General features: G+C 34.2%; 204 protein-coding genes, 6 pseudogenes and 1 riboswitch (2 of these 211 running past the window's edge). Of the genes and pseudogenes, 21 read left to right on the top strand and 189 right to left on the bottom strand.

The annotated features are described in order from the left end of the window. From infB to NQ558_RS10360, 15 genes are all read right to left on the bottom strand, one after another. Positions 1–1511 carry the 5' portion of a translation initiation factor IF-2 gene (gene infB, locus NQ558_RS10290; RefSeq protein ID WP_005360643.1) on the bottom strand. It extends 1462 nt beyond the left edge of the window, so only the first 1511 of its 2973 coding nucleotides appear in the window; it begins with the start codon at positions 1509–1511; its stop codon lies beyond the left edge, outside the window. Between the two features lie 14 nt (positions 1512–1525). Beyond that, entirely contained in the window at positions 1526–1831 is a 306-nt protein-coding gene (locus NQ558_RS10295) for a L7Ae/L30e/S12e/Gadd45 family ribosomal protein (protein ID WP_005360641.1), read from the bottom strand. Continuing rightward, entirely contained in the window at positions 1824–2102 is a 279-nt protein-coding gene (gene rnpM / locus NQ558_RS10300; RefSeq protein WP_005360639.1) for an RNase P modulator RnpM, read from the bottom strand. Before rnpM ends, NQ558_RS10295 begins: the two co-directional genes overlap by 8 nt. A 31-nt stretch (positions 2103–2133) precedes the next feature. Continuing rightward, the gene (nusA, locus tag NQ558_RS10305; RefSeq protein WP_005360638.1) at positions 2134–3360 is read right to left on the bottom strand and encodes a transcription termination factor NusA; all 1227 of its coding nucleotides are present in this window, start codon (positions 3358–3360) and stop codon (positions 2134–2136) included. A 22-nt stretch (positions 3361–3382) separates the two neighbouring features. Beyond that, positions 3383–3850 (bottom strand): ribosome maturation factor RimP, encoded by a 468-nt coding sequence (locus NQ558_RS10310; RefSeq protein WP_040446370.1) that lies wholly within the window; start codon positions 3848–3850, stop codon positions 3383–3385. A 203-nt stretch (positions 3851–4053) separates the two neighbouring features. Then, positions 4054–7755, bottom strand: a complete 3702-nt coding sequence (locus NQ558_RS10315) for a glycosyl hydrolase (RefSeq protein ID WP_005360635.1) — start codon at positions 7753–7755, stop codon at positions 4054–4056. Positions 7756–8214: 459 nt separating this feature from the next. After that, the gene (locus NQ558_RS10320; protein WP_005360633.1) at positions 8215–8358 is read right to left on the bottom strand and encodes a hypothetical protein; all 144 of its coding nucleotides are present in this window, start codon (positions 8356–8358) and stop codon (positions 8215–8217) included. A gap of 104 nt (positions 8359–8462) precedes the next feature. Beyond that, positions 8463–9017, bottom strand: coding sequence for a M48 family metallopeptidase (locus NQ558_RS10325; RefSeq protein ID WP_005360631.1), 555 nt, complete (start codon positions 9015–9017; stop codon positions 8463–8465). Between the two features lie 21 nt (positions 9018–9038). After that, complete coding sequence (locus tag NQ558_RS10330) at positions 9039–9233, bottom strand: hypothetical protein (protein WP_005360627.1); 195 nt, start codon at positions 9231–9233, stop codon at positions 9039–9041. Positions 9234–9394: 161 nt separating this feature from the next. Beyond that, positions 9395–9685, bottom strand: a complete 291-nt coding sequence (locus tag NQ558_RS10335; protein WP_198006732.1) for a CPCC family cysteine-rich protein — start codon at positions 9683–9685, stop codon at positions 9395–9397. Positions 9686–10059: 374 nt separating this feature from the next. Beyond that, positions 10060–10719 carry a hypothetical protein gene (locus tag NQ558_RS10340; protein ID WP_005360623.1) on the bottom strand — a complete coding sequence of 220 codons (660 nt, stop codon included), beginning with the start codon at positions 10717–10719 and terminating at the stop codon, positions 10060–10062. Positions 10720–10811: 92 nt separating this feature from the next. Next, positions 10812–11141, bottom strand: coding sequence for a helix-turn-helix domain-containing protein (locus NQ558_RS10345; protein WP_005360621.1), 330 nt, complete (start codon positions 11139–11141; stop codon positions 10812–10814). A gap of 131 nt (positions 11142–11272) precedes the next feature. After that, positions 11273–13057: an InlB B-repeat-containing protein gene (locus NQ558_RS10350; protein ID WP_005360619.1), complete on the bottom strand. Its 1785-nt coding sequence runs from the start codon at positions 13055–13057 to the stop codon at positions 11273–11275. 192 nt (positions 13058–13249) lie between these two features. After that, positions 13250–14488, bottom strand: coding sequence for a helix-turn-helix domain-containing protein (locus NQ558_RS10355; protein WP_050750951.1), 1239 nt, complete (start codon positions 14486–14488; stop codon positions 13250–13252). Between the two features lie 78 nt (positions 14489–14566). Continuing rightward, a complete protein-coding gene (locus NQ558_RS10360; protein WP_005360613.1) occupies positions 14567–15142 on the bottom strand; it encodes a hypothetical protein in 576 nt (191 codons plus the stop codon). Between the two features lie 479 nt (positions 15143–15621). Between NQ558_RS10360 and NQ558_RS10365 the strand changes: the two genes are divergently transcribed. Further along, positions 15622–16929 (top strand): IS30 family transposase, encoded by a 1308-nt coding sequence (locus tag NQ558_RS10365; protein ID WP_040446367.1) that lies wholly within the window; start codon positions 15622–15624, stop codon positions 16927–16929. A gap of 191 nt (positions 16930–17120) precedes the next feature. On the opposite strand, the gene NQ558_RS10370 is transcribed toward NQ558_RS10365, so the two are convergent. From NQ558_RS10370 to NQ558_RS10390, 5 genes are all read right to left on the bottom strand, one after another. After that, entirely contained in the window at positions 17121–17285 is a 165-nt protein-coding gene (locus tag NQ558_RS10370) for a hypothetical protein (RefSeq protein ID WP_005360599.1), read from the bottom strand. 50 nt (positions 17286–17335) lie between these two features. Further along, positions 17336–17701 carry a VOC family protein gene (locus NQ558_RS10375; protein ID WP_005360596.1) on the bottom strand — a complete coding sequence of 122 codons (366 nt, stop codon included), beginning with the start codon at positions 17699–17701 and terminating at the stop codon, positions 17336–17338. A 72-nt stretch (positions 17702–17773) separates the two neighbouring features. After that, a complete protein-coding gene (locus NQ558_RS10380; protein ID WP_005360594.1) occupies positions 17774–17977 on the bottom strand; it encodes a hypothetical protein in 204 nt (67 codons plus the stop codon). A 941-nt stretch (positions 17978–18918) separates the two neighbouring features. After that, positions 18919–20358 (bottom strand): alanine/glycine:cation symporter family protein, encoded by a 1440-nt coding sequence (locus NQ558_RS10385; protein WP_412098422.1) that lies wholly within the window; start codon positions 20356–20358, stop codon positions 18919–18921. Continuing rightward, a riboswitch (glycine riboswitch) is annotated at positions 20356–20522 on the bottom strand. (Overlaps the previous gene by 3 nt.) Before the next feature lie 262 nt (positions 20523–20784). Further along, complete coding sequence (locus NQ558_RS10390) at positions 20785–20982, bottom strand: ATP-binding protein (RefSeq protein ID WP_084812541.1); 198 nt, start codon at positions 20980–20982, stop codon at positions 20785–20787. Positions 20983–21171: 189 nt separating this feature from the next. Here NQ558_RS10390 and NQ558_RS10395 point away from each other — a divergent pair, with 189 nt between their 5' ends. Beyond that, positions 21172–22554 carry an alanine/glycine:cation symporter family protein gene (locus NQ558_RS10395; RefSeq protein ID WP_005360587.1) on the top strand — a complete coding sequence of 461 codons (1383 nt, stop codon included), beginning with the start codon at positions 21172–21174 and terminating at the stop codon, positions 22552–22554. Positions 22555–22799: 245 nt separating this feature from the next. Here the strand turns inward: NQ558_RS10395 and NQ558_RS10400 are convergent, their stop codons facing one another. The 48 genes from NQ558_RS10400 to NQ558_RS10635 all read right to left on the bottom strand — a co-directional run bounded on the left by NQ558_RS10400 (position 22800) and on the right by NQ558_RS10635 (position 72305). After that, complete coding sequence (locus tag NQ558_RS10400; RefSeq protein ID WP_005360581.1) at positions 22800–23126, bottom strand: putative signal transducing protein; 327 nt, start codon at positions 23124–23126, stop codon at positions 22800–22802. 20 nt (positions 23127–23146) lie between these two features. Further along, positions 23147–23770: an NUDIX hydrolase N-terminal domain-containing protein gene (locus tag NQ558_RS10405; protein WP_242652112.1), complete on the bottom strand. Its 624-nt coding sequence runs from the start codon at positions 23768–23770 to the stop codon at positions 23147–23149. Positions 23771–24031: 261 nt separating this feature from the next. Further along, positions 24032–25399 carry an MATE family efflux transporter gene (locus tag NQ558_RS10410; protein ID WP_005360577.1) on the bottom strand — a complete coding sequence of 456 codons (1368 nt, stop codon included), beginning with the start codon at positions 25397–25399 and terminating at the stop codon, positions 24032–24034. Positions 25400–25622: 223 nt separating this feature from the next. After that, positions 25623–26078 (bottom strand): MarR family winged helix-turn-helix transcriptional regulator, encoded by a 456-nt coding sequence (locus NQ558_RS10415; protein WP_005360572.1) that lies wholly within the window; start codon positions 26076–26078, stop codon positions 25623–25625. A gap of 159 nt (positions 26079–26237) precedes the next feature. Then, positions 26238–27302, bottom strand: a complete 1065-nt coding sequence (locus NQ558_RS10420) for an NAD(P)H-dependent flavin oxidoreductase (protein ID WP_005360570.1) — start codon at positions 27300–27302, stop codon at positions 26238–26240. A 26-nt stretch (positions 27303–27328) separates the two neighbouring features. Continuing rightward, entirely contained in the window at positions 27329–29056 is a 1728-nt protein-coding gene (locus tag NQ558_RS10425; protein WP_084812540.1) for an acetyl-CoA carboxylase carboxyltransferase subunit alpha, read from the bottom strand. A gap of 241 nt (positions 29057–29297) precedes the next feature. Next, positions 29298–30653, bottom strand: coding sequence for an acetyl-CoA carboxylase biotin carboxylase subunit (locus NQ558_RS10430; protein ID WP_005360567.1), 1356 nt, complete (start codon positions 30651–30653; stop codon positions 29298–29300). Between the two features lie 32 nt (positions 30654–30685). After that, positions 30686–31108: a 3-hydroxyacyl-ACP dehydratase FabZ gene (gene fabZ, locus NQ558_RS10435; protein WP_005360566.1), complete on the bottom strand. Its 423-nt coding sequence runs from the start codon at positions 31106–31108 to the stop codon at positions 30686–30688. A gap of 18 nt (positions 31109–31126) precedes the next feature. After that, complete coding sequence (gene accB / locus NQ558_RS10440) at positions 31127–31567, bottom strand: acetyl-CoA carboxylase biotin carboxyl carrier protein (protein ID WP_040446358.1); 441 nt, start codon at positions 31565–31567, stop codon at positions 31127–31129. Between the two features lie 9 nt (positions 31568–31576). Continuing rightward, positions 31577–32815 (bottom strand): beta-ketoacyl-ACP synthase II, encoded by a 1239-nt coding sequence (fabF, locus tag NQ558_RS10445; protein WP_005360562.1) that lies wholly within the window; start codon positions 32813–32815, stop codon positions 31577–31579. 16 nt (positions 32816–32831) lie between these two features. After that, the gene (fabG, locus tag NQ558_RS10450) at positions 32832–33572 is read right to left on the bottom strand and encodes a 3-oxoacyl-[acyl-carrier-protein] reductase (protein ID WP_040446357.1); all 741 of its coding nucleotides are present in this window, start codon (positions 33570–33572) and stop codon (positions 32832–32834) included. Positions 33573–33655: 83 nt separating this feature from the next. Further along, a complete protein-coding gene (gene fabD / locus NQ558_RS10455; protein WP_005360559.1) occupies positions 33656–34588 on the bottom strand; it encodes an ACP S-malonyltransferase in 933 nt (310 codons plus the stop codon). 115 nt (positions 34589–34703) lie between these two features. After that, positions 34704–35636 (bottom strand): enoyl-[acyl-carrier-protein] reductase FabK, encoded by a 933-nt coding sequence (gene fabK, locus NQ558_RS10460; protein ID WP_005360557.1) that lies wholly within the window; start codon positions 35634–35636, stop codon positions 34704–34706. An 88-nt stretch (positions 35637–35724) separates the two neighbouring features. Beyond that, positions 35725–35949, bottom strand: coding sequence for an acyl carrier protein (gene acpP / locus NQ558_RS10465; protein ID WP_040446354.1), 225 nt, complete (start codon positions 35947–35949; stop codon positions 35725–35727). Between the two features lie 90 nt (positions 35950–36039). Next, positions 36040–36996, bottom strand: coding sequence for a beta-ketoacyl-ACP synthase III (locus NQ558_RS10470; RefSeq protein ID WP_005360554.1), 957 nt, complete (start codon positions 36994–36996; stop codon positions 36040–36042). Positions 36997–37481: 485 nt separating this feature from the next. Further along, the gene (locus NQ558_RS10475; RefSeq protein WP_005360552.1) at positions 37482–37907 is read right to left on the bottom strand and encodes a FoF1 ATP synthase subunit delta/epsilon; all 426 of its coding nucleotides are present in this window, start codon (positions 37905–37907) and stop codon (positions 37482–37484) included. A gap of 12 nt (positions 37908–37919) precedes the next feature. Beyond that, complete coding sequence (gene atpD / locus NQ558_RS10480; RefSeq protein ID WP_005360551.1) at positions 37920–39326, bottom strand: F0F1 ATP synthase subunit beta; 1407 nt, start codon at positions 39324–39326, stop codon at positions 37920–37922. 17 nt (positions 39327–39343) lie between these two features. Continuing rightward, the gene (gene atpG / locus NQ558_RS10485) at positions 39344–40231 is read right to left on the bottom strand and encodes an ATP synthase F1 subunit gamma (protein WP_005360549.1); all 888 of its coding nucleotides are present in this window, start codon (positions 40229–40231) and stop codon (positions 39344–39346) included. A 16-nt stretch (positions 40232–40247) separates the two neighbouring features. Next, complete coding sequence (gene atpA, locus NQ558_RS10490; protein WP_040446352.1) at positions 40248–41753, bottom strand: F0F1 ATP synthase subunit alpha; 1506 nt, start codon at positions 41751–41753, stop codon at positions 40248–40250. Positions 41754–41757: 4 nt separating this feature from the next. Then, on the bottom strand, positions 41758–42261 hold the full coding sequence (gene atpH, locus NQ558_RS10495; protein ID WP_005360545.1) for an ATP synthase F1 subunit delta: 504 nt from the start codon (positions 42259–42261) through the stop codon (positions 41758–41760). Next, the gene (gene atpF, locus NQ558_RS10500; protein ID WP_005360544.1) at positions 42242–42748 is read right to left on the bottom strand and encodes a F0F1 ATP synthase subunit B; all 507 of its coding nucleotides are present in this window, start codon (positions 42746–42748) and stop codon (positions 42242–42244) included. Before atpF ends, atpH begins: the two co-directional genes overlap by 20 nt. Before the next feature lie 18 nt (positions 42749–42766). Further along, positions 42767–42991, bottom strand: a complete 225-nt coding sequence (atpE, locus tag NQ558_RS10505) for an ATP synthase F0 subunit C (protein WP_005360543.1) — start codon at positions 42989–42991, stop codon at positions 42767–42769. A 15-nt stretch (positions 42992–43006) separates the two neighbouring features. Further along, the gene (locus NQ558_RS10510; protein WP_040446351.1) at positions 43007–43693 is read right to left on the bottom strand and encodes a F0F1 ATP synthase subunit A; all 687 of its coding nucleotides are present in this window, start codon (positions 43691–43693) and stop codon (positions 43007–43009) included. 582 nt (positions 43694–44275) lie between these two features. Then, positions 44276–45604 carry a sensor histidine kinase gene (locus tag NQ558_RS10515; RefSeq protein ID WP_005360541.1) on the bottom strand — a complete coding sequence of 443 codons (1329 nt, stop codon included), beginning with the start codon at positions 45602–45604 and terminating at the stop codon, positions 44276–44278. A 144-nt stretch (positions 45605–45748) separates the two neighbouring features. After that, on the bottom strand, positions 45749–46969 hold the full coding sequence (locus NQ558_RS10520; protein ID WP_005360540.1) for a GTP cyclohydrolase IIa: 1221 nt from the start codon (positions 46967–46969) through the stop codon (positions 45749–45751). A 151-nt stretch (positions 46970–47120) separates the two neighbouring features. Then, the gene (nagA, locus tag NQ558_RS10525) at positions 47121–48233 is read right to left on the bottom strand and encodes an N-acetylglucosamine-6-phosphate deacetylase (RefSeq protein ID WP_005360539.1); all 1113 of its coding nucleotides are present in this window, start codon (positions 48231–48233) and stop codon (positions 47121–47123) included. Between the two features lie 61 nt (positions 48234–48294). After that, positions 48295–49023, bottom strand: coding sequence for a glucosamine-6-phosphate deaminase (nagB, locus tag NQ558_RS10530; RefSeq protein ID WP_005360538.1), 729 nt, complete (start codon positions 49021–49023; stop codon positions 48295–48297). Positions 49024–49054: 31 nt separating this feature from the next. After that, a complete protein-coding gene (locus NQ558_RS10535; RefSeq protein ID WP_005360537.1) occupies positions 49055–50098 on the bottom strand; it encodes a hypothetical protein in 1044 nt (347 codons plus the stop codon). A gap of 123 nt (positions 50099–50221) precedes the next feature. Further along, positions 50222–51694, bottom strand: a complete 1473-nt coding sequence (nagE, locus tag NQ558_RS10540; protein ID WP_040446349.1) for an N-acetylglucosamine-specific PTS transporter subunit IIBC — start codon at positions 51692–51694, stop codon at positions 50222–50224. A gap of 70 nt (positions 51695–51764) precedes the next feature. Continuing rightward, positions 51765–52253, bottom strand: a complete 489-nt coding sequence (locus NQ558_RS10545) for a PTS sugar transporter subunit IIA (protein ID WP_005360532.1) — start codon at positions 52251–52253, stop codon at positions 51765–51767. Positions 52254–52272: 19 nt separating this feature from the next. After that, entirely contained in the window at positions 52273–53112 is an 840-nt protein-coding gene (gene licT, locus NQ558_RS10550) for a BglG family transcription antiterminator LicT (RefSeq protein ID WP_005360530.1), read from the bottom strand. A gap of 325 nt (positions 53113–53437) precedes the next feature. Continuing rightward, positions 53438–55180: a glycoside hydrolase family 16 protein gene (locus NQ558_RS10555; protein ID WP_005360528.1), complete on the bottom strand. Its 1743-nt coding sequence runs from the start codon at positions 55178–55180 to the stop codon at positions 53438–53440. Positions 55181–55467: 287 nt separating this feature from the next. Further along, the gene (locus NQ558_RS10560) at positions 55468–56052 is read right to left on the bottom strand and encodes a hypothetical protein (RefSeq protein ID WP_005360527.1); all 585 of its coding nucleotides are present in this window, start codon (positions 56050–56052) and stop codon (positions 55468–55470) included. 147 nt (positions 56053–56199) lie between these two features. Then, positions 56200–57603 (bottom strand): alginate O-acetyltransferase AlgX-related protein, encoded by a 1404-nt coding sequence (locus NQ558_RS10565; protein WP_005360524.1) that lies wholly within the window; start codon positions 57601–57603, stop codon positions 56200–56202. Between the two features lie 12 nt (positions 57604–57615). Beyond that, the gene (locus NQ558_RS10570) at positions 57616–59037 is read right to left on the bottom strand and encodes an MBOAT family O-acyltransferase (protein WP_005360523.1); all 1422 of its coding nucleotides are present in this window, start codon (positions 59035–59037) and stop codon (positions 57616–57618) included. Positions 59038–59092: 55 nt separating this feature from the next. Continuing rightward, entirely contained in the window at positions 59093–60046 is a 954-nt protein-coding gene (locus NQ558_RS10575) for a hypothetical protein (protein WP_005360522.1), read from the bottom strand. Between the two features lie 402 nt (positions 60047–60448). Then, complete coding sequence (locus NQ558_RS10580; RefSeq protein WP_005360520.1) at positions 60449–61249, bottom strand: SDR family NAD(P)-dependent oxidoreductase; 801 nt, start codon at positions 61247–61249, stop codon at positions 60449–60451. A 29-nt stretch (positions 61250–61278) separates the two neighbouring features. Continuing rightward, the gene (locus NQ558_RS10585; RefSeq protein WP_040446347.1) at positions 61279–62283 is read right to left on the bottom strand and encodes an Ig-like domain-containing protein; all 1005 of its coding nucleotides are present in this window, start codon (positions 62281–62283) and stop codon (positions 61279–61281) included. Between the two features lie 51 nt (positions 62284–62334). Next, a complete protein-coding gene (locus NQ558_RS10590; RefSeq protein ID WP_005360518.1) occupies positions 62335–62562 on the bottom strand; it encodes a hypothetical protein in 228 nt (75 codons plus the stop codon). A 428-nt stretch (positions 62563–62990) separates the two neighbouring features. Further along, positions 62991–64814, bottom strand: coding sequence for an ABC transporter ATP-binding protein (locus NQ558_RS10595; protein ID WP_005360512.1), 1824 nt, complete (start codon positions 64812–64814; stop codon positions 62991–62993). Next, the gene (locus NQ558_RS10600; protein WP_040446344.1) at positions 64808–66694 is read right to left on the bottom strand and encodes an ABC transporter ATP-binding protein; all 1887 of its coding nucleotides are present in this window, start codon (positions 66692–66694) and stop codon (positions 64808–64810) included. Before NQ558_RS10600 ends, NQ558_RS10595 begins: the two co-directional genes overlap by 7 nt. Before the next feature lie 438 nt (positions 66695–67132). After that, positions 67133–67630 (bottom strand): hypothetical protein, encoded by a 498-nt coding sequence (locus NQ558_RS10605; protein ID WP_156774959.1) that lies wholly within the window; start codon positions 67628–67630, stop codon positions 67133–67135. Positions 67631–67794: 164 nt separating this feature from the next. After that, complete coding sequence (gene thrH, locus NQ558_RS10610) at positions 67795–68394, bottom strand: bifunctional phosphoserine phosphatase/homoserine phosphotransferase ThrH (protein ID WP_005360503.1); 600 nt, start codon at positions 68392–68394, stop codon at positions 67795–67797. Positions 68395–68633: 239 nt separating this feature from the next. Beyond that, positions 68634–68891, bottom strand: a complete 258-nt coding sequence (locus NQ558_RS10615) for an HPr family phosphocarrier protein (RefSeq protein WP_005360499.1) — start codon at positions 68889–68891, stop codon at positions 68634–68636. Positions 68892–68950: 59 nt separating this feature from the next. Next, positions 68951–69244 carry a PTS sugar transporter subunit IIB gene (locus NQ558_RS10620; RefSeq protein WP_005360493.1) on the bottom strand — a complete coding sequence of 98 codons (294 nt, stop codon included), beginning with the start codon at positions 69242–69244 and terminating at the stop codon, positions 68951–68953. A 31-nt stretch (positions 69245–69275) separates the two neighbouring features. After that, entirely contained in the window at positions 69276–70592 is a 1317-nt protein-coding gene (locus NQ558_RS10625) for a PTS sugar transporter subunit IIC (protein WP_040446341.1), read from the bottom strand. Continuing rightward, positions 70579–71988 carry a glycoside hydrolase family 1 protein gene (locus tag NQ558_RS10630; protein WP_005360489.1) on the bottom strand — a complete coding sequence of 470 codons (1410 nt, stop codon included), beginning with the start codon at positions 71986–71988 and terminating at the stop codon, positions 70579–70581. Before NQ558_RS10630 ends, NQ558_RS10625 begins: the two co-directional genes overlap by 14 nt. Continuing rightward, positions 71988–72305, bottom strand: coding sequence for a PTS sugar transporter subunit IIA (locus NQ558_RS10635; RefSeq protein WP_005360482.1), 318 nt, complete (start codon positions 72303–72305; stop codon positions 71988–71990). Before NQ558_RS10635 ends, NQ558_RS10630 begins: the two co-directional genes overlap by 1 nt. A 179-nt stretch (positions 72306–72484) precedes the next feature. Between NQ558_RS10635 and NQ558_RS10640 the strand changes: the two genes are divergently transcribed. Next, on the top strand, positions 72485–74380 hold the full coding sequence (locus NQ558_RS10640) for a BglG family transcription antiterminator (RefSeq protein WP_005360480.1): 1896 nt from the start codon (positions 72485–72487) through the stop codon (positions 74378–74380). A gap of 99 nt (positions 74381–74479) precedes the next feature. On the opposite strand, the gene NQ558_RS10645 is transcribed toward NQ558_RS10640, so the two are convergent. From NQ558_RS10645 to NQ558_RS10660, 4 genes are all read right to left on the bottom strand, one after another. Beyond that, positions 74480–75304 carry a protein-ADP-ribose hydrolase gene (locus tag NQ558_RS10645; protein ID WP_005360478.1) on the bottom strand — a complete coding sequence of 275 codons (825 nt, stop codon included), beginning with the start codon at positions 75302–75304 and terminating at the stop codon, positions 74480–74482. A gap of 202 nt (positions 75305–75506) precedes the next feature. Beyond that, positions 75507–75899, bottom strand: a complete 393-nt coding sequence (locus tag NQ558_RS10650) for a DUF362 domain-containing protein (protein WP_005360476.1) — start codon at positions 75897–75899, stop codon at positions 75507–75509. A 164-nt stretch (positions 75900–76063) separates the two neighbouring features. Next, positions 76064–76495: an Rrf2 family transcriptional regulator gene (locus NQ558_RS10655; protein ID WP_005360475.1), complete on the bottom strand. Its 432-nt coding sequence runs from the start codon at positions 76493–76495 to the stop codon at positions 76064–76066. A gap of 114 nt (positions 76496–76609) precedes the next feature. Continuing rightward, positions 76610–77239: a flavin reductase gene (locus NQ558_RS10660; RefSeq protein WP_005360473.1), complete on the bottom strand. Its 630-nt coding sequence runs from the start codon at positions 77237–77239 to the stop codon at positions 76610–76612. A gap of 188 nt (positions 77240–77427) precedes the next feature. Between NQ558_RS10660 and NQ558_RS10665 the strand changes: the two genes are divergently transcribed. Beyond that, positions 77428–78321, top strand: coding sequence for a cation diffusion facilitator family transporter (locus tag NQ558_RS10665; RefSeq protein WP_005360472.1), 894 nt, complete (start codon positions 77428–77430; stop codon positions 78319–78321). A gap of 58 nt (positions 78322–78379) precedes the next feature. Continuing rightward, positions 78380–79414, top strand: coding sequence for a YeiH family protein (locus NQ558_RS10670; RefSeq protein ID WP_005360470.1), 1035 nt, complete (start codon positions 78380–78382; stop codon positions 79412–79414). A gap of 438 nt (positions 79415–79852) precedes the next feature. Here NQ558_RS10670 and NQ558_RS10675 read toward each other — a convergent pair whose 3' ends face one another. Continuing rightward, entirely contained in the window at positions 79853–80401 is a 549-nt protein-coding gene (locus NQ558_RS10675) for a histidine phosphatase family protein (RefSeq protein WP_040446338.1), read from the bottom strand. Positions 80402–80634: 233 nt separating this feature from the next. Here NQ558_RS10675 and NQ558_RS10680 point away from each other — a divergent pair, with 233 nt between their 5' ends. Beyond that, positions 80635–82008 carry a sodium-dependent transporter gene (locus tag NQ558_RS10680; RefSeq protein WP_005360465.1) on the top strand — a complete coding sequence of 458 codons (1374 nt, stop codon included), beginning with the start codon at positions 80635–80637 and terminating at the stop codon, positions 82006–82008. 490 nt (positions 82009–82498) lie between these two features. Here NQ558_RS10680 and NQ558_RS10685 read toward each other — a convergent pair whose 3' ends face one another. The 19 genes and pseudogenes from NQ558_RS10685 to NQ558_RS10780 form a co-directional block, all read right to left on the bottom strand. Then, complete coding sequence (locus NQ558_RS10685) at positions 82499–86254, bottom strand: cohesin domain-containing protein (RefSeq protein ID WP_259907550.1); 3756 nt, start codon at positions 86252–86254, stop codon at positions 82499–82501. 13 nt (positions 86255–86267) lie between these two features. Further along, entirely contained in the window at positions 86268–92282 is a 6015-nt protein-coding gene (locus tag NQ558_RS10690) for a S8 family serine peptidase (protein WP_005360462.1), read from the bottom strand. Between the two features lie 179 nt (positions 92283–92461). After that, positions 92462–93580, bottom strand: a pseudogene (locus NQ558_RS10695) (5-methyltetrahydropteroyltriglutamate--homocysteine S-methyltransferase). 351 nt (positions 93581–93931) lie between these two features. After that, positions 93932–94831 carry a LysR family transcriptional regulator gene (locus NQ558_RS10700; RefSeq protein WP_005360457.1) on the bottom strand — a complete coding sequence of 300 codons (900 nt, stop codon included), beginning with the start codon at positions 94829–94831 and terminating at the stop codon, positions 93932–93934. Between the two features lie 516 nt (positions 94832–95347). Then, complete coding sequence (locus NQ558_RS10705) at positions 95348–96223, bottom strand: hypothetical protein (RefSeq protein ID WP_005360453.1); 876 nt, start codon at positions 96221–96223, stop codon at positions 95348–95350. Then, positions 96216–96710 carry an RNA polymerase sigma factor gene (locus NQ558_RS10710; RefSeq protein ID WP_005360451.1) on the bottom strand — a complete coding sequence of 165 codons (495 nt, stop codon included), beginning with the start codon at positions 96708–96710 and terminating at the stop codon, positions 96216–96218. Before NQ558_RS10710 ends, NQ558_RS10705 begins: the two co-directional genes overlap by 8 nt. A 130-nt stretch (positions 96711–96840) precedes the next feature. Further along, complete coding sequence (locus NQ558_RS10715) at positions 96841–98172, bottom strand: M18 family aminopeptidase (protein WP_005360450.1); 1332 nt, start codon at positions 98170–98172, stop codon at positions 96841–96843. Between the two features lie 61 nt (positions 98173–98233). Next, positions 98234–98653, bottom strand: coding sequence for a HEPN domain-containing protein (locus NQ558_RS10720; protein ID WP_005360448.1), 420 nt, complete (start codon positions 98651–98653; stop codon positions 98234–98236). Next, positions 98643–98981 (bottom strand): nucleotidyltransferase domain-containing protein, encoded by a 339-nt coding sequence (locus tag NQ558_RS10725; protein ID WP_040446334.1) that lies wholly within the window; start codon positions 98979–98981, stop codon positions 98643–98645. The genes NQ558_RS10720 and NQ558_RS10725 overlap by 11 nt, the downstream gene beginning before the upstream one ends. Before the next feature lie 284 nt (positions 98982–99265). Beyond that, positions 99266–100681, bottom strand: coding sequence for a sodium-dependent transporter (locus NQ558_RS10730; RefSeq protein ID WP_005360436.1), 1416 nt, complete (start codon positions 100679–100681; stop codon positions 99266–99268). 215 nt (positions 100682–100896) lie between these two features. Further along, positions 100897–101424, bottom strand: a complete 528-nt coding sequence (locus NQ558_RS10735; protein WP_040446332.1) for a nitroreductase — start codon at positions 101422–101424, stop codon at positions 100897–100899. 230 nt (positions 101425–101654) lie between these two features. Continuing rightward, positions 101655–102353, bottom strand: a complete 699-nt coding sequence (locus NQ558_RS10745; protein WP_005360432.1) for a DNA alkylation repair protein — start codon at positions 102351–102353, stop codon at positions 101655–101657. 223 nt (positions 102354–102576) lie between these two features. Then, a complete protein-coding gene (locus NQ558_RS10750) occupies positions 102577–103770 on the bottom strand; it encodes a hypothetical protein (protein ID WP_005360430.1) in 1194 nt (397 codons plus the stop codon). 117 nt (positions 103771–103887) lie between these two features. Then, entirely contained in the window at positions 103888–106440 is a 2553-nt protein-coding gene (locus NQ558_RS10755; protein ID WP_005360428.1) for an Ig-like domain-containing protein, read from the bottom strand. 126 nt (positions 106441–106566) lie between these two features. Next, positions 106567–110664 carry a leucine-rich repeat protein gene (locus tag NQ558_RS10760; RefSeq protein WP_005360427.1) on the bottom strand — a complete coding sequence of 1366 codons (4098 nt, stop codon included), beginning with the start codon at positions 110662–110664 and terminating at the stop codon, positions 106567–106569. 453 nt (positions 110665–111117) lie between these two features. After that, a complete protein-coding gene (locus NQ558_RS10765) occupies positions 111118–117375 on the bottom strand; it encodes a glycosyl hydrolase family 18 protein (RefSeq protein WP_040446330.1) in 6258 nt (2085 codons plus the stop codon). Positions 117376–118186: 811 nt separating this feature from the next. Further along, positions 118187–119362 carry an iron-containing alcohol dehydrogenase gene (locus NQ558_RS10770; RefSeq protein ID WP_005360423.1) on the bottom strand — a complete coding sequence of 392 codons (1176 nt, stop codon included), beginning with the start codon at positions 119360–119362 and terminating at the stop codon, positions 118187–118189. Positions 119363–119566: 204 nt separating this feature from the next. Further along, positions 119567–120328: an arginase family protein gene (locus NQ558_RS10775; RefSeq protein WP_005360421.1), complete on the bottom strand. Its 762-nt coding sequence runs from the start codon at positions 120326–120328 to the stop codon at positions 119567–119569. Between the two features lie 34 nt (positions 120329–120362). Continuing rightward, positions 120363–120536 (bottom strand): hypothetical protein, encoded by a 174-nt coding sequence (locus tag NQ558_RS10780; RefSeq protein WP_156774958.1) that lies wholly within the window; start codon positions 120534–120536, stop codon positions 120363–120365. A 472-nt stretch (positions 120537–121008) separates the two neighbouring features. Between NQ558_RS10780 and NQ558_RS10785 the strand changes: the two genes are divergently transcribed. Next, the gene (locus NQ558_RS10785; RefSeq protein ID WP_040446328.1) at positions 121009–123165 is read left to right on the top strand and encodes an Ig-like domain-containing protein; all 2157 of its coding nucleotides are present in this window, start codon (positions 121009–121011) and stop codon (positions 123163–123165) included. A gap of 113 nt (positions 123166–123278) precedes the next feature. On the opposite strand, the gene NQ558_RS10790 is transcribed toward NQ558_RS10785, so the two are convergent. From NQ558_RS10790 to NQ558_RS10815, 6 genes are all read right to left on the bottom strand, one after another. Continuing rightward, positions 123279–123482: a class I SAM-dependent methyltransferase gene (locus NQ558_RS10790; RefSeq protein ID WP_341271127.1), complete on the bottom strand. Its 204-nt coding sequence runs from the start codon at positions 123480–123482 to the stop codon at positions 123279–123281. Continuing rightward, on the bottom strand, positions 123479–123889 hold the full coding sequence (locus tag NQ558_RS10795) for a peptide deformylase (protein WP_005360417.1): 411 nt from the start codon (positions 123887–123889) through the stop codon (positions 123479–123481). The genes NQ558_RS10790 and NQ558_RS10795 overlap by 4 nt, the downstream gene beginning before the upstream one ends. 107 nt (positions 123890–123996) lie before the next feature. After that, positions 123997–124914, bottom strand: a complete 918-nt coding sequence (locus NQ558_RS10800; protein ID WP_040446326.1) for an alpha/beta hydrolase — start codon at positions 124912–124914, stop codon at positions 123997–123999. Positions 124915–124946: 32 nt separating this feature from the next. After that, a complete protein-coding gene (locus tag NQ558_RS10805) occupies positions 124947–125330 on the bottom strand; it encodes a DUF4186 domain-containing protein (RefSeq protein WP_341271124.1) in 384 nt (127 codons plus the stop codon). Then, positions 125296–125877, bottom strand: coding sequence for a glycosyl-4,4'-diaponeurosporenoate acyltransferase CrtO family protein (locus NQ558_RS10810; RefSeq protein ID WP_005360412.1), 582 nt, complete (start codon positions 125875–125877; stop codon positions 125296–125298). Before NQ558_RS10810 ends, NQ558_RS10805 begins: the two co-directional genes overlap by 35 nt. A 2-nt stretch (positions 125878–125879) precedes the next feature. Continuing rightward, a complete protein-coding gene (locus tag NQ558_RS10815; RefSeq protein WP_040446324.1) occupies positions 125880–126191 on the bottom strand; it encodes a hypothetical protein in 312 nt (103 codons plus the stop codon). Positions 126192–126342: 151 nt separating this feature from the next. Between NQ558_RS10815 and NQ558_RS10820 the strand changes: the two genes are divergently transcribed. Then, positions 126343–126591, top strand: coding sequence for an integrase core domain-containing protein (locus tag NQ558_RS10820; RefSeq protein ID WP_198006731.1), 249 nt, complete (start codon positions 126343–126345; stop codon positions 126589–126591). A gap of 117 nt (positions 126592–126708) precedes the next feature. Here NQ558_RS10820 and NQ558_RS10825 read toward each other — a convergent pair whose 3' ends face one another. The 31 genes from NQ558_RS10825 to NQ558_RS10975 form a co-directional block, all read right to left on the bottom strand. Next, complete coding sequence (locus NQ558_RS10825) at positions 126709–127695, bottom strand: reverse transcriptase family protein (RefSeq protein WP_005360410.1); 987 nt, start codon at positions 127693–127695, stop codon at positions 126709–126711. Positions 127696–127821: 126 nt separating this feature from the next. Then, the gene (locus NQ558_RS10830; protein ID WP_040446322.1) at positions 127822–129783 is read right to left on the bottom strand and encodes a DUF262 domain-containing protein; all 1962 of its coding nucleotides are present in this window, start codon (positions 129781–129783) and stop codon (positions 127822–127824) included. Between the two features lie 29 nt (positions 129784–129812). Further along, entirely contained in the window at positions 129813–131048 is a 1236-nt protein-coding gene (locus NQ558_RS10835; RefSeq protein ID WP_005360404.1) for a vWA domain-containing protein, read from the bottom strand. Continuing rightward, positions 131032–132162 carry an ATP-binding protein gene (locus NQ558_RS10840; RefSeq protein ID WP_005360402.1) on the bottom strand — a complete coding sequence of 377 codons (1131 nt, stop codon included), beginning with the start codon at positions 132160–132162 and terminating at the stop codon, positions 131032–131034. The genes NQ558_RS10835 and NQ558_RS10840 overlap by 17 nt, the downstream gene beginning before the upstream one ends. After that, entirely contained in the window at positions 132152–135424 is a 3273-nt protein-coding gene (locus tag NQ558_RS10845) for a helicase-related protein (protein WP_005360401.1), read from the bottom strand. The genes NQ558_RS10840 and NQ558_RS10845 overlap by 11 nt, the downstream gene beginning before the upstream one ends. Positions 135425–135518: 94 nt before the next feature. Then, positions 135519–136553, bottom strand: a complete 1035-nt coding sequence (locus tag NQ558_RS10850) for a PcfJ domain-containing protein (protein ID WP_005360399.1) — start codon at positions 136551–136553, stop codon at positions 135519–135521. Positions 136554–136762: 209 nt separating this feature from the next. Next, positions 136763–137638, bottom strand: coding sequence for a hypothetical protein (locus tag NQ558_RS10855; RefSeq protein ID WP_040446320.1), 876 nt, complete (start codon positions 137636–137638; stop codon positions 136763–136765). A 10-nt stretch (positions 137639–137648) separates the two neighbouring features. After that, on the bottom strand, positions 137649–138692 hold the full coding sequence (locus NQ558_RS10860) for a helix-turn-helix transcriptional regulator (protein ID WP_005360396.1): 1044 nt from the start codon (positions 138690–138692) through the stop codon (positions 137649–137651). Between the two features lie 181 nt (positions 138693–138873). Next, a complete protein-coding gene (locus NQ558_RS10865) occupies positions 138874–139317 on the bottom strand; it encodes a protein-tyrosine phosphatase family protein (RefSeq protein ID WP_005360394.1) in 444 nt (147 codons plus the stop codon). A gap of 97 nt (positions 139318–139414) precedes the next feature. Beyond that, on the bottom strand, positions 139415–140134 hold the full coding sequence (locus NQ558_RS10870; protein WP_005360392.1) for a hypothetical protein: 720 nt from the start codon (positions 140132–140134) through the stop codon (positions 139415–139417). A 198-nt stretch (positions 140135–140332) separates the two neighbouring features. After that, positions 140333–140677, bottom strand: coding sequence for a hypothetical protein (locus NQ558_RS10875; protein WP_156774956.1), 345 nt, complete (start codon positions 140675–140677; stop codon positions 140333–140335). A gap of 371 nt (positions 140678–141048) precedes the next feature. Continuing rightward, positions 141049–141534, bottom strand: coding sequence for a Gx transporter family protein (locus tag NQ558_RS10880; protein WP_005360389.1), 486 nt, complete (start codon positions 141532–141534; stop codon positions 141049–141051). A 36-nt stretch (positions 141535–141570) separates the two neighbouring features. Beyond that, positions 141571–141963, bottom strand: coding sequence for a NusG domain II-containing protein (locus tag NQ558_RS10885; RefSeq protein WP_005360387.1), 393 nt, complete (start codon positions 141961–141963; stop codon positions 141571–141573). Continuing rightward, positions 141956–143008 (bottom strand): FAD:protein FMN transferase, encoded by a 1053-nt coding sequence (locus NQ558_RS10890; protein ID WP_005360386.1) that lies wholly within the window; start codon positions 143006–143008, stop codon positions 141956–141958. The genes NQ558_RS10885 and NQ558_RS10890 overlap by 8 nt, the downstream gene beginning before the upstream one ends. A 141-nt stretch (positions 143009–143149) precedes the next feature. Continuing rightward, positions 143150–143635, bottom strand: coding sequence for a hypothetical protein (locus tag NQ558_RS10895; RefSeq protein ID WP_005360384.1), 486 nt, complete (start codon positions 143633–143635; stop codon positions 143150–143152). 26 nt (positions 143636–143661) lie between these two features. Further along, a complete protein-coding gene (locus NQ558_RS10900) occupies positions 143662–144516 on the bottom strand; it encodes a DUF3990 domain-containing protein (protein ID WP_005360383.1) in 855 nt (284 codons plus the stop codon). 213 nt (positions 144517–144729) lie between these two features. Next, on the bottom strand, positions 144730–144921 hold the full coding sequence (locus NQ558_RS10905) for a polysaccharide biosynthesis C-terminal domain-containing protein (protein WP_005360381.1): 192 nt from the start codon (positions 144919–144921) through the stop codon (positions 144730–144732). 161 nt (positions 144922–145082) lie between these two features. Further along, a complete protein-coding gene (locus tag NQ558_RS10910) occupies positions 145083–145850 on the bottom strand; it encodes a carboxymuconolactone decarboxylase family protein (RefSeq protein WP_005360380.1) in 768 nt (255 codons plus the stop codon). Between the two features lie 82 nt (positions 145851–145932). Then, positions 145933–146397, bottom strand: coding sequence for a flavodoxin (locus tag NQ558_RS10915; RefSeq protein ID WP_005360379.1), 465 nt, complete (start codon positions 146395–146397; stop codon positions 145933–145935). 376 nt (positions 146398–146773) lie between these two features. Beyond that, complete coding sequence (locus NQ558_RS10920) at positions 146774–147091, bottom strand: YbjQ family protein (protein ID WP_005360378.1); 318 nt, start codon at positions 147089–147091, stop codon at positions 146774–146776. Beyond that, entirely contained in the window at positions 147072–147713 is a 642-nt protein-coding gene (locus NQ558_RS10925; protein ID WP_040446318.1) for a MerR family transcriptional regulator, read from the bottom strand. The genes NQ558_RS10920 and NQ558_RS10925 overlap by 20 nt, the downstream gene beginning before the upstream one ends. A gap of 197 nt (positions 147714–147910) precedes the next feature. Beyond that, positions 147911–148741 (bottom strand): carbohydrate ABC transporter permease, encoded by an 831-nt coding sequence (locus tag NQ558_RS10930; RefSeq protein ID WP_005360376.1) that lies wholly within the window; start codon positions 148739–148741, stop codon positions 147911–147913. Between the two features lie 9 nt (positions 148742–148750). Then, on the bottom strand, positions 148751–149635 hold the full coding sequence (locus tag NQ558_RS10935) for a carbohydrate ABC transporter permease (protein ID WP_005360374.1): 885 nt from the start codon (positions 149633–149635) through the stop codon (positions 148751–148753). Between the two features lie 22 nt (positions 149636–149657). Beyond that, entirely contained in the window at positions 149658–150971 is a 1314-nt protein-coding gene (locus tag NQ558_RS10940) for an ABC transporter substrate-binding protein (RefSeq protein ID WP_259907569.1), read from the bottom strand. Positions 150972–151092: 121 nt separating this feature from the next. Beyond that, positions 151093–152643 carry a response regulator transcription factor gene (locus NQ558_RS10945; protein WP_005360366.1) on the bottom strand — a complete coding sequence of 517 codons (1551 nt, stop codon included), beginning with the start codon at positions 152641–152643 and terminating at the stop codon, positions 151093–151095. A 3-nt stretch (positions 152644–152646) separates the two neighbouring features. Beyond that, complete coding sequence (locus NQ558_RS10950) at positions 152647–154314, bottom strand: sensor histidine kinase (protein ID WP_156774955.1); 1668 nt, start codon at positions 154312–154314, stop codon at positions 152647–152649. Positions 154315–154750: 436 nt separating this feature from the next. Then, on the bottom strand, positions 154751–159640 hold the full coding sequence (locus NQ558_RS10955; protein ID WP_050750950.1) for a glycosyl hydrolase: 4890 nt from the start codon (positions 159638–159640) through the stop codon (positions 154751–154753). A gap of 124 nt (positions 159641–159764) precedes the next feature. Further along, entirely contained in the window at positions 159765–163514 is a 3750-nt protein-coding gene (locus NQ558_RS10960; RefSeq protein ID WP_005360356.1) for a discoidin domain-containing protein, read from the bottom strand. A gap of 213 nt (positions 163515–163727) precedes the next feature. Further along, on the bottom strand, positions 163728–164084 hold the full coding sequence (locus NQ558_RS10965) for a P-II family nitrogen regulator (RefSeq protein WP_005360353.1): 357 nt from the start codon (positions 164082–164084) through the stop codon (positions 163728–163730). Between the two features lie 24 nt (positions 164085–164108). Further along, entirely contained in the window at positions 164109–165350 is a 1242-nt protein-coding gene (locus NQ558_RS10970) for an ammonium transporter (RefSeq protein WP_005360350.1), read from the bottom strand. 235 nt (positions 165351–165585) lie between these two features. After that, positions 165586–166797, bottom strand: coding sequence for an N-acetylmuramoyl-L-alanine amidase (locus tag NQ558_RS10975; protein ID WP_005360347.1), 1212 nt, complete (start codon positions 166795–166797; stop codon positions 165586–165588). A 153-nt stretch (positions 166798–166950) separates the two neighbouring features. Between NQ558_RS10975 and NQ558_RS10980 the strand changes: the two genes are divergently transcribed. The 3 genes from NQ558_RS10980 to NQ558_RS10990 are packed head-to-tail and all read left to right on the top strand — an operon-like array spanning position 166951 to position 169313. After that, entirely contained in the window at positions 166951–167883 is a 933-nt protein-coding gene (locus tag NQ558_RS10980) for a TAXI family TRAP transporter solute-binding subunit (protein WP_040446313.1), read from the top strand. Between the two features lie 19 nt (positions 167884–167902). After that, positions 167903–169090 carry a sodium/glutamate symporter gene (gene gltS / locus NQ558_RS10985; RefSeq protein ID WP_005360340.1) on the top strand — a complete coding sequence of 396 codons (1188 nt, stop codon included), beginning with the start codon at positions 167903–167905 and terminating at the stop codon, positions 169088–169090. Positions 169091–169106: 16 nt separating this feature from the next. Then, positions 169107–169313, top strand: a complete 207-nt coding sequence (locus tag NQ558_RS10990) for a hypothetical protein (protein WP_005360337.1) — start codon at positions 169107–169109, stop codon at positions 169311–169313. A 78-nt stretch (positions 169314–169391) separates the two neighbouring features. On the opposite strand, the gene NQ558_RS10995 is transcribed toward NQ558_RS10990, so the two are convergent. The 7 genes from NQ558_RS10995 to NQ558_RS11020 all read right to left on the bottom strand — a co-directional run bounded on the left by NQ558_RS10995 (position 169392) and on the right by NQ558_RS11020 (position 171945). Further along, the gene (locus NQ558_RS10995; RefSeq protein ID WP_242652105.1) at positions 169392–169607 is read right to left on the bottom strand and encodes a GNAT family protein; all 216 of its coding nucleotides are present in this window, start codon (positions 169605–169607) and stop codon (positions 169392–169394) included. 132 nt (positions 169608–169739) lie between these two features. Beyond that, the gene (locus NQ558_RS11000) at positions 169740–170255 is read right to left on the bottom strand and encodes a hypothetical protein (protein ID WP_040446310.1); all 516 of its coding nucleotides are present in this window, start codon (positions 170253–170255) and stop codon (positions 169740–169742) included. 310 nt (positions 170256–170565) lie between these two features. Continuing rightward, complete coding sequence (locus tag NQ558_RS13220; RefSeq protein ID WP_084812538.1) at positions 170566–170766, bottom strand: integrase core domain-containing protein; 201 nt, start codon at positions 170764–170766, stop codon at positions 170566–170568. Continuing rightward, positions 170693–170860: a helix-turn-helix domain-containing protein gene (locus NQ558_RS11005; RefSeq protein ID WP_005360329.1), complete on the bottom strand. Its 168-nt coding sequence runs from the start codon at positions 170858–170860 to the stop codon at positions 170693–170695. Before NQ558_RS11005 ends, NQ558_RS13220 begins: the two co-directional genes overlap by 74 nt. Before the next feature lie 320 nt (positions 170861–171180). Further along, positions 171181–171342: a hypothetical protein gene (locus NQ558_RS11010; RefSeq protein WP_181991105.1), complete on the bottom strand. Its 162-nt coding sequence runs from the start codon at positions 171340–171342 to the stop codon at positions 171181–171183. 32 nt (positions 171343–171374) lie between these two features. Next, positions 171375–171506, bottom strand: coding sequence for a hypothetical protein (locus tag NQ558_RS11015; RefSeq protein WP_259907574.1), 132 nt, complete (start codon positions 171504–171506; stop codon positions 171375–171377). Positions 171507–171540: 34 nt separating this feature from the next. Continuing rightward, entirely contained in the window at positions 171541–171945 is a 405-nt protein-coding gene (locus tag NQ558_RS11020; protein ID WP_005360326.1) for an arsenate reductase ArsC, read from the bottom strand. A 293-nt stretch (positions 171946–172238) separates the two neighbouring features. Between NQ558_RS11020 and NQ558_RS13225 the strand changes: the two are divergent. Beyond that, positions 172239–172298, top strand: a pseudogene (locus tag NQ558_RS13225) (AraC family transcriptional regulator); the annotation flags it as partial. A 114-nt stretch (positions 172299–172412) separates the two neighbouring features. Here the strand turns inward: NQ558_RS13225 and NQ558_RS11025 are convergent. The 9 genes from NQ558_RS11025 to NQ558_RS11065 form a co-directional block, all read right to left on the bottom strand. Beyond that, positions 172413–173063 (bottom strand): HAD family hydrolase, encoded by a 651-nt coding sequence (locus NQ558_RS11025; protein ID WP_005360321.1) that lies wholly within the window; start codon positions 173061–173063, stop codon positions 172413–172415. Next, positions 173056–173724 carry a YczE/YyaS/YitT family protein gene (locus NQ558_RS11030; RefSeq protein ID WP_005360319.1) on the bottom strand — a complete coding sequence of 223 codons (669 nt, stop codon included), beginning with the start codon at positions 173722–173724 and terminating at the stop codon, positions 173056–173058. Before NQ558_RS11030 ends, NQ558_RS11025 begins: the two co-directional genes overlap by 8 nt. 111 nt (positions 173725–173835) lie before the next feature. After that, positions 173836–174477, bottom strand: a complete 642-nt coding sequence (locus NQ558_RS11035; RefSeq protein ID WP_005360318.1) for an L-fuculose-phosphate aldolase — start codon at positions 174475–174477, stop codon at positions 173836–173838. A 22-nt stretch (positions 174478–174499) separates the two neighbouring features. Continuing rightward, positions 174500–175582 (bottom strand): 2-hydroxyacid dehydrogenase, encoded by a 1083-nt coding sequence (locus tag NQ558_RS11040; protein ID WP_040446447.1) that lies wholly within the window; start codon positions 175580–175582, stop codon positions 174500–174502. A 22-nt stretch (positions 175583–175604) separates the two neighbouring features. Beyond that, entirely contained in the window at positions 175605–176390 is a 786-nt protein-coding gene (locus NQ558_RS11045) for a Cof-type HAD-IIB family hydrolase (protein WP_005360310.1), read from the bottom strand. Between the two features lie 53 nt (positions 176391–176443). After that, on the bottom strand, positions 176444–176884 hold the full coding sequence (locus NQ558_RS11050) for a hypothetical protein (RefSeq protein ID WP_005360309.1): 441 nt from the start codon (positions 176882–176884) through the stop codon (positions 176444–176446). Positions 176885–176986: 102 nt separating this feature from the next. Beyond that, on the bottom strand, positions 176987–178396 hold the full coding sequence (locus NQ558_RS11055) for a PTS transporter subunit IIC (protein WP_005360308.1): 1410 nt from the start codon (positions 178394–178396) through the stop codon (positions 176987–176989). Positions 178397–178443: 47 nt separating this feature from the next. Continuing rightward, positions 178444–178734: a PTS sugar transporter subunit IIB gene (locus NQ558_RS11060; protein ID WP_040446308.1), complete on the bottom strand. Its 291-nt coding sequence runs from the start codon at positions 178732–178734 to the stop codon at positions 178444–178446. Between the two features lie 31 nt (positions 178735–178765). Then, positions 178766–179230 (bottom strand): PTS sugar transporter subunit IIA, encoded by a 465-nt coding sequence (locus NQ558_RS11065; RefSeq protein ID WP_005360306.1) that lies wholly within the window; start codon positions 179228–179230, stop codon positions 178766–178768. A 273-nt stretch (positions 179231–179503) separates the two neighbouring features. On the opposite strand from NQ558_RS11065, the gene NQ558_RS11070 reads away from it, so the two are divergent. Continuing rightward, the gene (locus NQ558_RS11070; protein ID WP_005360304.1) at positions 179504–180442 is read left to right on the top strand and encodes a sugar-binding transcriptional regulator; all 939 of its coding nucleotides are present in this window, start codon (positions 179504–179506) and stop codon (positions 180440–180442) included. A gap of 106 nt (positions 180443–180548) precedes the next feature. On the opposite strand, the gene NQ558_RS11075 is transcribed toward NQ558_RS11070, so the two are convergent. Continuing rightward, positions 180549–181595, bottom strand: a complete 1047-nt coding sequence (locus tag NQ558_RS11075) for a zinc-binding dehydrogenase (protein ID WP_040446306.1) — start codon at positions 181593–181595, stop codon at positions 180549–180551. Positions 181596–181962: 367 nt separating this feature from the next. On the opposite strand from NQ558_RS11075, the gene NQ558_RS11080 reads away from it, so the two are divergent. From NQ558_RS11080 to NQ558_RS11090, 3 genes are read left to right on the top strand one after another with little or no spacing between them, the layout of a single operon-like run. Then, complete coding sequence (locus NQ558_RS11080; RefSeq protein WP_005360301.1) at positions 181963–182904, top strand: thiamine pyrophosphate-dependent enzyme; 942 nt, start codon at positions 181963–181965, stop codon at positions 182902–182904. 19 nt (positions 182905–182923) lie between these two features. After that, positions 182924–183910: a transketolase family protein gene (locus NQ558_RS11085; protein WP_005360300.1), complete on the top strand. Its 987-nt coding sequence runs from the start codon at positions 182924–182926 to the stop codon at positions 183908–183910. 16 nt (positions 183911–183926) lie between these two features. Beyond that, a complete protein-coding gene (locus NQ558_RS11090; protein ID WP_242652104.1) occupies positions 183927–184610 on the top strand; it encodes a class II aldolase/adducin family protein in 684 nt (227 codons plus the stop codon). 183 nt (positions 184611–184793) lie between these two features. On the opposite strand, the gene NQ558_RS11095 is transcribed toward NQ558_RS11090, so the two are convergent. The 5 genes and pseudogenes from NQ558_RS11095 to NQ558_RS11115 form a co-directional block, all read right to left on the bottom strand. Continuing rightward, on the bottom strand, positions 184794–185873 hold the full coding sequence (locus NQ558_RS11095; RefSeq protein WP_005360290.1) for an iron-containing alcohol dehydrogenase family protein: 1080 nt from the start codon (positions 185871–185873) through the stop codon (positions 184794–184796). Positions 185874–186065: 192 nt separating this feature from the next. After that, complete coding sequence (locus NQ558_RS11100) at positions 186066–187079, bottom strand: hypothetical protein (protein ID WP_005360276.1); 1014 nt, start codon at positions 187077–187079, stop codon at positions 186066–186068. Positions 187080–187250: 171 nt separating this feature from the next. Beyond that, positions 187251–188801 (bottom strand): recombinase family protein, encoded by a 1551-nt coding sequence (locus NQ558_RS11105; RefSeq protein WP_005360274.1) that lies wholly within the window; start codon positions 188799–188801, stop codon positions 187251–187253. Then, positions 188794–189657: a recombinase zinc beta ribbon domain-containing protein gene (locus tag NQ558_RS11110; protein WP_242652102.1), complete on the bottom strand. Its 864-nt coding sequence runs from the start codon at positions 189655–189657 to the stop codon at positions 188794–188796. The genes NQ558_RS11105 and NQ558_RS11110 overlap by 8 nt, the downstream gene beginning before the upstream one ends. A gap of 14 nt (positions 189658–189671) precedes the next feature. Further along, a pseudogene (locus NQ558_RS11115) lies at positions 189672–190025 on the bottom strand (DNA polymerase Y family protein); the annotation flags it as partial. 235 nt (positions 190026–190260) lie between these two features. Here NQ558_RS11115 and NQ558_RS11120 point away from each other — a divergent pair. Together NQ558_RS11120 and NQ558_RS11125 are read left to right on the top strand one after the other, a co-directional pair. Next, positions 190261–190995 carry a helix-turn-helix domain-containing protein gene (locus NQ558_RS11120; protein WP_005360266.1) on the top strand — a complete coding sequence of 245 codons (735 nt, stop codon included), beginning with the start codon at positions 190261–190263 and terminating at the stop codon, positions 190993–190995. 18 nt (positions 190996–191013) lie between these two features. Further along, entirely contained in the window at positions 191014–191280 is a 267-nt protein-coding gene (locus NQ558_RS11125; RefSeq protein ID WP_242652100.1) for a helix-turn-helix transcriptional regulator, read from the top strand. A gap of 139 nt (positions 191281–191419) precedes the next feature. Here NQ558_RS11125 and ftsH read toward each other — a convergent pair whose 3' ends face one another. From ftsH to NQ558_RS11230, 20 genes and pseudogenes are all read right to left on the bottom strand, one after another. Continuing rightward, the gene (gene ftsH, locus NQ558_RS11130) at positions 191420–193234 is read right to left on the bottom strand and encodes an ATP-dependent zinc metalloprotease FtsH (RefSeq protein ID WP_005360262.1); all 1815 of its coding nucleotides are present in this window, start codon (positions 193232–193234) and stop codon (positions 191420–191422) included. A gap of 50 nt (positions 193235–193284) precedes the next feature. Then, entirely contained in the window at positions 193285–194274 is a 990-nt protein-coding gene (gene bsh / locus NQ558_RS11135; protein WP_005360258.1) for a choloylglycine hydrolase, read from the bottom strand. A 21-nt stretch (positions 194275–194295) separates the two neighbouring features. Further along, a pseudogene (locus NQ558_RS11140) lies at positions 194296–194478 on the bottom strand (hypothetical protein); the annotation flags it as partial. A gap of 833 nt (positions 194479–195311) precedes the next feature. Continuing rightward, positions 195312–195551 (bottom strand): annotated as a pseudogene (locus NQ558_RS11150) (IS110 family transposase); the annotation flags it as partial. Next, positions 195514–196392, bottom strand: a complete 879-nt coding sequence (locus NQ558_RS11155; RefSeq protein WP_008370190.1) for a transposase — start codon at positions 196390–196392, stop codon at positions 195514–195516. The pseudogene NQ558_RS11150 and the gene NQ558_RS11155, both read right to left, overlap by 38 nt. Beyond that, the gene (locus NQ558_RS11160) at positions 196349–196837 is read right to left on the bottom strand and encodes a uroporphyrinogen decarboxylase/cobalamine-independent methonine synthase family protein (protein WP_040446298.1); all 489 of its coding nucleotides are present in this window, start codon (positions 196835–196837) and stop codon (positions 196349–196351) included. Before NQ558_RS11160 ends, NQ558_RS11155 begins: the two co-directional genes overlap by 44 nt. Beyond that, complete coding sequence (locus NQ558_RS11165; protein ID WP_005360252.1) at positions 196791–197162, bottom strand: transposase; 372 nt, start codon at positions 197160–197162, stop codon at positions 196791–196793. The genes NQ558_RS11160 and NQ558_RS11165 overlap by 47 nt, the downstream gene beginning before the upstream one ends. Positions 197163–197313: 151 nt before the next feature. After that, entirely contained in the window at positions 197314–198186 is an 873-nt protein-coding gene (locus NQ558_RS11170; protein ID WP_005360251.1) for a DegV family protein, read from the bottom strand. Between the two features lie 80 nt (positions 198187–198266). Beyond that, positions 198267–199463 (bottom strand): AI-2E family transporter, encoded by a 1197-nt coding sequence (locus NQ558_RS11175; RefSeq protein WP_005360248.1) that lies wholly within the window; start codon positions 199461–199463, stop codon positions 198267–198269. A gap of 20 nt (positions 199464–199483) precedes the next feature. Further along, the gene (locus NQ558_RS11180) at positions 199484–202105 is read right to left on the bottom strand and encodes a cation-translocating P-type ATPase (RefSeq protein ID WP_005360247.1); all 2622 of its coding nucleotides are present in this window, start codon (positions 202103–202105) and stop codon (positions 199484–199486) included. A 57-nt stretch (positions 202106–202162) separates the two neighbouring features. Further along, complete coding sequence (locus NQ558_RS11185; protein ID WP_005360245.1) at positions 202163–202735, bottom strand: CDP-alcohol phosphatidyltransferase family protein; 573 nt, start codon at positions 202733–202735, stop codon at positions 202163–202165. Further along, on the bottom strand, positions 202725–203789 hold the full coding sequence (locus NQ558_RS11190) for an FUSC family protein (RefSeq protein ID WP_005360242.1): 1065 nt from the start codon (positions 203787–203789) through the stop codon (positions 202725–202727). The genes NQ558_RS11185 and NQ558_RS11190 overlap by 11 nt, the downstream gene beginning before the upstream one ends. 31 nt (positions 203790–203820) lie before the next feature. After that, on the bottom strand, positions 203821–204864 hold the full coding sequence (locus NQ558_RS11195; RefSeq protein ID WP_005360239.1) for a sensor histidine kinase: 1044 nt from the start codon (positions 204862–204864) through the stop codon (positions 203821–203823). Beyond that, the gene (locus NQ558_RS11200) at positions 204864–205574 is read right to left on the bottom strand and encodes a response regulator transcription factor (protein ID WP_005360238.1); all 711 of its coding nucleotides are present in this window, start codon (positions 205572–205574) and stop codon (positions 204864–204866) included. Before NQ558_RS11200 ends, NQ558_RS11195 begins: the two co-directional genes overlap by 1 nt. Continuing rightward, positions 205553–206986 (bottom strand): phospholipase D family protein, encoded by a 1434-nt coding sequence (locus NQ558_RS11205; RefSeq protein ID WP_005360236.1) that lies wholly within the window; start codon positions 206984–206986, stop codon positions 205553–205555. Before NQ558_RS11205 ends, NQ558_RS11200 begins: the two co-directional genes overlap by 22 nt. A 175-nt stretch (positions 206987–207161) precedes the next feature. Continuing rightward, on the bottom strand, positions 207162–207587 hold the full coding sequence (locus NQ558_RS11210) for a MarR family winged helix-turn-helix transcriptional regulator (RefSeq protein ID WP_005360235.1): 426 nt from the start codon (positions 207585–207587) through the stop codon (positions 207162–207164). A 1-nt stretch (position 207588) separates the two neighbouring features. After that, positions 207589–208935 carry a citrate/2-methylcitrate synthase gene (locus NQ558_RS11215; protein WP_040446296.1) on the bottom strand — a complete coding sequence of 449 codons (1347 nt, stop codon included), beginning with the start codon at positions 208933–208935 and terminating at the stop codon, positions 207589–207591. Between the two features lie 266 nt (positions 208936–209201). Next, complete coding sequence (cls, locus tag NQ558_RS11220; protein ID WP_005360233.1) at positions 209202–210761, bottom strand: cardiolipin synthase; 1560 nt, start codon at positions 210759–210761, stop codon at positions 209202–209204. Between the two features lie 35 nt (positions 210762–210796). Next, complete coding sequence (locus NQ558_RS11225; protein ID WP_459539769.1) at positions 210797–211447, bottom strand: GTP pyrophosphokinase; 651 nt, start codon at positions 211445–211447, stop codon at positions 210797–210799. 68 nt (positions 211448–211515) lie between these two features. Then, positions 211516–211650 (bottom strand): annotated as a pseudogene (locus tag NQ558_RS11230) (linear amide C-N hydrolase); the annotation flags it as partial. Between the two features lie 2 nt (positions 211651–211652). Here NQ558_RS11230 and NQ558_RS11235 point away from each other — a divergent pair. Next, positions 211653–212090 carry a transposase gene (locus NQ558_RS11235; protein ID WP_005360231.1) on the top strand — a complete coding sequence of 146 codons (438 nt, stop codon included), beginning with the start codon at positions 211653–211655 and terminating at the stop codon, positions 212088–212090. Between the two features lie 354 nt (positions 212091–212444). Here the strand turns inward: NQ558_RS11235 and NQ558_RS11240 are convergent, their stop codons facing one another. From NQ558_RS11240 to NQ558_RS11305, 13 genes are all read right to left on the bottom strand, one after another. After that, positions 212445–212675, bottom strand: coding sequence for a hypothetical protein (locus NQ558_RS11240; RefSeq protein ID WP_005360230.1), 231 nt, complete (start codon positions 212673–212675; stop codon positions 212445–212447). 45 nt (positions 212676–212720) lie between these two features. Then, positions 212721–213641 (bottom strand): DUF6674 family protein, encoded by a 921-nt coding sequence (locus tag NQ558_RS11245; protein WP_005360227.1) that lies wholly within the window; start codon positions 213639–213641, stop codon positions 212721–212723. Between the two features lie 60 nt (positions 213642–213701). Then, positions 213702–215147: a septation protein SpoVG family protein gene (locus tag NQ558_RS13250; protein WP_117970501.1), complete on the bottom strand. Its 1446-nt coding sequence runs from the start codon at positions 215145–215147 to the stop codon at positions 213702–213704. Positions 215148–215205: 58 nt separating this feature from the next. Beyond that, positions 215206–215385 (bottom strand): hypothetical protein, encoded by a 180-nt coding sequence (locus NQ558_RS11260; protein ID WP_005360223.1) that lies wholly within the window; start codon positions 215383–215385, stop codon positions 215206–215208. A gap of 289 nt (positions 215386–215674) precedes the next feature. After that, positions 215675–215797: a helix-turn-helix transcriptional regulator gene (locus NQ558_RS11265; RefSeq protein WP_005360221.1), complete on the bottom strand. Its 123-nt coding sequence runs from the start codon at positions 215795–215797 to the stop codon at positions 215675–215677. A 147-nt stretch (positions 215798–215944) separates the two neighbouring features. Beyond that, entirely contained in the window at positions 215945–216439 is a 495-nt protein-coding gene (locus tag NQ558_RS11270) for a P-loop NTPase family protein (RefSeq protein WP_005360219.1), read from the bottom strand. A gap of 23 nt (positions 216440–216462) precedes the next feature. Then, entirely contained in the window at positions 216463–216891 is a 429-nt protein-coding gene (locus tag NQ558_RS11275; RefSeq protein WP_005360218.1) for a GNAT family N-acetyltransferase, read from the bottom strand. A gap of 16 nt (positions 216892–216907) precedes the next feature. Next, a complete protein-coding gene (locus NQ558_RS11280) occupies positions 216908–217486 on the bottom strand; it encodes a hypothetical protein (protein WP_005360217.1) in 579 nt (192 codons plus the stop codon). 30 nt (positions 217487–217516) lie between these two features. Beyond that, positions 217517–218008: an NUDIX hydrolase gene (locus NQ558_RS11285; RefSeq protein WP_005360215.1), complete on the bottom strand. Its 492-nt coding sequence runs from the start codon at positions 218006–218008 to the stop codon at positions 217517–217519. A gap of 73 nt (positions 218009–218081) precedes the next feature. Further along, positions 218082–219314 carry an ATP-binding protein gene (locus NQ558_RS11290; RefSeq protein WP_005360214.1) on the bottom strand — a complete coding sequence of 411 codons (1233 nt, stop codon included), beginning with the start codon at positions 219312–219314 and terminating at the stop codon, positions 218082–218084. Positions 219315–220042: 728 nt separating this feature from the next. Then, positions 220043–220843, bottom strand: a complete 801-nt coding sequence (locus NQ558_RS11295; protein ID WP_005360213.1) for a helix-turn-helix domain-containing protein — start codon at positions 220841–220843, stop codon at positions 220043–220045. Between the two features lie 351 nt (positions 220844–221194). Continuing rightward, entirely contained in the window at positions 221195–222592 is a 1398-nt protein-coding gene (locus tag NQ558_RS11300) for an MFS transporter (RefSeq protein WP_005360212.1), read from the bottom strand. A gap of 167 nt (positions 222593–222759) precedes the next feature. After that, a complete protein-coding gene (locus NQ558_RS11305; RefSeq protein ID WP_005360211.1) occupies positions 222760–225798 on the bottom strand; it encodes a glycoside hydrolase family 2 TIM barrel-domain containing protein in 3039 nt (1012 codons plus the stop codon). A 237-nt stretch (positions 225799–226035) separates the two neighbouring features. On the opposite strand from NQ558_RS11305, the gene NQ558_RS11310 reads away from it, so the two are divergent. Together NQ558_RS11310 and NQ558_RS13235 are read left to right on the top strand one after the other, a co-directional pair. Continuing rightward, on the top strand, positions 226036–226863 hold the full coding sequence (locus tag NQ558_RS11310) for an AraC family transcriptional regulator (protein ID WP_459539770.1): 828 nt from the start codon (positions 226036–226038) through the stop codon (positions 226861–226863). 12 nt (positions 226864–226875) lie between these two features. After that, the gene (locus NQ558_RS13235; RefSeq protein ID WP_156774953.1) at positions 226876–227031 is read left to right on the top strand and encodes a transposase; all 156 of its coding nucleotides are present in this window, start codon (positions 226876–226878) and stop codon (positions 227029–227031) included. A gap of 180 nt (positions 227032–227211) precedes the next feature. Here NQ558_RS13235 and NQ558_RS11320 read toward each other — a convergent pair whose 3' ends face one another. The 5 genes from NQ558_RS11320 to NQ558_RS11340 form a co-directional block, all read right to left on the bottom strand. Further along, positions 227212–227385, bottom strand: a complete 174-nt coding sequence (locus NQ558_RS11320; RefSeq protein ID WP_198006729.1) for a hypothetical protein — start codon at positions 227383–227385, stop codon at positions 227212–227214. Between the two features lie 28 nt (positions 227386–227413). After that, entirely contained in the window at positions 227414–228697 is a 1284-nt protein-coding gene (locus NQ558_RS11325) for a hypothetical protein (RefSeq protein WP_005360208.1), read from the bottom strand. Between the two features lie 384 nt (positions 228698–229081). Further along, the gene (locus NQ558_RS11330) at positions 229082–229336 is read right to left on the bottom strand and encodes a helix-turn-helix domain-containing protein (protein ID WP_040446287.1); all 255 of its coding nucleotides are present in this window, start codon (positions 229334–229336) and stop codon (positions 229082–229084) included. A gap of 394 nt (positions 229337–229730) precedes the next feature. Beyond that, entirely contained in the window at positions 229731–230027 is a 297-nt protein-coding gene (locus NQ558_RS11335) for a hypothetical protein (RefSeq protein ID WP_084812534.1), read from the bottom strand. Positions 230028–230283: 256 nt separating this feature from the next. Continuing rightward, positions 230284–230686, bottom strand: the 3' portion of a protein-coding gene (locus tag NQ558_RS11340) for a flavodoxin family protein (RefSeq protein WP_195557905.1). It continues 122 nt past the right edge of the window; 403 of the gene's 525 nt are visible here — the last part of the coding sequence; its start codon lies off the right edge, out of view; the stop codon is at positions 230284–230286.

A 230686-nucleotide genomic window follows, 5' to 3' on the forward strand; every position in this document is an offset into this window, starting at 1 on the left:
TGATCAACGTGACCCATAACACATACTACAGGTGGACGCTTAACCATTAAGCTTTCATCTTCTTCATCTTCCTTTAAAAGTTCTTCAATAATATCTACCTTTTCTTCTTTTTCACACATAATGTCATAGCCTAAAGCTATTTCTTCTGCGCTGTCAAAGTCGATTTCAGTATTAACAGTAACCATCTTTCCTTCAAGGAAAAGTTTCTTGATAACTGCTGATGGCTGCATTTTCATTCTTTCAGCGAGCTGACCTATTGTAATAAAATCCGGAACCTCAATTACCTTGATTTCTTCCTTCTTTTCTTCTTTCTTCTTAGGTTTTTCCATTACAGGCTTAGAGAAATCTTTCTTTCTGCCATTCTTGCCCTGTCTGTTATCGTCATAATTCTTCTTATTTCTTTCCTGACGGTCCTGACGAAGTTTATTTTCTCTTGACTTTCTATCCTTATTCTGAATTGGTTCAGCAGGTGCCATACCGCCTCTTGAATTATCATTTCTTCTAAAGTCATTTCTTCTGTCGTCATTTCTGCCCTGGCCGTTGTTGTTTCTGTCTCTGAAATTTCCGTTGTTATTTCTGTCACGATAATTTCCGTTATTGCCATTATTATTTCTATCTCTGTTATAACCTCTATTATCGTTTCTGTCATTTCTACGGTCATTTCTCTGACCATCATTTCTACGATCGTTTCTCTGGCCGTCATTTCTGCCCTGACCATTGTTGTTTCTGTCTCTGAAATTTCCGTTGTTATTCCTGTTGTTACGGTTATCTCTGTTATATCCGCCTTTGTTGTCTCCTCTGTCGTTTCTGCGGTCATTTCTCTGACCATCATTTCTACGATCATTATTTTCTCTGTTAAAAGGCTTATTTTGTCTGTTGTTATTCTGTTCTGTTTTCTTTTCTACCTTTGTATCCTTCTGCATATCTTTTGGCTTTACCTCTTCCTTCTTTGGTTCAACCTTTGGTGCTTCAACCTTTGGTGTTTCTGTTTTTTCAGGTTCTGTTTTTGCTACCGGCTTAACTTCTTCTTTCTTAACCGGCTCAGCCTTAACTGCTTCCTTAGGCTGTTCTTTTTTTACTTCCGGTTCAGCTTTAACCGGTGCCTTTGGTTCAACTTTCGCTTCTACCTTAGGCTCAGCCTTCTTTTCAGTAGTAACCTTTGCTTCCGCACTCTTTTCCTTCTTATCTGATGAATGATGATGTTCACCATCACTGTGTCTTCTGCGTCTCTTTTCTCCATCACCCTTAGAATGTCTTTCGCCTCTTCTAATTACACCTTTGCTTGTAATTATAACTCTTGGCTTTGACTTTTCTTTCTTTTCATCTTCAGTAGCTTCTCCACTGCTTTCCTTCTGACTGTTCTTGAATTTTGTTTTTACAAATTCAATATTGTCATCATCAATGGAACTTGCTGCCTTTACATCTATGCCCTTTTCTCCAAGTGCCTTTACTATGTCAGCACTTTTTATATCTAACTCTTTGGCTAATTCATGTACTCTCATCTTTGCCATTTAACTACCTCCGCTTATTCATTTTCTGTTAACATCTTCACAATCGACTTGCTAAATCCGGGATCCAACACTGCTATGGATGCTCTTTCTTTATTACCTGTTGCCATGCCTAACTCAGCCTTAGTACCATAAATAAATACAGGAATCTTATAAAACTTGCATTTATTTTCAAATAGTTTTTTTGTATTGTCTGAGCTTTCTGTTGAAACAATAACAACCTTGGCTTTATTATCCTTAACAGCCTTTTCAACTGAAAATTCACCTGCCACGGTTTTCCCTGCTCTTGTTGCAAGTCCTATCATAGAAAATACCTTATTCATTTATCTCTCCTAATTCTTTTTCAAGCTGACTATAGATTTCTTCGCCAATACCTGAAATCTTAAGTGTTTTTTCCAAACCTTTATTCTTAATTGCTTTCTTCAGGCATTCTTTATCCGGACATATGTAAGCTCCACGACCGTTTAATTTTCCGGTTGCATCAACACTAACATTTCCCTCTTTGTCACGAACAACTCGAATCAAATCCTTTTTGTTTTTTGCCTGTCTGCAACCTGTACAGGTTCTTACAGGCATCTTTTTTGTCTGTCCCATAGCATCATCTCCTAATCCCTGATTTGGTCTGTTATTCTTCTGTCTCTTCAGTTGTAGCTTCGGATGTTTCTTCTGTTACTTCTTCAGATTCTTCTGAATCAGCCTCTGACTCTGAATCATATTCATCATCATAATACTCGTCATCATATTCTGCATCGTATTCATCATCGTAGTATTCGTCATCATAATATTCATCATCATCGAATACATACTGGATTCCTTCTTCTTTTGCCTGTGACTCACTCTTAATATCAATCTTAAATCCTGTAAGTTTTGCAGCAAGTCTTGCATTCTGACCTTCTTTACCAATTGCAAGTGAAAGCTGGAAATCAGGTACTACTACTAATGCTTCCTTGTTATCAGGATCAGCAAGAACTGCAACAACCTTTGATGGACTTAATGCATTTTCAATTAAGATTGCAGGATTTTCGCTCCAGTTTACAATATCAATCTTTTCATCACGTAATTCATCAACTACTGCATTTACTCTTGCACCGTTAACACCTACACACGCACCTACGGCATCAACGTCTTCGTTATTTGACCATACAGCCATCTTTGTTCTTGAACCTGCTTCTCTTGCAATGCTTTTAATTTCTACTGTACCGTCCTGGATTTCTGTAACTTCCTGTTCAAAAAGTCTCTTAACTAATCCCGGATGAGTTCTTGAAACAACGATTCTTGGTCCTCTACCATTGTCTTTTACTTCTGTAATGTAAAGTTTTATTCTTTCAGTTGGTCTGAAATGTTCTCCCTTAGCCTGTTCTTTTTCCATAAGAACTGTGTCAACCTTACCAAGGTTTACGCTAATATTCTTACCATTGATTCTCTGAACAATACCTGTAACAATGTCATCCTGCTTTTCAAAATACTGTTCGTAAAGGCTCTTTCTTTCTTCTTCTCTAATCTTCTGAAGGATACCATTCTTTGCACTCTGTGTTGCAATACGTCCAAAGTCCTTTGACTGGATTTCAATATTTACAATATCGCCAAGTTCGTATGTTCCCTTAATGCTTCTTGCATCTTCAAGAGAAATCTCTGTTACAGGATCCATTACTTCTTCAACAACTTCCTTCTGTGAATAAATGTGGAAATCTCCTGTTTCTCTGTCCATTGTAACTGTTACATTGTCTGCTTTGTTAAAGTTATTTTTGTACGCTACTACTAAGTTATTTTCGATAGCTTCAAATAATGACTCTTTGCTAATATCTTTTTCCTTTTCTAAGATATTCAATGCTTCAATTAATTCTTTGTTCATTTGTTTTTATCCTCCTAAAAAATTAAAAATCAATTGTTGGTCTGACAAGTGATACATTCACTCTGTCTATATCTGTTTCACTACCATCTTCATTTTCAATGGTAATTGTGTCTGCATTATATGCTTTTAAAAGTCCTACAAGCTGTTTCTGTCTGTCAACAGCTCTGTATAAATGAACTTCAATTTCATTTCCCATGTTTCTGTCAAAGTCCTTATCCTTCTTTAACGGACGGCCAAGCCCCGGTGAACTTACTTCCAAAATATAAGCATCACTGATAAAATCTTCTTCATCTAATTTGTCACTTAAGATTCTGCTAACAGATTCAAGGTCGTTAATAGTTATACCACCTTCCTTGTCAACATATGCTCTTAAATACCAGTTGCTGCCTTCTTTTACATATTCAACATCAACTAATTCAAAGCCCTTTTCATCAACTATAGGTGTAATCAGAGCTTCTGTCTTCATTTCATATTCTTCTCTTCTTGACACTTTATTCTCCTTTAATTATTTTTTATATCAATTACAACAAAAGAGTGGGCCTTTGTGGTCCACTCCTCTGCTATCTAGTCAATATTTACGTTTAATAGTATACGGCTGTTTTTTTTGTGTGTCAACCCCGTATTACCTATATTAATGTTATATTTGAGTTATATTTTTGTTAAATTATTGATTTTACACAATTATCAACAAGATTATTTTTTAATTCTAATCTTTTTAACATTACTCCATTTACCGTAGTATTTTGTCTTGCCAACTACCTTTACAGCTCTGGCTTTAACATAATACTTTTTGTTCTTCTTAAGTTTCTTAAATTTAAATACATTTCTCTTAAATGTCTTTGTAATTGTCTTCTTGCCTTTAAACTTCTTTGATGTAGAAACCTTAACAACATATCCTGTTGCGCTCTTAACTTTCTTTAAAGAAATCTTTGCCTTAACTGCTTTGTTACGTTTAACAGCCTTTTTAACTTTTGTTCTTCCAAGTCTAATGCTTGTACTTGAAACCTTATCAGTTGTAGTTTCTTTCATAACATTATTTGATGTTACCTTAGGTGTTGTAGTTTCAGGTTTTGTTGTAACACTTGTTTCCTTTTCACTTGTAGGTGCAACTGTTGTTGGTTTTGCAGTTGTTGTTACTTCTCCACTTGTTGTCGGTTCAGTTGTTGGAGTTGCTGCTGTTGTTGTTTCTGTTCCACCTGTCGTTGGCTGTGTAGTAGTTGGCGCTGCAGTTGTTGGCGCTGCAGTTGTTGTTTCCTTCTCTGTTGTAGGTACTTCTGTTGTTGGCTCAGGAGCGCCATCTCCTTTCTTTAATGCTATCTTTACTGTATTGCCATTAATGTCCGCATCAATTGTATAATAGCCATCTTCCTTAAGCTCGCTTGCTTTAAGTGGAATCTCTGCACCCGGGCAATTCTTTGTTATTACAGTACTTAAATCAGGTCCTGTAATTGTTGCATTAAATCCACCCTGCTTAAATATGAAATAGAATGGATTTCCGTCTGCTTCATTAATTCTTGCAAATATATCTTTTCCTTCAATTACACTATATGAAATTCCTGTACTTCCAATTTCTGTCCAAGCAGTAATGTCAGACCAATCAATCTTTGTTACTGCAGGTGTTGTTGATTCAGGTTCATCTGTGTCATTTCTTAATCTGTAATATACTTTTAAAACAAGACTATTATCTTCTGTAACTGTGCCTGAAATTTTTGTTCCTTCAACAGTTTTATCTAAAATATATCCTGTAAATGATTTATTAGGTGCTGTTACCTGATTTCCAGCTGAAGCAGTTTTTGTATCTGTACTATTAAGTGAATATGTCAAATCTGCATTTTGTAAATAGTATTCTACTTTATATGTTGCTCCTGCACTTTGTTCTTCTGACTGTGCCTTTGGTGCAACCTTAATAACTTTTCCATCTGAGAAAGTTACTGTTTTTTCTTCATTAGTAGGATTGTATGCAACATATGTAGTTATTCCGTCTTTATTTTCAAATACAAGACTTAATGGATCATCACTTGTAATGTCTAGTTTAGGACTTCCAACTTTCTCCAGTGACTTAATAAAGTGGTAAGCATGAGCTTTTGAATCTCCTGCCTCTGGTGCACATGTTGAACTAAAATACTCCTGAGCTTTGTCCATATCAGCCAATGCCAAATAAGAACTCCATAATTCATTCCATCTGTCTGTTGGTGTAGATAATTTATCATTTCCCGTAAATGCTTTTTCATTGGCCTGAGCTGATTCAAAGTTTGCTTTTACGAAATCTGTACTCTTTCCCAAATAATATGATGCAGATGTAATAGGTAATAAATTAATCCCCTGAATCTGTAATGGTTCTGCTGTCCACCATGCTGAGTAATCATATTTGCCTCCCCAAACAATTGAAGCTACATTATGCTTGTTAGCTGATGTTGTGCTTGCAGTATAATTGCTATCCAAAATATCTCCATCAATATCAAACCAATAGTTATTAACTGAATTAACTTCTGTTGTGTACAAATATACACCTAAATCTGTTAATTCTTCATTTCCTGTAGCCTGACCATACAAAATCAACGCTGCCCATGCATTTATTGACTCTGAACTTGATTCCTGATTGTTACCATCAGCAAAGTTAGCATGACCACTTGCCCATGAATGTCCTTCATATGTTGAAAATACTCTTAAGTATGGATATTTTGATGAAGAATCTTTCTTATCATAAGCAATATCCCCTATAACTTCATTAATTATATCTGAATACTGTGCAATAAAATCAGGATCTCTAAATGCAACCTGAGCTGCTGCCTGAATAAAATATCCATAGTGGAAATGATGGTCTGTCATTCCGTCTACTGTATAATAAGCCTGTGGGAAACCAAATAAGCTACCTACATTTTCATCATAATAAAAATACTTATCTTCTGCATTATTGTCATTATCCGCTGTAAACCAGTCTGCTAATTCATTTTCCAATGCTTTTAATAAAGTGTTAGCATCTTCTGTGTCGCCACATGCCTCTGCTGCTTCCATAACCTGAATAGCTCTGTTCATTCTTTTTCCTGAATCATATGTATTAACCAGAACATTAGCTTCCTTAGTTAATTCTCCGTTTTCAGGACCATAATCTTTCATAAAGCTATCTACATATTCCTGTAACTTGGCTTTATCAGAATTTTCAACTGATGGACTTGACTGAAGGATTCCTGAATAAGTTAATTGGGTAGTAAATGAATCGCCAATCAAAAACTTCATCTGTCCACGAATTGTTCTTGCCTCATTTTTAAGATAACTATAACCTGTCATATTCTTATACTGGCTTGGAAGGATCCCCATAACTACTCCGTCAGGTTTTGATGAATCCATCTTACCAACTTTATAATTATATGTTGTAGTTACCTTTCCTGTACTTCTGTTATAGTCATAATTAACCCCTGTATCTTCTGCGTAGTTAAATGCATAAGGTTCATAAATTTTAGCAATCTTTTCAGCTTCTGAATCATTTGTTCCTGTGCTTTCACATAACCATGCCAATGTGAAATACGCTTTATTCTCACTAGGGAATGTCATTGATATTTCACCAATGTTTGTTTCTCCTAATGTTGGATTCCAAGTTGTTCCCTTTGGAACATATAGTGCATAATAATCATAATTGCTATACTTGCTAACATCATCATGATTATCATAAACTCTTAACACAAGCATTGTTGAATTCTCAGGTGTATCACCATTATATCCCACAACTGCTGAAGGCAATGTATCTCTTAATCTTAACAATGATGCTGTCTTTGTTCCATTCATTCTAAACAATGCCATTGGACTTCCCTGTGTCATTGTTGTCTTCATATATTGTGATGAATCAGACGCATTCTCTAATACCACATCTGTAGACCAGTCTGTTTCCCTGTCAGCTTTTACCTCATTTGAGCTAAATCCTGTCTTAACTTCAAAATCTGATAAAGTTCCATTCTCCGGTGCACTTGCATTAAATGTATCTCTAACAACCATAGTTGATGGCTTTGTAACGTACATTCCATCGCTTACAGCTTTAAATGCTAATGGAATTGCGTATGTTGTGTTACCAAAATTATCACTACAACTATACTTCCATCCCATTGATGTTGACCAGCCATTAGTCTTAAAGGCTTTGTTTTCTGAATCATAATTATCTGTTGTAAAACGTGTATTACCTTTGTTAGCTAAAGTTGGCAAATTGGCAAATAATGATTCATTAGTCTGGGTATGAATAACATTGTCACCTTCATATGACCAAGTTCCTGTAACCTTAGTAGCCAAACTTCCTTTCTGCGTGGCAGCCTTTACATCGCTTACAAAAAAACCATGTTGAAACGCCGGCATAGCCGTCATTATTAAGGCTAAGCCTATGGCTATTCCTTTCTTTGTCTTTCTCATTAGTAAGTCCTCCTTCTTAATTCAAAAATATTATTAAAAATGTTTTTGGTTCACTTTTTACTTTTTTTGTCTTTTTTAGTCTTTTGAAAATAGTATATTTTGTTTATTTTTTCCTAACATACAGCGCATATATTACTACATATTGCACAACTATTCAATAAAAAAAACATTTTTATGCGTTTTCTTTAATAAAAGTATTTTTATTAGTTTTTTATAATATTTCAATTATTTTTATTAATCTTTGAACTATATTTTTTATTATGGAAATAAAAGAAATTAAAGAATTTAAAACTGGAAGACATGCCAGAGGATGTGAGAAAAGCGTGGGAAAATGCGCATAGATAAAGTAAAGGTTTGGAAGTTTACGCCATACCTTTACATTATATATTTTAAATTTAATAAGTAGTGTAAGTATAACAAAAGCTATGGGCTAAAATTGTCCCATAGCTTATAATTTTATTATGCACTTTTTTTCAAAATTTCAATCAATTCCCACCAATCATAAATATGTAAATAGTCAAAATCAATTTCGTATTCTTTATTTCCACTCTTAAACCTTGGAATATCTTCATCAGTCTTTCCTTCATATAGAACCGGAAACATTCCTGCATTATATGCTCCATAGACATTTTAGAACCCCAAAATGTACGCAAATCAACATTTTGTAAAGGAAAAAGTGTATGTTCATCAACATTTTGTAGTATTTTTCATCCCATCCTTCTTATAATTCCCCCTCCTTCTTTCTTTAACCATCCAACTGAATCTTTATAGTTTGGAAGTATTTTCTCCACTTCTTTCCAGAAAGCTTTTGAGTGGTTCATTTGATTTCGATGACATAACTCGTGAACCACAACGTAGTCTATTACTTCAGTCGGCATCAGCATAAGAAGACAATTAAAATTAAGATTTCCTTTGCTGCTACAGCTTCCCCATCTGGTCTTTTGATTTCGTATTATTATTTTTCCGTATGTAACACCTATAATATCCGCATAATATTTCACTCTGCCTGGAATGTAATTCAATGCCTTATCTGCCAGCTTACTAATTTCTTCTGCTGTAAAATAATCAATTTTAGATAACTCTTCATTTTCTCTTTTTATTTGTTCAATACATTTAGAAATCCACTTTTCTTTTGACTTTAAAATTTCTCCGATTTCTTTATCAGAAGTAAAAATGGGGGCTCTTACTGTAACTGTCAAATCATTATTTACCTTAATTGATATTGTTTTTCTTTTTGTTCGTATTACTGTAATATTATTCATTACTTTATGCAATTTTCTCCGTCATAATTTTGTTTCATAAAAACCTAAACAATATGCCTCATCTTCTCCATTAAAATACATTGGACTAAAATTGTATTTTTCATGTGCATCATCTGTTCTGTCTACATATTCGCCTCCATGTATCGGCTTGTCTTTTCCGTCCTCATTTCCTGTGTACTCTCTCATCCATGCAATGTTACAAAATAATACCTTCATAATATTTACTCCTTTTCCATTTTAATTCCACAACTGTTTCAATTGTTAATATTAGAATAATATTTTATAGATATTTTTTCGGGACAAATTGTCCTACAATCTTATTTTATGTACTTTCCTTTTCTACAGATAACACTTCTAACATTTTTATAATTGACAACTTATCTGCAATTATTACCCCATTTATAATTGGGATTTTTCTTCCTTTGTTCTAAAAAATTCTGTCTATGCTCAATTAGGGACATTTTATTCGCTCCTCCAGAAAAATTTTCATCTTCATTTTGAACTATATCATCTTCCCATCCACACACTAAACATATATCATATTGTGAATTTATTGTTCCTTCATTGCAACATGGACATTTAATATGATAATTACTTATTATATTTTTATTTAATATTATGTCAATACACCTCGTTGTACCAAAAATATGAGTATTTTTGATTTTCACACAGTTGCCTTTATTTAATAAATATTCACATTTTTTATGACACTATTTTTGCCTACATTACAGCCATGAGGTTGCCTCCAGCCAACTGACTTAACGCCTTAACCTTCTTCACGGATTTCAACATATCTCTATGTCTAAATGAAAGTTATTACTTAACTTAAGAATGTTCAAAAATAAATTCATTGACAGTTAATCTTTGACCATTCAAAGAAAACATAAAACAGTTAATTTGCTCGATGCTTGCATTCATCTTCTTATTAATTTTCCAACTTAATTGTTTAAATTAATTTGAACATAACTGTATATGTAACGTAACCCTGTTACAGGGAAGCCAGGTGCAAGGTTTTCGTAATGCAGGCAAATATAATAACTTATTATATTTCTATAAAAGTTGTTGCATTGGAAACCTTTATTTGAGTATCAAGTTCAGTTAAAAGTGAATTTCTTCTTTCCTGTAAAGCCTCTATCTTCTTTTTCACATCTAAGGGATCAACAAGCTCAGTAGTATTCTCTTTCACATATGTATCAACAACTGCTAATGGCTTGTCATCTTTAACCTTGTTGTCTTTGCCTAAAATACTCAAACGCATACTTTCAGCCGTATCCTGTAATTGTGTGTTTTTAATATCACAAAAGCTAACTCTTTCATCATATTCGCTCTGGAGCTTATACTGGATTCTTCGCTCAAAGTCTGCTTCTCCATCATATGCGCCACCACCGCGTAGTCTGCTTCTAAGTGAAATTGCTCCGGCTACGGTAAATTTGCCATAAGATGTAGATATTTCTGTTTTTGCATTGGAATCAACAATAGCTGCATCAATTGTCTGAAACCTTTCTATAAGATCAGTTATCTGCTGATATGCTGCTGTTGCCTCTTTAACATAGTCTTCTTTTTTAACTCTCTTTTCAAAAACTTTATCTTCATTAGGTTTAATTGTGTCTATGAAGCTGGCTTTTTCTATTTTATCGTTTATCTTCTTTACTAATAAATCCCTTTCGTCCAAAGCCTGTGTTACTAACATTTTTTCGCTCATAAAAAACCTCCTTCGAAATCATTGTCTATACAATAATTCTAACGGAGGTTTTCTACTCTGTCATTGAACTTGTAGTATAATAATTTTTATTATTATGCTGCACGTCCATTCTTTATTCTTTCATAATATTCATATACTCGCTCATTGATTTCATTATGTGCATTATCACACAGTGTAAGTGGCTTTCTATTTCCACAAACAAGCAAATCTATTGGTACGTGAAACAAATCACTAAGTGCATACAAATTATCTATTGTTGGCATGCTGATACCATTAATCCAATGATATATACTCTGCACACTTCCAAGTTCAAGATATTCCTGCACATCCTTCACTGTCAAGCCACGCATATCCATGATTCTGCGGATGTTAATTCCTGTTTTTCGTTTGTCAATTATTGGAAACATTATTACCTCTTTCATTTCAAAAAACTACATTGTAACTTTAAGAGTGCTAGCCTTTGAATTATACACTTCTTATATTTAATAAACAAGCCATAATATTTCCAATTCACATCCAATCTTCAACATTAATTCATTTTCAATAAAAAACGTTACTTTCTAGTCCTAACCTTCTTCACACTACTCCACTTACTATTATAAGTCTTTCCCGCAACCACTTTGTACGCTCTAACCTTTATGTAATAGGTTTTCTTTTTTAGCTTGCTAAGCATTTTTGTAGTGTTTTTAGTCTTAACCGTTTTTGTTACCTTTTTGCCAAACTTCTTTGAAGTTGAATATTTTATCTCATATCCTTTTGCACCGGCAATTTTCTTAAATTTAAGTTTGATTTTCTTATTATTCTTTGTACGTGTAACCTGTTTGAATGTAACTTTCTTAACACTTAATTTAGTATTGATATTGTTGTTAACTGTAGTGTTTGTATTACTACCTTTATTATCATTATTGCTGGTTGTTATTTCGACCTGCTTTTTAGTTGCAACAATACCATAATTGCTTAAATGTGTTGTTTCAAAAATTATATATCCATCTTCAACAGTTGCATCTAACTGTTCAATGATTTTCCCATTCCTTGTAAATACAATTTTATATGTATCATAATCTTTCAGGTTATCAGGCATTTTGAATTTAACTTTAATTTTGAAGCCATTGACTTCTACTATTTCCTGCTTGTCGTTTAAGAAAAATATATCAACCAGATATTTTACATTTTCCTTTGAAAGACTCTCCGGTACATCCAATTCTTTTATTTGCAAACTATAATTAATATCATCAACCCACTCTAAAAATGTCACACTTCCATTTATACCGCTTGTAGACGTAATTTCCCTAGTTTCTGAATAGTTCGGATCTTTCTCCCAAGTTGCATACAATGTAATATTTGTAAATACATTTCCATCTTCACTTAAACCATCTTTGTCAAACTGTGAACTTTCATCGTTACTGTTTCGCCATGAGCCCCAATACATATATTTTAAGGATTCTCCTGAACCATCTTTCTTAGCATTCCATCCTTTAAAAATGTATCCTCTTCTTTCAGGAACGTATTGGAATATTTTCATTTCTGTTCCACTATCTGCTCCACCAAGATAATCATACTTCTGTGATTTCTGTCCTTCAATTGTTCCGCCATTGGCATCTAATGTAAGTACATATGAAAATGGTCTCATATCCTCTGGAAGATTTGGATCATTTAAACATCCATTCGCATCTACTCCGTAGAAAATATTACTTTTATACACGGCAGAAATAACCACATTAGAAGTTTTACTAAAATACGATTTATCTATTGACATTACAACCTTCCCATGGTAATCCCAACCACAAAATGTGCATCCTTCTCTTTGTGCAACGTACTTGCTTAAATCGATTGTTTTAAATTCATCTTTGTTTATTACAAGTAAAATCGAATATTGTCCATTAACTTTTCCACCAAAACCATCTATTTTCAAATAGTAGTTTTCTGTTTCATCTAAACTCTTATCAGAGAATCTGGCATATAAACTGCATCCATTCTTGTATGATACACCATTCATTTCACCCTGAGAAATAAAATCATCAATCTTAAGTTCTGTAACTATTTTATCTATGGTGTCATTCCTTGTCATTGTCCAACCTGCAAAAGCAGTTTCCCCATTATATGGAATAATGCCTTTTGTTATATCAGATACTTTTATGGATTTTTCGTTCTCATCAAAATTAAATTTTATAACCTTTCCATAAGTTCCGTCAATTTCCCCTTCTCCCGTTTTTAATACCACAGCGTATTCTCCGTCATCCGTGATTGTAAAAGCCTTCGCCTCCTGTGTCATAAATGGTATTGTTAATATACTTAACACTAACAAAAACATAATTTTCAAAAAATAATTTCTTCCCATAGTCCATCCTCCTAGTCTTTTAATTTTCAAAGCTTTTGTACTATTCCATAAGGTCTTGTCTTTAACATTATAAGTTGTCTAAATTATAATATTTTTTTAGTTTTTACACATCGTACTTTTTAAAAGAAAAATGGACATTTCCACTGAGACACATCCATTATTCTCTATTCGATATTAAGCCTATTGTATTTTTTATCTAAGCATAAAATTCTTTAACTGCTTGCGATTTTCTATATTTAATTTGTTAAATACACAGGTCAGATGTTGCTTAACTGTTCTTGGAGTGATTTCCAAATATTCTGAAATTTCTTTATTTGTCCAACCTCTGTTAGCAAGCATTGCAATAGTAAATTCAGTTGTTGTCAGATTATCAGCCACATCCTCATTAGTATCAGGATTATGTATTCGGCGCCATCCTGCACTAAACTTGTATGTAATATTAATTATCCTTGCATAATCTTCAGGATAATCTTTCTTCATGCAAGTTTCTATTAATCCCTGCAAAAGCCCATGATGTTCACCTATACCTTCTATTAGATTATCCGGCCTTGAAATCTCCCATACTTTCATAAAGTATACCTTAGCTTTATCCGTTTCTTTAAGGTTCATTAAATCCATTGCAACAACAAGATTTAAATAAATCATAGCTATTGGATATACCTTGCTACAAGTCATAAGACAGGTCTGTACTATTCCTAAAGAACGCTGATAATCTTTAACCAAATATGCTTTGTGTGCCAAAACATAGGCTCCCCACAACTGCATTCCCTTAGTAAATTCTGATAAATATTCAGCTAAAGGTGGTAAATCTCCAACAGGAATATGTAACAACGTATGTGCTGCTGTTGCTACAAATACACAACAGGCTCTTGTTTTCTTATCTGTTTCTTCTAGCATTGCTTCTTTAAGATATTCCTTTAACCTTTCAAGTCCAAATCTTGCCGAATGTATTCTATCAAGAGAAAGATTGGCAAATGTATATATCAGGCTTGCTGACAATTTAAGCATTATATCTTCGCAATTTAAATACATTTCAGCATATTCAACTGCTTTTTCGTGCCTTCCACTAAAATAATAGTATTCAGCATATGCCATTTCTTTCTGTGGAACATCATCTATACTTTCTATAAATTCTATGCACCTTCCTAGTGGAAATGCCGAACTCATAAGTAACATTGGTACTCGTGTTGTATGCTTTTCTTTTATTATTTCTTTTTTATCTGTAATCCCCAGCAAATAATCTGCAGAAACTCCAAACAACTTTGTTAACTTAATAAGTATGTCGCTACTTATAGTCTTGGTATCTCCGTTTAATATTCGTGTGATTTGTGATGGTGTAATTTCCAGCCTTCTTGCCAATTCACTTTTTGAAATACCTGCTTCTACACATAATTCTGCAATAATTTCTGACGGTGTTTTATTTGAGTCCATTCCAAACATCTCCTTTATTTCTAAAATATAACACATCTAAAACACCGTTGCAAATTTGCAAAACATCTGTCCAACTTTCTACCAATCCCCATCATCATAGTCATCCAACGCATCATCTACTCCATCTGCATAATCTGAATCACTATTATATCTGTCATCGTCATAATCATCATCCATATAAACATCTTCATATCCATCGTCATAAGACTTGTATGGATTGCTATATTTCTTCTTTGAAGAACTACCAGAAGAATTGCTCTTATATGAACTGCTTGATGAACTATTACTATATGTACCACTTGATGAACTGCTGTTTGAGTAACTACCTGAATAACTGTTGCTATCGTCTGATGAACTATTATCATAACTGCTATTTGAACTATTAGAATCCACTTCGTAATAACTATCTGTAGTTGCCTCTTCTAAAGCAGTAGTCTTGCTCTCCTGACTGTCTGATTCAACTTCATAATTTTCATCATTAACCCTATGATGATAACAATAGTCGCTACCATAAATTGGCTGATCCTTACATCCCGGTGCAGCACAGCTTCTTTTCTGCTCACTGTTAACTTCGTAAATAAACATTATTAAAAATAAGCCTCCCAAAACAATTGCCATAAATTTTATAAATGGTTTCAATGAATTATTGTTCATGATCTTTTCCTCCTATAATTATCCAAATTTAACTACTCATCATTTAGTAATTATTCAATACTTGATTGAAAAACTCATCGCAAAATCGAAGTTTTTTCCAATACATTATATAATGTATTTTCGGTTTTTCTGATATTTTATGTGATATAATCCTAATAAAACTGTTGAAAAGAGCTTAATTGTTTGTATGCAAAAATAGCGGCTCGCATTTTCTTCTGCAAAAGTTATTGCAACAACTTTTCAGAAATCACAATGATTTTGTTGCGTTAAGTTTTTCAATTAAAGGTGTACTTGTTGTTGATAAGTAAATTCTACTTTTTTAGCTGTCCCAAAAACACCCCTTGCAACGCTAATCTCGCAAAATTTAATTGCAATTTAAACTGCTAGTTTTTCCATGCTACTACTTTTGCAAACTAGCAGTTACCTTTGCAAAAGTGTATATTTTAAGTAGTCTTTGTTTGATCAGAAAGGAGGCTTTTATGCCAAAACAATTATCCTTATCTGAACGAATAATTATTGAACGTATGATTAGTAAAGACTACTCTTTTGCCTCTATTGGTAGAAATCTTGAACGTTCAGCTTCTACCATTTCTAGAGAAGTAATTAAATATCGATGCTTTGTTGATAGAATTCCTCTCCCTGGCGAGAATGATTGTACTCACAAAAACTCTTGCCTAAAGAATTCTATCTGCGATGATGTTGGAGTACATGGATGTTATGGATATCGTTGTAAGCGATGTCCTGAAGATCGTATATGCACAAATATTTGCGCTTCTTATGAATCTTCTCAATGTCCTCTTTTAGATAAACCTCCTTATGTCTGCACTAATTGTTCTATGCTTAAACAATGTAAACGTAACAAGGCTTACTATACAGCTCACAGAGCTGATGCTGCTCATCACAAAAGCATTCGCAATGCTCATTCCGGTGTCAGAAAAACTCCATCTGAATTAAGAGCAATTGCTGATATAATTGAACCTCTTATTGCTAAAGGTCAATCTCTAAATCACATTTGTGCTACGCACTTAGATGAATTGGGTATATCAGAGAGAACTCTCTATAATTACATTGACCAGGGTGTTTTTAAGGTTCGTAATATTGACCTTCCTAAAAAGGTTGTTTACAGGCAACGTAGGCCTAAAAAGGTTCTTACCAAGCTTGAATACCAATATAGACAAGGTCGCACCTATGAAGATTTCAAATCCTTCATGGAAGCAAACCCAGATCTACCTGTTGTAGAAATGGATACTGTAAAGGGTGGTCGTAATAAGGGAAAAGTATTTCTTACTATGATTTTTAGAAGGACAAGTTTTATGCTTATCTTTCTAATGAACGATGGAACTCAGGATAGTGTAATTCAGATTTTTGATTCCTTAACTGAGATTCTTGGAGTCTCTCTATTCAAGAGATTATTTCCTGTTATCTTGACCGATAACGGCGTTGAATTCAAAAATCCTCAAGCACTTGAACACACAAGAACAGGGCTTTCCAGAACTCGTGTATTCTTTTGTGATCCTCAAGCTTCGTGGCAAAAACCACAGGTCGAAAACAACCATCGTTTAATACGAAGAATACTTCCTAAAGGTGTTAGTTTTTCACCCCTCACTGTTGCTGACGTAACGTTAATCTGTTGTCATATAAACAGTGTTCTTCGTGAAAATTTAGATAACAAAACACCTTTTGATTTAATGGACTCCAAAGACGGAAAAAAGTTATTGTCTTTGCTACAACTTTCACCTATTCCACCCGATGAAGTTACTTTGAGTCCAAAGCTACTTAAGCGTTAATTAACATTTTAATTGATCAAACAAAGACTCCCATATCTTTTAAAGAAGCGGGGTTGCAGTTATTTTTTCAAAACTAATGTTATGCCGCTTATTAACTATGCACGAAAATATAGCAAAACAATAACTTTTTTATTATTATACACCATTTAAAGCTCAATTTTCACCCCATTTAAGGTTTAAAAAATTTGGTGTCAATATGTTCGTGCAGTTGCTTTTTCATTTAAAGCTAATCTCGCAATTTTTTGAGTTTTTTCAACATTTTTCTCGTTTTTTTGATTTTGTACTCCAATAAAAAAACCAATCTTTATATGCCAGACTAATTTCCAACATTTAAAGATTGACTTGTTTTTCTTCATAAATTATTATTTTATGCTATTTGAATATTAATTTTCTATTTTGTGCTTTTCTAATTAATTGGAGTGCCAACTTCAATCAGGTTTCCATCTAAATCGTAAAACCTAACCATTTTCTGTCCCCAACTATGTTCCATCAATTCATTCACATACTGAATTTCATATCTGCTATTATTAAGCTTTTCAACAAAATCCTCAATGTTCTTTTCTTCAAAATACAACTCAGTCATATTATTTTGTGGAACAACATCTTTCTCAAGAAAATCTTTCCAAATATTCTTGTCCTGAAGTACCAAACCTTCTGTCATTATTACGTTTCCATCATTGTTAAGTACAACTTGAAGTCCAAACAAATCTCTATAAAAATTAATAGATTCTTCTATATCAGAAACCACAATAAGTACATTTCTAAGTTTCATTTTTTTATATTCCTCTCACTAAATCTACTTTCATTATAGCAAATCTGTCCGGTGTTTAAAATATGAATTATTCTATTCTGCTTCAATACACTCTGCATTTGCTCGCATTTCTGCTGCCATATCAATTGCCTCGCCTACATTCATACCTTCCTTTGTCAACTTCATAGCTGTGTTAAGCTCATAAATATCGCCCATTGTTGCATTATCTCTTTCTAATTCACTTTCAATCTTTCTAATTCTGTGGTCTGCTACTGCATTTTCAATAAATTTAAACATATCAAATCCTCCTAATAATACTGCTTTCTATAAAATTTCAATGATTCAATACAAGACAACTTCTTAGCATCTGCGGGATTTGGTTAATTCCTGCGTTATCTTGTAATTCCAATATATCAGGAGAAAATGACATTATTTGTCATTTTGAAATGAAAGTTTGAAAATTTTTGAAATCTGTACCATATATGATGTTTTTCACTTGTATGGTACAGATTTGTTCTTCCCTGAGCTGGACAAGCTCTCTATCTGTACCATATGCGAATTTTTCTACTTATATGGTACAAATTTCTTCTACTCTGAGTCGGAACAAACTTTCATTTGTACCATGTGCAAATTTTTTCTCTTGTATGGTACAGATTTGTTCTTCCCCGAGCTGGAACAAGCTCTCATTTGTACCATATGCGAATTTTTTCTCTTGTATGGTACAGATTTGTTCTTCCCCGAGCTGGAACAAACTTTCATATGTACCATATGCAAATTTTTTCTCTTGTATGGTACAGATTTGTTCTTCCCCGAGCTGGAACAAGCTTTCATATGTACCATATACGAAATTTTCTTCTTATATGGTACATATTTCTTCTGCTCTGAGCTGGACAAGCTCTCTATCTGTACCATATATGAAATTTTTCGCGTATATGGTACAGATTTCTTCTAGTTTTAATTTGAGAATAAACTCAAACTTATAATCTGCCTCATAACAAACAATTCTTTAGTTCCATGGGGTAATTATCATTTAATTTCAATAGATTCAATCTTATAATCTGCTCCATAACAAACAATTCTTCAATCTTATGGGGTAATTCTGCGTCAGATTAGCCAGAACAAGCTTTATAACTTATCACAAAAAAACTGTTGCATTAATCTCTCACTAACACAACAGTTTTATTTATTCCGTAACTCCCTATGTAATTATATTTTAAGTTTCATTATTTGTAATTTCCCTATTTACTTTCCTGTTTCTTTTTTTCAAAGTGTTCTTTTGTTTCTTTTGCAACTACACCACTTAATGTAAATAATGCAATAATATTTGGTATTGCCATTAATCCGTTAAAGATATCGGCAATTGTCCATACTGCCTTTACAGTCATATATGGTCCGATAAATACTGCTAAGATGTATAACCATCTGTATACCTGAACTGCTGTTTTGCTCTTGTTTGATAAGTATTCCAAACATCTTTCACCATAGTAATCCCAACCAAGGATTGTTGTGAATGCGAAGAATACCAAACATACCATTAAGATAAATGATGAAACTTCGGCAGGTAAGAAACTTAAACCATTCTGGAATGCATGTGTTGTTACCTGAACTCCTTCAAGTCCTACCACTTTATATGAGTCCATCATTACAATTGAAAGACCTGTTAATGTACAAACAATGATTGTATCAATAAATGTACCTGTCATTGTTACAAGTCCCTGACGAACAGGTTCTTTTGTTTTTGCTGCTGCAGCTGCAATAGGTGCTGAACCAAGTCCGGCTTCGTTAGAGAAAATACCTCTTGCAATACCTTTCTGCATTGATATTGCTATTGAAGACAATACACCACCTGCCACTGCTTTAACACCAAAAGCATATTCAACAATTGTTGCTAATGCTCCCGGAAGTTTTTCAATATTAGTTACAATCAAAACTAATACTGTAACGATATATAATATAGCCATAAATGGTACTATAACCTGAGAAACACTTGATATTCTCTTAATACCACCAATGACAACTAAACCTACACAAATAGCTAATGCAAAAGCTGTAATAACTATGGCTATTGAATAATCAGTTCCTAAAATACTAACTGTATCTTCTTTGTTAGGATCAAAAAAAGACTGAACTGCTGATGCGATTCCGTTAACCTGTGTAAATGTTCCGATACCAAATAAACCTACACAAGCTCCAAAAAACGAAAAAACTTTTGCAAGCCATTTCCACTTATGTCCCATACCATTTTCTATGTAATAGAACGGTCCACCAAGAACATGACCTTCCTCATCAATAGTTCTGTAACGAACTGCCAAAAATCCTTCTGCATACTTAGTAGCCATTCCAAAGAATGCTGCTACCCACATCCAAAATAACGCTCCCGGTCCACCTACTGCAGTACCAAGTGCTGTACATCCGATGGCTGTTGCTACACCTACAATGTTACCTGTACCGATTGTTGCTGATAATGCTGTACATAGTGCTCCAAAACTACTAACTTCCCCATGTCCGTCTTCTTCGTTCTTAAACATATACTTAAGTGCCTTAGGCAAATGCACTATCTGTAATAGTCTTAACCGAAAAGTAAGGTAGATGCCTGCTGCAAGAATCAACACAATAAGTGGGATTCCCCAAACTAAATCATCTACCTTAACTAAAAAATCTGTAAAATCGCTCATAATATTCCTCCTGTCCTTTTGCCTGAGAGATTAGTGATGCTTCTAAAAATTTAAATATCACCTTACACCTTCGGCGCCTGAGTTAACACTGCCATATTCAAAATCTTATTTCCTGCACTTCTTTAACTCCCCTATCTAATCTAAAGAATCTCTCCAAAATAAATTCTGAAACGTTTGTGTCATCAGACCTCTCCAGTGGTTGTCTATTCTACTTTTTTTGACAACGCAACTATTATTGTAAGACCATATGGAAAATTATGCAATATATTTTTAGCAATTCTTTAGCATATTAAAGTTTTACAACATTACATTGCTATTTTGACTGCTATTTAATACTTAAACTTAATTTTTTAAAGTTGATTTTGTAAATTTTTAACGTTTTTATTATTTTTATAGTTTATAATTTAAATTTTTAAGCACTCCTTCACATTAAAATTCTACTGTAATTCTTAAGCTCTTTCCATCATCACTGAAAGCATTAATCTTGCCCTTGTGGTTTTGGACTATTCCCTTGGCTATTGAAAGACCAATTCCTGTTCCACCTGTTTGTGAATTTCTTGATTTATCAGTTCTGTAAAATCTTTCAAACAACACATTGTTGTTTCCTTTCCGTTTTTCATAACTTATTTTTGTTTACAATGGCAGTATACTTAGCGAAGCTTAAATGAACTTTAAAGTTTGCATAGTTTTTTGAGAACTTTTTGTGTTTTATTTTGGATTTTTTATTTCCAATTAATTGCGTCGATTACTTTTTTCTGCTATCATATTAAAGTATTTGCGTTTACAAAATCCGACACGCATTTTAGAGAGGTTAATATGTTAGAAACAATTGAAAAAATCAACTCTGCCGTCAACAACTTTATTTGGGGTGTTCCGGCAATGATTTGTATTATTGGCGTTGGTTTATATTTAAGTATAAGAACTAACTTTTTACAAATCAGAAAATTTCCATATGCCATCAAAACTACAATTGGGCGTATGTTTAAAAAGAAGGAAGCAAGTGATGGTTCCATTACACCATTTCAGGCTGTTTGTACCGCTCTTGCGGCAACTGTAGGTACGGGTAATATTGCAGGTGTTGCAGGTGCTATTGCCATTGGTGGTCCGGGTGCTGTTTTCTGGATGTGGATTTCAGCGCTTCTTGGTATGTGTACTAAGTTTACAGAAGTTACTCTTGCTGTTCATTTTCGTGAAAAAAATGCAGAAGGCGACTATGTTGGTGGTCCTATGTATTACATCAAAAACGGGCTTGGCAAAAATTGGCAGTTCCTTGCTGTTTTGTTTTCAGCTTTTGGTGTTTTAACTGTTTTCGGTACAGGTAATGCCACACAGGTTAACACTATTACTACCGCCATTGATTCTGCTCTTTTAAATTATAATGTTATTTCAAAAAATGGTGTTTCAACACTTAATTTAATTATGGGTATTGCAATTACTGTTCTTGTTGGACTTGTTTTATTAGGTGGTATTAAAAGAATCGGTAAGGTTGCCGAAAAGCTTGTTCCTTTTATGGCTTTGTTTTATGTAATTCTTGCCATCGGCGTAATTATTTTAAATTACAGACATGTTCCTACTGTTTTTGCTTCTATTTTTGAAGGAGCTTTTAAACCTTCATCTGTTACAGGTGGAGTTGTTGGCAGCATCTTTATTTGTATGAAAAAAGGTGTTTCACGAGGTATCTTTTCTAATGAAGCTGGTCTTGGTACAGGTTCAATTGCTCATGCATGTGCCGACACAAGAAAACCTGTAAAGCAGGGATTCTTTGGAATCTTTGAAGTTTTTGCAGATACTATTGTTATTTGTACTTTAACTGCCCTTGTTATTCTTTGCAGTGGCGTTAACATTGATTTCGGTAAAGCCGGCGGAGCAGAACTTACAATTCAGGGATTTACTTCAACTTATGGTAACTGGGTTTCACTCTTCACTGCTGTTGCAATGTGCTGTTTCGCATTTTCAACAATTATCGGTTGGGGATTGTATGGTGCAAGATGTATTGAATTTCTTTTCTCATCTAAGGTCATCAAACCTTTTATGGTTGTTTACTCATTGGTTGCCATTCTTGGTGCAACAGTAGACCTGGGACTTATTTGGAACATAGCTGACACATTTAACGGACTTATGGCAATTCCAAACTTGATTGCCTTGTTCTTATTGTCAGGTACAGTAGTTAAACTTATAAAAGAATATACTGAATTTTAAGGATTTAAGATTTTATTTGGTTGAACAACCCCGGGCGATGTCCTGGGGTTGTTTATTTGTTCAGTTAACACCACAACATTTTATACATTTTCTTATTGTTGTGGCACATTCTCTTAATTTACGGATACCCACGACGTTTTTACTCTTCACCCATATTAACTCTTTTAAATGCCCTATATAATGTTGCCACACAAAAAGTATCTCCCATCCACATAATAAAAAGTCGGCTTCTCGCCGACTTTTTATCACTGCATCATTCCATAAAAAATGCCTGACAATATTATCACTAAAAATATAACAAGTGTAATTCTTGCTGCCCATACATAGGTTCTATCTATCTTTGTTGTGTTTTTCTTCTTTTCGAAGCCATTCTCTTTCGCTATGCTTAGTGCTCTGCTCCAATCTTCATCTCTAACTACAACTCGTTTGAAAATATTAAAATCTGCACCTTGGACTCTAAGATATCCACCTGCTCCATCTGCATGTACCTGTGCAAAAATCCCCTGACTTTCCAAAAGACCTACAAGCATCTGAATCTCAACTTCGTTGTTTGTTGCGTATACTTCTTTCATATGTTTTTCCCCTCATTCTGTTATTCAAATATTGTTGGCATTTCAGGATTTCCATATGCTTCAAAACACATCAACAACTGCTCTCTTGTACATTTTTCCACAGCAAGATTTTCAGGTATTTCATCTTTCCCAAAAAATCCTATCTCCGTTGTTTCTATGTTTTTCTCAAACTCACCGAATTCATATTTACACTGAACAAAAATCTTGATTACACCATAAGCATAATTTGTCACGTTATGTTTTCGCCAATCCTGAACTGCAATGATTTTTTCTGATTTTACAGTTAATCCTGACTCTTCTCTAACTTCCTTCTCCGTATTAGAAGCCACCGACTGGTTAACATCACACCAACCTCCCGGCAAAGACCATGTGCCATTATTTTCGTGAACAAGAAGAATCTTTCCGTCAATGAATACTGCTGCTCTCGTATCAACCTTAGGTGTTTGATACCCTGTTTCATTGCAAAACAAGTCATAAACTCTTTCTACCGAAATGTCCGTTTTAACTGAAATCATTTCAGCCGCAATACTCCTTATTTCCTCATAACGCTCCTTATCATATTTATCTTTTCCATATTGCAATCCTGCCTGCGCTATGCTTTGAAGACGAATTGCAAAATCAATCCATTTATCGTTTATTGTTATCACCTCCAGATTTAAATTATTTTCCTTGTTTTGTAAAATACAATAACATATTTTTTTTACTTAATCAATCCCATTACAAGTGTCGTAATTCCTGCTAATATTGCAGCAATCACTGCCAAAATCCGCTCAAAAAATCTCTGGCGTCATTTATTCCATAAACACATACCAAAATGTATAACACATATCCCGGAACGCAAATCAATTTAAAAACCTTACTGTTTTTGCTTATTTTTTCTCACATCACTATTAATACTGCTATCTCTAACTCAAACTTTCCACTCTATCCTTTATTATTCTCTTTAAGAACACATATCCTACCAGACACGCCACAATCTCTGTTATTGGAAATGCCCACCATATTAATGATACTCCCATCTGGCCATTTCTTACAAATATTGAGAAAATTCCTGCCAATGGCAATATAAGTACTAGCTGCCTTATTAATGAAATTATAAGTGACTCAATTCCTCCGTCCAGTGCCTGATAAATTCCCTGATATGCCACATTTATTCCTGCGAAAATAAAGCTAATAGAAATAATTCTCATTGCCCAGATAAAATATTCTCTTGACTCTCCTGCATTAAATAATGTTGCAAAAGCTCCCGGAAATACTTCTGTAATAGCAATTCCTAGAATCATTAACGCCATTGTGTATGCAAGACCATATTTGATGCCATCTTTGATTCTCTTTTTGCTACCCATTCCATAAGCAAAAGCTATTATAGGTGTTATAGCATCTCTAAGTCCAAATGCAAGGAATAGTACAAACTGCTGCACTTTGTAGAAAAGTCCATATGCTGTCTGGGCTGACGGACTAAATTTCAAAATCAGGTTCATTACATAAACCATTATCGACATAAGTGCCTGTGCAATAATTGCCGGCAGTCCAATTGAATATATTTCCTTAATTATTCTGCCTTCAGGCTTCATATATTTAAATTCATGCTCAAATTCTTTATTTAACTTTATATGAAAAACAAACAATAACAGTGCTGATGAAATCTGACCTATTACAGTTGCATAAGCAGCTCCCTCTACGCCCATTTCAGGAACAGGTCCAATACCATAAATCATAATTGGATCTAAAATAATATTTACCACTGCTCCCACAACCTGACCTATTGTAGAATAAAGTGAACGACCTGTTGCCTGCAATAACTTTTCAAATAATGAAAAGAAAATAATTCCAAAAGAAATAACACAACATATTCTAAGATAACTTGTCCCCATTGAAATAACTTGTGAATCAACTGTCTGTGATGAAATATATATTTTCACCCCAAAAATTCCAAACAGCAAACATACTGCATAAATAATTGCTCCAAGAAATAAACTGTTTCCTGCAACTTTTGCGGCTTTTTTATTATTTCCCTGTCCCAAAGTTCTTGCAAGAAGTGCGTTAGTTCCAACACCTGTACCAATACCAACTGCAACCATAAGCATCTGAACCGGAAAAACCAGCGTAAGTGCATTAAGTGCCGCCTCACTTCCTGTCTTCATATTTCCTACAAAAGCACTGTCCACAATATTGTAAACTGCCTGCAATGCCATTGACAAAATCATTGGTAACCCCATCTGAACCATTAACTTATTTACCGGCATTTTCCTCATCTTGTTACTTTCTGCCATTTTAATTTAACCCTCCTAACTGCAAAAAAGTGTGCACTTATCTTATAAGTTGGACTTACGCTGATAAGCTACACACTTTTTTAGTGACTTTATATAATTTCTATAATTCCAATGGATTTTCCATAAAAGAAAAAACGAGTAGCAAAAACTGGATTTACGCTAGTTCGCTACTCGTTCAGTAGTTTATTATATTTGTCATTTTCAAAAAAGTCAAACGAATTTTTTATTCATTATCATATGAATGAAAGAACTTTGACAGATTATTCAGGCTTTTTAGAAGTACCTTTACTTCATCTTCGCTCATTTCACTAATAGCTGCCTGTGACATTTTCTCATGAAACTCTTCATGATGTTTATAAGCCTTTATACCTTTTTCTGTTAAAGTTATATTAACAATTCTTCTGTCTTCCTCGCTTCTGTTTCGCTCAACATAGTGCTTCTTTACAAGACTGTTCATAGAAGTTGTAAGCGAGCCCACAGTTATCTTCATCTTCTTGGCAATTGTTGTCATATTATTGCCTTCGCCAAGTCCTACGGCCTCAATAATATGCATATCATTGTTTGTTATATCTTTAAATTCTTCAGTTATAATCGCCTTTTCTTCCAGTTCCCATATTTCCTGGAATAAATGCACTAATACATCATTAATTTTTTCAAATGTTGTCATCAATCTCTCCATTAAATTTATCTACGGTTTTGCATCTACTTTTAATACTAACATTATTTAAGCCTATTTTCAAATAAGAATTTAAAATAAAACAATTCAAAATGCAAACTTCCAAATAAAACTTTCAAAATAATTTCATTAAAATAATTCGGTATACAAAAATAAATCAATTTAAACTTCTTTTTCTTCCAGCAGTTCTTTAAATACCTTCTTTACAGTTGTAATTTTATTAACTTTGTACGCATCTGCTCCGCAAAAAAGTAACGCCTCATCTGTTTTTCCCTTTGCTGCATATATTAATCTTTCTGTTATGCAATAAGGAATTTCTTTAGGATTACATCTTGCAAGGCAACCTAAACATTTCTTTGGTGTAAATTTTTCACCATTTATTACTTTTTCCATAAATTTATTTTTTATGGCTCGGCCTGGCATTCCAACAGGACTTTTTACTATTACTATATCTTCTTTTTTGGCCTTGATATATTCTTTTTTGTAATTTTCATCTGCATCACATTCTTTAGTTGGCACAAATCTTGTTGCTACCTGAACTCCTTGTGCCCCCAAGTCAAAAGCATGTTTTACCTTATTTTTGTCACTTATTCCACCGGCAACAACTACAGGAATGTCTTTGTTGTATTTTTTTTCATATTCTTTTACAACATCTATTATTCCTTTAATTTCATTGTCATAATCAAGTTCACTTTCAAGTTCTTCCACTGAAAAACCTAAATGCCCTCCGGCTTTTGGTCCCTCAATTATAATCATATCTGCTGTTGCGTTATGTCTTCTGTCCCAATATTTTAAAATAACTTTTGCCGACTTTACACTTGAAACAATTGGAGCCATCTTTGTTTTAAAACCTTTAAGATATTCCGGAAGTTCTGTTGGAAGACCTGCCCCTGACACTATAATATCTGCCCCTGCTTTTGCAGCTTCAATAACATGCTCCCTGTAATCTTTCAGGGCAACCATTATATTAAATCCTATAATTCCATTTGGTGAAATTCGTCTTGCTTTTTCATATTCTTTCTTTATTGCTTTTTTGTTGGCAAGTCTTGGATTATTTTCAAAATCCTCTTCCTTAAATCCGATTTGTGCAGAAGAAATAATTCCCACTCCACCTTCTTTTGCCACGGCTCCTGCAAGATTTCCAAGGCTGATTCCTACCCCCATTCCACCTTGTACTATAGGCCTTTCTGCTATTAAATCTCCAATCTGTAAAGGTTTATAATTCATCCATAACTCCTTATTTAAACTGCTTTCTAATATCCATTGCTAAAAAAGTTGTATCTTTCATCTACTAATTGTTCCTTAGTAATTTTTGTTTTTTCAGCAAGGAATTTCACAATTTCTTTATCCATTTTTTCCGTAATTTTAGGTAACGTATCCGTTGTATATTTTTCAGGTTCAAAGAAAACCTTCTTAACTATTCCCATTTCTTTTAAATCTTTTGCAGTCATTTTCATTGCTCCTGCGGCTTCCTTAGCCCTCTTGCTGTCCTTCCAGAGAATACTGGCATAACCTTCCGGAGACAAAATTGAATAAACTGCATTTTCCATCATCCATACTTCATCTGCAACAGCCAAAGCCAACGCACCGCCACTTCCACCTTCTCCAATTACTATTGAAAGAATCGGTGTTCTAAGTGATGACATTTCAAAAAGATTTCTTGCAATTGCCTCTCCCTGACCGCGCTCCTCTGCTTCCAAGCCACAGAATGCTCCCGGTGTGTCCACAAAACAAATTACCGGTCGGTTAAATTTCTCTGCCTGTTTCATCAATCGTAAAGCCTTTCTATATCCGTCAGGTGATGGCATTCCAAAATTATGTTCAAGATTCTCTTTTGTGTTATGACCTTTTTCCTGTGCAATTACCGTAACCGGCATTCCATGAAAAGATGCAATGCCACCGATTATTGCCTGATCATCCTTAAAATATCTGTCTCCATGAAATTCTACAAAATCATCAAAAAGCAAATCTATATAGTCGCTGGCAATAGGTCTATCATTCATTCTTGACGCCAAAACCCTATCCCAAGCTGACTTTTTAACTGACTCAGTAATCATTTTAATCGATTCTCTTTTCTTCTGAGCCATTGTTGATTTTTCTTTTTTTATGTTAAAATTATCTGTGTAAGACTTATCATCTTTTTTATGCAAAGTAAGAATTGTTATTAACCTATTTCTTAATTTTTTTCGCTCCACTATCCCATCAATAAAACCATGTTCCAAAAGAAACTCTGACCTTTGAAAACCTTTAGGCAATTTCTGCCCAATAGTCTGCTCAATTACCCTTGGTCCCGCGAAACCGATTAACGCTTTAGGCTCCGCCAAAATAATATCACCAAGCATTGCAAAGCTTGCAGTAACGCCTCCTGTAGTTGGATCAGTCAAAACTGAAATATATAAATTTCCTGATTCACTATGTCTTTTCAACGCTGCTGAAGTCTTTGCCATCTGCATAAGAGAAACCATTCCCTCCTGCATTCTTGCTCCACCTGAGCAGGCAAAAATAATAACCGGAATATTTTCTTTTGTTGCATACTCCACAGTTTTTGCAATCTTCTCCCCTACAACTTCACCCATACTTGCCATAAGGAAACGCCCGTCACAAACGGCAATAGCCACCGAATTGCCACCAATTGTGGCTCTTCCTGTTGTAACAGCCTCATCAAGCCCAGTCTTATCCCTTAACGCCTGAACTTTTGCTTCATAGCCTTTCATCTTCAATGGATTTCTTGTATTAAGTCCTTCAAACATAGGCTCAAAACTATCCTTATCCACAACCATCTCAATTCTCCTGTAAGCATGAACCCTGAAATAACCGCCACACTTAGGACAAATATAATTATTATTCTTCACATCTTCAGCCAAAACAATAGAGCTACACTTCTTGCACTTTCTGAGAAGACCGTCTGGCACATTGGAAGTGTTGACCTTAATTGTAACGTAATCTTTATTTTTTCTATCAAATAACTTTTTAAATTTCATAAACCTCTCCATCTGCTACTTTTTATCCCTTCTCGCGGAAGAATTTTTCTGACGCAAACACGTTGAATTTCTTATTTTGCTCCGCCGCCTATTGTACAGTGAAAACTTAAACTCGCCTTCGGCTCAAACAGTAAGTTTATCACTGTACGCTATGCTCGCAAAATTGCAAAATTCTGCCTATTGTTTGCTTGTCAGGAAAATTCTTCCGCGAGAAATAGCAAAATAATAGCTCCATCAATTTTTATGCTATGTTTTCAATGTTTTTGTTGAAATTTTCTATAAAGTTTACATCAAAGTGTCCACTTTGGAAAACTGAATCATTGAGAATGCTATACAAGTAGTCCACGTTTGTGTCGATTCCTTCTACGATTACTTCTCCCAGTGCGCTTATCATTTTCTTTATGGCTTCTTCTCTGTTTTCTCCATGTACTATTAGTTTGGCCAGCATTGAGTCGTAGTATGGTGTTACTTCATAGCCGTTGTATACTGCTGAGTCTATTCTGACTCCGTTACCTCCCGGTAGGTATAGGTCGGTTATTACTCCCGGTGATGGTCTAAAGTTTAGTAGTGGATTTTCTGCATTTATTCTGCATTCTATGGCATGACCATTTATTTTTATGTCTTTTTGTTTGTATGATAGTGGTTGCCCATCTGCTATTTTTATTTGTTCTTTTATTAGGTCTATTCCTGTTACTGTTTCTGTTACAGGATGTTCAACCTGTATTCTTGTGTTCATTTCCATAAAATAGAATTTGTCTTTATCCAAAAGGAACTCTATTGTTCCTGCGTTTTCGTATTTTGCTGCTTTCGCGGCACGTACTGCTGTGTCGCCCATTTTTTTTCTTAATTCATCTGACAGAATTACACTTGGAGATTCTTCTATCATTTTCTGATGATTTCGCTGAATTGAACAGTCACGCTCTCCTAAATGGATTACATTGCCAAATTTGTCTGCTAATATTTGAAATTCTATATGTCTTGGATTTTCCACAAAATGTTCTATATACATTGTTCCATCATCAAAAGCTGCTTCGCTTTCTTTTTTGGCTGCGTTAAATGCCTGTTCAAATTCTTCAGGGTCATACGCCACACGCATTCCTTTTCCACCGCCACCTAAAGCTGCTTTTATGATTACCGGATATCCAACCTGGTCTGCTATTTTCTTTCCCGTTTTGCTATCATATATCTGTTCTTCACTTCCTGGAATTACAGGTACATTGGCCTCTATCATTGTTTTTCTTGCAACTGACTTGTTTCCCAGATTATACATTACATCTGATTTTGGTCCAATAAAAATAATATTGCACTGCTCGCATAATCTGGCAAATTTGCTATTTTCTGATAAAAAACCAAATCCGGGATGAATTGCATCTGCACCTGTTGCAATTGTTGCGCTAATTATACTTTCCATATTTAAATAACTTTCACTTGCCTTTGTTTCCCCTATACAAATAGCTTCATCTGCTAATTGTGTGTGAAGTGCATCTTTGTCTGCCTTTGAATATACAGCTACAGTCTCAATACCCATTTCTCTACATGCTCTTATTATCCTTACTGCTATTTCACCTCTGTTTGCAATTAAAAGTTTCTGAATCATATCATTCTCCAATTCCAGGCGGGTTAAAGTTGTTACCCAACCATAAATGTAAGTTCTGCTTTTGCCACAACTTTTCCGTCTACGCTTGCTATTGCCTGGCCTATTCCCATAGGTCCTTTCTGCTTAATAATTTTTGTTTCAAGTTTTAATTTGTCCCCTGGCACTACTTTTCCTTTAAATCTACATTTATTTATTCCACCAAAGAATGCAGTCTTTCCCTTAAAACCTTCCTGACTAAGTATTGCCACCGCTCCAACCTGCGCAAGGGCCTCTATAGTAAGTACTCCCGGCATAACCGGCTCCTGTGGAAAATGCCCCCTAAAAAAATCTTCTCTAAAGGTTACGCATTTATAACCAACGGCATACTCCCCCGGCTTATAGTCTTCAATATAATCTATTAAAAGAAAAGGATGTCTATGGGGAATAATTTCTTCTATTTCTTTAATTCCTAACATTTTTTAATTCCTCTTTTTCTACTCTACTTCAAATAATGGCTGACCATATTCTACTGTCTGCTCATTTTCAACTAAAACTTTTGTTACAACGCCATCAAATTCACTTTCGATTTCATTCATCAGCTTCATTGCCTCTACTATTGCAACTACCTGACCTTTTTTCACTGTGTCTCCTACCTGAACAAACGGCTTTGCCCCTTCTTCCGGTGCAAGATATACAGTTCCAACCAATGGAGAATTAATTACATTGCCTGTTAAAACTTCTTTCTGTTCGATACTTTCTTCTGCATTTTCCTGTTTGACTAAAACATCTTGTGCTACAGGTTTTGGTGAAGCAATAACTTCAACTTCTGTCTTTTTTTCCAAATGCAGTTTTGCTCCATTTTCTTCATAATCAAATATGTCAATTTTAGAATTTGAAATAGCATTAATTAAATCTTTTATTTCACTTATATCCATTTTCATCACCTATTTTTCATATTTTTTAACTGCTAATGTTCCATTATGTCCGCCAAAACCTAATGAATTGCTTAAAGCTACTTTCACAGTGCATTTTTCCCCTGAACCTTTCATATAATTAAGGTCGCATTCTTCATCTTCGTTTTCAAGACCTATTGTCTGATGTATGTAATTGTCCTGAATTGACTTAACACATGTGATAAATTCAACTCCACCTGCTGCACCTAAAAGATGTCCAATCATGGATTTTGTAGAATTAATTTTCACAGACTTAGCAGCTTCTCCCAATGCCAACTTTATTGCTCTTGTTTCAAATAAGTCATTATGATGTGTGCTTGTTCCGTGAGCGTTAATATAATCTACTTCCTCAGGTTTAACTCCTGCTTCTTCCATTGCAAGGGTCATCGCCTTAGCTGCACCACTTCCATCTTCTGCCGGAGATGTAATGTGATAAGCATCACATGTTGCACCGTATCCCACAACTTCTGCAAATATGTTTGCGCCTCTGTTTATTGCATGTTGTAATTCTTCTAACACAACAATTCCGGCACCTTCACCCATTACAAAACCGCTTCTATCTTTGTCAAAAGGTCGTGAAGCTTTTGTTTTATCTGTTTCTTTTGTAAGTGCGGTAAGACTTGAAAAACCTGCCACGCCAATAGGTGTTATGGCACTTTCTGTTCCACCTGCTACCATTACATCAGCCTCGCCATATTTTATTGTTCTAAAAGCTTCTCCAATACAATGAGTTCCTGTAGCACAGGCTGTTACAATGTTTACGCATTTTCCTTTAAGACCTAAGTCTATAGCCACATTTCCTGCTGCCATATTTGTAATCATCATTGGCACAAGCAAAGGTTTTACCCTTGAAGGTCCTTTTTCAAGAAGCTTAGCATGTTCCTCTTCCATATCTCCCAGGCCTCCAATTCCCGAGCCCACACTTACACCTACTCTGTATGGATCTTCCTTTTCCATATCTATACCTGACTGAACAAAAGCTTCTTTTGCAGCAGCTACTGCATATTGTGAAAAAGGTGAAAGTCTTTTCGCCTGTTTAAATCCTAATACTTCTTTTGCATTAAAATCCTTAACTTCCGCTGCAAGTTTTGCACTATAATCTGTTGTGTCAAACTTAGTTATTTCGTCTATTCCAAGAACTCCTGCCTTAACGTTGTTCCAGAAAGTTTCTACATTATTTCCAATAGGTGTAATTGCACCCATTCCTGTTACTACAACTCTTCTCTCCATTACCTATCTCCTATAATTACATTACCATTCCGCCATCTATGTTAATAACCTGACCTGTTATATAATCGCTTTTCTCTGAACTAAGAAAAAGTGCCAGTTCTGCTATTTCCTCAGGTTTGCCAAATCTTCCAAGTGGTATTTGTCCTTTAGCACCCTCTTTAACTTTGTCTGATAATGTAATTGTCATATCAGTATCAACAAAGCCCGGTGCAATTGCATTAACATTAATATTCCTTGAAGCCAATTCTCTTGCTGCCGACTTTGTAAGCCCAATAATACCTGCCTTTGATGCTGAATAATTAGCCTGTCCTGCATTTCCCGTAACTCCTGATACAGAAGAAATATTAATAATTTTTCCTTTTCTCTGCTTTACCATTGCTCTTGAGGCAAATCTTATAGTATTAAATGTTCCTTTTAAGTTAACATTAATAACACTGTCAAAATCTTCTTCTTTCATTCCCATCAAAAGTCCGTCTCTTGTTATTCCCGCATTATTTACAAGGATATCGATTCTTCCATATTCTTTAACAATATCTCCAATAAACTTTTCACACTTGTCAAAGTCTGAAACATCGCATTTATATGTAACTGCTTTACCACCCTTTTCTCTAATCTCTGCTTCCAAAGCTTGTGCCGCCTGAACTGAGCCCTGATAATTGATGATTACAGTTGCACCATTTTCTGCCATTTTCTTTGCTATGGCTGCGCCAATGCCTCTTGACGCTCCCGTAATTACAGCTATTTTTTCATTTAACATAAAACTCTCCATACTGTTTTTATTTTAATATGCTCTCTCCATATGATTTACAAACTTTTCGTCATAGTTTTTTATCATAATATTTATAAACTGATTTCCTTTAGTTTATCTAAATCATCTACCGTGCTAATATTGATGCATTTAACATTTCTGTCTATTTTTCTAATAAATCCTGCTAAAGTTTTACCAGGGCCTATCTCAACAAAAGTATCAACACCATTATTAATCATATTTCTTACACTTTGCTCCCATTTAACAGGTGAAGAAATTTGTTTAACCAAAAGTTCTTTTGTTTTTGAAATATCGCTCACATATTCCCCTGTTACATTTGTAACATATGGAATTTCTAATTCTGTTAAATTAATTTTTTCCAACTCCACAGACATTTTTTCTCCGGCAGTTTTCAAAAATTTTGAATGAAACGGACCGCTAACATTAAGTTCTATTACTCTTTTTGCTCCACTTTCATTTAAAACTTTTGCTGCTTTTTCAACTGCAGGTTTTAAACCTGTAATAACAATCTGCCCCGGGCAATTGTAATTAGCTATGTCCACATCATCTATGTCTAAAATTAATTCTTCTATCTTAGATGTTTCCATTCCTAATACTGCTGCCATAGCTCCTGCTTTTTTAGGATTGTCCGTTGGAACCGCTTCATCCATAAAAATTCCTCTTTTTCTAACAGCCACAATCGCCTCTTTTTCTGTCATTCCATGCGCTGCTACAATTGCCGCGTATTCTCCAAGGCTTAAGCCCGCTGCTACATCAGGCTTTATACCAAGATTTTCAACTTCTTTTGTAATTGCAAGACAGGTTGTAACCAAAGCCGCCTGTGTATATTTTGTGTTATTTATAAGTTCATTTTCTTCAAAACAAATATTTTTTATGTCAAAATCCAAAACTTTATCAGCTTCATCAAAAATTCTTTTTGCATTAGGTTTTGTTTCATAAAAATCTTTTCCCATGCCAATTTTTTGAGCACCCTGTCCCGGATAAATAAATGCTATCTTTCCCATTTTATGCCTTTCTTAAAATCTTGTTTTAAACATTATTTCAAATCAATATTTAATTACAATCTTCGTTATATTGTAATTGCTTTGTATTTCAACTTCTTTTTATTGAATTAGAATTTTAATCAAATCCTTTGCTTAAAAGTTGTTCTCCTTGTGTCATAACTTTTGTAATCAAATCTTTACAGGAACATATTTCTTTAACTAGCCCTGCGCTTTGACCTGCCATTACACTACCATTATCTACATCTCCGTCCACAACTGCTTTTCGCAAACCGCCAAGCGTAAGTTTTTCAAGCTGTTCCAGACCTGCACCCTCTGCCTCAAGTTTAAGGTATGTATTAGTCTGTTTGTTTCTAAGATTTCTTACGGGATGTCCCGTGCTTCTGCCTGTAACCTTTGTGTCAATATCCTTAGCTTTTACGATTTTGGCTTTATAATTGTCATGAACTGTTGATTCTTTTGTTGCCACAAAAGAAGTTCCCATTTGAACACCACTGGCTCCCAGCATAAATGCCGCTGCAAAACCTCTTCCATCTGCAATTCCTCCTGCCGCAACAACAGGAATGTTTACTGCATCTACAACCTGTGGCACAAGAACCATTGTTGTTATTTCACCAATGTGTCCTCCGGCTTCTGTTCCTTCTGCAATTACCGCATCTGCACCGCACTTTTCCATCATTCTTGCCATGGCTACTGAGGCAACAACAGGCATTACTTTTATTCCTGCATTTTTCCACATTTCCATATATTTTCCCGGATTTCCTGCTCCTGTAGTAACAACCTTCACATTATGTTTTGCTACTACTTTCGCAATTTCATCAGCTTGTGGATTCATAAGCATTATATTCACGCCAAAAGGCTTATCTGTTAATGTTTTTGCTTTAATAATCTGATCTTCAACCCACTTAGCATCTGCGCCACCGGCTCCTATAATTCCAAGCCCGCCTGCATTAGATACTGCCGCTGCAAGATTGGCTTCAGCAACCCAAGCCATGCCTCCCTGAATAATGGGATATTCAATTTCTAAAATTTCTGTTAAAGCTGTTTTCATAATCGCCTCGTTTTGTTTTCTGATTTTCTAATTATTTTTAGTTATCTTCTATTTTTTTACTAGCTTTTAATTATCTTTCTGACTATTTTTATTTGTTCTTTTCAATGTAATCACAAACATCTCCAACTGTCTTAATATTTTCAAGTTCTTCTGTTGGAATCTTTACTTCAAATTCATCTTCAAACTTCATTACTAAGTCAAATAAGTCTAATGAATCAGCTCCTAAGTCTTCATCAAAAGTTGTTTCCTTTGTAATTGTTGCTGCGTCTGCTCCTAATTCTTCTGCTATTAATTCTTTAATCTTTTCAAACATTTTATTTTTCCTTTCATTTTTCATTTTTATTTTGTATGTAATCCGGCTAACCGGTAATTACCTATGTTTTATAATTTGTTTTAAAATTTTCTAAAACTCCAAATAAACTGCTGACCATGTAAGCCCTGCGCCAAAACCTGCCATTATTATTTTGTTTCCTTTTTGAATCTTTCCATCCCTTACCATTTCGTCAAGTAAAATTGGAATACTTGCCGATGATGTATTTCCATACTCGCTAACATTTTCAGGAATTAAATCCATTGAAACTTTTAATCGTTTTCCAATACTTTCAAGTATTCTTTTGTTAGCCTGATGTAACAAAAACAAATCAATTTCTGATTTTTCAATTTTCATCTTTGAAATCAGTTCTTCAATACACTCAGGGACTTTTCTTACTGCAAATCTAAAAACTTCCTGCCCATTCATAGATACGAATGTTTTTTTAGAATCATTTATTTCCCTGTACTGTATTGAATTCTCACATGTTAATGCACCTCCCATTGAGCCATCCGAATGCATTACTGTTTCAAATCTTGCTTTTTCATCTTTTTTAATAATTGCAGCTCCTGCTCCATCTCCAAAAAGAATTGCTGTTGTTCTGTCTGTCCAATCAACTATTTGTGACAAGCCTTCAGCTCCAATGACTAATGCCGTTTCAACCAAGCCTGCGTTTATATAACTTTGTGCAATGTTATATGCTGTAATAAAACCTGTACATGCCACATTGATGTCAAAGCACATGGCATTCGTTGCCTTTAACTGATCCTGTACAATACAGGCTGTACTTGGCAAAATAGTGTTCGACGATACAGTTGATACAATTATCAAATCAATTTTTTCACAACTTATTCCGGCATTCTCTATTGCCTTTTCTGCCGCCCTGCACGCCATATAACTTGTACTCTCATTGGTCATAATATGTCTTCTCTTTATTCCTGTCCGCTCTCTTATCCACTGGTCATCTGTTTCAAAGAACTCTTTTAAGTCATTATTACAAACAACATTATCCGGCGCATAAGAACCTGTTCCTATAATCTTTCCAAACATAAACTCAAAAATCAGATTGAATTCCCAAAGTAATTCATTATCCTTTCAAAAATTATTCAAAACACTTTAATCAAAATAGGTTAAGCAATCACATTTATTTTTATTTAAAATTATTTTGTATTAAAATTTTTTGATTTTAAAGTGTTTTGACTTTCAAAGTATATTATTAAAAAAATAATTTGTCAACACCTTTTTTAAGATTTCTCTCCTCCTTTTCTGTACAAAGTCGCCCAGGACGTTGTCTACGCTCATTGGATACAATAAATCTGCCCTTCTAGTGTCATTACATGTCATATGATAAAAATGTTGTAGCTTTCGTAATCCCCAAGCTTCACAAAAAAACCGGGCTACGCATTTGTACCGACCTCCAATCGTTAGATTTTTAGGTCTAACTTTTGGGGGGCGGTACAATTTTCAATGCGTCTCCCGGCTTTTTATTCTATCTGGTTTATGGCTATTCCCTGCCATCTCTCCAGACTTATATTCTAATAGCCATAAGGTGTTCCCTTACCGCTTCCTTCCTTTAATCTTGCCATTGCTCTTGCTAATGATGCCTTTGAAATATGATATTCAGCAATACTTTGCTTCTGACGAAGCTGTTCTTCTGCTCTTTCTTTGGCTTCCTCAGCTCTTCTTAAGTCGATTTCTTCAGGATATTCACAAGTGTCAACTATAACTGTAGCTCGATTGTTTACCATCTGGGCAAAACCAGTCCCTGTTACACCTACAATAGTGCTACCGTCTTCCTTTGTGATTTTTATTTCTCCTACCTCAACAGAAAATACCATATTTTCATGATGAGCCTGAATGGCTTTTGAGCCATCACGAAGAGGTAAAACTAACTGAGTGCATCTTCCATTATAGAATATCTTATCGCAAGCAATAACTTTTATACCAAATGAATTACTCATAGCTCATTCCTCCTAGTTTGCGGAACTTTCTCCTGCCATTGTCTTTGCCTTTTCAATAACATCATCAATTGTTCCAACATTGAAAAATGCAGCTTCCGGATAATCATCCATTTCACCATCAATTATAGCCTTAAATCCACGTACTGTTTCTTTAAGTGGTACATACTTTCCTGGTACACCTGTAAAGTTTTCAGCTACATGGAATGGCTGTGAAAGGAACTTCTGAATCTTTCTAGCTCTATATACAACAAGTTTATCTTCATCTGATAATTCTTCCATACCAAGAATAGAGATAATATCCTGTAATTCTGTATATTTCTGAAGAATTTCCTGAACTCTTCTTGCTGTTTCATAATGTTCTTTTCCTACAACATCTTCCTCAAGAATACGTGAATTAGATTCCAAAGGATCTACTGCAGGATAAATACCCTGTTCAACAATCTTTCTTGAAAGAACTGTTGTTGCATCAAGATGGGCAAATGTTGTTGCCGGAGCAGGGTCTGTTAAGTCATCGGCAGGCACATATACGGCCTGAACTGACGTTACAGAACCATTCTTTGTTGATGCGATTCTTTCCTGTAATTCACCCATTTCTGTTGCTAATGTTGGCTGATAACCTACCGCTGATGGCATACGTCCAAGTAATGCTGAAACTTCTGAACCAGCCTGTGTAAAACGGAAAATATTATCAATGAATAACAATACGTTCTGATGTTCTTCATCTCTAAAATATTCAGCCATTGTAAGACCTGTTTCAGCAACCCTCATACGTGCTCCAGGTGGCTCATTCATCTGTCCAAACACTAGGGCAGTTTTATCTAAAACACCTGATTCTTTCATTTCTGTCCATAAATCATTACCTTCACGGGAACGTTCACCAACACCTGTGAATATTGAATATCCACCATGCTGTGTTGCAATGTTTGTAATCAATTCCTGAATAAGTACTGTTTTACCTACACCGGCACCACCGAAAAGACCGATTTTACCACCTTTTGCATAAGGTGCCAAAAGGTCAATAACCTTAATACCTGTTTCAAGAACTTCTACAACAGGGCTCTGGTCTTCAAATGATGGTGGATCTCTGTGTATACACCAATGCTGTTCACCATCTAATTTTTCTCCATTATCTAAAGTATCTCCAAGAACATTAAATAATCTTCCAAGAGTCTTTTCACCTACAGGAACAGATATACCACTTCCTGTTGCAACAACTTCCATACCTTTATGAAGACCTTCACTTGCTGCAAGCATGATACATCTTACTGTATTATTTCCTATGTGTTGCGCAACCTCCATTACACAACGCTTTCCATTGTTATCTACTTCAAGCGCATCTTTAATATATGGAAGGTTGTTGTCTGCAAATTCTACATCCACTACAGGTCCCATAACCTGTACAATCTTTCCTTTTAACATATGGTTTCGATTCCTTCCTATTTCTTCTTCTGTGCCTTAGCACCACCAATAATCTCAGTAATCTGCTGAGTAATGGCTGACTGACGCACACGATTATATTCAATCGACAACTGTTGCAACATATCTTTTGCACTATCTGTTGCCGCCTGCATTGCCATCATACGTGAGCTATGTTCACTTGCAAATGATTCAACTAATGCTCCGTAAATGAAACCTGTTACACAGTTTGGAACAATATGCTCCAGAACTTCCTTTACTGATGTATCTGTCTTAATCTCTTCCTGATACATATCTATAGGAGGTCTGTTCTTTTCAAACTGTTCTCTGTAACATGGAAGCAAACGCATTTTTTCCGTAACCATAGATACAGAATTTTCCATTTTTGTGTATATAACATAGATTTCATCTAATTCTCTTTTGTTATATAACTCCAAAACTCTCTCTGCAATTACACGGGCTCTATGAAGTGATGGATTCTGAACTGTATATTTAAATTCTGAATCAACCTCCATACCCTCTTTTGCAAAAAACTGACGACCAAGCTCTCCAACTACAAAGAGCTTATTATTTTTTCCCTGCTTAAAAAGTTCATTAGCCATCTTAATAACATTGTGGTTATATGCTCCGGCTAAACCTTTATCAGCAGTAATAACTATATAACCTCTCTTCTTTTCCTCATCAGGAATATTGGAATGAGGGTCAAAATACTTACTTCTTGCATCAGGCAAATGTCGAAGAAGTCTCGCAATTGCCGACTGTAATTCATAGAAGTAAGGCTCTGTGTCTTCAAGTTTCTGTTTTGCACTTCTAAGCTTTGCAGAAGAAATCATATACATGGCATTTGTAATCTTCATCGTATCCTGGATACTTTTCATTCGTTTCTGAATTTCCTTAGTATTTGCCATTATCTATCACCTGCTTCTAAATTCTGCTCTTATATTCTTTAGCTGCTTCAACTATTCTTTCTGTAAGTGCATCATCAAGAACTTTCTTTTCATTAATTTCATCAACAATATCCTCATGTTCTGCCTTAAAGAAGTCTAACATTCCCAGCTGTACTTCCTTAGTTTTCTTGACATCTACATCTAAGAATATACGGTTTGTTGCTGCAACCAATGTGATAACCTGTTCAGCAAGACTCATTGGATTACAAAGTGGCTGCTTTAATAATTCCATAAGTCCTTTACCATACTGTAACTGTTCCTTAGTTGTATCATCTAAGTCAGAACTAAACTGTGTGAACACTTCCATTTCACGGTACTGTGCCAAATCAATACGAATAGTTCCTGCCGCTTTTTTCATAGCCTTAGTCTGTGCCGCACCACCTACACGGGATACAGAAATACCAACGTTAATAGCCGGACGCATACCTGAGAAGAATAAGTCACTTTCAAGGAAAATCTGACCATCTGTAATAGAAATAACGTTAGTCGGAATATAGGCAGATACATCACCATCCTGCGTTTCAATAATAGGAAGTGCTGTAATCGAACCTCCACCTAATTCATCACTTAACTTACTTGAACGCTCTAACAATCTTGAATGTAAATAGAATACGTCACCAGGATAAGCTTCACGTCCAGGAGAACGCTCTAACAAAAGTGAAAGCGCTCTATAAGCTACTGCGTGTTTTGAAAGATCATCATATACAATAAGTACATCTTTGCCTTTGTACATAAAATATTCAGCTAATGCTGTACCTGCATATGGTGCTATATACTGCAATGATGCTGATTCACTTGCTGTTGATGATAAAACAATTGAATAATCCATTGCACCATGTTTCTTTAATGTGTTTACTAATTTGGCAACTGTAGATGCTTTCTGACCTATGGCTACATAAATACAAATAACATCTTTACCTTTCTGGTTAAGAATTGTATCAATTGCTATTGAAGTCTTACCTGTCTGTCTATCGCCGATAATTAATTCTCTCTGTCCTCTACCAATAGGAAGCATTGAGTCTATTGCCAAAATACCTGTTTCCATAGGCTGGCTTACTGACTGTCTGTCAACAATACCAGGTGCTTCCTGTTCAATGGCTCTATAGTCATCTGCCTTAATCTCACCCTTTCCATCAATAGGTGCACCTAATGCATTAACTATTCTTCCAAGAAAAGCATCACCTACAGGAATTCCTGCTTTCTTCTTAGTTCTTGTTACTTTTGTACCTTCTTTTATCTCAGTGTCTTTACCGAAAATAATACATCCAACCTGGTCACGCTTAATGTCCTGTACCATTCCCTTAACACCATTTTCAAAAATAACGATTTCTCCATACATAGCATGTTCAATACCATAAACTGTTGCGATTCCGTCACCAACCCAGATGACTGTTCCAACTTCCTGGTCCTTACATACTGTATCGTAGTTCTCTATCTCTGTTTTTAAAATAGAAATAATTTCTTCCGAATTAATGGAACCCACGTTATCACCTCCATGTTAGTTTTTTCTCTAACCTGTTAAGTCTGCCTCTAATGCTGTTGTCTTCTTCAATATCTCCAACTTTCAAAACAAAGCCACCAATAAGTTCCGGCTGCTCAACCATTGTAAGTTCAACCGTCTCTTTATTGTACTTCTTTGCAAGGTAATTTTTAATCTGACTTAACTGATTTTCATTTGGCTCTACTACGTAAGATAATGTAGCTGTTAAAATATTGTTAGCTTCATTATATTTTTTATAGTAAGCTTCTATAATCTCATCTATATAAGACATTTTTTCATGGTCACATACAACCTTTAAGAAATTCTCTATTTCTTTTGGAAAAACTTTTTCTATAATAGAATATTTTTCATTCTTTGAAATAATGGGACTCTCCAAAGTTCTATGCAACTGCTCTGTCAAAGAAAAAATTCTTTTACTCTCTTCAACTGTATCTTTCTTTATGCCTAATTCAAAAAGAACTTCTCCATAATTATTCGCTGTCTGTGTCATTTACACCACCTGCTTTAGCCAAAAACTGATCATACATTAACTGATTGCTTTCCTTTGTACCGGATTCACCCAATACTTTTTCTGCTGCTGCAACAGCAAGTCCTGCAATCTCTGACTGTAAATCCTGTACTGTCTTTTCTCTATCCAGTTCTACAGCTTTATGTGCATCCTTTATAATTCTGTCTGCCTCTGCACTTGCCACAGAAACCTTGTTATTATATTCAGTCTGCGCACTCTTTCTAGCTTTCTCGATGATTTCTGAAGATTCCTTATGTGCCTGTGTAAGCTTATCTTCATACTGAGCTTTCAAGTCATACGCTTTATCCTTTTCTTTTCGGGCATCAGCAATATCTCCTTCAATCATCTGCTTACGCTGTTCCATAATATTAGTTACCGGTTTGATTAAAAACTTTCTAAGTGCAAGGTAAAGTACAATTAGATTGATGATGGTAAATACAACGTTCCAATCTATTCTTAATAACTGCATTCTCTACCAAATCCTTTCTTATCCTAAGAATAAAATAATTAAAATAGCTACAACCATACCGAAAATTGCAGTACCTTCTGCAAGGGCACAACCAAGTAATAATGCCTTAGTAATCTTTCCTTCTGCTTCCGGCTGTCTTGCGATTGCATCTGTTGCCTTTGATGTTGCAATACCAATACCTACACCTGCTCCAATACCTGTTAATGCTGCTAAACCTGCTCCAATTGCTACTAATGATGTCATAATATTTATCTCCTTTTACTCTATACTTTCTTTAATAAATAGCGATGTTAAAAATACAAACACATATGCCTGTATAAAACCATCAAATAAATCAAAATACAAACTTAATGGAACCGGAACCAAAACCGGCGCTACGATTTTAATAAGTTCCATAATAACGAATGCGCCTAAAATATTACCAAATAAACGCATACACAACGACAGTGGTCTGATAAACACTTCCAATATGTTCATAGGAAGCATTATTATTATCGGCTCTGCAAAGCTTTTCAAAAATCCCTTTACACCTTTCTGATGTATTCCTGCATATTCTACAAGAATAATACTCATCAGTGCCAACGCTCCTGTTACACCTACATCTTTAGTTGGTGATTTCAGTCCAAACAGACCAATCATGTTTGAGATTGCAATGTAAATTCCAACTGTCATCATATAAGGAATATACCTTTTTCCTTTTTCTCCTAACATATCGTAGAAGAAATTGTGTAATCCTCCGATAACAGTTTCCACAACCAGTTGTCTTTTTCCAACGTTTTCTACCTTTAGATTTCTTCCAAGGAAGAACGCTGCCACAATTAATACTGCCATAATAATCCACGTGACCACGACAGATTCGGCAACCGGAATTCCTCCAAAAATCGGAATTTTAAATGCTGTCTCACAATTTAATTCTGCCATTAATTCCTCTGACAGATTTCCCATTTTTGAACCTCCTCTCTTAGTATTGAACATATTTACGTGTCTGACTTATTTATCGGACATCAAACATCCAAATTTTAATCGCACGAATTACTTCGCACCTTACACTTAAACATGTTACCTTGAAAATTGATTTCTCAGTGTAGAACCTTTGGCTGTTAATTGCCCACACTAACATATATTATGTACAAATACCATACTTTTTTTATTATATTTACTATAATATTTTTTCTCATATAGTATAAAAGAGCAGATGCCACAGCCCTTCATCCGACCGTAACTCCACTCCCTTGCGTATATGTCATTGCCTATGCAATTATTGTCAAATATCTCTCACAATTCGCAATTATACTACTTTCTCCAAATAATGGTAGTCTTTTTTTTACTAATTGTGATTTTTTGTCAATTTGTCAATTATGTATATTGGCTATTTTTTACATTTTTAAGATTATAAAGATACTTTTTTTAGTGTATTTTGTATATTTTGTACACATTTTCATTATACATATGTCTAATTCTTATTCTTGTGATTATGCTTTTTTCGTCTATATTTTGTGAGTTTTTCACAAAAAAATTAATGGTTTTTTATGTTAAATTACTGCTAATGTTTGCCATCATAATAAAAACATTGAACTCTCCATTGGTATGGTCTACTTCCATTCTGCCATCATATTTTTCAACTACGGCACTAACCGAAGACAGACCTATTCCTGTATCTTTAAACTCCCGTTTTCTTGAATAATAACCCGAATGACCTTTCTTAATTTCACCATTGTACAAGTTCGAAACTAACATACATATATACTCATTACTTCTGTTTATTCTTAATTTTATTCTTTTATTTTCTTCTTTTTCGCTTGCTTCAATGGCATTTTCCAGAAGATTTCCTATTACAATACATAAGTCTGTATCACGTATCTTTAATTCTTCCGGTAATGCCACATTTAAATGTACCTCTATTCCATTATCTTTTGCCAGCAAAATATAATGATTCAAAATTGCATCAACTGTACTGTTATTACAATAAACCATTGGCTCTTTTGTAGAATAAATCTTATTATATTCTTCCAAATATTCTATTAACTGCTCTATTTTATTTTCCTTTGCTAACTGATAAACAACATTAATATGATGATGTATGTCATGTCTGCTTTTTCTGGTTTTTTCTATTTTTTCAGTAATCATATTGTACTGCTCAGATTTCATGTCAATAAGCATTTTGCTTCTCTTAGCCTTCTCCTCTGCTCTGACAAATTTTTCCTCCGTATTCATATTGGAAAACTGCATTACACTAACAATTACAACACCTATACTTAATGTAAATCTTGCAATTACCTGATTAAAACGCATATATGTAATTTCGAAGTTGTTTTCACAATATGCCAAACTTACTATAGAGAAAATTATTGGAATAATCCAGGCCTGCCTCCACTGTCTTCTATTATCAGTTTTTACAACAGGAACTATATATTTCTTCCATAATATGTACATAAAAGGAAAACATATTGCTGATATTATAATTCTTAAAACTGCCGTATCCAAATAAGTCGCCGACTGCCTTATGGTTATATAATTATTAATATGACTTGCCCAAACCAATATAACAACACTTATGGGCAATAATAATCCATACACAAACAATGACTTTTCTATATAATCATCCACTAAAAAAATAACCAACGTCAAAACCACAAATATTTGGACCACTCGATAGGAAAACATAACATCCAAATTGTAAAACTCTGCCGTGGTTATCTTTTTAAATATTAACAAATATATTGTTAGTGCAATATAATTTAAAACTCCTGTTGTTATTACAGAAAATCTTAATCTGTCTTTAAATGGCATATATAAAAGAAATATCCATGGGAATACATCTAAAAAAACATTTGTAATTAACCAAAAATTGCTCATACTTTCCCCCTACTACTTTATGACTGTAATTTTGACTCTATTTCATCTCTCATTTCCAAGACTCATTCCATCAAAATAGGATTAAACTGTCCACGCTGTCCTGTTTTAATCATTTCAACAGCTTTCTTGTGACTTATTGCTTCATTATAAATGTCTGCTAATATAGTCAATGACTCCAAGCTCATAAGCTTTTCTAATAAATGATGCTGACTTTTCATCAGAAATCATTATTACAGGAACATTTTCTGAGAGACTTTTCTGCTTCATATAAGTCAAAACTTCAAATCCGCTCATTCCACACATTTTTAGGTCAAGAAGTACCAATGCAATGTCTTCTCCATATTTGTTCAACATATCTATTCCCTGTTCGGCATTTGACCCATTAAGCATATCAAACTCTCCGCCTAACATTTCTGTCAATTCATCACAATCACTTTCTGAATCGTCAATTATAAGTATTTTAAATCTGTTAACATCACTAACATTATTGCCAATTACGTTCTTTTCATTTTCAGTTACAACCATATTCTTTTTAATCTTAGCCTTATACATTAACTTATCAGCCTTTTCAACGGCTTTCTCTATAGGCTGTCCACCTGAAATTACTCCACCTATACTTACTGACAATTTAAGTTTAGGATATCCCGGAACCTTGGTATTATCAATTGTCTCTCTTATGTGTTTTATTTTCTTAACAAAAGTATTTTCTTCAATTCCCGGCATAACAATAAGAAATTCATCACCACCATATCTTATTATTAAGTCTGTCTTTCTTATTTCCTTCTTTATTACACTTACAACTGTTTCCAGTGCAACATCCCCTGCCATATGCCCAAATGTATCATTATATAATTTGAAATCGTCAAGGTCTAACATGGCAATTCCCGAAACTCTTGTTGTCATCTTAATATTCTCTTCATAATATTTTCTGTTATATGCACCTGTCAGAACATCAATATAAATCTCTTCATCTATTCCTGCTATCTTTTTTATTATTTCCTTACGTCCGTCCTGATCTATTAAAACATCGCTGTCTAAGCAATTAATCATCTCCATAATATGAGGCACATTATCTATTTCAATATATTTTGATATCACCTGATACATATCAGAATTAATAAATTCAATCTTAGTTCTCTGCTTCTTATCAGCTAATACTCTTGCTGAAATACAATTTTCACAGCGTTTATCTCTGTTCCAAAATGAATAGCATTGGCATGGATTGTCCGGCATTTTTTTCTTTCTTAATGAATTAGCTGTCTCAAATCCTTCAATATCCAATATTCTTACAATTGAAAAAACTTTTTCAAGCTGCTCCATCATTTCTTTTGTTTCCTGCTTAGTCATACTTTCGTCCATTCCCATGTTTTTCCTCTTTCCTATTTATATTTATAGATTTAGTCTAAAAGTATATAATAAAAAAATAGAGCTAATCATATTTTAGCATTCATACTCCGTATTTCTAAAACATTAACTAGCTCTATTATAATAAATTACACTATAATTTTAAATAGTTTTATATAATCTTTCCATTCTTTATTATGTGTTTAATTTCTAAATTTTTATCCAGCAATACTAAATTTGCGATTTTTCCCGGCTCTATGCTCCCAAATCTGTCATATATACCTATGGCTTTTGCCGGATTAACCGCTGCACACTTTATTGCACTTTCCAACGGAATATTCATTTTTTTAACCGCTGTTCTTACACAATTCATAAGATTAGTAACTGAACCTGCTATATTTCCTTCCTTTGTAAGTGTTGCCACATTTCCCTTCACTGTAACATCCAATCCTCCAAGTGTATATTGACCATCATCTAATCCACAAGCCATCATACTGTCACTTATCATTATGATTCTGTCATCTCCAAACATTTTAAATGTTGTTCTAACCGTTGAAGGATGGCTATGTACACCATCCACAATCAATTCCACTGTCACATCTTCATTGTCACATGCTGCTCCTATAACTCCCGGACTTCTATGGTAGAAATCATTCATTCCATTATATAAATGTGTTACGTGTTTTGCTCCATTATCAAAAGCAAGCTTTGCCTCATCATAATCTGCCGCCGTATGTGCTACTGAAACTCTAACATCATCTTTAATAGCCTTTATGCATTCAATTGCCCCATCTGTTTCAGGTGCAATATCTACTAATTTAATAAGTCCTCCTGCTGCTTCCTGCAATCTGTAAAACATATCTGCATCAGGTTTATGAATAAATTTCGGATTTTGTGCTCCCTTCTTTTCCATTGAAATAAAAGGGCCTTCCATGTTTATTCCAACAAGTTCTGCTCCTTCTTTTCCATCATACTCTCTTGCTGTCTTATAAATTTCACTTAATTTTTCTTCCGAAAAAGTCATTGAGGCAGGACAAATGGTTGTAATGCCGTTTTTCAATTCATATTCAGCCATTTTTGAAATAGCCTCCTTTGTTCCATCGCAAAAATCGTATCCTACACATGCATGAAAATGAATATCTGTAAGACCCGGTATTACATATAAACCTGTTGCATCAATTATCTCTCCTTCACCTGTCTTAGATATTTTTTCATCTTCAACATATACTTCTTTTTCTTCAAATCTACCCTCTGCATTAAATACTAATCCATTTTTTATAATCATCTTTAATACCTCTTAATTTCTTTCACTCTTTTGTAATTTTCTTTGATGTAATTACAACTTATTATAGGATTCCTGCCAAAGCCTCTTTATCTCCCACTAACGTTACATCATTGTGAAGTTGTAATACTGATGCGGGAACTTCCGGTGTTACAGGTCCCAAAAAGGCTTTCTTCACTATATCTGCCTTATCTTTTCCCGATACAACTATTATAATTTTTTTTGCCTGCATAATAGATTTTATTCCCATTGTATATGCCTGTTTTGGCACATCTTCCTCTCTTTCAAAAAATCTCTTATTTGCTTCAATTGTGCTCTTCGTTAAGTCAACACAATGCGTTTCCTTTTCAAAAGCCTCTCCCGGTTCATTAAATCCAATATGTCCGTTATGACCAAGTCCTAATAACTGCATATCAATTCCACCAAACTTTTCTATTATGTCGTTATACTCCTGACACGCCTTTTTTGAATCAGGTTCCAATCCATTTGGAACATAGGTATTTTCTTTCTTAATATTTATTCTGTCAAATAAATGTTTGTTCATAAAATATCTGTAACTTTGGTCATTATCTCCTGATAATCCTTTGTATTCATCCAGATTAATTGATACAACACTTGAAAAATCCAAATCACCTTTTTCATACCATTTTACAAGCTGATCATAAATTCCAATTGGAGTGGAGCCTGTAGCAAGTCCCATAACACTATCCGGCTTTAAAATAATCTGAGCTGAAATGATATTTGCTGCTTTTCTGCTCATTCCCTTATAATCCTCACCTACATAAATTCTCATAACTGATTCCTCCTAATATATTTTTTTTATTCTATTTTGTTCCGTTTTCTTCGCTGAACAAATCTGTAACAGACAAATTTCTTGCCATTAAAGTTTCACTAATATATCTCTGGTTCCAAAGGTCATCTTTTTTATATCCTGACGCATCTATATAAACCTGTTTTCCTGCAAAGTCTACCTTAACCAAAGTATAACTTCCTGAATATTTCCAATTACCTAAAACTATATGAGCCGATATTCCTGCCTTATTGCACAATCTTGCAAGTACCTTGCTATATCCTGTTGCAATAGCCTTTCCATTAACCACACATGATGTGCATCCCTCAAAGTAATTCTTTTCAAAAGCTTCCGTCATATTTGAAACACTGTCAGAGCTTTCCATCATTTCATTATCCATAGTCAAATTATCATCCATCCATTTAAGGAAATAATCAATTGTCTGTTTTTTGCCATATTCTTTAGGAATTTCTTCCACTACTTTATTAAGTATTTTATCTGCCTTCTGTTTCATATCCAAAACTTTTTTCTTTTTTGTTTCATCTATTGTTTCTAATGGTTTCTTTAATTGATCAAGATTATTTACATATCCGTCATCATCAATATTACCCTGCTTATTTAAACCTTCTGCCGGGTATAATAAAATTAAACATTTTACAATCTTTTTTTCTTTTATATCAGTAATATTTTTTGTTATAGAACTAATACTTTGATTTTTTTCTGTCATAGGGACATTTACCATTGCATAAAACAAATCATCTTCTCCGCAATACAAAGCCTGAGTTACCCTTGAATATTCTGTTCCGTTAAGTGGATTGTCAAAATAAAGTTCTCCACCTTTAAAATTTATAATTGCCTCTTTTATTTTTTCATAAGCCTTTTTCTCATTATCACTAAGTTTTTCATAATAATATGTATCATTAAATACCTTATCTTCCCTCGGAGGATTTCCAATCTGGTTCTCATATGGATTAGCTTTATACTTTTGTTTTTCATAAACAGATAAAATGCTCACTAATATTATTAAAATTATTATTGCCCAAAAAACTTTTGGATGGTCCCTTACTACTTTAAACATTTAATCCTCCCTTTGTTTATATTAATAGTTTTATTTTTTTCTTGATTTTGCCACAAGAAGCTTATTCTAAAAATCTCAAAGGGATGTCTTAACAGACACCCCTTTGATTTAAATATAATTAAATTATTTACAAAGTTTCTTAAATTCATCAGCTACAAACTGTACTTTTGTTCCAATAATAACCTGAACATTATTCTTGCCCGGTCTGAGAACCCCTGCTACGCCTGCTGATTTAATCTTCTTTTCATCTACGATTGTATTATCTTTTACTTCGAGACGAAGTCTTGTAATGCAGTTATCAATTTCAACAACATTTTCTTTTCCACCGATACCTTCTAATATAATAGAAGCAACCTGTGTATAATCATTATTTCCAAGTTCTGCCTGTTTTTCAGCTTCAACATCGTCATCTTCACGACCTGGTGTCTTAAGGTCAAACTTTGTAATTGCAAATCTGAATACTACATAGAATACTATAAATGCTGCAATTCCCAAAGGAATGATTAACCATGTCTTTGATGCTGCAGGAAGTGTTGATGAGAATACTAAGTCTGTACAACCTGCTGAGAATGAGAATCCTGCTCTAAATCCTACATAATATGTAATTACTGTAAAGATACCGTAAAGGATAGCATAAATTAAGTAAAGTACAGGTGCTAAGAACATAAAACCAAATTCAAATGGTTCTGTAACACCACATACGAATGCACAAATTGCTGCTGAAAGTAAAAGACCTGCTGCTACTTTCTTCTTATTATCCTTTGCACAGTGAAGCATTGCTAAAGCTGCACCCGGAACACCAAACATCATACATGGGAAGAAACCTGACATATACATACCAAGTGACCAGCTTACATCTGCTGAAGTCTTACCACCCCAGAAGTTTGTTAAATCACCAAGTCCGATTGTATCGAACCAGAATACATTGTTAAGTGCGTGATGTAATCCTGTTGGAATTAACAATCTGTTAAAGAATGCATATAAACCTGCTCCAACACCACCTAATTTAACGATTCCTTCACCTAAAGCAATAAGTGCACCGAATACTAATGGCCATACAAATAATAATACTACTGATACAAGAATTGAAACAACTCCTGCTACAATGGCTACACATCTCTTACCACTGAAGAATGATAACCAATCAGGTAATTTAGTATCTTTAAACTTGTTATAGCATGTTGAACCAATAATACCTGCCAAGATACCGATAAATGGGTTTACAATCTTGTCAAATGCCAATGTCTTATTAGCATTTTCAGCAATTGCCGGCATAATAGTTGTAACAAATCCTGTGTTTAATAATGTTGTTATCATTAGCCATGATGCTAATGCTGCAACACCACCTGTACCATCATTATCCTTGGATAAACCAACACCAACACCGATTACAAATAAAAGTGCCATATTATCAATCAAAGCAGCACCGGCCTTAACCAAAAATAAACCAATCAAAGGAATAACTCCTTTGATATCACCACCCTGCATTGTTGCAGGACATAAAGCGTAACCGATACCCATTAAAAGTCCACATATTGGAAGTACGGCTACTGGAAGCATTAATGCCTTTCCTAATTTTTGAAGATATTTCATCATAAAAAACATCCTCCTTTCTCATTATTATAATATTATTTTTAAAATCCCGTCTTTTAGGACTTTATTTACTTTATTTTGTAAGTTCAATTATTGTGTCACCCACACTAACTTCCTGACCAACATTTGTTTTCACTTCTTTATAGATGTCCGAATTGCAGATTATAATAGGGGTAATTACATCAAATCCTTCACCTTTAAGTGCATCAATATCAAACTCTAAAATCAAATCTCCTTTTTTAACCTTGTCTCCTACACTAACTTTAGGTGTAAAATACTTTCCTTTTAATTTTACAGTATCAAGACCTACATGCATTAATATTTCTGCTCCATTATCTGAAACAATACTTAGAGCATGCTTTGTATCAATAACTACTGCCACGCTTCCGTCTATTGGGGAATATAGTTTTCCTTCACTAGGCTCAATTGCCATTCCTTTTCCTAACATTTCCTGACCAAATGTTGGATCGTTAATACTTGAACTTGGAACAGCCATTCCTTTTATTGGTGCTGCCAAAACATCATCAGGCGCTACCACTTTTTTTTTCAAAAATTCAAACATTTGATAATCCTCCTATCGCTTATATTTCAATATTTGGCTGAATACGTTTAATGTAAACTGCCAAATATACTTTTTCCTCTTTAGGAATATCATATCCATATTTACTTTGTACAAACTGACTTATTTTCTCACTTATATCATATTCCTTAGGATACTTATTAATAATCATATCTAAAAATTCCTGATCCTGATTGTCCAACAATTCTCCGGCAAACATACGTTGTGCAAAGAATTTCAAATGTGTTATAAACCTTGAGTAATGTAAACCTAATTCATCAAGTTTTATACCTAATTCTTTTTCAACAATACTAATACATTCCCTAATCATTGTTGTAGCATTAACTGTATCACTCATTCCCATATTGTACTCTGCAATTACAAAATGAAGTGCTATAGATGCAGCTTCATCTTGTGGCAATTTTATTCCTGCCTCACTCTCAATAAGTTCCAGTGCCTTTTTACCAACCAAATATTCACTAGGATAAAAGCTCTTAATCTCATTAAATAAAGGATTTTCAAATAATTCTCCTTTGGTTGACCGTTCAAGTAAGAAATTAATATGATCCGTCAATGAAATATATATACTTGGACTTAATCTTTTAGGCATAACCTGCTGCGCATATGAAATAATGTCTACAGAAAGATTCAAATAATTATGTGGAATCATTTCAATCAATTCACTAAACTTACCAACTTCATCTTCACTATCCAAAACGAATTTCTTTTCAATCTTATCCTCAGCTACTTCGTCCCCAACCTTCTTTTGAAATCCTATTCCTTTCCCCATAAGAACAATCTCCCTATTGTTTTCGTCATGGGTACTTAACACATTGTTGTTTATTACTTTGTTTATTATCATAATTTTTCCTATTTTATTATCTATATCATATAATAGCTTTACTAAATCATTTGCTTTTTTTCATAAAATTGTTTTTGTAAAAAAAATAGACCTAGCCTCGCAAAAGATAACTTGATTTGCGAAATCCGGTCTTGCCTAACAAAATAGTAACAATCCATAATAACGTTCCCTCAACTGTTAAAAACAGTTTAGCATTTATTTCCAAATATGTCAACAAATTTTCAAATTTTTTTGCACTTTTGCACAATCATTCAAAAAAAGGGTCTGACATTGCCAGACCCTCAAAAATTCAATTCTTCCTAATTTAATTTTTCTATTATTTTTACTATTTTCTTACTTTAACTTTCTTAATTTTACTCCAATCACCTGTTACTTTCACATTGCCTGACTTAACTACATATGCACGTACCTGAATATAATAAGTTTTCTTCTTAAGTTTCTTCAAAGTCTTTTTTACAGATTTTGTTGTTACTGTTTTAGCCTTTTTCAACTTTTTGTTTGTTGAATATTTTATCTGATAGCCTGTAACACCTTTTACCTTTTTAATATTTATCTTAATATTTCTGTTGTTCTTTGAACGTACTACCTTTTTTACGCTTACTTTTCCCGGCCTGCTTACTACAACCTTAGATGTAGTTGTCACTCCATTACCAGTTGTTGTTACTCTATTCCCCGTTGTTGTCACTCCATTATTAGTTGTTGTCTTTTCTTCACTTGGTAGTGTTGTTTTATTTGTTGTGCTTTCTCCTTTATTATAATTAGGATCAGGAATCTGTGTTGTTGTCTTAAATGATACATTAGATAAAGTAATGTTTGCTGCTGAATTAGTTGCTGCTGCATCACCATCACACTTTCCCATTCCAAAGTATAAGTCAAGGACGCCTTCCATATCTTCTGCCAAAGTTACTTGTCTTGAGAAGTTATAAGGCACTCTGGCTTTTAAGTCAATATATTCACCAAATATTTCTTCGTCGCCATCTCCAGCTACTTTTACAAAAACCCTCTTATTCACATCAGATGTCATTGTAAAACTATAGTTATATGTTCTGCCCGGATAGTAATGTAATCCTTTTAAGTACTGCTGAACTCCCCACTGTGAATTACCTATTGATGTAATGTTCATTGTTGCGCCTGTTACTGCTTTGTCTGTAGATTTTGATGTACCTGAAGCCCCTGCCCAGTCAGAGCCGAAATAAGACCCCCATTTTTCACTACATGTTTCAACAGCATCTTCTGTTACAGTAATCATAGGTCCCGTATACTTAGTTGTTGTTTCTTCAACTTTCTTATATGCTCTAACCCAGTCAACTTCCATTGTTGCCGGGAAAGCTGTTTCATCAATGTCATATCCCGGCCACTGACCGCCAATTGCCATATTAAAGATAATAAAGTATTCCTTTCTTACCTCGCTAAATGAGTCGTTTGAAACATCCATCGTTCTATAAACTTTACCATCCACATACCATCTTAACTTGTCTGCTGTCCATTCAACTCCATATACATGATATTCTGTTCTGTCTGCCACTGCTACTTGACTTCCTGAATCTGCGTTATTATTTCCCGGATCATTAAACCAATGCAATGTTCCATATACAAGATTTTCATCATTAATTGCTTCCATAATGTCTATTTCACCACATTTAGGCCAACCTACAGAATCCTGATTTGCTCCAAGCATCCAAAACGCAGGCCAAACACCTTTAAACTTTGGCATTTTAATTCTCGCTTCAATCTTTCCATATTTGAAGTTCTTCTTATTCTTTGTTGTAATTCTTGAAGATGTATATTTCATTCTGCCATAGTCTTCACGCTTGGCTGTAATCTTCATAGTACCATTACTTACCGTAATATTTCTGTCAGTATAATACTGCTGTTCGTTATTACCCCAGCCCCAGCTTCCTGTTCCTATTTCATAGTTCCATGTGTTGGTGTCAAGAGAATTACCATTAAACTCATCTGACCAAACCAATTCATAATTGTCTGCTGCTTTAACAGTATTACTAAAAGCAAATACCGTTCCAATGACAGAAAATGTCAATAAAGCCTTTGTCAATAAACTCTTCTTCATATCATTCTCCTTAATTTTAATTATACGTTCCAAGGTCTTCGTCCACCATTATTCAAACATAGGTAGTAAAATACCTTTTGATTCCATAATATATCTAAACAAATAAAAACGTTTTTCGCAAGAGTTTATTGTTATTTTGCACAAAAAAATAACACGCAGGTAATTTCCACGTGCTATTTTACTTAATATGTAATTATTTTAATATTATTCTATGATAAATCTATGTAAATAAATATATATGAATAAATCTATATAAACAAATCTTTGTAAATAAATCAGTATGAAAATTAATCTACTGAATTAATAATCCACTGACCATTCTTAGTTGTAGCAGATACTGTAAAACCATCATAATAGAAGAAGCCATCATACTCACCTTCTTCAAGACAGCTCTTATCCTTATCCATACTCTTATACTTTCCAATTGCAGCTACTAACTCATCCATATTCTTTCCAATATACTTTTTAGCAGTACTCTTACCATTGCTATTTGACTTAGCCTTAGTTGCCTTTTCAGAACTCTTCTTTACAACCTTCTTAGCCTTCTTAGTTGTGGTTTCAACCTTTTTAGTTACCTTTTCAGTAGCCGTCTCTGTTACCTTCTCCGTTGTTTCTTCTTTATTTTTTTTCATAATGGCTGTTTCACCCTTATCAGCCTTCTTCTTTGTTTTCTTTTTTGCCTTTGTAGTAGCCTCTTCCACAGCTGTATTTTCAGCAACAGTAGTTGTTTCCTCCACAGTAGTCTCCTGCACAGTTGTTTCTGCAACCGTAGTTGCTACAGCTGTAGTTGCCTCTTCCTTCTTGCCATTTCCACAACCTACTGTTAAAACCATGGCTACCATAACAGTTCCAATCATAAAATACTTTCTCATTCTCTATTATCTCCTTAACTTACAATATTTAACAACTTAATATACGTTATTCCATATTCCAAAACATTTTTTAACATTCCAAAACATTTTTTAACGCAAACACGTTGATTTTCTTGTTTTGAAATATACCGACGTATATTAAGTTTTTTATTCTTCTAGTTCTAATGATGTTTTTACACCGGAAGAATAGTATTTGTTATCCTTCTGGGTTATTACATCTATGTCGTATGTTCCTGCTTCTACTTGGGATGTGTCTAAGTACATGCCGTAGTCATATCCTTCATTTTTTGACGTTACGTCTATTGGTGCCGGAAATGCTTCATATGTGTATTCATTGTCTTCACTTTTTAGGCGTACATAGATTTTGCTATCGTCGTCTATGTATTTTGAATCCACTTTTCCACTTATTGGTACATATTCTTCATCATCGCCAATTTCTGCAGTTGTATTGCTGTTTACTTCCATTGTGTTTAAGTTACCTGCTCTTAATGGGGCTGCCATATATGGTGCCTCTTCTATAAGTGAATGTATGTGTCTTTCTACAAGTTCAATTACTACTTTGTCTGCTTTTTTTTCATTTTGCAGATTCCAGTTGTATGGAACTGCCTTTGTAAAATAGCCATTGTGAAATTCATCTGCCACAAACGGTATTAAAGCATTTCCAAATGAGTCACGGTACATTACAATTGATTCTTTTTTGTCTTTGCTTTCTGTTTCAATTGATATATCTGTAACTTTTTTGTTGTTTGAAGTTACTTTGTACGAACTTTTTTTATTGTAGATTACATTTGTATCTTTTTTGTTTCCTTTTGGAAATAACATTCCATACAAGTCCCCTGAAAAGTTTTTCTTTATGGTGTGCCTTTCATTAGTATAATCGTAGTGGTCTTTTCCTAAATAGTTAAGTATGGCATTACAGCCCATTGCCGCTCCCTGATTATTCCAATGGCTATCCAGCTTGTGATATACTTCTTTTCCGGAATCAATGAACATTTTCTTTAAATCAACTGTGTTTATATTTTCTTTTTTCATTTCTGCCTGTAATAAGCTGTAATTATTCTGCTCACTTGTTTTTATGTATCGCTTTGGCATATATTCAGGATAAAGCGAGTTCTTATTTGGTGCTATTACAAATAGAAACTGTCTGTTGTTCTGTTCCACATTTTCCTGCAATAAAGATAAAACTCTTCCACAGGAATAGATTTCTCTTTTTGACAAAGTATTTTGTCCAAGATAATCATCTAATGTTTCACTGAAAAACAAATAGCCTTTACTGCCAACTATAACTTTCTCATTTCCTGATTGTCTGAAAACATTCTTCTTTATTATAGCATCTGCTTCAATTAAATTCTGCCTAAAAGCAAAATTGTCTGAAAAATAGTCGTTTAACTGATCAAAAAACTTTACATTTAACTTTCCGCCTGTCTTAATTGACGGGAAAATCTGTACCTGTCTCTGCTCCACGCTTACATCTGTTTTAAAAAATAACATTCCAAGAGATGGTAGACACAGTAAACAGAAAAATATTATTACAAATATTTTTTTCTTCATTTCGGTCACCTCTTAAAATCTAAAATAAATAAACGGATTATAGGTTGCTGTTGCAAGACTTATAATACATACAAGTAGTAATCCTATATCTGCTATGTGAATTATTGTTTCATTTATGTTGCTGCCAATCTTTTTAGAAATGGTATTTTCCAACTTCTGTCTTAACGGATATGCAAAAATAATTGCCATTATTATAACAAATATATAATATGGACTAAGAAGTCCTGCCACAAAGCTGATTGACTTTACTTCCATATTAAAGCCGGTAAACATTGTTTTTAACATCGTAAGACCAAGTCCTACTGAATCTGCCCTGAACATTACAAATCCGCAAACCACAACTATCCATGTAATAATATTTTTTATAATGTTATTTTTTATTTTAATTATACTGCCCAATGTGTCTTCTATTACATTGGCAACTCCGTGGATTAATCCCCATATTACAAACGTCCAGTTGGCTCCGTGCCATATTCCTGTCAGAAGAAATACTATCATCTTGTTAAATTCACATCTAAACTTTCCTTTTCGATTTCCACCTAAAGGTATGTAAACATATTCTCTAAACCAAAGTGATAGGGAAATATGCCATCTTCGCCAAAAATCCTTTATTCCTTTTGCGCTGTATGGGTGGTTAAAGTTTTCATTAAACTCAAAACCAAATATTTTTGCCATTCCTATTGCCATATCAGAATATCCACTAAAATCATAATAAATCTGAAGTGTATAGGCTATTGCTCCAACCCATGCCACAAGGAAATTATAATCGGTAATCTTTAATGCAAATATTGAATCCGCCATATATCCTGTGGCATTTGCAATAATAAGCTTCTTTGTAAGGCCTCTTATAAATCTGCTAATTCCTTCAGTTGTTTTTTCAATACTGCTTGTTCTGTTGTTAATCTGTTTCGCTATTTCATTGTATCTGATAATAGGTCCGGCAATAAGTTGCGGAAAGAATGATACATAAAGCATCAGGTTAAATAGATTCTTCTGAACCATTTCAGGATTTCTGTACACATCAATTACATATGACAATGCCTGAAATGTAAAAAATGAAATTCCTATTGGCAGGGCAATTCCCGGAATCTTTATATTAAGTCTTCCTGCATAATTAATATTTTCCAAGATAAATGCTGTGTATTTAAACACACACAGCACACCTATATTACAAATAACTGCTATTATTAAGACAATCTTTTTTCCTGCTATATTATTAGCCTTACTAAATCTTCCCTCCATCAAACCAAATATGTAATTAGCTATTATTGAACCAATCATTAATAATACATATATTGGTTCTCCAAATGCATAAAATATTAGGCTTGCGATAATCAATAATGTATTCTTCCCCTTTATTCCCGGCACTATAAAATATAATGCGCAGACAATAGGCAAAAACACAAAAAGGAATATTGCCGAACTAAAAACCATAATCTGCTCCTCGTAAACGTTGTCTGTATTTTTTAACGTCTTATCTATGTTTTTATTAGATTTTTCTCTTGTCTACCGGATGACAATTGTAATTCTTATACGATAAATTATAGTACTTGTTATAATCCTTTGCTCTTGCAAATAAAGCATCATATACTTTTCCGTTTAATTCAACCCATGCATGTTCTGAATCATGTGCCACATAAACATCCTTGTATCCTGCTTCGTGAAGTAAAAATGCAAGTGCTGCTGATTCTGAAACACAACAGCCATCTCCGTGGATAAAAATATCGTCTGCGAAAGTTGACTCCCAACCTTTCTGCTTATAAATCTTTTTAAGGAATCTATATCTCTTATATGGACGTTTTGCAATCCAGTCAAAACATTTTCTTAGTTTCTGCTGCTTTGTATCTGTATATTTGCATAATTCCTTTAACTGCTTTCTTGCTCTCATCATTGTTTTGATTTTGGCAACACTAAGGTCAGTCTGCTTAGCCTTTCCGGCTTTGTCAAGTTTAATGCCGTCAACAGTACATTTCTTAGCCATCTTTCCATTAGTACGTCCGAAATAGTAATAGTCCTTTTTGTACTTAGCCCAACCTGTAACCATTACTCCTTTTTTATCAAAAAGGTATGTTTTATTCTTTACTGTAACTAACTGGTTCTTTATTTTTTTGCCTGATATCTTGCAATAAGTCTTGCCCTTTTTAGTTTTAAATTTTGCAACAGGTTTTTTCTGTTTCTTACTGTTTGCTTTTATTTTTTTATTATTTGAATCTGTGTTATTTTTGTTTACAGTTTCTTTATTGTTTAAATCTGTATTGTTTTTGTTTACAGTTGTTTTCGTTACGTTACTTTTGTTTTCCGCCTGATTTGTTGTAGTTGGTGTTTTGTCATTTGTTACTGCTGTCGTCGTTACTGCGCTTATCATTCCTACGCAAATCATTACTACCAGAAAAATCATTATTTTCTGTGTCATCTTTTTCATTCTTGTGTTCTTCTCTTTCATCTTTCTGTGCTCCCTTCATTTTCCATAACCTTAGTTATCCCGTTATGTCAATCGTAAAATATCAGATAACCTTCCCCATATTTTAATCAAGTAATATCATGTGATGTCATTGTGATATTTGCTATGTACATAATAGCACTAAAAGTTTTATTTTCAAGCTGTTTTTTCCGTAATTTTGTAATATTTTTATATTGTTTCTTAATGTCATATTTTAACTACATTTAGGCTACATTTTGGAATAATCTTATTACATTTTCGTTACATTTTTAACAAAGAAAAAACTATTTTCATAACATTTATTTAATCTGGCTTCGATGTTCCAAAAGAACAATCTATGAATCAGATTTACCTTATGAAAATAGTTTTTCTATAATCATTTAAATTATATTTTTACGATATGTTTTACGGACGCTGTCCAAGTCCACCTTCCAATGTTATTGTTTCGCCTGTCATAAATTTAAAATCCGGTGAAGCAAGCTGAACGCAAACACGACCGATTTCTTTTTCTACATCGCCATAATGTCCCATAGGTGGCATTTTAACGTTAGCCTTAAATGCTTCCGGATAAGCTTTTTCAAAGTTTTCAAGTTGTGCTGTCCATGCTAGTGGGCAAACAATGTTAACATTAATTCCATCCGGTCCCCATTCTGTTGCTGCAACTCTTGTCAAACCTCTGATTCCTTCCTTAGCCGCCGCATATGCGCACTGGCCATAATTTCCAAACAAACCTGCGCCTGATGCAAAGTTGATAACTGACCCCTTAGTTTTTTTCAAATATGGATAGCATGCCTTCATATAATGAAATGTTGCATATAATCCTGAGTAAACTGCTAAATCAAACTGTTCAGTTGTATGGTCTGCCAATGTTACACCTGAGGCAGATGCCTGTGCATTATTAATTAACACATCAATTCTTCCAAAGGCATCCATTGCCTGCTTTGCAACGCTTTCAGCTAATGCTTCATTATCAGCACCTGCACTTATGTCTGCCTGGACCGGAAGAACCCTAATTCCATATTTTTCTTCTAATTCTTCCTTGGCATCAGTAAGCTTTTTAACATTTCTACCTGTAATTACAAGATTGGCACCTTCCTTGGCATATGCTGTAGCTATACCATATCCTATAGATCCACAACTTCCGTCGCTTAAGACTGCTCTTCCTCCGCCTGTAATAATTGCTGTTTTCCCTTTCAATGTAGCCATATCATTACCTCCTACAAAATATGTTACTATTACTTTATATTAATTTTTTTGTAAGAACTCCAGTCACCATAATAATTCTTATTGTCTGACTTATAATATGCTCTTACCCTTACAAAATAATTCTTTCTATTTTTTATTTTTGATAAAGTTCCTGTACTCTTTCTTGCAGAAATTCTTCTATATTTGGCTCTGGATGTTGACTTTCTTCGACCATATTGAAGCTGATATCCGGATGCATTATAAACATTGTACCAGCTTACTTTAATTTTCTTCCTGCCTGTACGTTTAATTTTTAAATTTGAGACTTTTGATGGTTTAATTATAACAGTAAAAGTTGCTTTTACACCACTTCCGTCTGTTGCCTTAGCTATTACATTGACTTTTCCCGGTTTATAAGCTCTTAAAATTCCTGTGTTTGTATCAATAACAGCACTTCCCGTATTACTTACTTCCCACTCAATATCTTTTGCAGTTGCATTGTCAGGTTTTACAATAGCCTTCATTCTTATTGTTTTGTTAACTGAAACCGTCTTATTTCCTGTAACGGTTATGCTTTTCACGTAATTATTAAATGAATAAGATATTGAATATATTCTCTTATACTTTCCTGTGCTCTCCTCATCTTCAGTTAATACTTTTATGTAATACACACCAGGCTTTAAAGTAATCTCTTCGCTATACTTAACTGATTTTCGATATCTTCCGCCTTTAACTTTTTCTTCTTTTATAAGAGACAATTGGTTGTCATATAGTTGAAAAGTGGACTGTCCTGCATTGGATTTATAATTGATAATAACTTTGCTTTCTTCGTCTATAATTATCTTATAATATTCACACCCATGTTTCTCTGAAAGTGTTGTAGTTACACTTTCATCTTTCTGCAACTCTCCTGCATTCCCAATAGTCTGACTTATATCGTTATTATCTGAATTATCCAAATCTGATTCTGCTGCATTAGTCTGTATCATCAAGGCAAACACTACACAAAATACTAATATAATTCCTGTCAATGTACTCTTAACTATATCCTTCACTTTGTCTCTCCTTCATACCCCTGATTATAACACATTTATGGTACGTTTTCTTTATTTTTGTTGCATATTTTTTATCATTTGCAGTAGCTCCATATCCTCAGCCTGTACCTTAATATTAGCCTTTAATGGTTCACCGTCAGGTGGGGTAACAGTTAGTTCGATTACACTGCCTTCTTTTACTTCCGGCTGGATTCTTGCAAAAAATTTTGGAAGCATTGGATGGCGTGTGACAAACTTTTCAAACATGCCTTTAAATTTCATCATATCTAATGGATTCATTGTTTTTCTCCTTTCCGCTAACTTTTCCAAATAAATTCAGATTTTTTTATGCAAACACGTTAATTTACTTATTGTTTGCTAATAAAAAATTTCTGAACTTATTATAAATCTTAACAGTAAAGTTAGTTATGTGTCAACGATATTCAATCTAGGCTATGTAATATGAATAAGATTTGATGGTATGATAGTTTTGCGAATGTACCTAAAAAAACGGGCAACTTGAAATAGCGGGGTACGTTTATTGCAAACTCAAACTATATGTTATATAAATTTGATTGCTTTTTAGGTGAGTATACCCCGAAAAATAGCCTTTTTGAAATGTCGGGTGCATAACGCAAAAAGGGCTCCAATGCTGATTAGCGTATTGCAATAAACTAATTAGCATCGTGCCCTTTTAATTAGAATTGATTATTATACAATATTTATTCTTAATTTTGGTAGTGTTTTGCCTGTGTATTGTACATATTGTAATAGAAGCCTTTTTGGTTTTCCATTAGTTTGTCATGGCTTCCGTCTTCTATTATTGTACCGCCATCAAATACTATTATTCTGTCACAGAATCGGCATGATGATAGTCTATGTGATATGTAGACTGCAGTTTTGCCTCCTACCAGTTTATCGAAGTTGTTATATACTTCAAATTCAGCAATTGGATCTAGTGCTGCTGTTGGTTCATCAAGTACTACTATTGGTGAGTCTTTGTACAGGGCTCGAACTATTGCAAGTTTTTGTGCCTGCCCGCCTGACGGCTCTATTCCCGATTCATCAAACATCTTGTATAAATTTGTATTTTGTTTGTCTTTCAATGAGTTAATCCAACTGTCTATTTCTACTATTTCACATAGTTCATTTATCTTATTCTCAACATCTGGATATTTGTTTTGTCCCATATCTATGTTGTCTTTTATGGAAAATGCCATAAGTTTGTAATCCTGAAATACTACTGAAAGCAAATCAAGATATTTGGAGTATTCTATGTCGTTTATATTCACTCCATTTACAAGTATTTCTCCTTCCGTTACTTCGTACAGTCTGCAAAGTAATTTTATGAAGGTTGTTTTTCCTGCACCGTTTTTTCCTACTATTGATAAGTGCTCTCCTGAATGAATTATTGTATTTATGTTTTTTAGAATATAAACATCTGTATTAGGATATTTAAAACTTACATTTTTAAATTCAATTGAAACACCATTATTAATATTAGGAACTACTGCATTTTTGCTTTCTTCGTATTTTCTGTCGATTTCTGCCTGTTCTATGTAATCAATATAATATTTCAAAACTGATGCCGTATATTTTAATTCCAACAAGCCTCTTGAAATACCATTAAGTGCTTCCGTAAACTTAAGTATAGCCTGTACCAAACTGCTGAAATCACCTACTGCAATCTTTTCTGTCAAAGTATTTATGCCAAGAATAATATAAACTACAATATCGCAGACTTCTGTTGTCATTACTGCGGCTTTATCCTTATTCCATATTTTCATTTCACTTTTCTTTGACAGATTATAAATGCCGTTGCTCTGCTTTTTCTGGTTGTCTATAATCATATCGTCTGAAAGATATATTCTAATGTCCTTAGCATATTCACCTGTTGTAAGTTCATCAATATAATAATCAACAACACGGTCCATTTCCATAGCTTCTGAAAAATACTGTTCCTTTATTTTTGTTGTTTTCATTGTTATATATGTGTTAACTACGAAGCTTAACAATACAGGAATTATCAGCCACACAGAGCATTTAACTACTATGTAAATAACACCTGCAAGGACTAAAATATTACTCAAAAGTCCTACTATACCATCTGTAAGTCCCTGAATTAAATTTGTCTGCTCAAATGCACGTCCTGCTTTATTTATACTGTCTAACATTTCTGAATTTTCCGTGTATTCAAACTTCATTTTCATAGTGTTAGAACTAATTTCCATATGAAGCATTCTGTCAAACTGGTCATTACAATAATTCTGCTTCTCATTGGCAAACTTGTTTCCTACTACGTGAATGTATGTACCAATACATATGAACGCAACCCAGAATATTATCATATTCATGTTTCTGTTCTGCTCATATACAATCTCGTTAATCAAATACTTTGAGCCAATAATTGAAACAAAAGGTCCTGCCGTACTGATTATGACTGACATTAATATGTATAAATAATATATAGGAAGATGTTTCCATGCAAACTTTGCAAAATATTTTGTGCAAAACCAAATATCTTTTATTCCGCCAAAAAATTTGTTTAACATACCTCACCCTCCTTATCTTTGTAATATTGAGCCTGAACCTGGAACATATTTCTGTATTTTCCATTGGTTTTAATTAGCTGTTCATGAGTACCCTCTTCAATAATTCTGCCATCTTCAAACATAACTATTTTGTCACAAAATCTTGTACTTGAAAGTCTGTGTGAAATAAAAATAGCAGTCTTTCCCTTTACCATTTGATTAAATTCCTGATACATTCTGTCTTCTGCCAATGCGTCAAGTGCCGCTGTCGGCTCATCCAAAACAAGAACTTCTCTGTTCTGATAAAGCGCCCTTGCCATGGCAAGTCTTTGTCTTTCTCCACCTGACAAATCAACACCGTTAGGGTCAAATATTCTAAGAAGCATAGTGTCTATTTTGTTTTCATATTTGTTAATCTTTTCATCCAAACCACTTCTTTCCAAAGCCTCCATTGTTCTGTTTTTGTCCGTCTCATTTTCAGGCTTCATTGAAATATTCTGCCATACCGGAAAAGCAAAAATTTCAATGTTTTGGAACACAGGCGCAAATATTTTAAAATATGTATCTCTGTCATACTTCTTTACATCAACTCCATTAAGAAGAATCCTTCCCTCTGTTGGCTCATAAAGTCTCATAAGAAGCTTTGTTAAAGTTGTTTTTCCTGCGCCGTTAATACCAACTACCGCCAACTTGCTTCCCGCTTCAATAGTCAGATTAATATTCTTTAGAACATATTTTTCGTGTCCCGGATATTTAAAAGATACATTTTCAAATTTAAACTCAAATTGCTTCAAGCCTATATTCTTACTTACGCCCTGACCTTTTTCAATGTCAGGCTTGTCCTCATTCCAGTCCATAAATGTTCTAAAATCGTCAAGTTCCATTCGGTTCATATTCATCCAAACCATATTGCAAAACATATCTGTCATAGCTGTGGAAAATGATGCAACCAAACCTATGTATAAAACAAAATCAGAAATGCTCATTCCCTTATTTAAAACCATATAAATCAATACTACGTATAGTAATAAATTCTGAAAAAGGCGAAGAAAACTCATCTTTGCCTCGCACATTACCCATTTTCTGTGATTTTTTTTGCAGGCTGCATAATAAACTGTATTTATGTCTTTCCACGTCTGTTCAATAAAATCCTGCATTTTAAATAATCTTATGTCTTTGGCATATTTAAAATCTCTTGCTGTGGAAGAAAAATAATAATTTTTTCTAAAATTAGATGACATTGCATCTCTAAAATTTACTTTCGTCCACTCCATTGTTGAATCAAGGATTTTATATATAAAATATGAAATAACTACCAGCACCAAAATTATCAAAGGATTAATTACTGCTATTGCCGCACCTGCTATAACTACAAGTACAATATTTGAAAGAATATTACTTCCTCTTTTACAGTAACCACTAATTCCCTGATAGTTATACATTGCATGTTTTGATCTTTCAATCAAATCAAGGAAATCCGGATTTTCCATATTTTTAAAATCTGTTGTAAATGATTTTCTAAGATATTTTGAAACTAACCCCTTATATACCTTGTCCCAGGCATACTCACCTACATATTGAGCCTTTGTGTTAATAAGCTTTACTACAAGAATTATAATTCCCACTGCTACCAACACTTTTATCATTGTGTCTGTTGTAACTTTATTTTCTACTAATGCCAATACAATCTTTGGAATATAAATTCCAATAAGCATATACAATGCCGACAATACTCCCATTACAATCATTGCTATAATGAACTGATTGTTTAACTGCCATGTCAGCTTTACTGCATATACGAAATTGTTAAACATTCCATGCTTAGTCGCCTGTATTCCTTTTCGCTCCCTTTCGTGAGATGCAGAAAAGAAATTCTTAATTGCCTCCAATATTTTCTTCATATACATTCCCTCTTTTACTTTCATTGTGGGGTTCTATGGTAACTATTGCAACTCTTTTAATTTTCGCAACTCTATGCAACTTTTTTTGCAACTCTTACAACTCTTTTTGCAACGAACTTTTCGGGGATAAATAATAGATCTTAACAAATTTAGAATTTGATTAGAATAAATTATTGATTTTTCAATACTCCCTCTTTTCTACACTAAAAACAGTATAACATAATATATATGATTTTGGGAAACTATTTAAACTTCCAGTTTATGTAGTTTGGTAGAAGACAAGGTTAATTCAATTCAAGTAGGTAATTACCCCATAGAAGCAAGTTTATGCATACTATGGGGTAGATTTCAAGATTCATTGTTATTGAAAATAATATGAATTGCCCCATATGATTAAGTTTTCTCTTTTTATGTGGCAGATACAAAGATTCATCATATTCAAACTAATATGTAACTACCACATAGAACCGAGTTCTCATATTCTGTGAGGTAAGGTTGTACCATACGAACAAGAAATTTCAAATATGGTACAGATATTAGCTTGTTCCTGCTTAACGCAGAAGAAATCTGTACCATACAAGCAAGAAATTTTACATATGGTACAAATACGAGCTTGTTCAATCTCAAATCAGAACAAATCTGTACCATACGAGCAACAAATTTCATATATAGTACAAATACAAGCTTGTTCAATCTCAAATCAGAACAAATCTGTACCATATGAGCAAGAAATCTCATATATGGTACAAATATAAGTTTGTCCCAGCTCAAATCAGAAAAAATCTGTACCATACGAGCAAGAATTTTCATATATGGTACAGATATTAGCTTCTTCCAGTTCAAACCTGAACAACTCTGTACCATATAAAAAAGAATTACCGTATATGGTACAAATATAAGTTTTACGCGATGTTTATTAGCTTCACTCCAGTCCACATCTCCTTGTCCTTTGGACAAGAAGCATTCCTTGCATTCAGCTCGGTCAAATATAATATGTTTATATCCTTTCCATAAATGCAAAAAAAAAGAACTATGCTACAATAAATTTCCAGTATCAAACATAGTTCTTTATTACTCTGATTTAATTTAAATTTCTTATATTATAATGCTTCCTTGATTGCAGCCATTAATTCATCATATGTTTCAAAAGCTGGAAGTTCAGGATATTCTTTCTTGATTTCATCTGTGCTTCTGAATAAAAATCCTGCCTTACTTGCCTTAATCATTCCAAGGTCATTGTGGCTGTCTCCGCTGGCAATTGTGTCATATCCGATTGACTGCAATGCCTTTACCGTAGTAAGTTTTGAGTTTTCAATTCTCATCTTAAATCCTGTGATTTCTCCATCTTCTGCTACTTCCAATGAGTTACAGAAAATTGTAGGATAACCTAACTTCTTCATTAAAGGTCCTGCAAACTGTGTAAATGTATCACTAATAATAATTACCTGAGTAATCTCTCTTAATTCATCTAAAAATTCTTTTGCACCAGGCATAGGATCAATCTTTGCAATTGTTTCCTGAATTTCCTTAAGTCCTAATCCGTGCTCTTTTAAGATGTTAATTCTATAATTCATAAGCTTATCGTAATCAGGCTCATCTCTTGTTGTTCTCTTAAGTTCAGGAATTCCTGTTTCTTCTGCAAATGCAATCCATATTTCAGGAACTAATACTCCCTCTAAATCTAAACAAACAATATTCATTTTCTCGTTTCTCCTTTAGTCCATTAAAAGTCGTACATTCACACTGTACAGTTCAACATTGTAGCATACTTTTTTTGATTTGTCTAAAAGTTATGATATGCTACTTTGTAACTCATTTGCTTTTTTTATGATTTTACAAACTTTTACCTTTTACAAATCTACTAATTTAAGGTCAAAAAATGGGCATAGTTTTTACTACACCCATTTTCATTTATAGCATTTGAAAGTTATTAATGTATTTACAGATTATTTTTTATGTATTCTTTTACTAATTCTGATGCATTATCTTCATTATAACCATTTACTACAATAGTTATTTTTTGACCATATCTTGCTCCAAAAGATATAACCTCTGTAATGTTTTCAACATTTGTTATTTTTTCTCCTTTAAGAATAAATATCTGTGTTCCAAGTTTTTTCGCAATGTCAGCCAATTCTGCTATTGGTCTTGCATGCAATCCGTCCACATTATTTATTATATGGTCTATTTGAATCATAACTACATCTCCTTACACTTATAATTTCCGTAATTACTTTTATTCATACTTTCTTAGTCTTATAATTCCTTTAATGCTTCATCAAGGACTTTCTTTGCATTCATCATTCCAAAGTCCTGAGCTGCAATTGCCATTACAGGAATACCTTCTGCCTGTTTTTTAATGTCATCTAATGCGAATCTAATCTGAGGTCCTAACAAAATAATGCTTGTTTCTTCAAGATTATCGCCTAACTCTACCATAGGGGTGGCATCAACACTTGCTTCTAAACCTCTTGCCTTAGCTTCCTGCTCAAGTTTCATTTTCATGATACCCGTACTCATTCCTGCATTGCAAACTAATAATATCTTCATGCCTTGCTCCTTTCCACATAATTAAATGTATTTATGCCTGAACACTTTCTTCCAGCTGTTCTTCTTTAATTTTCTGTTTCTCATAAATTTTAAAGAATGGTAAGTATATAATCATATCTATAATAATTAATACGCAAACCAATATCAACGCCTTAACGTCCATTGTATCAATTAGACCACCTATTGGACAGAACATATTCCAGCTTGCATATGCAAATGTTTTTGCTACAATTCCTGTACTCATGGCGATGTATGTAATTACACCATTTAAAGGCATTACTACTATAAATGGCAACATCATTGTTGAATTATACATAAGTGGCAATCCGAATATTAACGGTTCATTAATATTGAATAATGATGGGATAATTGCAAGCTTACCAATTGTTTTAATCTGTTTTGACTTACTGAATAATGTAAGAATTGCAAGTCCTAATGTTGCACCACTACCACCGATAGCCATAAATGTCCACCAGAAAGGTTCTGTAACAATATATGGAAGTGCTATTGCTGCTGTTCCTGCTGCAAATGCGGCCTGGTTTGCTGTATAATTGTTCATTAAGAATGTATCCAATGGTCCTGTGATAACAGTATCATGAATACCGAACCACCAGAAAATCATTACAATTACTGCTAATATAACAACTCCCCAAACACTGTCTACCATCTTAACAACAGGTGTCATAATAAGCTGCATAATTGCCGGAATCCCTGCACCTGTAAAGTTTAATAATATTGCGTTAACTGTTCCAACTGCTACCAAAACAATTACGATTGGCACAAGGTTTCCTATTGATTCAGCTAATGCAGGAGGTACTCCGCCACCTTCCAAGTTAATATATCCGATTTTTCTATCAGATAAAAATCTATATAATTCAAATGATACAATAGTTACCAAAATCGCTGTAAACAATCCTTTTCCATCTAAATAATCAAAAGATAATGCTCCATCTTTATTCATAGTTGCTGCAATCATAAAAGATGCAACTGAGACAGCAATAGTTACCCATGACTTTTCCATTTTGTAATGTTTGCTTAAATTAATTGCTAACCCTATTGATGACCAAAGCGCAATTAACGACATTGTTACCGAGTAAACATACCCCAAAGCCGGTCCTGTAAATGCGGCAACATTTGCCCATCCGTGCATAATTGCTTTAAGTACACCTGAATCCATGGTTGTATAATCCATTGGTGGTGATATAATAATAAGAGCAAAACTTCCTATAGTAAATAGTGGAATTAAAGCTAGGAATGTGTTTTGCAAAGCCTGAAGATATTTCTGTCTTGCTAATTTATTTGCAAGTGGAGATATCTTCTTTTCAATCCAGTTACTAATTTTTTCCATTGTAACTTCCTCCTTTTTCATTTATAAATTTTTTATACCAATGATAACTGTCTTTTGGAATTCTCTTACAATTATCATCAAAGTCTATGTATACTAAGCCGTAACGCTTTTTGTATCCGTTTATCCAACTATACACATCCATTGTTGACCATACAAAATACCCTCTGCAATCACAACCATTGTCTATAGCCTTTTTAATCCAATCTACATATCCCTGTAAGAAATCAATTCTATATTGATCATGGATTTCTCCGTTTTCCACCTTATCATATTCACCTAAACCATTTTCTGTAACTATAATAGGTGTGTCAGGATATAGTTCTTTAAACTCCATAAGCATATCATATACTGACTTAGGATAAATTTCAGTTCCCCAAGGAGTTTTTTCTGTATTTGGATCATCATCTAAAGCACACCAATCCTTGATTTCCATCTCTTCGTTTTTAGATGAATCACCTGTATTATTTGCTTCCATTTTTGTTTCTCCACCTGAACAAGGTTTAACTAAAAATCTGCAATAGGCATTAACTCCAAGGTAATCAACTGTACCTTCTTGAAATACTTCCTTATCTTCCTCTAACATATATGATAAATCATATCCTAACTTTGTAAGATGTGACACGTATTCATCAGGATAATATCCCTTTATGCAAGTATCATTAACAGATGTATTAAAGAAAATATCAGCTAATCTTTTAGCTTCTCTATAACCTTCATTATCTTTTAAAATCTCAATAGGATAACTGTCACTTACAAGTCCAATCATTCCCTTAAAGCCCATATTTCTATATGCCTTAATGGCTCTTGCACTTGCCAACATTAAGTGATACATTGCTTTCCAACGTCTTTCCAAGTTTTTAACATTAGGAGGGTAGTTTCCAAAACCATAACAGCAAAGTGTTTCATAATTTGGTTCATTAATTGTTGCCCAGTAATTAACTTTATCTCCAAACTCTTTAAAACATACTTTTACATATTCTTCATATGCATCAACTGTGGCTCTGTTTTCCCAGCCACCCTGTTCAAACATTGGTTGTGGCAAATCGTAATGATATAAAGTAACTAAGGGTTCAACATTATATTTTCTACATGTATCAATTACTCTGTTGTAAAAATCTATTCCCTCTCTGCTTACTTTGCCTACTCCATTTGGAATAATTCTTGTCCAGGCTATTGAAAATCTGTAAGCATTCTGATTACCTTCCGCTAACATTCTAATGTCCTCTTCGTATCTGTGATAATGGTCATTTGCCACATCGCCGGTAACAGGATTAACATTGTTTTTTTCACTGTGGCAGAAAGTGTCCCAGTTAGACATTCCCTTACCGCCTTCTTTCCATGCGCCTTCACATTGATATGCTGCAGTGGCACTTCCCCATAAAAACTTTTTGTCCATTAACTTAATTTCTCCTTATACAATGTTATAAACTCTTTTGCCACACGTTCATACATTATTGTTGTCATTAAATGGTCCTGTGCGTGAACTAACATTATGCTATACTCAATATCTTTTCCCTGAGCTTCCTTTGCCAGCAACTCTGTCTGTGCATTGTGAGCATTTGTTAATTCACTTTCTCCTTTTTTGATTAACTCATCAGCCTCATCAAACTCACCATTTCTGGCTTTTTCAACTGCTTTAAAGAATGATGAAAATGCATCTCCTGCATAACTTATAAGCTGAAAAGCAACCATCTGTGCTTCTTCTCTATTCATTGCTTTCTCCTTTCGTTTTTTGTTTATGCCATTATTATATTTTATAAATTTTTCATTTACAAATCATCTTTTGCGGTGTACACCGCACCTATATATTTGCCTGTACTTTTCTAATGTTGTATAATTTAATTACTTTAATAATTTATGATTACATTTTATATTTTTAAGGAGATATTTGTATGAATAGATTTACTGATCGTCAGAAAAAAATAATTAAGGAAATACATAATTCCAATACTTTCATTACAGGTAAATCTCTAAGTCTGATTCTTAATGTTTCACTTAGAACTATTCAATCTGAAGTTTCTGCCATTAACAAAGTACTGCATTTAATACTTTCTACTAACAGAGGCTATAAGATTGATGATAATCTGTATAAAACAATGGATTTTACCGCCATTGAAAAAGAGCAGAATTTAGAACATATTATTGTCAAAAAAGTATTTTTCCATAATCCTCATTATAACATTGATGATTTGGCAGAGGTTCTTTACATAAGTACCACAACTTTAGAAAAATACTTTAAAAAGATTAATGATACTCTTTCTGATTTTGATTTAAAAATAGTCAGAACTAATAATACTGTTTTTGTTTCAGGAAATGAATTAAATAAGCGAAAATATTTAAACAAAATTATTTTTGATGAAATCAATCCTGCCTTTAACAGTATTGATAATTTGAATAATTATTTTGAAGGAATTGACGTTGACAAAATTAAAATTATTATTCTTAATTCAATCAATAAGTATCACTATTACGTCGACAATGCTTACTACAACAACATAATTGTAAACATAACTATTGCTCTTTACCGTATGCGTACCGACCACTATGTTTCAGAACCTTTAAGAAATATTAGTGATAAGGCTGAAACTGTAGAATCAAAAATTGCTACAGAAATATGCACTCAGTACTCAGCCCATTGCAATATTGATCCTTCTGAAGATGATATTTTTTATATTTCATCACTTCTTGAAGGCATAATCAAACCTATAAGCAATGATGCACAATCTGTTTCACAGGATATTTTGACATCTGATTTTATTGAAGAAATCCGTGAAATTTTGTTAAATGTATTTTCTTCTTATATGTTGGAAATTAACTTTGATGAATATCTTTATAGTTTTGCCCTACATATACATGGTTTAATTAAGAGAGCAAACAGTATACAGTCTTCAGGCAATGACTTTTTAAATAACATAAAAAAGAATTGTCCTTTTATATATGATGTTTCTGTTAGCATTGCTCAGAAATTAAATAAAAAATATAATATTAGCATTGCTGACTCTGAGATTGGATATATTAGCATACACATAGGTTACTTAATTGAATCTTCCAACAGTGATTCAGATAAAGTTTCCGTACTGCTTTTATGTCATGATTACCATCATATTAATTCGAATATTGAAAAGAAATTATTAGACAATTATCAGAATTTTATTACTTTAAAATTATTTACAACTGATAATCGTTCTGCTTTGATTAATGCTTATTCAGATTTAATTGTAACAACAAAACCGTTAAACCTCATCGGCAAAGAAGTTATTGTTGTTTCTCCATTTTTTACAATGATGGACCAAATAAATGTTGATAATGCCATTCACAAATGTTTGGAAAATAAGCAAAAAATTAAACGCAACAATATTTTGTCCTCTTTTTTCGATGAAAAACTTTTCTTCAAGTCTAATGATTTTGGAAATAAAGAAGATGTTATTAGATTTTTAGGACAAAATGTTATTGATTATGGATTGTGTGAAGAAGGTTTTGTTGAATCTGTTTTAGAACGTGAGCAACTTTCATCAACTTGCTTTTTTGATACTTTTGCAATTCCACATGCCCTTGACATGAATGCTACCCATACAATGATTTGCGTTCTCACAAGTGAATCGGGTATACAGTGGGATGACCATGTTATACATATTGTTCTTATGCTGGCTGTTCAGCAAAATGACAGAAAAAAATTTATGGAACTTTATAATGGTATTGTTCAAACTCTGGAAAAACCTGAGAAAGTAAATAAATTAGTTTTGTCTGACAATTTAATGGATTTTTTGAATCAGCTTCTTGAAAAATAAAATTTTATAAGATCACAGTATCCCAAAGACATTATTCAACCTGTGCTTAAGCAATGATTGAATAATGATTTTGGGACACACTAATCTTCATTTTTAAAATTATTTATATAATTTGTCGTATATCTCCCTATCCAAGTCTTTATACACGCAGAAAATAACTCTTTCTATATTATTTTCCTTTTTCATCAAAAATCTTTCCACTGTGTCTTTTGCTATTACTGCCGCTTCTTTATTTGGAAATCTAAACTCTCCGGTTGAAATGCAACAAAATGCAACTGTTTTCAAACCATTTTCAGCACAGCAATTTAAAACACTTTCATAGCAGTTCTTTAAGTCATTGCATAACTCATCATTTAAGCCAAAATAGCATATGGGACCTACTGTATGTATTACTTTTTTACAGGGCAGATTATAAGCTTCTGTTATGGTTGCTGTTCCTGTTGGCTCCTCATAATTTGTACCATATTTTATTTTTCTCTGATTCATAATTTTGTTGCATTCTTCCCTAAGTTCCATTCCTGCCCCACTGTGAATGGCATTGTCTATGCATCTGTGACACGGAACGAAACATCCAAGAAGTGCTGAGTTTGCCGCATTTACTATTGCATCAACCTTAAGCCTTGTCATGTCACCCTGCCATATTGAAATTTTATCTGCCAGTGGGTTATTACTTCCATGCTGTTCCTTAACCGTTGGAATCATATCTAATGTAACAATCCCTTTTTCAAAAGTCTGATTCTGCAAAAATTCATCCTGAACTTTCAATATTTTTCTGTCAATGTACCTTGGCATTCTTATATTCATTAATGAACGGACTGCTTCTTTTTTTGCAGTTTCATTTTCTTCCACCTGAAGATTTTTGTATTGAACTGAATCTTCTTTTAACTTTTCCAACAAAAAATCCAATCTTTCCTGCTGTTTCATAATTGCTCCTTACTGATTTCCTCTATAGTTTGTTTTAAATCTGCATTTATGCCTATTGCTCTTTCCCCAAAGCTTTCCGGTACAATTGCCTCATCTTCCACGAAATATCTCTCTCATCTAAGATTCATAGCCATTGGTCCACCACAAACAGGACATTTAGGAACCATATAAGTTGGTATAACACAATTTTTTCTCGCCTGATTCATTTGATTGAAAACGAATACATATCTTTCATTCCGTATTTTTCTATAAATTTAGGAAAGTTCTTCTTAAATCTTTCCCCATCATACGTTAGTCCTGCTGCTGTAGAAAGACCTGCTCCAGCTCCTATCAAAATATAATCTGCTTCTTTTATGTATTTTGCTGCTTTTTTAATCTTTTCCACTGCATTATTAGGACAAACTTCCATGCAATTACCACAATGAAGGCAATTATTTTCTCTAATTCTAAATGGTATACTTAAAGTATCAATGCAATTCTGTGGACACTTGCTTGTACATAATCCACAACCAATACATTTTTCATTTATTCTATATCCGTATTGTTTTTCTTTTTCCGCACCAATGGCAAAGTTTGCTCTTGTTATTGGTTTCATTATCATTTCTCTCCGTTGTAATATTTATTATTACAATTATATATAACAGCTGTCAGTTGTAATGTCAATAGTTACAACATTATTTGTTTTTTCAAAAAATTAAACCGGCAAGATAATTCCTGCCGGTTTCTTTATACTTTAATCTTTTAGAATATTGTATTGCACTACCCTATCAATTTCTGTATATCCATTTCCACATCTTCCAATGTTATTGAATTAAGTTCTTTTTCCATTGCCTTCTGTACCTGCTCAAGTTTTCCATCCAATACCGTGTGGATGCTTCGTCCAACTGGACACTGTGGATTAGGATTTTCGTGAAAATGGAATAATTCGCCACCTTCCACACATTCTACAGCCTTGTAAACATCAAGTAATGTTATCTCATTTAGAGGTCTTGTTATTTTAGCTCCGCCTGTGCCTCTGGCAACTTCAATTAGATCTGCTCCTTTAAGTTGTCCTAAAATCTTTCTTATAATAACAGGATTAACATTTGTACTTCCTGCAAGAAAATCACTTGTTATTTTATAGTCATTTTCAAATGTTTTAATACATGCAAAAATATGCACTGCTACTGTAAATCTACTTGAAATCTGCATTGGTTTTCCCTTCTGTTAAATATTATATATGATTACAGTGTAAAAATATCTTATTCTTCCCGTGCCTGCACAACAATTTGTGTTTTGACACCCTAATCTTAACAATTTATGCAATTAACTTTCATAAATTGGCTCAAAATCATCTGCTCCATGACCGCATAACGGACAGGCATAATCTTCCGGCAACTTACTTCCCTCATAAACATAATTGCAAATCTTACATCTCCAACCAACAATTTTTTTGCCATCTTCTTTTGCAGATGCTACATTGTTTTTCGGCTTTATTTCATTTTGATATTTTGCATAAGTTATAGGTTCTTTATCGCTTAATACCTTTGCATCAACAACTTCTGCAATAAATAATGTGTGTGTTCCAAGATCATGTTGCTCAACAACTTTTCCACTAATAACTGCGCAGGATTGCCAGCCAAGATATGGTACATCATTACAATCTGTAGGTGGTGTAATGTTTCCAAACTTGTCCACATCTCTTCCTGACTGAAAACCAAAATGCTTTATTGTTTCAAATGTACAATCATTGTCCAAAATGCTTACTGCAAAAATGCCACTTTCTTTAATCAAATCGCAAGTGTAGTTACTGTTCAATACCGAAATTGCTATTCTTACAGGATTGCCTGCTACCTGAATACAAGTGTTTGTAATACAACCGTTAGCCACTTCACCTGCCTTAGTTGATACCATAAATACTCCGTAACTTAAATTATATATTGCTTTTTTGTCCATATCTAATCCTCCATTTCACTATATTGATTATTTTCCGTTTCGCTTTTTATTTATAATATCATAACATTTTTATGGTTCCAACATAAATACTTTGGAAAGCAATTTTTTATTTATAATTATCTATTGACTATTGTATTATACCCGATTTATTATATTTGAGAAGAAAAAGAAAGGATTTTTAATTTATTATGGACCAACAAAAGTACAAAACGGAGAACAAAATTTTAAGGCTGTCACTGGGAGGCACCATTACTTTTACAGTATTTGAAATCATCGCTTCCTTTGTCTTAGGTTCAAAAACCGTAATGACTGACGGCATATTTGACTTGTTTGACTTATTACTATTGCTTCCAATGTTTATTTTGGTTCCTTTTCTATACAAACCTGTTTCTGAAAAGAAACCTTATGGTTTTTCTCAAATTGAATCATTACTTGTTCTTGTAAAATATATTGTTTTACTTATTGTAGTTATCAATATGATTACAAACAACATTACAGTTTTACTTCACGGTGGACACACAGTTGATGCCACAAACGTTCTTATATATGAAGCTTCTCTTTGCGTGTGTTGCATAATTATGTACCTTGTGCTTCATTATCTTAGCCGTAACTATTCCTCAATGATAATCAAATCAGAGCTTTATTTGTGGAAGGTTGACATTGTAAGTACTCTTGGAATTTCAGTTGCATTTTTGTTCCAGATTTTCCTTACACACAGCCCAATTAATTTTATTATCCCTTACATAGATTCTTCTGTGGCAATTATTGTTGCATTATTCCTTGTAAAAGAGCCAATTGTGCAGATTATCAAAAACTTAAAGGAATTGGTTTTATTCTCACCTGATCAACAGATTATGGATGAAATCAGAGAAGTTGTAAATAAGGACATTAGCAATTATGAATATAGTCTTGATTTCTTAGATGTTACACAAACAGGGCGTAAAACATGGATTGAAGTCTACGTTAAAAGCAAAAATGACACTGTAAAAATCAAGGATTTCAAAAAAATACAGGAACATATCACAAAAGATTTGATAGACAAATTTGACCAGATTTATGTTGAAATAGTTCCTGCTCTATAGCTTGTAACTATAATTTACGATTAAATTTCAAAAATACTTTTCACAAAGGAGATTTTAAATGAACCTTATAAAAGAAAAATACAAAGGCTTATTAGTTTGCCTTGCAATCGCAATTCCTGCCTGGATACTTGGCAAAATCTTTCCTATTATTGGAAGTGCCGTTATTGCTATCATTGCCGGTATGGTTATTGCTTTATTCTGGCAACCGGGAAAAACTTTCAAACCGGGAATTACTTTTACATCAAAAAAAATACTTCAGTATGCAGTTATTTTATTGGGCTTCGGTCTTAATCTTAACGTAATATTTAGTACCGGAAAGCAATCACTTCCAATAATTATTTGTACAATTTCCACATCTTTGATTATAGCATTCGCACTTCACAAAGCTATGCACATTGATTCAAATATCAGTACTTTAATCGGTGTAGGATCTTCTATTTGCGGTGGTTCTGCCATTGCTGCAACAGCACCTATTATTGATGCAGATGATGACGAAGTGGCTCAGGCTATTTCTGTTATTTTCTTTTTCAATGTTTTAGCTGCTTTATTGTTTCCAATGTTTGGACATTTCTTAGGCTTTGATACAACATCCGGTGAAGCCTTTGGTATATTTGCCGGCACTGCTGTTAATGATACTTCATCAGTTACAGCTACTGCTTCTACTTGGGACAGTATGTGGAACCTTGGAACTCAGACACTTGATAAAGCCGTTACAGTTAAGCTTACAAGAACTCTTGCAATAATTCCTATTACTTTGGTTCTCGCTTTATTTAGGGCAAAACAATCAGGTAGCAATTCAAATGAAGGTGGATTTAGTTTTAAGAAAGCTTTTCCTATGTTTATTTTGTGGTTTATTGTTGCTTCTCTTATTACAACAATTGCCATAAGTCTTGGTGTTCCATCATCAGTATTTGCACCACTTAAAGAGCTTAGCAAATTCTTTATTACTCTTGCCATGGCTGCCATCGGTCTTGGCTGTAATGTTGTCAAGCTTATCAAAAATGGTGGCAAACCTATTTTGCTTGGTGGCTGTTGCTGGATTGGTATAACTTGCGTAAGCCTTTTACTTCAGCACGTTTTAAACATTTGGTAAATATAGAATTTAGTGAGCATATAATTTGGTAAATAACGACACTTATTCCAATGACCTCCTATTGTTTAAATATTACAAAATTGTTACAATTCTTTTTGTAATTGGCCAGTACAAATCTTAAAATAAGGAGGACGAAACTATGTGTTTTAAATTCAATAGTTGCGACCAGTTATTTAACGCTATTTGCAAATTCTTTAACTTTGGTTGTTAATTAGTTATTTTTATAAAATAATATTCATATGTGCTTTGACACACAAAAAACAGAGGACGATGTTTTGTTTGCTTGTTAGATGTTTAATCTAATGAAAGCAAGACGCACCTCTGTTTTTTATATACTTATTTAAAAATATTTTCTATTATTTCTTAACTTCTAGTTTTTTATTAATATTAAAATTCAAGTCTTATTTTATACTTTATTAAATTTTTTTGCTATCAACCTTAAAGCAATTTCATTAATTTACAGTTCTCAATGCCTGCGTCCCAGAATTTTTCCAACGGAATATTTTGCACCTGACACACAATGCTTGAATCCATTGCTCCATGTCCCACAATAATAACATCCTTACCTGCATCTAACTGTGGCTGAACTACTTCTTTAAGAAAACTCCCTGTTCTGGCAAACAAATCATCAAAAGTTTCTCCATCTTCCACACCTGGATAATTAGCCGGATCCTTAAACAACTTTCTAATAGGGCTTCCCTCCATCTGAGACGGATGTGTTACACCTTCATACACGCCAAAACACATTTCCATAAGCCTGTCGTCATATACAATAGGAATGTTTCTTCCTTCCAAAACAATTTCGGCTGTCTGCTTTGCCCTAACAAGCGGTGAGCAATAGCATATGTCAAAATTAACATCTTTATATTTTTCTTTGGCTTGCTCTGCCATCTGAATGCCTTCTTCATTTAATGGAATATCTGTACGACCTTGAAGCTTATGCTTGGCATTCCAATCTGTTTTTCCGTGTCTCATAATATATAACATAACTTTTCTCCATATCTTTTGCTAATCTAATATAATTTATACGGATATAAGCTTAACTCATTCAGGTTATTTTCGCAACTGTGACTTCATTGGAACAAATTCAATTTTCAGCTGCATTCCCATACCTGCTGCAAATCTCTTTAATAATTTTAAAGATGGATTTGTATTTTTCCTTACTCTATGTTATGCTTTCTAAATACATCTAAAAAGGTAATAAGAAAGGTAAAAATGTTATGAAAAAAAATAATGAAAAAAGAAGCTCTTTCTCTGGAAAGCTAGGCTTCGTTCTTTCGGCTGCAGGGGCTTCTGTAGGACTTGGAAATATTTGGAGATTTCCTTATCTTGCTGCTAAATACGGTGGTGGTATCTTCTTATTAATATATATTGTCCTTGCCCTTACTTTTGGATATACAATGATTGTAGCTGAAACTTCTATTGGTCGTATGACTAAGAAAAGCCCTGTTGGTGCTTTTAAATCATTTAGTAACTCTAAGTTTGTATCTTTAGGCGGATGGATTAATGCCATCATTCCTATACTTATCGTTCCGTACTATTCTGTTATCGGTGGCTGGGTTATTAAATATCTTGTCGAATATATTATTGGTGACAGCAAACTTTTAGCAGGTGATGACTATTTTACGGGATTTATTTCAGGCGGTTTTTCTGCAGAAATTTGCTTTATTATATTTACTTTTATAACTTTGGCAATTATTTATGCAGGTGTTAGAAGCGGTATTGAACGTGTATCAAAATTTATGATGCCTATACTTGTTGTTCTTTCACTTATCATTATGATTTATTCTATAACAAGACCGGGAGCAATGGCCGGTGTAAAATATTTTCTTGTCCCTAATGTTAAGAACTTTTCATGGATGACTGTAGTTGCGGCAATGGGACAGATGTTTTATTCACTATCTATTGCAATGGGTATTTTGATTACATTTGGTTCTTATATGAAAAAGGATTTGTCAATTGAAAGCTCAACTAAAAACGTTGAAATCTTTGATACTGCTATTGCCATTATGGCAGGACTTATGATTATTCCTGCTGTTTTTGCTTTCTCAGGTGGAGATCCTAATGCGTTAAAAGCCGGTCCTTCACTTATGTTTATTACAATTCCTAAGATGTTTGAAAGTATGGGACTTAGTACAGTTGTTGGTATACTTTTCTTTACATTAGTACTTTTTGCTGCACTTACAAGTTCAATAGCCTTAACAGAAAGTGCTGTTTCAACTTTTGAGGACGAATTTGGATGGGGAAGAAAGAAATCAACTATTATCCTTGGTGGTATTATGATTGTTCTTGGCAGTCTTTCATCATTTGGCTATGGTCCTTTAGGCAGCATCAAAATTATTGGAATGCAGTTTTTAGACTTCTTTGATTTCTTAACTAATTCAGTAATGATGCCAATTGCTGCATTTGCTACATGTATTCTTGTTTCAAAAATAATTGGTCTTAAGAAAATCGAAGAGGAAGTTCTTCACGGCGAAGGCACATTCCGCAGAAAGAAAATTTTTAACTTTATGATTAAATACCTTTGCCCATTATTTGCGGCAATAATACTTTTAAGTTCAATTGCAAATGCATTTGGATGGATAACAATCTAAGGATTACAAGAGTGCGAAGCACGTAGCAATCTGTGTAATCATATCTTTTTTTAAAACGTACCCCACTATTTCTATTTTTTGAAATGGTTGGGTACGTTTTCTTTTGTTTCAAATTATATGTTGTGTTCAATTAGTAGAATTTGGGGCTACGTACCCAGAGATTTAAGCTTTTTCATATAGCGAGGTACATTTGCCTTTGATTCAAACTATATGTTGTGTTAAATTAGTAGGATTTGGGGCTAACGTACCCCGAAAATATAGAAATTTTATATATCGGGGTATTTTGGTTGCTGTCATATACAATATGTTGTGTGAATAAGTGTAATATTGCTGATTTCGTACCCCGAAATTTAACCAAATCTCTATGTCGGGGTACGCCGTACTTTTTACTTCTCATATTGTTGTTTCCTTTATCCTAACTCCCTATGGTTTTAGACAAAGAAGATGCCATATTATTGATTTACTCTCTAATATGGCACCTTCTTGTTTTTTATTTAATTTTAGCTTTTTTGCTTAAACCTCTCTTAACAAGAATCTTTTTGTAAGATTTCTTCTTGCTCTTTGGAACCGTTATTTTTGCTTTCTTGTTTATACTTTTGAAAGCCGATTTTCCAACCTTTTTTAAAGTCAATTTCTTTGACTTGATTTTAATATTCTTAAGTTTCTTACAATTATAGAATGCCTTACTTCCTATTTTGCTAACGTTCTTTTCAATTGTAATACTTGTAAGATTCTTGCATTTCTTAAATGCATTGCCCCCTATTGCTGTAACTTTATAAGTAACATTTCCTATCTTAATTTGTGATGGAATAGTTGCTCTTTTAAGTTTCTTATCAATAGGGCAAACATATTCTACCTGCTGGTTCGGCACAATCACTCTGTAGATTGCGTTGGTTGTAGCATCTTCATAAGTACTTCCAACATTATACTCTTCTTTCAAAACATCTACTGTCTCAGTTTTAGTCTTTCCACAAACTGTACAAGTATATGTTCTTGTTCCCTGTTCTGTATATGTTGGCTCTTTTGTTATTTTTCCAGAATTCCACTTGTGACCTTTTGCTTCTGTCTTTATTGTTTTTCTGCTTATTTCTTTGTTGCATACTGTACAATAAACTACTTCGTCATAACTTCCTCCAGCTTCGCATACTGCTTCTGTTGCATTCTCGATTTTCTTCTCGCCTGCTACGTGACCTTTGGCTGGAATTGTTGTTATTTCTTTTCTTTCATCACAACGTTTACAATGAATTGACTTTACTCCTGTTTCTTCACAGGTTGCTTCTTTATCAACTGTAAAATCATTGTTCCAATCATGTCCTAAGGCTTCAACTTTTTCTGTCTTTGTCTTTCCACAGATTGTACATTCGAATGTTTTAACGCCTTCTTCCGTACAGGTTGGTTCTTTTGTTATTTTTCCAGAATCCCACTTGTGACCTTTAGCTTCTGTCTTTATTGTTTTTCTGCTTATTTCTTTGTTGCATACTGTACAATAAACTACTTCGTCATAACTTCCTCCAGCTTCGCATACTGCTTCTGTTGCATTCTCGATTTTCTTCTCGCCTGCTACGTGACCTTTGGCTGGAATTGTTGTTATTTCTTTTCTTTCATCACAACGTTTACAATGAATTGACTTTACTCCTGTTTCTTCACAGGTTGCTTCTTTATCAACTGTAAAATCATTATCCCAATCATGTCCTAAGGCTTCAACTTTTTCTGTCTTTGTCTTTCCACAGACTGTACATTCAAATGTCTTAACTCCTTTTTCTGTGCATGTTGGTTCTGTGGTTACCTTGCCCTCGTTCCACTTGTGACCTTTAGCTTCTGTCTTTATTGTTTTTCTGCTTATTTCTTTGTTGCATACTGTACAATAAACTACTTCGTCATAACTTCCTCCAGCTTCGCATACTGCTTCTGTTGCATTCTCGATTTTCTTCTCGCCTGCTACGTGACCTTTGGCTGGAATTGTTGTTATTTCTTTTCTTTCATCACAACGTTTACAATGAATTGACTTTACTCCTGTTTCTTCACAGGTTGCTTCTTTATCAACTGTAAAATCATTATCCCAATCATGTCCTAAGGCTTCAACTTTTTCTGTCTTTGTCTTTCCACAGACTGTACATTCAAATGTCTTAACTCCTTTTTCTGTGCATGTTGGTTCTGTGGTTACCTTGCCCTCGTTCCACTTGTGACCTTTAGCTTCTGTCTTTATTGTTTTTCTGCTTATTTCTTTGTTGCATACTGTACAATAAACTACTTCGTCATAACTTCCTCCAGCTTCGCATACTGCTTCTGTTGCATTCTCGATTTTCTTCTCGCCTGCTATATGTCCTTTTGCCGGAATAACTGTTTCATCCTTCTTGATGTCACATCTCTTACAATGAATTGATTTCAATCCTGTTTCTTCACAAGTTGCTTCTTTATCCACTGTGCAATCTTCATTCCAATCGTGTCCTAGAGCTTCGACTTTTTCTGTCTTTGTCTTTCCACAGACTGTACATTCGAATGTTTTAACGCCTTCTTCCGTACAGGTTGGTTCTGTGGTGATTGTTCCTGGATTCCACTTATGACCTTTGGCTTCTGTCTTTACTGTAGTTCTGCTTAACTCTTTACCGCATACTGTACAATAAACTACTTCGTCATAACTTCCTCCAACTTTGCAAGTTGACTCTGTGGCATTCTCAATCTTAGTTTCGCCTGCTATGTGACCTTTGGCTTCAAGCTTTTCCGTCTTCGTATCTGTTATTGCTTCGTTGTTGTATTTGCCTGTTGCTGTATGCACTATACTTCCATCTTCTTCACAAGTAGGTTCTGTTCTTTTAGTCTGCACATCGCAGTCTATCCCTACCACATGCTCGCTATTGTATTCACACGTATACACTGCTTTACAAGTACTATAGTCGCTTGACCACTGAAAGTCCGGTCCAATGTAGTTGTGAATACAGATTTTGTTTACCTTTGTTGTTAAGTTTGAAATGTTGCATTCCTGATTTGTTGCGTTGGAGTCTGTTAATTCATCTACTACAAGCTGGAATTTGCCTGTTACATTTTCATTTTTTGTGGCTTTAAAGGTTAGCTTTATAACTTGTCCGTCAGCTTTTATGTTTCCTGTTGACATAAAGGCAAATTTAACTTTTCCTTTAGTTGAAGTTGAAACATTAGTAAATGAATTTTTCAAAATCCCATCAGAAAATGACGCATCCTGTATTTCAAATATATCTTTGTCATATTCAAGATAAGCTGTCATTGAAGCTATTCCTGAATTGCCTGCCAGATTAATTGTAACGTCAAATGTTTCCTGTGAATCTATTGAATCAAGACCATTTACCGTAAACAAATTATCTGACTGCTGCTCTGACGTTGATATTGTTGCTTCATAACTTCCATCAAAAGTGCATTCCTGCAACTGCTCGTTTGTTATTGTTACATCTGATAATGAAATGTTACTAGATGTTGACTTCTCTAATGGTACAAACTGAATGTTCAAAAAATTCATCGTCAAGTTATAACATTTGCTAAAGGCATAAGCTACTTTAACCTTACCTTTTTCAATTTTATTATAAGAAATCATCAAACCTTCAACATTCTGATTAGCCGTAACTCCTTGAAATCTTACCTTTTCTTCATCATAAGACAAAATAAAACTGCCTGACATTACGCCTTCATTACGGCTAAAACCAAATTTACAATTTACTGTATCATTAACATTTGCATCAGAAACTCCTTCAAAATTAACCTGATAATTGCTGCTAAATGGATTATCCACATTTATACTTAATTCTGAATCGATACTTAAATCAATAGTTGAAAGATTCTTGTCGTATGCTTCATTTATTTTATTTTCAAATATGCACTGCTCATTTCCAACAAAATCGGCTGTATAAGTAATTGTAAATAATTCCTTGTTATCTACTGAAAAGCCATTAAGATTAACCAATGCTATATTAACTGTTCCCTGATTTTCTTTGGCTGAAGTTACTGTAGAACCTAGTTCACTTCCAAATTTGCATTCAGAATAACGTAGCTTCTCATTGTTGTATTTTATTGACATCTGAAGACTACTAAGGTCAACTATGCCCTCACCATAATAATGTACATTGACAACACCATTACTCTGTTCATAAGACGTCCATATTCGTGGACTTGTGTCTGCTTTTACTATTGTATTAGCAGGGACTATTGCCCCTGCTAATAATGAAACTACAAGAACGATGCTTACAATGAATTGATAAATTTTATTCTTTCTTTTCATTTAAACACCTTCCTTACTTAAACTGAGTTATTTCTCCTGTTGCATACTGCAAAATTCTCATGGCATCTACTGCTGTAATCTTACCGTCACCGTTAACATCTGCTAAGCCAAGTATTGCATCTGTAGGATTATCAAGTAATGCCAGTTTCAATGCAAGCATAGCATCTACTGCCGTTACTTTTCCGTCCATATTTACGTCGCCTAATTCATAGCTTGTGGCACTTGAATTAACAAGAACAATAATGCTTGCCTTCTGGCTGCTCTTTTCAAGCGATGCTGAAATAACTGCATAACCATTGCCTTTTGCTGTAATAATCCCGTCTGAATTAACTTCTGCAACCGCTGTGTTACTTGAAGTCCACTGAAGACTTCTCTTCTCGTTACTTGTATCATTTCTAACCTGTGCATCAAATGAATATGTTTCATCAGGATACATTGTTACAATATCCTGTCCAAATTCCACATATGCTTCATCCTTAAATATTTCAATTGGGATTTCACACTTAGCATTGTTATAATATGCTGTTACTGTAGTAGAACCAGTTTTAGTTAATTCAAATACACAAGTTCTACCATTGTCTGTTGACTGAACAAGTTTAACTGAATCGTTATAAGACCAGTTAATAGTTGCTATTGATTCTATTGGCTTAGCCTGTAACTTGATAGTAACAATATTGCCTACAGTTCCTGAATACTTGTTTTGTTCAGAAGTAATCTCTTTAACAGGAAGTTCGTTAACCTGAACATCAATATATGTTGTTTTTCCATCACAACTAACCGTAACTGTAGTACTTCCACTCTGAATTGCCGTAAATGAACCATCATCATTCTGTTTAAGTACACTTGAATCATAGCTATAATCTGCATAATCATGATATGTGGCATTAGCAGGTGAAACTGTTACATTAGGTGTAAATGAATCTCCTATATCTAAAGTAGCACTTGATTTTTTAACTTTAATATCATTTACAGGAACGTATTCACTCTGTTCAATAAATGATATTCTTTCAGAATCATAATCTAAGTTTTCTACTTCCACACCATTAATCTTGACACTGATTACTTCAGGTCGAACTTCGGTAGATTCGTTATAATATTCAAAATATCCCAGTTTTCCACCATTTATACTCTGATTATTAAATTTATATTTATAAGTATTTCCTGAACTATTTCCACTTATATAACTTAATGATGAAGAAAAATATTTGCCACCGTCTTTTAAAGTCACCTCTAAACTATTAATTTTTCCATTAAAGTTAGTCTTTAAATATGAGTTCTGTGATTTTGCTAATTCTTTAGTTATAATAGTATCCTCATTATAAACTTTCACATTAGAATCCGTTACATCAAATGCATCATCAATACTTGCCACAACTACCTGATTTTCTGTTAACTCTACCTTCTTCTTGCCCATATATTCAGGTTTGAAAGTAAACTTAAGTTCCTTGGCAGATACATATTCTGTATCAACTTCTTTATCATCTATTACAACCCTGTCTGACTCATTAAAGTTTACACCTTTGACTATACCTGTCATGCTCTTGCCAACTTCTCCGTTATCAGCTTTAACTGATGACACAAACGCCTTAGACTCTACCGGTGTAACATTTGGTTCAGTTGCACTTCCGTTGTATGCATAATTAATTCCATCTGTGGCTTCAATATAGTACTGAAGATTTCCAACAGTTATATCTTCTGCATTAATATGAGCATTATAATAATTACCAGTAGTATTGTTCATTGGAACTGATTTAAAATTATCTTCTCCTTCCATTCGATAAAACAATGTAACACCTTCAACACCTATGTTATCCTTAACTGTTGCTGTAATAGTTGCACCAACTCCGTTAGTTATAGATTTTAGTGCTGTATGTTTAATTACCGGTGGCTTATCATCTACTGCTGTATTAGAAGTAATATTAGAAGGTCTTGACTCAGACATTGCCGTATCTACTACTGTAAAGTAATAATAATACTTCTTTCCTGCCTCGACTTTTTTGTCTTCGTATTCTTTCTCTTCTGATGACAAAATAGATGAATTAATCTTCTTAAAGCTTCCTTCCTCCCCTGTTTCGCTTCTATAAATGTTGTAACCTGCCATTGTATCGTATTCATCCTGTGTCCAGTTAAGATAAATACTTCCAACTCTACCTTCTGACTGCAATGTTAATGCTTCTGCTCCACTGGCAGTAACATCGAATTCAAATCTTCCCCAGTCAGTTCCTGTAGTAAGCCAATGGTCATCTGCTGCAACAGCATCCTTAACCCTGAAGTACTGATGTCCCTGATTAATAAGAACCTTAATCGGCATCTTACCAACCCATTCTCTGCTGCTATTCCACTGTCCTTTCAATGTATAATCAGTATATGGATCATCCGGTCCGTAAGAAACCATAGGATCTGTGTTCTTATCCATATCTCTGTTAAATAATACATGAACATCATATGTTCCGTTACCAACAGTGTCTACCTTATCACCATTCTTATCTGTAATGTAAATATCTGAAACACATGGATAAGTTTCCTCTGATGGCTTGTCTAAATATGGGCTTGTAATAATATCCGCATAATTTGTATTTGTATCAAAATCAACTAACTGTTTCTGAATAAGATTTTCATCTGTAGTTCCCCAGTAATTATCTGTTGCCATATAAGTCAAATTGCTATTTGATGGAGTTATAATCTTCATCCATTCTGATGTATCCGTACATATAAGTCGATTTAAAATAGCATTTCCTTTAAATGCTGTATTTTTTAATACTCCTGTATTTTCCAAACTTATATTAGGATTATTTATTACTGAATCTTTTGTTTCTTCTGGAAATTCCACCAAAACATACTTCCTTAAATTTCTAACTCCATAGCACGTCACAGCGCTATTATATATCCTATAAGTGCCTATTCTACTGTCTTTAGAAAATCTATATCTTTCAACGTTACTTGTTTCCTCTCCTTTCACATCTAGTATTTTATCATTATCTTCATCATAATAATATCCGCCGGCAAGTTCTAAATCCTTACTACTTCCTTCTCCTAAAATATCATTAAATACTTTGTTTAATATATTTTTTTCATCAGTATCGTTCAAATTAAGCATAGCCAAATGTGCATTATTCTTTTCCAATACTTTTTCCAATGTAAGATAATTATCAAACGCTTTCGTATCGTATCCGTCTACATTATTTTCTCTATAAAAATAATTATCAAATTTATAGGCAACATATTTTTTCCCATTCACGTTGTAAATATTACTAACCACACTGCAATCCGGAGTTCTAAAATATTCTCCCGGATTTGCAAATTTCGAAGCCTTTCTGACAACACCATAATTAAAATCTACAGATGCTTCATTTACTAAATATGTACAGTTTATACTTGACTTGACATTTCCTATAAATCCGTCTACATAAAATTGACTTCCTAAATAGCAATTGTCAAATAACACTGTATCCATATCTCCATATACCATAGCTTCCGTATAAAGTGGGCTTGACCTAAAATTAGAAATTTTAGATTTTTCTAAATACTCTGCATTTATTCTTGCCCCTTTTGTATCAATGCACAAATTACCATTAGAAAAATATCTGTCATACACCAAATCCATATTCTGCACGCAACTTAAATGTGAACCACTGCTTATATTAATGGTAGGATTTGTAATATTAACATAGTTCATATCTACTGTTCCTGAATCTGATTTTTTCACATTTACGCAGTACTGTTCAAAACCTTTCCCCGGGAATAACTCAATCGGCTGACCTTCTGTTCCATTAAAGTGCATATTTCCTTTGACTGATATACTCGCTATGTAGTTATCTCCATATGCTGAATACTGGTCTGACGCCCAGAACTGTATCTTTGTTCCCGGTTCTACATTTACAGTTACTCCCTTTGGTATAAGAAGTGAATTTTTAACTATGTAGTAATTATCAGCTGTCAATGTTGTATCTTCAGTTATTTTTCCTGAAAGCACTGTTCCCTTTACTATATGAATAGTGTAGGTTGTATCATATGACTGTCTATAAACAGTAGTATCATTTTCGTCTAATCCATTTTTAGCTTTATAGTTTATATTGAATTGAATGTTTAAATCGTTAGGTGCGTTATCTTTTATTTTCACTCTTATTGGGTGTTCTACACCTACTACTGTTTTTAATTCATTGTATTTAAATCCGTTGTTCTGTGTTCCGAAACTTCCTATATCATCTATTCCAACTTCTTTGTCTGAAACAAATTCTACATACCTGTTGTCTATTCCGTTAGTTGTAGCATTAACTGTGATAGTCACATCCTTAGCTGCTCCCCACTGGTTACGAAGTCCTATTGCCAAGTCTATTGTTTCACCCGGCTGAATTATTCCGTCACCATTGTTGGCCTTTGATATATCCTCTGAATCGAAGGCATATACTTCATACACATTAAGATTAGGCTTAGGCTTATTAGTCAGGGAATCTGTTAATGATAATTTACTATAGTTATAAGTCTTTTTTATACCTTCATTATAGTATGTGATTTTATCTTCTGTAGCTCCCACTAATTGTCCCATTATATATCTTGATGAGTATGTGCTCTTATCCTTTAATGAGCTTCTAAGTATGGCTGCCTCCGCTGATACCATAGGCGCTGCCATAGATGTACCATTCCATGATGCATAACGTCCGTTAGGAAGTGTACTATATACGCTAACACCCGGAGCTACTACTTCATACTCAGCATTTGCATTAGGTTTATAGTCCCAGTTAGAAAAACTTGCAAAGCTATTAGCTTCATCATATGCCATTACACCTATTACATAAGAATATGATGCAGGATACATATTTCGCCCTCCTAATGGACAATCTGCTGTTGGCGTGCTTTCATTACCTGCTGCTGCTACAAGCACACAGCTTCCGAAGGCATCCTGTAGAGCGTTTTCTATTAAGGCTGAATGAGCTGATGAACCAAATGACATATTAATTACATCTGCACCATTCTTATATGCATATTCTATTCCCTTTGCTATATCTGAAGAATAGAATGTTCCGTCTGACCCCCCTGCCTTAATTGGCATTATCTTAGATTTGTAGGCTATACCCACTCCGCCTACATTGTTGTTTTCCATGGCAATAATACCTGTCACATGTGTTCCGTGACCATGGTCATCCATAGGTGTTTCATTAGGATCTATTAGGTTAATTCCGTGTACATCATCTACATATCCATTGTTGTCATCATCAGCACCTGTTGTTCCGCTTACCTCTGCGCTGTTAGTCCATATATTATCCTGAAGGTCTTCATGGTTGTAATCCACACCTGTATCAATAACAGCTACTACTGTTCCTTCACCTGCAGTATTTCCATAGTCTTCATTACCCCATACTGATTCAAGCTTCTGATCCTTTAAGTACCATTGCTTGTCCATTCCCTTATTGTCTTCTGCTGATGGAACAGACTCTTCACTTGTAAAGTATTTGTATACAGGTTCTGCTATTTCTACTGTATTCTGACTGTTAGTGTTATCAACAATGCTCCAGATATCTTTTTCATCTGTAGTTATTTTGTAGGATACCTGCTTATGTTCTTTTCCGTCATTGTCCTTAATGGTATTCTCCATAATAACTTCACTGTCTGTAGCCTTAGCATCCTTATACCACTGTTCTTCTTCTATAGGCTTAGTGTTCTTGTCTTCTTTTCTAATTACAACAAAGCCGCCTTTTTTAACCTTTACGGCTTTTCTGTAATCTTCGTCCTTAGTCTCACGGATAATCTTCTGATAGTCAATCTTCTTGTCCGGGTCTCCTATCTTATTATCCACATTGTTTTTGTTCTCAGACACATTAGGCTCTTTAGACTTTTCAGTCTTAGTATCCTTGTTCGATACAATGTCTGCCTTTGCCACATCTGACTTGTTATCATTTGTTTTAGAAACTGTTGTTTCTTTTACTACTTTGTTACTGTTGCCATCCATAAAAGTCGATGTTGCAAAGCCTGTTACAATCAGTGCTACTGCAAGTACAACAGCAAGTACTTTTTTCTGCCAATTTTTCATAACAAAAAACCTCCTTCTACTTGTATTTTAATGTTTCTACTTTTGATTCTAGTTATCCACTGTTATTAGAATCTTTCATAGTTACATTATAATACATTGGAAGGAGGCTTTTTTTCACAAACTGACCCCTATTAAGTTTACTCTTCATATCATCAGCTAGCTAGTTTATAATTCCACAACTATCCCCAAACTTCTTTGGCTATTTCCTTAACAAGTGTAAGCTTGGCCCACTGTTCTTCTTCTGTAAGTTTGTTTCCAATCTCACATGATGCGAACCCACACTGAGGGCTTAAGTAAAGTCTGTCTAATGGAATGTATTTTTCTGCTTCGTGTATTCTATTTATTACTTCCTCTTTATTTTCCAACTTAGGTGACTTAGTTGTAATCAAGCCAAGTACTACTTTCTTGTCTCCTGAAACTTTTGCAAGTGGTTCAAAACCGCCTGAACGTTCATCATCGAATTCAAGATAATATGCATCTACATTTTCCTCACCGAACAATATATCTGCTACCGGGTCATATGCTCCGCTGTTAGCATATGTTGAATGGAAATTTCCACGACATACATGTGTATTGATTACCATATCAGCAGGTGCATTTTTTATTACCTTGTTATTTATATCTCTATGGATTTTCTGAATTTCTTTTAAGCCCTCCTGTGTTGTACCGTATGCCAAATGACCTGACTTGTCAGCCATCATTCCCCATGTGCAGTCATCTAACTGTATGTTTCTGCATCCTGCTTCATACAAATCATTAATAACCTTGCCGTATGCTTTTACAATATCCTCTGCTAATTCCTTATCTGTAGCATAATATTTTAATGTATGTTCTCTGTTAAATGGCATTGTAAACTGTGCCAAAAACTGTGCAGGTGATGGCATAGTCTGCTTTGCAACTGTGTTTTCATCTTCAAACTGTTTTACAAATTTGAAATGTTCTACGAAAGGATGCTCTTCTTTTATGCCAACTTTTCCTACCAAATATGTATCATCAACCATTGCATCCTCACCGTGGAAAGGTAAACCTGTCTTTGTAGGTGCATGACCTACTCCATCAAATCCCCACATAAAATCAAGATGCCATGTTGCTCTTCTAAATTCGCCGTCTGTTATAACGTTGTATCCTAATTCTTTCACTTTAGTAATTAATTCTGTTATGCTTTCATCCTCAACCTTTTTAAGTTCGTCGTACCCTATACTTCCATTGTCGAACTGATTTCTTGCTTTTTTAAGCTTCTCAGGTCTTAAGAAGCTTCCTACAAAATCCTATCTAAAAGGTGTCTGTAACTTACTCATATTTTTTCCTCCTATGCTTGCTCTTTATAATATTTTTTTAATTTCTTATTATTTTATATCTGAAAAAAACTTAAATTTTCTCATCATATTTTAAGAAACTTTTTTTATCTGTTCTGTTGCCTTTACCATATTTCGAAGGCTTAAATCTGTTTTCTTTCCCCCTCCATTTCATACTTGTTTGATAGGAGTTATTATACTTAATATATAGTTTATTGAAAAATATAAAAAAAAAACAGGTTGTCCATAGTTTTAAACTATAAACAACCTGTTTTCTTAAGTGAATTTATTACTGATTTCCTTATTATTTTAACAGTTTATTCTTGGAATTTTTTATTGTTTAAAAGAGTATGATTACTCAAAATATTTTTTTAACACTTCTAAATATGTATATCCCAGTCCGCTGATTCTGCCTTTCTTATGGGTAATATAACCTATTCTCATATCACTTTCATCTGCCAAAGGTACAGCAATAATATCTTTACCATTTAATTTTTTGTCAATAACACCACTACAAACAGTGTAACCATTTAGACCTATAAGCAGGTTAAACAAAGTTGCCCTATCCCTAACTCTTATGTTCTTTTTGCGCTCAGAAGCCGAAAAAATTTCTTCTGAAAAATAAAATGAATTATGCTCTCCCTGTTCAAAAGAAAGGTATGGGTATTGCTCCAATTCTTCATTAGTAATCACTGTATTTCCTGCAAGTGGATGTTTTCTGCTAATAAATACATGAGGGCTTGCCACAAATAACTGGTGGAATTCCAAATCATGAGATTTTAAAATTTTCTGAATTACTTTTTCATTAAAATCATTTAAGAACAGAATTCCTATCTCGCTTCGCATTCTTGCCACATCTTCTATAATTTCATAAGTTTGTGTTTCTCTTAGGCTGAAATCATATTCGTCCTGACCGTATTTTTTTATTAAATCAACAAAAGCATTAACTGCAAAAGAATAGTGTTGTGTTGAAACGCAAAACTGCTTCTTTCCACCGTTGTTTCCTTTGTACTTGTCCTCTAAAATTGCCGCCTGCTCTAACACCTGTCTTGCATATCCCAAGAAATCTTCTCCTTCCTTTGAAATGCTGATTCCCTTGTTAGTTCTGTTGAATATTATAATATTCATCTCCTTCTCCAATTCATGTATAGCATTGGTGAGGCTTGGCTGAGAAATGTACAGCTTATTGGCTGCCTCTGTTATAGTTCCTGTTTCTGCTACTGTTATTGCATATTTTAATTGTTGTAATGTCATATTTAATTTCCTCTATTTGCATACAATTATTTGTATGGTAACATTTTTTGTAATATTTTTCCATATGTTTTCACAGTCTCCCATAATCTCCCATAATCTTCCCATAATCTTTTTTTGTGTTTTATGATTAGCGGTTACCTTTTTCATATTTATATAACGATATGTATATATTTTTCATATTTATATATTTCTATAACGACATGTACACATTTTTTATAATACATATAAATATGTTTTTTAACTGATTTGTTTTCATAATATGTATCTGTTATAATACTCATCAGTTAAATTATATTAGTCACTTAAGCTTTTCACTAAAAACTTAATATTAAATTAAAAACTTAATCTTGTACCTTCAACTACAATGGGGGGATTTTTTTGAATTCATAAAAATAACTAGTACCCAAAAATGCAACAAAGCGGCTGCATTAATAACAATGATTATTTTTGCAGCCGCCTTTTTTATATTTAGTTTTTCATACTTTGTATTTCCACTCTCATAAACTATGGTTCTCTCTATTTTATACTATAAACTGTATAAACTATCTTACTATCCGCCTTTGGATTTTTTTTACCCTGATTTAATCCATCCGGATTCAAGTCTGAAATTTTTCCAATCTTAGGTGTTACCTTTATTTTCTTTGTTTCCTTAGTTTTATCTTTGTAAGTTACTGTACAGCTAATCTCCACATTCTTGTATAACTGTTCATATACTGCTTTTTTATCTTCCAAAGTTCCATTAAAAGCATCTAGTTTTGCTATTATAGCCTTTTGTTCCTTTGATAGATATTTAGAATCGTAAGCTATTCCAATGTATGTTTGTGCATCTTTCTGTTTATCATAATCAACCGTAAGCGATGTGTACTGAGATTTAGTGTAATCTTCTTCCTTTGTATTTTTATCATCACAACCTGCTATTGAACCAGGCACATTAAGAAGTTTTGATGTTTTCTTTCCTTCCTTTACAATACTATTTCCTTCAGGATTTGTTATTTGAAAAACCGCATCTTTTATGTCATAAGTAATTTTGTCAATGTTCTTACCCTTACATGTTACCGGAAATTCTATGCTATAACTAACCTGACTATTTTCTTCGCTGCCACACATTGCTCCGGCAAATCCATTTGTGTCATCTATTGATGAATCACCTTTTGTCAATGTTTGTGCATTTACCCTAATAGAAAAACCAGACTGGCTATTTGTTGTAGCCTGATTATTTCCAAGCTGGCTAATACCAACAAAAAGTGCCATACATGCTGCAACAGCAACTGCCGGTTTAATAAAATTAATTTTTCTTCTCATATTATTTTTTCTGAATAACTGCTTCATCTCTTCCTTTTTATTCTGTTCAAGATGAATTTTGTCCAGTGCACTTTTATAATCGCTATTCATATTCAACCTCCATTATCTCTTTTAATTTTTTTCGAGCTCTTGTAAGTTTTGAATTAATTGTGTTTTGTTTTTGTTTTAGGATTTTTGCAATTTCCTTTATTTTATATCCTTCATAATAATGCAAATAAAGGACATTTCGCTCATCCTCCTTTAGCAATTGAAGCTCTTCGAGAATTTCTCCTTCTTTTTGTTCAAAAGGAATTTCCATATTCTCAATTGGTACTGTACTCTTCTTTGTTAAAGATTTCTTATAGTCCAGACATTGATTAATAGTTACTCTGATCAGCCAGGATTTAATATGCTCTTCATCTTTAAAAATAACTCTTTTAGTCAATAGCTTTACAAAAACCTCCTGCACAATATCTTCAGCGTCATATTTATTAAACAAATATTGATATGCTATTCTAAAAATCATGTCAGAATAATTTTCTACTATCTCGTTATATTGTTGTTCTGTTTGAATGTTTAGCATCTTAACTCCTTTCATTAACTAACACGATTTAGAATAGTATTTTAGTGCATTTAAGTTTTAATTTTTTTCTTTTTGTATTTTCAAGCTATTTCCGGGAGTCTAAGCATGATTTCTACCTCATAGAAGTGCTATTCTCATAATAATCTCATCCTATTAATCTATATATTCCTTCTTCATCTGCCATAATTGCTGTTTCATAGAATTTCTTTACAGCTTTTATCATATACTCTGTATCCTTTACCCCTGCAGTTTCATAAGGTGAATGCATTGCAAGCTGTGCAAGTCCTATATCTACTGTGTTAAGTGAAACATGACTGTTTGAAATATTACCAAGTGTTGAGCCACCCGGAATATCTGAACGGTTAACATATGACTGAACTTCTACTCCTACTTTCTTGCATATTTCTTTAAATATTGATGCCGATATTGCATCTGTTGTGTATTTTTGATTTGCATTATATTTTATAACAATTCCTTTGTTCATATATGGTCGGTTAGTAGGGTCTGCTTTTTCCTTATAATTAGGATGTACTGCATGAGCATTGTCTGCTGAAAGCATAAATGATGATGCACACACTCTTATAAAATCCTCACTGTCTTTTCCCATACACATTGAAATTCTTGAAAGTACATCATAAAGAAATGAAGAATCTGCTCCCTGCTTTGTTGTACTTCCTACCTCTTCATTGTCAAAAATAGCACATACATTAACACTTTTGTTATTTTCCTTATTATCTGTTAAAGCTTTAATACAACTAAATGCACACATTACATCATCTAGTCTTGGAGCTGACATAAATTCATTATCTGCACCCCATATTGTTCCGCATTCTCTATTATACAAAAACAAATCTGTACTAATAATATCCTCTATTGCTACACCTGCCTCATTTGCAATTATTTGGTCAAATTTGTCTTTTGAAGCAATTTCGCCAAACAGCGGAATCATATCTTTTTGTGGATTATATGATATTCCATTATTAGCATTCCTGTTCATGTGAATTGCAAGATTTGGAATCAGGCACAAATTCCTATCTACATTTAAAAGAACCGGCTTTAACGTATTTCCATCTTTTACAATAACACGTCCTGCTACCGAAAGTGGTCTGTCAAGCCAAGGTGCCATAAGCATTCCACCGTATTTTTCCACATTTAATGTTACGTAATTATTGTCTTCAACCATTTCAGGATTTTCTTTTATTTTAAATGCAGGCGAATCGCTATGTGCTGCTGCTATTTGAAAATTGTAAAAATCCATATTATCAGGCACTTGAAAAGCAATTATTGATGAATCATTTCTTGTAACATAATACTTTCCACCCTGTTCAATCTTCCATTTATTTCTCTCGTTTAATTTTATAAATCCTGCCTTCTCCAGCATTGTTGAAAAATTCTTAACAACGTGAAAAGCTGTAGGACTGTCCTTAATAAAATCCATTAATTCTTTTGATATTTCTATTTGTTTGTCCAACAACATAATTCCTCCTAATTTACTCTTAAAAAGGATAATAAATGTTTAACATTTATTATCCTAATCTTTAATTATTTTCTCTTATTTTATCTTCTATGTAAATTTCCACAGCATCTAGCAACTGTTCTGCTGTTTCAATCTGCTGAACTGTCTCTTCCTTCGTTATTAAATAAAAATCGTCATAATCGGAATTGTGCCTAACAGTCTGCGCTTTGCTAATTTTTCTTCCTAAATCTTTCGAAAAAATCTCTGTTTTTATATAATTCTTATTAAAATTTGCCAATGTATCTTTATGTCTTTTATAGGCAACATTTTCTAAAGCAAAAACTGCACAAATAGAATGATATATACTATAGTAAGCTCTATTATTAGCTGCTCTATAATGTTCTTCTTTCAAGTTACTAATTGCAGTTTCTAAATCTTCTTTCGCAACATCTAATCTGTGTCTTGCCAAATCAAAAATATTTCCTTCATCACTATGCAGCATATAATTTTACCCCCTCCTTTTCTATATTTCTATAAAAAGGATATGCTTCAATCCATTTTCTAAAATGATTTTCATTTTTTACTATAGGCATTATCATCAAGTCATTGTCCAAATTAATATCGAATGTTATATCTGATAATTTTGCATCATAATCTTTTATATTCTGTTCATCCAAATCAACCAATATCATTATATCTATATCCGATTCTTCGTTTTGGTCTCCACGTGCATATGAACCATATAAAATAACATTTTTTAAATGACATCCATACACTTCTTTTATCTCATTTGTATACTCTTGTAATGTTGTCCAAATCATATTTGTCATATGCCCTCACTCCTCTCTTTATACGATTATAACAAATCTAAAATAAATATAATAGTAATATGATAAATATTTTCTCTTTATTTCATTCTTAAAAACTTCCTATAAAAAATATACCCTACACCACTTGTTATTGCTTCCGTCACTGGAAATGTTAGCCAGAATACATTTAATCCAAATCAGCTTCATTGTAGTATTACATTTTTTTAAAGTCAACGAAAAAAAGGCAACTCCAAAAATTAATTTGAAATTGCCTAATTTTATAATATTTAATTAACTTAAATATCTTATATAAATTTTTGAATCTTGCTTATTAACACATCAAGAAAACCTGTTGACTGTAAGAACAGAATCACCATTATTACAGGCATAATATAACGAATCATAACATTGTACAATTTCTTACGTGAAAACTTCTTGCCATTTAGTTCCATTTCTTCTACAATCCATGAAGGCTTGATTATCCAACCAATAAGAATTGCTGACAACAATGAAATAAAAGGCATAAGGAAGCTGTTACTAATGTAATCCATAATATCCAAAAGCTGACCTGTGCTTCCGTTTGGAAGTTTTACTTCCACATAGAAAATACTGTAACCTAAAGCTATAACTGCTGTTGCAATTAAATAAATAATAGATAAAACGCCTGTTGTTTTCTTTCTCTCTGTATGGAAAAGTTCCATACAGTTAGCAGTAATTGATTCCAATACTGAAATACATGAAGTTAATGCTGCAAAACCTGCCAATAAGAAGAATAACAAACCTACTATTCTACCTGCCATTCCCATTCTAAAAAATACATTTGGAAGTGACACAAACATAAGTCCCGGACCTGCTGACATTCCATCAAGTCCTGAGAAAACAAATACGGCAGGAATAATCATCATACCGGCTAAGAAAGCCACTCCTGTATCCATAATTTCAATCTGTGATACTGCTTTATTAAGATTAACATCCTTTTTTACATAAGAACCATATGTAATCATAATTCCCATTGAAACGCTTAATGAGAAGAACAACTGACTCATTGCATCCAATGAAACCTGAAGGAATTTCTGAACTGTAATTCCTGACATATCAGGTGTCAAATAAACTTTCAATCCCTGAAGACCTGTTCTAACTGTTCCGTCATCTAATGTTGTCTTTAGAGTTAATGAGAAAATAGCAATTCCAACTACCATAACCAAAAGAACCGGCATGATAAACTTTGAAACTCTCTCTATTCCCTTTTCTACGCCGTTATATACAATAATTGCTGTTAAAAGCATAAATATAATACCGTACCAAACTGATGAAGGTGATGTAATAAAGTTAGTAAAGCAATTGTCTGCAACTGCTTTCTTTCCTGAACCTAAAATATAAATAGCAATATATTTTAAAATCCAACCACCTATTACCGCATAATAAGTCATAATAATAACCGGCACAATAAAAGTAATCACACCTAAAAACTTCCATTTCTTTCTCATTGATTCATATGCATAAATGGCACTTTTTCCTGTTTTTCGCCCAATGGCAATATCTGTTGTTAACAATGTAAAACCTACTGTTAAAACAAGTACCAGATAGATAATAAGGAAAAGTCCGCCTCCATCCTTTGCTGCAAGATATGGGAATCTCCAAAGATTTCCTACACCTACGGCACTTCCTGCTGCAGCAAGAACGAATCCTATCTGCCCGCTAAATCCACTTTTTTGTTTCATAATTTTTCTACCTCTTAAATTTTTTATTTTCTACTTTTTTATATTTAAAATATTAAGCCAGTGAAGTTAAATTGTACCATATTTAAGGTCTTTTAACAACATTACATAAAGTTTAATATTTGTTAATTTTTTTAATAAAGCAAAAAAATCCTGACAAGTTTTCTTTTTTACAGCTTAACCTGTCAGGATACTTTTAATAAATTTATTTAATTTTTTTATTTGACATAATATACTCTGTTTTCTTTTCTTGGTGCTGCCTTTGGTTCATCACCTTCAACATAACCTAATGCGCAATGACCGATACCAACATATTCTTCTTCAATGCCTAATGATTTAAGAAGTTCTTTGCCCCATTCTGTTTCAAATTCTTCTTTTGCCCGGTGAATCCAACAACTTCCAATTCCTAAGTCGTGAGCTGCCAACATAAGATTTCCCATTACAAGACTTCCATCATAAATTCCTGTAGGCCAATCCTTCTTTGCCAAAACGATTAGCATTGCAGGTGCTCCATAGAACGGATCAAAACCTTCTTCCCAACCACCTATTTTGCAATTCATTTCAGAGATTTTGTCACGTAATTCCTTATTTGTAACCTGAATAATTATAGTGTTTTGAGTCCCTTTTCCACTTGCAGCATAAAGACCGGCTTCGATTATTTTGTCAATAATCTCCTGTGGCACCATATCTGCCTTATACTTACGAATACTTCTTCTTTCTTCCATTGCCTTTAAAACATCGCTCATTCTTTGTTCCTCCTTTAAATTTGATTCCATATTTCTCATTTTAGCACATATTTTTCAGAAAAATTTCAAAATCAACATCTGAATTAGATTTCATATGGTCAGGATTTCTGTTTTTGGAAGTGAAATTGCTCCAAGCTGTAATGTGTATCTAATGCAAAACTGTGAAACTGAAACACCAATAGCTTTTAATTTTTTGTAACTTTTTTATGTTTTGTCTTAATTTTTGTAACTTATCTTTTTATTTTTAATGTTCTTAAATATTCTTTTTGCTCTGGTGTAATTCTATAACTTTCTATCGATTTTTGAATTGCCTTATTGTGTGTCCACACATCAAGTTTTTTCTCTTCAATGAAAGGAATAATGCTGTCATATTGCTTTGCCAAAGCTGTTGCAAAATACCATGCGCGCATCATATTAACGTAATATTCTTCTGACTGAACTGCTGCAACTTTATTAGCATATTCAATTTTAAAATTGTCATCCAAATAGTGTTTCATAAGCATACTAATTCCAAAACGGATTGTGTATGGCTGGTCTGATTTTATGTATTTGTTAATTTTTTCAAGGAAGTCTTCCAAATTCTTCTTTACAATTCGAAGTGACAGCAAATCACACGTAGCCCAGTTGTCTATGTATGGAAGAAACTTCTCCAACTCTATTATTAATTCATCATAATCTTTAATCTGTTCAAGCAACATTCCATGGAGATTATTTTCTTCATAATATTTGTGGGGAAGCACCTTCATGAACTCCTTTGCTTCTTCTGTTTTTCCAAACTGCTTTGCGTAACTTCTAAGTGCCGGAGTTCTGACACCTATAACCTTCTCCTTGTCTATCGTTGGCATTAATTTGGCGTGAAAATCTCTATATTTCAAGTCCTGTAATTCAAAAAGCTGTTTTTGTACTTTAACTGCTATATCTTCTTTCATAATCTGCTCCTAATACTTTTTGTCGTACAAATATTATAGCATTGTTTTTTTGTGTGGTATATTATTTTCAATGTTTTGTTTGAAATGTAATGAATATATTTGAAGATTTCTCTTCGCATTTTCTGTAATTCTTAAAAAGAAGCTTCTCTAGGCAGAACAGCCCACACCAAAGTTTTCGCTTTAGCGTGGGCTGTTCCTTTATCATTATTTACAGATAGCCAATTTATTTCTTCACCTTTACAGTCTTGACTGCCGACCATTTTCCATAAACATACTTTCCGTTTACAATTCTGTAAGCTCTAATTTTTACGTATGCTTTTTTCTTTTTAATGTTGGTAATCTTCTTTGTTGTGTATGTTGTTTTTGTTGTCTTTACTGTTACTGCCTGCTGTTTTTTCTTTTTCTTGTTTTTCAATTTTTTGTTGTTTCCATATTTAATCCGGAAGCCTGTAACTCCGGCAGTCTTTGTTAATGTAAGTTTGATTTTCTTACCCTTTGCATTTTTTGCTGTTTTAATTTTTACAGTACCTACAGGTGGATTTTGTGGTGACTTAATAGCATTCTTTAATGCTGTTGCTGCACTGTTTACTGTTGCCTGTGAAGGATTATACTGTGATGCAACTGTTGCTGCCTGACTATATGCAGCATTTACATTAGGATATACTGTCCAATAGCCTTTGTTGCTATTTACATCACCTACTGCTCTAAGTAATTCTGTCTTGTCTGCCAAATTAATTTTTGAAACACCTGTTGCCTGGTAAGTATCAATTCCTACATCAGCACCATAACCAAATAAAGTAAACATTACTCTGATTACATCACCATTCTTTACTGTTACTTTATCTCCTGACTGGTAGATGTTTCTTACTGTTGGGTTTGTGCTGTCCTTGCCGTCTTCTCTGTTAAATGTCTTACCACTATATACTGCACTGTTATTTACAGTAAATACCCAACCTGACATTCTCCAGTAATCACCTTCTCCAAGAGCTGTATCTGAATTACCAAGATTCTTGTTTGTATTTGGTGCACTAATGCCTTTTCCTTCGTGAAGTAATCCATCATCCTGACCAATATATGAATAAGTATATACATCCTGCATATTGGCAATTTCATTAGGTATGTTTGCCACTCTGCTATTGTCTGCACCAAGAATTGATGTTAAATACCAACCACTTGTTGTTGAATAATAATAGTTTAATGTATTATCATTCATATATCTGTCGATTACTGTTTTAACCGTGTCTCCATTGTTAATTGTCACCTGAACAGGTTCAGTATAAAGTCCCTGACCTATTGATAATTTTTCGACAGTAAGTGTAACTTTACCTGTTGAAGCTGCCTTTGTTTCCTTAGGCATTACAACAATTGATGTTGCCATAAGAGCTACACTTAATACTACTGATAATGCTTTTTTCATTTCAAACTTTTCTCCTTACATTTTTGACTAATCCTAACTTTATTTTTCAATAAAATTAGCTTTGTAAATATTTTATTTTAAAACCTATATTTGTATATAGTCATTTATTTAACTTTCCTACATTTTAACTTTCTTAATTTTTGAATAAGCTCCATAAACATTAGTTTCTTCATCTAACTTATAAGCTCGAATTTTAAAACTATATTTATTTCCCTTCTTTAAGCTAATAACAGCTTTTACTGTTTTTGCTTTCTTAACTGTCTTTACGGCTTTGAATTTACCGGAATTAGTTTTCATATATACTACATAACCTGCTGCATCTGAAATCTTCTTCCATTTAAGTGTAACCTTCTTGCCCTTCTTCTTTGCTGACTTAATTTTTACTTTTGCAGGCTTAGTTACTACAGGTTTTGATACATTTACAGTACATGTTGCAACTACCTTACCATCTGCTGAAACTGCTGATATATAAGTTGTTCCGGCTACATCAGCTGTAACATTTCCTGACTGGTCAACTGTGGCAATTGATTCATTAGCTGAAATCCACTTAATGTTTTTATTACTTGCATTTGAAGGATTTACTGTTGCATCTAACTTAAAAGTTCCACCCGGATTAAGATTTATTTCATTACTATTAAGTGTAATGTTTGTAACAGGAGTTTCCACTTCGATGAAAAATTCTGTTTTTAATCCATTATGAGTTGTTGCTGTTATAATTGTACTTCCACTATTCTTTGATATTACAACACCATTTGAATCTACTGTGGCTACTGAATTATTACTGCTTGTCCACTGAACATTCTTATTTGTTGTATCACTTGGAGTAATTTTAACCTGTAACTGACGAGTCTGGTTTAGCCCCATAGTTACTGTTTTATCTCCAACTCTTTCAATACCTCTTGCATCGATTCCATCGACACGAACAGTACACTTAGCTTCAAAACCACCTTCTTCAGTTGTGATAACTATATCTGCATTTCCTTCGGAAACACCTGTTACAACACCATTTGCATCTACTGTGGCTACTTTTTCATTTAAACTCTTAAAAGTAACATTAGTATTTGTTGCATTGCTTGGAAGTACAGAATATCTAATCTTTCCACTTCCACCTACAAACAAACCCATATGCTGATAGTCATTTGCCACTTCAATACCTGTTACAGATTCAGGAATTATTACTGCTTCTGATTCTTCACTAACTGAATTGCTGTAAAGATTTGCATCAGCAGCATTTTCATCCACAATTGCTTTTACAGTATAAACGTATTTACCTGAAGTTAAATCTTTATCTTCAAAAGTTGTATCTGTTCCTTCATATATATCATTAACAATACCTGTACTTTTGTTATATCTTGACAAAACATATGAAGAGGCGTGAGCTACTTTTGTCCAGTTAACATTGATGTTTTTGTCATTTCTAACTGCTGTAACTTTAGACTTATCAAGTTCTTTTGAAACATAAACAACACATGTTTTCTTAACATTTGGATTATCCTTTGAAGCAATTGTAATATCTGCTCTTCCTACAGATTTTCCTGCTACAACACCATTCTTTACTTCTGCCACTGCTTCATTTGATGAGCTCCAAACAACGTCTGTCTGGCTTGTGTTAGAAGGTGCAAGGTTGTACTCAAGCTCAACTTTGTTGTCTTCTTTCTTATCTAAATTAAGCTTTTTGCTGGTGTAATTTAAATTAATACTTTCTACAGGAACATTAGTCTGGTCATATACCTGTATCTCATAAATTTCAAAACAGTATGCGCCAAAAGTAATACCTTGTAATCTTAAATGTGATGTTGTTACTGCTTCTTTTAATCGAATATTTCTATATTCTGATGCTATACCACTGGTTACTTCGTACATGTCTGTCCATGTTTCACCGTCATCTGAAGTCTGTAATTTGTAACCTTTCATATAGCCACCGCCCCATTTAACTTTTACTGTATCAAAAGTCTGTGGGCTGTTCCAACTTAAAGTTATGTTTTCGTTAGCTTTTTCTTCATCAGTTACTGTTGGATCCTGAATGTACTCTGTTCTCCACATAGTGCCTTCATCGCCGTCAATTGCTTTTTCTGCACTGTTTTCACCATCATCACTTGATGCTACTGCTGTGGCATTTTCTGCAAGATTAGGCATTTCTTTTTCTTCAACGCTTCCTACTGTAAAAATCTGCCATTCGTACATACAATAACCGTATATTTCCATTGTTCTTTCTTCTAATTCGATTTTTACATATCTTGCATTAGTTGGTGCAAAATCATATTTAAATCTTCCTTTTTCTCCTGCTTCTTCTGATGCAACTTCCATCCAGTCTGTTTTGTTTTCAGAAACATAAATTTTATATTTCTTTGCTGCTGCATTTTCCCAATATAGTACGACCTTATCAATTTCATAACTTCTTCCTAAATCCATACTCCAGGTTTGTGGATCTTCATAAGGATTGTCTTTATTCGAACTTACACATGCTGTCTGGTATCCTCTTTCAAGATTTCCATCTGTTAAAAAGTCTGGTTTATTGTATTCATTAGTATTGAAAGAATTAGAAACATTAACCGTTCTGTTATAAGCTACATTTCTACCTAATGGTTGACCTTCGTAAGCAAACGCAGGAGTGTATAATGTGGCAACCATTGTGGCAACACTTAATAAACACGCTACTAATTTTTTCATTTTGCCTCCTTTTTAAATAATAAAAGGCTATCTTTTTGCAGGATGATACGACATACCTCCTATGCCCACCCCTCAAAAAGACAGCCTTCTAATTAGTTCTCTTTTTTGATGTTTTTAATTAATTATTTACTTAATTTTAAGTTTTTTCTTGAATACCTTAATAGCTTTCTTGTTGCCCTTAAGTTTAGTCTTCTTTGTTTTGATATTCTTCTTAACTTTACTGCTTAAAGCATTTTTCTTTACAGTCTTAAGCTTTTTGCCCTTGAATGTAATCTTTTTAATCTTGTTGTCCTTTGTGAATGCCTTAGCCTTAATAGTCTTAACTGACTTGCCCATTACTACCGTCTTAAGCTTTGTACATTTCTTAAATGCATTCTTTCCAATAGTAGTTACCTTGCTGCCAATTGTAAGCTTTTTAAGTGCCTTACATCCTGCAAAAGCGTTGTTTCCTATTGTTGTTACATTATTGAAATTAATCTTGTTTAACTTCTTACAATTACTAAATGCAGCCTTACCAATAACCTTAACATTGGCACCAAATGTAACTTTCTTAAGCTTCTTCATTGCCTTAAATGCATTGTCACCTACTTCTGTTACATTTAATCCATATCCCTTAAAGTTAGCTGTGTTTGGAACTGTAACCTTAGTTAATTTGCTCTTCTTAGCTGCTACTACACCGATAAGTTTTGTTCTACCTGATGTAATTGAATCAATTGCTGTTACTCTGTAAATGAAATCACCTACTGTATATTCCATTCCAACGTAAACACCATACTGTGTACGAACCTGATCATCTAATGATGTCTGGTCACCCTTTGGTGTTTCAGGATAACTAGTTTTTGAAGCTGCCTGAATCTTATTCCATTCATCTGTGCAATTCTTGATTTTTTCGTCAAAATACTTATCGTCAGTATCATCTGAACCTAAAGTCTTTGAATTATCAACTTTAAGCTGTTCTTTTACGATAGTCTTATCAGCTATTGCATCATCACTTGGCTGTTTAACATTTTCATTTTTATTAGCCACAATTAAACCAGTACTTGGATCTGTTGGATATGCATCCTTTCCATCTCCTCCGTCCTTTGAATAGTCATAGTTATCAGGTAATGATACTGATGTTTTGTTACGGTAGTATAATAATCTCTGGACAGCATAACCACCCTTTTTACCTGATACTGTCTGTGAAGTTTCACCTGTTGTAATACCACAACCTGTACCATTAATAATTCTGTTAATACCTACCTTTGGTCCGCTACCGTTGGCGATTTCTACAATACATGCATTTTCAATTAATACATCATCTGCATTAGGAACTTCAATGGCATTATCTAAGAAAATTTCTGCTCCGTTAGTGTTAATGAATACATCGTAAACACCAAGACCTACTGCGTAGTGGTGTTTAACATCATTTGCTACTTTGTATGCTGAATATCCCTTAACTGTATTATTATGTGACATCCATTCTTTCTGATCCTGTGGATCATAACATTTTTCATTCTGTAAGAAGAATGTCTTACCATATTCACCTCTCCAGATAACATCGTATTTCTGGAAATGTTCAATAAATAAACCATAAGCTGTTACGTTATCGCCATTTACAACAAGACCGTGATCTGCTGTATTTTCATACCAACCTGTGTTATCACCGTGGTCAGCTCTCCAAATCCATGTTTCATCAATAATAGTATTGTTACTGTTAACAACTATACATGAACCTGTTGTTCCAAGGTCGCCTGTTCCACCTACCCTACAGATAACATCCTGTAATACACAAGGGTTATTTGAATGGTCAACATTTGCTCCTTCATATCCTACTTCTAATAATGTGTTTGTATGTTTTCCGGCATCTAAAATTACGCCTGCGATTTCAACACCACCAATATCGTAATTTTCTTCTACCTTTGTATAGTCACTGTTCCACTTCTTACCAGCTACTCTGATAAATGTATCAGTATTCTTATCAGATGAAGTAAATGTAGCCATACCAAGACCAAGAACTATTGTGTTTTCATGTGTTACTTCAATAGCTTTGTCTAATTTGTAAATACCAGGCTGAAGAAGAAGGTTATAACCTTTTCCTAAAGCTGCATTAATTGTGTCTGCTGTATCTACATCAGGGTTAGCAATATAGAAACTGTTTAATCCTAATGATTTACCTTTACCCATATCATTTTCTGACCATGAAACGCCTGTCGTATCTTTTCTTACTGCAGGTACAAATACCTTGTAACTATCTGTATCTTCATCGAAGTATAAGAATGGTTTTTCTCTTGTTGCATCTGTCTTGTCTAATACTGTTGTACAGCCGTTAGCCGCCCAGTTCGAAATACCATTATTCTGTAATAAGCTTCCACCTGCGTTAAAGTAGTTACCACTGTTATCCTTTAATGTTGTTCCATCAACATTCTTGCATCCCTGAACAACCTGGTTCCAGTTAATACCATATATAGAACCATTTCCTGTCTGCTTTGTTGTAAATTCACAGTTTCTGTAGTAATACTGCTGCTGACACCATGAACCTACTGAATCATGGAACTTTGTATCAGAAATATATCCGCCGCTGGCCCAAGCATTGTCTCCCCATGTCCACTGAAGTAATGTCTGTCTTTCTACATTAAGTCTTCTTGCAGGAGCTGCCTGTGATACTGCCCACTTAAATGAATCTTCCCAATAGTTAGGATTTTCTGTTGTCTGTGCAATAGTAAAGTTTTCAACGTCAACCCAGAAGTTACATGTTACGTTACCATTAGCTAAAGCTGCTGGCGTTTTAATATTCTTTAATCTTACATCGTAAGGTGTTTTTCCTAAACCAATAACCTGTGTGTAGTAACCTACATCATACGCATCTGCTGCTGTTTCTGTATAATCACCAGGTTTAAAAGCGAATGCGTAACGGTTCTTACCAAACTGATCATAATGCTGATATCCAAAGATTTCATTTACCTTATCAGAAATTGCATCCTTGTCATCTGCATCGTTAAATACGTATACATTCTTACCAAACTTAGAAATTTCCAATGAATATGGTTCTGATTCTTCTCCATTAACATTACCGTTAACTGCCTGAACTTTATAATAGTTCTTATATTTTGATGTTGTGTTTGGATTTGTATCTGTATAACTTGTTTTTGCTCCGTCTATTGAATCAATTAATTTGTATTCTGCATAACGGCCTTCTGCCCTGTAAATATTATATGACTTAGCATTTGCTGCCTTATTCCATGTAATAGTCTGAGCGCCTGTCTTGTCATTTCTCGTAACATCTGTTATTTCAGCTTTAGCCGGTTTAGTCTGAGATAATGTTGTTGTAAATGCAATTTCACTATCTGCATATGCACTGTATGAACCTGCTTCCTTAGTATTAGTAATTGTTCTAACCTTAAAGAAGTATTGCTTTTCTGATAAAAGATTATTTACAGTCATCTTATTCTTTGTTGTTAAACCTGCTGATCTGTAATTTCCATTTTCTGAAGTTGAATACATAACTTCAAATGCTGAATAAATATGTTCCTTTGGTGTTGTCCATGAAACCTGAACGCTATCACCTGAAACATCAGATAATGTTACTTTTCTTGCTTTCTTTGGTTCATCACCTGTATACATAATGAACTTTTCTTCATTGCCAACCTTGTCTCCTAAGTGATACTTTGAACTTACCGCAAGCTTTGTATGTTCTGTTCCTTCTTCGTCTTTGTACTTTCCTAATGTGAATATTTTTTCATCTGCACTGCTACCAAAAGAAACTGTTCCATCATCATTGTGCTGGATTCTTACTGATTCCCATCCTGTTGGTGCGTAATCATTTGCTACTGTTCTAGCGTCCTGATAAATAACATCAGCAGCATTTGCTGCCCAAACAGTATTTCTTGACTTAGTAGCGAAGTTAACTACTTCGTTAGCCTTGTCATCAATTCCATTATTTTTGTACGTTCCATAATATGTAGTGAATTTTCCATCGTCACTTACATTGTTGATAGATGTAAATTTCTTATCTACCAAGATTGGATCATTCTTTACACCACTAACAGTAATTAGGTTTCCGTTTGCTACATTAACAAAGAAAACTTCTGCGTGGATTGTTGCCTCTTCGGCACCATCAATTGCCTCTGTGCTTGTTGCTGCTGATGCTGCCATTACAGTCATGTTAAATGTCTGTGATGTAAATAACATTGCAACTACCAAAACAATTGACAATAAAGATTTGTACATCTTTTTCATCTTCATTTTTCTTCCTCCTAAATAAATTCAAACAATAAAAACACTCTTCTCTTTTTTGTGTAAGGTTGACATTAAAACGTTTTTATTTTCTTATATTTTAGCACTTATTGATATATTTTTTCAAATTCGAAAATGTTTTTAAGCACTCTACACAAATAGTCTCTTTGTTTTTTTTGCACTTTGCATATATATTTTATTGTTTTTTTTATTGTTTTTCTTGTTTTTTATTAATTGGCATTTTTTGTCGCAAAAACGTTTTTATTGGTTTTTGCTTAAAAATGTCTTTTCTTTTTACTAATAATTCTGTTTTATTTTACTAATAATGGTGTTTTCTTTCACTAAACTCTCTCTTTTTCGCCACTTTTAAGCAAAAAAGAACAGCCGGATTTAATTCAAAAATCAATCTGACTGTTCCTTTTTTATAAATTTAATCTAATGCTAATATTCCATTTGTGGCAATTACTTCTTTAATTTAACTTTTCGGTTAGACCACTTACCATAATAAACTTCTCCATTTACTACTTTGTAAGCCCTGACCCTGATAAAGTACTTCTTATTAGCCTTTAATTTCTTAATTGTAAATTTGGCTTTCTTATAGTTCTTTACCTTTGCTTTTTTAAATTTCTTTGATGTTGATATCATTACCTGATATCCTTTTACACCCTTTGCTGTTTTTAATGTAACTTTTAATTTCTTAGCACTTCTCTTCTTAGTTGCCTTTTTAATTTTAACCTTTGGTACCTTTACGGTTTGTGCAGTTTTTGTAGTTACAATTTCTGTTGTGGAAACTGTAGGTGTTTCCTTTGATGTTTCAGGTTTAGTTGTCGTTCCTGTTTCTGACGGAGCAATTGTTGTAGGTGTCTGTGTTGTTGGCACTACTGTTGTAGCCTTTTCTGTTGGTGCTACTGTTGTTGGTGCTACTGTTGTTGGCACTACTGTCGTAGCTTTTTCCGTTGGTGCTACTGTTGTTGGTGCCTGTGTTGTTGGCACTGCTGTTGTAGCTTTTTCTGTTGGTGCTGCTGTTGTTGGTGCCTGTGTTGTTGGCACTACTGTCGTAGCTTTTTCTGTTGGCGCCTGTGTTGTAACTGGCGCTACTGTTGTTGTTTTTTCTGTTGGTGCTACTGTTGTAACCGGTGCCACTGTTGTTGGCTTTGAACCTGTGCCATCCTTAAATGTATATGTTATCTGTGTAGCAGCTGACATTTTTCCGTTTTTAACAGATCTTACTGATACTGTATAGTCACCATTTCCATTTGCAAAAACATCTGCTGTCAAATTAATTGAACTATTTACCGAGCTTCCTGCAAATACTCCATCCACATATACATTATAGTTTTCAATATCACTTGATGGTGCCTGCCATGCAAAATAATATGGAAGATCTTTGTTTCCTGCATATGTTAATCCAATTGGTGCAGGTATTGTATCATCTTCATCTATCTTTGTAGTAGGAGCAACTGTTGTTGGTGCTACCGTTGTAGCTTTTTCTGTTGGTGCTACTGTTGTTGGTGTCTGTGTTGTTGGCACTGCTGTTGTAGCTTTTTCTGTTGGTGCTACTGTTGTTGGTGCCTGTGTTGTTGGCGCCACTGTTGTTGTTTTTTCTGTTGGTGCTACTGTTGTAACCGGTGCCACTGTTGTTGGCTTTGAACCTGTGCCATCCTTAAATGTATATGTTATCTGTGTAGCAGCTGACATTTTTCCGTTTTTAACAGATCTTACTGATACTGTATAGTCGCCATTTCCATTTGCAAAAACATCTGCTGTCAAATTAATTGAACTATTTACAGAGCTTCCTGCAAATACTCCATCCACATATACATTATAGTTTTCAATATCACTTGATGGTGCCTGCCATGCAAAATAATATGGAAGATCTTTGTTTCCTGCATATGTTAATCCAATCGGTGCAGGTATTGCATCATCTTCATCTATCTTTGTAGTAGGAGCAACTGTTGTTGGTGCTACTGTTGTTGGTGCCTGTGTTGTAACTGGTGCTACTGTTGTAGCCTTTTCTGTTGGTGCCTGTGTTGTAACCGGTGCTACTGTTGTAGCCTTTTCTGTTGGCGCCTGTGTTGTAACCGGTGCTACTGTTGTTGGTTCATTATTTTTAAATTTTGCAAGAAATTCTGCATTTTCATTAACAAATGTATTCTTATTCTGTGATGAATCCCAGTTAATTGACCATGACATAATTCCCCTTATTCCCGGATAATTATTATTAAGCTCTGTGAACGCACTTTGAAGTACTTCATTTGTTACCTGACCACTACCTGCTGCACTCTGTGATGAAGGTACTCCGATTACTACCTGATCAGGTCTAAGTGGTGCAAAATATGTTGACTCATCAGTTGAATTTGTATAATAAGCTCCAACATGGAATCCCTTAAGAAGCATTTCGCACATTGCTACTATTCCTTCTTTTGTTCCCATATTATATGATGTTCCATCAAGTCCTGTAATAGGTGATGAATTGTATAACTGAACATGCACATAAGATGTTTTGTCTCTAAGTGCATTAATCATTGGAAGATAAACTCCCGCTCTTGTGTCACAATACTGGTTAATTCCACCATAGAATGAATAACCTAACTGTACATAAAATGTTTCAGGTGCCCATGAAAGTATGAAATCATTTCCATAGCTATCACAAATTGTACGAATGGCTTTAATCATATTTACAACTTTAGGTGATGTTGGATTATTTATATCTTTATCATTTCCACTTTCAAACTGTACTGAAGACTGTTCAAGGTCAATATCAATTCCATCAAATCCATATTCATTTATAATTGACTTTATATCACTTACAAACTGATTTACAGCATTGTCTGATGTTAATGAGAAATATCCTTCATAACCACCAATTGACAACACAATCTTCTTTCCCTGTGCCTGTAATGACTTTACATCTTTCTTAAAGTCATCCTTTGTGTAATCACTTGTAAGACCTGATATATCAAACTTCATCTTTCCGTCAGTACTTCCTGCCTTTTCAGGTTCTGCAAATGAAATATTAATAACATCCCAGTTTTTGTCCACATCTCTAAGCTTAATAAATGGATTTCCGTCATTATTCCATGTATGGTAGTAGCCAATCATTAATCTTGATGAAAGACCTGTTGTTACTGTTCCCGGATTTGTTGTCTGTTCTGGTGCTTTTGTTGTTGTAGCTGTTGTCTGAACAGGCGTCTTTGTAGTAGCGTCCTGAGTCAATCCCTGGACTGTTACTTCTATTGTCTGCCCTTCTGTTTCATATCCATTCAAATTAGCTGTTACTCTAATAGTATGTTTTCCGTTAGTTGTAAAAGTATATGTTGTTGATGTTGCCACAGTATATGATTCAATATACTGCCCATCTATGTATACTTTGTATGTCTGTCCACTAGCAATCTGTTCCTGTGTCTGACCCCATACATATGTAACTTTTCCGGCTTTCTGTTCCTGAATTGTTAAACCGATTACTTCTGTTGGTTTTAATTCAGGCTGACCTGCTGCAGTTGTTTCGTTCTTTGTTGTAGATGCTACTGTTGGTGCTTCTGTAACTGGTGTTTTAGTTGTTGGAGCAACTGTAGTAGCTTGCTTTGTTGTTGGTTGCTCATGTTTCTCTAATGAATCCATAAGAGATGACATTGATTTTGCCCATGTATAATTATTTGTAGCATCCCAGTTTATTGACCACGTCATAACACCTCTTAATGTTGGGTATGCCTTTGGTGCTGTAAATTTTCCTGATGATGTTCCATTAACAAGAGCTTTTACTGCTGTTGAAATTATGTCTGTTGACACATATCCACTTGATGCAGCTTTAGATGTTGATGGTAATCCCAGTGCAACCTGATCAGCTCTAAGTCCGTTTTCTAACAATAATGTTGAAAGGGATGTTAAGAAATCTGCTGTTCCAACCTGTGCATTAAATCCATTGTATCCATTCATTGCCCCTGAATTATAGAACTGTGGATAACAAATTGTAAGAATATCTCTAATCTTATATGCTAATCTGTAATATGCAGATGTAGCCATTGTTCCGTTAGGATTTGTATCCTGGAAATAATATGTTTCAGGTGCCATTGTAATAATAAAATCTTCACCAAAATGATTACGTACAGTTCTAAGTGCTTCTGCTATATAATCTGTTCCTGATACTGCACCTCCTTCAAAGTCAATATCTACACCTTCAAATCCATATTCTTCAATTATTGAAATAAGGCTTGTTGCAAACTGATTTGCAGCTTCCTCATTTGTTATATAAGTAGTTCCTTCTGCTCCACCTACAGAAATGATTACATGCTGACCTTTCGCCTTAGCATTTTTAATATCCTGAATAAATTGTGCTTTAGTATAACCACCTAGCGCATTAGACAAATCCTTATCAAGTTCAAATGTAACTTTGCCCGGTGTTGTTGATGAGTTAGCAAAAGATACACAAATCATATCGTAATAATCCGGTACATCTGAAATCTTTAATGCTGTTGAGCCATTAAGGAAATTATGCCAATAACCTGTTACCATATGTTCCGGTAATTTAGAATTAACTGTATAGTTATTTTCTGTTGTTTCCTGCTCACTTCCACTATTTTTAGTTGTCTGAACTTCTCCTGCAACCAAATCAGTTCTTAATTTCCACAATGTTGCCGCATCTGTTGGTGACCATCCCAAATTAGATGTATGAGCATATGTACATTCATATACTTTTCCTTGATACTGAACAAGATTTCCCAATCTATATACAACACTATTTGGAGACCATTCAGGATAGTTTCCAGTTGCCTGTTTTGTTGTATCATTTTCTTTTTTTGTTGTAACAGAAGCTGTTGTTACCTGCTGTCCCTTTGTTGTATTTTGTTCTTTTGCTGTTGTCTGTGTCTGACTATTTGTTGTTTGCTGAGATTTTGTTGTAACATCCTCAGATGGTTCTACATAATCTCCATTTTTATAAACAACTTTTGTTGACAAAATTTCGCCTGCTGAAACAGCTTTTTGTCTTAATGTTATTCCTTTTATATTTTGAGCATTAGCTGTTCCTTTTCCTGATTTAAGTGTAAATGTTAATGAAGCTCCCGGCTCTAATGTTTTTGAACTCCACTCAGGTGGCGTAACAACAGTTTTTCCATTTTCTGTTGTAATTGTACCTCCTGCACTCCAATCTCCTGATAAAGTTTCGCCATTTTGTGTTTCAATTGATATTGAAGGATAACTTAATGTTTTTCCGAAATATTCTGCCCAAGGCATTACTGAAATATCTTTTGAACCACTTGCTTTTGTTACTGATGAGTTAGTATTTTTTAGTGTAATTGTATAAGAATCACCTGATGTTGTAACTGTTGTTTCAATTCCATCATTAGCAGGAGCAACTATCTTCTGATTAGGAATTGCTGCTGAACCATACAATGATTCTTTCATTGTCTTAGTTATTGTGCTGGATGCATCTAAAGAAGCCATCCATGAAATAAGACCACCTAAGTGTTTCTGTTTTACATATTTGCCTTTTTCTGCTACCGATTCTTCAGTATCACAAGTAAAGAACATTCCTGAAGATTCACTATAGTAATAGTTAGCCTTTGCAACATCATCCCAATATTTAGTCAAATTATATTTGCTTACTAATGAATCAATATCTGAATATGCATATGTTACACCATTTTCGCCTGTTGCATCTGCATATAATCCTGGATTTTTAGAATCTCTTCCTGTGTCTTTCTTTACTTCTTTCCATCCTCTTGTATAAGGTGCAACACCAACTACGATCTTTGAATAATCAATGTTGTCCCCATATTTATTTTCTAAATATTTAATACATGAATCAACTGAAAGTCCTGCATCTCCCTCGTCATAAGCAGGATTAGTATAAAGTGCTGTCTGGTGAGCTGTAAATCCTCCCCATGCACCATTTAAGTCATATGTCATCATATTAGCAAAATCTACGATTTTTAAAACTTTTTCGTATTCAATTGCTGCCATCATTTTAGGCGATGCTGACATGGCAACTGACAATTCATAGTGTTTATTATCTTTTGCTCCATAGCTGTCCAGTGCATCTCTTATGGCTTGAAGAAGTAATGTATAGTTCTGTGTATCTGCTGCTGAACCTTTACATCCTTTATCAATTGCTACACCATTTCCTTCAGGATCCGGGTCTCTGTCTGCTGTTGGGTATTCCCAGTCAATATCAACGAAATCATACCCATAGTAGTGTACAAATTTTGCAACATTGTTAGCAAAGTTCTTTCTGGTTGTTTCAGAAGCAGCAATTTTTGGAAAATCTCCTGATCTTGTCCATCCACCAACAGAAACACCTATCTTCATGTTAGGATATTTCTGTCTTAAAAGTACCATTGCTCCTAATACACCTGCATATTTATTATCTGTTCCAACTGAAAATCCAACATTTGGATTCTCATAATCAGCCCATGTATCAGTAGTAATCAAATCACCATTTGCATCTGCATCCATAAACGCAAAATTTAAGTGTGTGATTAAGCTACCATCAATCTTGTCAGGTGTAAAATTCTTTTGTCCTGAATAAATTGACCAGTCACCATAATACATAACATTACGATATGGTGGCTGCTCTGCATTTGCAGCTTTGACTTCCTTTGTTGAAAGTTCTGTAGCTGCACAATATCCACCCATCAAATTAGCAACCATTGCAAGTGCCATTGTGAAACTAAGAATCTTTCCTGAAAGTCCTTTCCTTAAAATTCTTTTCTTTCCTTTCATTTTCCCCTCCATTTTCTCTGGTCTTTTAGACCTTTTTATAAAAACTGAACCTTTTATTATAGAAAGTAGAATTATGGATGCTTATTCCACTTCTATATTTTCAATAAAATTTTCTAAAACTTTTTATTAGTTGAAGTATTTGCTTTTGAAACACTTCAATTATTTTTTTAGAAATATTTATTGTTTTTTTAATAAAAACGTTTTAAATTTTTTGTGAAAAATATAAGCTTATTTCAGCTTTTAGGTTCATTTTTTATTAAATTTTTATTCTGTCCTTTCATTTCTGCCCATTATAACACATTATTTGGTAAAAGTAACCAATCCTATTGTGATAAAAATATTTTTATTTGTGTTTTTTATATAAAGCAATATTTTTATTATGTTTTTATATTTTTTCAACTATTTTTTATTTTATTTTCCGATTTCTGTAATGCTGATTCCAGTTATGTGTCATATAATGTTTTTCTTCGCTGACACGTAATTATTCACGAAATAACAGTGATTTTTCTATTGATTACGTGTCACACTGCATTTTTTTCACTGACACGCAATTGGTAGCGATATAACAAGATTATCTTCAATAAATTACTTATGACACAACGTTTTCGTCCTACGACACGTAATCGTTGCTCAAATAGCAATTATATATTGCTCAAAAAAATTCGGAAATATCATCTACATCTTTATATCGGAAATGAAGAGACTCTTTCAATATACTAAATCATCAGATTGCAAAAAGGACTGCCGGAAATGATTTACTCTCAGTATTAACTGTGTCATTTTCCGGCAGTCCTTTTTCATTTTGTTGTTATTATTTCTTCAAGCTTTCTCTAAATATCTGCTCTATTTCTTCTTTATCAAGTTTCTTGTAGCCACCTGTCATTATGAATGTTCCTTTTACAAGATCAGGTATCATTTCTTCTGTTGCTCCAAGGTCTGTTAAATTCATTACAAGTCCAAGTTCTTTCATCCAATCTTCCATTAAAGAAAGTCCTTCCAATGCAATCTGCTCATCTGTTTTTCCATCAGGATTTACATTCCACACATTTTCTGCAAAACGTACAAACTTTGGTAATCCGTAAGGCATAATGTGTTTGTAATATGGCAATGATACTGCTGCCAATGTCATTCCGTGAGTTGCATCTGTGCATGCCCCTGCTGACTGACCAAGCATATGAACCATCCAGTCTGTTGATTTTGCCTTGGCTACTAATGTGTTAAGTGCCCAAGTTGCTGTCCACATAATATTGCTTCTAGCCTCGTAATCCTGTGGATTCTTATTTGCAATACGGCTTGAATTAATTACTGATTTCATTAACCCTTCACTTATATAATCGCTTGTGTTATCATCTTCCCCTGAAAAATACTGTTCACAAATATGATTAAAGATATCATAAATTCCTGAAACCATCTGGTAATGTGGAAGTGTCATTGTATATCTTGGATTCAAAATAGAAAATCTAGGCATTATTTTTTCATCTGCAAAAACATGTCCAACCTTTAATTTTTCTTTGTGGTTAGTAATTACTGAACCTGCATTCATTTCTGAACCTGTTCCAACCATTGTCAAAACACAACCTACAGGAATTGTCTCGCAAGTTGGCTCTTCGAATTTAATATAATATTTTTCCCAAGGGTCTTCGTCACAATTAACTGAAACTGAAACAGCCTTAGCATAGTCGCACACTGAACCACCTCCAACGGCAAGCAAAATATCCACATTATGCTTTCTTGCAATTTCCACACCTTCATATAATTTTTCAACTGTAGGGTTCGGCATAACCCCTGCAATTTCTGCAACATTCTTTCCTTCTTCATTAAGAATTGCCATAACCTGGTCGTAAATTCCATTCTTTTTAATAGAACCACCACCATAAACAAGAACTACGTTGGTACCATATTTCTTAAGCTCTGTTTTAAGATTTGAAAGAGAATCCTCTCCAAAATATAATTTTGTTGGATTACAATAAGTAAAATTACCTAACATAAAATACTCCTTTCGTCATAAACATTCTTTACTATCAAAAAACTTTCCAGTGAAATTTACAATTTTTCACAAATCTCTTGAAATTATTTCTTACGATAATATGTTAATACCTGAACCTAACTTTAGGTCAAGCGTTTTTATACATTTATTTTCAACTTTTTCCTGCATAATTTTTATATTACTTATGATATATAATTATTCAAACTACTTTCCCATGTATCTCCCAATATACTCATACAATTCAATATTAGTCTCCGCGTTTTTCTCCTCCGCCTCTATATATTCAGGAAAAGGAAGTCCAATCTGGCATTCGCCACATATGTCAACGCCTATTATTTTCTTATCTTTCAAAAAGAATTTCAACAGATGTTCAAGCATACCAAGGCTCATATGCCCTTGACTCCAGTTAGTTTCAATATAATGTTTGTCCAAAATATCTTTGTCTATGGAAATATAAAAAGGTACATCAGTTTCAATCAAATCAAGTTTTTCTCTTCCACTATTGTTCCGTAATTCTTCTGCTGAAAATGTTATAAGCTTACTCTGATTTTTCACATTTATCTGCTGTATATCCGCCTCACTTGCCCCAACAAGAATCAATTGTTCAAGATTTTCGTTTTGCTCAATAACCTGTGCCGCCCAATCGCCACAACTTGTCATTCCTTCAACCATAGGCTTTTGCATATCTGTGTGATGGTCATACAAAACAAGCGAAAACTTTTTATTTATTTTGTCCGTCATAATTTTTGTTATGTAATGATAATTGCCTGAATCAATAAAATGAACGCCGTTTATGCTAAAATTCTCTATTCGTTTCTGAATCTCCGCCTCCCCTTCTTTGGTGCAATACAAGTCGGTTCCTAAAATATCTGAGCAGTCAATTCTAACAATATTCTCCGTCTGCTCTATATTTTCATCAATATAAATATGTGTAAAATCTAAAATAAAATTTTCACTTCTTGTCATTTTATCATCCTCTATAAATTTTCATTTATTATTTTCATAAAAGTTTTCTAACACAATCAGACAATTGTTCACTGTCTTCATTTATTTGTGTTGCTATCTCTTCTAACACGCTATCAATCTGTTTTAACATAAACTCAATAAAAAATGTTAAATTTCCATTAACATGGCTTTTTGATATTGCATTATAATATTCATCCTGATATTTCATTTGTAATTGTAAATGGTGGTTGATATTTTTCCATAAAATTCTCTCCTAACTTTCCATACTATCTTACGCACTAACTTCCGTACTATCTTGCGCACTTTCTTGCGTATCATCTTCCGTACTTTTTCCCATAATTATACCATAATTTTTCTGATTAACAGCAAAAAACTTGCATTAAACAATGCAAGTTTTTTAGATTATTTATTATTAGATTTCATTTCCTACTTCAAATGCCTTGCCAACTGGTCCCCCCAGTTTCATATAAAAATTAGGGTGTCAAGACACAAAAATGTCATTTACAATCGCCAAAAAATGTAATAAAATATAACTATATAAATTACCCGATAATATATGAATTTTATACATCAGAAAAGTCTTTTTCCCTTAACAATATTTTATTTATGGAAGGAACGGTGAATATATGAAAAAAACATCTTTAAAATTACTGCTATTTTCCTTTGTTATGAGTTTTCTTATGATAATTCCTACAAATGTAAATGCAGAAGAAATCATTCCGGTCAATATATCTGTAAAATATGGCCAGACAGAAGCCCGAAGAATCTTAGATATGATTAATGAACTGAGAACCAGTCCTACTGACGCATGGGCTTGGGATAAAACTGATACCAAACAAGTTGCATATCCCGGTTTAAAAGAACTTGTCTATGACTATGATTTAGAGCGACTTGCAATGAAACGTGCAGCAGAAATTGCACTATCCTACGAACACACCCGCCCAAATGGTCAAAATCCTTTTACTATTTATACGGAAGAAAATATAACCAGACTGGATACAGGTGAGAATATTGCAGTAGCAAGTCCTAATGTTTATTCTAAGGCAGAAGCAGTAAATGACGGATGGCGTGAAGATAACGAACCTTATGCCGGTCAGGGGCACCGTAGAAATATGTTAGGTTATAAATTTACCTGCGTTGGAGTTGGTCATGTTACTTACAACGGCTATGACTACTGGGTTGAAGAATTTGCCTCCAGACCTTCCATTAATACAACAGAAACACCGGCAAATGACAATGAACAAACTGTTACTGTTTCAGTAACTAAAAGTTGGATTACAAATTATAAGACATATTTTGACCAAGATTCATATGTTCTTAGATTAGGAGAAACAGTAACTCCAAATATTACACCTATAATTTCTCTTATAAATCAATTTGGATCAGTCGGAACCGTGTTAGATACTCCAACCGTTTCCATTAATGACCCTTCTATTGCCACCTATAGTGATGGAAAAATTATAGGTCTTAAAGAAGGTACCACCACGTTAACCACATCACTGTACGGATTGCCATCAACAACTTCGGCAACAATAATTGTACATGACTGTGATAATCATTGGGATGGTGGAGTAATTACAAAAGTTCCAACCTGTACAAAGGAAGGCGAAAAGAAATTCACCTGCGCTATTTGTAATAATACAAAAATTGAAAAAATTGGCATAGATGCAACAAATCACCTCCACTCTGAAATTCGAAATCAAAAGGAAGCTTCCTGCAAAGAGGAAGGATATTCCGGTGATAAATATTGCCCTGACTGTGGAACTAAACTTTCATCAGGCAATACTATTGCAAAAACAGAAAATCATAACTGGAATAAGGGAGTAATCACTAAAAAACCTACATGTGCAGAGACAGGCGTAAAGACCTATACTTGTAGCATTTGTAGTAAGACAAAAACAGAAAACATTGCAAAAACAACAAAACATCTTCATACTGAAATCCGTAATAAAAAAGCTGCTACCTGTGGTGAAACCGGTTATACAGGAGATACATATTGTACTGATTGTGGAACAAAAATTTCATCCGGTAAGACCATTGCAAAATTAACTACTCATACTTGGGATGAAGGAAAGGTCACAAAAGAACCTACTTGTACAGTGAAAGGTGTTCGAACATTTACTTGTAGTATGTGTGCCAAAACCAAAACTGCGAGCATTGCAGCAACAGGACATCAGCATACTGAAATCCGCAAGAAAAAAGACACAACCTGCGGCGAAGATGGTTATACAGGAAATACATATTGCACTGATTGTAAGAAAACAATTTCATATGGTCAAACCATCACAAAAACCGGTAACCATACTTGGGATGACGGAAAAGTCACAAAAGAGCCTACATGTACAGCAAACGGCGTAACAACTTTTACATGCATTGTATGTAAAAAGACAAAAACAAGAAGCATAAAAGCAACAGGACATAGTTACGGAGAATATGTAGTTGTAAAAGAACCTACAACCACAGAAAAAGGATTAAAATCCAAGACTTGCAGTGCTTGTGGAAAAGTATATTCTGTAACACTTGCAAAAATTTCTTCTTCTAAGACAACTACAAAAACTCCAACGACTTCGTCTAAGAATGCACAGACAAGCAAAATTACTACTAAAAAGATTAAGCTAAACCGTAAGAAACTGACTTTGAAAAAAGGCAAAACTTTTAAATTTAAAGTTACTCTAACACCGATAAATAGTCGTGACAGAATCACTTACGTAACCTCAAACAAAAAAGTTGTCAAAGTCTACAGAAACGGTAGAATCAAAGCCTTGAAAAAAGGAAAGGCTAAGATTACAGTAATTTCAGGTACGAAAAAATTTGTCTGCAAAGTAACAGTAAAATAAAAGACTTTATAATAAAAGCAAATTAAAAAGTCCATTATTTTTTGAGACTTTGATGATCTAATGATATATTTAATAAAATATAATTTCTCAATATATCATTACTAAAAAATCCTTTATGATATACAAGGCTTGCAAACCTGTATACATAAAGGATTTTTTTCACAATCCCCTACCACAAAACCAGCATTCGGAATATTTTTCTTCTTCGCCTGTTCTATCATTGCAAGTGTTAAATCAAGACCTGTGTAATGTCGGTTTGGATATTTTTCTGATAACAATGAAATCATTGGAGCCGGTCCACATCCTGCATATTTTATATCACCACTCCATTACAGTGGTCCACTTCATGTTGTATAATCTGGGCTGTATAACCACTGAACTTGCCGTGTTTCGGCTCAAAATTTTCATTCAAATAATCCACTTCTATTTCTTTGTATCTTATGCAATTACGAACTCCATCCAATGAAAGACAGCCCTCTTCTGTAGTGTACTCTCCTGATTTTTTAGTAATTACAGGATTAACCATTGCAAACTGAAACGGTCCTGCTGCCACAACAATAATGGATTTATTTACTCCAATCATATTGGCCGCCATGCCTACACAAATTTCTCTGTTTTCTCTTAATGTATCCATTAAATCAGTTACAACCTGTTTGTCCGCTTTTGTAGCAGGCTGCGCCTTTCTCGCAAAAATCTGTTTTCCTTTTACTATTTTCTTTACCATAATCTGTCTCCATCTGATTCTATTAATATATTGATTAGTACATCAAAACACCAAAATTTTGATTACAACCTGATTATTGTACTCATCATTGCAAAATTTGTAAGTTCTTAATCAGATATATTTGACTGTATAAACTCCTCAATAATATCCAAAATTCTTTCTGTAAAAAACTCACTTCCGCCGTGGTCCGCACCTTCAAGCATATATAACTTCACATTTTTATTGTATTTCTTTAATAGCTTGTATACAACGACGCTAATTTTAGGGTTGACTGTGCGATCCTTTGTTCCATGGAACATAAGTATTGGAGGCAATGGTGTGTCCTCATTTATATTACACTCAACTGACATTTTTCTACACAAATCAGGATTATTACGCAAATCAACACCGCCCATTTCCATTCCTTCCGGACTATCCGGCTGATGATGATTCAATGTGCTAGGCATACTATCTTCAAACATTATGCTTAATGCACCATACATTGAAATAATTCCTTTAACATTGGCATCTACTTCAGGATAAATATTTTCATTAGAATCTTCCTTAACAAGCTGTGAAAAAAATGCTGAATGTCCTCCTGAAGAATCACCTGCAACAAACATTTTTGTTGTATCTGCTTTGTATTCATCGGCATGAATTTTCATAAATCTTATGGCATTTCTTGTATCTATCGCCTGTGCCGGAAAAGTTGCAATGCCTGAATGACGATACTCGACAACAGCTATTACATAACCTTTCTCAGCCAATCTTGAAAGAACACCAAGTTTGGAATTAATATTCTGCTTCAACCATGCTGAACCCTGAACATAAACTATACAAGGATATGTTTCATCACTATCTGTTGTATTTCTTGTTCTGGGAACAATAATTTGCAAATGCAATGTTATTCCATCTACGTGTGCATATTCAACATTAGAAAAAATGTATGCCCCCTTTTCGTCTCCTGTAGTTGGGATTCTTTCCACTCCATCTATTGGCTCATCAAAAGATGGATATTCTTCATATGACCACTCTTTTACCTCCATAAATAACATCTCCATTTCTTATCAAAAACTGTCTATTTCCGTTCCGACATTTCCTTCTCAATCCACGTCATTATCACATCCACCAAATATTCCTGTTGTATCTGACTTAGCTCTCTTCCCGGTTGTATTTTATGCCATTTTCTAATACACTCCCTACAACACGTTGCCGTTGCGTGCTGTGCCACAAAAACAGGATGCCCTTTCATTGGTGTTTGTTTTCCGTCGTTTGGAATGACCGCTGGTGCTTCTCTTTTTGCAATAAACTCTCTGGCATGTTCTCTTATAGTATCCAAACCTTTTTCATTTATATAATCAATATCCTTCTGTTTCAAATGAAAACTGCTACGAAACTTTGACCTTCCAAGTCCCAGAAACAATTGATTATACCACTCTTCCTTTGTCATCTTCTCTGCCATCTTTTCTGCTTTTTTCTTCTTTGTATTTCATCAATTTAATAACCCTCTGTCTATTATATCTCTGAACCATTACAAACATCAAATCTAACATTGCAGCCAAAGCCGACGTAATAACAAAAACAGGATATGCACCAAACCAAACTCCTGCAACAATTGGTACAAAACTTAGCACTACAATCATTTCATGTACTAACTCTGCCTGACACATAGCCTGTACAATTTCCTGCAAACTATGGACTTTAACGTCAAACAAACTTGCATCATATGTAGGCATTCTGTTCTTCCATTTCTTCACATTTAATTTCTTATATATTCTATTTTCAAAATTGCTGACCTGATACCAACTCTTCGTATAATCCGTTCTGTTCCTCATTGTCAGATTAAAAATCAAACCTACAAGCAATCTCATAATAAAATGATATGAAGTTGTCCCTAATATAATTGCAAAAGTTAGGATTATATCAATTGAAGTCGCATTATATAATGCAACTGTTAGTATTGTTAATGTTGCAATTGTCAACGTTGTTCTATGAATTATTTTAGGCATAACTATTTCGTCTTTCTTATTTTAATTTCTCCTATATACATTCCCGAAAAATCTAATTCTTCTTCATTTACACTGCATCTATCTGTTTCAATATAAATTCCTTCAATATCACATTCCAATTTTTCCTTAAACTCTTTGCTGTTAGCATGTTTTTCTTTTTTATTTTTAATTAAATTTGCAATTGGCTGAATAGATTCCACATGAGAATTACAAATGCAAATTTGTTGTAAACAAACTGTATCACTTTTCCACGGAATAGAATATGCTATTTGTTTTAAATCTTCTTGCTTGTTATCTATTAATATTCTTTTCACTTCTTATTACCTCGCACCTTTCATACTTATATACTCTAGTCTATTGGTTCATTGAATAATTTACAATGATTTTTTCTAATAATTTGCATTCAACTTTACACTTTTCACTGCTCAGTATGTTTCACAGGCATGGCGTGAAGCCACCAAAAACATGCAACGCAGTTATTCACATAAAGGTTATCCTTATGACAATGCCTGTATTGAATCCTTCCATTCACTCATAAAAAGGAAATGGCTTAACCGTTTTAACATTAAGAATTACAGACACGCATACAACCTGATTTTTGAATACATCGAAACCTTTTATAACACTGTCAGAATTCATAGTCACTGTGATTACATGTCACCTGATGAATTTGAAAAAATGTATGAGAGGGTTAAATCTCTGCCGGTTGCTTAGCTGACAGAACTTCTCATTTTATTTTGTGCTAAATCTTGACATAGCACCAGTTTTAGTTTTTCATAATTACAATGTCTCATATAGAAAAATATAATCGGTGCAAAGAAATATTGCTTTTTAAAACTTTTGAGTATTGCCACATCCATACAGCCATTCCTTGTATTCTCTCATTTCTTCATTATCTTCTACCGATAATACATAGTTAATCCTTCCCATTAAAGAGTTAATATACTGTTCTGTTGATATTTCCACATCAATATCAATGTCAATTTGTCCTTTTAATGCATCTGATAATTGCCTGCTTTTCTTTTTTAATACTGAATGTTTCATATGGTTCTCTATTCCATATTTTTTACAATAATATATTTCCTGTCTTATTTCTTTCTTATATTTTCTTGGTGCTGAAAGTTTTTCATTTACAATAATTCCTGTAACATTCTTTGACTGTCCTGAATGTAAATATGTTGTCTTTCTGTTGTTTATATAGAACCCCATCTTTCTAAGTTCTGATTCTACTTTTTCAATTACAGGTTCTTTATCGAATTTTCCTGAAAAAGTCATATCATCACAGTAACGCGTATAATTAATGTTGCGTTCCTTGCACCAATCTCCTATTTCTTTATCAAAATCTCTCATAATTATGTTAGATATATCAGGTGATGTCGGTGCTCCCTGGGGAATACTATGTTCATACACACATAAAATGCTTAATAGTATTCTAATGGGTTCTGAAAAAATGTCTGGTTTGAAAACTTTTTCTTTCACCATTGGATACGTAATATTATCAAAAAAATGTCTGATATCAAGTTTTAGTATGTTCTCAGCTCCAACGTGTACTTTAGCATTATTCACTATTCCCTCACCTCTAATATAGGCTGTTGCATAAATTGATGTAGGCATTTTTCTTAAAATATAAAATCTAATTTTTCTTTGTATTGATTTAAGATTGTCTTTCGGAACATGTAATGTTCTGATTTCTCCATTATTTTTCATAATTTCTACAGTTTTATAGTTTGAAAAAATATTTCTACTAAACTTGTATAATACCTTGCGTGGAATACGTATGTCCTTTTCAAGTGTTGATAAATCTTTATAATATACCATTCAACATCTACTCCTTTCACATATGCAATGCAAAACATTGAGAATTTAGAAACTGGCGCAGATGTAGTCTAGCACATGTAATGTGCTCCACCTACATCGAGCAAAGATTCTATGGTGTATTCGATTTTATCGAATACAAACTGTATTAATAACTATCAATAGCGACTCCCTATTGACTTCAATATAAAATTGAAATGCACTAATGCACTGCATATGAATTTTTGTCTGTTGATTGTAATTTAACAAATTGTCTAACCCTAAATCGAATCCATTATTCTTATATATTTCACCTACAAAAAGAATCTTTTCTTTTGCTCTTTTTTTACACATATCCAGATCCCATTCTCTTGAATTATTCTCGTAATCTTCAATTACTTTTTCAACACATTTCAGCTTTGATTTCCTATAAGAATCATATGAAGTTCTTTCTTCCATCTCATCTTCCTTAGGTATTTTAAGAATATTTATATCTTCTTTAAAAGTAAAATCTTCCTTTAAATGATTTTTCAATCTGTTTCCTAAATTTCGATTAATAGATGCTTCAAGATACATTAAATTTCCTATAGAATCAATTAATACGGCATCTTTATCCTCTATAAAAGTATGAGATATAATATGTTCAATATCTAATCTTTTATCCTTTCCTACATTACTATAATTGCCTCTGTAAAATAAGTTTTTCTTTACATCTCCTATCGTACATTTTTCTTTGCTTAAAAGACAATCTTGCATATAACTCAAATCTATTTCCAGATTTCTCAAATCACTTCCAAAGCATTTTTCTGTTATTGACTTCTTATATTCATTTACATAATATTGATAATCCTGATACTCTTTGCTTTTCTTATTTAAATTTCCTCCGTTTAATTCTTTTTTTATTTTTTCCTTATCGATATCACTATTCATTAATACTTCGATTATCTTCTCAAAAACCTGATTAACTATTCTCGATTTACCTGCTCTACAAATAGAACAATATTGCCATATAATTTCTGTAATTTTCAGTGCCTCTTTAACTTCGTCAATTGTTGGATTTCCTTTTTCTTTTGAAATAACATATGTAATAAAATACTCTATATTATTTAGCTGACCATATCTTGATTCCCACATAAATTCTCTTGCAAACCAAATTAATTGATCATCGCTTTCAAATATTTTGTCATTTTGATTATCTATTATTTTCTGAGTTACTAAAATTGTATCTGCTATTTCTTTAACTCTATTTACACTAATGTACTCCTTTTTTTCTTTTAATGAATCCATTTTTTCAACAAAAAATGAAATGGCATTTTGTTTCATCCCGGTTGGACCTTTGCCCACCTCTAATTCTCTCATAATGAAAAACTTAAATACATCCGCCAAATCATATTCTGACAATTCTGTATTTCTGGATTCATTATTATAATTATAAATTTCCTGATATTTATTATTTAATATCTCTAAAACTTTTTCACTATCTTTATTAAATAAATCTGCGTATTTTGTTTTAAAAACATCTTCACTTTGAAGTGGTAATCCTTCCATATTCATTGTTGTGAATATTCTAAGCATTCTCTCTAACGATGTTTTTTCAGTTATAATTTGTACAAAAATAATTCTTTCTATAAAATCATCTACAAATATTTTCTTATTATTTAGTTTTGAGCATATATATTTATAATTTTCTTGAAATTTATCGCTTTTTATGTTGTTCTTATACCTTATAGTACAATTTCCTATACATAACTCTTTTTTATTTTCATCTATAACTATTTTTTCCTGCTCAGAATTGTTAGTGTTCTTAATAGCCTCAATAATCAAAAAGAGTGTTGTAAGTCTTTGCTGACCATCAATTATTTCTTTTTCTTCATTTTCATTTATATTGAATTGAAGAGAACCTAAAAATGCATATTCTTCTTTTGATGCTTGATTATCAGCTAATGAAAAAATTTCTTCCAACACTTTATCAATTTGAGAATATTTCCATTCATATGGTCTTTGATATGCCGGAATGACATATACACTTTCTTCCAATATATTTTTTAATAATATTGTATTACTTTCAATACCATAATTTCCGTTTTGACCTTCATCTTTCTTATTATTCACAATACATCTCCTCCAACTTTCTTCTTGTTTTAATTATCTTCTAAGCACTTAATCCTTGCCACTTTTCCCCAGGATGGATTTACCTTTTCATTATTAAGTAGCCAAATTACCGGTATCCCCATTGCTTCACTTTCTTTTGGAAATGGTGCATATCCGTCTGTCAAAATTATTATACTAACTGGAAGATTATCTGTCATATATTCTTTTACATAATTAAATATAATTTGAAAGTTTGTCCCCCCTCCACCTATTGCCTTTATCATCTCAAATTCTTCTTCATTTTCAAAAGGTACTGGTTCAATTACTACTGCATCAAAAAATCCAAGCATTCCGATTAATTTTCCGTTGAACTGTTCAATTGCGCCCTTAACCTCTGAATATGCTGCAGTTACCATATCATCCTTCATTGATGCTGATGTATCAATCATAAAAAGAATATTTTCAGGTTTAATGTCTTTATCATTAAAATCCGGTAGAAAAAAGGGGCAATCATCAAACCTTCTATCAGGTGGCATAAATGAATAATCCACAACCTCCTCCTGTAAAAAATCTATTAATATTTCTCGCCAATCTGTTTGTGCATTTTTTAATTCTTTTAGTCTACGTTGAGCGAAAGCCGGCATTGTTTCTCTATTTATAATAGAATCTCTTATTTCTATTGTTTTTGACACTTCATCTAATCTACTAATCCATAGTTCTTCCAGCTCTTCATTCTTTTCTATTTGTTGCCATTTTGTGTGATTGTCAATTATATTAGTAGTATTTTTTGTTTTTCCATTACTTTGAAGCTTTGCGTTATTCATCCCCAGATTTTTCTGCAACATATTATATACTTCTTCAGCAGTGTACTCATATCCTTCTTTTCCATTTGGAGCAAGATGCATTGCTTCACCATCACTTCTAAGAGTTATTGTTCTTGTGTCCATATTATTTGACAAAAGAATATTAGAATTTACTACTATATCGCAAGCAATATTGTATAGTTCTTTTTCCAACTCTCTTCCTCTAAAACAATGTTGCAATGCCACGTGAAGAATCTCATGCATCATAATAAAATCAAGTTCATCGTCATTTAACTCATCAAGAAATTTAGGATCAAATCTTATAACCTTACCATCTGTATATGCTGTTCCACATTCTGCATCCAAACCATATTTCATATGCATAAGTAAAAGTCCATAAAAGCCATTGTTACAAAGTATTCTCATTTTGGATAGCATCAATCTTTTTGTATATTCTTTAATTTTGTTACTTGATAACTCCATTTAAAATCTTCCCCTTTGCTGATAACCACTTGGCAAAGTCAGGTATTGCCATTAACTTACGTTTATAATCTTTTTCAATATACATATAATCTTTCATCAACACCACACCAAAATCCGGTGGTAACTTTTCAGCGTATCTTATTGAGTTAGCTATTTTTGTTATTTCCTCTTTATGTTCTTTTGCATAGCTTGTCATTGCTGCTGTTAAGGCATACAGGACATCAGGGCTTTTTGGTACTCTGGGTCGAAGTCCATTAAATATGTCATCCATATCCGGTAACTGATTATACACATTGCACCACGTCCTAAATTCAACTGCAACTCCTGTCCCTACAAGTCCTGTAATTAATGGATATACTTCTGACACATCATCATTAATATTATTTAAAATATTACTAACCATCTCCCATGAACGTGGTGTACTAAATGCTAGGTCTTCTGATTTTGCATCGAAGTTCATCAAATAATTTCTTCTAAAAGATAAGAACCCTATTACTTTGTCATTTACTCCCGATTTGATTGCCCACTCTTTCCATGAATCAAAGTTGTCTTCAACTTCTATATGTAAAAGTCTGTTTGCAAGTGCCTTTGGCATTTTAAATGCAACTGATTTATCTGTCACCCTGTTACCTGCAGCTATAACAATGCAATTATCCGGAAGTTTATGTTCTCCAACAACTCTGTCAAGAGTAATTTGATATGCTGCTGCCTGTACCGATTGTGGTGCGGCTGATATTTCATCTAAAAATAAAATATTTACAATATCATCACTTGAATCCATCTGGAATATCTGTGGCTTTAGCCATATTGCTAATGTTTTGTCAGCATTTGATGTTGGTATACCTCTTAAATCAATCGGATTAAATAACAGTAATCTTACATCTGTAACAACTGATTTCTTGCCTGTTCTTTCTTCTATCTCTTTTGCAATCTGTCTTACAGCCTGAGATTTACCCACCCCGGGTGGTCCCCACAGCATAACCGACGGCATAATCTTAATTGGCTTTTTGTTATTAATTAATACACTATATGAATCTGCTAATAATTCTGTAATTCTACCAACATCCATCTGTGGGATGTTAGCAAGTTTTATATCTTTTACTCTATTTTCCATTATTATTTACTCCTAACTTTTCATCTAACTCTTCTACCAGTTTCCTGTAATGATTAATCTGATCATAAAAGTTTTCATCTTTTGAAAGGTTTGTTTTTATGTCTCTAAGTTTTGTTTGTTGCTTTTCCAGTGATTCTTCCAATTCTTTCAAATGGTCATTTAAATTGTTTAGGTAATTATCAATTCTTACCAAATTACCTACTTCTGTATCTCCTAGTTCAACATAATACCTTCCATTGTTTTGCAGCCATACATATGGTTTTTCAGATTTCATATTTGTAGGAAGAATTATGTCAAACCCTCTGTATTTTATGAATTTTCTCTCTTTTGTTTCTAATACATTCTCCTTAATTGCCTGGTGAATCGTAGTTCTAATAAACTTTCTTTCCTCTACCAATTTTTTCTTTTCATCATTGTTTTTCGGATTCGGATATTTCTTATTCCACTTTTTAACAAATTCTATGTCGTCTACACATTTACTAATAATGTCCTTTTGATGTTTAATCTTTCCCGGAAGCTCCATAGCTTCTTTTTCCCATGCAATCCTTGCCTCAACATATTTTCTTTGAAGAATTTTGTATTTGGTCAGTTCATTGTACGCCTCAACTCTGTCCTTAACTAATGGATTTCCCACTGCCAAAGCTTTTACTTCAGCATAATCAAGAACTGAATCTTCAATATCACTTCCACTTCTTTCAACCAAAGATCCTGCTAATAGTTCAGAAATAAATCTTTGCTTTGTTTCCAACAACTGCCAAGAATAAGCATCAAAACTGCCTTCTGTAATATAACGATAAATTTCAACCTCTTGATTAATATTGCCCTGTCGCAAAATACGACCTTCTCTTTGAACCATATCTGCCGGGCGCCATGGCACATCTATATGGTGAAGGGCAATCAGTCTATCCTGAATATTTACTCCCATCCCTATCTTAAAGGTAGAGCCTAGAATTACTCTGATTTTACCTTTTCGAACATCATCAAATAGTTGTTTTCGCTTCTTTTCTGTATTAGCACTATGCGCAAAAGCAATTTCATTTTCAGGTATTCCCAAATTTTTAAGTCTGACTTTTATGTCATCATAAATATTAAAACCTTTCTTTGGAGTTGAATAATCGCAAAATATAACCTGTGTTAATCTATCTTTCATTGTTCTAAAATAAATATTGGCTACATTCTCTACACATCTTCCGACCTTACTTTGACATCCTACTGATAGTGACGAGTCAACTAATCTCATATCCAATGCAGCTTTTCTTCCATCTGTTGTAATCTTTAGCATATTGTCAACTGTCCTTAAAACCGCCCCCATTCTGACTGCCTCTGCTCTTTTGCTAATTTCTTCTAAATATTTCTTTAAATCATAACTTTTAGATATTAGTGCATCTTTGTAGCCATTATGTTTAGGAATGTTTTCTGCACCATCTACCTGATGAAAATCTGCAATTGACGCAAGCAAGGTAGTTAACTCCGGCAAATTATGAAATCTTGAAAATCTGGTTGTAATTCTATAAGAACTTGTATCCACATCAATTTCAAACTCTGTATTTTTTTCAGCAAACATTCCAATCCAACCATCAAAATGTTGCAAATCAAGTAATCCTAACTCTCCATTCTGCAAATATCTCTGCATAATATAAGCATCTGTAATAGAATTAGTTATTGGTGTTCCTGTTGCTAAAATTACACCTCCACCGTTTTTTTGAACACATTGAACTTTATGAAACATTTCTTCACACTTCTTTGATCCTTTAGGATTAAGCCCCATTACATTACCAATCTTAGTATCAAAAGGAACATTCTTAAAATTGTGAGCTTCATCAACAAATAATTTTGTTACTCCCATATCTTCAAAATATACTCCATCATAATCAACTTCCTGTGCTACTGTTAGTTTTCCAAGTTCTTCTTTTATCTTTTTAATCTCTCTGTCAATTTTCCTAGGATATTGTAAATTGTTATTTTTTTCATTCTCCAATTCTGCTTTTTTTGTTTTTAATCTTTCTATCCTATAATCTACTGATAATTTAATACGTTCAAAACAACTGTAAGCAATAATTATTCCATCGTAATCCTCATCTCTAATCTCTTCCATTACCTGTTTCCTGTTAATTGGTTTGAAAGTCTTGGGCTCAATTGTTAAAAGTTTTGCATTAGGATACATTTGTTCAAAAATATCTTTCCATTGACCAACTATATTATTGGGAACAACATACATATTTTTATTAGAAATTCCCATACGTTTCATTTCCATTCCTGCTGCAATCATTGCATATGTTTTACCTGAGCCAACATCATGGGCTAATAATGTATTCGGTGTGAATATCATTCTTGCCACTGCATCCTTCTGATAAGGATAAAGTTGAATTTCAGAGGACATATTGGGAAAAGTCAAAAATGAACCATCAAAATTTCTTTTTCTGTTACTTCCATATTTTTGATTATAAATTTGTTCAAGCAGATTTTTTCTTTTATCGCTTTTCCACACCCACTTTTTAAAATATGCAATCATTTGATTTTGTTTTTCCTGTGCTTCTATTGTTGCCTGCTCATCAATTACCCTCTTCTTTCCTGAACTGGTTGTTGTACTTGGAATTGTTTTATAAACTGCAACCGGTTTCATATTCAACGTATTTTCTAATATTTGTATGCTATTAACCTTCTCCGTACCATATGGACCTTCTATATAAGTAGCCCAACTCAAAAAAGACTTATCAACAATTTCCCAAACGCCAAGTTGTTCATTATGCACTGTTAATTCCTGTGTTGCTTTAAGGCGATACATTTGGCTAATAAAAGAATCAATTATCTCTGTAGGAATCCATGGAGAACCCAGTGTTATGTAAATCTCTTCGAAATCAATATATTCAGGAAACACTTTCTCTATTGCTTCAATATTATCGTTAAAATATCCCTTGTATTTCCTATTATTCTCTACAGCCACAGCATATTTGTCATATAAATTACCTGACAAATACTCTTCTGCCGTCTCCCATCCCTTGTAAAAACACTCTTCCCAGGTTCTAGGATTCTGATATATCGAACCTTTTAAAGTTTCAATAACCGTCTTATATCTTTCTCCTGTAATAGCTGCAATGTATTCAATATCAACATGACCCAAATTAGAAAGACTAAGTATAAGTCCATCTGAAATACTATCAGCATGAACTCCAACTGTTGCAGGACTGGAATCAAAAATATTCTCCCAATCAATCGGCAAATCCATATGTGTTACATCTTTTATATTCTTTCCTTCTTCCATTGTTTTTGTTCCTCTCTTGTGTAAATAGTATAAGAAAAGCCATGGGATATTTTTATCTCATCCTTTTTATACTCTATTTTTTATTTAAGGAACTTTATCTTATTTCTCCAAAATTATATTCCATTTGCAAATAATTATTTCTAAGTATTCCGTGTCTGTCACAATAATCATTTATTAATTTCATCTCTTGTTCTGTACATTTTCTATTATTCTTACCATATGCTTCAAATAGCACGTATCTATTTTCACGATTGCATACTACAATAGTTATATATGGCTGTTCTATATTGTCGCTTTTTCTCATAAACAAAATTGTCCTTTTGCAGTCGATTATATTGTTCAAATACAGTGTTGGTTCATCATCCATATAAACATTGTTCTTGCATAACTCATCTACTGTTTTTGGATATTCAATTGTAATTCCATTACATTCTTCATACCATTTATTTCCACGCATTTTATTTGATTGTTCTATTTTTTTATTTATCTTTTCTTTGTCTTCAAAAAGAATCTTATTTAACTCTTTTGCTCTTTCTAATTTCAATTCTGGTCTGCAGTAGCCTATAAGTGCTCTTTTTAAATATTTCTTATATATGACATCTGTTTTTTCAATTTTTGCACATATTATGACAAATTCCATTTTGTCTTTTGTATCTTTTTGATTTATAAGAATATCTACCTGTTCTTCATTCCATAATTGACTTAATTTTTCACTAAATGAAAAAAATATATTTTCAATATCTTCACAGATAAAATATGTATTTATCAGATACGCAATAAACTGACATTGTGCATCATTTAACTTTTTCTGAAAAATCTTACTACCATGTTTGTTTATTTGTTTTATTGCTATTCTGTTATTTTTACTTGAAAGTAATAATGCTCCTTTTTTACAATTTAAATTATTAAGAATTTCTATGTTGATTCCATCGTATAAATCTGACGGTGTGTCCGACAATAAATTAATTTCATCCATAAGATATATATTATTTGCTAATTCATCTAACCCTGCTTTGTACAATATTTCCTTTGGTGTATTTTTCCTCATTTCTTCAATACATCCTTTTATTATCTGTTCACTAACCTGTGGTGGTTTCCATTCATTTTTTTCCGTATTTAAATGCAACATACTTTTTCCTCTTTCAATAAAAATTTTTCAGCTTCTTATCATGCTAACTTTACATTTATTTTCATATTTGCGCTCTATAAATAGTATAAATAAAGCCATGGTATAAAATTACCCCATGGCTTTCCTAATTTCTGTCATTTTATTTACTAATTCTTTCTGAAAGACGATAATATTTTTTACTATTTTAGAATTGCACTCCAACTCCTGAATTATTTTCTCTTTTGTAATGCAATATTAATCCAATGCTCATTTTCCCATTCTAGTGGAGATTGATTTTCCGGTATTTTTATATTTTCATCAAACTTCTTTTTAAAAAGAGTATAGTCATCTTTCGTCCATTTGCTCCAAGGTTTAACTACATCAGCACTATATTTTTTCATCTTGTTTTTGTTATTTTTGCAATATATCTCTTTCACAAGCGAACTTTTATCTGATTGAGTTTCCTTTTGTTCTTCTTCTATCTCTTCCCACATTTTTTTATTTTCTTCATTCCATATTGATTCCAAAATGTAATTGTCTATTGGAATGTGCAATTGCTTTTCAATATCTTTAGATATAAATTTTTTGCTTATTTCACAAAATCTATGCTGTATGTTCATTATTTCGCATAACGCACCAACTACATAAATATTTTTGATAGTCATATTTACCCATTTTTGAGCATTTCCATAGCTAAAAAGTGGTTCATTATTTTCGCTAATTTCTTTAAATTCTTTATTACACTCTTCAAATTTTTTCTTACTATCTCTAAATTCTTCATTAAACTTTTTAAATTTTCCTATTATTTCTTCGCATAAATCATTATACCAATTATTAAATTCATCATATGTATTAAATTTAATAATTTTATTTTTTAACTCTTTCTTTGCTTCATCTCTCGCATCGTTCGCCTTTTCTTTTAGATTATTTTCATACTCTTTCTTAATAAGTGCGTAAAACGCCCCCTGTCTTGTTGCATCCTGATACGCACTTTCAATTAACTTGTCAATAATTTCATCTTCTGACATAGCTCCTTCTCGAATAGATATTCTGAAAGTACTATATAGCAAGAAATCAACGCAACTCATATATTTATCCATTTTCATCATTTTTCTCCTAACTTTCTTCATAGTTCATCATTGCTGCTTTCAAATCGTTCCTAACTGACTCAACTAATGTCTGTGGGCTTAATACTTTTACGTGAAGTGCATATTGCATTGCCCACTTTCTCATTGATTGCTCATTTACATATACAGAACACACCACTTCATCTTCCGTTTTCTCTAGAAACTGTATGTCCTTTCCAAACCAATCAAAGATTTCACTTAATATATATTTCTTCGCTTTAAATTTTACTCGAATGCTTTCACCACTAAACATATAAATATGCTCTGTAACGTGTTTTGGAAGGTCGATTCCATTCTCTAATCCCTTAACCTGCTTCTGTGGTTTTACTTTTTCTTTTAACATTTTTATGTCTGTTATTCTGTCAACTCTAAAATGTGCCACGTTGTCGTATTTATCAACATTGCAGATTAAATAATATTTATCATTAACTGCGACCATCTGATAAGGGTTAATTATGTACGGTTCATTTCTTCGGGGATGAAGTTTCTTGTCCGTTCCATATTCATTGTAGGTAAATGAAACTTTTTTGTTCTTGCTAATTGCTTCATCCAAAACATCCAATGTAAAAAATATCTGATTGTTTCGTGGCATATTGTCCGGCAAATTCTGTATATGTTTAACACGTGATTTAAAGAACTCATTTGAAAGCCCCTCTATCTTAGTAATCATATCTTTGCACTGACGAGCTGGCAAATATCTGTTAAAAAGTAAACTGTCAATCAAAAGTCTTAACTCACTATCCGTAAAATCTCTTTTCAAATAAAAATCTGACAAAGTAGAACTTTCTTCTTTTATGCCACTTTTATTTTTTATAAAACGAACCGTCTCTGTATATTCTATCTCATAGCCAAAATCAATAAGATTCATTATATTTCTCTTAATTGTTTTTCGTTCAACCTTAACATTATATTCTTTTTTTAATATGTCAGCTATCTGTTTCTGACTTAACCTATGGTTCTCATCCGTATAACGTTTGAGAATATCCAAGATGTTTATAATAATCATCTTTTTTGGCGGAATGGTATAGTTCATAAATTATCACCTCTGGATTAAACATATTTTCAATAATTCTTTAGATGTTTATAACCAATTTAATTATAACACTTTTCCCTTATAATGTAATTATTATATTACAAGTGATGGTACTTTTTTGTCCCATCTTCTTTCCTGTTTTAATTATCTTGTTCGTGTAATATGAACACAATTTCACCCCTTATTTTATCAATGCATCATATATCTTGTTAAATATTACCTGATTAGGATAGTATCTGTAATCTGCAAATATACTTATTCCATTCTTTTCGTAAAATTCCAAAATAGCTGCTGCACATGCCGCACTTCTGCTTTGTCCATACTCACATTGGCATATAATATCCATATTCTTGCTATGAGCCTCCTTTATAAATTCAGCCAATTCCTCTGCTTCAGTAAAAAAGCTTTCAAAGGTAAAACCGTACTCCGAAAGAACTTCTATATCAATGTCATTAACAGCCACCTGAAAAAGCATATCTGTTTTGCCTTTATAATCCACAGGCTTTGCTCTTCCACTTCCAACATTTGGTGGATCATAAAAACTAATAACTGCTGTATTTTCCAATCTATCTGCCTTGTTTAATAACTCTTCTATTGCCTTCTTGGAATAAATTTTCACATTCATATTTTCAACCTTTCACTAAACTTAACAACAACTAACTTTCAAATCATTCAAAAATGTTAATTACAAAAATTAATTTTTAATTTACGTCATTTCTTATCTAGCATAATCTGGAAAATTTTTTGGTAACCTCTCCTGACACCATATCCCGAACATAATTAAATATAACAATTTCTTCTTCATTTATTTTCTTATCCTTATGCCAATGTCCAAAATAATGCATCTTGTATTCAACATTATCTATTACCCATTGAATAAAGTTTTGCAATTTTTCCTCTTCTGCCACATTATGTCTTGCTCCCAGCTTTTCCACAAGACTTCTAGGACACGTATGAGTAAGAATATAATCTACTTTCATATTGTTTCTTTTTAAATTCATTATTCCATTATCATATTCTTCCTGATTAGGTAGCTCCTCTTCAAAATATGTTTCATTCTTTACGCGCCAAAATCTGTCCACACTATAAGCTCCTCCAAAGCAAAAAATCTTAATGTCATCGATTCTTAAAATCTCTCCTCGCATTATATGGATAATCCTTGTCATAAGCTTATGACTTTTTGCTCCATAGAAATCGCTTACTTCCTGACTATTTAGAAATCTGTGGTTGTCATGATTTCCATCAACGAAAACAATATAAGAATTTTTGTTTTCAAGAATGTCATTTATTATTAGCATTTTCTCCTGACAAATCTTTGTATCATACCAAAACATTCCAAAATCTCCCGCAACAAATAACATTTCCTCATCACTCATACTTTCTGTCATTCCAAATAAAAGAAAAACATCTCCGTGAATATCCCCTGTTACCGAAAGTTTCATACAACCACCAGCTTTCTCTTGTTATACGACTGTTATTTCAATTAATTTGTTTGGCCAAATTCAACATATCTATATGATAAACTATTGCATGGTCAAAAAATGTCTCATCCTAAAAATGATTAAAACAAAAACGCCAATCAATGAATTTAACTAACTAAATCCAATGCTAGCGTTCAATTTTTTATATATAATTTTGCTTTAATGTTCAAATATAGAAAAATATTCACGGTATTTATAAAGTGCAAAATAAAACTTTGCTCCGGCTGATGCATCATCATATCTTCCCTGTGCTTTTTTGCTATAAGTAATGCCATCATCATGCACATACATATTATATTTGTCCATATAATTTGATATTACATTATTAACAAACTGGCTTTTTTCTTCACTTAGTTCTGGATTTACAAGCAGTTTCACTTCATAACCTGACGCTCCTGATTGATTCATATATTTATAAATCACTCTTTTAACGCTTTCAATATCTTCAGGTGTTAGTTTATTAAATTCAGTTTTATAAAGCTGCTTTAAAACTTTTTGACTCACATCTGCATCCTCCATTTGCCTATTTCTTCCTTTATTTTTTTCATAAGCAATTTTTTCTATTCCGCTTATACTATCCTGATAAAATATTTCCTTTAGTATAGCACATTTCAACATATATCGTTTTTATTATTTTTCTATTTATTATTGTTATTGTATAAATGTGACAAAAGCAGACAAAAATCGTAAACTGTATTGCTGTTAAAACAATATGTTGATATACTAATTGTAATAATAAAAAAATACTTTACAAGAAGGCTGTAAGTTTTTGATATAAACTTACAGCCTTATCTTTTTTGTAAATCAATTATTTATTCAGCTTTATTATTTGCTGATTTTTATTAGTTTTGGCTAACCCTATATTAAAAAAATTTTTATTTTTTTAATATATTTAATACTCTATGGGAAACTACTCCTATAATCCCACCTGTAATTACTCCTGCTATAAGAAGCATTGGAACATAGTAGTAAATGCCGTTGTTTTTTACTACAAATGCTGCAACGGCTATCTGTGCCATATTGTGACATACTGCCCCTATAATACTAACTCCCATAATTCCAAAAAAATCTGTTTTTTTAATTATCATCATTGCAATAAGACTTACTATGGCACCGGCAAGGCTATAGGCAATTGACATTAAACTGCCAAACATAAATCCTACAAGAACTATTCTTACCAATGATATTAACCATACGTCCCCCATATCTAAGCTATACAATGCAATGACTATCACAAGGTTAGCCAGTCCCAGCTTTACACCAGGGATTCCTATATTAATTGGTATTAAAACCTCTACATAACTAAAAATTATTGCAAGAGCAACAAGCATTGCTATATTTGCTATTTTCTTTGTACTCATATTTTCTCTCTTCTCTTTTGAAATTGCTAAAAACTCCTATTTTGCAATAACATCTGCCTCATTACCTTTTGTATTGTCTGATACTGCAATTTCCACAACAACCTTGTGTGGAAGACATACAATATTTTGTCTGGTCTTTGTTATTTTTCCCTGCTTAACACAATATTTATCAGGACAATCTGCTTCTTTCATTTCCACACAATTATCGTGAATCCAAACTATATTTTTACCTTTATCAGTTTTTATCTCTATTTCCTGATTCTTTGTCAATGAATAAGTTCCATATACATTTCCGTCTACGGTTATTTTTACTATTTCACCGTTATCCGACTGCATCTGATTCATTATAATATACATGACAATGGCAATTACAATAATAACTGCTGCCAAAATTAAATCTTTCTTTTTCGTCAATTTCAAGTTATTCATTATGATTTTCCTTTTTTATTTTTTCTACCGGATAGTCCGTAGAATAATCACTATAAATTCCTTCTGTTACATATTGCTTGTTGTCGTTAGTTAACAGTATTGCGTCGAACTTATCGCTATTGGCCCTCCAATATTCCTTAGCCTTGTCAATACCCATAATAAATAATGATGTTGATAATCCGTCTGCCAAAGTTCCATCGGAGCTAATAATTGTAACTGATTTAAGTCCTGAATCTGCCGGATACCCTGTAGTCGGATCAATTATGTGGTGATATGTTTTTCCGTCTTTTTCAAAATAACGCTCATAGCCACCTGAAGTAATAACTGCCTTGCCTGCAATTTCAAGAACTCCTATATAGCTTTCATCACTATCCGGATTCTGCACTGCAACTTTCCACTTGCTTCCGTCAGGCTTGGATCCAAGCGCCTGAACATTTCCACCAAGACTAACCAGACCGCTTTTAATTCCGTTATCCTTAAAAACTTTCATAACTTCCGATGAAGTATATCCTTTGGCGATTCCGCCAAAATCAATTTTCATTTTTTTATCTAGTTTTGCCACTCTTGTTTTTGAATCATATTTGATTTTTGATTCATTGATATTTTTTAATGTACTTTCCAGTTCTTTTTTATTAGGAACTTTGTAATTCTTTGTATCAAAACCCCATAACTGCATAATTGGATATATTGCAGGATTAAAGACACCGCCTGTACTTTCAGATATTTCTAAAGAACGCTCCATTATGTTTCCAACATCTTCCGACAACTTAAGTTCTTTCTCACTGTTTAATTTGCTAACTTCACTGTCGCTGTTTCCTGTAGAAAGCATTCCGTCTAATTCATTTATTCTGGCAGAAGCCTTTGCTACTGCTTCTTTTGCATTGTCACCATATGCTGTTATTTCCATATATGTGTCCATTGCAAAAAGTTCGCTTGTGTACTTCTGCTCATTATTCTGTGTTGTCTTCTGAGATTTTACCATGTTACCATTTCCACATCCACATAGCAGAATCGCACATATTAATAATATAATTATTTTTTTCATCTATAGCACCTTTGTATATATTTTCATTTTATAATTATGTATAACTTACTCAAGTTAATTTTTTTAACCTTGAATGGTCTAGCATAGGTTATTTCTGTTGTCAACAATCCAGATTTTGGAGTTTTAAAATAACATACACTATTAATTGCCTTTACGGATTCTACGAAATATTTCGTATTGTCTTTTTAATTCTTCCTCTTCATTAATCGGATATCCTTTTGCCTCCAAAATTCTTTCTATTGCCTGACTTGGATCCATTGTATGATAAGCAAAAAATAATTCCCGTAATTCTTTTGGTTTTATGATTTTATAAACCTGAGATGATGATTTTTCATATGTGTATGAAAAATAGCGGTAAATATACCCTATCCAGTACATTTCATTAGGAGAATACTTTACCGAACCATACTTTGACTCTCCATACTGTTCAACTATTCTTTCAAAAATATCTTTTGGTTGAATATTAGTCTGCAAAATATCTCCACTGTCTAAACTTTTTGCAATTATACTTTGCATAAACCTTCTTATAAATATTTCTGAACTTGTAGACGTCGTTTCAATTGACATTTCAAATACTTGTCCTTGCATTTCACATAATATTAAACCATCTTTGTCAAATTTTCTCATATAATAACTGCTCCTTACAATCCTTTTTATTTCAGAATTTCATCTATATAACGACCTTTTCCTCTATATTTAATTCTGGCTAATTTGACTTTATCATCTCCAAGCTTAGCATCCGAATTTCTCATTTTCTTATAGTATTCCTTTTCTTTTTCCGAAATATAACAACGTTCCAACATTTTAAGGCTTTTGATAGCTTTGTCACTTTTAAATACATACTGATAACCTAAATTGGTAGCCGCCAGACAGTGCTTACACTGCTCATCAGTTATTTCTCCCATAATAAATGAGTTAATAATCTGGAACATTCTATTATCCGCAATGGGAGCTATGATATAATCACAGTCACAGGATTTTTCTATTAGCTTTTTTATTATGGGATGATTTTCATATTCCTCTAAAACGCCACGATAATAAGCTATAGTCATCATCCATTCCTGATTCACATTATATTTTTTCCCTTTTAAACCTTCTTCCTTAAAATCAAAAATATACACACTTGACTTTTCAAAACCTGAAATAAATGATATCGCCTGTTCGTATCTCTCACCTGTATAAAAGCCCTGTCCCAAATCATTATTCGTTCTGCTTTTGTGTATATCCAACTTTCCTTCTATCCTGCTCTTCGCTCCATGAAATAAAAGCTTATGATTCTTATCCATATTTTCTATATAGAACATTTCTTTAAGCCTATTAAGTTTAATATTATTCTTAAAAGCAAATTCATACACATGCTCTAGCAATTTATCAGATGGGGTAGTTTTACCCATCTCATTACGCGAAATAGTAATCTGTTCAACACCAATTTTTTCAGCAATCTGAGATTGTGTTAACCCCAATATCTCCCTAATTGATTTCAAATCTTCTTTAAAGTTATATTCCATATTTTGTCACCTCAACTTATTTATATCATATTACTTAAATAAGTTTGTTGTCAACTTATTTACATCATATTACTTAAACAAGTTTTAAGTTATAGCTGACCCTCGCATTCAGCTCGGTCGATTATTAATTAGTTTCTTTATACTTCTACTTCTTGTTAATTATCTTAAATATTGTGATTTATGCCGGTATTCCTATAATAAGAACGTTTCTAATCATTGAAGTCGAAATCTTTGCATCGCCAATTGACACTGACAATCTGTTAGTTTTTTAATCATTACATAAACATAGTAGATATCCGCAATTAAATTTCCAAGAACCGTTGCAATTGCGGCACCTGCTGCACCCTGCTTTAATCCAAAAATAAATATTGGATCAAGTATTATGTTGGCAACTGAACCTACCATTGAACCAACTTGTCTCCTTATTTTTAGGGAACTTTTTTGTTGTTTTTCTTTCAAAAAGTTCCCTATTTAAATTTCTTATTAATCAAAGAACATCCACAATCACAGAATAAATGGATTATAGATGTCCGACCGTAGCGCAAATTGCGCCCTATCATATTTAATTATTTTAATTTTCCATATTCTTCATCTGATACAGGCTCACACCATTCATTTGATATTTCTTCACCCGGTACTTCAACTGCAAGATGGCTGAACCAACTGTCAGGTGCTGCACCATGCCAATGTTTTACTTCCGGTGGAATGTTAATGCAATCACCCGGTTTCATTTCAATTGCTTCCTTGCCTTCTTCTTGATAGTATCCACGACCTGCTACGCATACAAGAATCTGTCCACCACCATTTTTTGCGTGATGAATATGCCAGTTATTTCTGCAACCCGGTTCAAATGTTACATTAAAGATTCCAACCTGGTCTGTTGAAACTGGTGCAAGGAAACTCTTGCCACTGAAATACTGGGCAAAACCGTCATTAGGCTGTCCAATTGGAAATGGCATTTCCTTTGCATGTGCTCTCATTGCTGCGTCTTCATATGGTAAATCACCTTCGTTTACTCCCCATACTTCTTTTGACAAATTAAATACTGCCCAAGCTTTTGGCCAACCTGCATAAAATGCAACATGAGTAATAATTGCTGCAATTTCCTTCTGTGTTACACCGTGGTCTTTTGCATTCTGCAAATGAAATTTTAAAGATGAATCTGTGATTCCCTGTGACATAAGGGCAACTACTGTAATTATACTTCTTGTTTTAACATCTATATCCTGATTATTCCAATTTTCTCCGAAAAGAACATCATCATTAAAATGTGCAAATTCAGGAGCAAATTCTCCTAAAGCATTTCTTCCTGCTGTCTGTACAATCTTTGCCATTGTAAAATCCTCCAATTAATTTATTTCTAATCTTGATTTTGTGGATTGTTCTTTACTTCCGACTATCACAATTATGTAATTATTATAAGCTTTTTGCAAACTTTTCAATTTCTGACTTACTATTTAAAATTTTGCCTTCAACAATTTCTGTATTTGGTGCTGATGGCTGTAATTCTTTAACTGTATTTCCAAATCCGCTTCCGCCTGATGTTGCAAACAAAACAACCTTCTTTCCTGAAAAATCAAATTTTTCTAAGAATGTGTTAACGATTGTTGGTGCAACGTACCACCAAATTGGAAAACCTAAAATTATTTCATCATATTCTGCTATGTTTGCATCCTTGTCTTCTATTTCAGGTCTGAACTTTTTGTCATTCATTTCCACACTGCTTCTTGATTTTTTGTCCATCCAGTTAAGGTCTGCCTTTGTGTAAGCTACCTTAGGTGTAATTTCGTATAAATCTGCTCCTGCTGCTTCTGCCAATAATTCAGCAGTCTTCTTTGTTGTTCCACTTGCGCTAAAATAAGCTACTAACTTCTTTGCCATAAAAACTACCTCCAATACTTTCTTCTATCATGAATGTAATAATAAAATTTTCGGACTGCCAAATAAGTTTTGCTACTGCAATCCTCTCTCATATATGAAAAAACGTGCAAAGCCTATCTCTGACCCTGCACGTTTATTATATCTCTTTTATTCAATTATTACCAATACCTATATTAAATCATAGTCTATGCCTTGTAAGCATTTATTTCTTCTATAAACAAATTAATTGCCTTAGAGTATGGTCTTTGTTCCTTTGCAACTGTCAAAAAATAACGCAATACTCTAAGTTCCATTAATAGCTTCCTTTCGGTTTATGATTTGTTTATCACAGCTTTTTTACAATTGGTAATCAATTACTATGTGTCTGATTATTTAATCACTTGTCTATAATTTTTACGGCAGTACCATAGGCAATCACTTCTGCTGCTCCACTCATTACCTGTGATGAACCATATTTTACACCAATTACTGCATCTGCGTCCAGTTCTTTTGCCTCATCAACCATTCTCTTAACAGCAATCTGTCTTGCCTCATTTAACATTTCCGTATAACCTACGATTTCTCCACCTACAAGTGTTTTCATTCCTGCCATAAAATCGCGACCTACATTTTTGGTCTGAACAACTGTTCCTTTTACCATACCCAATGCTTCTATTTCCGTTCCCGGAATATAATCAATACTTAGCAGCTTCATCTTCTTCTCCTCCATCTATTTCTCTTATTCTGCCTATTAAAACACCAATGATACATACAATGATAACAACCGGAATTGCTACTAAAACTATCAAAAGTCCTAAAGGAATTGGATCAACACTATTTCCCCACAGGAACATTCCAATAAGAAATATCATAAATACTATCATTACTGCTCCTCCGATTATTGCTCCCATTTTCTTCTTCATGTGGATGTCAATTTTGCTAATGTTCACAAAATCTATGCCCTCCTTCTCCATGTTTTCCATCTTCTCAAGCCATTCATCTGTTTTCAGATTATTAAGTTCACATTTCTGATTTATGATTTCTTCGGTAAGATTATACATTTTGGTAAGGTTAGATTTTTGTTTTTCCAAAACATCTAAATATTTTTCCAAACAATTTTCCAAAGTAACATTGTCATTTAATACTGATTTTATGTCTTCTACTGATATTCCGATTTTTCTTAAAAGTTTTATTTTTTTCAAAACTTCTATATTATCCTGATGGTATTCTCTGTAACCATTATCAGCTCTTTCAGGTGTAAGTAATCCCTGACTTTCATAAAATCTAATATTTTTGCTTGTTATTCCAACTAGTTCTTCAACCTGTTTAATCTTCACCGGATAGCCTCCATCTTCTTGTTTTTAATAACCCGATTCACTTATAACTGTATCGATACGCCTTATTTATACAGCTTCCATAAGGTGGAAGGTCAATACTTTTTTAATTCTAATAATATTATTATATACCATACATTACAACATATAAAGAAAAAAGAGCCGGGCTCCCCAACTCTTTTCTCAACAAATTATGATTTTTATCCTTTTACTGCTCCAACTACAAGACTCTCCTGTACCTGTTTGCTTAAAAAGAAATAAATAATGATAGTAGGTAATGTTGCTATAACCATACCTGCTCCTATTAATCCCCATTCTGTTGAATACTGACCTGCAAGTGACATTATTCCTACTGGAAGTGTTCTATACTGGTCACTGTCAACAAAAGTATTGGCTAACATTAATTCATTCCATGTTCCAAGAAATGTAAATATTGAAGCTGTGGCAATAGCCGGCTTAACCATTGGGAATATTATTTGAATAAAACATTTAAATATTCCACAGCCGTCAATATATGCGGCTTCTTCCATTTCTCTTGGTATTCCTTTATAGAAACCAACTAATATCATAATACTCATTGGCAGAGCTCCTGCTATATATGGAATCATTAGTCCAAGATAACCTCCCTTTAACCCAAGTTTGTCAAGAATCTGGAATAATGGAAGTAATGCTGCCTGAGCAGGTATCATTATTCCTATCATAAATAATCCATAAACAGCATTCTTTAGTTTCCATGTCATTCTGGCAATGGCGTATGCTGCCATTGAAGATATTATTCCTGCCACAACAACGGTAACTACAGAATAAAAAACTGAATTAAGGAAATAACGAATTAAGTTAGATGAACTTAATGCTGTTATATAATTATCCCATCTCCAAACTTTTGGAAGTCCTATTACATTCTCGCCAAATATTTCCGTATTGCTTTTTAATGAAAAAGTTATAAGCCAGTATAAGGGAAACAACTGAGTCAAAGCAATTAAAAGCAACACTATAAATTTTATCTTGCCTATAATATTTTTCTTCTTCATTGTACCCTCCTATACTGCTGAAACATTTTGTTCTGCTTTTTTAAACAATCTGTTTACAATAAATGTAAATATTAAACATTCGATTACTATAAAAAATGCCTGAGCACTTCCATAACCATATAATCCTTTTCTAAACAAATTGTTATACATTAATGTTGCCGGAACCTCACTTATATGATTTGGTCCACCACCTGTCATTACATATACTAAATCAAAGGCTCTAAGTGAACCTGTAATTGCAAAGATTACACAAGTCTTTATTACAGGAACCAGCAGAGGTAACGTAATTTTTCTATAAACCTGCCATGTTGATGCTCCATCAATCTGTGCAGCTTCATAGTAATCTGTTGAAATTGATTTAATTCCTGCGTAAAAAATAATCATGTGATAACCTATATATTGCCATACAGATGGAATTAACACGGTCATAAATGCATTTTTTGTAAGCCATGAGTGTTCATATTCCGGTACAAAATATCTTATTACAGTATTTATTACACCATAATCACTGTTAAACATTTTAAGCCATAATTGTCCAATAACCATACTTGAAATTACAACAGGTATAAAATATATAGTTCTAAAAAAGTTATCCCCTTTTACACCTTTTGATAATATCAAGGCTAATATTAATGATATTGGTAACTGAATAAATAATGATGCTGCCACTAATATTAATGAATTTTTTACCGCCTGTGGAAAATATCTGTCGGAAGTAAATAATTCAATATAGTTTTTTATTCCAATAAATGTTTTACTTCCAATCCCATTGTATTCAAAAAAGCTATATACTCCTGATGTTATCAATGGGATTAGAGTAAATCCTAAAAATAAAAGTAGCGCCGGTAATATGAAAATTAATATGTATTTTTTATTTCCAAGCATTTTTTCCATAACACTACCCACCTCTTACTTCTTATTTGCCGTTGATTGCCGCTTTATGTTCATCAATAAATTCATTTATATCTGCGCCATCTGCAAATAATGTCTGTACCTGTTCGTTATGAACTGCAGCAGGTTCTGCTTCTAAAGATGTATCCCATGCAAGAACACCCTGTTTTCCTTCTGCCAATAAATCTTTAATCTGAATGAATAATGGATTTAACTTACTTTCATCAGCTTTTGTTGTCCATCCACTGAATCCTGAACCTGTTTCGTATGATGCAACACCCATTTTTTCATTAATGTAAATACAGAATTTTGCTGCTTCTTCTTTGTACTTAGTATTGTTGTTTACCCAGAATGATTCAACATAACCACCACAGTAATCTGTTGATTCTCCATTTCCGTCAGAAATCATAGGAATCTTTAATGCTACAACTTCTTCAGGGTTAATTGTTGCTGCTTCATCTGTATATACGTTGTTCGCAAACCAGCTTCCCATAATTCTCATTGCTGCCTTGCCGTTTTCAAATGCTGCATTGGCGTCATCATTTCCCTGCTCTAATGGATTTTCTCCAAAAGCTCCTAATTTGTATAAGTCTGATACTTTCTGTGCTGCCTTCTTATATCCCTCGTCACCAAATTCTTTTTTACCTGATAGCATTTCATTAACACCTGTAGCTCCTACTTCTCTCAAAGCTAATGCCTGGTATACAAAAGCTGCATTCCATCCGTCCTTTGCACCTGCTGCTAATGGTGTAACGCCGTCAAGAGTTTTTAATTTCTTAACTGCATCTACTAATTCATCATATGTTTCAGGAAGCTTAGCACCTGCCTTGTCAAATAATGTTTTGTTGCAGAATAATGTCATATACCATGAGAACATTGGCGTTGAATATAATTTTCCATCATATTCAAATGCTGATGTTGAACCTTCCACCATTCTTGATTTAACATCATCTGTTAAGTAATCATCTAATGCCATTACTTTTCCTGCGTCAACTAATTTCTTAGCTGTACCTGCACCCCACCAGTAGAATACATCAATGCCCTTTGCATCTCCTGCAAACTCTGCATTAATCTTTGTCTTGTATGCTTCAGTATCCAATGTTTCTGTTTTGATTTTTACATTAGGATTATCTTTTTCGTAAGCCTTAACTGCTTCCTCATATCTACCCTTAAGTTCATTTGTGTCATTTGACCACTGATGCCATACATTTAATGTGATAGTTCCGTCATCCTTTTTTCCCTCACTCTTACTATCACTGTTTCCGCATCCTACCATAGAGAATGCCATTGTTGATGCTAACGTAACCGCTAACACTTTCTTAAAGAAATTCTTTTTCATTTTGTTTCCTCCTCGAATTTTTATACTGAGAGTATACTTTAGTACAACACCTATCTCAATTTAATATTTTGACCAAAAAAGGTTAAAAATTTTACTAAAATTTCTAACCTTTTTTTTAACACTATGCTCTATATTCTTTTACTGTTTGTCCTGTCTGCTTTTTAAAGCAAATGCAGAAATAGTGGGAGTCTTTAAACCCTATTTTTTCCGCCACCTCATACACTTTAAGCTCCGTCTCCTTAAGAAGTTTTTTGCTTGCTTCTATTCTTTTCTGGGAAATATATTCAATAAAACTTACACCATATGTTTTCTTAAATTCCCTACTTAGGTAACTGTCATTTATGTATAAATCGGAGGCGACCTTTTTAAGTGAAAGTTCCGGGTTATACAGATTTCTGTTAACGTAATCCAGTGCATCTTTTATTACATTTTTTCTCTTACATGAACGCTTTTTTTCATGATAATCACAAACCTGTTTAATGTATTTTATAACACACTCTGATGTATCATCTATGGTTCTTATTTCCCTAACATTTTGGAAAACTTCTTCCTCACTTGCCAATTGATATATGTTTGTTCCATATTTGTTTAATGTAGAGCTTGCCCTTAGGATTATTGTCATTGCCATTAATTTAAGATATTCCTCATCAGGTATTTTTTCTGCTTTAATTATTTCTGTGTAATCAGAAACATATTTTAGTACTTCTTCTCTTCTACAATTAATTATTGCATCTGAAAATTCATCCCAGTCTATTTCCTTTTTTGAACTGTTTTTCTTCATTATTTCCTGATACTCAGAAAAGGTAACAACCTTATTTCTGCCTAATAATACAGAAACACCTATAGCTTTGTTTGCCTGACCATATGCTGCCGGTATTCCATTAAATTCACTGTTTTTTTCACTAACACCAATAGTTGCCGTTATTCCCATATTGTTTAATTTATTATGCAAATCATTAGCGTAATCAATGCATTTACTTACGTCTGTTTTTGTGAAAAACATTACAATGTTATGCATAAAATGTATAAAAGAAAGGCTATTCTCATTATTTTGCTTTTGTATAAATTCATACACTTTTTTATAATTTTGATTTTCTTGGGCATCTTTGATTTTTACATTTATGCAAACACATCCATCAACTAAATCACTGCAATTATATGTTTCCAATTTTTTTGTAGCTTCCTCTTCTCCTATACGATTTTCTACTAATCTAAGAAGAAAGCTCTCCCTTAATATATCGTAATTTTTTTCCGCACTTTCTTTAAGCTTTGCTACTTTTGATTCCTCTTCATTGACTTTTGCTATTTCAGTTTTAATTTTAGTCATAACTTCACTTATTTCTTTTATGTTGACAGGCTTTAAAAGAAATTCGTCAACTCCAAGCTTAATTGCTTTTCTTGCATATTCAAATTCACGAAATCCGGTTACAATTACTACCCTGCATTTAGGATTTTTTTGTAGCAATTTTTCCGTAAACTGCAATCCGTCCATTCCAGGCATATTAATATCCGTAATTACAATATCAACATTGTGGTAGTTTATATATTCCAAGGCATCCTCTCCTGATGCAGCCTCTCCTACAATATTAAAACCGTTTTCTTCCCAATTATATCCTTTACGGATTAAAACTCTTTCTAACTTTTCATCGTCAACCAATAATACATTTAACATATGTTATTTCTCCATTTTAATCTTTTTGATTGTGACAATTATCTCCGTTCCTACACCAACTTCACTTTGTATAATTACAGGATTTTCTATTCCGTATGTAAGACGAATTCTCTGTATTAAACTATATAAACCAAATCCTGACTTTCCGGTAACTGTTCTTCCTGCAAGTATATCTTCTATTTTTTCATCACTCATTCCCACTCCATCGTCTGATACTATGAAAATTATTTCATCTTCCTGCTCAAATACCTTAATTTCAATATTACCTCCTTCACCATTTAAGCCATGATGTACAGCATTTTCTACCAGCGGCTGTAACAGTAATTTAAGCACTTTTTCATGTTTTACAACATCTTCTATATCATAGCTAATTGCAATCTGGTTTTCATATCTGGTGTTTAAAATTGTAATGTAGCTTTCAATACAACCGATTTCATCTTCTACGCTTATATAATCCAGTCCACTGTTTAAACTATTTTTGTAAAAGTTACCCAATGCCTGTATCATCTGAAAGCATTTTTCATTCTCTTCCATTAAAGCCAATGCCGAAATTGCATCTAAAGTATTATACAAAAAATGAGGATTTATCTGAGCGTAAATTATGTCTAACTTTCCTTTTGCAATTATTCTTTCCTCATCCTTTACTCTCTTCATTAATGCCTTAACTGATAAAATCATATGATTGAAAACTTTTCTTAAATTCGTTATTTCGTTATCATAGTCATCCACAGGCATTGTAATAAATTCCCCATTTTCTACTATCTGCATATGATTTTCTATTTTTCTTAAAGGTTTAAAAATAAGATACGTAAGTAGCGTGGAGCACAAAAATACAAAAATAATATTAATTCCCATAATTATTGCAATAATCGTTGAATAATACGGTGCCAAAGATGTAATATCGTCCATTGAAAAAACTCCTACCAGTTTCCAATCCTGTATTCCCATATCCTGACAGGCTACAATACACTCTTCTCCATTATTTTTTACTTCTTTGTATCCTTCATTAATATTTTCTGCTACTTTCGTATACTTTTTGAAATCTCTTTTTTCCTCCTGAGGTTTTATTACATAATTTCCTTTTGAATCAATAATATAAAACTGATTCTTTGAATCTTCACTTACCTGATTAAAATATCCCTGAAGAACAGTATTATCAAAAGTAATAAGCAGTGTTGCTAAAGGCTTATAATCTTTTTTGTCTAAAATCTGCCTTACATAACACAAATAGTTATTATTTTCATAGTATTCTATTGTGCCATCACTTCCCTTATAAAAAAATCCATTGCCACCGGCACTTTGCATTTTCTTATACCAGTCAGCTCCCTGGATGTACTTATTAACTTTTCTTGGTGTTCTTTTATATGAACTGTAACAATTGTTATATTGATCAAATATATATACTCCTGAAACATAATCTCCTGATAAAATCATGTTAAAAAGACTTTTGGTTATGTTCTTCTGATAATTTAAATCAATATTAGCTGAATTAATTTGTCTTAGAGAATCCTGTACAATATCATCAAAATATAGATACGTAGAAAGCTGCGTAACATTTTCAAACACTAATGCTAAGTTTCCCTGAAGTGCGCTAACTGTCTGAACACCTGCTTTTCCGATTTCTTCCTTAGTATACTTATTATTAACAGCCCATATCATTGAAAACGTCATAACAAATGATAGTAGCAAAATTAATATATATGTAAATATAATCTGTGTTCTTATTTTGGATTTTTTCCAATATTTTATAATTTTTTTCAACTTTTTTCTGCTCCATAATTTTTTTGTAAATCCGTATCCTTCTATACTCAACTATAGCCTATCTTTTCAGGTTGTACAACTTAAAACCAGACATTGAAATTTTTTATTTTTTTTTTAGGTAATTTTTTCTTTTCCGTACTTATCTTGTTAATTATATATTACTAATTTATTTGAAACGTCTCAATTGATTTTTTTGACTTAAAAAGGTTAAAATTTTTACTAAGAAATCTGATTGGTAAAAATATCTACCTTTTTGTTTAAAAATACTCAACATATCCTTATAAATAACAGGAAGAGAGAGCCTGGCATGCCAGACTCTCCCCTGAGAAGTGTATATATTGTATTTTTACTTAATTGTAACTTTTACTTTCTTGTAAACACCATTTTGTGCATATGCATAAATTGTGCACTTACCTCTCTTTAGGGCTGTTATTTTACCACGCTTTGACACTGTAGCTATTTCAGGATTACTTGATTCGAAACTTACCTTTCTATGTTTTTTAATCTTAACATTTTTGCTGTCTGCAATCTGTTTTACTTTAATCTTGAATTTTTTTCCAAGTAAAAGTTTTACTTTAGTCTTATTTAATTTTAAAGATTTACAATTTCCTACTTTTCCACCTTTAGTTGCTACATGAATCAATTTTGATGTAGCCAAGACCTCACCTTTATCATTCTGTGCAACTACAAGATATTTGTAATATTTACCTTTCTTTAATTTATTAGCTGTAAATGTCTTCTTGCTTACTTCTTTAATCTTCTTATACGATGTGCCACATTTAGCTCCATATATAACATACTTTGTTGCTCCGGACATCTTCTTCCAAACAAGCTTAACTGACTTCTTAGTTGTTTTCTTTACTCTAACACTAAGTTTTGCAAATGTAGAATTTGCAAAATCCTTATCATCCTTCTTTTCCAGAATTTCTTTTTCCATCTGTTCAGCTGTTTTGTAAGTGCTTGATGTTTCCACAGATGTTACTGCACCATTATTTGTAGTTGTTTCCTGTTCTGTATCTTTCGTTGTTGATACTGCCGTTGTTGTTGGCGCTACCGTTGTTGTTGGTGCTTCTGTTGTTGGCGCTACCGTTGTTGTTGGTACTACCGTTGTTGGCGCTGCTGTTGTTGGCGCTGCTGTTGTTGGCGCTACCGTTGTTGGTGCTGCTGTTGTTGGTGCTACCGTTGTTGGTGGCACTACCGTTGTTGGTGGCGCTACCGTTGTTGTTGGGTGATTTCCATCATCAACATAGTTATACATAATAGATGTTATTCTTGAGCGTTTGTTTCCTTTTACAGTTGCAACACCTATTTCATATTCTCCTGATCCTTTTGTAAATGCTGTGTAATCTAAATTAACATTTCCATCAACTACATTTTTAACGCAAACTCCATTAACGTAAACATTATATGAATCTGCTCCATCTGCTCTTGCCCACGCAAAATAGTATGGTAACTGTGCATTTCCTGCCCATACAAGCCCTTCCGGTGCCTTAATACTTTCATCAACACTTGGATCTACTTCCGGAGATTCTGTTGTTGAGGCTATCGTCGTTGTTGTGGCTACCGTTGTTGTTGGCGCTGGTTTTGTCTCAGTTGACACTTTTTCAACATCAGATATTTTTGAAATAACCCAATCCGTTAATTCTTTGTCATTAATATTGAATCTAAATACTACATACTGCTCGCCTGTCACTTCCTGATCAACAATTTTTTTAAATCCAATATCTGTCTTATTCATTGGATATCCTGGACAATTTCCACCATTTGTTTCTACTGCCTGCTTATAAAAAGCTTCTGCCTCTGTTTTTCCATTAAGTATTTCATAATATACAATTGCACTGTTGACATCGTCTTTTGCAATGAAATTTAACTTTCCATTTTCATCAACATATGCTCCTCTTTGTATTCTTGATTCAGGGCTTTTTTTAATATCATAATATAAGCGAAGAACTAATTTCCCTTCTGCTATTACTATTCCCTTAGTCACTGAGTTTTCGCTAAGAATATAACCATCATACTCCTTTTCCTCTGCAGAAACCTCTGTACCGATTATAGCTTCTATTCTCTCAGTATCTTCAGTTACAAGGTCATATCCGCTTTCATCTTCTTTCTGTTTATAATACTCTACCGTATACTGGGATATAGTTGACTCATCAAGGAACTTTGCATACAGTACTAAATTTTCTGCTGTAGAATCTGTTATTTCCGTTATCTGATTCTGATAATTATCATCTGTATACCAACCAAGGAACTTATAACCTTCTCTCGTTGGATTATTAAGTTTTATTGAACTTCCGAATCTATAACCGTTAGGGTTTGCATCATTGTTTGTTCCATCGTTTAATTCATACTGAATTGTATAGCTATTACGTTTATAATACGCCTTAACCGTAGCTGTATTGTCTTCTTTTACAACCGTTGTAAGTATATTATTGCTATTTCCATTATCATATGTAAATCCCGTAATGTTCTCTGGTTCATACGTATAACTTGTAGTTCCCTCTTTTACGCTAACCTGTTTTTCCTGCTTTTCGTATCCGGTTCCCTCATAATTTTCAAGATATATTTCCACGTTAACTTTTGAAGTATTTCCTAGCAATTCACTTTCATCAACATTTGGATTTGAACCGTTCCCTGTTTTTGGTCCAACATAGCTTGAATTAGCTGGTACATCAACATATGTATTATCTGTAAAATATACTCTCTTTACTTCATCAGTATGATTTTCTGCAACATATGTTTTGTTTCCATCCTTGCTCAATACTAGTGAAAGTGGCTCACTGCCTGTAATGGAAAAATCCTGATTTCCATACTTCTGTAATGATGTTATATATGAAAGAGTATGTGCCCTTGATTCACCATTTTCAACTTTTCCACTATCACTCATATCCCATCTTGCAAGGGCACCATCCGGATCATAATAAGCATAATACTCTGCTACTACATCCTGATTAGTCTTTGGATCTGTAAGCATGTCAACTTTATTGAAATTATTGCAAATCTGTTCTTTATTAGAAACAAAATGTTTCCACTGATTACTGTTTTCATCTATACTGTCTACAACGTTTTTGACTTTATCCTTATATTTTCCCATATAAAGTGTTGCTCCGGAAATTGGTAACATTGTAATTGTAGTTACTTCAATAGAGTTTTCTGTCCACCATGCTGTATGATCATAGCGACCACCAAATAATCTTGTAACTGTCTGAATATTATAATTACCTGCATCTTTATATTTTTCTGTGAAAATTTCATTATGTACATCATAATAATAGTCTTCAATTGCAGCTATTTCAGTTGTATACATGTAAATACCCGCATCTCTGATTGTAGTATTTCCAACTGCTTCTCCCCATAAGATTAATGATGCCCATGCATTAATTGCCTCAGATGATGATTCCTGGTTATTTCCACCTGAAAGACCACCCTTCTTGTCAACTAACTCTCCATTCTCATCATATTCATAATTAGCCACACCTGATGCCCATGAATGACCTTCATAAATATCAAAGTTTCTAAGGAATGGATACTTAGTAGGACTGTTAGCATTATAACCTTTTCCGTCACGATTAACATTAGCAATATCACCAATCATCTCATAAACCATTCCGCCCCATTCTTTAGCCCACTGTGGATCTTTCATTGCAACTGCTGCAGCTGCCTTAATCCAATATCCATAATGGAAATGATGGTCATTAACCTGCTTGTCTGAATCATATGATGATGGATAGCCTATTAATGTTCCATAATTTTCATCATAATAGAAATAGTCATCCTTGTTATCACCACTTATATATGCCTGATATGGATCAAACCAGAATTCAAGATAGTTTTCTACTCCTTCTACCATTTCATTTGTTATATTCTTCATATCCGCATCATCACCATCCAGCTGACCTGAAAGCCATATTGCATCTGATAATGTATTAAGATTCTTTCCTATCCAATATGTGTCAAATCCACCATACTGACCTTCCAAATTGCAAATCCACTTAGGATCTTCTTTGTTTTTTCTATAATCATAAAGATATCCTAACTGCTGCTTAATATTTCCAATTGTATTTTCGTCAGTTGTAACCGGCAATGAAGATAAAATTCCGTTGTATTGCATTTCAGTTACATAACTTGTTCCAACAATCGTTTTCATTGTTCCACGAATTGTTTTGTATGTATAGTTAGTATATTTAGAATTAGAATAACGCCACTGATGAGGATATAGTGCCATAATAGTATCTCCACCTGTGCTTCCATTCTCCATATTCTTTGTTGTTACATTATATTTAGTAACGACCTTAGAAGAATTCTTTAAATATTCCCACTGTACCTTTGTATCTGTAATAAAGTTAAATGCATATTTTTCATATAAAGAAAATGCTTCATTGCTTCCATCAGGAAGTATTGCTACAGACATATAGTTTTTTCCTGAAGGCATCTTTGCTGTAAGTTTTCCACCTGCATTAATCCATGTTGTACCTGATGGTGCTGCTAACATGTAATAATGTATTTTTCCATCTTTTTTATTTTTTAAACTTACACCGATTATATTTGAAGATGTTGTATTTTTTACTATTGCAAGGTCTGTTGCACCTGCACCAAGTGAAATTGTTGGTGTAACATTATCAAATGTATAATAGGCATATGGAGTTCCCTTTGCAATAATTGAACGCATCGAACTATTGCCTGCATTATCTGCCATTACAATTTCATAACTCCAATCTGTTGTTTTATCCACCTTAGCATCTTTAGCTGAAAAATTTTCACCACCAACAACCATTTCTACTGTATCATCATTTAATAAACTTTCTACTGTTGGTTCACCGTCAACATAAGAAGTACTATCTACTACAGCCGGTGATGCCATCTGCATACCATTACTTGCAGCTCTATATGCAAGAGGATGTGCATACAATGACTCTGAATACTGGTCAAATACAACTGAACTTGCCCAGTCATTTGTTGGAACAGTTCCAACTGTCTCTTTATAATTGTCAGTTAAATAAACCTTTGATGGAGGTAATGATTCTTTTCTATCTGTCCAGTTTACTCCCCAGTCGTCAGTTCTAACTCCAAAGACTTCTTTCTTATATCCGCCTTTGTCAATCATTACCGAATTGTTCTCATCAAAAAAATCTCCTGTTGCCGCTTTTATGTTTATTGCAGTAAATGGTATGCTTGTTGCTAACATTGTAATCGAACAACATAATGCTATTGATTTTTTTAGTGCTCTTTTTTTCATTTTAATCTCCTTTTTGTAATCTAAAAACGAAATTTTCATTTCTTCTTACATAATAATATACTTTTTCTTGTTCTCTCTCAATCTAATTTTTTAACAAAAAGGGTTAAAATTTTTACTTTTTACACTATTTTATGTTAAATAACTGGAAGTCATATAATCTAAGTGTTCCAACACCTTCATCAGGTGTAAATATTTTAATCATTATATATCTTGCCTTTTGGTTTCCTATATTAAATGAAGATACTGCACTGTTGTTGGACGGTTGATAATCTACTGATGTCCATTCATTTCCATCGTTGGATACAAGAACTTCCCATTCAGTAGTATTTCCAAAACCTTCCTTACTTCTTGTATTGTAAAGCGTGTATGTATTAAACTCTTTTTCCTGACCCAAATCAATTTTTACCCAATGCTTTACGCCATTTAATTTGTACTCACCACTAGTTACATTAGAACTTGTTGCACACCATTTTGTATTTAAATCTCCATCTATTAATTTTTGTGCATTCTCGTTATCGTTTGTATATCCGGAGCAATCATACACCTTTCCTCCAAGACAAAGATTTGTTCCTTCTGTAACTGTATTATTTAACTGAGTTGCTGTTTTATTTCCATGTAGTTTCTCACCAACCATTGGATATTCAGGATTTGGTATTCCGTCAATATTTTCAGTAAGCCAATTATCTTCATAATCAGCAAATCCTTTAAATGTCCATGTACCCTGCTGCAACTCTTCTACATATCTCTCTCTTAAAGACTCAATACAATCATAACCTGTAATCTGTTTTACTACATTATTAAATGGTGTTGTTGTATTATAAGGATCATCTGTGTAAGTACTTCCGGTGTTATTGTCTTTAATTAATTTATTTATACTATCAATAAGTCCATATTTTAATGTTCCATCTGCATTCTTTCTTGTTGGATACTTTGAGTCCATATATGCAAAGAACCATTTATTATTTCCGTACTGTTCATAACCCCAGTCCTGAAGTGATGTATCCGTAGCTTCATAAACCTGTACATATTTAGGATTTGACCAATGGAAGTATCTGAACCCTCCATAATTTGCCATATTTTCTGTCCACCACGCTACATCATCACCATAATTAAGTTTTCCACTATATTGCTGTACTGAATGAGTTATTTCATGTGAGAAAAATCCTATATCTTTCGGATGACTGTTAGCGTACTTAGTTGAAACACATACTGTAGTTCCCTGACAATATGCTACGCCATCATAATTGTTATCAGCCTTAAATGTAATAGTTGTAGGTTCTGTTCCATTACCCCATCTCTGGTATAATCTTGGATAACTGTTGTAGAACAGTTTTGTAAGTTCTTCCAAATAACCATCTACTGTTACATCTTTCCAATCGCCTGTAAACAAAATATCATATTTACTTGGGCTTATATAGGCTCCTTTCAATGATATTTCTGACAACTGTACTGAACTTCCATATCCCGCTTTAACATCTAATTTGTAATATCTATATGAACCAACCTTATCCACTGTGTAATTGTATGTCTTAAAGTTAACATCTTCCATTCCACTATTATTTACAGTGTCAATTTTTTCCCAATTAGTTCCATCTGATGATCCATATAATATCCATGATTTTGGATTTCTGCCCTTATATGCTTCATTATCATTAGCTGTTGTTAAACTGTAACTATATAATGTTGTATCCTGTTTCATTTTCCAGGCAATGCTAAACTGATTTGAAAATTCAAATAATTTTGATTCTTTACGTCCATCAAATAAATTAAATGGTGTTTCATCACCATTACCTTTTGCAGTTGTAGCACTTGCAAAAATGCTGTCATAGTAAGAAGATAAATCTTCTCCCATTTCCTTATCAACATCTGCCACATCACCATTAAGTGAAATTTCTGCCAACTGGAATCCATAATAATTTGTTCCATTTCCTTCAAACTGTATTAAATAATACTGATAGCTTTCCTGAATATCTGTTTCATATGTATAAGATTTTGAATTTTTTGCTTCAATTCCACTATCTGTTACAGTATCTATCTGTGTCCATGATGTTCCATTATTTGAGCCATACAAATGCCATGATTTTGGATTTCTATAAGAATAAGTCTCACTATCATTGGCTGTTGTTAATGTATATTTTTTCAATATAATTGGCTTTTTCATCTGCCATGATATTCTTAGTGGAAATCCATCTGATGTACATAACTTTGTATTTATATCTCCATCAAAAAGTTTTTCCATTCCTTCATTTGCACTTGTTTTAATGCTAGTTGAACTTGAAGTATCTATCTGCCTCATATAATTGTCAACATTTATGTTCTTAGGATGAACTTCTGTTTCCGGCTCTTCATAAAACTCTTTTTGTGTAGTTGTTGTAACTTCTGTTATTTTTTCTGTTGGAGCCACTGTTGTTACATGTTGTCCTTCCTTATTATAAGTATACTTGATTGATGTTGAATTAGATTTTTTATTGCCTTTTACTGCTGCAACTGAGATTGTATATTCTCCTGAACCTTTTTCAAATACACTTTTATCCAAATTAACTGAACTTACTTCAACATTTGTTACATATTTATTATCTACATAAACATTATATGAATCAGCTCCATCTGTAGCTGCCCAAGCAAAATAATATGGTAATTCCTTATTTCCTGCCCATACAAGTCCTTCCGGTGCTTTAATGTTTTCATCTACTTCCTGGCTTGGAGCTGTTGGCGCTATTGTTGTTTGAATTTCTGTTGTTGCTATTGTTGTTGGCATTACTGTTGTTGTAGTTTTCACTGTTGTAGCGTCTGTTGGTGTATTTGTTACTTTTTCCGATTCTGTTGTAACAAGCTGACCATCTGGCGAAAATGTATATTTTAATGATGTTGCAACAGATACTTTATTACCTTTTACTGCTGCAACTGAGATTGTATATTCTCCTGAACCTTTTTCAAATACAGAGGCATCTAAGTTAACCGCTCCATCTACCACATTTTTAATACATTTTCCATCTACATAAACATTATATGAATCTACATCACTTGCCTTAGCCCATGCAAAATAATATGGTAATTCTTTATTCCCAGCCCATACAAGTCCTTCCGGTGCTTTGATGTTTTCATCTACTTCCATGTCCGGAATAATTGGTGCTGTTGTTGATGCTACTGTTGTTGGTGTCACTGTTGCTGGTGCTACTGTTGTTGGCACTACTGTTGTCGGTGCCATTGTTATTGGCATTACCGTTGTTGATGCCACTGTTGTTGGTGCTACTGTTGTCGGTGCCATTGTTGTTGGTATCGCTGTTGTTGGTATCGCTGTTGTTGGCATTACCGTTGTTGATGCCACTGTTGTTGGTACTACTGTTGTCGGTGCCATTGTTGTTGGCATCACTGTTGTTGGTTCTACTGTTGTCGGTACTGTTGTTACTCTTGCCTCGGTTGTAGATACTGTTGAAGATTTCTCTGTTGTTTGAACCGTAGTTTTTGATGTGTTTTCTATATTCTTTGGTGTTTCTACGTTTTTAGAAATATTTTCTTTATTATTTCCCTTAACTGTCACTTTAAGAATATATTTTTTCTTTCCATATACAGCCTTTATTTTTGCTTTACCAATTTTTTTACCTTTAATCTGTATTTTCTGTTTATATTTTCCTTTTTTCTTTATTGATATATTCTTTTTTCCTGATATAATTTTCCATACTACTTTATATTTTGCTTTTTTTAATTTTACTGTTTTCTTCTTTCCAACATTTACTGAAATTTTAGTTTTGCTTAACATTGATTTTTTCGATGCAGCATTAACTGTAATTGAGCCATTAGGCACTAAACATGTCATTAATGACATTGTTACTGCAACTGCTATTGCCTTTTTTATTATTACTCTCCTTTTCAAAATTCTTCCTCCTTTTTTATAGTAAAATACATACTTATCTACATAAATTACAATATAACATTTTTTAGCTTTGTTTTCAATTCAATTATTTTACTTAAAAAGGTGAATTTTTTTCCAACATTCTTTATTAAAGAAAAAAGTCATAGTTTAGCATGCATTTTTTACACAATACAAAACTATGACTTGTTAACTTAAATATTTTTATATAAAGCTTTATTCCTGACACTGTACAGCATCATACCCTGTTTCACCTGTTCTTATTTTTGTGGCACTGGCAACAGGGTAACTGAAGATTTTTCCATCTCCGAACTCCCCTGTGTAAGCCGCTTTTTTTATTGCTTCTATTGTTTTTTCTGCCCACTCTTCTGAAGAAACAACAATCTCAAATTTAACCTTTGGCTGCATCTGTGGCTCAACTTCCATACCACGGACAATTTCTTTATAGCCTCTCTGTAAGCCACATCCCATTACCTGAGATACTGTAAGACCATTAACTTCTATCTCCATTAATGCATTTTTTACATCTTCAAATTTTTCTTCTCTAACAATTGCATCTATTTTCATTATCATAGAATATCATCTCCTCTTAATTAATTACTGATCCATACCATTAAAACTTGGATATGCATTTTCACCGTGCTGTGATATATCAAGTCCAATTCTTTCTTCTCTATCTGTTACTCTAAGTGTTGTAAATATTCTTACTATTGCTACACAAATTAAGGTTCCCACAACTGCAATTACAATTGTAATAAGTATTCCTTCTATCTGTGCTACAAATAACCTCCATTCGCCATAAACTAATCCGTCCCATTTTGCTACCGGATTAATAGAACTTTTTCCAAATATACCTGTTGCGATTCCTCCCCATATACCACCTATTCCGTGACAACCAAATGCATCTAATGCATCATCAATTTTTAATTTTTTCTTTATAAGTATAACTCCATAATAACATATTGGGCTGACAAGAGCACCAATTATAAAAGATGACCAAATTGGAACAAATCCTGCTCCCGGTGTAATAGCTACCAGACCAATTACCAAACCAGTTGAGGCTCCTACCAAAGTTGTTTTTCTGTCATTTATTACATCTAATAACATCCATGATAACAATGCTGACGCCGATGCAATAGCTGATGTCATAAATGCATGCGCCGCAAGTCCGTCTGCTTTCAAGGCACTTCCTGCATTAAATCCAAACCATCCAAACCAAAGTATTGTAGCCCCTAATACAACAAATGGAATATTATGTATTCTGTATGTCGCTCTCTCATAACCTTTTCTTCTTCCAAGAATAATTGCAAGTACCAATGCTGTTATTCCTGAGCTGATATGTACAACATCTCCTCCTGCAAAATCTACAGAACCTAATTCTGCCAAAAGTCCCCCCTGCCCCCATACCATATGTGCTAACGGATAATAAACTATTATTGACCATATTGCCACAAATATGAATAAAGCTTTAAATTTCATTCTTCCTACAACAGAACCTGTAATTAACGCCGGTGTGATAATTGCAAACATCATCTGAAATGCACAAAATACTAAATTAGGAATTGAATCTGAATAAGGTCCAGTGCCCCATCCAACTCCTTCTAAGCCAAGCCATCTGAAATCTCCTATTATTCCACCATGATTTCCACCAAATGCTAATGAAAATCCAAACAATGCCCACATAACAACAGCTAATCCCATAATCATAACTATTGCCATCATAGTGTTAACTACATTTTTTCTTCTTACTAAACCTCCATAGAAAAATGCCAACCCCGGTGTCATAAAAAATACCAAAGCCGCACAAGTCAACATAAAACCTGTGTCTCCTGCATTCATGCAATAATACCTCCTGCTCTTTTAACATATTTTTCTTAATTCTCATCTTGTGTACCAAAACATTTCAATGCCATAAATTTCAGTCCAAGTATTTATGGCATCGAAAAGGGCGCCTGGCCATAAAGCCAAACGCCCTTGTTTGTTGACGTGAAGTCTATCATTTATTAAGTGAAAACACAAGTATATATTTTATTTTTTTAATTATCTAATGAATTTATTTAATTATTTTAAGTTTTTACTTAATTTTGTTTAGTCCCTTTCCAATGCCTATTGCAATCTTCTTTAACGTTTTGCTTGAATGGTCGCTTCTCTTATCTCCCACTTCCAAATCTACAGATGGTATTGTTGAGTAAGAAGTCTGAGTAAGATCTATTGCCATGGAACCATTGCCATAAATTTTAACACCGGCACTTCTCATTCCGTTTACAAGGTTCTTTCCTAAATTATTGTGTTTCTTCCAATTCTTTGAAACAGGATACATACTTCTATATTTGTTGTTGTTAGGAACACTAATATAGAAAGCTCCTTTATTAGAAGATGTTGAATCATAATGTAATGCAATATGGTAATCCGCATTATTATTAGCAAAAACTGTTCTTGCTATATTATCTAATTGTGCATCATCGCTTTCTCTAACCATAAGAACATTATAGCCTTCTTTTAAAAGCTGTTTCTTAACAGTCATAGCAAGTTTAAGTGTGGCTGTTGCCTCCCTTGTTCCATCGGCTAGAGTTGTTCCACCATTAATAGATGTAGCAGTTATGGCTCCCTGTCCTGTACTTCCTCCTGTAACCTTGCTACTTCCATCAGGATGGCATAAAGTTTTAACACTTTCTCCGCCTCTTGTTCCATGTCCTGCATTTACACATACTGTTTTGTTTTTCTTTTTAGCTGCATTAGAGAAATATAATGTAGGTGAATCAGTATGAATCTTTGAATTTTTTGCAAATTCCCACTTAGTATTCCATGCAATAACTTCTGCTACATTACTCCACTCAGAATAATATTTTTTATTATTCTTTTTTACGTAAGCACTAACACGAACATAATAGTTCTTAGACTTATTTACTTTTGCAATCTTAGTCTTTGTCTTTGATGCACTTTTTACATTTTTGTTTTTTACGTTCTTGAAATCCTTATCATTAGAATACTGGATTCTATAGCCATTAGCCTTTTTATTCTTTTTCCATGAAACAGAAATAGTTCCTGACTTTCTTGTTACCGTGTCTATGCTAATCTTCTTAACATTAACCTTAACATTAGTCTTGTTTGTTGTCTGCTTATTTGTTACCTGCTCATTTGTCTTAACTACAACATTTGATATGGTTGGATTCGGCGTGGTAGCTTTTGGAATATCCGCATAACTATTACCTGTTCCTTGGAAAAACACTACCGTAGCTATAATTAATGTAAAAGCAACTATTTTATTAACTACTCTTTTACTCATTTGTACCTCCTGAAAATTGTAAATATCTGTAATTTAATTATACCATTTTTTTGTCTTATTGTTTATTTTAATATATCTTATATTTTTTTCTTTTCTTAAAGGCAATTTCATTGTAAAATAAATATAATGAAAACGACAGAAAGGAGCGAATACATGAAAAAAAAGCTTAGTATTCTGCTATGTTTAACACTATTAATTCTTAGTGGTTGCCGTGCTTCGGGAAATACTATCCGATTCGGTGCCGCTGATATTGGTGGTATGTATTACTCTTTTGCTAACACTTTTACTGAACTGGCAAATGAGGAATATGATAATTATAAATTTGAAGTTAGAACCACTGCAGGTTCATCTGCTAACCTGCGACTTTTATCTGACAACTATATTGAGTTAGGTATTGCCCAAGCTGATTTGCTTAACAACGCTTACAAGAAGAACAGCAATCTGCGTGCCATTGCAGGATTATATACCGAAGCATGTCAGCTTGTTGTAAAGGCTGATTCAGATATTAAATCAATTAACGACCTTTCCGGTCATACAGTAAGTATTGGAGCAGAAGAATCAGGTACTGAATTAAACGCCAATCAGATATTGGAATTTTCAGGTATGCCTTCTTCCATTGTTACAACTAAGAATATGGATTACATTGATGCTGCTAATAGCCTTAAGTCAGGTGACATTGATGCGTTCTTCTGTACAGCCGGATTAAAAACTACAATTATTGATGAGCTTTCAAGAGAATGTGACATTCGCATTATTCCTATTGATGACACAGTTATCAACAAAATGCTCACATATTCAAGTTCTTATAGTCGTTATACTATTCCTGCCGGAACATATAAGGGACAGGATGAAGATATAAACACAATTGGAGTAAAGTCTGTTCTTATAACATCAGACTCTATTTCAGAAGCTCTTGTTAAACAGCTTACGCAAATGCTCTTCAAGAAATCAAAAGAACTCCAGTATTCAACATCCCTGGATCTTCAGATTGATGAAAAATTTGCCACTGACGACATTACAATTCCTTTTCATTCAGGTGCAGAATCCTACTATAAAGAAAAAGGAATTAATCTAAATACACAATAATTAACAGAAAGGGTAAATAATGAAGATTCAATTGGATATGTACCAGACGTTAGCTGTTGCTGTTTTGGTACTTTTACTTGGAAATTTTTTAAAGAAACGAATTAACTTTTTGGAAAAATTTTGTATTCCTTCTCCTGTAATCGGAGGACTTTTGTTCGCCATTATGACATGTATTTGTTACACAACAGGAATTGCTGAATTTTCCTTTGATGACACTTTACGAGAAGTTTGCATGGTATTCTTTTTTACATCTGTAGGATTCCAGGCAAATCTTAAAGTTTTAAAAAGCGGTGGTAAATCACTGATTGTATTTCTTGGACTTGTTATCGTATTGATACTTCTCCAGAACGTTACTGCCGTAGGACTTGCCAAAGCTTTAGGACTTGATCCTCTTATTGGAATGTGTACAGGTTCAATTCCAATGGTTGGTGGTCACGGTACAGCCGGAGCTTTTGGTCCTGTACTTGAAGATTTTAATATCAGTGGTGCTACTACAATATGTACAGCTGCTGCCACATTTGGACTTATCTTCGGAAGTTTAGTTGGTGGTCCTCTTGGTAAGCGTCTTATTGAAAAACATAATCTACTTGATACTGTATCAACAGATGATGACAGCTTACTTGTAGAAGATGAAAAGAAACATGAACGACATACTAATATGTATCCTGCTGCTGTTTTCCAGCTTATTCTTGCTATTGGACTTGGAACTATTTTTTCAATGTTCCTTACACAGACAGGACTTACATTCCCTATTTATATTGGTGCCATGCTTGCCGCTGCACTTATGAGAAACATTTGCGAATACACAAGCATTACTACTATTCACATGGGTGAAATTAACGACCTTGGTGGTATTAGCCTTTCATTATTCCTTGGAATGGCTATGATTACTTTAAAGCTTTGGGAACTTGCTTCTCTAGCTCTACCACTTGTTATTTTATTAGCAACTCAGGTTGTTTTAATTTGTGTTTTCACTTATTTTGTGGAATTTAACATTATGGGAAGAGATTACGATGCCGCTATTCTTGTTTCAGGAACTTGTGGTTTCGGTATGGGTGCTACACCTAATGCCATGGCAAACATGCAGGCAGTTTGTGAAAAATATGCTCCTTCAGTAAAGGCATACCTGCTCATACCACTTGTAGGAAGTTTGTTTGCTGACTTCCTTAATAGTTTAGTTATCACATTTTTTATTAATATATTATAATTTTGAGGAGTAAAATATGTTTGAGAAATTGAGAAAATTTTTTGAAGCAAAAAAAGAACAGCATGAGTATAATTACAATGTTACGTTCGACAACGTAGCCATTCCTGAGGTTCACACTCACAAATCAGATAAGCACGAAGAGGAAAAACCTAAACACTCTCCGATAAACTATGAAAATGTAGCTATACCGGAAGTTCATATTCGTACAAAGAAAAATAAATAATATTATATGGATTTTCAAAAATCCTTAATTAAATTCTAAAAGTCCGCTATCATTTTGCGTCTTGATAACGGACTTTTTTTATTTTAAATTCATATACAATAGTGGATAAATATTTCCTTCTTCATCAAGGTCTGTCCTTTTATATGTTTCAACTCCCATATATTCATAAAAACCAACTGCCCAGGGATTTTGTTCATTTATACTTTCCTCTCCGTTCAATACAAAATTCAATAACTGTTTTCCTATACCTTTTGACCGCATATTCTTTTCAACAATCACTCCATATTCAGCCAATTAAATTATATCCATTATCTAGCCATATAAAATCACCTTCAAACCATATTTTTTCAATTATAGCTTGAAGGTGATTATTTTTAAAGTTACCATTAAATTTAATAGTGACTGTGATATCGGATGTAAAAAGTATTATTTTTTTGTCTTTACCTTTATCGTCTTGGACCAAATTCCACCAATTTTCTTATATTCTTTTAGAGTGGATACGTCAGTTGTAATACTATATCTTATGTAGTAAGTTGTGTTAGGCTTTAGCTTTTTAATTGCCCTAAGTCCACCGCCCTTTTTATCCCATACAGTTTTAGCATTCTTAAATGATTTATTTTTTGAATATTGAACAATATCAACAGGTATCAGCATTTTTTCAAAGGATATCTGTTTTTTCTTTATATTAAGACGCTTCTTTTTCATCTTTGGTGGTCTGTTGTCCAACGAAAGAACTATCTGTGTAGCTTCTGTTGCTCCTGTTTTATAATTTGCTGCAATATTCACCAGAATAATATTTCTGTTATTTTTAAAATAAGATCTGTTTACAGTAATTGATGTTTTCTTATAATCGGTCTTTTTAAAGAAAGCTTTCGAGTTTTTCCCGATACCGGTGTATGTAATGTTATAACCTGTACATCCAGGAGACTTAGACCATGACAATACATATTGATTATTTTTTACATTGCTTACAAAAAGATTTTTTACTTTAGTTTTGTGTTCCGTTCACTAATGTCTTACATCTCTTAATGCATAAACATTGTCTATTTGTCTAATAACTATTATATCACTTTTATGCTACTTTTTCACTTGCTTTATTATCTATGCATGTAACCCTAAAATAAAATTTTAAATTCCACTCTCCTACCTTACAGTGGAATTTACTTTTACATAAGTGGAATTTAACCTTTCACACCATTTTCATCTACCTGTAGTGGTCAAGCATTTTTGTAACACTTTGTTCGATAAATATCTATCTGTAACGAGCTTCCATTGGTGTTAAATAATCATTGTACGAATGAGGACGAACATAATTATACCAATTGATATATTTCATGGTAAGCTCATCCATCATCTCCACACTTGAAAATGAGGTTACATTAAAAAACGGTGGTATAAAGGCATTCTTCCCTGTATTCGTTAGCCCACTTGCTAACGGAACTTTTTGCAACATTGAATTCAACAGCAAGTTGATGTATTGATCTGTCGCCTGCCATATAGGCTTTAACTACTTCTTTTTTGAAGTCTTCGCTGTAACGTATTGACATAATTATGTCCTCCTTGTTTGAGTAATATTATAATATATTATTCGAACGAGGTGTTACAAATTTAGTTTACCACTACAGAAGTTTTTTTCATTTTTTAACATACTCATCTTATTTCCCATGCCCTTTCATTTCAGGTATGGGATTTTTTCTGTCCTTCATGATAACGAACTTTCCTATAAAGTAAACAAGAGCTATAAGCTCATTTCATGAACTTACAGCTCCATCAATTATCATAGAATGTCTATTTACAGACTTTATTTCACAGTCTCCTCTCATCTAGGGAGAGCTTGCAAACTCTTATTGTAAATAATTCTATTTTTTCATAACAAAAGTTCCAGATTCTCTCCATTTTCTTCACATGTGCAAGTCATAATAAAATCCATACCAACCAAATTTCCAAAATATCTGTCTCCACCAAATTCACATTCTAATTGATTTCCCCAATATATGCTCTGATCATTCAAGAATTTAACTTTTTTCACCACTTGACAACGATATGCCAAATCGCCTCTTATTACATATATTCAATGTTTTCAGCGTGTCTTTCAGGAATAATGCTTTTATAAATTTCCATAATTTTTTCAAAAAAATATAGAGCCTCATTTCTGTTTTCAAAATCAAGGTCATTCAATATTACTCTATCCAAGAAATTTTTTCTCCTAAACTGAAATTTGTGCCGTTTATTCCTTATCTAATTTGCTTCTTAATTCCAAAATATCATTTCTGATTTGTTCAATAACTATCTTAAATTTCTCATCGCTTTTTCCTGTTGGATCTTCAATTCCCCAATTATCATCAAACGGTCTTCCAATAAATGGACATCCTACATTGCAACCCATAGATATTGCAATATCTGGATCTGGAATATCATTAATAAGCTTACTATGCTGTCCCTCTGCTTCCATGTCTATTCCATGCAATTCCTTCATGATACGGACAGCGTCCTGGTTAATCTGTGGTTTTGTTTCTGTTCCTGCTGAGTAACTTTCAAAAACATCTGATGCTAAATGACGTCCAAGTGCCTCTGCAATCTGACTTCTACAAGAATTATGTACGCAAATAAAAGCTATTTTTTTCTTACTCATAAAATGGACACCTCTCTTTTATACACTGTTTATTGTGTTCTATCTTTTGAATTATTATAGATTATAATTCAAAACGTATCAATGGCAGATATACTAGACTAGTACATACATTTAATAACTTTAACCTTAACCGTTACTGCTTCTTAATAACATAAGTAATATTTCTAAAATCATAATATCCTAATGTATAATTTGAGTAATGGAAATTTATTTCAAGACAAGCTATTAAAATGTTAAAAATGCCACTATTATCATTAATATAAGATGGTGTCCTCTTTGTTTTCTAATTATATAATTTCTACAAAGCATTTAAGGAATACTACCAGATGACTCCACGAGAATACCTAAATTGATTTATTTGACAGGTCGGCTGTTGGTTCATTTAGGATTTTGTACTCGTTAAGTAGAAATCTTTCTTCACCATTCCACAATGCTTTACTTACTTCAGAATTTGGAAGTGATAGATTTTACATATTTTCTATATAATCAATTGCCTGTGATAAGTCCTCTAAAACCACTTCTGCCTTGTCTTTGTGAGCCTGACTTGGTTGTAGCATATCAGGAACGCAAATAACCGGAATATTTCCATTGTACGCTGCATCAATTCCTGCTTCAGAATCTTCAAAAACCACAGCTTCTTCCGGTGTTGCTCCAAGCTTCTTGCACGCTTTGAGGAATATTTCGGGATTTGGTTTCCCTATATTAACTTCATCTCCACAAATCGAATCATCTAAATAGTCAGTTAGTTTCATTTTATTAATTATTAAATCCACTTTATCTCTGTTACTCGATGATGCTAAAATAGTTTTGCAATTATTTTCTTTTAAATATGTTAATAATTCAATCAACCCTTTCTTTAGGGCAACTCCTTCTTCTTTGATTTTATCTGCACACATTGAATAAACTTTTTCGATGCATAAATCTGAATCAAAATCTTGTCCATATTCATCCTTTAATAATTTCTTACAATCTCTTAAAGTTCTTCCTGTCATTGTTACATAAAACTCTTTTGTAATTGAAAGCCCTAACGTAGCCATATATATTTTATATACATCAAGTGTCAATCTTTCGCTATCAATCATTAATCCATCCATGTCAAATATTGCTGCTTTAAACATTTTTATCTTCCTTATCACTAGGTACATATCCTACAACCTTTTTACCAACATGTTCTCCAAAGAAGCTAATAAGTGGTCCTGCAAAGAATCCAAAGAAAAATGTTGCCACACCCACTGTTGCTCCAGTAAAATATCCTATTGCAATAGCTGTACAATCATATACCATTCTAACATACCTGTATTTTATTTTTCCGTTTGATTTCATTTCAAAAACCTGACCTAATCTGTCCCACGGAGCTGCTCCAAGATCGCATGACATATAAATTCCGCAACCACAAGCTGCAATTAACACTGCAACTGATAACAATATAATTCTTAGAACCATTTTGTCCGCAAAATTTTCTGCATTAATACCTAACTTATCTGTCCAAAAAACATTAAACTCGATCATATATCCCAATAAAACCATATTAATAATAGCACCAATGCCAAAGCTTCTTCTATCAAACACAAAAATAATAGCAAATAATACTATATTAATCAATAACTGATATGTTCCTAAGCTTATTGGCAAATGACTGCTTACACCTAAGTTCATGCATGTAAACGGGTCAGTTCCAAAATCAGCTGCATACAAAAATGAAATTCCGAAACTTATAATATAATTACCAAGAAAAGCCATTATTACTCTTCTTATCAGGTTATTTTCTTTCCAATTCATATATATCCTCATATAACCTAATTGTTTAATATTAAGCTCTCAGATTATACATTCCTTTCTTTTTTATAAAAAGAACTGCTTAATTAAAAACAGTTCTTTTTATTATAATGTTTATCTTTGTCTATAAGTTTTGAAAGCTTCCAATACTACATCTATGTCCTCATCTTTCAACATCTTTGGTCCACCTGCAAGTAAAGTATTATAATATATATTAGCAACAAACTCTATCTGCTCTGCTATATCCATAGCATACGAAATGTTCCCTGCACAAGCCAATAATCCATGATTTCCCAATAAGCATGCATAATTGTCACCCATTGTTTCATATGCTGCCTCAGCTAATTCATATGATCCAATCGTTTTATATGGTGTACATGGAACTTCTCTTCCTGAATATGCAATTAAATAATGCATTGGTGGAATAGATTTACCCATTGTTGCAAGGGTAACAGCATATCTTGAATGTGTATGTACAACTGCTTTTATTTCCGGTCTTTTCTGATAAAAAATTCTATGCATATCTAATTCACTTGATGGCTTAGCTGTTCCTTCAACTTTTTCTCCTTCCGGTGTGCAAATAACAACATCCTCAGGGGTTGTCTTATAGTAATCCATGCCACTTGGAGATATAGCAAAAAGATTTTCTTTTTCATTATATATGCTTATATTTCCAAAAGTTCCTACAGATAAGTTTCTCTCTAACAATTGCTTTCCGTACTCTACAACCTGTTCCCTTTCTTCTTTTAATAACATATTGAACCTCCTTTAAAACTTTCTATGCTTCTAGATCTTTTTCATTAACAATACGATTTGTAACACCTGTTTCAAAATATCTGTCTAGCTCAGCCATTAATAAAAATGGTGATTTTGGAACTGCATCTTCTGACATTCCGGCAATATGTGAAGTCAAAAGAACGTTATCCATTTTTATTAAAGGACTGTCTGATGGAATTGGCTCCTTTTTAACTACATCAAGGGCTGCTCCTTTAAAATATCCTTTCTGTAAAGAAGTAATAAGTGCATCTTCATCAATCAGACCGCCTCTTGCTGTATTAATAAAGTAAGCTGTTTTTTTCATTAATTTAAAATAGTCCTCATTTATAATCCCTTCTGTCTCCGGAGTTAATCTTAAATGTAATGAAACGATATCCGCTTTTTTAAATACATCCTCCATCGTTTCAACTTTTTTGATAAATCCAAGTCCCTGTTGAGCCAATCTTTCTTCTGACACAAAAGAGTCATAAGCAATAATTGATACTCCCAAAGCATTAAGTCTTCTTGCAATAGCTGCTCCCACGTTTCCTATACCAACTAATCCTACCAGATGACCATTGAACAGTTTAATCTGCCCTGTATTGTAATATTCATGCATCCATTGTCCATTTCTAATAAACTTATCAGATAAAGTAATATTTCTTGTAATGTCTAACATTAAACCAAGTGCAAAATCTGCAACAGGTTCTGCATTTCGAATCACATTAAATACCGGAATATTGTGATTACTTGCTTCCTTTACATTAATATGTTCTACTCCACCTCTTGAAGTAAGAATAAGTTTTAAATTCTTTCCCTTCTCAATTATATATTTGGGTATGGGAGAAAAATGTGTCATCACAATATCCGCATCAACTATTGCTTCCTCTAATCCTTCAGCAATAGGTGCTGCATCAGAGCCATGATTTTCCAGATTCTGCTGATTTTCTGCAAAATGTGTTTTGTCATAATCTCCCCAAAACAATTGCGTAATCTTGCCACAATTAATTTTACTCTTTTCCAATGACTCTACCATCACGTCTGTAGACACATACATATCCCCAATCACAACAATGTTTTGTGGTGATGAAATCAAATCCTTCATTCTGTTAACACCTCCTATTTTTTTAAATCCATTTATATTTTTTACATGCGTTATAAATTCCATCCTCTAATACTTCATCTGTAACATATGTACTTACTTTCTTAACCGTTTCGAGACCTTGTCCTAAGCAAATTGATATATCTGCTCCCTTCATCATTTCAAGGTCGTTGTTAGAGTCTCCAAAAGCCACATAACCATCCATATTATAGTACTCTAACATTTTTTCTATCCCCTTCTTCTTATTTATTCCTTTATTAACCACGTCAAGATAATCATTTTGGCCATGATATAATTCAATTTCCTCTATATCCTTAAACACAGATATATCACATCCACACGGAGCACACATAACCATTCCAAAAATATCATTTCCCTTATATTCTTCATATGATGGCATATCCATATGAAAATATTCACATGCCGTTTTTGCATATTTAAAATATTCGTTAGCCATAACAGTTCTTTTTTCTTCCAAAAGCATCATATTATACTTTTGTTCATTAACTTTTTCTATTAATCTCCTAACTACATCTTTAGAGTATGCATAATTATAAAACATAACTCTTTCTTTGTTGTAAATGCCTTGTCCGTTAAAGCACACATATCCATCCCATGGAACGTCAAAAAAGATTGATGGATTAGCTTTATTAAATAAAGGTCTACCTGTAGATATACAAATTTTGTGACCATTTTCCTGTAGATTATGTAATGCTTCTATTGTTGATTCAGGTACTTTTCCTGTTTTGCTATCTACCAATGTATCGTCAACATCAAAAAATAATATTTTTTTATCGTATCTTTTGTCCATAGTCTTTTCCTTTAAAAAATATTTTTACTATCTCATATTTTGCCCAATTTGCTTTATACAAAAAATAATACCGCAAATACAACTGCACTAATCATTAACAAGCCACCAATAACTTTACAAATCTTTACTGTTTTCTTAATGTTTACTTTGTAGAAAGTTTCAAATGAAATAAATGGATATGGTAAAAAGAAAAATGCTATACCACCTAACATTTGTGAACAGCTTAATAACAATAAGTTTTGAATACTAAATAGCTGTGTAATAATATAAATAACACATGCTACAAATATAAGCATAAACATAGCTGTTTTTCTTTTTTTATCTTTTTGAATATAACTTTCAAGGGCTGCTTTACATTCGTCATTGCAAACCTTAAAGCTTCTTGTAACTGCCATTGCCCATTTATATTTATGTCCTAACTCATTTCCACAATAAACACACTTTGTCTGATCCTCAGGTCTTTCTGTATATTCTTTATCTAAGTTTAAAGCCATAACTCTTTCCTCCTTTAAAACAAATCAGGCAACTGTCTTCTTGGAAAAGCAGTCGCCCTTTTTGTACTTTGTTTTATTATTAAATTGTCATTTTTTATATACTTATAGCTGATATTTTGCTGCCTGATTTTCCATCCAATCAACGAATGTATATCTATTCTTTTTGAAGAGAACATATAATACTACGTAAACAACAATGATAATTGCAATTGCAATATAGTTCTGGAACCAGAAAGCTGCAAATAAACCAACAATAAATGGATGACACAATACACCGAATGAAACAATTGATACACCTGCTGCATTGTAGTCTGCAAGGTTAACACCCTGTTCTATAGCAATCTGAGTCATTGCCGGACAGAACTGAGATACGATAATCATACCAAGTGAGAACCAAATTACATTCATAGCTACTGTCTTAGCAATATTACCATTTGATGTTGCACAGAATACTTCTGACATATATGGTAAAGCTACTAAGTCAGCCATAGGAAGAATAATATTTCCCGGAAGTACGAATGATAATATTAAAATTATTGGAATTGAAAGGATACCAGCTGCTAATGTGTTAGGTTCACCATAAGCTACTGCATCGTTAACTGATAAGTACCAGTCTCTATCTTTTCCTTTTTCAGCTGCTTTTGATTTGTAAGCATCTGTGATAATTGTAAAGGCACCTGCAAAGATACCCGCAACTCTTGGGAATACTGCCATAATAGCTGCTGTTGAAACTGCTGCTGTAATTATGCTACCCCAACCAGCTACTGTAGTAAGATCGTTAATATTTCCAAGGAAACCAATTAAAGCACCAACTACTAAACCGATAAACATTGGTTCGCCAAAAATACCAAGTTTCTTCTGTAATGTTGTTGCATTGATTTTAATCTTATCAAATCCAATCTTTCCAAGTATCCAGTTCATAATAACAGCAAATGGAAGTCCCTCTAAGTGGTGAGGCGCTGTCATACAGCACTGTGGATAATTGTAGAAAGTTGAAAATCTCTTAGCAAATGCTTCTGAGAATAATAAGATATAAAGTAACTGTACTAACATACAAATTAATGCGAATGCAAAACTCTTTGTATGGAAGTATACTAATGAACCCCAGATCATAAATGAGTAGTTATTCCAAAGATCTGATGCCATAAATACATCTGTAAACTTACATAAGAATAATACAATCTGTAAGATAATACAGATACCAATCCAGATAAGACCTACCTGAGTACCGTAAGCAATAACAGAAAATGCCTGCCAACCTACGTCTAAACAACTAAGTTTTACACCTGTACTGTCAACCATAGACTGTACTACCGGTGCTATAATACCTGAATAACTGTTAATAACTAATGAGAAACCTGTTAATCCAGCTGCACAAAGTAAAGCAGCTCTAAACGCTTTCTGTCCTTTACATCCCATAAATAATGCAATAATAAATAGCATTACAGGTACACAGAATGAAGATCCTAATGTTGAAAGAACATCTCCTACTGATTGAAAAAATTGAGCCATAAATTTTCTCCCTTCTTTAATTTAAATTAACGTTTACCTCTCGCTAATTAACCTTCTAAAATTTTTAAACAATCTTCGATTACCTGTTTTTCTGCCATTCCTGTTAACATGCCTACAGCGTTAACTTTTGGAATGTCGTAATCCTGATAAACCGGGCTAACACATGCGATAATATCATATTTGTTTCCCATAAGTTCTGTTTCAACACCACCCGGGCTTGTTTCAACAGTTGTACAATCCCAACCAGCTTCTCCTAACTGGTCTCTTAACTTATTAGCTACCATGTTTGAGCTAACTGTTCCTGATCCGCATACGCATAAAATTCTGCAAGTTTTCATTTTACGTATCTCCTTTCGTTTCATATTTTTTCTAGTCCTCTAAGCCAATATGCTTATAAGCGACCTTATAAAGTTCCTCGTTTGTTGTTGCATCCTTAAATTCCTTTGCGATCTCCGGTTTTTGAAATACATTCATAACTTTTGATAAAGTCTCCAGATGTTGACTAGGATCTGTAATTGCCATCATAAATAACATTTCTGCCTCAACCGGTTGATCTTCCGTTCCCATATGTATGAATGTTACTGGTTTTGCTAGCTTTGCTACACAAACGCCGGATTTATATACATGTGGTGGATCTGTGTGTGGCATTGCCACTCCCATATCCGCCAATTGTAATCCTGTTGGATATACTTTTTCCCTTGCAACAACGGCATCAATGTAAGTATCTTTTACAAATCCGTTATCTAAGAAAATCTGACCTACTTTTCTAATTGCTTCTTCTGATGTTTCTGCCTGAACATCAACCGCTATTAATTCTGGATATATTGAATTCATACTTTCTCCTTTTTGTTTTGTTATTCTCTTTTGTGTTTTTGTTATTTTTTCTTATATTTTACTGTTTTCTCTTTTGTAATTTTGTTATTTTCTCTTGTACTCTTATTGTTTATCTCTTGTAAATTTATTATTTTCTTCTATTTTTTTAAAATCGTTATTTCTATCTTTTACATTATTTCACGATATTGTCATTTTTTCACAATATGATATACTGTGTTATAAAAGAATAAATGTCTTAAACTAAAACAATATCTTAATCAGAAAGGATAACTTATGAACAATCATGAAAGTTTACTAGTTCATGTGGCCCAATTATATTATCAACAAAATCTTAATCAAAGTGAAATATCTAAAATAGTAGGTTTGTCCAGACCAACTGTTTCACGAATGCTTGAAGAAGCTCGCGAAGTTGGAATAGTCGAAATAATCGTACACGATCCTATAAGAAAGAATCATGACCTGTCAGCACGTCTTCGTGATCAACTTGGTCTTAGAGAAGCTTTAATCATCTCCGGTAAATACCAACACGATGTTGCTTTAGAAAAATGTGCTAATGAAGCTGCACAATTCGTTTCTTCTATATTAGATAATAATATGTCAATTGGTTTTTCCTGGGGGCGTGCTATTCGTGCCGTATGTAATGCCTTCCAGTCTAGTGAATACTATAACGTAACTGTTGTACAGATGGCCGGTTGTCTTAGTGTCGGAGATCCAACCTATGACGGACTTGAACTTGCTACCACTGTAGCTCAAAAATTCAATGCCTCTTATACTAATATTGTTTCTCCTGTCTATGTAGACCATATGTTAGTTCAACAGGCTCTTTTAGCTGCTCCTCAGATTAAAAAAGCTTTAGCTGCTACCCGTAATTTAGATATTGCTCTTACCGGTATCGGTACTTTAGATGATACAAATGGTTCATCTTATCTCTTTACAGGTTCCGAAAACGACTTAAAGTTGGCTAAAGAGTACGGGGCTGTAGGACACGTTTTAGCAAGATTAATGGATAAAGACGGTAACGAAGTAACATTTCCGAATCATTATCCTATTGCTGCCCCTTTAGAAGCTCTTAGGGAAGCAGATTGGTCAATCGGTATCGTAGCCTCAAAGGAAAAGGCTTTGGCTACACTTGCTGCCATTAAAGGTGGCTACATCAATTGCCTTATTGCCGATGAGTCCTTAGCTTTAGAATTATTAAAACTAACCAAATAACATTTACTCTTTATATAACATCTATCTCTTTCCTATAAGGGACAGGTGTTATTTTTTTCTATATTTAGTTTTCAATTTTCTATTTTGATTTTAATCGTTTGTTTTCCTATTCTAATTCTTCATCAATAGTTATAACCCACTTAGCACCTTCGCCTTTAGCCATTCTGTCAAAGCCATCTCTCCAGTTTTCGAGGGTTACAAAGTTCTTTGCAGTTTTTTCAGGTACTACCTTTCCGTCTGCCATTAATTCTAATGCCTTAACCCATGATGAAGGTTTCTGACTTCTTGATCCAACATAATTAATTTCTTTATGAAGAATCCAGTCTGTGCAAATTTCAACTTTTGATTTTGAGAAAACTCCCATCTGTACCACAGTTCCTTTTCTTCTGCAAAGATCAAGGGCTGTATTTGCTGCAACAACAGCGCCTGAACATTCAAAGCACTTATCTGCGCCTTCGTTGTTTGTCATTTCCATAACTATTGACTTTAAGTCCTGTGTCATTTGGTCAACTGTAACATCTATTCCACATTCCTTTGCGATTTTAAATCTCTCAGCATCATTTGTTAATCCAGCCATAATAACTGTTGCTCCGCATCCTTTTGCAACCTGTGCAACCATCTGTCCAATTGCTCCCGCTCCAAATACAACGCAGATATCTCCAGGCTGAACATTTCCTTTTTCAATTACTGCATGAACACCACACGCTAATGGTTCTGTAAGAGATGCTGATAATAGCGAAACATTATCCGGTAATACATGAACACTTTCTTCTCTCGATACAACATATTCCGCCATTGATCCGTTAATCTGTGTTCCAATACCCTGTCTATTACCACAAAGATTATAATCCTTGCTTGCACACATCGAACAATGTCCACATGTTGTAAAAGTAGTTTCGCTTGTTACTCTATCTCCCACTTTAATATTTTTTACATCTGGTCCAACCTCAGTAACAATTCCCGAAAATTCATGTCCTAATATAACAGGAGGTTTTGTGCTTCCGTATTCACCTCTAAATGCATGTAAATCAGTTCCGCAAATTCCCGAGTACGCAATTTTGATTTTTACTAAATCTCTTTCTGCCTTTGGTTCTTCCACTTCTTTATAAACCATGTTGTCAAAACCGACCTCTGTTTTTACTACTGCTTTCATATTGTCTCCTTTGTAATAATACATAACTCTTTAATGTATTTCATAAGAATAATATTTGTGTTTACCTTTTGCATTTGTTCAAGTTGATGCACATTTGTATCGCGTTAATCTTAATATAACACCCTTTGGTGAAAATTACAACGCCAAATATTTATTGGAACGTTTTTTTTTGTGAATTTTCACCAATTTTTCGCACTGTTTCTCATTTAAAAAGCTGTTTCTTCCTTTTTAATGTAAAAACAAACTTTCAAAAAATCTGCTAAAAAGTGTTGACAATTTAGTTGTTGAATGAATATAATTAAGTTAGCATTTGTTCAGGTAGACGAAATTTTGTAAATTAATTTGATTATTTGAAAGGAGTATTATAATGACACAAAAAGCTACAATTGATGAAATTCAGAAAGTTGCCAATAAGATTAGAAAGCAAATTCTGGGTGTTGCACTTGAAAAAGGTGGTTGCTACTTATCTCAGGCTTGTTCTTCAGCTGAGATTGTTGCCAGCCTTTATATGGAAATAATGAACTTAGGACCTTCAACAGGTAATCCTGAGCCAATCCCATTCCCTGGAGTTCCGGGACCGGATAATATGGATTATCCAAAGGGAGCATATTACAATGGATGTTACAAACCAACTAAGCCTGGTATGTTTGTTGGATGTGATGCTGACAAAGATCGTTTCTTTGTTTCATGTTGTCACTATGCATCAGTTATCTACTGTGCATTACAGGCTACAGGTCGTATTTCAGAACATGCTATGGATAAATTCAACGTTGACGGTTGGAATATGGAAATGATCGGTGCTGAACATTCTCCAGGATTCGAAAATACAGCCGGTTCATTAGGACAGACAATCTCAATCGCTGGTGGTACTGCTCATGCTCGTAAGATGAGAGGTGATACCGGTAAAGTATTCGTTATGCTTGGTGATGGCGAATTGCAGGAAGGTCAGACTTGGGAATTTGTTGAATCTGCTGCTTTCTATAAATTAGATAATATGGTAATCGTTAGTGATTATAACTGTCAGCAGGTAGAAGGTGCTACTGACAATCAGACATGTGTTTCTAATATGGCTGATAGATTTAATGCATTCGGAGCTAAATGTGTTGAATGTAACGGACATGACATTCAGGCAATTATAGATGCTTGTAATGTTGAACACGAGGGAAAACCTTTAGTAGTTCTTTGCAAGACAAGTGGTACAACAATGATACCACCTCTTGAGAAAAAGAAACCATTCTTACATTTTGTACGTATTCCTAAAGACTCTCCGGATAGAGCTGAATACGAAAGAATTTATGAGGAATTATAGAGAAGGGAGTTAAGAAATAATGAAAATAGAAGTAAACACACATGAAAGATGTATGCTTGATTTTGCAAACAAACATCCAGAAACATTAGTATTATCAGCTGACTTAGGAACTTCCTGTGAAGTTAAGAAATTCAGAGCTGAGAAACCGGACCAGTATTTAACAATGGGTATTGCTGAGCAGAATATGTGTTCATGGGCTGCAGGTTTAGCTCGTGAAGGTTACCGTCCTTTCTTACACACTTTCTCAGTTTTCCTTTCACGTAGAATTTTAGATCAGGTGGAAATGAGTGTTGCATACCCTAATCTTCCTGTTACATTTGTAGGTTTTGTACCTGGTATTACTACTCCAGGTGGAGTAACACATCAGTCAATCAATGATGTTGGTATTATGCGTACAGTACCAAATATGGCCATTTTTGATGTTGGTGACGCTACAGATATTGAAGGCGTTTTAGATTTAGTATATGAATGGAATGGTCCTGCTTATATCAGAATGCTTCGTAAGGAAGTTCCAAGATTATTCCCAGCAAATGAGCCTATGGTATTTAATAGAGCCAGAACAATTACAGAAGGTGATGATGTTCTTATCCTTTCATCATCAATCTGTACAGAAGAAGCTATGCGTGCTACAGCTGCTTTGGAAGACAAGGGTGTATCAGTTCAGCATATGCATGTTTCAACATTAAAACCATTTACAGATCCTACTATTGTAGAAGCTCTTAAGAAATGTAAATATGGTGTTGTTACAATGGAAAATCATTATAATATCGGTGGTTTAGGTTCAGCAGTTGCTGACTTAATGGCTGAAAATGGAATTGGTAAGAAGTTAATTAAGATTGGTCTTAACGGTTACGCACATGGTGCTTCAAAGATGTACTTGATGACAAAATATGGTATTGATGCTATGAACCTTGTTAAATCTGTTGAAGAACTAATTGGTAAAGATCTTGGTATCAAAGAAGATGATCTTGACAATCAGCGTTTCGTAGACTTTTTGGAAGTGTAATCTAAGGAGGATAAAAATGAGCATGTTTTTAGAAGAGAAGAAAAAAATTATAGATGCAGGTATTAAACTTGATAGATATGGTCTTATTTCATTAGCAGGTGGTAACGTGTCCATGAGAATGCCTACCGGAGAAATTCTGGTTACACCTTCAGGTATGATTTATGAAGATATGGAGCCTGATGATGTTTTAGTAATGGATATTGATGGAAATATTATTGAAGGAACAAACAAACCTTCATCTGATACACCTGGTATATTATATATTTTCAAACATCGTCCTGATGTTATGGCTACAATTCATACACATCAGCCATATGCTACAGCTATTTCTCTTATTCAGAAAGAATTCAGAGCTGACCTTACAACTGTAGGCAATGCCTGTGGCGGTAACGTTGCAGTTACTGAATATAGTTCACCAGGATCAGTTGAAATGGGAATGGACGTAGTTAAGTACTTAGGGGATAGCCTGGCAGTTATTTTAGCACATCATGGTGTAATGACAGTCGGAAAGAATTTGAAACAGGCATTAACAGCTGCTGTTTACTTGGAAGAAACAGCAAAAGGCTATTTAGCTGCCAGAGCTTGTGGAGAAATCGAACATTTATCAGATGAACAGATTAAACAGACTGTTGAGATTTACAAATATGTAGGTCAGGGTACAGCCGATATGCCTGAGGGTTTAACTGACAGAATTAAATAAATTATAGACTATGAAATAGAATCTGTAACTATACACTCTATGATAAGTTATGGAGCTGTAAGTTCATAAAATGGATTTGCAGCTCTTTTCATATATCTAACTTATATAAATACCCATATCAAAAGCGCCTGTATGATTAACAGGCGCTTCTTCATTTACTATATTAAACTTGAATTCCTTAAATTAAAAGCTAATAATATTCTTAATAACTTCTGCATCTACTTTATATGGGCAATTAGCTAATTTTCTTTGATTAGAAAGGATTAACTCTCCTGTTTTGTCTAAAAGTTCCTGTGGAAATTTTTCATATCCACAAGCCTTCTTATAGAATTTGGAAAATTCTTCTACTGATTCAAATCCTGCTGCCTTCAAAACAAATTCTTTATCCTCATCTGTAGCTTCATTAATATAACCAGGCAAAAAATATCCAACTGCTTTTCCATGAGGAATTCCTAATTCATAGGTAATAGGATAACTTAATCCATGTGGAAGAGATGTTCCTGCGTGAGCAATGCACATTCCCGCCAACGTTGAAGCATACATCATATTGTGGAAATCCTCATCTGTAGCTTCTCTATTTCCAAGTAACACATCTTTAAATTTACTCCATGCTTCTAAGCCTTCTTTTGCAAACATCTTACTATATTCGGTTGCATTATTGTTAATACAGCTTTCAACAATATGAGCTAATGCATCAATTGCTGTGTCACAGATTACTTTCAAAGGTGCATTTTTAATATATTTTTCATCAACTAAAGCCATCCTTGGAAATATTCTATGAGACATTGATTTTTTAGTTTTCTCATTATGCACCGTTAAAACTGCTACAGTTGTAACTTCCGAGCCTGTGCCACATGTAGTTGGTACTTCTATAACCGGCAAAGATTGTGAATTGGAAACTGACTTGTATAAGAAATCCTTATTTTCATTCTTATGGTAAATCATTACTCCTATCGCTTTTGCCGCATCCATTGGAGAGCCTCCACCAATACCTATTATAAAATCACAACCTGCTTTAACACCTATTTCTCTGGCCTCCATTACAGTTTCTACAGATGGGTTTTCCTCTACGCCATCATAAACTGTATATTTAATATTCTTAGATTTTAAAGCATTTATTACATCATCTAAAGAACCGTTCTTTTTTGAAGAATTCCTGCCTGTTACAATTAAAGCATTTTTGCCCATCTGAGCTATTTCATCTGCATGATTATGTACACAATTTTTTTCCTGATATACTAAAACTGGAAGATTAAAACGCATTATACCACCTTTCTGCGATAAATAATTTTATTATTTACGATATAATCTGTTCTGTTTTTTATTTGAAATTAAGTAAATAAATTTTTCCAAATTTCTTTATTTATTGCAATAATATTTTACCATATTAAAGATTTTTTTTCATTAAAATAAAAAACTCAATCTTTATTTTTAGATCAGAGCTTTTTACTACAACTATTTAGAATATCCTATTGCCTCAGCAAACTTTTCTGCCATTTTTCCAGGCCAGCACCCCAGAATATAATTAACTACATCCTGTTGTTTTTCCTTTATAAATTCTTGTGTATAAGCCTCCATATAACCAATTTGTCTATCGTTAAACTTGGCCTTTTCTGCCTCATCAGAAAGTATACTTTGATGATATTCATATTGCTTTTGCATCTGCTCTTTTAATGCTTCAAAATATTTCGCTGCATTTTCAAATCTGCCTAAAATAACCTCTGCATTAATTAGATATTTATAAATATCTCTTAAGAAACCTCTACAATATGATTTCAAATATTTATTTTCACCGAATACCTCTATTAGTCTAATTGCCCACTGACCAAATTCTACTGCACGCAAAGGTTTCTGCCATGAAAAAGTCTCCATTGCGTACAAATTTTCCTTGTTAATTGCACGAACAAAATTTTGAAGATTTTTAGTTACTGCTTCATCCATTGCATCAATGCCATTCTCAAAAGCTTCCAACTGTGCCAAGATACTTTCCTGAAGTCTGTTAGAAGATACTGATGGCAGTTGTTCAATATGTTCTCTGGCATACGCATAATTTCTATCATGTATGTAAATCCACGCCAACGCAAAATGTGCACGTTCAATCCATTCCTTATTGTTTGCAAATCTTATGGCATTGGAACCGTACTTTATAGCCAATTCCCTGTACTCAGCCCACTTGTCCTCGGCATATTTTTCCAAATCTACAAATCTGCTTAAATTTGCAACCTGCTCTACAAAAAAAACTGAATAAATATAATTATCTGGTGCTTCATAAACTTTCTTTAACATAAACTGACAGGATAAAAGTGCTGCTTCTGCCTTTCTCCCTGATTCAGTTTCTATTTTTTCTATATGTCTTTTTAGTTCTACATAAACATTGTCATCAATTTCATTTTTCTCTAATCCAAAGAGATAATCCGTTGAAACATTAAGTGTTTTTGCCAATGACACTACCATAGAAATATCAGGCATCCCTGTTCCTGCTCGTGTCAACCCTAGACCAAAAAAAATTAATTTTTTTGTACCCTCAAATATCACTTTCCATTATACCTGCTATCGCAGTATATTGAAAGCAATACTTATGCCTGCTGAAGAAAGGAGTGCCATATTTTTTCGGCACTCCAAACTCCATAAGCATCCATCTTACTTGAAAAATGGATCATCTGTATTCCATACAATCTCTATATTGTCCTCTCCATTGATAATCACTTTTTTGATTACCTTCTGGATTTTCTCTCTGTCAAAAGATTCCATATTGATGATACTTTCTAACTGTGTCTCAAACTTACTAGAAGAATTATCTTCTGGCGGTATTTCTGTTTTAAGCTGTTCGATTTCCTGATGCAATTCATCAATCTGCTCCACCATCGCCTTTGAACGCTTGACATACTCTTCTCTAGTGAGCTTGTCATCCTTATAATCAGAATACAACATCATTTTTTTACTGCTGAGGCTCTTCACCTTCTTTTCAAGTGTTGCAATCTTTTCTTCCGGAGATACTTCTTTCGATTTACCAGCTTTCTTTATTCCTTTCTCATCCAGATAAGCTGTTGCATACATATTTACAATTTTCATGATTGCATCTTCAACCTTGGCAATTTCCACCCTGTTGCTTTTGCATGGAGAATTTTTCTCAATTCGGGACGATGAGCAAAGAAGAATGTCACCTTTTACCCTTTTGCTGGGTGCCAAGGCTCTGCCACATACCCCACAATAATAAAACGGATTATAGTTTCTCTTACCACGCTTTGGACGAATATATTTTTTTGAATTAGCGTGTGCCATATCAAATAATTTCTGAGTAATAATAGGTTCATGACAATTCTCTATCACAATCCATTCGTCTTTAGGCACATAGGTTGAAGTGTTATTGCTGCCTACCCTCTTCTTTGTTTTATTCCATATCAGTTTTCCAAGATAAACTTCATCGTTTAATATATCGCGGATAGAAGAAGTACTCCACAAGCTTTTCACTTCAACTGCATGAAAAAAGTTTTTGCTTCCTTTTCTCTTCTTATATGCGGATGGTGTATCAATACCGTGAGCATTTAAGTAATTTGCCACTTCCGTTTTTCTTTTGCCCTGTGCGGTCAGTTCAAATATCAGCTTAACCACTTCTGCTGCTTCCGGATCTACAATAATCTTATGCTTATCATTTGGGTCTTTGACATATCCATACCTCAACTGACCACTAATGTTCTCCCCATTCAGTATCCTTGTGTGCTTTGCAGAACATATTTTATTGGACAAGTCCCTGCTATAAAGCATATAAATTAAATTCTTAAACGCAACATTCATACCACCGGTGGAACCATCATAGTTATCGCTGTCATAATTGTCATTAACTGCAATAACCCGCACCTGATAAAGTGGAAGTATCTGCTCCAGAAGACTTCCAACTTCAATATAATCCCTTCCGAGTCTGGATAAATCCTTTACTACAATGCATGATATTTTCTCAGCCCGGATATCCTCCATAAGCTTCGTATAGCCTGGTCTTTCAAATTTTGTTCCAGTAAATCCATCATCACAGTATTCCTGTACCTTCGTATCCTTAAGCTCCGAATGATTTTCAATATATGCTTTTAACAATTCCCTCTGGCTGGATACACTGTTACTCTCCTCTTTCCGATTTAATGATACATCTTCATCTTCCATAGAAAGGCGAATATACATAGCAGTTATCTTACTCATTCAAATCACCTTCTCTCTTATTTTTTACCTGTAACAGTTCTTCCAGACAATCATCATAAACCAGATTTACGGAAATTCTGCCACCTTCAAACACCTGTACCTTGTCAACAAATGCATCTGCCAGCTCTTTGTTGAGTTTTCTGCATTTCAGATATTTATTGATAAGATTTTCCCAGTCTTCATCAATCTTATAATTCTTTGAATACAAGTTCTGAGATATTAAAAGATTATCTATCTCCTTCTTCAAAGCTTCGCTTTTTAAAAGATACTGCTGTTTTAATGTCAAATATTCACTCTCATTAATCAAATGTTCGGAATAATCTCCATATAACTCAGAAAACTTGCGGTTTACCTTCTCCAGTTCCCTGCGCTGTCTGGTAATGGCTTTTTCATACACATCGTATTTTTTCAGTCCACTACTTCTTGAGTTTAATTCCCGTATTACGCTTAATGCGTCAATACAACAACGCATATGATTTGAAATCTGAGCAAATACAGCTTTGTTGACATCCTCCTGATCAATTTTGTGTCTTGAACATGCCGGATTAACGCCATCTGAAAAAGTTCCACAATAATATACATACGATTTTGTTGTTCTTGGAGCAAGTCTCATTCCCTTGCCACAATCTCCGCATATAATTTTTCCCTTTAGTAAATTCTTTTCGTTAGTTGGATGTTTCTTAAACTCTTTTGCAAAATAAGCATCCGAGATTTCCTTTACTCTTTCCTGTGCCTTTTCAAATGTCTTTTTGTCGATAAGCGGCTCATGCGTATTTTCAACAACGACCCATTCACTTGGATCTGTTGCATGGAGTGGAATATTATTGTATTTCTCAATTACTACTTTCCCATGCACCGCCGAACCAATATAAGGGAACTGCTCCCTGTCACATCAAGCCAGCACTCATCAATTCCATATGGCTCCTGTCTGTCCGTATATTCTGCATATATCTCATGAGCCATTCTTGAGAACCGAAGATATAAGTCCATTCTTGGTGATACAAATGTTATGTCCGGACAGACCTGCTTTGCCTGCCAGAGTGCCATTCCTGTTTTCACACCGTACTTCTTGGCAATATAGTCGGCTGTTAAGACAATCCCATGTCTTGCCTCCGGGTCACCGCCTACTGCCAGTGGCTTTCCTGCAAGCTCCGGATGATGCAGATGCTCAATCGAAGCATAGCAACAGTTGATATCTGAATGAAGTATTACCCTGTCTCCCATCTGCATAACCTCCTGCATTTAATCTGTCACTACCATAACCTTTAGTCCAAGTATATGAGTAATGTTTCTTACAGGGCATAGTATAACCCCAAGAATAATCGACTGTCAACGGACACATGTGTCCTTTTTCTCATTATATTGGATTTTTAACTTGAATAATTGGCACTATTGCTATATACTATGGAGTGAAAAGAGACATTTGAAATCAACAAAATGAAAGAAAAGAGGCGTATGTATGTACTCAATCGGAGAAATCATTTCATCATATAGAAAAAAGAAAGGCTTGCTCCAACAGGATCTCGCTGATGAACTGGCAAAGGAAGGCATTACCATTTCCTATAAAGCCATATCCAACTGGGAGAGAAATCTTGCTGAACCAAGCGTTACCATATTTTACAAAGTGTGTAGAATCCTTGGTGTTACTAACATGTATGAGGCATATTTTGGAGTAAATCCTACTGATCCTTTCTCCTCACTTACTGATGAAGGCAGGGAAAAGGCTATGGATTATATCAATCTGCTCCACGCATCCGGAATGTATGAAAAGCAGACTGCTAAGATAATTCCATTCCGTAGCATTGATATTTTTGAAAATGCCGTATCAGCCGGAACCGGTAACTTCCTTGTAGACGGACCGAAAGAGACTGTACGCATAGATGAATCTATCCTGCCGGAAGATACTACTTTCGGTGTCCGCATTAGTGGTGACAGTATGGAACCAGAATTCCACAATGGTCAGATTGCATGGGTATTACAACAGGAATCTGTTGCTAATGGAGAAATCGGCATATTCGCTCTTAACGGAGAAGCCTATATTAAGAAATTACAAAACGATAAAGACGGAATTTTCCTTATCTCACTCAATGAAAAGTATGCACCTATCAAGGTCGGAGAAAACGACCGCTTAGACATATTTGGAAAAGTTCTTGGAAAATCTGATGCTTCTGCTATTACAGGACATTGTCGATAAAATTGCAATTCCTTTTTATTGGACACATTATTTTGCATAATTGAAAATAAGAAAATATCTATAGAACTGAAAGAAGGGATTTTTATGGCGGTTACCAATAATATCAGAGAAATCCGAGAGCAGCGTGGCATTTACCAGGATGACCTTGCCGCTGCTATCGGATACAGCACCAAAACTGTCGGCAGGATAGAACGTGGGGACAGCACCCCATCTGCCGAGTTTATGCTGCGAATATCAAAGTACTTTAATATGCTGGTGGAAGATGTATTCCATGTGGAAGATTGAGCTGGGTATTTTATCCAGCTTAATCTTCCGCTCCCTGTAAATGAGAATTTGTCCGCTCCTTTATATAAAATAATTCCATTTTTCAGAACTACTAACTATTTTTCTTATCTAAATGACATTGATTATCTAATTAACTACATTATTTTCTGTCTAAAATATCCATAAATTCGTCGCCTGTAATTGTTTCCTTCTCATACAGGTACATAGCCAGTTCGTCCAGTTTTTCCCTGTTTTCAGCAAGGATTTTTCTTGCTTTTTCATGCTCTGCTTTTACGAGCTGCACGACTTTTTCATCAATTTCCTTCTGTGTATCTGCAGAACAGGAAAGAGACGTATCGCCGCCAAGATACTGGTTGGTCACGTTTTCCATTGCCACCATGTCGAATTCATCTGTCATGCCGTAGCGGGTGATCATCGCTCTTGCAATTTTTGTTGCCTGTTCGATATCATTGGAGGCTCCGGTCGTGATCTCACCAAATACGATCTCCTCTGCCGCACGTCCGCCTGTAAATGTAGCAATCTTATTCTCAAGTTCTTTTTTCGTCATCAGATATTTATCACCCTGCTCAACCTGCATAGTGTAGCCGAGTGCACCTGAGGTACGCGGGATGATCGTAATCTTCTGGACCGGAGCTGAATGACTCTGTAATGCAGCTACCAGAGCGTGTCCTATCTCATGATATGCAACAACCTTCTTCTCTTGATCTGAAAGAACCGCATTCTTCTTCTGATATCCTGCAATAACCACTTCTATACTTTCTTCGAGATCAGATTCATTTACAACGGTCCTTCCACTACGGACAGCACGTAATGCTGCTTCATTTATGATATTGGCAAGCTCCGCACCGGATGCACCCGATGCCATACGTGCAATCGTATGCAGATCAACATCATCAGATGCTTTTATCTTCTTTGCATGAACCTTTAAAATTGCTTCACGGCCTGCAAGATCCGGCAGTTCAACCGGCACACGTCTGTCAAAACGTCCCGGACGTGTAAGTGCCGGATCTAACGACTCCGGACGATTCGTTGCAGCAAGAATGATGACACCATTATTTCCTTCAAATCCGTCCATCTCTGTAAGAAGCTGGTTTAAGGTCTGCTCCCTCTCATCATTTCCGCCCATTTGTCCGTCACGCTTTTTACCAATGGCATCAATTTCATCAATAAACACGATACATGGTGCCTTTTCCTTTGCCTGTCCGAAAAGATCTCGAACTTTGGAAGCTCCCATACCGACAAACATCTCAACAAATTCTGATCCGGACATTGAGAAAAATGGTACATTTGATTCACCCGCCACTGCTTTTGCAAGCATTGTTTTGCCGGTTCCCGGAGGTCCTACAAGAAGGACACCTTTTGGCATAGACGCACCTACATCGGTATACTTCTTCGGATTGTGAAGATAATCAACGATCTCTGAAAGGTTTTCTTTCGCCTCATCTTCTCCTGCAACGTCTGAAAAACGGATTCCCTCACTGGATTGCACATAAATCTTCGCATTGCTTTTTCCCATTCCAAAAGCCATCGAATTTTTTCCTCCGGCATGCTCCATCAGTTTCTTCGCCATATAATTTCCCAGTGCGATAAAAAGGATCAATGGCAAAACCCCTGTCAGCAGGAAGCTGATGATCGGTGACATCTGCTTATCGATATCTTTTGCGAATACTGCTCCACATTCATATAGCCTGTCCGTCAGGTTCGGATCGTTCATCAGACCTGTTTTATAAATATTTTTTTGATCTTTATCTGTAAAGATGATCTGATTGTCCTTAACTTCTACTTCACCGATATTCTTCTTCTCGATCATGCTCATAAAAGTTCCATAATCCGTTTCCTTTACCTGATGCTCCATAAGGATTGGTGTGACAACCAGATTAAATACGATCAGCACTATTAACACAATCCCATAATAATATGCCAGTGGTTTTTTCGGTGTTTTAACTTCTTTCATGGTCTTTCCTCCTGTTGTTCTGCGATATACTTTCTCCGTGCATTTTCGTATTATTTATTCTGCCATCTGACTTCGCCCTTGGACAGAAGCGGATAACAGATCAGCTGATCTGAATCCAGATTTTCCGCATGCATGTCAACCGCTGTGATCTGATGATTATCATAAGTCGTATAATAATAAATACCTTTTGCTGTATTACAACAGGACGTGTATATCGTGATCTCATATTTGCCTTCTGTCACCTCACAACATCCACGCTGCTGATCTACAGATCCTAAGATATGGAAGAACTGGCTTACACTCTCACCCTCTTCTTCACCGGAGATCGAATTTAATTTTGTAAAGGCAACTTTCACAAATCTTGACTGGCTGGAAAGATCTCCAGGTATTCCCATTCCACCCATTCCTCTGCTATATGCATCAAGCTGTAATACTCCTGCAAAAGTACTCTCCGGCTGTTTTCTGGATACTCCGGCATAATTATTCAGTGCAAACATCTGACCCAGGAATGGTGGATTATTGGTAAGCACTCCTACCGGATTATCATATACATGCAGCCCATCCTTCATAGACTCAACAACGATACAGGCGTCTTTGTCTGCAATGATCCAGTGAAGCTGTGCTGTCGGCAGCTGTTCACTGAATGCTGTGCCTGTCAGTCTCATTGCTGCCAGCTTCTCTCTCGCCTCTGCTACAGTAGCACACTGTGTAAGGATCCATGGGATGAACTCGAACTGTGCCACCTGGCTGACTTCTGTTTCATCTTCCGGCAAAGCCTCTTCATATGCCGCATTGCCGACAAAATTAAGACCTGCCATTCCAAGGCCTTTTTCATTAACAGCATCATAATAAAGCGGATAACCTCCTGCAACAAATGCCATTCCGATCAAAGCATAATGGCTTTTTATCTTCCCGGCAAACCGGAAATCAAATTCGTAATTTCTTGGCGTTATCGTGATCTGTTCCCCATAGGAAAATTCATAATCAAGCGTTCTGCCCATATAAAAATCTTTTGTTTTGTAAGTTGCTGCTGTACACATATCGAACACCTCTTCTTTCTGCTATAATAATCCTGCAAACAATCGCATAAACAACTGTTCGAGCCGTAAATATGCACTCCGTCCTGTGCGGTACTTTTTGGTCACTTCCCTGCATTCATTCATGGTTGCTCCCAGATCATCTCTTATATCCAAAACTGTCTGACTATCCGCCATAAAACAACCATTTTCAAAGTGGTGATAAAGCAATGCCATTCAGTTAAGCATCATTTTAGTGGTTTTCTGTCATAGAAAGCCACTGTTTTTATACCTAAAACTTTAAAAATATTACAAAAAACAGTTGACAAGTAAGCCAATATATGTTGCGTAAGCCTTGATTATAAACATATTTCAAGGCGGCTCATTATGGCTGATTTTTCTTATCTAATTTAAAATCCACACTCGACAACTGCATCACAGAACTCGATGAAATTCACTCCATGTTCTGCCGTAATCCGGAAAGTGATTTTACTAGGAACCGCAAACTTTCTTTCCGCGAATATATTCAGTTTATGCTCCAGATGCAGAGTAAATCCGTTTCAAATGCAGTAAACATATGCAGGGCATATCTCAAACACGATGGTAACGAAACAGAGTCCATGCTTCTCATACAAAAGTATCTGACACCTGTCAAGTACAATCGAAAATATCCTATCCACCTCCGTCCAAAGAGAAATAGGGATTTCATGTATCGGGTTGCATAAATCTCGTTACCATTATACTGCATTATAAGGCAAATAAGCAATCTGTCTTTTTGTCATAAAAAACCTTATCTAAATGACATTGAATGATTTATTTTCTATCTAAAATTTTATTAAAGCGACTAAAGACTCCATAGTTTGTGTGTTTGACTTACTGTTTATATCTATCTTCTCCTAAATATTTTTCTAGTCATTGCAATATAAAATTGCTTATACAGTCTCTCCCTTAAGCGTCCTGGTATTCTGGATAATATACAGAGCGACCGATATGACCATCATTATAGCGCACAAACCAATCAACAGATCTGATACCATCGGTGTAATTTGGAACCATATAATATCCCTATTTGGTATGTAACTTGCTTTTACTAATCCATGGCGTACCAGATCGGCAATCCACTCTGCATCTTTTACATCCGTCTTACGTCCGGGAACTCCTTTGATATGCTGCGCATTCACAACCATGATCGGTATCTGTTCTTCTTCAAATATATTATATACAGGTTTCCAATAAGAGCCCGTACTTTCCATGGCAGCCATCTCACAATCTGTTTCTTTCAGCCACGAAACTAATTGGAGATCTTGCAGGCCTCCTGGATTCTATCGACCAGCTTTTTGGAAAATATAATGCTTTTTTATAATCTAATAGCTTTTGAAAATCTAATGCTGCTATTTTAAATCCGAAGAATAACCGGGTACGTTTTTTGCCATGCACAGGTATCTTGTCCACATGATATCTTCGACGAAGAAGAGAGGGAATTGCTTCTACTCCATTTCTAAATTTTGCATATTCAGAAAATTCTTCCGTCTGCATGTACTGTAATTGTTTTGCACGACCAACGGATTTCCAAGATACTTCCTTTCGGACTCGTGTTTTTAGAAAACGCGACTGACACCGTTCTTTGTAAGGACATCCTTCGCAGTCACTTATCCGAAAATACGCAACGGAACGCTCATTGCCTGGATCATAGATACAGTCTTCAGGTACACGATTATTCTTACATTTGATGAGATATTTTCCATCATCAGTAAAAACAAAATCAGCATATATTTCATCTGGTTTGCGTCCTGTGAAATTGGTTGTAACAAGTTTTAGATTATGTTCAGATGCTAAACGTGAGTTCTCTTCTCCGCTGTATGCCCCATCGGCAACAATAAAAGAACCATCAGAAAAATCTTTTTTCTCATTAAGATAATCTTTCATAAACTGATTATCTGCGTAGGTATTTTGCTGGTAATCGTAGACAATGACCAGACTGCTTTTTTCTCCGACAGCTTCAACTACGTTTCCAACGTATCCAAGATGTCTGCCACCTGCTTTATAGCGGAAAGTGGCTTCTGGATCAGAAGGATTAAGCAATACTTCTGAAGGATTTTCAACTTCCTCTTTTTTGTCGAAGCCGCCTTGAGCCACCATCATCAATGATTGTGCGTTCCTTTAATAGGCGAATAAGAAGCTGATATTCACTTGTATCATCAAAATCACCGGTTGAATCACAAATCTTTATCAAGATATCTGCATCTTTCATCACAACAACGTTTCTCTCAGTTGCATCCATATCCCGCTTGTGATAAATGCATTTATTATAATCATCTTTTTTAATATAATGATATTGTTCATCCGGAATTTTTGTTCCACGCTCATCCATTATTTTGCAAAGATTAGCAACACAAGTATAAAACAATTCAAGCAATGAGAGGTTTCTGATATTTGCAGCAACCATTAAACTGTCCATACGTTGTTTATCCGGAGTGATATCCATAAAATCAGATATTTCTTTTGCCATTTTTACAACACATTCATGAATAAGATCAACATCATGCTCTGTTTCCTCTTGCTCTAAACCTGCTGAGGGTTCTGTCACTAATTGGCTGCTCTTCAAAACTGGTTGTGTGCAGTGCATACTGATAGCGGATATCAAATGCCATAGCTTCAACGATCTCATCGTCAGTAACATTAAGAGCTTCTTTAAGAATCAGTGCCCCAACAATCACATTGACCGGAGTATTAGGTCTGGATGCTTTTTTACTGTAAAGAACAGAAAAAATATTTTCATCAATAGCAGGAAAAACTTTGTCTGCAAAAGTATTTGCCCATGATTTTTCTAACATTCGTTTTTCGCGTTCTGTAAGATTAAAAGTACTGTCTAAAACAGTAAGCTGTTGATTATCATTTTTAACAAAAGACATATAGATCACCTCATAAAATGCTACCTACATTTTACCAAAGAATCCAATGTTTTTACATATCGTGTTAAGTTTTCAAGGTACAAATTTATATCAAAGGCTATAAACCTTTTGACACCCTAATCTTTTATTTTATCTTCTCCGGAGCAGTTTTTTACACTGGCTTACAGGTGCATCCGATTCCCAGTCCATCCGGACCGATATGACAGGACAAACCGAAGGAAAGTTTATCACACATGACTTCCATTCCCGGGAAACTTTCTTTAATCTGGTTTACCCATTCTTCTGTCACTTCATCGGTACTGCTGGACGCCGCCATCAGGTACACTTTACCCGCAGCATATTCTTCTCGGAAATTCGTTTCCAGCTCATGCTTCATTGCATCGATCATAACTTTACGTGATTTCTTCATACCACGGCATTTCTGGTAGATATCAAGCTTTCCTGTGCTGAAATGCATAACAGGTTTGATATTCAGGACATCTGCTGCCAAAGCTGTCACAGAGCTGACTCTTCCTCCTTTTTTGAGATATTTCAGTGTGCTGAGACCGATATAAATTGTCATTTTTTCTCTGGTTTCTTCAAGAATTTTCTTGATTTCGACTACACTGTATCCTTCTTCTGCCATTTCTACTGCATCAAGAACAGAACGATGCATCGGGGTTGCCACACGACCGTTATCTACGACAAACACCTTACCGGCAAATTCATCTTCATTTGCCATGGCTTCTGCTGTCATACAGGACCCACTTAAAGCACTACTAAGAGGAATATAAACAATCTCCTCATATTCTTTCAGCATCTCTTTCCACATATCCATAACTTCTGTTGGTGACGGCTGAGATGTAGATACATCTACGCCCTTTCGAAGCATATCATAAAATTCATCTCTGGAAAGATCTACTCCTTCACGATACACTTTCTCTCCGATATAAAAGGGCATCGGTAGTACCTTAATTCCGAGTCTCTGCGCTTCTTCGCTCAAAATTCCACTGTGGCTGTCTGTCATGATTCCTATTTTCTTCATAATATCTTCTTCCTTTGTAATCTATTTTTATAACGTCTTAATAATCGGCATTACACTTCATTTATATTTGTATCATATCATTATTTTTCATTCGGCATAATAAAGGATGACGCAATTTCCTCCTCCGCATACTCTTCCACATCCGTTCTCGTTACTCGTTTTATATGTTGTTTTTTTAGGCGCAGATATACGAACTCCCGGAATATAGTATAAAATACCGATACAAGTGGAATGAAAATCAGCATACCTATAATTCCCATAAGATTTCCGCCGATTGTAACTGCCGCCAGTACCCAAATTGATGGAAGTCCTACTGATCCGCCAACCACATGAGGATAGATCAGATTACCTTCTATCTGCTGCAAAAGCAGAAAAACTATAATAAATAAAACTGCCTGTTTTGGATTTACCATAAAGATCAGAAAACTTCCCACGGCACAGCCAATAAAGGCTCCAAAGATAGGCACCAATGCGGTAAACGCGATCAAAATTCCAATTAAAAGTGCATATGGCATTTTTAAAATACTTAGCGTGATAACAAACATCATTCCGAGAATTACTGCTTCCAGACACTGCCCTGCAAGAAAATTTGCAAATGTCCGATATGTCAGCGAACATATGTTAAGAATTGCATCTGCTTTTTGTTTTGGAATAAAAGCGAAAATCACTTTTCTTACCTGTAAATGTAATTTTTCCTTCTGAAAAAGAATATAGCATGCAAAGGAAAACGAAATAAAAAAGGTCGCTAATCCACTGGCAATGGAACCTACTGCTGACATCGTCGTATTCATCATATTTCCGACTCCGTTTCCAAGAAGACTTATTCCCCATTTAATTGCCTGATCAGGCTGAAACTGCAGCTGATCTACCAATTTCATAATATCCTGATTATCATGTGAAAATTCCCGAATCCAGTTTTGCATCTGTGGAATAAAATCTGAAATACTCGTCATCAGATTTCCCATGGTCTGTGTAAGCTGTGGAATCACACCAAACATTACCAATACCATTACACCTGCTGCCAATATAATTGTAAGAAGCAGGCTTATCGGTCTCGCAGCTTTTTTTCCTATTTTATTATTTTCTTTTATCTTTCCGAGCATTTTCTTTTCCAGGAAACTCATTGGTACATTAATCACAAAGGCAATTGCACCACCAAGCGCAAAAGGAAACACAATTTTCCATATTGACTTCAGCACTTCAATCACCACATCGAATTTCCACAAAGCAACTACAAGAAATGCCGTAAACACAATCAGTTCTCGAATTTTTTTCATAGAACATCTACTTAAATTCACTATCTTTCCCCTCTTTTTCTTAGTTTCATACGTATACACTTAAGTAATTGAATAATCAGAAGGCTTGCAAAAGCATATAAATATACACATCCAAGCTGCATCAGATTCAACGTTTCCACTTTGAATAAGTTATGGAAACCAGGAACCGTCAGTACTGTTGTAATGAGTACTGCACCTAACACAAATGCTCCCTGAAGCCACTTGTTATGAAAGAGACCTTTTGTAAAAATGACCGGATGATCTGATTTGCAATTATATCCATGAAACAAACGTGCCAGACAAAGAGTTCCAAAAGCATACGTGCTTCCAAGCAATGTACCATTCTGGTTGTATCCTGTCAAAAAACTGATCATTGTCATTGCTCCAATTACCAAACCTTCCAGACCGATTTTGCTAAGAAAATCTTTTGTCAATATCGACTCATCTGCCAATCTCGGTTTTTCACTCATCACTTCACTTCTATCCGGCTCTAAGCCTAACGCAATTGCCGGAAGACTATCCGTCAAAAGATTAATAAAGAGTAAATGTACTGGTGCAAATGGCACCGGAAGTCCTGCAACCGATGAACAAAGAACGGTTAAAATTGCTCCGAAATTTCCTGACAAAAGAAACTGTATCGCATACTTGATATTCTGATATAAGTTTCGTCCATTTTCCACTGCTTTTACGATTGTTGCAAAGTTATCATCTGTAAGTACCATCGCTGCTGCATCTTTCGCAACTTCCGTTCCGGTCATTCCCATTGCAACACCAATATCTGCCTGCTTTAATGCCGGTGCATCATTGACACCGTCTCCTGTCATTGCCACAATCATTCCTCTTTCCTGCCATGCCCGAACAATGCGAATTTTATGTTCCGGTGACACTCTTGCATACACAGAAATATTTGAGACAAATTCTTTGAGTTCCTCGTCACTCATATTTTCTATATCTGCCCCTTCACAGGCTTCCGATAAATCATGTAATATTCCAACTCTCTTTGCAATTGCTGCTGCTGTAATTTTATGATCTCCGGTGATCATAACCGGTCGAATTCCCGCTTTTATACATTCCGCTACCGCAGCTTTTGATTCTTCTCTCGGAGGATCCATCATCGCAATCAAGCCAAGAAATACTAAGTGATCCTCATCTTGTATCGTTAATGTGTGATTCTTAGGAATTTCACGATAGGTAAAAGCCAATACTCTTAAACCTTCCATCGAAAATTCCTGATTTTGACGTTGTATTTTTTCTTTATCTTCCTCAGTAATTTTTCGAATTCCCTCTTTCGTCCAGATTTGCTCTGTACGTTCCAGGAGCTTGTCGACTGCACCTTTTACAATCATTTGATTTTTACCATCTATCAGGTGAAGTGTTGACATCATCTTTCGATCACTGTCAAATGGCAGTTCTCCATTTCTTGGATAAAGCTTTCTTACGCTTGCCGCCTCTATCCCATATCGACTTCCAAGATTAATCAATGCTGTTTCTGTTGGATCTCCAATTTCTACTCCATTTTCATTTGTCGAATCATTACATAGAATACTGTAATTTAAAAGACATTTTTGTGCCTGATCTGATATATCAATTGCCTCTGCTGAAATTCTTTTTCCATCTATATAATAATCTTCAACCGTCATTTTATTCTGTGTGAGCGTTCCTGTCTTATCCGAACAAATAATAGAAACACTTCCAAGTCCTTCTACCGCCTGTAGTTTACGAATGATTGCATGCTCTTTTGCCATCTTCTGTGTTCCGAAAGAAAGTACAATTGTCACGATAGAACTTAGCGCTTCAGGAATTGCTGCTACTGCAAGTGCTACTGCAAACATAAATGCACTGCTGATCTTTTCACCGCGGAACACATTTATTGCAAATAAGAGTCCGCAAAATACCAGAATCATAATAGAAAGCTTCTTTCCAAAGACTTCCAAGCTCACCTGAAGTGGTGTCTGTTTTTCCGAAGTTGACTTCAAAAGTCCTGCAATCTTTCCGACTTCTGTCTGCATTCCTATATCCGTTACAACAGCTTTCCCACGCCCATACGTTACAAAACTACCGGAAAATAACATATTTGTCCGATCACCAAGTGGCGCTTCCGTCAATATTGTATCCATGTTTTTCTCAACTGCAAGACTTTCTCCTGTAAGAGCACTCTCATCAATCTTAAGACTTGCATTTTCAATCAGTCTTCCATCAGCCGGAATCATATCTCCTGCTTCAAGCAGTATCACATCTCCAACAACCAGTTCTCTTGCCGGAATTTGAACGACTGTACCATCACGCAATACTTTTGCCTCCGGGCCAGAAAGATTCTTTAAACTCTGCAGAGATTGTTCTGCTTTTACCGTCTGTATTGTTCCCAAGATTGCATTGATCGTAATAACCGTCACGATAACTGCCGCACTTTCCACATCTCCAAGCATACCAGATATGATTGCTGATGCAATTAGAATCAGTACAAGAAAATCCTTATACTGTTCAAAGAAAATCTGCAGGATACCTTTCTTCTTTCCTTCTGTAAGTTCATTCCACCCACACTTTTCTCTGGATCTTTTCACCTGTTCACTCGTAAGCCCAGATTTCTTGCCATTCACCCTTTCAAGAACCTCTTCTACCGTCTGCTGATAAATTTCCTTCATCACTTCCGCCTCCTCGTTCTCCTAAATATTTTTCTAGTCATTGCAATATAAAATTGCTTATACAGTCTCTCCCTTAAGAGTCCTGGTATTCTGGATAATATACAGAGCGGCCGATATGACCATCATTATAGCGCACAAACCAATCAACAGATCTGATACCATTGGTGTAATGTGGAACCATATAATATGCACCGCTGCAGTTCCATATAATAAAAAGGTTACTATCTTTCCATGCCAGTCTGCACCATGTACTTTTCCTGTCTTTCGTATCACAAGACATCCACTGACTGCCATATACAGCTCCTTACCTGCCATTATTACGATTAAAAGAAGCATATGCGGAAACCGAGTAAACAGACAGATTAACATCGCTGCCTGTGTCAGCTTATCGGCCACCGGATCAAGTATTTTTCCCAAATTACTAATCATATGGAATCTTCTTGCGATATATCCATCAGCAAGATCCGTAAGACCAGACAGCAATAAGATTTCTCCAGCTAACAGAGGATTTTTCTTTACACAATAGCTCCATATAATTACCGGAATCAGGCAAAGCCGAAAAAAAGAAAGAAGATTAGGAACCGTAATAATTCTATTCAAATTTTCTTCCTGATTCACTTCACTCTGCATGTACGGTCGCCTCACTTTCCTTTTTTTTTGACATAAACCAATAAAATATAACACAAAATGCTAAAGCAAACACAACACCAAAAACATTTTGAATCACTCTAAGACTAACCGCTCCTTGTAGTCCATAAGTCTCTGCAGCAATGGCTAAAGCACCAAATGTGTTAAATACTGCCTGCCAGCCATATTGTGCTGAAAGTCCTACACCGATTCCACCAAGAATTCCTATATATGCATAGATTGACGAAGGAAGCAAAAAATATAATACTGTAAAACATATAACACCTGCAATATTTCCGACAATCCTTTTACGGACTCTGTAGTGCATATCTTCCATAAATGGCAAAATCGCGGACATGGCCGCAATACCAGCCCACATTGCACGTGGCATATTACAAAGTTCTGCAATGCAAAGGACAATCGGTACGCATAAAATCTGACATATCTGCCATTTTGTTCTGGAAGAAGTGATATCAAATTCTTGTATCAGATCTTTCAGATTTCTTTTATAAGTTCTGTTTTTATGATTTCGATAAAATACGAAGCAGGTAAGTGCTGCACCTAAAGCCATTCCGACTAATCGCATCTGATAGCTTTTTCCCGTAACATCATAACCATATAGCAGCAGATACCCAAGAACCAATGTAGATTGATTAAACATGAATGGATTATGGCATCCGAACAGAATCAACACAGCCAGTGCCGCAATATTTAACAGCATTCCCAATACCGGTGAAAACTGATTTGCTAAATGCGGACATACAGTCATAATTACAAAGAACAAAGCCAAAAGCATCGTAGATTGTCCGGTGTGGATCCCCAGATCCGCATTCCGAAATACCATAAGGCATAATAAAACTACTACACCCACAATACTATTCTCATTTCCAAATAAGATACTGAAAATAGTAACAAATAAAAAACAAAATGCCATTGTAACAGCTATCTTTACCAAATATACCAGTATATGATATGATTTTTCTTTCACTGTTTCACTCTTTTTCAACAGATTTTTAGAACCTGCCTGATTTAACTGCAATTCCTGATAAAATGTCATGTAATTCCTCCTCTATCTGTTTTTCTTAAACTTATATGGCCTCATCTTTCTGTATTGGAAGCTCTACAACAAATCTGCATCCACCATATTCACGGTTTTCTGCTTTGATTGTTCCTCCGGCACTATCTACAATCCGTTTTACAAGTGCAAGACCTAGGCCATTTCCTTCTGCTTTATGAGAACCGTCTGCCTGATAAAATTTATCAAATATTCTGGATTTTACATCATCCTCTATTCCTGGTCCTTCATCTTCCAGAATGAACTTAACAGAATCCTGTTCTTGTTTCAGAAACATCGTAATTGTCCCCTTTGAAGGGCTGAACTTAATCGCATTATCCAAAAGATTAATCCAGATATGCATAAAAAGTCCTTCATTCCCAGTATATTTAACTTCCTCCAATTCTACCTGAAAACCAAGTTCTTTTTCTGTCCATTTTGTTTCCAATGAAAGAAATGCCTGGCGGATCTGTTCATCCAGACGATATTCTGTTTTTTTCATTGGTATATTCTGATTCTCTAACTTGGATAACAGCAAAATATTACCAACCAATCCGGAAAGTCTTTGGGTGTTAAATAAGATTTTTTCTACATATTCCTCTTGATCCGGAGACAGTTCTTCTCCCTGAAGCAGCATTGTATATCCTTCAATGGCATTAATCGGGGTCTTAAACTCATGAGAAACATTAGATACAAAATCCATCTGCAGCACCTCTGTTGCACGAAGTTCTTTTGTCATAACGTTAAAACTTTGATAAGATTCTCCAACTTCTGCTATACGGCCGTTCGTTTCCAAATGCTGTTCAAAATCTCCCCGAGAAACTTCCTTCATTGCTTTACTAAGTCTGGTAATTGGTTCCAGTAACTTTGCATTGATAAAAGAAGTGATCAGCCCTGCAATCAATGTATTGAAAATCAAAAGCCAGCCAAGCACAGATATGCTGCCCGGCAGATGAAAAAAATGATTCAAAAAAGCAAATAATAAAGCAGATATGACTGTTGAAAATACAAGTGCCAGCCAGATTGCACCAGTCAGACAGGATCGGATCCGCAATCCTTTTTTTTTCTTTTGTTCCATTATTTTTTCACCACCTTGTATCCAATTCCACGCATTGTTACGATTTCAAAATCCGGGTTATCTTTAAAACGCTCTCTGATTCTTCCTATATGTACCTCTATTGTATGTGGGTCTGCCTCCGTCTCGTATCCCCATACTTCATCCATCAACTGTTGTTTTGTAAATGTTCTGCCTGGCGAAGCTGCAAGCTTATATAAAAGCAGGAATTCTTTTTTAGGCAAAACAAGCCTTTCCTTATCAGTTGTAACCGTCATTGCATCATAATCAAACTCTGTTGAACCGATCACAATTTTGTGTTCATTCAGTATCTGTGCACGGCGAAGCAGTGCTCCGACTCTTAAAACCATTTCATTCACATTTACCGGTTTTACCATATAATCGTCACTTCCCGAAAGAAATCCCTGGCGCATATCATCAAAGGAACCTTTCGCAGTGATCATAAGCACTGGTATCTGATATCCTGCTGAACGAAGTTCTGACACCAGTTCATAGCCATCCATAACCGGCATCATAATATCAGAAATGATCAGATCAATATATTCCTTATCCAATACTTCTAATGCCTGTGCTCCATCCGATGCACTTTTGACTTGATATCCATTCTTCTCAAGCACTTTTTGGAATAGCTGGCTTAATTCTTTATCATCTTCTACAATCAATATTTGAAACACGTTTTCTTTCCTCCTTATTAAAACAGATACCTTGCCCATCCAAGCAGATGCTGTACCAAAAATATTTTTCTCTGACGTTTCTTTGTTAATTCGATTGGCTCTACATGATATGGATCATTATAAGTTCCGCCTTCTAATATCTGGCGGGACACTTTTTCATATTCCACCATGCTCTCTTCCAACTGTTTATTAATATCTTTACTGCGAATTACAAGCATCAGTTCCGTATCCAGATATGCACTTCTCATGTCCATATTAAAGGAACCGATTACAGACAGATCATCGTCAATCAGAATACTTTTTCCGTGGTATGAATAACCGCCTTCATATTCCCAGATATTAATTCCTGTACTTAAGATTCTATTTCTGTTTTTCGCATAATCGGCAGCCCCAAATGGATTCCCATTATTCGCAACTGAATTTGTCATGATAGAAAAATCTGAAACGTTCTCTGCAATCTCCTCCCATGTATTATACATCATATCATTGCAGATAATATATGGCGTGTGGATCTTCACACGATTTTTTGCATTTTTCATCAATTCTCCCAACTGATACCACACTACCGGTTCTTTGGAACCTGTGTGAATAGGATTTGACACTAATGCAATCTTTTCTGTCTCAAAAGTTTCGTCCGTGTAATCGGTATCGCAGATTCTTTCCTTATTCTCTTCAAAATATTTCTGATAGCCGTTCTGCAGCTCTAAAACTGCGTTCTTTACAGATTTTCTATTTGCCAGTTTTTTATTGTCATGAAAATAACCACTGTCTTCTTGTTCCCATATCGTTTCAAAATACTCTAACAACTGGTTAACTGAATTTTCTTTCTCAGGTTCATCGCAAACCACTAACACGTCTCTGTCATAGTTCTTATGTCCCGGAAAATCACCCAGGAAATAATTGTATGTATTTCTTCCCCCAAGAATATATCTCTTTCCATCTGCAATCAAATATTTATCATGCATTCTACCCATCATCTTCCATGGTTTCAACGGATTGGCCTTATTATACAGTTTAATTTCAACATTCTCATGGGAAGATAATCCATAGAAATACGGATTTCCTTCCATATCAATCCAGCTCTCCATTCCATCTACTAACAGACGAATATGTACACCTCTGTCTGCCGCATCATGCAATGCTCCTAAAATCAATTTTCCACTTTCATCGGATTGAAATGCAAAAGTAGAAAGAATAATTTCCTTTTTTGCATTCTTGATCAAACGCACTCTTTGTAAAAGCGCTTCTGGATTCTTTTCTATGATTACTGCCCGTTCTGTATTTTCACTGCATTCGTTCCATGACCCATTTTTTGTTTCTTTTTTGGTTGTATTGGACACTTCCGGCTGCTTTTTATATGCAACGCAGATTCCGAGCAATTCATAAAAAGCCACACATAAAAAAATTGCCAGTATAACAAGAAGGATTTTACATATTTTATACTTTTTCATTGTACATCACCTGATTCCTTTTTATTTCATACTTATACAATACAAAGTCAATCTCAATTTAACCTCAACAAAATTTATTTTTCATAAAAAAATATGACAGGCTTCTTTTTAAAGAAACAGTCATATTTTTATTCTAATATATGAAGGAGCTTTTCTTACTCCGTTGTATTAATCACTATTTTATTTCTTCCATAAGCTGTCGGATTTTTCTCAATGTACACCGTGTAACTTCCAGGTCATCTTCTTGTATATTCGATATGATTTTTTCATAAGCTTCTATCATTTTTTCTTTCTGACAATTGCTTAATTCAATTGCCTTGTTCGTCAAAACAAGGTACGTTCTTTCTTTTTTTTCATCTAATTTCCAGATAATATATCCTTTATTTTCAAGACTTTTTACCATCTTAGATGTTTCTGGAATCGATAATTTCATGTATTCTGCCACTTCTGAAAGATATACTCCTTCATGACAGTCTGATTTTTCAACACATTCCTTTATACTATAAAGGAACAAATAATCTGTTCTTTCGACAAATTCAAATATGCTTTCAACATTAATGCTCTTTAAAAAAAACTCCTCTGCACTGGTTCCTGCTCCCATATTATCGTTCCTCTCTTTCTATATATTCTTTTTTGCTGACTAGACTCTTATATGCCGGGCGAATGATCTTATCTGTAGTTATCAATTCTTCCAGGCGATGTGCACTCCAACCAGCAATTCTTGCTATCGCAAATAATGGTGTGTACAATTCTCTTGGAATATTCAACATGTCATACACAAAACCACTATAGAAATCTATATTAGGACTTACTCCTTTGAATATCTGACGCTGCTTTGCAATCAACTTAGGTGCAATCTTCTCAATATTGTTATAAAGGGTCATATCTTTCTCACGTCCTTTATCCCTTGCGAGTTGTTCTACAAAGCCTTTGAACACCCTTTCTCTCGGATCGGAAATAGAATATACAGCATGTCCCATTCCATAAATAAGTCCTTTCTGATCAAACGCCTCTTTCTTCAAAATTTTACTCAGATATGATGCAATTTCCTCTTCGTCTTCATAATCTTTCACATGACTTTTAATATCATCCATCATATTCATTACCATCAGATTTGCACCGCCATGTTTTTTTCCTTTTAAGGATGACATTGCTGCTGAAATAACAGAATAAGTATCTGAACCTGAAGATGTTACTACCCGTGTAGTGAATGTAGAATTGTTACCACCACCATGTTCCATATGTAACAATAATGCTATATCCAGTACTCTTGCTTCCAGTTCTGTGAATTTTGTATCTGGTCTTAATAGGCGCAGGAAATTTTCAGCAATAGATAAATCTTTTTCAGGTCTATGAATATACATACTTTCGTTTTTTTCATAATGACAATAAGCATGGTATGCATATACTGCTAACATAGGAAATACTGCGATCAACTGCATACTCTGCCTTAGCACATTCGGAATTTCAAGACTTTCTTTCTCCTTATCGTAAGAGCCCAATGTAAGAATACTTCGAGTCATAGAACCCATAATATCTGATGTAGGTGCTTTCATAATGACATCTCTGGTAAAGTTAGTCGGTAGTTCCATACAATCAGATAGTCTTCCCTGAAATTCCATTAACTGTGTATCAGTTGGCAATTCTCCGAATAAAAGAAGATATGCTCCTTCTTCAAAGACAAACCTTTTTCCTTTACTTCCTGTTACTAAATCTTTTATATTATAACCACGATAAGATAACTCGCCATCACATGGACTCTTTACTCCATCACGATATTCAAAAGCTTTTATATCAGAAATATTTGTAAGCCCCGTCAACACACCTTGCCCTTTTTCATCTCGTAAGCCTCTTTTTACACCATACTCTGAATACAGATTCTTACTAATGCTATCATTTTGTTCACAAAAAATTGCTTGCTGTTTCATATAATTTTCCAAATTGCTCATTTGAATCGCTCCTTTCATTCTGTTACGAACTTACATACTATACTCAGATATTCTTGTTTCCAGAGCATTCAGCATTGTCTGTTCTTTTTCTTATTCATTAGCAATACAATACAATGGAAAACTCAATTTAACCTCAACAAGGTTTGTTTTTTCATCCATGCAAAATCTTCTTTGTACAACAGACTGTTAGATATAGCAAAAACGGCCTTTCAAAAACAGTTAACTTCTAAATCAACTGTTTTTTGAAAGGTCGTTTCATCAGATTCTTATAGCAATCCAGCAAATAATCTCATAAATAATTGTCCCAGTCGCAAATATGCACTTCGTCCGGTTTGATATTGGTCTGTCACATCACGACATTCTCCCATCGTTCTTATCAGATCATTTTTTATTTCCACAACTGCCTGACAATCTGCCATAAAACAGCCGTTTTCAAAATGGTGATATAAACTTCGATAATCCAGATTAATTGTTCCACAAGTTGCCATACAGTCATCTGCCACACTCATTTTTGCATGACAGAAACCAGGAGTCCACTCATAAACACGAACACCATGTTTAACTAATCCATGATAAAAAGAACGAGTTATATTATAAATGAATTTTTTATCAGGGATACCAGGTGTGATAATTCTTACGTCTACCCCTCGCTTAGCAGCCAGACATAACGCATGCGTCATTTCATCTGTTATGATTAGATATGGAGTCATAAACCAACAATAATTTTCAGCTTTATTTATCATACTGATATAAACTTCTTCTCCTACCTGCTCATTATCCATAGGGCTGTCTGCATAAGGTTGAACAAACCCAGTTTGCTGTGCCGCATAATCATAGTGGAAAAGGTATTTACTAAAATCAGGATCATTAGCATCCTTAGCACTTACTGCATTCCACATTTCCAAAAATGTCACCGTAAGCGACTGAACAGCATCTCCTTCTAAACGAATACCTGTATCTTTCCACTGTCCATACGGGTGTGTGTAATTAAAATATTCGTTTGCTAGATTATATCCACCTGTAAATCCGACTTTTCCATCAATAACTGTTATTTTTCTATGATCACGATTGTTCAAAAACAGATTTAAACCTGGCATAAACGGATTGAATACACGGCAATGAATTCCTATTGCCTCCATCTTTTTCACAAAATCTGTGTTAATAAAGCCTATAGAACCCATATCATCGTAGAATACTCTAACTTCCACACCTGCTTTTACTCGCTCTTCCAGAACATCTTGAATCTTATGCCATGCTTCAGCGTCTTCTATCGCATGATATTCCATAAAGATAAACTTCTGTGCTTTCTCCAAATCCTTAAGCTGTGCCTCTAATCCTTTCACTGCTTCATCAAAATACACAACATCCGTATTCTGATAGATTGGATACTGCGAATTTCTTTGTATGTAACTTGCTATATTTCCTGCTTTCGGAATTGTTTCTTTTATTCTGCTCAAACACTCCTGACTGTCCGGAAGCATTGGTAACAATTTGCTATCAATTTCTGCATATCGCTCACGCATTTTATGTGTGCCACCATTCAAACCAATCAGCAAATACAGGCCTACACCCATAATTGGAAAAATTAGAATTAAGATGACCCAAGGCATTTTCATAGAGGATGTCTTATTTGATGCGTACAATCCCAAAACCAAGATCCCACTCAAAATCCTTGTAAATAAATTTATGATTTCTGCATATTCATTCAAGCGTGTTACGATAGTAATAATAAAAATCACTTCCAGAAGAATGCAGATTATGGAAAAACACAGCCGTTTTACCCCATTTTTTGTTTTTGCTTTGCCCTCTAAAGTATCTTGTTTCATATATCTTCCACCTTCCTACTTGCTCAGTTTTCTCCCTAAATTTCGTGGAACATACCAATTTTGTCTTTTATTCTCTGCATTTCATTATCTGCTTCAATGATAGCTCTTGCAGAATGAAGTAATTCTTCACTTATCTCATCATAGCCAGGCATTTCTTCAATTCCTTTTTTATAGCGAAGTTGATGTTCCAATGTTGCCCAGAAATCCATACCATTGGTTCGAATCTGTAATTCTACACGCATAGGTGTTTTACCCTTAGCAAAAAAAACTGGTATTTCAACAATCATATGATAGCTTCTATAACCATTCGATTTTGGATTTTTTATATAATCTTTTATTTCAATAACTTTAATATCATCCTGTTGGGTAATCAAATCTGATATCATATAAATATCGTCAATAAACGCACAAACTATTCTAACGCCTGCTACATCATTGAGATATGTCTGTATATTTTCTGTTGTAAATTCATATCCCATCTTCTGCAGTTTATCGTAAATACTATTGGGCTGCTTAATTCTTGTTTTTATAAAAGAAATAGGATTTCGATTGTTCTCAACTGAAAATTCATCATCCAAAACCTCAAGTTTAGTTTGTATCTCCCGAATAGCACAACGATACATCATCATTAAATTATAAAATTTTGTAGCATTATTTAAAAACTGTAGTGATTCCGGACTGTTCATCCTGAGTTTTTTTACTTCATCTTTTGTCATGGAACTTTCCTTTCTACCTCATCACTGATTTCAAAACATTATTTATTTTGATAGTTGATTCGTTCTCCTTGAATTACTGGATAACAAATCATTTTATCACTATCCAGATTTTCTATATGCATATCTACTGCACTGATCTGATGGTTTTCATAAGTATTGTAATAATACCATCCTTATGGCAGACAGTGGTTACGAAAGTTTTAATACCTTTGCACCCCTGGTCCGGAAGAGAATGTATTTCGTTATCCGCATGAAGGATATCAACAGTAATGGTATCCTTTCCGCTTATGATTTGCCTGACAGCAAATTCGATACTCATATAAGAACAACACTTACCAGACGCCATACGAAAGAAACACTGGGGAATCATAACACCTATACCATACTTCAGCCTTCTACCGATTTTGATTTTCTTGATGAAAACTGCATGTATTACGATATTGAATTCCGTATTGTACGTATTCGCCTTGATAATGGAACCTATATCTGTATTGCCACCAATCTTTCAGAAGAAGAATTTCCTCTGGAAGAAATCAATAAACTTTACCGGATGCGCTGGAGCGAGGAAACAAGCTTCCGTGAACTCAAATACACCATCGGTCTGATTAACTGACACAGCAGCAAGTATGATGGAATCCTTCAGGAAATCAATGCCCGTATGATTCTGTATAATTTCTGTGAATTAGTGACTTCTCACGCTGTGGTAAAAACATCTAAAAATAACCAAACACGTCTATAAAATTAATTTCGCCATCGCAGTAAACATATGCAGGGCATATCTCAAACACGGTGGTAACGAAACAGAGACCATGCTTCTCATACAAAAGTATCTGACACCTGTCAGGTACAATCGAAAATATCCTATCTACCTCCGTCCAAAGAGAAATAGGGATTTCATGCATCGGGTTGCATAAAACTCGTTACCATTATACTCCATTATGAGGCAGATATGCAATCTGTCTTTTCGTCATACACAAAAATATCCTACGGCAAATACTCTATCAGCTTTTATCCTAAAATCATAAATATCAAATTCAGTTAATTTTTTGCTAAACGAATCAATATAATAATATTTTCCAGGAATGAATTTCACGCCTGATAAATCTATCTCTTTTACCTTATAATCTTTACCCATCTTTTCTACCTCACAAAATCCGACCATATCAACAATTATTATAACATGTCTACCACTGGCCATGCACTTGAAAAAAAAGGACGCAGAATCTCTCCCACGCCCTTACATCTATCTGGATTTATCTTCTCTTACCTTCGCTGTTTCCTTATGTGCTGCCTCCTGCTTCACCTCATCCACACTTCTAGCCTCAAATGCATCTGCATTATACTGATACTCCTGCGGCTCAGCGACCATCGGTGAATATACAATCTCTGCATCTACTCGCTCAGCTTCTGCCCTCTCTGGCTCTGTCTGTTCCTGCTTCTTCTCATTCTCCATATGCCTTTCCTTATCAAGCTGCACATTCATAGCCAGATTATCCAGCTTGTCAATAGATGCATCCAAATGAAGTTCCATTGATACAAGCATCTTTTTCACTGCTTTCATCGGAGCAAGTACTGCCTTTGTAATGGGATGTTTCTGCTTTTTCTGAGAATAATCCACCTCCGACTTGTCAGCAAAAGTACGGAATGCATTGGCTGCTGTCTGCCCGGCTTCACGAAATCCTTTTGCAAGAAGTGCTGTCTTTTCTATATCCTTATCCGTGGTCTTGATTGCACCTCTTACATTCTCTCGGATATCAAGAAGCCTTTTCTTAATTCCTAAGAACTCCGACAGCCTGTATAATACAGCTCTTCCCTTTGCCTTTGCTTCATCAACTATGCTCTTTGCTGTAGATTTGACCTGTGCTTTCACTTCCAATACCTGCGACTTTATCTGCTCACATCTGGCATTAAGTTGCTCCTGTGCTTCCGACAATGCCTTTATAGCATTATTGACAAGTGTATCTTCCTGCATTTCTTTGATCTGATTCTGCATATTGGTGAGTTCTTCCGTCATGGAATCAATCTTTTTCTCCAGTCCATCCACATAGCTGCATATCTCAAATACATCGTTTGCCTGCTCTTTCATGGCATTTTTCTTTAGTAATTCGAGAAGTTCCCTTATAACATCCTCATTGGTAAGTGTTTTTCCTGCTTCCATATCCATTCTGTTTCCTCCATTCTGTAAGTGGGGCAGCCATGGCCGCCCCTGTACCCTGATTACTAATTATCGAAAGGGTGTAGCCTCTTTGTCCTTCTCTTTATCGGGATTGCCATGATTTTTCTCGGCACTCTCCCTCGCCTTTTCGTTGCTCTTATCCTTTGCTTTCTCATATTCCGAGATAATCTCATTATAGAGTTTTTCCCTGAAATCCTTTGTAACCGGATAGCAAACATCCTGATAGATTGGCTTGCCCTGCTCATCTACCTGCTTTGTCTTATAAGATGGCATTGATACAAAGATTTTCTCTTTGCCCTGTACGATATTGATGTTATTTACAATGAAACTGTTTTCAAAATAAATGCGGGCAAGTCCCTTGATGTTACTGCCTTCCCTCTCATAAGGTGTCACAGTTACGGAAAACTCCGGCATTTCAAAGGAACCTTTGGTTCCTTGTGTTCTGTCCTGCATCTGTGTCTCCTCTTTCTCCGGTTCTTTGATTCTTGCATAGGCATCAAGAATATTGGTATAGAGTTCCTCACGAAACTCTGCTGTGATAGGATTGCACACATCCTTATAGATCACGCCATTGCTTTCATCACGCTCATTGGAGCGGTATCTTGGCATTGATACGAAAAGTTCTCCCTTAGCATTTGCCTTTACATCAAGGTTATAGGAAATGTTCTTGGCATCGTGACTACCAAAATTTTTCATCACAACTGCCCCGCCTCCGACAAATACAATCGGTGTAGTCTTTAAGTTATACCCAAACTCACGGATTGAGTTATATACCTTATCAACAAAATCCTCTATCTCTGCCTTAATAATGGCAAAGTATTCATCATCAATATCTGACCTGCCATATCGCATGATGTTCTGTATCTCTGACTCGTCTACCTCTCCGTTAAGCTGTCTTACACACTGCTCATTGATAGAACGCATACAGGTAATAAGACCTTTTGGAATCGTCACACACTTTGATTCATCCGGTGACTTGTTGATAACCGGCATAATGTCGATTGTCCAGCTTCCAATATCTACTATCAGCGTTTTCTTTACCATTGTAGGAATCTTGTCCACTACTGCTGCATAACACTGAGGGAATACTGCCACATCATCAATTTCAATATGATATGGCTCATTCTCATATTTGAAGCTTACACGCTTATTCTTTGTCAGATACTTGATAAAATCATTCTTCTCTGCACCAAACCTCGTAAGCGGAAGTCCTACAGCAAGGAATACCTTTGCCTCTGCAAGACCTCTTCTTTTAAGTTCCTTAGCAACTGCTGCAAGTGTGAGAAGATAAAAGCTGTCATCTTCGACCTTGGTATCCTTTACTTCCTGCCTCACAGTTCCAACCTTATAGAACTTTCCTTCATACTCAAGTACATCGCCAAACAATGCTGGAGTTGTTGTAATCTCCTTAACACCTGTGACAAATACCTGAGAGATTGTTTTCATCATTGACCAGCCATGATCAATGCCGATTACTTCTAACTTGTTATTCATGTTCCTTTCACTCCTTTTCTGTATTGTCTGCATTATTGTTTTGCAAAATTTCATATAATTACCCACACCCTTTCAAGTGCTCAGTTTTGTCAGATGCAGGAATATCATCAGACCTGCCATAAAAATGCTTTCTCATTAATTCCTCATACAGTTCATCACTCTCTGCCTTAACTTTCATAAGACAGTAGAGAACCACTGTACTAATAATGATTACGAACCAAATTAACACTTTGCCCATTCATCCACTCCTCTCAAATAAAAAGAGGACCAAACCAGCTGATGGAGTATTCCATCTCAAGTGCTAATTTAGTCCTCACTAAATGTTTTTGATATAAAATTGTACCTAATCTAAGCACACAGATTCACTCTCAGACTGATTGTGGACATCTGTGATACTGACTTGGATTTTCGGTTTAATATTGCAGCGCTGCCCTATCTTTACCGCTAAAATGGTATAAAAATAAGGACTAAATTAGGCATAACCCCTTGATTTTACTGGGTTTCATCTAACTTGGTCCTATTATAACTCAAACACCGTTTTCCCATCTACTTACAGCCTGTGGTGTTACACCAATATGTAATGCCAATTCTTCCTGTGTCAAACCAATCTGCTTTCTAATTATTTTTATATTGTTTCCTATTAAATTCATATTTTATCACTACTGTCTGACAGCTTTCTCCTCTTAATTTTTCGGTACCGTGACTAAAATATAACACTGAAAATTTATAATATCAAACAATACGATATTTATGAAAAACAATTAAGCATTGATTTTAACATATGAAATGATTTGCTGTTATAAATTTTCCAAATAAAGATTTGCTTCTTCTCTTGATTTAAAAATCACAACTTCTTTATCTTTGTATTTTTCAAGAAGCTGATATATTTCAGGGAGACTTTCATCTGAAAATTCCTGAATCCATTGTTTGAATTCTCCCTCAAATGTTTCCTCAGTTTCCACCCAAGGCATATCTTCTCTTTTTGTACCTATTCTTGATTTTACGCTCTCTAAGCATACTTTTGTCGGCAAATCGAATAGTATTATCAGGTCACATTCTTTCATTCTGACTTCCAAAGTTCTTTGATAGTTTCCATCGATTATCCATTGACTTTTAACAAGTATTTCCTTTAATTTTTTGTCAAATTCTTCTGATGAAATTGTAGTTCTGTCCGGTTTATGTTTTATCATATCTAAGTAAAACAATGGCAAATCTGTTTTGTCTCGTAATTTTCTTGCAAAGGTGCTTTTCCCTGAACCGGGACTGCCAATTATCATTATTTTGGTGTGCATTTTGAATCTCCCTAAAATCTAATTTATTTTTTATATATTATTTTTCTCAGTGCCGGTCCACAATACTGATGCGGCACAAGTTTGAATCCCTGCTTTATGTAAAATTGTTCTTTACCTGCCTCTGCTAACAATTGTACGCTCACTCTACTTCCATCATACATATTTCTTTCAATATAATTTAAAATAGAGTTTATTATTGCCGTTCCTATTTTCTTGCCCTGATATTCAGGTCTTACCACAATATCTACAATGGTGAAATATATGCCATCGCCCACAACTCTTCCCATACCAATTGCATTTTCATTTTCATTATCATAAATCACAATTGAGTAATAAGATTTTTTGAGTGCTTTCTGTGCCTGTACCTTGCTCCAGTTATTCCATCCAACTGATTCTCTAAGGTTGTAATATGTTTCATAATCCAATTGATTTTCTTTTATTGTATATTTCATAAATGCTCCAATTTTTCTATTTACCAGCTAAAATATCTGCAAATTTATTTTCAAGGAAAAATCTATAATCCGGTGCCAACAAACTATTAGCAAACTCATCTCGAATAGTTTTCTGTAACCATTCTTTTCTCTTTTTTATAAATTCATCATATCGGCAAATTGTTATTAAGCCTTCCTGTTCAGCCTTTATTATTTCATAATATGCATCTGAAACATATTCGCAATGTTCCACTTTTGTTGGTCGATCTGAAATATATGCATTAGGAATTTGAATATTTAACTCTTTGTATGTTGATATACTGTCGCATGAATATATATATCCTTTAACTCCACTATACGTTTCTTTCAATGCATTTGGATAATATTCTTCCAGGCACAACCTACCATCTTTATCAAATCCATACGGTCCCCATTTATGCCAGAAGCCCTCAAACTTAAAATGCTTTTCCTTACAAAATTTTTCAATAGCATTGCTTAAATACACCAATACATTCTCTCTTTTGTCTGAAAAGTAAATTAAAGGAATATTGTGATTTGATATATTTGGTTTTAAAATTTTTATATTTTTCGTCTGTGATGCATGAAAAAAAGTCATTGTTCCTCCGTTTTTATTATTTTCTCTTACCTACAAATTATATTCCCTAATGGCTTCCAACGTTCTCCTTGCTGCCAGTTCATTCTCATCTATTTTTTCAAAAGTTTCCTTATCCACCCACTTGTAATCTATTGTTTCACCCTCCTGCAAAACAACCGAGTTTTTGTCGAAATCAGACACACATAAATATATAATGTAAAGGGAATGATGACCGTCATGTACAACTCGTGTAATTTCCTTCATTTTATCAGCGTTCAAGCCTGTTTCTTCTTTCAATTCCCTAATTGCTGCTTCTAATCCGTTTTCGCCTTGCAAAGCAGAGCCTCCAGCTGTAACTTCCCATTCACCACCATGATGTTTGCGTAAATCACGTTGCATTAACAAATATGAACCGTCTGTATGTTTTACTATTACTTCGCTAACCAAATGATAAATACCATCCGGGATTGTTTCTCCTCTAACTAAAGTCGTATTTTCTATTTTATTAAATTTTTTATCATATGCATCCCATAATTCGGCCATAATAATCTCCTTACACAATACATCTTATCTCTGCACATGTTTCCATATATTTGATGTACTAACAAAATATAATCTATATATATTCAATTGGCAAAGCTATCAGGTTTTCTCTTAAATATGTTTTTTTATCTATCAGACAAAGAATAATTCCCATACCTCTTTTTTTATCAGGTATCTTGTCAAGGACCTGATTTGTGGCTCCCATAATAGCCTTTGGATTACCTGACATTTTTATTTCAACAGGATATAATACTCCATTCTCTTCGATAATTAAATCTATTTCATTTTCTCCTGTTTTTCTTTTGTCCTTACCTCTATAGTAATAAATATTGAAACGATAATCTTTACCTTCATTAGAATACGTTTTTAAGATTTCAGAAATAACAAATGTTTCAAACATATTTCCGGCTACTGCCGAATTCTTTAGTGCATCAGCTGTCAACCATCTTGTCAGATAACAGGCAAGTCCTGTGTCCCTAAAATATATTTTTGGTGTTTTTATAGCTCTGTTTAATGCGCTTGCACTATATGGCTGTAACAAATAAACTATCCCTGTTCTTTCTAAAATTGATATCCATTTTTTTACAGTCATTTCACTTATACCTATGTCACTTGCAATATTTGCATAATTAAGTAGCTCACCTGTTCGGGCTGCAACAGCCGTTAAAAATTTTGTAAATGTAATACTGTCAGTAGCAATCAACTCATTTATGTCTCTTTCTAAATATGTTGATACATAAGATGAATAAAACTCCTGCCAATCTCGATCTATATCGTATAATTCAGGATATGAACCCTTATGAATAATTTCCCATACGTTATCATATTTCTTTAATTCTGTTTCACGCTCTTTCAAATAATCCTCTGTAGGCACAAAATGTTTATTAAATTTTATCTTTTTAATTTCACGCATGGACAAACCTGAAAGTTCAAAAATTGATACTCTGCCAGCCAGTGATTCGCTAATTCCCTTCATAAGTTCTAATTTTTGAGAACCCGACAATATGAACTGTCCTCTTTCATCAGATTCATCTACTATTTGTTTAATCTCTTCCAGAATTGCGCCCTCTTTCTGTACTTCATCAATAAAGAGAGGACATGGGTTATTCAAAAAGAATAATTTAGGTTCTTCTTTAGCTTGTATTCTAGTTAATCTATCGTCAAAATTAGTTCTATTGTATTCTGAAAATTCATGTTTAATTAATGTTGATTTTCCAACCTGTCTTGCACCAACGACTAAAGTACATTTACTTTTTTGTACTCTATCTTTAAGAATTGGTGAAATGTTTCTTTCAATATATGACATTTTGATCCTCCATATAAACAATATTTAAGATTATTATAAACATTCTTCAAATAATATTCAAGCGACTAATCCATAATAAGAATATGGATTAGTCGCTTTTGTAATAATAATGTATGTTTTCGATTAATATAAATTAATTTTCTTTTACACATTCCTTATATTCATCTTATCTTTCAATTTATTTATAAGAACTGTCTTTCCTACACCTCTTAATCCACTAAATATAACTGATTGAATAGGTATATTCATATTTACATTATATCAAATTTTTATGTTCTATACACTAAATACATGTGTATTATCGTAGAAATATTCCTATACGATACTATAACTTTTTATTTTCACTTTATTAGTATGTATTTTTTCACAATTATAACAATTTTTTATTATTCTTTTTTCTTTTTTTCCGTTGTTGTGGTCAAGCTTTTCTGTCATATTTAATGATTTCCGGTGTTCCCCCAATTTTTAAATGGGGGAATAATTTTGAGCATTTGTTGCTTGATTTCAATTTCATTTTTTCCTATTTGGAGAATTCTTTTTATAAAGTTGGGGAGTATTTTTGTTCCCCAACTTTATAATCAGCAATGACTCATAGCTGAAATTCTCACTTTTCGAATTTCTTCATTATAATATTCTTCCAGTGTCTGTGTCTTCGCCACTCCAAATTTCTTAATGTCATTACCGGAGAGAACTGGCTTGTGCTGCCTCCCTCCCAGATTTCTTCCTTTTCATGACAACATCTCTTTCACACAAGTACTTCGATAATCACTTGGTGATATTTTATATTTTTCTTTAAATACTCGGTTAAACGTTCTCTGACTTTCAAATCCACTATCCAGACAAATATTTGTAATAGAATCACTCGTATTTTCCAAACGATGGCATGCATAGTTCAGCCTTGCATCGTTAAGATATTGATTAAAGTTTCTATGGAATGTCTTGGAAAAGAGTCTGGATAAAACATATTTGCCCACGCCCAGGTCTTTTGCCATCTCTTCTAACGAAAACTTCTTCTTGAAATTTGCTGATATATAGGAAACTGTCTGGTAAATAAGATCATTGCTCCCAACACTGCTCTTTTCTACCAAATTTAATTTTCCTATGCAGCGTGCCAACACAATTTGAAGATATGCCTGTGCAACAGTAATATCCGACTGTTCTGTCTCTAAAATTGCATTTATAACCCTATATACCTCCGGTTCAACCTTTTCCGCTTTGATGATTGGGTATTCAGGAGCCATGGATTGCATGATATCTGCAAATTTGTCTATCGAAAATGGCGATGCAATCAGATAAGTCGCTTTATTTACACCGGGTGTCAGTACCTGATAGTGATGAATAACATCTGGAAATACAAAGCCTATATCTCCTTTTTCCATATGGTATAGTTCCTGTCCGACACCAAGTTCTAATGATCCACTTGTTACACAAACGATCTCCAGTGCATTATGAAGATGTGGTTCAATATGTTTTGACTTCCTATTTATTGCTATAATCTCCTCTTTTGTGTCAACATATTTTAACTGCATGAAATACTCCCCTTTGCAACATTTGTCTATATCTTCTTTCGATTTGGCAAGCAATCCTTTTACACCTATCTTATAATCAACTTGTAAATAAGGAAAGGAGGAATTGCAAATGAGCAACCTAAAAAAATATATGAATGACCTTTTAGTATTCTACACTGAATATTTTGAGCATCCTTACCATGTATAAATACTAAAAGGACTATTTTGTGAAAACTGAATATTTTCTTAAGGCCATTTCACAAAAATGAAGTGGTCCTTTTTTATTTTCAAAATACAGTTCTATCACTTTATATATAGAAAAAAGCACTGTCTCATCGAGCAACGACCAGACAACGCTTTCTCCTGTCAATTCTAATTTATGTCTGATGCATCCGTTACTTCATCTGCAGTAATTTTTTTTTCTGCTTTCAGTTTTTTATTTGCATCTTCTACATTCATTCTTGAAAGTGCAAACATAATCAATACATCAAAGATTAACGGAAGCCAAAGATACATAAACTGCATCATGTCAAGTGCAGACTGCGGCTGAGTTGCATTTGTTCCGACATATCCACTGAACTCAAGCATCCATCCAACAACAGCGGTTCCAATACCTCCACCGATTTTTACGCCAAGAGAAGTACAAGAATACATCGTTCCGTCAATTCTCTTTCCCTGTGTAAGATAAGTGTATTCAGAGCAGGATGCGATAACTGCATTCATATCTCCCTGCCATGGTCCCTGACCTAAGGCTGCAAGAGCTGTAAACGCCATCATCAGCGGAACACTGCCCATATATCCGGCAACAACAACAAGTGCTCTACCAATGACTGCTAAAACATAACCTCTTAAGTTCAGTTTATACATACCTTTCCATTTACCAACTAATGTCGGTGTGAAAATCAGGGCAATGATCAGTGGAATATTTACTGCCCATGCAAATTGTCCAAACAAGTTCTTATTTTTCAGTACCCATGTCATGTAATAAATGCCAGCTCCAATCATGGCACCATATAACTGCTGTAAAATATATGTTCCACAAATCATCATGTAATATTTGTTTTTAACAAGAAGTTTGAATGCCTGTACCATTCCGTACTTTTCATTATCATCCTTTACTTCTCCTTCGTTAAGTTCTTCCTCAGGAAGTTCCTTAACAGAAAGTGCTGAAATCGTATTTATAACAAGACCAATGATTGCATAGATAATAGCAACCATTCTCCATGCTGCAGCATCTCCACCACATTTATCTACAAATCCAACTGTAATTGCCTGAATCAGAAGACTTGTTGAAAACGCAAAAATAAAACGATAAGATCCCATCTGCACACGCTCTTTGCTGTTCTTTGTAATCAGTGACGTAAGTGCTGAATAAGCAATATTGTTTGCTGTATAAAACACACCATTTAACAGTGTGTAAGAGATAAAGAACCATGCATATTTAGCCGTTGTTCCCAAGCTGACCGGTACTGCAAAACAGCAGACCAGCGTAATGGCACAACCAATATATCCGTATAGCATCCAGGGTTTCGCTTTTCCCATTTTACTGTGTGTTTTGTCAATCATTGCTCCAAAAAATATATCCGTAAAACCATCAAATAGTTTTGATACGGCAATCAGGGTACCTACGACACCTGCAGCAAGTCCTACCGAGTCCGTCAGATAGACCATCATAAAAGATGTCAGGAACGCATAGACTACATTACCTGCAATATCACCTGATCCGTATCCAATTTTGTTATACCATTTCAAATACTTTTTTTCTTCCATAGAATTTCTCTGCTCCTCATCTTCATCGCACTTAGAATCTCAATATGGCTAACCATATGATATCTAATTCTGTTTTTTTCTCTGATTTTGTCTGATTGCTCTGTATATCCGGATTTTACATTACAATCAGACTCTCTTTCCTTGTTTACGGGTTACATGAAACTTTATTATCCCTTTACATACGGTATCAGTGTAAACTTAAACCGGAATAATACATCATCAAATCGGTACTGCTCCAATACAACTGGACCACAACTATTAGAACCAATGCCATTTAATGCGTAGTCAACACAGAATACTACACTATCTGATTCTATTAATTCATAATTATGCTTTTTCTTCTCAAGTTCTTCCTGTGTATAATAAGAAGCATTGAATGAAAATGCCTTTTCTGCGGATGCCACAATTCCATATCGGCTGTTGTTAAGCTCTACATATTCACAATCATAATGGCTTCCATTTTCCTGTGGACGGATATAGTCCTCATGTAAATCCCCTACATCTGCCCGGTACAAACCGTGGCTCGCAGCCTGATGTTTATCACAATAACTTTCCTGTGGTCCCATTCCAAAGTATCTTACAGCTGAAAGTTTTTTATCCAGGAACATCCTCACACCAAATCTCGGAAGATCCGGGAATTCATCGTCTTTTGTTACTGCAATATCTGCATCAATCTTTCCAGCAGCTTCTATTTTCCATGTAATCGTCACATCAAGAATCTTCTGTACTGTCTCTGCCACAACGGAAGCATGGCTTGTAATCTTCACACCATGTTTTCCCTGCACAACCTCTGTCGTATAGGCTCTTGTGTAAGCCTTATCATAGTGGGCTTTCTTCCATTCAGACTTGATGTACATATCGTTATCTGTTGGAGCTCTCCAAATATTTAATTCCATCGGATGGTTCAAGTATTCCCGCCCTGCGAATTTCATCTCTATAAAGAGTGCAGTACGTTTGTCTATGGTATAGGCAAATTCACGCCCCTTGATATGAATCTGTGTATCATTTTCATTTACCTGTAATTCAGAGTCCACTACTGTTTTTGGTATCCATTTCTCTGCAAGTTTACATTTTGTATCCTCTTTACTTACCTCAATTTCATCAAATCCAAGAATATGGTCTTCATCCAACAGTGGCAATTCTTTTTTCAGATGGTAAATAAGTTTTAAATAACATTTCCCATTCTCTGGAACATTGATCTTCAGGTTTGTTTTTCCTTCCCCGTGTGGTGCCACAGAAAACTCCGAAAGTATGCCTTTGCTAATCACAAGACCATCCTGTGTCAGCTCATAACTAATCTTCACATAATCTTTCAAGTCATCAAAATCCATGTAGTTATGAAGCACCAGTTCTCCGCTTTCTTTGTTATAGGAAATAACTCTTGCCGGGCGATAAACATTCTTGTATTCCAAAAGTCCTGTATGTGCCGTTCTGTCCGGATATACTAATCCATCCATACAGAAGTTGCCATCATGAATTTCTTCGCCATGGTCGCCCCCATAAGCATATATAGTCTTTCCATTCTCAGCAGTTCCATGAGCAATCGCATGGTCACACCATTCCCAGACAAAGCCGCCGCACATTTTATCATTATCCTGAATCATCTGGAAGTAATCTTCAAAATCTCCAGGTCCATTTCCCATGCTGTGACAGTACTCTACCAAAAGGAATGGTTTGCTTCCATCTTTATCCAGATATTCCTGAATTTCGGAAAGCGCCGGGTACATCCGGCTGTACATATCCAGATTGCTGTAATCATATGTTTCATCATAATTACGGTATCTTGCACTCTCATATTGTGTGATACGGTCTGGATCAAAATTCTTTGTCCATTCCAGTGCTTTTTCAAAGTTGCAGCCATAAGCACTCTCATTTCCCATTGACCACATAACAATACAGAAACGGTTTTTGTCACGTTCCACCATGAGTTTTACGCGATCAACGATTGCCTTTTCCCATACCGGATCATCTGCAATCTTCTCATTCCATCGTTTGAATCGATTGTAATCAGTGTCTTCTTTTCTGTAGAGCATAAATGGACCATGAGCTTCAATATCTGCTTCATCTATTACCATAAATCCATACTTGTCACACATTTCATAGAAAAATGGTGCGTTCGGATAGTGGCTGGAACGGATCGCATTAAAATTATGCTGCTTCATTAATGTAAGATCGGTTGTAATCTGTTCCGGATTGATTGTAAATCCAGTAACCGGATCAGAATCATGTCGATTGACACCACGGAATTTAATCTTCTGTCCATTTAAATAAATAACCTGGTCTTTAATCTCTATCTTTCTTAATGCAATGTGATCTACAATTACTTCATTCTCTGTTTCAAGAATCAGTTTATATAGATATGGATTTTCTGTATTCCAAAGTTCCGGACTTGCGATTTCTAATACAGCTGTTCCTTCTTCAGCAATACTTCCTAGTGCTACAACTGCTCCGTTTCTATCTTCAATCGAAATTTTTACATTTAACGGAGAGTAGAATTTCATTTCAATTTCTACTTTCGCAAGCATATCCTCAATTCTTGTTTTAATATGATAATCACTGATTGCCTGTTTTGGGCGTTTCAAAATGTACACATCCCGGAAAATACCACTCATACGGAATTTGTCCTGATCTTCCAAATAGGAACCATCACACCACTTCATTACCAACACTGCCACCGTATTCGTTCCATCCTGAAGTACATCGGTAACATCAAACTCACTGGTCATATGCGAAACCTGGCTGTATCCTATGTAAGAGCCATTGATCCATACGTAAAAGCAACTGTCTACTCCTTCAAAGTTCAAAAAAGATTTTGGTGCTTTCTCATCTCTACTGTACTCAAAAGTATGTACATAGGCTCCACACGGAATGTCCTGTGGCACATATGGTGGATCAAACGGAAATGGATACCGGATGTTTGTATACTGGTGTGTATCATATCCAGCCATCTGCCATACACTTGGAACCTGAATCTCCTCAAAATTTTCTGTATCATAATTCTTCTCAAAGAAAGAATCCTGAATGTCATAGATGCTGTTAAAATACTGGAATTTCCAAGTTCCATTCAATAACTGCATACGATCTGACTCTTCTCTGTGTTCCACCAAGTTATCCATTCTTCCGGATGCTGGAATATAATAGGCTCTGGCTGGCATTGTGTTTTCGTGAAGTACGCTTAGATTTTCATAATAACGTGGTACAATCATAAATAACTCTCCTCCAATACATATACTTTTTTGTTCTTTGTTTTCCTAAAGCAAACCTTATACTTTACTTTTTGTTTACGTTCCTTAGTTATGCTATGTATATAGCTTATCCTAATTTGCAAAATATGTCTATGAATTAGATTAGACAAAATATGCACTAAATGATACAATGATAAAAAATACGAAAAGAGGTGCTGTCCCATGTATTTGAACACCGGTTATTTGAACCACTCACATATGGATTTCAAAGACAAAAGTCGTCCGCTGATTGTCGGTAGCTGTGGTACTTACCGTCTTTCCAGACATCCCAAACTTCCGACCTACCGTCCAAGGGGGCGTCTGGATTATCAGATTATATATATCACTGCTGGTTGTGGGCATTTTCATTTTGATAATGTAAATAATGAAACGATTGTTCCAGCCGGCAACATTGTACTGTACAGACCGAAAGAACTCCAAAAATATGAATATTACGGAGAAGATAAGACAGAAGTATACTGGATTCACTTCACAGGAAGCAATGTGAAAAATATCTTACGTCAATATGGGTTTCCGGATAAAGAACGTGTCTTTCAAGTGGGTACATCTAATGAATATGAACAAATTTTCAAACGTATCATTATCGAGCTCCAACGCTGTCAAGATAATTATGAGGAAATGCTTGTCCTTTTGCTACGTCATCTTCTGATTAGTTTCCACCGGGAACTGACTAGAGAGCACATATTAAAAAATGAATATCTTGATCATGAGATGGATAATGCTGTTACCTTTTTCAGTGAAAACTACAGTCAAAATATCAATATTGATGATTATGCTGCCTCACGAGGCATGAGTGTCAGCTGGTTTATCCGAAATTTCAAAAAATATACCGGTTCTACACCAATGCAATTCATTGTGGGAATCCGCATCAACAATGCTCAGATGTTACTTGAAACAACAACTTATTCCATCAATGAGATTTCTAAGATTGTCGGATATGATAACCAGCTTTATTTCAGCCGGCTTTTTCACAAGCTGAAAGGATATTCGCCGAGAGAATACCGAAAGCTGAGAAACAAATTCTGAAATGAGTCGAGGGTGCGGACATTTGGTGTTATTAAATGGGACAGATATTATAAAAGACTATTCAGAAGAGGCATGGAAAACGTAAATTTGGAATTAACGCTGACTGCCTGTGCTTTTAATCTTTATAAATATCATAATATACGTAATAGATTGAAGCTTATTGCCTGACTATCGGTAACTGAATATATCGAAAAAAGCTCTTATTAACATAGGGCTTATTAAAGTACCCTAAAAATCGACGATAATTATAAATTAACATAAGAAACAGAGATGCATTGGCAACAGCCAATGCATCTCTGCTAATTAAGGACTTTTTTTACAGCCCCCTAACCATACGTTAGTTTTCTTTTACCAATCATCTTCATCGTCATCATCCCAGCCTGACACCATATGTATTTCTCCTGTGTCCAGATCAAAAGCCATATTATCAGACATTCTGTTCATCATATGACCATCTGAATCAAATCCAGTATCTCCGCTTCCAAAAATAAAATCGCCATCTTCTAAATCAAAAATACTCATGCCGTTCCACCTCCTGCGCTCGTTTTTCCTATTCATGTTTACCTAACTCAATAATATTTTTTACCAATCCATTTAATTCGTTTATCTTTTCAGCAATTTCAGTGTCCTTTGGTTTACAACCCACCGAGATAATATTAGTTAGCATTCCTTCAATTTTTCCTTTATCCGTACTGTAATGATAAGAAAGCATTCCATCATCTTCTTTATAATATAATCCCTGCTTAGCCCAATACTCAGCCTCACGATGACATTGTTCTTTATATTCTTTGATTAACTCGTCGTCATCCTTATCGTTAAACATAATCGTTCTTTCTCGATAAAGAATATCTGTATATTCGTCTAATTGCTGTTTCAATTGCTCCAAAGCATCCCTGTTATGCTTAATAGCTTTATCTAATACACTTCCAACCATTGGATTTTTATTTTTAATCATAATTGCAACAACTCTATTCAAATACGGAAACATAAAAGTGTGTTCTCTTTTATGAATGTCCTCAATTACGAATTCTTCTGTATAATATTCAATTATTTTTTCATCCGCATTTGCTATCGTTTCAATCAACTCATCATCCCTTTGTTCTTCTAACCTCTCCCCACGGTTATCGAATATAGTCAAGTTATATATTGCCGGATTGACTCTTGCATTTAATTCTTCCAAACATTCATAATCATGATTTTCGATAGCTAACGTTATAGCTTTTGTTCTTAATCGTTCTTCATATACTAAGCTTTCAGGTACTCCTAATCTGTGAGCTATCGGCCAAATATCGTTATATCCAATCTCTCGTCTTTTAATATCAGTCGACAGACCAAAATTAAACCCTCTCTCCCACTTACTATTATCCACAAAATTAAGATGCCCTGTTTTCATCAGATACTTAATGAAATCATAGTTATGAAATTCGAGAGCATAATCAACCACAGATTTACCATATTCATCATAATTTAAAAACAGTTTATCCTCTCGGTTCATATATGATTCCCAGACTTTTTTATCCTTTGAGAATGCCACTTCATAATTTGTAATATGACTTTTTACCGGCTTATAACATTTACCGGCACTAAGAATCTGTTCACAGGACACGTCTAGAAGTTCACAGAATATTGGGAGATCATAAGTCTGAACTGTTCCCTCTCCTCTTGTTATTGCAGATATTTTAGTGGTGAATTTTTCTAGTAATGCTTCATCTACTTTACCATCGCGCATCTCAAGAAACGCCTTGCAAAATTGTCTCTGAGATTTATACTTATCTAATATTAATTTTTTCAGATATTTTCCTGTCTTTTTCTTATTATCTTCAACCTTAAACATCGCTTTCTCCTGTTTATTTATTATCGGCTTATCTTCATACTACATCTTTTTTTCAAGAAGCGATACCCCCAAATTTCCATACATAAAATATGGTGAAATCATATATCTTAAATCATGTATGGTTTTACCATATATAATTTATTATAACAAACGTTATTATGGGCTTTTATTCACATACTAAAAGTAGCTTTTTTGCTGTCATGATGACAACAAAAAGGAGCCAAACAATCCGTCTGACTCTGCAAAATCTAAATATATTTTTCTTTTTTAGTAGCAACGGAAAGAGAGGGACTCGAACCGAGCATCTCAGCCTTGAAAGGGCTGCGCCCTAACCTTTAGACTAGGGGACCTTGCACAGACTCATTTATCTGAATCTACATTTTTTCATGCACCTATTTGCATGTTCGTTTTATTATCAATAACTATAATGTCGTCAATAGGTACGTTAAATATTGTTGCCAACACGATAAAATTATCCAGTGTTGGCATTGCAGCACCATTCTGCCATTTGTATATTGCATTTGGAGTTGCAAATCCAAGCATCATCTGTAAATCTTTGACAGATAATCCTGCTTTCTTTCTTAAATCCATGATTCTTATTCCTGTACCAACTGTATCTATTGTGGGTAATGTAAACATCTTTATTTCCTCCATTCAAACTTGCTAATCAATTCTCCGGTGGCATAAAATGCTTACTTTTTTTGCATAAAAAATACCACCTATCTTCCAAAAAGATAAGCGGTTAATGAAAATCGAATTTTTGTTTTTGCCACAATGACATCTATAGCAATCATGTTCGTTTTCGCATTTTGCTTACCGTTTTGGAGTGCACACAAACTAAACTCTGTTCATATTCCTGAACGAGCTGCTGTTCGTACTGATAGCTATAGTAGTTTGCAAAATTGAATCTAAACATAATCTTTTTTCTTTCCCGATGGATTTGTCCACCGCATTTAATCTTTCTTATAGTCCTAATGTGACATAATTTTTTCTATTTGTCATTCTTCTCGTGGGAGAAAGTTTAAATCATAATTTACGGAAGCACAAATTGAATCACAAGTCCTGCCATTGCGCAAACAACAAGAGCCAATGCATCACCAATAAAAAATCCCTTTATGTGAAACCAATAATCTCTATACTCTTTGACCATATCCTCTGTCCCCTTGAAAACAAAGTAAGGATCATGGCAAAACCATATTATATCAAGTACTATTGCATCGTATGCATTAACTATGGTCCATAATAGGAATCCATATCCAAAACCTTCAGCAAATGTAGTGTATCCGTTTACAAAGCAAAGGATCAAACTAAGAATGATTACAAACAACACAGATGCTATGCACTTTGCGACAATCTTATTTTCCTGTGTTGGTATTTAATCCTTGTATTCATCCAGTTCTCTTACCCTCTCCTGTATCTTTGGTGGGTAGTTATATGGAGTCTTAATCGGTTTTCTCGACATGATGTAAACCATCAATGTAAAAATCAAACATAATACAATACTCTCAATTACTAATAGCATATTTTCCCCTCACAATCGATGTTTTTTAGCGTTCATTACGACAAACTGGAATTTGGAGTGTACTTTATAAATTTTTTCCGATTTTCTCAAGTTCGTTCATGGAATTCTTATTTTTTTCAAGTTCATCTCTGGCTGTTGCATAATATGATTTATTGAAAAGCATGTCCCATGAAAGATATTTTGCCATACAGTCAAACTGCTTATCAATCAGCTCATACTGGATACTGTCTACGGGAGAACCACCTACAACAATCGTGCCCACTTTTTTATTTTTTAACTGCAATCCACGGCAGTAGCACTTATCAATGACTAATTTCAATTGTGCTGACATTCCCCACCAATAAACTGGCGTAGCAAAAAGAATCATATCTGCGGCAGCAATTTTATCAATTGTGGGATTTGTATCATCCTTATCGACGCATCCCTTAGAGCATTGACAGACACCACATCCCTTGCATGGTGCAATG

The organism is Eubacterium ventriosum (genome assembly GCF_025150745.1).
Lineage (GTDB): Bacteria > Bacillota > Clostridia > Lachnospirales > Lachnospiraceae > Eubacterium_G > Eubacterium_G ventriosum.

What these genes read in the sequence shown, in the direction of transcription:
- NQ558_RS10350 (WP_005360619.1), bottom strand. Translation starts at nt 13,057, where the DNA reads ATGGGAAGAAATTATTTTTTGAAAATTATGTTTTTGTTAGTGTTAAGT.
- NQ558_RS10865 (WP_005360394.1), bottom strand. Translation starts at nt 139,317, where the DNA reads ATGAATGTGAAAATTTATTCCAAGAAGGCAATAGAAGAGTTATTAAAC.
- NQ558_RS10330 (WP_005360627.1), bottom strand. Translation starts at nt 9,233, where the DNA reads ATGAAGGTATTATTTTGTAACATTGCATGGATGAGAGAGTACACAGGA.
- NQ558_RS10745 (WP_005360432.1), bottom strand. Translation starts at nt 102,353, where the DNA reads ATGAAAGAAGATATAGCAGTTAAAGTACAAAAACAGCTTTTTGAATTA.
- NQ558_RS10840 (WP_005360402.1), bottom strand. Translation starts at nt 132,162, where the DNA reads ATGGAAAATAGAGTAAAAGATATAAAACTTGCTAACATCCCACAGATG.
- NQ558_RS11325 (WP_005360208.1), bottom strand. Translation starts at nt 228,697, where the DNA reads ATGTTTAAGGTTGAAGATAATAAGAAAAAGACAGGAAAATATCTGAAA.
- NQ558_RS11020 (WP_005360326.1), bottom strand. Translation starts at nt 171,945, where the DNA reads ATGAGTAAGAAAAAAATAGCTTTTATTTGCGTACATAATTCTTGTAGA.
- NQ558_RS10645 (WP_005360478.1), bottom strand. Translation starts at nt 75,304, where the DNA reads ATGAAACAGCAGGAAAGATTGGATTTTTTGTTGGAAAAGTTAAAAGAA.
- NQ558_RS10565 (WP_005360524.1), bottom strand. Translation starts at nt 57,603, where the DNA reads ATGAAGAAAAAAATATTTGTAATAATATTTTTCTGTTTACTGTGTCTA.
- accB (WP_040446358.1), bottom strand. Translation starts at nt 31,567, where the DNA reads ATGGATATAAGTGAAATAAAAGATTTAATTAATGCTATTTCAAATTCT.
- NQ558_RS10560 (WP_005360527.1), bottom strand. Translation starts at nt 56,052, where the DNA reads ATGAGAAAGTATTTTATGATTGGAACTGTTATGGTAGCCATGGTTTTA.
- NQ558_RS10535 (WP_005360537.1), bottom strand. Translation starts at nt 50,098, where the DNA reads ATGTTTAAAGTAGTAAGGGACCATCCAAAAGTTTTTTGGGCAATAATA.
- NQ558_RS11295 (WP_005360213.1), bottom strand. Translation starts at nt 220,843, where the DNA reads ATGCAGTTAAAATATGTTGACACAAAAGAGGAGATTATAGCAATAAAT.
- NQ558_RS11025 (WP_005360321.1), bottom strand. Translation starts at nt 173,063, where the DNA reads ATGTTTAAAGCAGCAATATTTGACATGGATGGATTAATGATTGATAGC.
- NQ558_RS10510 (WP_040446351.1), bottom strand. Translation starts at nt 43,693, where the DNA reads ATGGGAAATCTGTCAGAGGAATTAATGGCAGAATTAAATTGTGAGACA.
- NQ558_RS10975 (WP_005360347.1), bottom strand. Translation starts at nt 166,797, where the DNA reads ATGAGTAAAAGAGTAGTTAATAAAATAGTTGCTTTTACATTAATTATA.
- NQ558_RS10370 (WP_005360599.1), bottom strand. Translation starts at nt 17,285, where the DNA reads ATGAAGAAAAACAAGTCAATCTTTAAATGTTGGAAATTAGTCTGGCAT.
- NQ558_RS11310 (WP_459539770.1), top strand. Translation starts at nt 226,036, where the DNA reads ATGGATTTCAAAGACAAAAGTCGTCCGCTGATTGTCGGTAGCTGTGGT.
- NQ558_RS10475 (WP_005360552.1), bottom strand. Translation starts at nt 37,907, where the DNA reads ATGAGTAATTCATTTGGTATAAAAGTTATTGCTTGCGATAAGATATTC.
- NQ558_RS10810 (WP_005360412.1), bottom strand. Translation starts at nt 125,877, where the DNA reads ATGCCTAAAATAATTCATAGAACAACGTTGACAATTGCAACATTAACA.
- fabG (WP_040446357.1), bottom strand. Translation starts at nt 33,572, where the DNA reads ATGTTAAATGAAAAAATAGCTGTAATTACGGGAGCGTCAAGAGGCATT.
- NQ558_RS11055 (WP_005360308.1), bottom strand. Translation starts at nt 178,396, where the DNA reads ATGGCTCAATTTTTTCAATCAGTAGGAGATGTTCTTTCAACATTAGGA.
- fabZ (WP_005360566.1), bottom strand. Translation starts at nt 31,108, where the DNA reads ATGTTAGGAATTAAAGAAATAGAAGAAATTATTCCCCATAGACATCCT.
- NQ558_RS11265 (WP_005360221.1), bottom strand. Translation starts at nt 215,797, where the DNA reads ATGAATTTAATAGGAAACAATATAAAAATAATTAGAAAGCAGATTGGT.
- NQ558_RS11095 (WP_005360290.1), bottom strand. Translation starts at nt 185,873, where the DNA reads ATGCGTTTTAATCTTCCAGTTTTAGTATATCAGGAAAAAAATTGTGTA.
- NQ558_RS11300 (WP_005360212.1), bottom strand. Translation starts at nt 222,592, where the DNA reads ATGGAAGAAAAAAAGTATTTGAAATGGTATAACAAAATTGGATACGGA.
- NQ558_RS11320 (WP_198006729.1), bottom strand. Translation starts at nt 227,385, where the DNA reads ATGAGTATTTTTGATTTAGAAGATGGCGATTTTATTTTTGGAAGCGGA.
- atpE (WP_005360543.1), bottom strand. Translation starts at nt 42,991, where the DNA reads ATGACATCATTAGTAGCAATTGGAGCAGGTTTAGCAGCATTAACAGGT.
- NQ558_RS10690 (WP_005360462.1), bottom strand. Translation starts at nt 92,282, where the DNA reads ATGAAAAATTGGCAGAAAAAAGTACTTGCTGTTGTACTTGCAGTAGCA.
- NQ558_RS10940 (WP_259907569.1), bottom strand. Translation starts at nt 150,971, where the DNA reads ATGAAAAAGAATTTCTTTAAGAAAGTGTTAGCGGTTACGTTAGCATCA.
- atpG (WP_005360549.1), bottom strand. Translation starts at nt 40,231, where the DNA reads ATGGCAAATACTAAGGAAATTCAGAAACGAATGAAAAGTATCCAGGAT.
- NQ558_RS10965 (WP_005360353.1), bottom strand. Translation starts at nt 164,084, where the DNA reads ATGATAATGAAAATAGATGCAATTGTTAGAGAAGAAAAATTTGAAGAT.
- NQ558_RS11100 (WP_005360276.1), bottom strand. Translation starts at nt 187,079, where the DNA reads ATGCCTGATATTTCTATGGTAGTGTCATTGGCAAAAACACTTAATGTT.
- NQ558_RS10950 (WP_156774955.1), bottom strand. Translation starts at nt 154,314, where the DNA reads ATGACGTTTTCAATGATATGGGCTGTTAATAATAAGTATACTAAGGAA.
- NQ558_RS10805 (WP_341271124.1), bottom strand. Translation starts at nt 125,330, where the DNA reads ATGGCAGAGAAGATGACAAAGGAAGAGTGGTATAATCAATTGTTTCTG.
- NQ558_RS10780 (WP_156774958.1), bottom strand. Translation starts at nt 120,536, where the DNA reads ATGAAATATCAGGATGAATATTATAATGCAATATCAAAAAGCCATGTT.
- nagB (WP_005360538.1), bottom strand. Translation starts at nt 49,023, where the DNA reads ATGAGAATTTATGTAGGTGAGGATTATAAGGGAATGAGCAGAAAAGCA.
- NQ558_RS11280 (WP_005360217.1), bottom strand. Translation starts at nt 217,486, where the DNA reads ATGACTTTTTTTCATGCATCACAGACGAAAAATATAAAAATTTTAAAA.
- NQ558_RS10640 (WP_005360480.1), top strand. Translation starts at nt 72,485, where the DNA reads ATGAATAGATTTACTGATCGTCAGAAAAAAATAATTAAGGAAATACAT.
- licT (WP_005360530.1), bottom strand. Translation starts at nt 53,112, where the DNA reads ATGATAATAAACAAAGTAATAAACAACAATGTGTTAAGTACCCATGAC.
- NQ558_RS11270 (WP_005360219.1), bottom strand. Translation starts at nt 216,439, where the DNA reads ATGCACACCAAAATAATGATAATTGGCAGTCCCGGTTCAGGGAAAAGC.
- NQ558_RS11155 (WP_008370190.1), bottom strand. Translation starts at nt 196,392, where the DNA reads ATGATGGTGGCTCAAGGCGGCTTCGACAAAAAAGAGGAAGTTGAAAAT.
- NQ558_RS11040 (WP_040446447.1), bottom strand. Translation starts at nt 175,582, where the DNA reads ATGAAGGATTTGATTTCATCACCACAAAACATTGTTGTGATTGGGGAT.
- NQ558_RS10890 (WP_005360386.1), bottom strand. Translation starts at nt 143,008, where the DNA reads ATGAAAAAAATAATTATATTATTAATATGTGCGATTCTGCTATGTGGA.
- nagE (WP_040446349.1), bottom strand. Translation starts at nt 51,694, where the DNA reads ATGATGAAATATCTTCAAAAATTAGGAAAGGCATTAATGCTTCCAGTA.
- NQ558_RS11105 (WP_005360274.1), bottom strand. Translation starts at nt 188,801, where the DNA reads ATGAGTAAGATAACTGCTATGTATATTCGCCTTTCTATGGAAGATGAA.
- NQ558_RS10795 (WP_005360417.1), bottom strand. Translation starts at nt 123,889, where the DNA reads ATGGTAAAGAAAATAGTAAAAGGAAAACAGATTTTTGCGAGAAAGGCG.
- NQ558_RS10850 (WP_005360399.1), bottom strand. Translation starts at nt 136,553, where the DNA reads ATGTTGCATTTAAATACGGAAAAAAATGAATGGAAACCACCACAGGTT.
- NQ558_RS11075 (WP_040446306.1), bottom strand. Translation starts at nt 181,595, where the DNA reads ATGAAAGCAGTAGTAAAAACAGAGGTCGGTTTTGACAACATGGTTTAT.
- NQ558_RS10880 (WP_005360389.1), bottom strand. Translation starts at nt 141,534, where the DNA reads ATGAGTACAAAGAAAATAGCAAATATAGCAATGCTTGTTGCTCTTGCA.
- fabF (WP_005360562.1), bottom strand. Translation starts at nt 32,815, where the DNA reads ATGGAGAGAAGAGTTGTAGTAACAGGAATGGGTGCAATTACACCTATT.
- NQ558_RS10355 (WP_050750951.1), bottom strand. Translation starts at nt 14,488, where the DNA reads ATGGACTCAAATAAAACACCGTCAGAAATTATTGCAGAATTATGTGTA.
- NQ558_RS11285 (WP_005360215.1), bottom strand. Translation starts at nt 218,008, where the DNA reads ATGGCCGAATTATGGGATGCATATGATAAAAAATTTAATAAAATAGAA.
- NQ558_RS11030 (WP_005360319.1), bottom strand. Translation starts at nt 173,724, where the DNA reads ATGAATTGGAAAGAAAATAACCTGATAAGAAGAGTAATAATGGCTTTT.
- atpF (WP_005360544.1), bottom strand. Translation starts at nt 42,748, where the DNA reads ATGCAGTTATTAAGAATAGATTGGAACGTTGTATTTACCATCATCAAT.
- NQ558_RS10635 (WP_005360482.1), bottom strand. Translation starts at nt 72,305, where the DNA reads ATGAATAGAGAAGAAGCACAGATGGTTGCTTTTCAGCTTATAAGTTAT.
- NQ558_RS10665 (WP_005360472.1), top strand. Translation starts at nt 77,428, where the DNA reads ATGGACCAACAAAAGTACAAAACGGAGAACAAAATTTTAAGGCTGTCA.
- NQ558_RS10470 (WP_005360554.1), bottom strand. Translation starts at nt 36,996, where the DNA reads ATGTTTGGAAAGATTATAGGAACAGGTTCTTATGCGCCGGATAATGTT.
- NQ558_RS11195 (WP_005360239.1), bottom strand. Translation starts at nt 204,864, where the DNA reads ATGGAACAAAAGAAAAAAAAAGGATTGCGGATCCGATCCTGTCTGACT.
- NQ558_RS10935 (WP_005360374.1), bottom strand. Translation starts at nt 149,635, where the DNA reads ATGGAAAAAATGCTTGGAAATAAAAAATACATATTAATTTTCATATTA.
- NQ558_RS10980 (WP_040446313.1), top strand. Translation starts at nt 166,951, where the DNA reads ATGAAAAAAAAGCTTAGTATTCTGCTATGTTTAACACTATTAATTCTT.
- NQ558_RS10770 (WP_005360423.1), bottom strand. Translation starts at nt 119,362, where the DNA reads ATGTTAGGTAATTTTACTTATTGTAATCCAACAAAATTATATTTTGGA.
- NQ558_RS10730 (WP_005360436.1), bottom strand. Translation starts at nt 100,681, where the DNA reads ATGAAACAAAAAAGTGGATTTAGCGGGCAGATAGGATTCGTTCTTGCT.
- NQ558_RS10920 (WP_005360378.1), bottom strand. Translation starts at nt 147,091, where the DNA reads ATGAAGCTGCTAAGTATTGATTATATTCCGGGAACGGAAATAGAAGCA.
- NQ558_RS10615 (WP_005360499.1), bottom strand. Translation starts at nt 68,891, where the DNA reads ATGATTCAAATAGACCATATAATAAATAATGTGGACGGATTGCATGCA.
- NQ558_RS10595 (WP_005360512.1), bottom strand. Translation starts at nt 64,814, where the DNA reads ATGTTAAACAAATTTTTTGGCGGAATAAAAGATATTTGGTTTTGCACA.
- NQ558_RS13250 (WP_117970501.1), bottom strand. Translation starts at nt 215,147, where the DNA reads ATGAATAACAAGTTAGAAGTAATCGGCATTGATCATGGCTGGTCAATG.
- NQ558_RS10580 (WP_005360520.1), bottom strand. Translation starts at nt 61,249, where the DNA reads ATGGCTACATTGAAAGGGAAAACAGCAATTATTACAGGCGGAGGAAGA.
- NQ558_RS11215 (WP_040446296.1), bottom strand. Translation starts at nt 208,935, where the DNA reads ATGAGCAATTTGGAAAATTATATGAAACAGCAAGCAATTTTTTGTGAA.
- NQ558_RS11005 (WP_005360329.1), bottom strand. Translation starts at nt 170,860, where the DNA reads ATGTCAATACGTTACAGCGAAGACTTCAAAAAAGAAGTAGTTAAAGCC.
- NQ558_RS10855 (WP_040446320.1), bottom strand. Translation starts at nt 137,638, where the DNA reads ATGAAAATGGATAAATATATGAGTTGCGTTGATTTCTTGCTATATAGT.
- atpD (WP_005360551.1), bottom strand. Translation starts at nt 39,326, where the DNA reads ATGTTAAAAGGAAAGATTGTACAGGTTATGGGACCTGTAGTGGATGTA.
- NQ558_RS10590 (WP_005360518.1), bottom strand. Translation starts at nt 62,562, where the DNA reads ATGAATCCATTAGATATGATGAAATTTAAAGGCATGTTTGAAAAGTTT.
- NQ558_RS11085 (WP_005360300.1), top strand. Translation starts at nt 182,924, where the DNA reads ATGAAAATAGAAGTAAACACACATGAAAGATGTATGCTTGATTTTGCA.
- NQ558_RS11065 (WP_005360306.1), bottom strand. Translation starts at nt 179,230, where the DNA reads ATGAATTCAATATATCCAGAATTAATAGCGGTTGATGTTCAGGCAGAA.
- NQ558_RS10915 (WP_005360379.1), bottom strand. Translation starts at nt 146,397, where the DNA reads ATGGCAAAGAAGTTAGTAGCTTATTTTAGCGCAAGTGGAACAACAAAG.
- NQ558_RS11170 (WP_005360251.1), bottom strand. Translation starts at nt 198,186, where the DNA reads ATGAAGAAAATAGGAATCATGACAGACAGCCACAGTGGAATTTTGAGC.
- NQ558_RS10575 (WP_005360522.1), bottom strand. Translation starts at nt 60,046, where the DNA reads ATGAAAGAGAAGAACACAAGAATGAAAAAGATGACACAGAAAATAATG.
- NQ558_RS10685 (WP_259907550.1), bottom strand. Translation starts at nt 86,254, where the DNA reads ATGAAAAGAAAGAATAAAATTTATCAATTCATTGTAAGCATCGTTCTT.
- NQ558_RS10415 (WP_005360572.1), bottom strand. Translation starts at nt 26,078, where the DNA reads ATGGAGAGATTGATGACAACATTTGAAAAAATTAATGATGTATTAGTG.
- NQ558_RS11035 (WP_005360318.1), bottom strand. Translation starts at nt 174,477, where the DNA reads ATGTTATTAAAAGAAGAAAGGGAACAGGTTGTAGAGTACGGAAAGCAA.
- NQ558_RS10725 (WP_040446334.1), bottom strand. Translation starts at nt 98,981, where the DNA reads ATGACAAATATGATTTGGACAACATTACAAGAGTATACAAATGAGATA.
- NQ558_RS11165 (WP_005360252.1), bottom strand. Translation starts at nt 197,162, where the DNA reads ATGTCTTTTGTTAAAAATGATAATCAACAGCTTACTGTTTTAGACAGT.
- NQ558_RS10620 (WP_005360493.1), bottom strand. Translation starts at nt 69,244, where the DNA reads ATGAAGATATTATTAGTTTGCAATGCAGGAATGAGTACGGGTATCATG.
- NQ558_RS10320 (WP_005360633.1), bottom strand. Translation starts at nt 8,358, where the DNA reads ATGTTTCCGGTTCTATATGAAGGAAAGACTGATGAAGATATTCCAAGG.
- NQ558_RS10860 (WP_005360396.1), bottom strand. Translation starts at nt 138,692, where the DNA reads ATGAACTATACCATTCCGCCAAAAAAGATGATTATTATAAACATCTTG.
- NQ558_RS10990 (WP_005360337.1), top strand. Translation starts at nt 169,107, where the DNA reads ATGTTTGAGAAATTGAGAAAATTTTTTGAAGCAAAAAAAGAACAGCAT.
- NQ558_RS11260 (WP_005360223.1), bottom strand. Translation starts at nt 215,385, where the DNA reads ATGGGCAAAGTGTTAATTTGGTTCGTAATCATTATTAGTACAGTGGTT.
- NQ558_RS10700 (WP_005360457.1), bottom strand. Translation starts at nt 94,831, where the DNA reads ATGACATTACAACAATTAAAATATGCAATAACAGTAGCAGAAACAGGA.
- NQ558_RS10625 (WP_040446341.1), bottom strand. Translation starts at nt 70,592, where the DNA reads ATGGAAAAAATTAGTAACTGGATTGAAAAGAAGATATCTCCACTTGCA.
- NQ558_RS10395 (WP_005360587.1), top strand. Translation starts at nt 21,172, where the DNA reads ATGTTAGAAACAATTGAAAAAATCAACTCTGCCGTCAACAACTTTATT.
- NQ558_RS11330 (WP_040446287.1), bottom strand. Translation starts at nt 229,336, where the DNA reads ATGTTTACATTACCCACAATAGATACAGTTGGTACAGGAATAAGAATC.
- NQ558_RS11120 (WP_005360266.1), top strand. Translation starts at nt 190,261, where the DNA reads ATGTACTCAATCGGAGAAATCATTTCATCATATAGAAAAAAGAAAGGC.
- NQ558_RS10820 (WP_198006731.1), top strand. Translation starts at nt 126,343, where the DNA reads ATGCAACGCAGTTATTCACATAAAGGTTATCCTTATGACAATGCCTGT.
- NQ558_RS10600 (WP_040446344.1), bottom strand. Translation starts at nt 66,694, where the DNA reads ATGAAGAAAATATTGGAGGCAATTAAGAATTTCTTTTCTGCATCTCAC.
- NQ558_RS10295 (WP_005360641.1), bottom strand. Translation starts at nt 1,831, where the DNA reads ATGAATAAGGTATTTTCTATGATAGGACTTGCAACAAGAGCAGGGAAA.
- fabD (WP_005360559.1), bottom strand. Translation starts at nt 34,588, where the DNA reads ATGGGAAAGATAGCATTTATTTATCCGGGACAGGGTGCTCAAAAAATT.
- NQ558_RS11060 (WP_040446308.1), bottom strand. Translation starts at nt 178,734, where the DNA reads ATGAAAACTTGCAGAATTTTATGCGTATGCGGATCAGGAACAGTTAGC.
- NQ558_RS10710 (WP_005360451.1), bottom strand. Translation starts at nt 96,710, where the DNA reads ATGAAAGGAGTTAAGATGCTAAACATTCAAACAGAACAACAATATAAC.
- nusA (WP_005360638.1), bottom strand. Translation starts at nt 3,360, where the DNA reads ATGAACAAAGAATTAATTGAAGCATTGAATATCTTAGAAAAGGAAAAA.
- NQ558_RS10930 (WP_005360376.1), bottom strand. Translation starts at nt 148,741, where the DNA reads ATGAAGAAGAAAAATATTATAGGCAAGATAAAATTTATAGTGTTGCTT.
- NQ558_RS10365 (WP_040446367.1), top strand. Translation starts at nt 15,622, where the DNA reads ATGCCAAAACAATTATCCTTATCTGAACGAATAATTATTGAACGTATG.
- NQ558_RS11190 (WP_005360242.1), bottom strand. Translation starts at nt 203,789, where the DNA reads ATGACATTTTATCAGGAATTGCAGTTAAATCAGGCAGGTTCTAAAAAT.
- NQ558_RS10430 (WP_005360567.1), bottom strand. Translation starts at nt 30,653, where the DNA reads ATGATTCAGAAACTTTTAATTGCAAACAGAGGTGAAATAGCAGTAAGG.
- NQ558_RS11090 (WP_242652104.1), top strand. Translation starts at nt 183,927, where the DNA reads ATGAGCATGTTTTTAGAAGAGAAGAAAAAAATTATAGATGCAGGTATT.
- NQ558_RS10380 (WP_005360594.1), bottom strand. Translation starts at nt 17,977, where the DNA reads ATGTTTAAATTTATTGAAAATGCAGTAGCAGACCACAGAATTAGAAAG.
- NQ558_RS10325 (WP_005360631.1), bottom strand. Translation starts at nt 9,017, where the DNA reads ATGAATAATATTACAGTAATACGAACAAAAAGAAAAACAATATCAATT.
- NQ558_RS10360 (WP_005360613.1), bottom strand. Translation starts at nt 15,142, where the DNA reads ATGAACAATAATTCATTGAAACCATTTATAAAATTTATGGCAATTGTT.
- NQ558_RS13220 (WP_084812538.1), bottom strand. Translation starts at nt 170,766, where the DNA reads ATGTTGCAAAAAGTTCCGTTAGCAAGTGGGCTAACGAATACAGGGAAG.
- NQ558_RS11185 (WP_005360245.1), bottom strand. Translation starts at nt 202,735, where the DNA reads ATGCAGAGTGAAGTGAATCAGGAAGAAAATTTGAATAGAATTATTACG.
- NQ558_RS10885 (WP_005360387.1), bottom strand. Translation starts at nt 141,963, where the DNA reads ATGAATAACTTGAAATTGACGAAAAAGAAAGATTTAATTTTGGCAGCA.
- NQ558_RS10800 (WP_040446326.1), bottom strand. Translation starts at nt 124,914, where the DNA reads ATGGAGGTAAAAGAGTGGTCATATGAAGAATATCCATCTTTTGATGAG.
- NQ558_RS10375 (WP_005360596.1), bottom strand. Translation starts at nt 17,701, where the DNA reads ATGAAACTTAGAAATGTACTTATTGTGGTTTCTGATATAGAAGAATCT.
- NQ558_RS11080 (WP_005360301.1), top strand. Translation starts at nt 181,963, where the DNA reads ATGACACAAAAAGCTACAATTGATGAAATTCAGAAAGTTGCCAATAAG.
- NQ558_RS11235 (WP_005360231.1), top strand. Translation starts at nt 211,653, where the DNA reads ATGGCAGACAGTGGTTACGAAAGTTTTAATACCTTTGCACCCCTGGTC.
- NQ558_RS10970 (WP_005360350.1), bottom strand. Translation starts at nt 165,350, where the DNA reads ATGAATGCAGGAGACACAGGTTTTATGTTGACTTGTGCGGCTTTGGTA.
- NQ558_RS10720 (WP_005360448.1), bottom strand. Translation starts at nt 98,653, where the DNA reads ATGCTGCATAGTGATGAAGGAAATATTTTTGATTTGGCAAGACACAGA.
- NQ558_RS11175 (WP_005360248.1), bottom strand. Translation starts at nt 199,463, where the DNA reads ATGAAAAAAATTCGAGAACTGATTGTGTTTACGGCATTTCTTGTAGTT.
- ftsH (WP_005360262.1), bottom strand. Translation starts at nt 193,234, where the DNA reads ATGAAAGAAGTTAAAACACCGAAAAAACCACTGGCATATTATTATGGG.
- atpH (WP_005360545.1), bottom strand. Translation starts at nt 42,261, where the DNA reads ATGACACAGACAGCGAATAATTATGGAGAAGTTCTTTTTGAATTAGGC.
- NQ558_RS10675 (WP_040446338.1), bottom strand. Translation starts at nt 80,401, where the DNA reads ATGTTATATATTATGAGACACGGAAAAACAGATTGGAATGCCAAGCAT.
- NQ558_RS10420 (WP_005360570.1), bottom strand. Translation starts at nt 27,302, where the DNA reads ATGAATTATAAACCTTTACAGATTGGAGATTTAATAGCAGAAAGGCCT.
- NQ558_RS10555 (WP_005360528.1), bottom strand. Translation starts at nt 55,180, where the DNA reads ATGAAGAAGAGTTTATTGACAAAGGCTTTATTGACATTTTCTGTCATT.
- NQ558_RS10345 (WP_005360621.1), bottom strand. Translation starts at nt 11,141, where the DNA reads ATGAAAGAGGTAATAATGTTTCCAATAATTGACAAACGAAAAACAGGA.
- NQ558_RS11305 (WP_005360211.1), bottom strand. Translation starts at nt 225,798, where the DNA reads ATGATTGTACCACGTTATTATGAAAATCTAAGCGTACTTCACGAAAAC.
- NQ558_RS11205 (WP_005360236.1), bottom strand. Translation starts at nt 206,986, where the DNA reads ATGAAAAAGTATAAAATATGTAAAATCCTTCTTGTTATACTGGCAATT.
- NQ558_RS11275 (WP_005360218.1), bottom strand. Translation starts at nt 216,891, where the DNA reads ATGAAATATACAATAAAAGAAAATCAATTGGATTATGAAACATATTAC.
- NQ558_RS11225 (WP_459539769.1), bottom strand. Translation starts at nt 211,447, where the DNA reads ATGAACAGTCCGGAATCACTACAGTTTTTAAATAATGCTACAAAATTT.
- NQ558_RS10785 (WP_040446328.1), top strand. Translation starts at nt 121,009, where the DNA reads ATGATAATTCCTACAAATGTAAATGCAGAAGAAATCATTCCGGTCAAT.
- NQ558_RS10755 (WP_005360428.1), bottom strand. Translation starts at nt 106,440, where the DNA reads ATGAAAAAATTAGTAGCGTGTTTATTAAGTGTTGCCACAATGGTTGCC.
- NQ558_RS11050 (WP_005360309.1), bottom strand. Translation starts at nt 176,884, where the DNA reads ATGGCTTTAAACTTAGATAAAGAATATACAGAAAGACCTGAGGATCAG.
- NQ558_RS11245 (WP_005360227.1), bottom strand. Translation starts at nt 213,641, where the DNA reads ATGGATATGGAAGCAGGAAAAACACTTACCAATGAGGATGTTATAAGG.
- acpP (WP_040446354.1), bottom strand. Translation starts at nt 35,949, where the DNA reads ATGTTTGAAAAGATTAAAGAATTAATAGCAGAAGAATTAGGAGCAGAC.
- NQ558_RS10735 (WP_040446332.1), bottom strand. Translation starts at nt 101,424, where the DNA reads ATGAGCGATGTTTTAAAGGCAATGGAAGAAAGAAGAAGTATTCGTAAG.
- NQ558_RS10545 (WP_005360532.1), bottom strand. Translation starts at nt 52,253, where the DNA reads ATGTTTGAATTTTTGAAAAAAAAAGTGGTAGCGCCTGATGATGTTTTG.
- NQ558_RS10870 (WP_005360392.1), bottom strand. Translation starts at nt 140,134, where the DNA reads ATGAAACTTTCGGTAACAGGGGATATTCACGGAGATGTTTTTCTTTTA.
- NQ558_RS11180 (WP_005360247.1), bottom strand. Translation starts at nt 202,105, where the DNA reads ATGAAGGAAATTTATCAGCAGACGGTAGAAGAGGTTCTTGAAAGGGTG.
- NQ558_RS10660 (WP_005360473.1), bottom strand. Translation starts at nt 77,239, where the DNA reads ATGGACAAAAAAGCAATATATAATTTAAGTTACGGAGTATTTATGGTA.
- NQ558_RS10900 (WP_005360383.1), bottom strand. Translation starts at nt 144,516, where the DNA reads ATGGAATATAACTTTAAAGAAGATTTGAAATCAATTAGGGAGATATTG.
- NQ558_RS10410 (WP_005360577.1), bottom strand. Translation starts at nt 25,399, where the DNA reads ATGGCAGAAAGTAACAAGATGAGGAAAATGCCGGTAAATAAGTTAATG.
- NQ558_RS10670 (WP_005360470.1), top strand. Translation starts at nt 78,380, where the DNA reads ATGAACCTTATAAAAGAAAAATACAAAGGCTTATTAGTTTGCCTTGCA.
- NQ558_RS10315 (WP_005360635.1), bottom strand. Translation starts at nt 7,755, where the DNA reads ATGAGAAAGACAAAGAAAGGAATAGCCATAGGCTTAGCCTTAATAATG.
- cls (WP_005360233.1), bottom strand. Translation starts at nt 210,761, where the DNA reads ATGAAACAAGATACTTTAGAGGGCAAAGCAAAAACAAAAAATGGGGTA.
- rnpM (WP_005360639.1), bottom strand. Translation starts at nt 2,102, where the DNA reads ATGGGACAGACAAAAAAGATGCCTGTAAGAACCTGTACAGGTTGCAGA.
- NQ558_RS10910 (WP_005360380.1), bottom strand. Translation starts at nt 145,850, where the DNA reads ATGGCAAAGATTGTACAGACAGCAGGAAGAAATGCTTTAGGAGAATTT.
- NQ558_RS11070 (WP_005360304.1), top strand. Translation starts at nt 179,504, where the DNA reads ATGAACAATCATGAAAGTTTACTAGTTCATGTGGCCCAATTATATTAT.
- NQ558_RS10570 (WP_005360523.1), bottom strand. Translation starts at nt 59,037, where the DNA reads ATGGTTTTTAGTTCGGCAATATTCCTTTTTGTGTTTTTGCCTATTGTC.
- NQ558_RS10655 (WP_005360475.1), bottom strand. Translation starts at nt 76,495, where the DNA reads ATGCAGATTTCAAGTAGATTTACAGTAGCAGTGCATATTTTTGCATGT.
- NQ558_RS10400 (WP_005360581.1), bottom strand. Translation starts at nt 23,126, where the DNA reads ATGAAAGAAGTATACGCAACAAACAACGAAGTTGAGATTCAGATGCTT.
- NQ558_RS10520 (WP_005360540.1), bottom strand. Translation starts at nt 46,969, where the DNA reads ATGGGAATGGACGAAAGTATGACTAAGCAGGAAACAAAAGAAATGATG.
- NQ558_RS10835 (WP_005360404.1), bottom strand. Translation starts at nt 131,048, where the DNA reads ATGGAGTTATCAAGTAACAAAATTAAAGAATATACAAAAAGATTGATG.
- NQ558_RS10945 (WP_005360366.1), bottom strand. Translation starts at nt 152,643, where the DNA reads ATGTTAAATGTATTATTGGTTGACGATGAAAAGTTAGAAAGAGTTTTA.
- NQ558_RS10630 (WP_005360489.1), bottom strand. Translation starts at nt 71,988, where the DNA reads ATGGACAAAAAGTTTTTATGGGGAAGTGCCACTGCAGCATATCAATGT.
- NQ558_RS10765 (WP_040446330.1), bottom strand. Translation starts at nt 117,375, where the DNA reads ATGAAAGGAAAGAAAAGAATTTTAAGGAAAGGACTTTCAGGAAAGATT.
- NQ558_RS10895 (WP_005360384.1), bottom strand. Translation starts at nt 143,635, where the DNA reads ATGAGAAAATTTGACAAAGATGGTTTAATATTATGTGAAATGCAAGGA.
- thrH (WP_005360503.1), bottom strand. Translation starts at nt 68,394, where the DNA reads ATGAATATTGTTTGTTTAGATTTAGAGGGAGTATTAGTTCCTGAAATA.
- NQ558_RS10650 (WP_005360476.1), bottom strand. Translation starts at nt 75,899, where the DNA reads ATGAAACCAATAACAAGAGCAAACTTTGCCATTGGTGCGGAAAAAGAA.
- NQ558_RS10760 (WP_005360427.1), bottom strand. Translation starts at nt 110,664, where the DNA reads ATGAAGATGAAAAAGATGTACAAATCTTTATTGTCAATTGTTTTGGTA.
- NQ558_RS10340 (WP_005360623.1), bottom strand. Translation starts at nt 10,719, where the DNA reads ATGAGCGAAAAAATGTTAGTAACACAGGCTTTGGACGAAAGGGATTTA.
- NQ558_RS10905 (WP_005360381.1), bottom strand. Translation starts at nt 144,921, where the DNA reads ATGGTAGGTTCAGTTGCCAACATAATACTTGATCCAATATTTATTTTT.
- NQ558_RS10955 (WP_050750950.1), bottom strand. Translation starts at nt 159,640, where the DNA reads ATGAAAAAAAGAGCACTAAAAAAATCAATAGCATTATGTTGTTCGATT.
- NQ558_RS11210 (WP_005360235.1), bottom strand. Translation starts at nt 207,587, where the DNA reads ATGGGAGCAGGAACCAGTGCAGAGGAGTTTTTTTTAAAGAGCATTAAT.
- NQ558_RS10845 (WP_005360401.1), bottom strand. Translation starts at nt 135,424, where the DNA reads ATGGAAGAAGGAAAGAATATAAAAGATGTAACACATATGGATTTGCCG.
- nagA (WP_005360539.1), bottom strand. Translation starts at nt 48,233, where the DNA reads ATGATTATAAAAAATGGATTAGTATTTAATGCAGAGGGTAGATTTGAA.
- NQ558_RS11200 (WP_005360238.1), bottom strand. Translation starts at nt 205,574, where the DNA reads ATGGGCAAGGTATCTGTTTTAATAAGGAGGAAAGAAAACGTGTTTCAA.
- NQ558_RS10705 (WP_005360453.1), bottom strand. Translation starts at nt 96,223, where the DNA reads ATGAATAGCGATTATAAAAGTGCACTGGACAAAATTCATCTTGAACAG.
- NQ558_RS10775 (WP_005360421.1), bottom strand. Translation starts at nt 120,328, where the DNA reads ATGACAAGAAGTGAAAATTTTATTTTAGATTTTACACATATTTATATT.
- NQ558_RS10515 (WP_005360541.1), bottom strand. Translation starts at nt 45,604, where the DNA reads ATGAGCAATTTTTGGTTAATTACAAATGTTTTTTTAGATGTATTCCCA.
- NQ558_RS11290 (WP_005360214.1), bottom strand. Translation starts at nt 219,314, where the DNA reads ATGTCATATATTGAAAGAAACATTTCACCAATTCTTAAAGATAGAGTA.
- NQ558_RS11240 (WP_005360230.1), bottom strand. Translation starts at nt 212,675, where the DNA reads ATGGCCAGTGGTAGACATGTTATAATAATTGTTGATATGGTCGGATTT.
- NQ558_RS10715 (WP_005360450.1), bottom strand. Translation starts at nt 98,172, where the DNA reads ATGTTGTTGGACAAACAAATAGAAATATCAAAAGAATTAATGGATTTT.
- NQ558_RS11045 (WP_005360310.1), bottom strand. Translation starts at nt 176,390, where the DNA reads ATGGACAAAAGATACGATAAAAAAATATTATTTTTTGATGTTGACGAT.
- fabK (WP_005360557.1), bottom strand. Translation starts at nt 35,636, where the DNA reads ATGAAAACAGCTTTAACAGAAATTTTAGAAATTGAATATCCCATTATT.
- NQ558_RS10750 (WP_005360430.1), bottom strand. Translation starts at nt 103,770, where the DNA reads ATGAAAAAAGCATTATCAGTAGTATTAAGTGTAGCTCTTATGGCAACA.
- NQ558_RS10825 (WP_005360410.1), bottom strand. Translation starts at nt 127,695, where the DNA reads ATGGTATATTATAAAGATTTATCAACACTTGAAAAGGACATACGTATT.
- NQ558_RS10680 (WP_005360465.1), top strand. Translation starts at nt 80,635, where the DNA reads ATGAAAAAAAATAATGAAAAAAGAAGCTCTTTCTCTGGAAAGCTAGGC.
- gltS (WP_005360340.1), top strand. Translation starts at nt 167,903, where the DNA reads ATGAAGATTCAATTGGATATGTACCAGACGTTAGCTGTTGCTGTTTTG.
- NQ558_RS10425 (WP_084812540.1), bottom strand. Translation starts at nt 29,056, where the DNA reads ATGAAATTTAAAAAGTTATTTGATAGAAAAAATAAAGATTACGTTACA.
- bsh (WP_005360258.1), bottom strand. Translation starts at nt 194,274, where the DNA reads ATGTGTACAGCAGCAACTTACAAAACAAAAGATTTTTATATGGGCAGA.